General features: G+C 72.4%; 196 protein-coding genes and 1 tRNA gene (2 of these 197 cut by a window edge). 106 read left to right on the plus strand and 91 right to left on the minus strand.

Annotation, left to right across the window (positions count from 1 at the left end):
* Both ACIRNI_RS00540 and ACIRNI_RS00545 read left to right on the plus strand, forming a co-directional pair.
* Nucleotides 1–585: the 3' portion of a TetR/AcrR family transcriptional regulator gene (locus ACIRNI_RS00540; protein ID WP_403547023.1), read on the plus strand. It extends 9 nt beyond the left edge of the window; the window shows 585 of its 594 coding nt (coding positions 10–594); the start codon falls outside the window, past its left edge; the stop codon is at nt 583–585.
* Nucleotides 586–933: 348 nt separating this feature from the next.
* Nucleotides 934–2403: a sensor histidine kinase gene (locus ACIRNI_RS00545; protein WP_403547758.1), complete on the plus strand. Its 1470-nt coding sequence runs from the start codon at nt 934–936 to the stop codon at nt 2401–2403.
* Between the two features lie 163 nt (nt 2404–2566).
* Here the strand turns inward: ACIRNI_RS00545 and ACIRNI_RS00550 are convergent, their stop codons facing one another.
* The gene (locus ACIRNI_RS00550) at nt 2567–2824 is read right to left on the minus strand and encodes a WhiB family transcriptional regulator (protein WP_003953983.1); all 258 of its coding nucleotides are present in this window, start codon (nt 2822–2824) and stop codon (nt 2567–2569) included.
* A gap of 317 nt (nt 2825–3141) precedes the next feature.
* Complete coding sequence (locus tag ACIRNI_RS00555; protein ID WP_403547025.1) at nt 3142–4110, minus strand: diacylglycerol/lipid kinase family protein; 969 nt, start codon at nt 4108–4110, stop codon at nt 3142–3144.
* 91 nt (nt 4111–4201) lie between these two features.
* Here ACIRNI_RS00555 and ACIRNI_RS00560 point away from each other — a divergent pair, with 91 nt between their 5' ends.
* The gene (locus ACIRNI_RS00560; RefSeq protein WP_403547027.1) at nt 4202–4633 is read left to right on the plus strand and encodes a hypothetical protein; all 432 of its coding nucleotides are present in this window, start codon (nt 4202–4204) and stop codon (nt 4631–4633) included.
* A gap of 60 nt (nt 4634–4693) precedes the next feature.
* On the opposite strand, the gene ACIRNI_RS00565 is transcribed toward ACIRNI_RS00560, so the two are convergent.
* The 4 genes from ACIRNI_RS00565 to ACIRNI_RS00580 all read right to left on the minus strand — a co-directional run bounded on the left by ACIRNI_RS00565 (nt 4694) and on the right by ACIRNI_RS00580 (nt 8030).
* Nucleotides 4694–5683 (minus strand): RNA polymerase sigma factor SigF, encoded by a 990-nt coding sequence (locus tag ACIRNI_RS00565; protein WP_403547028.1) that lies wholly within the window; start codon nt 5681–5683, stop codon nt 4694–4696.
* Nucleotides 5680–6093 (minus strand): anti-sigma regulatory factor, encoded by a 414-nt coding sequence (locus ACIRNI_RS00570; RefSeq protein ID WP_031076871.1) that lies wholly within the window; start codon nt 6091–6093, stop codon nt 5680–5682. Before ACIRNI_RS00570 ends, ACIRNI_RS00565 begins: the two co-directional genes overlap by 4 nt.
* A 194-nt stretch (nt 6094–6287) precedes the next feature.
* On the minus strand, nt 6288–7364 hold the full coding sequence (locus tag ACIRNI_RS00575; RefSeq protein WP_403547030.1) for a 1-aminocyclopropane-1-carboxylate deaminase/D-cysteine desulfhydrase: 1077 nt from the start codon (nt 7362–7364) through the stop codon (nt 6288–6290).
* Between the two features lie 75 nt (nt 7365–7439).
* On the minus strand, nt 7440–8030 hold the full coding sequence (locus tag ACIRNI_RS00580) for an N-acetylmuramoyl-L-alanine amidase (protein ID WP_403547032.1): 591 nt from the start codon (nt 8028–8030) through the stop codon (nt 7440–7442).
* Nucleotides 8031–8257: 227 nt separating this feature from the next.
* Between ACIRNI_RS00580 and ACIRNI_RS00585 the strand changes: the two genes are divergently transcribed.
* The 4 genes from ACIRNI_RS00585 to ACIRNI_RS00600 all read left to right on the plus strand — a co-directional run bounded on the left by ACIRNI_RS00585 (nt 8258) and on the right by ACIRNI_RS00600 (nt 11596).
* Nucleotides 8258–9673, plus strand: coding sequence for a family 2B encapsulin nanocompartment shell protein (locus ACIRNI_RS00585; protein WP_403547034.1), 1416 nt, complete (start codon nt 8258–8260; stop codon nt 9671–9673).
* 5 nt (nt 9674–9678) lie between these two features.
* Nucleotides 9679–10731 (plus strand): family 2 encapsulin nanocompartment cargo protein polyprenyl transferase, encoded by a 1053-nt coding sequence (locus tag ACIRNI_RS00590; RefSeq protein ID WP_403547036.1) that lies wholly within the window; start codon nt 9679–9681, stop codon nt 10729–10731.
* Nucleotides 10732–10862: 131 nt separating this feature from the next.
* Nucleotides 10863–11087, plus strand: a complete 225-nt coding sequence (locus ACIRNI_RS00595; RefSeq protein WP_403547038.1) for a hypothetical protein — start codon at nt 10863–10865, stop codon at nt 11085–11087.
* 62 nt (nt 11088–11149) lie between these two features.
* Nucleotides 11150–11596 carry a DUF6304 family protein gene (locus ACIRNI_RS00600; RefSeq protein ID WP_403547040.1) on the plus strand — a complete coding sequence of 149 codons (447 nt, stop codon included), beginning with the start codon at nt 11150–11152 and terminating at the stop codon, nt 11594–11596.
* Between the two features lie 84 nt (nt 11597–11680).
* Here the strand turns inward: ACIRNI_RS00600 and snpA are convergent, their stop codons facing one another.
* Nucleotides 11681–12367, minus strand: coding sequence for a snapalysin (gene snpA, locus ACIRNI_RS00605; RefSeq protein WP_403547042.1), 687 nt, complete (start codon nt 12365–12367; stop codon nt 11681–11683).
* A 220-nt stretch (nt 12368–12587) separates the two neighbouring features.
* Between snpA and ACIRNI_RS00610 the strand changes: the two genes are divergently transcribed.
* A complete protein-coding gene (locus ACIRNI_RS00610) occupies nt 12588–13550 on the plus strand; it encodes a LysR family transcriptional regulator (RefSeq protein ID WP_403547044.1) in 963 nt (320 codons plus the stop codon).
* A gap of 302 nt (nt 13551–13852) precedes the next feature.
* Here the strand turns inward: ACIRNI_RS00610 and ACIRNI_RS00615 are convergent, their stop codons facing one another.
* Both ACIRNI_RS00615 and sodN read right to left on the minus strand, forming a co-directional pair.
* The gene (locus tag ACIRNI_RS00615) at nt 13853–14776 is read right to left on the minus strand and encodes a S1 RNA-binding domain-containing protein (RefSeq protein ID WP_403547046.1); all 924 of its coding nucleotides are present in this window, start codon (nt 14774–14776) and stop codon (nt 13853–13855) included.
* A 117-nt stretch (nt 14777–14893) separates the two neighbouring features.
* Complete coding sequence (sodN, locus tag ACIRNI_RS00620; protein WP_020130742.1) at nt 14894–15289, minus strand: superoxide dismutase, Ni; 396 nt, start codon at nt 15287–15289, stop codon at nt 14894–14896.
* Nucleotides 15290–15431: 142 nt separating this feature from the next.
* Here sodN and sodX point away from each other — a divergent pair, with 142 nt between their 5' ends.
* Nucleotides 15432–15857 carry a nickel-type superoxide dismutase maturation protease gene (gene sodX / locus ACIRNI_RS00625; protein ID WP_403547048.1) on the plus strand — a complete coding sequence of 142 codons (426 nt, stop codon included), beginning with the start codon at nt 15432–15434 and terminating at the stop codon, nt 15855–15857.
* Here sodX and ACIRNI_RS00630 read toward each other — a convergent pair.
* Nucleotides 15761–16390: a CGNR zinc finger domain-containing protein gene (locus ACIRNI_RS00630; protein WP_403547050.1), complete on the minus strand. Its 630-nt coding sequence runs from the start codon at nt 16388–16390 to the stop codon at nt 15761–15763. The genes sodX and ACIRNI_RS00630 overlap by 97 nt on opposite strands.
* A gap of 73 nt (nt 16391–16463) precedes the next feature.
* Here ACIRNI_RS00630 and ACIRNI_RS00635 point away from each other — a divergent pair, with 73 nt between their 5' ends.
* Nucleotides 16464–17225, plus strand: coding sequence for a class I SAM-dependent methyltransferase (locus ACIRNI_RS00635; protein ID WP_403547052.1), 762 nt, complete (start codon nt 16464–16466; stop codon nt 17223–17225).
* Between the two features lie 54 nt (nt 17226–17279).
* Here ACIRNI_RS00635 and ACIRNI_RS00640 read toward each other — a convergent pair whose 3' ends face one another.
* The 3 genes from ACIRNI_RS00640 to ACIRNI_RS00650 are packed head-to-tail and all read right to left on the minus strand — an operon-like array spanning nt 17280 to nt 20009.
* Entirely contained in the window at nt 17280–18041 is a 762-nt protein-coding gene (locus tag ACIRNI_RS00640; protein ID WP_356646321.1) for an amino acid ABC transporter ATP-binding protein, read from the minus strand.
* Nucleotides 18038–18970 (minus strand): amino acid ABC transporter permease, encoded by a 933-nt coding sequence (locus tag ACIRNI_RS00645; protein ID WP_403547055.1) that lies wholly within the window; start codon nt 18968–18970, stop codon nt 18038–18040. Before ACIRNI_RS00645 ends, ACIRNI_RS00640 begins: the two co-directional genes overlap by 4 nt.
* Nucleotides 18971–19016: 46 nt before the next feature.
* Nucleotides 19017–20009, minus strand: coding sequence for an ABC transporter substrate-binding protein (locus ACIRNI_RS00650; RefSeq protein WP_403547057.1), 993 nt, complete (start codon nt 20007–20009; stop codon nt 19017–19019).
* A gap of 607 nt (nt 20010–20616) precedes the next feature.
* On the opposite strand from ACIRNI_RS00650, the gene ACIRNI_RS00655 reads away from it, so the two are divergent.
* The 7 genes from ACIRNI_RS00655 (at nt 20617) to ACIRNI_RS00685 (ending at nt 27525) form a co-directional block, all read left to right on the plus strand.
* Nucleotides 20617–21846, plus strand: a complete 1230-nt coding sequence (locus ACIRNI_RS00655; RefSeq protein ID WP_356646323.1) for an NADP-dependent malic enzyme — start codon at nt 20617–20619, stop codon at nt 21844–21846.
* 295 nt (nt 21847–22141) lie between these two features.
* Entirely contained in the window at nt 22142–22723 is a 582-nt protein-coding gene (locus ACIRNI_RS00660) for a phosphoesterase (RefSeq protein ID WP_403547059.1), read from the plus strand.
* The gene (locus tag ACIRNI_RS00665) at nt 22720–24273 is read left to right on the plus strand and encodes an alkaline phosphatase D family protein (RefSeq protein ID WP_403547061.1); all 1554 of its coding nucleotides are present in this window, start codon (nt 22720–22722) and stop codon (nt 24271–24273) included. Before ACIRNI_RS00660 ends, ACIRNI_RS00665 begins: the two co-directional genes overlap by 4 nt.
* 54 nt (nt 24274–24327) lie before the next feature.
* Nucleotides 24328–25293, plus strand: coding sequence for a zinc-binding dehydrogenase (locus ACIRNI_RS00670; RefSeq protein WP_403547063.1), 966 nt, complete (start codon nt 24328–24330; stop codon nt 25291–25293).
* A gap of 54 nt (nt 25294–25347) precedes the next feature.
* Nucleotides 25348–26715 (plus strand): glycoside hydrolase family 5 protein, encoded by a 1368-nt coding sequence (locus ACIRNI_RS00675; RefSeq protein WP_403547065.1) that lies wholly within the window; start codon nt 25348–25350, stop codon nt 26713–26715.
* Between the two features lie 31 nt (nt 26716–26746).
* Nucleotides 26747–26956, plus strand: coding sequence for a helix-turn-helix domain-containing protein (locus ACIRNI_RS00680; protein ID WP_355366396.1), 210 nt, complete (start codon nt 26747–26749; stop codon nt 26954–26956).
* A complete protein-coding gene (locus ACIRNI_RS00685) occupies nt 26956–27525 on the plus strand; it encodes a Clp protease N-terminal domain-containing protein (RefSeq protein ID WP_403547067.1) in 570 nt (189 codons plus the stop codon). The genes ACIRNI_RS00680 and ACIRNI_RS00685 overlap by 1 nt, the downstream gene beginning before the upstream one ends.
* Before the next feature lie 76 nt (nt 27526–27601).
* On the opposite strand, the gene ACIRNI_RS00690 is transcribed toward ACIRNI_RS00685, so the two are convergent.
* The 3 genes from ACIRNI_RS00690 to ACIRNI_RS00700 form a co-directional block, all read right to left on the minus strand.
* Nucleotides 27602–28513 carry a hypothetical protein gene (locus ACIRNI_RS00690; protein ID WP_403547069.1) on the minus strand — a complete coding sequence of 304 codons (912 nt, stop codon included), beginning with the start codon at nt 28511–28513 and terminating at the stop codon, nt 27602–27604.
* A gap of 122 nt (nt 28514–28635) precedes the next feature.
* Entirely contained in the window at nt 28636–29478 is an 843-nt protein-coding gene (locus ACIRNI_RS00695) for a helix-turn-helix transcriptional regulator (RefSeq protein WP_403547070.1), read from the minus strand.
* A 1-nt stretch (nt 29479) separates the two neighbouring features.
* Nucleotides 29480–30331, minus strand: coding sequence for a DUF4097 family beta strand repeat-containing protein (locus ACIRNI_RS00700; RefSeq protein WP_403547072.1), 852 nt, complete (start codon nt 30329–30331; stop codon nt 29480–29482).
* 131 nt (nt 30332–30462) lie between these two features.
* Here ACIRNI_RS00700 and ACIRNI_RS00705 point away from each other — a divergent pair, with 131 nt between their 5' ends.
* Nucleotides 30463–31365, plus strand: coding sequence for a hypothetical protein (locus tag ACIRNI_RS00705; protein ID WP_403547074.1), 903 nt, complete (start codon nt 30463–30465; stop codon nt 31363–31365).
* Here the strand turns inward: ACIRNI_RS00705 and ACIRNI_RS00710 are convergent.
* The 5 genes from ACIRNI_RS00710 to ACIRNI_RS00730 form a co-directional block, all read right to left on the minus strand.
* Nucleotides 31283–31468 (minus strand): DUF6104 family protein, encoded by a 186-nt coding sequence (locus tag ACIRNI_RS00710; protein ID WP_031076920.1) that lies wholly within the window; start codon nt 31466–31468, stop codon nt 31283–31285. The two genes, ACIRNI_RS00705 and ACIRNI_RS00710, sit on opposite strands and share 83 nt — an antisense overlap.
* 88 nt (nt 31469–31556) lie before the next feature.
* A complete protein-coding gene (locus ACIRNI_RS00715; RefSeq protein WP_403547076.1) occupies nt 31557–35420 on the minus strand; it encodes a multifunctional oxoglutarate decarboxylase/oxoglutarate dehydrogenase thiamine pyrophosphate-binding subunit/dihydrolipoyllysine-residue succinyltransferase subunit in 3864 nt (1287 codons plus the stop codon).
* Nucleotides 35421–35689: 269 nt separating this feature from the next.
* The gene (locus ACIRNI_RS00720) at nt 35690–36832 is read right to left on the minus strand and encodes an ATP-binding protein (RefSeq protein WP_403547078.1); all 1143 of its coding nucleotides are present in this window, start codon (nt 36830–36832) and stop codon (nt 35690–35692) included.
* Nucleotides 36829–37566: a response regulator transcription factor gene (locus ACIRNI_RS00725; RefSeq protein WP_355366417.1), complete on the minus strand. Its 738-nt coding sequence runs from the start codon at nt 37564–37566 to the stop codon at nt 36829–36831. Before ACIRNI_RS00725 ends, ACIRNI_RS00720 begins: the two co-directional genes overlap by 4 nt.
* A gap of 97 nt (nt 37567–37663) precedes the next feature.
* Nucleotides 37664–38338 carry a spermidine synthase gene (locus ACIRNI_RS00730; protein ID WP_403547080.1) on the minus strand — a complete coding sequence of 225 codons (675 nt, stop codon included), beginning with the start codon at nt 38336–38338 and terminating at the stop codon, nt 37664–37666.
* Between the two features lie 189 nt (nt 38339–38527).
* On the opposite strand from ACIRNI_RS00730, the gene ACIRNI_RS00735 reads away from it, so the two are divergent.
* Nucleotides 38528–39268 carry a rhomboid-like protein gene (locus tag ACIRNI_RS00735; RefSeq protein WP_403547082.1) on the plus strand — a complete coding sequence of 247 codons (741 nt, stop codon included), beginning with the start codon at nt 38528–38530 and terminating at the stop codon, nt 39266–39268.
* Nucleotides 39269–39294: 26 nt separating this feature from the next.
* Here ACIRNI_RS00735 and ACIRNI_RS00740 read toward each other — a convergent pair whose 3' ends face one another.
* A complete protein-coding gene (locus ACIRNI_RS00740; RefSeq protein WP_403547084.1) occupies nt 39295–39699 on the minus strand; it encodes a DUF4259 domain-containing protein in 405 nt (134 codons plus the stop codon).
* Nucleotides 39700–39857: 158 nt separating this feature from the next.
* On the opposite strand from ACIRNI_RS00740, the gene lon reads away from it, so the two are divergent.
* Complete coding sequence (lon, locus tag ACIRNI_RS00745) at nt 39858–42278, plus strand: endopeptidase La (RefSeq protein WP_403547086.1); 2421 nt, start codon at nt 39858–39860, stop codon at nt 42276–42278.
* A gap of 89 nt (nt 42279–42367) precedes the next feature.
* On the opposite strand, the gene ACIRNI_RS00750 is transcribed toward lon, so the two are convergent.
* The 3 genes from ACIRNI_RS00750 to ACIRNI_RS00760 all read right to left on the minus strand — a co-directional run bounded on the left by ACIRNI_RS00750 (nt 42368) and on the right by ACIRNI_RS00760 (nt 49011).
* Nucleotides 42368–47515 (minus strand): tetratricopeptide repeat protein, encoded by a 5148-nt coding sequence (locus ACIRNI_RS00750; RefSeq protein WP_403547088.1) that lies wholly within the window; start codon nt 47513–47515, stop codon nt 42368–42370.
* The gene (locus tag ACIRNI_RS00755; protein WP_403547090.1) at nt 47512–48021 is read right to left on the minus strand and encodes a hypothetical protein; all 510 of its coding nucleotides are present in this window, start codon (nt 48019–48021) and stop codon (nt 47512–47514) included. Before ACIRNI_RS00755 ends, ACIRNI_RS00750 begins: the two co-directional genes overlap by 4 nt.
* 168 nt (nt 48022–48189) lie before the next feature.
* Nucleotides 48190–49011, minus strand: a complete 822-nt coding sequence (locus ACIRNI_RS00760; RefSeq protein ID WP_403547092.1) for a lysozyme — start codon at nt 49009–49011, stop codon at nt 48190–48192.
* A gap of 202 nt (nt 49012–49213) precedes the next feature.
* Between ACIRNI_RS00760 and ACIRNI_RS00765 the strand changes: the two genes are divergently transcribed.
* Nucleotides 49214–49690: a MarR family winged helix-turn-helix transcriptional regulator gene (locus ACIRNI_RS00765; RefSeq protein WP_403547094.1), complete on the plus strand. Its 477-nt coding sequence runs from the start codon at nt 49214–49216 to the stop codon at nt 49688–49690.
* A gap of 4 nt (nt 49691–49694) precedes the next feature.
* Here the strand turns inward: ACIRNI_RS00765 and ACIRNI_RS00770 are convergent, their stop codons facing one another.
* A complete protein-coding gene (locus tag ACIRNI_RS00770; RefSeq protein ID WP_403547096.1) occupies nt 49695–51266 on the minus strand; it encodes a PLP-dependent aminotransferase family protein in 1572 nt (523 codons plus the stop codon).
* A 28-nt stretch (nt 51267–51294) separates the two neighbouring features.
* On the opposite strand from ACIRNI_RS00770, the gene ACIRNI_RS00775 reads away from it, so the two are divergent.
* From ACIRNI_RS00775 to ACIRNI_RS00790, 4 genes are all read left to right on the plus strand, one after another.
* Nucleotides 51295–51909 (plus strand): LysE family translocator, encoded by a 615-nt coding sequence (locus ACIRNI_RS00775; protein ID WP_403547098.1) that lies wholly within the window; start codon nt 51295–51297, stop codon nt 51907–51909.
* A gap of 21 nt (nt 51910–51930) precedes the next feature.
* Nucleotides 51931–52629, plus strand: a complete 699-nt coding sequence (locus ACIRNI_RS00780) for a B3/4 domain-containing protein (RefSeq protein WP_403547100.1) — start codon at nt 51931–51933, stop codon at nt 52627–52629.
* A gap of 126 nt (nt 52630–52755) precedes the next feature.
* Nucleotides 52756–53244, plus strand: a complete 489-nt coding sequence (locus ACIRNI_RS00785) for a hypothetical protein (RefSeq protein ID WP_403547102.1) — start codon at nt 52756–52758, stop codon at nt 53242–53244.
* Nucleotides 53245–53327: 83 nt separating this feature from the next.
* A complete protein-coding gene (locus ACIRNI_RS00790; protein WP_403547104.1) occupies nt 53328–54251 on the plus strand; it encodes a hypothetical protein in 924 nt (307 codons plus the stop codon).
* A gap of 61 nt (nt 54252–54312) precedes the next feature.
* Here the strand turns inward: ACIRNI_RS00790 and ACIRNI_RS00795 are convergent, their stop codons facing one another.
* On the minus strand, nt 54313–55086 hold the full coding sequence (locus ACIRNI_RS00795; protein WP_403547105.1) for a hypothetical protein: 774 nt from the start codon (nt 55084–55086) through the stop codon (nt 54313–54315).
* A gap of 403 nt (nt 55087–55489) precedes the next feature.
* Between ACIRNI_RS00795 and ACIRNI_RS00800 the strand changes: the two genes are divergently transcribed.
* From ACIRNI_RS00800 to ACIRNI_RS00820, 5 genes are read left to right on the plus strand one after another with little or no spacing between them, the layout of a single operon-like run.
* Nucleotides 55490–58177, plus strand: coding sequence for a nitrate- and nitrite sensing domain-containing protein (locus ACIRNI_RS00800; protein WP_403547106.1), 2688 nt, complete (start codon nt 55490–55492; stop codon nt 58175–58177).
* A complete protein-coding gene (locus tag ACIRNI_RS00805; protein ID WP_403547108.1) occupies nt 58174–58662 on the plus strand; it encodes a roadblock/LC7 domain-containing protein in 489 nt (162 codons plus the stop codon). Before ACIRNI_RS00800 ends, ACIRNI_RS00805 begins: the two co-directional genes overlap by 4 nt.
* Nucleotides 58662–59081 (plus strand): DUF742 domain-containing protein, encoded by a 420-nt coding sequence (locus ACIRNI_RS00810; protein ID WP_355366468.1) that lies wholly within the window; start codon nt 58662–58664, stop codon nt 59079–59081. The genes ACIRNI_RS00805 and ACIRNI_RS00810 overlap by 1 nt, the downstream gene beginning before the upstream one ends.
* On the plus strand, nt 59062–59703 hold the full coding sequence (locus ACIRNI_RS00815; protein WP_403547110.1) for a GTP-binding protein: 642 nt from the start codon (nt 59062–59064) through the stop codon (nt 59701–59703). The genes ACIRNI_RS00810 and ACIRNI_RS00815 overlap by 20 nt, the downstream gene beginning before the upstream one ends.
* Before the next feature lie 29 nt (nt 59704–59732).
* Entirely contained in the window at nt 59733–60965 is a 1233-nt protein-coding gene (locus ACIRNI_RS00820; RefSeq protein ID WP_403547112.1) for a styrene monooxygenase/indole monooxygenase family protein, read from the plus strand.
* On the opposite strand, the gene ACIRNI_RS00825 is transcribed toward ACIRNI_RS00820, so the two are convergent.
* From ACIRNI_RS00825 to ACIRNI_RS00840, 4 genes are all read right to left on the minus strand, one after another.
* On the minus strand, nt 60955–62202 hold the full coding sequence (locus ACIRNI_RS00825; RefSeq protein WP_403547114.1) for an NlpC/P60 family protein: 1248 nt from the start codon (nt 62200–62202) through the stop codon (nt 60955–60957). The genes ACIRNI_RS00820 and ACIRNI_RS00825 overlap by 11 nt on opposite strands.
* 102 nt (nt 62203–62304) lie before the next feature.
* Nucleotides 62305–62574 carry a hypothetical protein gene (locus tag ACIRNI_RS00830; protein WP_355366480.1) on the minus strand — a complete coding sequence of 90 codons (270 nt, stop codon included), beginning with the start codon at nt 62572–62574 and terminating at the stop codon, nt 62305–62307.
* A 10-nt stretch (nt 62575–62584) separates the two neighbouring features.
* Nucleotides 62585–63307, minus strand: a complete 723-nt coding sequence (locus ACIRNI_RS00835) for a TetR/AcrR family transcriptional regulator (RefSeq protein WP_403547115.1) — start codon at nt 63305–63307, stop codon at nt 62585–62587.
* A gap of 38 nt (nt 63308–63345) precedes the next feature.
* Nucleotides 63346–64281: a diiron oxygenase gene (locus ACIRNI_RS00840; RefSeq protein WP_403547116.1), complete on the minus strand. Its 936-nt coding sequence runs from the start codon at nt 64279–64281 to the stop codon at nt 63346–63348.
* Between the two features lie 159 nt (nt 64282–64440).
* On the opposite strand from ACIRNI_RS00840, the gene ACIRNI_RS00845 reads away from it, so the two are divergent.
* Together ACIRNI_RS00845 and ACIRNI_RS00850 are read left to right on the plus strand one after the other, a co-directional pair.
* A complete protein-coding gene (locus tag ACIRNI_RS00845; RefSeq protein ID WP_403547118.1) occupies nt 64441–65580 on the plus strand; it encodes a ferritin-like domain-containing protein in 1140 nt (379 codons plus the stop codon).
* 29 nt (nt 65581–65609) lie between these two features.
* A complete protein-coding gene (locus tag ACIRNI_RS00850) occupies nt 65610–66419 on the plus strand; it encodes a hypothetical protein (protein ID WP_403547120.1) in 810 nt (269 codons plus the stop codon).
* A gap of 12 nt (nt 66420–66431) precedes the next feature.
* On the opposite strand, the gene ACIRNI_RS00855 is transcribed toward ACIRNI_RS00850, so the two are convergent.
* The 6 genes from ACIRNI_RS00855 to ACIRNI_RS00880 all read right to left on the minus strand — a co-directional run bounded on the left by ACIRNI_RS00855 (nt 66432) and on the right by ACIRNI_RS00880 (nt 74200).
* The gene (locus ACIRNI_RS00855) at nt 66432–66899 is read right to left on the minus strand and encodes a DUF3291 domain-containing protein (protein ID WP_403547122.1); all 468 of its coding nucleotides are present in this window, start codon (nt 66897–66899) and stop codon (nt 66432–66434) included.
* 13 nt (nt 66900–66912) lie between these two features.
* On the minus strand, nt 66913–68421 hold the full coding sequence (locus ACIRNI_RS00860) for a penicillin-binding transpeptidase domain-containing protein (protein WP_403547124.1): 1509 nt from the start codon (nt 68419–68421) through the stop codon (nt 66913–66915).
* Nucleotides 68418–69782 carry an FtsW/RodA/SpoVE family cell cycle protein gene (locus tag ACIRNI_RS00865; protein WP_403547126.1) on the minus strand — a complete coding sequence of 455 codons (1365 nt, stop codon included), beginning with the start codon at nt 69780–69782 and terminating at the stop codon, nt 68418–68420. Before ACIRNI_RS00865 ends, ACIRNI_RS00860 begins: the two co-directional genes overlap by 4 nt.
* Before the next feature lie 42 nt (nt 69783–69824).
* Complete coding sequence (locus tag ACIRNI_RS00870; protein ID WP_403547760.1) at nt 69825–71123, minus strand: ATP-binding protein; 1299 nt, start codon at nt 71121–71123, stop codon at nt 69825–69827.
* An 80-nt stretch (nt 71124–71203) separates the two neighbouring features.
* Nucleotides 71204–71953: a hypothetical protein gene (locus ACIRNI_RS00875; protein ID WP_403547128.1), complete on the minus strand. Its 750-nt coding sequence runs from the start codon at nt 71951–71953 to the stop codon at nt 71204–71206.
* Between the two features lie 66 nt (nt 71954–72019).
* Entirely contained in the window at nt 72020–74200 is a 2181-nt protein-coding gene (locus ACIRNI_RS00880) for a PBS lyase (protein WP_403547130.1), read from the minus strand.
* A gap of 189 nt (nt 74201–74389) precedes the next feature.
* On the opposite strand from ACIRNI_RS00880, the gene ACIRNI_RS00885 reads away from it, so the two are divergent.
* The gene (locus ACIRNI_RS00885; protein ID WP_403547132.1) at nt 74390–75187 is read left to right on the plus strand and encodes a nuclease-related domain-containing protein; all 798 of its coding nucleotides are present in this window, start codon (nt 74390–74392) and stop codon (nt 75185–75187) included.
* Here the strand turns inward: ACIRNI_RS00885 and ACIRNI_RS00890 are convergent.
* The gene (locus tag ACIRNI_RS00890) at nt 75177–76088 is read right to left on the minus strand and encodes an ATP-dependent DNA ligase (protein ID WP_403547134.1); all 912 of its coding nucleotides are present in this window, start codon (nt 76086–76088) and stop codon (nt 75177–75179) included. The genes ACIRNI_RS00885 and ACIRNI_RS00890 overlap by 11 nt on opposite strands.
* The gene (ligD, locus tag ACIRNI_RS00895) at nt 76085–76969 is read right to left on the minus strand and encodes a non-homologous end-joining DNA ligase (RefSeq protein WP_403547136.1); all 885 of its coding nucleotides are present in this window, start codon (nt 76967–76969) and stop codon (nt 76085–76087) included. Before ligD ends, ACIRNI_RS00890 begins: the two co-directional genes overlap by 4 nt.
* A gap of 50 nt (nt 76970–77019) precedes the next feature.
* On the opposite strand from ligD, the gene ACIRNI_RS00900 reads away from it, so the two are divergent.
* Nucleotides 77020–78063: a Ku protein gene (locus ACIRNI_RS00900; protein WP_403547138.1), complete on the plus strand. Its 1044-nt coding sequence runs from the start codon at nt 77020–77022 to the stop codon at nt 78061–78063.
* A 13-nt stretch (nt 78064–78076) separates the two neighbouring features.
* Here the strand turns inward: ACIRNI_RS00900 and ACIRNI_RS00905 are convergent, their stop codons facing one another.
* The 9 genes from ACIRNI_RS00905 to ACIRNI_RS00945 are packed head-to-tail and all read right to left on the minus strand — an operon-like array spanning nt 78077 to nt 98885.
* On the minus strand, nt 78077–79318 hold the full coding sequence (locus ACIRNI_RS00905) for a cytochrome P450 (protein ID WP_403547140.1): 1242 nt from the start codon (nt 79316–79318) through the stop codon (nt 78077–78079).
* Nucleotides 79315–81288 carry a beta-ketoacyl synthase N-terminal-like domain-containing protein gene (locus ACIRNI_RS00910; protein ID WP_403547142.1) on the minus strand — a complete coding sequence of 658 codons (1974 nt, stop codon included), beginning with the start codon at nt 81286–81288 and terminating at the stop codon, nt 79315–79317. The genes ACIRNI_RS00905 and ACIRNI_RS00910 overlap by 4 nt, the downstream gene beginning before the upstream one ends.
* Nucleotides 81289–81293: 5 nt before the next feature.
* Nucleotides 81294–84464 carry an amino acid adenylation domain-containing protein gene (locus tag ACIRNI_RS00915; RefSeq protein ID WP_403547144.1) on the minus strand — a complete coding sequence of 1057 codons (3171 nt, stop codon included), beginning with the start codon at nt 84462–84464 and terminating at the stop codon, nt 81294–81296.
* Nucleotides 84461–88285: an amino acid adenylation domain-containing protein gene (locus tag ACIRNI_RS00920; RefSeq protein WP_403547146.1), complete on the minus strand. Its 3825-nt coding sequence runs from the start codon at nt 88283–88285 to the stop codon at nt 84461–84463. The genes ACIRNI_RS00915 and ACIRNI_RS00920 overlap by 4 nt, the downstream gene beginning before the upstream one ends.
* Nucleotides 88282–92826: an amino acid adenylation domain-containing protein gene (locus ACIRNI_RS00925; protein WP_403547148.1), complete on the minus strand. Its 4545-nt coding sequence runs from the start codon at nt 92824–92826 to the stop codon at nt 88282–88284. The genes ACIRNI_RS00920 and ACIRNI_RS00925 overlap by 4 nt, the downstream gene beginning before the upstream one ends.
* A complete protein-coding gene (locus ACIRNI_RS00930) occupies nt 92827–93924 on the minus strand; it encodes a MupA/Atu3671 family FMN-dependent luciferase-like monooxygenase (protein WP_403547150.1) in 1098 nt (365 codons plus the stop codon).
* Nucleotides 93915–97376 (minus strand): amino acid adenylation domain-containing protein, encoded by a 3462-nt coding sequence (locus ACIRNI_RS00935; RefSeq protein ID WP_403547152.1) that lies wholly within the window; start codon nt 97374–97376, stop codon nt 93915–93917. The genes ACIRNI_RS00930 and ACIRNI_RS00935 overlap by 10 nt, the downstream gene beginning before the upstream one ends.
* Nucleotide 97377: 1 nt before the next feature.
* Nucleotides 97378–97575: an MbtH family protein gene (locus ACIRNI_RS00940; RefSeq protein ID WP_403547154.1), complete on the minus strand. Its 198-nt coding sequence runs from the start codon at nt 97573–97575 to the stop codon at nt 97378–97380.
* On the minus strand, nt 97572–98885 hold the full coding sequence (locus ACIRNI_RS00945) for an MFS transporter (protein ID WP_403547156.1): 1314 nt from the start codon (nt 98883–98885) through the stop codon (nt 97572–97574). Before ACIRNI_RS00945 ends, ACIRNI_RS00940 begins: the two co-directional genes overlap by 4 nt.
* 220 nt (nt 98886–99105) lie before the next feature.
* Between ACIRNI_RS00945 and ACIRNI_RS00950 the strand changes: the two genes are divergently transcribed.
* From ACIRNI_RS00950 to ACIRNI_RS00960, 3 genes are read left to right on the plus strand one after another with little or no spacing between them, the layout of a single operon-like run.
* Nucleotides 99106–99849 carry a thioesterase II family protein gene (locus ACIRNI_RS00950; protein WP_403547158.1) on the plus strand — a complete coding sequence of 248 codons (744 nt, stop codon included), beginning with the start codon at nt 99106–99108 and terminating at the stop codon, nt 99847–99849.
* Nucleotides 99846–100685: a metallophosphoesterase family protein gene (locus ACIRNI_RS00955; protein ID WP_403547160.1), complete on the plus strand. Its 840-nt coding sequence runs from the start codon at nt 99846–99848 to the stop codon at nt 100683–100685. Before ACIRNI_RS00950 ends, ACIRNI_RS00955 begins: the two co-directional genes overlap by 4 nt.
* Complete coding sequence (locus ACIRNI_RS00960; protein WP_403547162.1) at nt 100682–101341, plus strand: 4'-phosphopantetheinyl transferase; 660 nt, start codon at nt 100682–100684, stop codon at nt 101339–101341. The genes ACIRNI_RS00955 and ACIRNI_RS00960 overlap by 4 nt, the downstream gene beginning before the upstream one ends.
* 55 nt (nt 101342–101396) lie before the next feature.
* Here ACIRNI_RS00960 and ACIRNI_RS00965 read toward each other — a convergent pair whose 3' ends face one another.
* A complete protein-coding gene (locus ACIRNI_RS00965) occupies nt 101397–102008 on the minus strand; it encodes a hypothetical protein (protein WP_403547164.1) in 612 nt (203 codons plus the stop codon).
* A gap of 272 nt (nt 102009–102280) precedes the next feature.
* A tRNA-Arg gene (locus ACIRNI_RS00970) sits at nt 102281–102352 on the minus strand.
* A gap of 106 nt (nt 102353–102458) precedes the next feature.
* Between ACIRNI_RS00970 and ACIRNI_RS00975 the strand changes: the two genes are divergently transcribed.
* From ACIRNI_RS00975 to ACIRNI_RS01100, 26 genes are all read left to right on the plus strand, one after another.
* The gene (locus tag ACIRNI_RS00975) at nt 102459–102983 is read left to right on the plus strand and encodes a response regulator (RefSeq protein WP_403547166.1); all 525 of its coding nucleotides are present in this window, start codon (nt 102459–102461) and stop codon (nt 102981–102983) included.
* Nucleotides 102984–103048: 65 nt separating this feature from the next.
* Entirely contained in the window at nt 103049–104032 is a 984-nt protein-coding gene (nrtL, locus tag ACIRNI_RS00980) for an ArgS-related anticodon-binding protein NrtL (protein ID WP_403547168.1), read from the plus strand.
* Between the two features lie 15 nt (nt 104033–104047).
* A complete protein-coding gene (gene lysA, locus ACIRNI_RS00985) occupies nt 104048–105439 on the plus strand; it encodes a diaminopimelate decarboxylase (RefSeq protein ID WP_403547170.1) in 1392 nt (463 codons plus the stop codon).
* 100 nt (nt 105440–105539) lie between these two features.
* A complete protein-coding gene (locus ACIRNI_RS00990; protein ID WP_355362962.1) occupies nt 105540–106829 on the plus strand; it encodes a homoserine dehydrogenase in 1290 nt (429 codons plus the stop codon).
* 6 nt (nt 106830–106835) lie between these two features.
* Nucleotides 106836–107900, plus strand: a complete 1065-nt coding sequence (gene thrC, locus ACIRNI_RS00995) for a threonine synthase (protein ID WP_356642453.1) — start codon at nt 106836–106838, stop codon at nt 107898–107900.
* A gap of 308 nt (nt 107901–108208) precedes the next feature.
* Nucleotides 108209–109126, plus strand: coding sequence for a homoserine kinase (gene thrB, locus ACIRNI_RS01000; protein WP_355362894.1), 918 nt, complete (start codon nt 108209–108211; stop codon nt 109124–109126).
* Nucleotides 109127–109520: 394 nt separating this feature from the next.
* The gene (gene rho / locus ACIRNI_RS01005) at nt 109521–111608 is read left to right on the plus strand and encodes a transcription termination factor Rho (protein ID WP_403547173.1); all 2088 of its coding nucleotides are present in this window, start codon (nt 109521–109523) and stop codon (nt 111606–111608) included.
* Between the two features lie 226 nt (nt 111609–111834).
* Nucleotides 111835–113589 carry a trypsin-like serine protease gene (locus ACIRNI_RS01010; RefSeq protein WP_403547175.1) on the plus strand — a complete coding sequence of 585 codons (1755 nt, stop codon included), beginning with the start codon at nt 111835–111837 and terminating at the stop codon, nt 113587–113589.
* A 251-nt stretch (nt 113590–113840) separates the two neighbouring features.
* Nucleotides 113841–114938, plus strand: a complete 1098-nt coding sequence (locus ACIRNI_RS01015; RefSeq protein WP_403547177.1) for an LCP family protein — start codon at nt 113841–113843, stop codon at nt 114936–114938.
* 154 nt (nt 114939–115092) lie between these two features.
* Entirely contained in the window at nt 115093–115317 is a 225-nt protein-coding gene (gene rpmE / locus ACIRNI_RS01020; RefSeq protein ID WP_355362886.1) for a 50S ribosomal protein L31, read from the plus strand.
* A gap of 111 nt (nt 115318–115428) precedes the next feature.
* Nucleotides 115429–116508, plus strand: a complete 1080-nt coding sequence (gene prfA, locus ACIRNI_RS01025; protein WP_403547179.1) for a peptide chain release factor 1 — start codon at nt 115429–115431, stop codon at nt 116506–116508.
* 25 nt (nt 116509–116533) lie between these two features.
* Entirely contained in the window at nt 116534–117415 is an 882-nt protein-coding gene (gene prmC, locus ACIRNI_RS01030; RefSeq protein WP_403547181.1) for a peptide chain release factor N(5)-glutamine methyltransferase, read from the plus strand.
* Between the two features lie 38 nt (nt 117416–117453).
* Nucleotides 117454–118101: an L-threonylcarbamoyladenylate synthase gene (locus tag ACIRNI_RS01035; RefSeq protein ID WP_355362880.1), complete on the plus strand. Its 648-nt coding sequence runs from the start codon at nt 117454–117456 to the stop codon at nt 118099–118101.
* The gene (locus ACIRNI_RS01040; protein WP_355362878.1) at nt 118098–118742 is read left to right on the plus strand and encodes a protein-tyrosine-phosphatase; all 645 of its coding nucleotides are present in this window, start codon (nt 118098–118100) and stop codon (nt 118740–118742) included. Before ACIRNI_RS01035 ends, ACIRNI_RS01040 begins: the two co-directional genes overlap by 4 nt.
* A 156-nt stretch (nt 118743–118898) precedes the next feature.
* Entirely contained in the window at nt 118899–120173 is a 1275-nt protein-coding gene (gene glyA, locus ACIRNI_RS01045; protein ID WP_403547184.1) for a serine hydroxymethyltransferase, read from the plus strand.
* A gap of 106 nt (nt 120174–120279) precedes the next feature.
* Nucleotides 120280–121593 (plus strand): MraY family glycosyltransferase, encoded by a 1314-nt coding sequence (locus ACIRNI_RS01050; RefSeq protein ID WP_403547186.1) that lies wholly within the window; start codon nt 120280–120282, stop codon nt 121591–121593.
* A gap of 262 nt (nt 121594–121855) precedes the next feature.
* Nucleotides 121856–122269, plus strand: a complete 414-nt coding sequence (locus ACIRNI_RS01055; protein ID WP_403547188.1) for a hypothetical protein — start codon at nt 121856–121858, stop codon at nt 122267–122269.
* Between the two features lie 225 nt (nt 122270–122494).
* Complete coding sequence (atpB, locus tag ACIRNI_RS01060; protein WP_355362870.1) at nt 122495–123304, plus strand: F0F1 ATP synthase subunit A; 810 nt, start codon at nt 122495–122497, stop codon at nt 123302–123304.
* Between the two features lie 85 nt (nt 123305–123389).
* A complete protein-coding gene (gene atpE, locus ACIRNI_RS01065) occupies nt 123390–123629 on the plus strand; it encodes an ATP synthase F0 subunit C (protein ID WP_031073813.1) in 240 nt (79 codons plus the stop codon).
* A 41-nt stretch (nt 123630–123670) separates the two neighbouring features.
* Entirely contained in the window at nt 123671–124216 is a 546-nt protein-coding gene (locus ACIRNI_RS01070; RefSeq protein ID WP_031073811.1) for a F0F1 ATP synthase subunit B, read from the plus strand.
* Nucleotides 124213–125028, plus strand: a complete 816-nt coding sequence (locus ACIRNI_RS01075; RefSeq protein ID WP_403547190.1) for a F0F1 ATP synthase subunit delta — start codon at nt 124213–124215, stop codon at nt 125026–125028. The genes ACIRNI_RS01070 and ACIRNI_RS01075 overlap by 4 nt, the downstream gene beginning before the upstream one ends.
* Before the next feature lie 126 nt (nt 125029–125154).
* Complete coding sequence (gene atpA / locus ACIRNI_RS01080; RefSeq protein WP_355362865.1) at nt 125155–126744, plus strand: F0F1 ATP synthase subunit alpha; 1590 nt, start codon at nt 125155–125157, stop codon at nt 126742–126744.
* Between the two features lie 20 nt (nt 126745–126764).
* Entirely contained in the window at nt 126765–127703 is a 939-nt protein-coding gene (locus ACIRNI_RS01085; RefSeq protein WP_403547192.1) for a F0F1 ATP synthase subunit gamma, read from the plus strand.
* Complete coding sequence (atpD, locus tag ACIRNI_RS01090; protein ID WP_403547194.1) at nt 127703–129145, plus strand: F0F1 ATP synthase subunit beta; 1443 nt, start codon at nt 127703–127705, stop codon at nt 129143–129145. The genes ACIRNI_RS01085 and atpD overlap by 1 nt, the downstream gene beginning before the upstream one ends.
* Before the next feature lie 126 nt (nt 129146–129271).
* Entirely contained in the window at nt 129272–129652 is a 381-nt protein-coding gene (locus ACIRNI_RS01095; RefSeq protein ID WP_355362859.1) for a F0F1 ATP synthase subunit epsilon, read from the plus strand.
* Between the two features lie 174 nt (nt 129653–129826).
* Entirely contained in the window at nt 129827–130273 is a 447-nt protein-coding gene (locus ACIRNI_RS01100) for a DUF2550 domain-containing protein (RefSeq protein ID WP_403547196.1), read from the plus strand.
* Between the two features lie 99 nt (nt 130274–130372).
* Here ACIRNI_RS01100 and ACIRNI_RS01105 read toward each other — a convergent pair whose 3' ends face one another.
* The 3 genes from ACIRNI_RS01105 to ACIRNI_RS01115 all read right to left on the minus strand — a co-directional run bounded on the left by ACIRNI_RS01105 (nt 130373) and on the right by ACIRNI_RS01115 (nt 134247).
* A complete protein-coding gene (locus ACIRNI_RS01105) occupies nt 130373–132151 on the minus strand; it encodes a glycosyl hydrolase family 18 protein (RefSeq protein ID WP_403547762.1) in 1779 nt (592 codons plus the stop codon).
* Nucleotides 132152–132376: 225 nt separating this feature from the next.
* Nucleotides 132377–133051, minus strand: coding sequence for a response regulator (locus ACIRNI_RS01110; RefSeq protein WP_403547198.1), 675 nt, complete (start codon nt 133049–133051; stop codon nt 132377–132379).
* Nucleotides 133048–134247 (minus strand): sensor histidine kinase, encoded by a 1200-nt coding sequence (locus ACIRNI_RS01115; RefSeq protein ID WP_403547200.1) that lies wholly within the window; start codon nt 134245–134247, stop codon nt 133048–133050. Before ACIRNI_RS01115 ends, ACIRNI_RS01110 begins: the two co-directional genes overlap by 4 nt.
* Before the next feature lie 173 nt (nt 134248–134420).
* On the opposite strand from ACIRNI_RS01115, the gene ACIRNI_RS01120 reads away from it, so the two are divergent.
* The gene (locus tag ACIRNI_RS01120) at nt 134421–134999 is read left to right on the plus strand and encodes a hypothetical protein (protein WP_403547202.1); all 579 of its coding nucleotides are present in this window, start codon (nt 134421–134423) and stop codon (nt 134997–134999) included.
* On the opposite strand, the gene ACIRNI_RS01125 is transcribed toward ACIRNI_RS01120, so the two are convergent.
* Genes ACIRNI_RS01125 through ACIRNI_RS01135 form a run of 3 tightly spaced genes read right to left on the minus strand, consistent with a single transcriptional unit; the run spans nt 134996 to nt 137153 of the window.
* Nucleotides 134996–135568, minus strand: a complete 573-nt coding sequence (locus tag ACIRNI_RS01125) for a cob(I)yrinic acid a,c-diamide adenosyltransferase (protein WP_403547204.1) — start codon at nt 135566–135568, stop codon at nt 134996–134998. The genes ACIRNI_RS01120 and ACIRNI_RS01125 overlap by 4 nt on opposite strands.
* A gap of 13 nt (nt 135569–135581) precedes the next feature.
* Complete coding sequence (locus ACIRNI_RS01130; RefSeq protein ID WP_403547206.1) at nt 135582–136328, minus strand: ABC transporter permease; 747 nt, start codon at nt 136326–136328, stop codon at nt 135582–135584.
* 42 nt (nt 136329–136370) lie between these two features.
* Nucleotides 136371–137153: an ABC transporter ATP-binding protein gene (locus tag ACIRNI_RS01135; protein WP_403547208.1), complete on the minus strand. Its 783-nt coding sequence runs from the start codon at nt 137151–137153 to the stop codon at nt 136371–136373.
* Nucleotides 137154–137232: 79 nt separating this feature from the next.
* Between ACIRNI_RS01135 and ACIRNI_RS01140 the strand changes: the two genes are divergently transcribed.
* The 4 genes from ACIRNI_RS01140 to ACIRNI_RS01155 all read left to right on the plus strand — a co-directional run bounded on the left by ACIRNI_RS01140 (nt 137233) and on the right by ACIRNI_RS01155 (nt 142624).
* Nucleotides 137233–137949 (plus strand): TetR/AcrR family transcriptional regulator, encoded by a 717-nt coding sequence (locus ACIRNI_RS01140; protein ID WP_403547210.1) that lies wholly within the window; start codon nt 137233–137235, stop codon nt 137947–137949.
* Between the two features lie 155 nt (nt 137950–138104).
* Nucleotides 138105–138953: a 3-hydroxyacyl-CoA dehydrogenase family protein gene (locus ACIRNI_RS01145; RefSeq protein WP_355362841.1), complete on the plus strand. Its 849-nt coding sequence runs from the start codon at nt 138105–138107 to the stop codon at nt 138951–138953.
* 165 nt (nt 138954–139118) lie between these two features.
* A complete protein-coding gene (locus ACIRNI_RS01150; protein ID WP_031073773.1) occupies nt 139119–139442 on the plus strand; it encodes an STAS domain-containing protein in 324 nt (107 codons plus the stop codon).
* A 278-nt stretch (nt 139443–139720) separates the two neighbouring features.
* Nucleotides 139721–142624 carry an ATP-binding protein gene (locus tag ACIRNI_RS01155; RefSeq protein ID WP_403547212.1) on the plus strand — a complete coding sequence of 968 codons (2904 nt, stop codon included), beginning with the start codon at nt 139721–139723 and terminating at the stop codon, nt 142622–142624.
* 76 nt (nt 142625–142700) lie between these two features.
* On the opposite strand, the gene nucS is transcribed toward ACIRNI_RS01155, so the two are convergent.
* Entirely contained in the window at nt 142701–143363 is a 663-nt protein-coding gene (nucS, locus tag ACIRNI_RS01160) for an endonuclease NucS (RefSeq protein WP_403547214.1), read from the minus strand.
* Nucleotides 143364–143585: 222 nt separating this feature from the next.
* On the opposite strand from nucS, the gene ACIRNI_RS01165 reads away from it, so the two are divergent.
* A complete protein-coding gene (locus ACIRNI_RS01165; protein ID WP_031073764.1) occupies nt 143586–143978 on the plus strand; it encodes an SCO5389 family protein in 393 nt (130 codons plus the stop codon).
* Between the two features lie 70 nt (nt 143979–144048).
* Here the strand turns inward: ACIRNI_RS01165 and ACIRNI_RS01170 are convergent, their stop codons facing one another.
* A complete protein-coding gene (locus ACIRNI_RS01170; protein WP_403547216.1) occupies nt 144049–145083 on the minus strand; it encodes an LLM class flavin-dependent oxidoreductase in 1035 nt (344 codons plus the stop codon).
* Between the two features lie 169 nt (nt 145084–145252).
* Here ACIRNI_RS01170 and ACIRNI_RS01175 point away from each other — a divergent pair, with 169 nt between their 5' ends.
* Nucleotides 145253–145588, plus strand: coding sequence for an ATP/GTP-binding protein (locus ACIRNI_RS01175; RefSeq protein WP_403547218.1), 336 nt, complete (start codon nt 145253–145255; stop codon nt 145586–145588).
* Here ACIRNI_RS01175 and ACIRNI_RS01180 read toward each other — a convergent pair.
* From ACIRNI_RS01180 to ACIRNI_RS01190, 3 genes are all read right to left on the minus strand, one after another.
* Nucleotides 145585–146391: an ABC transporter permease subunit gene (locus ACIRNI_RS01180; RefSeq protein WP_403547220.1), complete on the minus strand. Its 807-nt coding sequence runs from the start codon at nt 146389–146391 to the stop codon at nt 145585–145587. The genes ACIRNI_RS01175 and ACIRNI_RS01180 overlap by 4 nt on opposite strands.
* Nucleotides 146388–147563, minus strand: a complete 1176-nt coding sequence (locus ACIRNI_RS01185; protein ID WP_403547222.1) for an ABC transporter ATP-binding protein — start codon at nt 147561–147563, stop codon at nt 146388–146390. The genes ACIRNI_RS01180 and ACIRNI_RS01185 overlap by 4 nt, the downstream gene beginning before the upstream one ends.
* A gap of 201 nt (nt 147564–147764) precedes the next feature.
* Complete coding sequence (locus tag ACIRNI_RS01190) at nt 147765–150938, minus strand: DNRLRE domain-containing protein (RefSeq protein ID WP_403547224.1); 3174 nt, start codon at nt 150936–150938, stop codon at nt 147765–147767.
* Between the two features lie 673 nt (nt 150939–151611).
* Here ACIRNI_RS01190 and ACIRNI_RS01195 point away from each other — a divergent pair.
* From ACIRNI_RS01195 to ACIRNI_RS01205, 3 genes are all read left to right on the plus strand, one after another.
* Nucleotides 151612–159327, plus strand: coding sequence for a ricin-type beta-trefoil lectin domain protein (locus ACIRNI_RS01195; RefSeq protein WP_403547226.1), 7716 nt, complete (start codon nt 151612–151614; stop codon nt 159325–159327).
* 7 nt (nt 159328–159334) lie between these two features.
* Nucleotides 159335–159916: a hypothetical protein gene (locus ACIRNI_RS01200; RefSeq protein WP_403547228.1), complete on the plus strand. Its 582-nt coding sequence runs from the start codon at nt 159335–159337 to the stop codon at nt 159914–159916.
* A 64-nt stretch (nt 159917–159980) separates the two neighbouring features.
* Nucleotides 159981–160625: a hypothetical protein gene (locus ACIRNI_RS01205; protein ID WP_403547230.1), complete on the plus strand. Its 645-nt coding sequence runs from the start codon at nt 159981–159983 to the stop codon at nt 160623–160625.
* Here ACIRNI_RS01205 and ACIRNI_RS01210 read toward each other — a convergent pair.
* Nucleotides 160586–161071, minus strand: coding sequence for an ATP-binding protein (locus tag ACIRNI_RS01210; protein ID WP_403547232.1), 486 nt, complete (start codon nt 161069–161071; stop codon nt 160586–160588). The genes ACIRNI_RS01205 and ACIRNI_RS01210 overlap by 40 nt on opposite strands.
* A gap of 228 nt (nt 161072–161299) precedes the next feature.
* Here ACIRNI_RS01210 and ACIRNI_RS01215 point away from each other — a divergent pair, with 228 nt between their 5' ends.
* From ACIRNI_RS01215 to ACIRNI_RS01225, 3 genes are all read left to right on the plus strand, one after another.
* Nucleotides 161300–162151: a helix-turn-helix domain-containing protein gene (locus ACIRNI_RS01215; RefSeq protein WP_403547234.1), complete on the plus strand. Its 852-nt coding sequence runs from the start codon at nt 161300–161302 to the stop codon at nt 162149–162151.
* 13 nt (nt 162152–162164) lie between these two features.
* Nucleotides 162165–162368 (plus strand): DUF397 domain-containing protein, encoded by a 204-nt coding sequence (locus tag ACIRNI_RS01220; RefSeq protein WP_403547236.1) that lies wholly within the window; start codon nt 162165–162167, stop codon nt 162366–162368.
* 118 nt (nt 162369–162486) lie between these two features.
* The gene (locus tag ACIRNI_RS01225) at nt 162487–163281 is read left to right on the plus strand and encodes a hypothetical protein (protein ID WP_403547238.1); all 795 of its coding nucleotides are present in this window, start codon (nt 162487–162489) and stop codon (nt 163279–163281) included.
* 17 nt (nt 163282–163298) lie between these two features.
* Here the strand turns inward: ACIRNI_RS01225 and ACIRNI_RS01230 are convergent, their stop codons facing one another.
* Together ACIRNI_RS01230 and ACIRNI_RS01235 are read right to left on the minus strand one after the other, a co-directional pair.
* A complete protein-coding gene (locus ACIRNI_RS01230; RefSeq protein ID WP_403547240.1) occupies nt 163299–166682 on the minus strand; it encodes a substrate-binding domain-containing protein in 3384 nt (1127 codons plus the stop codon).
* A 110-nt stretch (nt 166683–166792) separates the two neighbouring features.
* Nucleotides 166793–167776 carry a polysaccharide lyase family 1 protein gene (locus ACIRNI_RS01235; RefSeq protein ID WP_403547242.1) on the minus strand — a complete coding sequence of 328 codons (984 nt, stop codon included), beginning with the start codon at nt 167774–167776 and terminating at the stop codon, nt 166793–166795.
* 252 nt (nt 167777–168028) lie between these two features.
* Here ACIRNI_RS01235 and ACIRNI_RS01240 point away from each other — a divergent pair, with 252 nt between their 5' ends.
* On the plus strand, nt 168029–168601 hold the full coding sequence (locus tag ACIRNI_RS01240) for a hypothetical protein (RefSeq protein ID WP_403547244.1): 573 nt from the start codon (nt 168029–168031) through the stop codon (nt 168599–168601).
* Nucleotides 168602–168650: 49 nt separating this feature from the next.
* On the opposite strand, the gene ACIRNI_RS01245 is transcribed toward ACIRNI_RS01240, so the two are convergent.
* The 5 genes from ACIRNI_RS01245 to mce form a co-directional block, all read right to left on the minus strand.
* Complete coding sequence (locus tag ACIRNI_RS01245) at nt 168651–169430, minus strand: ABC transporter permease subunit (protein WP_403547246.1); 780 nt, start codon at nt 169428–169430, stop codon at nt 168651–168653.
* 4 nt (nt 169431–169434) lie between these two features.
* A complete protein-coding gene (locus ACIRNI_RS01250; RefSeq protein ID WP_403547248.1) occupies nt 169435–170373 on the minus strand; it encodes an ABC transporter ATP-binding protein in 939 nt (312 codons plus the stop codon).
* An 86-nt stretch (nt 170374–170459) separates the two neighbouring features.
* A complete protein-coding gene (locus tag ACIRNI_RS01255; RefSeq protein ID WP_403547250.1) occupies nt 170460–171398 on the minus strand; it encodes a cellulose-binding protein in 939 nt (312 codons plus the stop codon).
* 115 nt (nt 171399–171513) lie between these two features.
* On the minus strand, nt 171514–175632 hold the full coding sequence (scy, locus tag ACIRNI_RS01260; protein ID WP_403547252.1) for a polarized growth protein Scy: 4119 nt from the start codon (nt 175630–175632) through the stop codon (nt 171514–171516).
* 165 nt (nt 175633–175797) lie between these two features.
* Nucleotides 175798–176238, minus strand: coding sequence for a methylmalonyl-CoA epimerase (gene mce, locus ACIRNI_RS01265; RefSeq protein ID WP_355358786.1), 441 nt, complete (start codon nt 176236–176238; stop codon nt 175798–175800).
* Nucleotides 176239–176385: 147 nt separating this feature from the next.
* On the opposite strand from mce, the gene ACIRNI_RS01270 reads away from it, so the two are divergent.
* Both ACIRNI_RS01270 and meaB read left to right on the plus strand, forming a co-directional pair.
* Nucleotides 176386–177594 (plus strand): acetyl-CoA C-acetyltransferase, encoded by a 1209-nt coding sequence (locus ACIRNI_RS01270; RefSeq protein WP_355358783.1) that lies wholly within the window; start codon nt 176386–176388, stop codon nt 177592–177594.
* Nucleotides 177595–177610: 16 nt separating this feature from the next.
* The gene (meaB, locus tag ACIRNI_RS01275; protein ID WP_355358780.1) at nt 177611–178567 is read left to right on the plus strand and encodes a methylmalonyl Co-A mutase-associated GTPase MeaB; all 957 of its coding nucleotides are present in this window, start codon (nt 177611–177613) and stop codon (nt 178565–178567) included.
* Between the two features lie 42 nt (nt 178568–178609).
* Here meaB and ACIRNI_RS01280 read toward each other — a convergent pair whose 3' ends face one another.
* A complete protein-coding gene (locus ACIRNI_RS01280) occupies nt 178610–178972 on the minus strand; it encodes a PepSY domain-containing protein (protein ID WP_403547255.1) in 363 nt (120 codons plus the stop codon).
* Between the two features lie 122 nt (nt 178973–179094).
* On the opposite strand from ACIRNI_RS01280, the gene ACIRNI_RS01285 reads away from it, so the two are divergent.
* The gene (locus ACIRNI_RS01285; protein ID WP_356649054.1) at nt 179095–179754 is read left to right on the plus strand and encodes a response regulator transcription factor; all 660 of its coding nucleotides are present in this window, start codon (nt 179095–179097) and stop codon (nt 179752–179754) included.
* Between the two features lie 23 nt (nt 179755–179777).
* The gene (locus ACIRNI_RS01290; protein WP_403547764.1) at nt 179778–181163 is read left to right on the plus strand and encodes a sensor histidine kinase; all 1386 of its coding nucleotides are present in this window, start codon (nt 179778–179780) and stop codon (nt 181161–181163) included.
* 6 nt (nt 181164–181169) lie between these two features.
* On the opposite strand, the gene ACIRNI_RS01295 is transcribed toward ACIRNI_RS01290, so the two are convergent.
* The 4 genes from ACIRNI_RS01295 to ACIRNI_RS01310 form a co-directional block, all read right to left on the minus strand.
* Nucleotides 181170–181646 carry a MarR family transcriptional regulator gene (locus tag ACIRNI_RS01295; protein WP_355358771.1) on the minus strand — a complete coding sequence of 159 codons (477 nt, stop codon included), beginning with the start codon at nt 181644–181646 and terminating at the stop codon, nt 181170–181172.
* A gap of 145 nt (nt 181647–181791) precedes the next feature.
* Complete coding sequence (locus tag ACIRNI_RS01300; protein ID WP_403547766.1) at nt 181792–182562, minus strand: AIM24 family protein; 771 nt, start codon at nt 182560–182562, stop codon at nt 181792–181794.
* 14 nt (nt 182563–182576) lie between these two features.
* Nucleotides 182577–183227 carry an AIM24 family protein gene (locus tag ACIRNI_RS01305; protein WP_403547258.1) on the minus strand — a complete coding sequence of 217 codons (651 nt, stop codon included), beginning with the start codon at nt 183225–183227 and terminating at the stop codon, nt 182577–182579.
* Complete coding sequence (locus ACIRNI_RS01310) at nt 183227–183865, minus strand: AIM24 family protein (protein ID WP_403547260.1); 639 nt, start codon at nt 183863–183865, stop codon at nt 183227–183229. Before ACIRNI_RS01310 ends, ACIRNI_RS01305 begins: the two co-directional genes overlap by 1 nt.
* A gap of 149 nt (nt 183866–184014) precedes the next feature.
* Here ACIRNI_RS01310 and ACIRNI_RS01315 point away from each other — a divergent pair, with 149 nt between their 5' ends.
* From ACIRNI_RS01315 to ACIRNI_RS01340, 6 genes are all read left to right on the plus strand, one after another.
* Nucleotides 184015–184362, plus strand: coding sequence for a DUF3817 domain-containing protein (locus ACIRNI_RS01315; protein WP_403547768.1), 348 nt, complete (start codon nt 184015–184017; stop codon nt 184360–184362).
* Nucleotides 184359–184652, plus strand: coding sequence for an MTH1187 family thiamine-binding protein (locus tag ACIRNI_RS01320; RefSeq protein ID WP_190090896.1), 294 nt, complete (start codon nt 184359–184361; stop codon nt 184650–184652). The genes ACIRNI_RS01315 and ACIRNI_RS01320 overlap by 4 nt, the downstream gene beginning before the upstream one ends.
* Nucleotides 184653–184866: 214 nt before the next feature.
* On the plus strand, nt 184867–185376 hold the full coding sequence (locus tag ACIRNI_RS01325) for a MarR family winged helix-turn-helix transcriptional regulator (RefSeq protein ID WP_403547262.1): 510 nt from the start codon (nt 184867–184869) through the stop codon (nt 185374–185376).
* A gap of 63 nt (nt 185377–185439) precedes the next feature.
* Nucleotides 185440–185772, plus strand: a complete 333-nt coding sequence (locus ACIRNI_RS01330; RefSeq protein ID WP_403547264.1) for a DUF3817 domain-containing protein — start codon at nt 185440–185442, stop codon at nt 185770–185772.
* Nucleotides 185773–185847: 75 nt separating this feature from the next.
* Nucleotides 185848–187548, plus strand: a complete 1701-nt coding sequence (locus ACIRNI_RS01335) for a methylmalonyl-CoA mutase (protein ID WP_403547265.1) — start codon at nt 185848–185850, stop codon at nt 187546–187548.
* 113 nt (nt 187549–187661) lie between these two features.
* On the plus strand, nt 187662–188153 hold the full coding sequence (locus tag ACIRNI_RS01340; protein ID WP_403547770.1) for a GNAT family N-acetyltransferase: 492 nt from the start codon (nt 187662–187664) through the stop codon (nt 188151–188153).
* 219 nt (nt 188154–188372) lie between these two features.
* On the opposite strand, the gene ACIRNI_RS01345 is transcribed toward ACIRNI_RS01340, so the two are convergent.
* Both ACIRNI_RS01345 and ACIRNI_RS01350 read right to left on the minus strand, forming a co-directional pair.
* A complete protein-coding gene (locus ACIRNI_RS01345; RefSeq protein ID WP_403547267.1) occupies nt 188373–189755 on the minus strand; it encodes a sensor histidine kinase in 1383 nt (460 codons plus the stop codon).
* A complete protein-coding gene (locus ACIRNI_RS01350; RefSeq protein WP_403547269.1) occupies nt 189752–190441 on the minus strand; it encodes a response regulator transcription factor in 690 nt (229 codons plus the stop codon). Before ACIRNI_RS01350 ends, ACIRNI_RS01345 begins: the two co-directional genes overlap by 4 nt.
* Nucleotides 190442–190506: 65 nt before the next feature.
* Between ACIRNI_RS01350 and ACIRNI_RS01355 the strand changes: the two genes are divergently transcribed.
* Nucleotides 190507–191622: a UDP-N-acetylglucosamine--N-acetylmuramyl-(pentapeptide) pyrophosphoryl-undecaprenol N-acetylglucosamine transferase gene (locus ACIRNI_RS01355; RefSeq protein WP_403547271.1), complete on the plus strand. Its 1116-nt coding sequence runs from the start codon at nt 190507–190509 to the stop codon at nt 191620–191622.
* The gene (locus ACIRNI_RS01360; RefSeq protein ID WP_403547273.1) at nt 191619–192608 is read left to right on the plus strand and encodes a GDP-mannose 4,6-dehydratase; all 990 of its coding nucleotides are present in this window, start codon (nt 191619–191621) and stop codon (nt 192606–192608) included. Before ACIRNI_RS01355 ends, ACIRNI_RS01360 begins: the two co-directional genes overlap by 4 nt.
* Nucleotides 192609–192626: 18 nt before the next feature.
* Here the strand turns inward: ACIRNI_RS01360 and ACIRNI_RS01365 are convergent, their stop codons facing one another.
* A complete protein-coding gene (locus ACIRNI_RS01365) occupies nt 192627–193250 on the minus strand; it encodes a TetR/AcrR family transcriptional regulator (RefSeq protein ID WP_403547275.1) in 624 nt (207 codons plus the stop codon).
* A 329-nt stretch (nt 193251–193579) separates the two neighbouring features.
* Here ACIRNI_RS01365 and ACIRNI_RS01370 point away from each other — a divergent pair, with 329 nt between their 5' ends.
* The 7 genes from ACIRNI_RS01370 (at nt 193580) to ACIRNI_RS01400 (ending at nt 203093) form a co-directional block, all read left to right on the plus strand.
* A complete protein-coding gene (locus ACIRNI_RS01370; protein WP_403547277.1) occupies nt 193580–194563 on the plus strand; it encodes a tetratricopeptide repeat protein in 984 nt (327 codons plus the stop codon).
* A gap of 632 nt (nt 194564–195195) precedes the next feature.
* Nucleotides 195196–195861, plus strand: coding sequence for a DUF6230 family protein (locus tag ACIRNI_RS01375; RefSeq protein ID WP_403547279.1), 666 nt, complete (start codon nt 195196–195198; stop codon nt 195859–195861).
* A gap of 94 nt (nt 195862–195955) precedes the next feature.
* A complete protein-coding gene (locus ACIRNI_RS01380; protein WP_403547281.1) occupies nt 195956–196456 on the plus strand; it encodes a DUF6114 domain-containing protein in 501 nt (166 codons plus the stop codon).
* Entirely contained in the window at nt 196446–197786 is a 1341-nt protein-coding gene (locus ACIRNI_RS01385; protein ID WP_403547283.1) for a hypothetical protein, read from the plus strand. Before ACIRNI_RS01380 ends, ACIRNI_RS01385 begins: the two co-directional genes overlap by 11 nt.
* A 280-nt stretch (nt 197787–198066) precedes the next feature.
* Nucleotides 198067–198972, plus strand: coding sequence for an FG-GAP-like repeat-containing protein (locus tag ACIRNI_RS01390; protein WP_403547285.1), 906 nt, complete (start codon nt 198067–198069; stop codon nt 198970–198972).
* Nucleotides 198973–199002: 30 nt separating this feature from the next.
* Complete coding sequence (locus ACIRNI_RS01395) at nt 199003–202866, plus strand: hypothetical protein (RefSeq protein ID WP_403547287.1); 3864 nt, start codon at nt 199003–199005, stop codon at nt 202864–202866.
* An 8-nt stretch (nt 202867–202874) separates the two neighbouring features.
* Nucleotides 202875–203093, plus strand: a complete 219-nt coding sequence (locus ACIRNI_RS01400; RefSeq protein WP_355358722.1) for a hypothetical protein — start codon at nt 202875–202877, stop codon at nt 203091–203093.
* A 90-nt stretch (nt 203094–203183) separates the two neighbouring features.
* Here ACIRNI_RS01400 and pyk read toward each other — a convergent pair whose 3' ends face one another.
* The 3 genes from pyk to pta all read right to left on the minus strand — a co-directional run bounded on the left by pyk (nt 203184) and on the right by pta (nt 208014).
* On the minus strand, nt 203184–204614 hold the full coding sequence (gene pyk, locus ACIRNI_RS01405) for a pyruvate kinase (protein ID WP_403547289.1): 1431 nt from the start codon (nt 204612–204614) through the stop codon (nt 203184–203186).
* A gap of 74 nt (nt 204615–204688) precedes the next feature.
* Nucleotides 204689–205933 (minus strand): acetate kinase, encoded by a 1245-nt coding sequence (locus ACIRNI_RS01410; RefSeq protein WP_403547291.1) that lies wholly within the window; start codon nt 205931–205933, stop codon nt 204689–204691.
* On the minus strand, nt 205930–208014 hold the full coding sequence (gene pta / locus ACIRNI_RS01415; protein WP_403547293.1) for a phosphate acetyltransferase: 2085 nt from the start codon (nt 208012–208014) through the stop codon (nt 205930–205932). Before pta ends, ACIRNI_RS01410 begins: the two co-directional genes overlap by 4 nt.
* 215 nt (nt 208015–208229) lie before the next feature.
* Between pta and ACIRNI_RS01420 the strand changes: the two genes are divergently transcribed.
* A complete protein-coding gene (locus ACIRNI_RS01420; RefSeq protein ID WP_403547295.1) occupies nt 208230–209255 on the plus strand; it encodes an ATP-dependent 6-phosphofructokinase in 1026 nt (341 codons plus the stop codon).
* A 203-nt stretch (nt 209256–209458) separates the two neighbouring features.
* Nucleotides 209459–210502, plus strand: a complete 1044-nt coding sequence (locus ACIRNI_RS01425; RefSeq protein ID WP_403547296.1) for an RICIN domain-containing protein — start codon at nt 209459–209461, stop codon at nt 210500–210502.
* Between the two features lie 12 nt (nt 210503–210514).
* On the opposite strand, the gene ACIRNI_RS01430 is transcribed toward ACIRNI_RS01425, so the two are convergent.
* The 3 genes from ACIRNI_RS01430 to ACIRNI_RS01440 all read right to left on the minus strand — a co-directional run bounded on the left by ACIRNI_RS01430 (nt 210515) and on the right by ACIRNI_RS01440 (nt 213638).
* The gene (locus ACIRNI_RS01430) at nt 210515–211201 is read right to left on the minus strand and encodes a helix-turn-helix domain-containing protein (RefSeq protein WP_403547298.1); all 687 of its coding nucleotides are present in this window, start codon (nt 211199–211201) and stop codon (nt 210515–210517) included.
* 143 nt (nt 211202–211344) lie between these two features.
* A complete protein-coding gene (locus tag ACIRNI_RS01435) occupies nt 211345–212034 on the minus strand; it encodes a response regulator (RefSeq protein WP_403547772.1) in 690 nt (229 codons plus the stop codon).
* Nucleotides 212035–212036: 2 nt separating this feature from the next.
* Complete coding sequence (locus tag ACIRNI_RS01440) at nt 212037–213638, minus strand: ATP-binding protein (protein WP_403547300.1); 1602 nt, start codon at nt 213636–213638, stop codon at nt 212037–212039.
* A gap of 171 nt (nt 213639–213809) precedes the next feature.
* Here ACIRNI_RS01440 and ACIRNI_RS01445 point away from each other — a divergent pair, with 171 nt between their 5' ends.
* From ACIRNI_RS01445 to ACIRNI_RS01455, 3 genes are all read left to right on the plus strand, one after another.
* Nucleotides 213810–215165, plus strand: a complete 1356-nt coding sequence (locus tag ACIRNI_RS01445; protein ID WP_403547302.1) for a cation:dicarboxylate symporter family transporter — start codon at nt 213810–213812, stop codon at nt 215163–215165.
* A gap of 141 nt (nt 215166–215306) precedes the next feature.
* A complete protein-coding gene (locus tag ACIRNI_RS01450; protein ID WP_403547304.1) occupies nt 215307–216491 on the plus strand; it encodes a YncE family protein in 1185 nt (394 codons plus the stop codon).
* Nucleotides 216492–216512: 21 nt separating this feature from the next.
* A complete protein-coding gene (locus ACIRNI_RS01455) occupies nt 216513–217262 on the plus strand; it encodes a hypothetical protein (RefSeq protein ID WP_403547306.1) in 750 nt (249 codons plus the stop codon).
* 28 nt (nt 217263–217290) lie between these two features.
* Here ACIRNI_RS01455 and ACIRNI_RS01460 read toward each other — a convergent pair whose 3' ends face one another.
* Nucleotides 217291–217887 carry a TetR/AcrR family transcriptional regulator gene (locus ACIRNI_RS01460; RefSeq protein WP_403547308.1) on the minus strand — a complete coding sequence of 199 codons (597 nt, stop codon included), beginning with the start codon at nt 217885–217887 and terminating at the stop codon, nt 217291–217293.
* A gap of 166 nt (nt 217888–218053) precedes the next feature.
* Here ACIRNI_RS01460 and ACIRNI_RS01465 point away from each other — a divergent pair, with 166 nt between their 5' ends.
* On the plus strand, nt 218054–218701 hold the full coding sequence (locus ACIRNI_RS01465; RefSeq protein ID WP_403547310.1) for a peroxiredoxin-like family protein: 648 nt from the start codon (nt 218054–218056) through the stop codon (nt 218699–218701).
* A gap of 31 nt (nt 218702–218732) precedes the next feature.
* Here the strand turns inward: ACIRNI_RS01465 and ACIRNI_RS01470 are convergent, their stop codons facing one another.
* Genes ACIRNI_RS01470 through ACIRNI_RS01480 form a run of 3 tightly spaced genes read right to left on the minus strand, consistent with a single transcriptional unit; the run spans nt 218733 to nt 220958 of the window.
* Nucleotides 218733–219173, minus strand: coding sequence for a GNAT family N-acetyltransferase (locus ACIRNI_RS01470; protein ID WP_403547312.1), 441 nt, complete (start codon nt 219171–219173; stop codon nt 218733–218735).
* 4 nt (nt 219174–219177) lie between these two features.
* Entirely contained in the window at nt 219178–220074 is an 897-nt protein-coding gene (locus tag ACIRNI_RS01475; protein WP_403547314.1) for an aldo/keto reductase, read from the minus strand.
* A complete protein-coding gene (locus ACIRNI_RS01480) occupies nt 220071–220958 on the minus strand; it encodes an NAD-dependent epimerase/dehydratase family protein (protein ID WP_403547316.1) in 888 nt (295 codons plus the stop codon). Before ACIRNI_RS01480 ends, ACIRNI_RS01475 begins: the two co-directional genes overlap by 4 nt.
* A 45-nt stretch (nt 220959–221003) precedes the next feature.
* Between ACIRNI_RS01480 and ACIRNI_RS01485 the strand changes: the two genes are divergently transcribed.
* The 4 genes from ACIRNI_RS01485 to ACIRNI_RS01500 all read left to right on the plus strand — a co-directional run bounded on the left by ACIRNI_RS01485 (nt 221004) and on the right by ACIRNI_RS01500 (nt 224659).
* Entirely contained in the window at nt 221004–221516 is a 513-nt protein-coding gene (locus ACIRNI_RS01485; protein WP_403547318.1) for an Lrp/AsnC family transcriptional regulator, read from the plus strand.
* A 29-nt stretch (nt 221517–221545) separates the two neighbouring features.
* Entirely contained in the window at nt 221546–221935 is a 390-nt protein-coding gene (locus tag ACIRNI_RS01490) for a MerR family transcriptional regulator (RefSeq protein ID WP_403547319.1), read from the plus strand.
* Nucleotides 221932–222249 carry a thioredoxin gene (gene trxA, locus ACIRNI_RS01495; protein ID WP_403547321.1) on the plus strand — a complete coding sequence of 106 codons (318 nt, stop codon included), beginning with the start codon at nt 221932–221934 and terminating at the stop codon, nt 222247–222249. Before ACIRNI_RS01490 ends, trxA begins: the two co-directional genes overlap by 4 nt.
* Nucleotides 222250–222403: 154 nt before the next feature.
* Nucleotides 222404–224659, plus strand: a complete 2256-nt coding sequence (locus ACIRNI_RS01500; protein ID WP_403547774.1) for a HelD family protein — start codon at nt 222404–222406, stop codon at nt 224657–224659.
* Here the strand turns inward: ACIRNI_RS01500 and glgB are convergent.
* From glgB to ACIRNI_RS01520, 4 genes are all read right to left on the minus strand, one after another.
* Nucleotides 224646–226901 (minus strand): 1,4-alpha-glucan branching enzyme, encoded by a 2256-nt coding sequence (glgB, locus tag ACIRNI_RS01505; RefSeq protein WP_403547776.1) that lies wholly within the window; start codon nt 226899–226901, stop codon nt 224646–224648. The two genes, ACIRNI_RS01500 and glgB, sit on opposite strands and share 14 nt — an antisense overlap.
* Nucleotides 226902–227017: 116 nt before the next feature.
* Nucleotides 227018–228397: a maltokinase gene (locus ACIRNI_RS01510; protein WP_403547323.1), complete on the minus strand. Its 1380-nt coding sequence runs from the start codon at nt 228395–228397 to the stop codon at nt 227018–227020.
* A gap of 342 nt (nt 228398–228739) precedes the next feature.
* Nucleotides 228740–230539 carry a maltose alpha-D-glucosyltransferase gene (gene treS, locus ACIRNI_RS01515; RefSeq protein ID WP_403547325.1) on the minus strand — a complete coding sequence of 600 codons (1800 nt, stop codon included), beginning with the start codon at nt 230537–230539 and terminating at the stop codon, nt 228740–228742.
* Nucleotides 230536–230686 carry the 3' end of an alpha-1,4-glucan--maltose-1-phosphate maltosyltransferase gene (locus tag ACIRNI_RS01520; protein WP_403547778.1) on the minus strand. Its footprint extends 1835 nt past the window's final position, so 151 of the gene's 1986 nt are visible here — the last part of the coding sequence; the start codon falls outside the window, past its right edge — the gene reads right to left on this strand; it ends in the stop codon at nt 230536–230538. Before ACIRNI_RS01520 ends, treS begins: the two co-directional genes overlap by 4 nt.

Genomic DNA, 230686 nt, shown 5'->3' on the forward strand with positions numbered 1-230686 from the left:
AAACAGCGTGGCAGGCCCCGCTCCTTCGACCGTGCCACCGCCCTGGAGAAGGCGGTGATGGCCTTCTGGGAGCACGGGTACGAGACGACGTCCGTGGCCGACCTCACCCACGCGATGGGCATCGGCGCGCCGAGCCTCTACGCGGCGTTCGGCGACAAGAAGACGCTGTTCGAGGAGGCCCTCGGTGTGTACGCGGAGAGGTACGGCTCCTTCGGGAACCGCGCCCTGGACGCCGAGCCCACCGCCCGCGCCGGTGTCGCGCGGATGCTGCGGGAGGCGGCGAGCGAGTACACGGACCCGGCCCACCCGCGCGGCTGCCTGGTGATCTCGGCCGCGATCAACTGCTCGACACCCGAGGTGGAGCGGGACCTCCGCGAGCGCCGCAACGCCAATCTGGCCGGCATGGAGTCCCGTATACGCGCCGACATCGCGGCGGGTCGGCTCCCGGCCGACACGGACGCCGCCGCGCTGGCCCGCCTCAGCGGAGCCGTACTGCAGGGCATGTCGCAGCAGGCGCGCGACGGCGCGACGAAGGAGGAGCTGGAGGCGGTGGCGGAGGCCGCGATGCGCGCCTGGCCGGCGTAGCGCCCCGCGGGCACCCTGGGCGCGTGAACACGGCCCCGAACGCACCCGCGGGCCGCGGCGCCCGACGGGACCCTCAACCCGTCCGGCACCGCAGCCCGGAGTTGCCCGGCCGTCGGGTGTGCGGTCCCGCGGCCGTATGGGAGGTCCCGGACGCAGTCAGGGCAGAGAGCGCCGGGTCCTCGATCCACCCTCCTGTGCGGGGAGGGCGGAGGTCGTGTGTCGCATTGTGGACTAGACCAATCGGGTCTGTCCATCGGTAAGCAGATGGTCATCCCGCGCCCATCCTCCCTCACCGGCCGACAGAACACCAGGCGCGGTCGCACGGGTACGCTCGCACCCGTGCCCTCCATGAACGACCTCGTACGCCAGCACACCGCCCTCAGCGACTCGGACCTCGAGTGGCTCCATCTGCTGGTGTCGGAGTGGCAGCTGCTCTCCGACCTCTCCTTCGCGGACCTCGTCCTCTGGGTCCCCACCCTCGACGGCACCCGCTACGTCTCCGTGGCCCAGATGAGGCCCAACACCGGCCCGACCTCCTACCAGGACGACATGGTCGGCCATCTGGTCCCGCGCGGCCGCCGCCCGCTGCTCGACGCCGCCCTCGACGAGGGCCGCATCGTCCGTGAGGGCGACCCCGAATGGCGCGAGGAGGTCCCGGTCCGGGTCGAGTCCATCCCCGTACGCAGGGAGGGGCGCGTCCTCGGCGTCATCGCGCGCAACACCAACCTGCTCACCGTCCGCACGCCCAGCCGCCTGGAGCTCACCTACCTCCAGTCCGCGTCCGACCTCGCCCAGATGATCGCGAACGGCACCTTCCCCTACCCGGGGCAGCAGGTCGACATGGACGCCTCGCCCCGCGCCGGCGACGGGCTGATCAGGCTCGACGCGGACGGCGTCGTCCAGTACGCGTCACCCAACGCCCTCTCCGCGTACCACCGCCTCGGCCTCGCCGCCGACCTCGTCGGCCAGCACCTCGGCCAGATCACCGCCGAACTGGCCCCCTCCCGCGGGCCGGTCGACGAGGCGCTGGTCAAGCTGGCCAGCGGCTACGCCCCGCGCGAGACGGAGGTCGAGGGCAGCGGCGGCGTCATCCAGCTGCGCGCCATCCCGCTCAAGCCCAAGGGGACCCGCATCGGTTCACTCGTGCTGCTGCGGGACGTGACCGAACTGCGCCGCCGCGAGCGCGAGTTGATTACGAAGGACGCCACCATCCGGGAGATCCACCACCGGGTGAAGAACAACCTCCAGACGGTCGCCGCGCTCCTGCGCCTCCAGGCCCGCCGCATGGACTCCGACCGCGGCCGCGAGGCGCTCAACGAGGCGGTGCGGCGCGTCGGTTCCATCGCGATCGTGCACGAGACGCTCTCGCAGAACCTCGACGAGCGCGTCGAGTTCGATGACATCGCCGACCGGGTCATCTCGATGGTCGCGGAGATCTCGCCCGGCAAGGTGACCTGCCGCCGCAACGGCCGCTTCGGCATCCTCGACGCCGAGGTCGCGACCCCGCTGTCGATGGTCCTCACCGAGATCCTCCAGAACGCCCTCGAACACGCCTTCGCTCCGGGTGAGCTCGGCACCGTCGAGGTCTCCGCCGTACGGGGCGACCCGCGCGCCGCCGACGCCCGCATCCTGATCACCGTTCAGGACGACGGGCGCGGGCTGCCGGAGGACTTCGATCCGCAGCGCGCCGGCAACCTCGGTCTGCAGATCGTACGGACGCTGGTGGAGGGGGAGTTGGGCGGAACGTTCGACATGCAGCCCGCACCGGGTCGCGGCACGCGCGTGGTGCTCGACGTCCCCGTAAAAGCGCAGAAGTAACGAGGAAGTAGCGAGCGGGAACAGCAGCGAGCCCCGGACCGTGGGAGACGGTCCGGGGCTCGAACGCTTTGGGGTTACTGCTGCGCGCTGCGGCTCGGGAGGCGGGTGGGTGCGTACTCGCTGTACGCGCCGCCGGGCCTCAGGCTCGTCGCGGTGGCGTCGATCAGGCGCTGGCGTTGCGCGCCCGGTTGCGGGCGGCGCGGCGCTTCATCGCGCGGCGCTCGTCCTCGCTGAGGCCACCCCAGACGCCGGAGTCCTGGCCGGACTCGAGCGCCCACTGCAGGCACTGCTCCATGACGGGGCAGCGACGGCAGACAGCCTTGGCTTCCTCGATCTGCAGCAGCGCAGGACCGGTGTTGCCGATGGGGAAGAACAGCTCGGGGTCTTCCTCACGACAAACGGCGTTGTGACGCCAGTCCATGGCTGCTACCTCTCCTTGGTGTTGCATTCAGGTTGCTTGTGAATGTGAACGCTTTCACGAATCCCTCAACAAGTGAAGGGCCTACCGCCGGGTGGGCGTGTGGTCCTGTGATTTGAGGAGGGGTTCTGGCTTTCCCTGGAGGCCGGTTCTGCGGGCCGTCCCGATCGCCATGTAGAGATTCGCAAACCTCGGCTGCGGATACAACCCCTTCCGAGAAGTTTTTTTTGATTCCTCGGTGTCGGCTAGGTCACAGCCGTACTTCTATGGGGTGGATCCTGGCCCATACGTTCGAGATAAAGGGTCCGAGGCTCTTCCACTCACACAATCACACGCAGTGCACGGCGAACGCCTGTGAACGTCACGCTCGTCCGCAGCCCCAGGTGGTCTCCGTCCATCTGGAACGGCAGCGGAACCTTCGAATGCAAGGTGAAGTCGGTCAGGTCGTGCAGGGACAGGGCGTGCTTGCCCCGCGGTCCGCGCTCCGGGGTAGAGGTGAGCAGCTGCGTCGCGTACCGCGCCACCGCGGTCGTCGACAGCCTGCTCAGTCCGAGCACGTCGAGCCCCGTGTCGAAGGACGCCTCGGGCGCCGCGTACACCGGGCGATTGCCCAGGTAGGTCCAGGGGGCGGTGTTGCAGACTATGGACAGCGCCAAGTCGTGGACCGGGTCCGCGCCGGGGCGCTCCAGCGTGATCACGCCCTGCCGGCGGTGGGGCTCGTCCAGGAACTGGCGCATCGCCTGCCGGATGTACAGCGCGTGCGTCGACCTCCGGCCGCGCTCCCGCTGCTGCTCGACGCGGCCGATCACGCCCGCGTCGAAGCCGAAACCGGCACAGAACGTGAACCAGCGGGCCGGCACCGCCTCGTCCTCCGAGCCCGGAGTGCCGGAGGCCAGCCCGAGCCCCACGGTCCGCTCGCGCCGCTCGCTCAGGGCGTCCAAGATCGCGCCGGTCGCCTCCACCGCGTCGTTCGGCAGCCCCAGCGCGCGGGCGAAGACATTGGTGGAGCCGCCGGGCACCACCGCGAGGCGTGGCAGCCGGTCCGGGTCCGGGCCGTGGTGCAGCAGCCCGTTGACCACCTCGTTGACGGTGCCGTCGCCGCCGAGCGCGACGACCAGGTCGATGTCGGGGGACTCGGCCGCCCGGCGCCCCACGTCGCGGGCGTGGCCCCGGTACTCGGTCGTCACCGCCTCCAGCTTCATCTCGCTGGCCAGCGCGTGGATCAGTACGTCACGGGTGCGGGCACTGGTGGTGGTGGCTGCCGGGTTGACCACGAGAAGTGCGCGCATGCCCGCCAGGTTACCTACCGCGCGGTACCGGGCCCAGGTGCTCCCGACCCCTGTCCAGTACGTGGACGGGACCGGCCGCTACCCTGCTGGGGTGAGCAGTACCGAGCCGAACCCCGCCCAGACCGCCGCCGGCGCCCCGCGCCCCGCCCGTGTCACGGCCGCCGCGGCCGTCGCGGGCCTGGAGGCGCTCGCCCTGTTCGCGGGCGGCGCGTACCTGCTCGTGACGAGCCTCACGGGCAAGCCCGACGGCCTCACGCAGGCGGTGACCGGTGGTGTGACGCTCATCGCACTCGGTCTGATCCCGCTCTTCGCCGCCCGGGGCCTGCTGCGCTGCCGCAGCTGGAGCCGCGGCCCGGCGATCATCACGCAGCTGATGGCCCTGCCCGTCGCCTGGACCCTGCTCCAGGCGGACAGCGCCGCCATCCCGGGCGGTATCGCCCTGGCGGTCGCCGCGGTCACCGGCCTGGCCCTGCTGCTCCACCCGGAGACCCCGAAGGCCCTCGGTATCCGCGGCCGGGCCTGACCGCCCTCGGGGCCCGGGACCTGCCCGTCGGGGTCCGGGTCCCGCGCTTCGACCGGCGTCCTACTCCTCGACCAGCAGCTTCTCGCGCAGCTGGGCCAGCGTGCGGGCCAGCAGCCGCGAGACGTGCATCTGCGAGATGCCGACCTCCTGCGCGATCTGCGACTGGGTCATGTTCCCGAAGAACCGAAGCAGCAGGATCCGCTTCTCGCGCGGCGGCAGGTCCTCCAGCAGCGGCTTGAGGGACTCGCGGTACTCGACGCCCTCCAGCGCCTCGTCCTCCGCGCCCAGGGTGTCCGCGACCGCCGGGGACTCGTCGTCCGTGTCCGGGACGTCCAGGGAGAGCGTCGAGTACGCGTTGGCGGACTCCAGGCCCTCCAGGACCTCCTCCTCCGAGATCCCGAGCCGCTCGGCCAGCTCGTGCACGGTCGGCGAGCGGCCGTGCAGCTGCGACAGCTCCGCCGTCGCGGTGGTCAGCGACAGCCGCAGCTCCTGGAGCCGGCGCGGCACCCGCACCGCCCACCCCTTGTCCCGGAAGTGGCGCTTGATCTCGCCGACCACCGTGGGGGTCGCGTACGTCGAGAACTCGACGCCGCGCTCCGGGTCGAACCGGTCCACCGACTTGATCAGACCGATCGTGGCGACCTGCGTCAGGTCGTCCAGCGGTTCGCCGCGGTTGCGGAACCGGCGCGCCAGGTGCTCCACGAGCGGCAGGTGCATGCGGACGAGCTGGTTGCGCAGCTCGGCCCGCTGGGGCGAGCCGTCCGGCAGCTCGCGCAGCCGGATGAACATCGCCCGCGCGCCGCTGCGGTCCTGAGGGTCGTGCCGCGGCGTCTGCCGCTGCCGGTCCCGCTGCTCCTGTTGCTCGTGCTGCTGGTGTTGCTCGCTCATCCGGTCCGCCTGATCTGCCCGCGCCGTCGCGGCACCCTCCGACGTCTCCACGAGACCGTCCACCGGGTGTGGCCGCGCCTGCTGTTCCGGGATGCCCTCCGGCGAGCTCAGCGCCCGGGGCCCGCGCTCCTCGTTTCGCACCGGACCGTCCCCGTTCCTCACGCCGGCCCGGGTCCCGCGCCGCGCTGTTTGTACAGGTTGATGGAGACCGTCCGGTCGTCGGCGACGGACGAGTCGACCTTGCCGGCCAGTGCCGAGAGCACCGTCCAGGCGAACGTGTCCCGCTCCGGGGCCCGGCCGTCGGTCGTGGGCGCCGAGACGGTCACGTCCAGGGAGTCGTCGACGAGGCGGAACACACAGCTCAGGACCGAGCCGGGCACGGCTTGCTGGAGCAGGATCGCGCAGGCCTCGTCGACCGCGATGCGCAAGTCCTCGATCTCGTCGAGGGTGAAGTCCAAGCGCGCCGCGAGACCGGCCGTGGCCGTACGCAGCACGGACAGGTAGGCACCCGCAGCGGGCAGCCGGACTTCCACGAAGTCCTGGGTCCCGGGCTCGCCTGCGATCTGGGACACCCTCACCTCCAAGGTGGCACAAGCTCAATCGGGGCTCGGCTCGCGGAAGGAAGCTCCTCCCGGGGGCCGGGCCGTGCGGTACGCGGGTGTGCGTAGTCCGCCGTGACGCTATCGCGATTCCATGGTGCCGTGTCGCCGGGGACCCCTGCTCCGACGCCTGTCACTCATGGTAAGCACATGAGTACGGACAGTGGCTAGTGGTTTGCGGGACCCAATCGCGAGAAACCGGCGGAGGGTTGACGTACCCAGGCCTCGGACGATCGAACCGTCCACACGGCACCAACGCCGTCTCCGCCGGCTTCCGGGCGCGGTCGGCCGGGTGGGGATGAGGGAACGTCCGGCCGGCCGGTGATCACGGCGGCGAGCGTGGTCCCGCGCGGGAACCTGCCCTCCGCGGCCAGGGTGAACAGTCCGTACAGCATTTTGGCGACATATATGCGCTCGATGGCGAGTCCATGCCGCTGGGCGAAGTCGTCGGCGAACTCGTCGAGGGCGGGCGTGCTCCGGGCGTAACCACCGAAGTGGAACCGCTCGTCCAGGCTCCAGTCGCCCGCGGGGCCGCCGAACGCCCGCCCCTGGAGGGTCCGTATCTCCGCGCCGAGGAAACCACCCTTGAGCACCGGTATGCCGAGCGCGCGCTGTCCGGGGCCCAGCCCGGCGGCCAGACCGGCCAGCGTGCCGCCCGTGCCGCAGGCCACCGCCACCACGTCGACGGTCGCGTCCACGTCCACGGCCGCCTCGACGCCTGCCCGCCCGTGCGGGGCGCGCAGTTCGCGCCCGAGCTCCACACAGCCGCGCACCGCGAGGGCGTTGCTGCCGCCCTCCGGCACGACGAAACACCCCTCGGGGGCGCGCTTCAGCAGGCGCGCGAGCACGTCCGGGTCGTCCTTGGCGCGGTACGTCGCCCGGTCCACGAACAGCAGTCGCATCCCGTCCGCCGCGCACCGCGCGAGGGACGGGTTCAGCGGGCGGTCGGCGAGCTCCTCGCCCCGTACGACCCCGACGGTGGGGAAGCCCAGCAGGCGGCCGGCGGCGGCCGTGGCACGCAGGTGGTTCGAGTACGCGCCGCCGAAGGTGAGGACCGGCCGGCCGGCCGCGGCGGCCAGGTTCGGGGCGAGCTTGCGCCACTTGTTGCCGATGAGGTCCGGGTGGATCAGGTCGTCCCGCTTGAGCAGCAGCCGTACGCCGTGCCGGGTGAGGCGCTCGTCCTCGACGGCCCGCAGGGGGGAGGGGAGCAGCGGGCTGAGGGAGGACAGGTCGAACGCGGTCACCCGGCCATTGTCACGCAGCCGAGCGCCCGAGCAACCGAGCCTTCAGTCGGGTAGTCGAGCTGCCGCTCCGGTCGCTCAGTTCAGCCGCTCCTGGATGCGCGTGCGCATCGTGTTCATGGAGAAGCCGCGCGGATCGATCTTCCCCGGCTGCCACTCCTTGTGGCCGATGACCGAGCGGGCCGTCCAGCCGTGGCGGCGGCAGATCGCGGCCGCCGCCTTCTCGATCGCCTCCAGCTGGGCGGCGGGCCACGGGTCCTCGCCGTCGCCGAGGTTCTCGCACTCGAAGCCGTAGAAGTACCGGTTGCCGTCCCGGTTCGCCTCGTTGTCCGGGGGCAGCCGCCTTTCCCCGATCACGGCGCGCAGGACGTCGTCGTCGCCCTTGCCCGCGTGGTTGGCGCGGCCGTAGCCGACGAGATGGACGCGGCCGTCCTTGGTGATCACGCCGTGGCACAGCGGCCCCGGCAGCCCGGGGCGGCCCTCCCGGCAGACCTGGACGGTCCGCTCGCTGCCCCTGGAGGCGGTGTGGTGCAGCATCACGCCGTACACCGGCCCCCAGGGCCCTTTGTGGTTGCGGTTGTGCGAGCGCCAATCGCCGGCCTCCACGACCGTGAGGCCTTCGTCGCACAGCGCGTCGAGAAAACTGTTCGCGGACAGGGGTGTGGCCACTCCGCCTCCTTCGTGAGTGAGCCGTACCGGGCTCCTGCCGGAGGCATCCCCACCCGGCCCCGCCGCGCGACGGCGTTCGGGCGGCGTACGAACCGATCCGGACATGAAACCCCTGTCATGCCCCGTGACGGGTGATTCATTCTCGCTCATTTGTGTAATGGCGTGACAACGGAACGTGCTGAAAGGCTTTTCCTCGGAAGTTCGGATGATGATCGAGAGGGAAGTACATGTCGGTTGGGCCGGTTGGCGAGGACGTCCGCACCGAGCAGCAGGCGCCGCAGCAGAGCCTCGGCACCGCCGCCGCGCGGAACCTGGCGACCACCACCAAGTCGGTCCCGCAGATGCAGGAGATCACCTCCCGGTGGCTCCTGCGGATGCTGCCGTGGGTGCAGGTGCAGGGCGGCACGTACCGGGTGAACCGGCGGCTCAGTTACGCGGTCGGCGACGGACGGGTCACCTTCGTCCAAACCGGCGAGCGGGTCGCCGTGATCCCTAACGAGCTGCGGGAGCTGCCCGCCCTGCGCGGGTACGAGGACGACGCGGCGCTCGGCGAGCTGGCGCAGCGGTGCACCCAGCGGGAGTTCGCGCCCGGTGACGTCATCGTCGAGGCGGGCGCGCCCACGGACCGGGTGATCCTGCTGGCGCACGGCAGGATCGAGCAGATCGGCACCGGCCCGTACGGCGACGAGGCGGTCCTCGGTGTCCTCGCCGACGGGGCGTACCTCGGTGACGACTCCCTCACCGACCGGGACGCCACCTGGGAGTGGACGGCCCGCGCGGCGACCGCCTGCACCGTCCTGGAGCTCACCCGCGCGGACGTGACCAACCTCGCCGAACGGGCCGAGTCCCTGGCCGGTCACCTCGCAGCCCTGGCGGCCCTGCCGCGGCAGCGCACCAACGCACACGGCGAGAAGGCCATCGACCTCTCCGCCGGCCACGTCGGCGAGGCGGTCGTCCCGCACACGTACGTCGACTACGAGGCCTCGCCGCGCGAGTACGAACTGAGCGTCGCCCAGACCGTGCTGAAGGTCCACAGCCGCGTCGCCGACCTCTACAACCAGCCCATGAACCAGACCGAGCAGCAGTTGCGGCTCACCGTCGAGGCGCTGCGCGAGCGCCAGGAGCACGAGCTGGTCAACAACAAGGAGTTCGGCCTGCTCGCCAACTGCGACTACGGGCAGCGGCTCCAGCCGCACGACGGAGTGCCCAGCCCCGACGACATGGACGAGCTGCTCTCCCGCCGCCGCGGCAACAAGCTCTTCCTCGCCCACCCGCGCGCCATCGCAGCCTTCGGACGCGAGTGCAACAGGCGCGGGCTCGTCCCCGACACCGTCGAGGTGGCGGGCCATCAGATCCCGGCCTGGCGCGGCGTACCGATCTTCCCCTGCAACAAGATCCCGATCTCCGAGGCCCGCACCACCTCGATCCTCTGCATGCGTACGGGCGAGGCCGACCAGGGCGTCATCGGCCTGCACCAGACCGGCATCCCGGACGAGATCGAGCCGAGCCTCTCGGTGCGGTTCATGGGCATCGACGAGCAGGCGATCATCTCGTACCTGGTCACCGCCTACTACTCGGCGGCGATCCTGGTCCCGGACGCCCTCGGCGTGCTGGAGAACGTCGAAGTCAGCCGCTGGCGATGACCCCGATGACCGCGACGAACACAAGCATGAGCACGAGCGCGGACACCGCGGCGTCGCTCCTCGACCGCACCCGTACCACCGTCCAGCCCCGGCTGCGCGCGGGCGTGGAGTCGCTGCCCGGCTCCATACGGCGGGTGGCGATGTACCACTTCGGCTGGGAGCACGCCGACGGCACCCCGGCCGCCGGGCAGCAGGGCGGCAAGGCGATCCGGCCCGCGCTGGTGCTCGCCGCCGCCCGGGCCCTGGGCGGCGACCCGCACACCGCCGCCCCCGCGGCCGCCGCCGTGGAGCTCGCGCACAACTTCACGCTGCTCCACGACGACATCGTCGACGCGGACGCCACCCGCCGCTCCCGGCCGACCGCGTGGACCGTCTTCGGCATGCCGGACGCCCTGATGGCCGGGGACGCCATGCTCGCCCTCGCGCTGCGGCTGCTCGCGGAGGACGGCCACCCGGGCGCCGCCGCGGCGTCGGCGCGGCTCGCCGCCTGCGTGATCGAGCTGTGCGCGGGCCAGCAGGCGGACTGCGCCTTCGAGGGGCGCGGCCCCGACGAGGTGTCGCTGGAGGAGTGCCTCGCCATGGCGACCGCCAAGACGGGCGCGCTGCTGGGCTGCTCCTGCGCCCTGGGCGCGCTGTACGCGGGCGCGGGGGAGGAGGAGGTCGCGGCGATGGACGCGTTCGGGCGGGAGGCAGGCCTGGCGTTCCAGCTGATCGACGACCTCATCGGCATCTGGGGCGACCCGGACCGGACGGGGAAGCCGGCCGGGGCGGACCTCGCCGCGCACAAGAAGTCGCTGCCGGTGGTCGCCGCGCTCGGGTCCGGGACGGCGGCCGGGGCCGAGCTGGCCGAGCTGTACCGGCGGCCCGCGCTGGACGAGGACGGCGTACGGCGCGCGGCCGACGCCGTGGAGCGGGCGGGCGGGCGCGACTGGGCCCAGGCGCAGGCCGCCGACCGGATGGCCCGGGCGGTGCACCAGCTGTCCAGGGCCGTGCCGGACCTGGCGGCGGCCGGGGACCTGCTGGCCCTGGCGGAGTTCGTCACCCGCCGTACGCGCTGAGGCACCCTGGCGTGCCCGTCCGGAGGCCCGCGGGCCACCGGACGGGCACGCTCCCCGCCCAGGGGCGGGGCGCTCGCCCGGCCGGCCGTACCGGCCTGTCCGAGTGGCGGAAACCGCCCTATCCTTAGTCCATGGGCAGCAGCGAAGGACGCCCCACCGTCCGCCGCCCCCAGGCAGGGCCCGAGCACGTGTGCCCCGCCTGTGGACAGCCTGTCGGTACGGCGCTCAAACGACGCAAGATCCTCGGTGTCTGGGCACCCGTATGGGAGCCCCAGCCATGCCGCAACGCCGGCTGCGACCTCTTCCGGGAGGAGAGCGGCGCGGACGAGTCGGGCAAGACGGCGAAGACCGGCTGAAGTCCGGCTGAGGGGGTGTCCGGCCGCACGCCGGAGGCAGTCATACCGCTACAGTCCGCGCCATGTCATCGGAGTCGACGGAAGTCTGGACCGGCTGGTACCGGGACCGCCGGGGTGCGGAAGCCATCACCATCACGTCCGACGGGAAGCGCATCGCCACCCGTGTCAGGGGCGTGGAGTACGCGGGCGCGAGCTGTGCCGCGCTGCGGGCAGCGGAGGAGAACGGCGGCCTGCCGTTGGCCGGCTGCGTACTGGAGTGGGACCTGCCACTGCCCGTCATCATCGACGGCACGCCCCAACGGTCCACGCTCAGCTGCCTGTTGGCGCTTGGTGAAGCCCTGTCCGACGGCTCACCCGAGCGGGTGGATCTTCAGCTGACCCTGCACTTCGGCGGCGCGGCGTACGAGTCCGGCCTGGCCGGCGGCGACTTCGACCTGGCGCTGGACCGCATTCTGCGCCAGCTGCCGCCCGGCGCGCGGTTCGACCGGAAGCTGCTGGAAGCCGCCTGACGGCGGTGGAAGCCGTCTGACGGCGGACGAGGCGCCCCGCGCGGCCGCGGGGCGCCCGCAGGCGGGTCAGGACATCTGGTGGGGTCAGGACACCTTCGCCGCCGCGGCCTCCGTCGCCGCCGCGAGGCCGTTGCGCCACAGGTAGTCCACGCGGCTGCGCTCCTGCGCGTTCGGCTGGGCGTTCTGGCAGGACGGGCCGGGGCCGCCGCCCGACATCAGCTCGCTGCACGGGCCCGAGTAGTGGTCCGGCAGGCCGAGGACGTGGCCGGTCTCGTGGGCGGTGACCCGGGTGGAGTTGTAGATCTGGTTCTGCCGGTAGTCGAGGAAGATGTAGCCGCGGCCGTGCCCGTCGGTCGACGCGTACGAGCCGCGCGAGTCGTTGCCCTCGTAGTACCGGAAGTCCGGGTTGCTGCCCTCCTGCAGCTTCACGTTGCTGACGGAGCTGTTCCAGATCTGCGTGGAGCGGGCTATCTGGGTGCGGAAGCTCGGGGCGTTGGCCGCCGAGTAGACGACGGTGACGGCGAGTGCGCCGGGGTCGGCGGCACGCTTCTCGGCGACCGATCGCATCACGGCCTCGTAGAAGGCCTTGTTGGCCTTGGCGTTCTCGCCCGAACCGGCGTATGCGGCATAGCCGGAGGCGGCGGCGGATGCGGCGGCGGGGCCGCCGGCCGGCGAGGGCGCGGCGGTGGCGGTGGCGGTGGTGCCGGGTACGGCCGCCAGAGCCGCGGTCAGGCTCAGGGCAGCGGCCAGCACGGCCTTGGGGTGTCTCATGGGGGGCTCCTACTCGGTCCTGAACGGTTGGGTGGACGCGTTCGGCCGGACGTCGGCGGGACGTCGGTGGGACCGAGTGTCGAGCAGCGCACCGCGCGCACGGATGATGTCAGCGGGCGATAGGACGAGCGCATCACCCGCCGACGGCCACCGCCAACAGGGGCTTCCAGCACCGTCCTTGAGTCTGGTGTGACGCCAGGGACCGCCCTACCCTCGGGGCATGGAGCTGGAGGTGAGGCACCTGCGGGCGCTGTGCGCCATCGCCGACACGGGCAGCCTGCACAAGGCCGCCCGCCATCTCGGCATCAGCCAGCCGTCCCTGACGACGCAGCTGCGCCGCATCGAACACGCCCTGGGCGCCGAGCTCTTCGCCCGTGAGCGGACCGGCTGCCGGCCGACGCCCCTCGGCCACGCCGTACTGAGCCGCGCCCGCCCCCTGGTGGCGCAGCTGGACCGGCTCGTCAGCGAGACCCGTGCCGCCGCCGCCCGCGCCGACGGCGTGGCCCGGCTCCGTATCGGCTCCACCGCCAGCCGCGCGCTCGCGGGCTGGCTGCGCCGGCTGCGCGGGCGGCTGCCCGGCACCGACATCTCGCTGCACATGGACGTCTCGGCGGGCGCCCTGCTGCGCGGCCTCGCCGCCGGGCGGCTCGACGTCGCCTTCGTCCACGAGGTGGAGGGCTGCCCGCTGCGCGTGCCGGACGGGCTGGAGCGGCGCGTGCTGGTGGAGCGGGAGCCGCAGTTCATCTCCCTGCCGCGGGACCATCCGGCCGCCGCCGCGCCCGTCGTGGACCTCGCCGACCTGGCCGGTGACCGGTGGATGGTCGACCCGACCGTGGACGGCGAGTGGGACGGGCTGCGGCGGGTGCTCTGGGCGGCCGGGATCGACCCGCCCGTCCTGCACGGCGACTACCACACGGCCGCCTCGCTCATCGTGGCCGGCGAGGCCGTGGCCCCGTGCCAGCCGACCTCGGGGCCGCGCGACGACATGGCGATCCGGCCGTTACGCGACGACCCCCTCGCCGTACGCCTGCTGCTGTACCACCGGCCGGACGCCGAGGCCGCCGACGCGGCGTACGCCGAACTGGCGGCCGCCTACCGCGAGGCGGCCCTGCGCGCGGCCCCGTACCGCCAGTGGCTCCTGCGCCACGGCAACCCGCTACCGGGCGTGCCGCACGCGGCGTGAGGCCCCCGGCGGGGACGGCGTCGAGGAGCTCGTGCCGCGGGGGCCGGGCGGCGGAGCGTCCCCGGCTCCACGGGGGCGTGCCGCAGCCGGTCACTAAGCTCCGCTTGGTGCGGGTGCGGTCGGGAACAGGAAAAAGGACCTGGGGTCAGGCCCCTCTCAGTGGGACAGCAGGGGAGACATCTCTCGCTCGACCAGAGGCGCTCGATGCGCGGGGCGGATGTCCTCACGGCAGGCCAGACCGGCCAGCAAGGGAATCTGGTCGGGGGCATCGAAGACCGTTGCCGGCGAAGGCCGGGCCAGCGCTAACTGCCTGCCTTGTCAGGAGCACACAACCGCACCCGGTGACGCCGAAGGTCGACCTCGGCGACCTTCACCGCGATCAGCTGGCCTTCGCGGACGAGTCGGTCAGGGGTCTCAGCCGGTTCGTCGGTCAGCTCCGAGACGTGAAGGAGCCCTTCGACCTCCGGAGCAAGCTGCACAAACACGCCGAAGGGAATGATCTTGGTGATCCGCCCTGTGACGACGCGGCCGACCTGGTCCGCGAAGCGGATGAGTGGGTCTTCCTGTAGGGCTTTCAGCGAGAGGGTGACCTGTCCGGATCGCGTCTCGGCGACAATCACCTCCGCCGTGATCCGCTGGCCGGCTTCGACAGCTTCGGAGGGGTGGTCAATCCGAGACCATGTCAGGTCTGGCACTCGGATGAAGCCGGTGCACAAGCCGTCGGGCTCGCCGTCGAGGTGGACGAAGACCCCGAAGTCGTGCACTCCCGCGACGGTCCCGGTGACAACCTGACCGGGTTCTATGGCGAGGAGAAAGGATCGCAAGGATGGGATCTCGCATGCCCTGGTGGAGAGATGAAGCTGACCTTCACCCCAACGTCCGATCTCCTCGGCGTTAACCTCTTGGCCGATCTCGAAGAGCTCGGATGGGTGCTCCACCCGACGCATCGAAGCCTCATGCCGAGGGATCCGACCGATCTCGGCTTTCGCTCCCTCGCCATCCAGGAGCTTCACGACGACATCCGCTCCGTCGAACCCGATGACCGCCACCCTTCTCACGGGCCCCGGCCGGAGCTGGTTGATCAAGGCCTGCAGGCGAGGGTCAGGAGCCGGATCGGGCATGGAGGTGAGCCTAGCTCCAGCCGCTCGGAGAAGGAGGAACAGCTCGCGGACGGCTGTCTCGGTGATCGGCTCGCCAGGTTCACTTTCGCCGGGGTCAGGGTCCATACGCTGACCTTCGTCGGCGCGGGTAGGGCGGGCACTGATGTGGCCGGGTGAAAACGGCCGCACCCGGCCCCCCAAGGGGAACCGGGTGCGGTCGGGAACAGGAAGGAGGACCTGGGGTCAGGCCTTCTTCGTCTCCCAGAAGATCTTGTCGATCTCGGCGATGAGCTCCAGCGCCTTCTCACCCGTCTTCGGGTCCGTGGAGGCCTTCGCCGCCGACAGGGCCTTCAGGGTGTCGTTGACCAGCTGGTGCAGCTGCGGGTACTTCTCGAAGTGCGGCGGCTTGAAGTAGTCGCTCCACAGCACCGAGACGTGGTGCTTGGCCAGCTCCGCGCGCTGCTCCTTGATGACCGTGGCGCGGGCCTGGAAGTGCGGGTCGTCGTTGGCGGCCATCTTCTCCTGGACGGCCTTGACCGACTCGGCCTCGATGCGGGCCTGGGCCGGGTCGTAGACACCGCAGGGGAGGTCGCAGTGCGCGCTGACCTTCACCTTCGGGGCAAACAGGCGGGAGAGCATTGAGCTGTCCTTCCTCGTGATCGTCTTCTCAGGTGGGACATTACTCCGTGGGAGACGGGTTTTCGCGGGCGCCCCCGGGTGCTTAGGACAAAAGTCCAGGGTGACCATGGGACTCGTGGAGGAAGGACCGGGAGGTACCGGAATGGCGGAGCAGGGGCGGGGAACGAGGGTGTCGTTCGGGATTGCCGAGGTCACCGGGGTGTCCATGGTGCCGACGCTCCGGCACGGGGATCAGCTGCTGGTGCACTACGGGGCGGACCTGAAGGCCGGGGACGTGGCGGTGCTGCGCCATCCGCTGCAGCAGGATCTGCTCATCGTGAAGCGTCTGGTCGAGCGGCGCGGTGAGGGCTGGTGGGTGCTCGGGGACAACCCGGACGCGGACGTGGTGGACAGCCGGGCGTTCGGCGCGGTGCCCGGCGAGCTGGTGCTGGGCCGGGTGCGGATCCGGTACCGGGGCATCCGGCCCGGGCGTCAGCGGTCGCTCGGGGTGGTGTTCTCCTGGCTGGTGTCGGCCGTACGGCCCGTACCCGCCGACCGCTCGGTCTCCAGGCGCTTGCGGGCCCGGTAGGCGGCGACGTTGGCGCGGGTGGCGCAGCGGTCGGAGCAGTAGCGGCGGGAGCGGTTGGTGGAGGTGTCCAGGTACGCGTTGCGGCAGGGCGCGGCCTGGCAGAGGCCGAGCCGGTCGGCGCCGAACTCGGTCAGGTGGATGGCGAGGCCCATCGCGGCGATGGCGGCGTAGCCGGCGGTCGCGTTGGACGGGTGGTCGGCCAGGTGGAGGTGCCAGCGCGGCCGGCCCTCCTCGTCGAGGTAGTCGTGGCCGGAGATCTGCGGGCTGACCGGGAACTCCAGGAGCAGGGAGTTCAGCAGGTCCACGGCCTGCGTCTGGTCGCCGGCGTCCGCCGCCGTGAACACCGCGCGCAGCCGGGCCCGTACCGAACGGAACCGGGTCACGTCCGCGTCCGTCGCACGCCGGGCCATCTGCGACGCCTCGCCGAACAGCCCGCGCACCGCCTCCACCGACGTGAGGGAGTCCTTGTTGCGTGCCGGTTCCTCGGTGTTCACCAGCCGAACGGCGTAATCCGAGTAAGAGGCCAGTTCCACTTGTAGTCCTTACGGCGGGAGTCTAAGGTCCTGTAAGAGATCCATCTCCTACGAGGGTATTACGGAGGTCCTGGTGACGGAGGCGTTCACGAGCACGGACTGGCGAGCCTGGCAGGAGAGCTGGGACCGCCAGCAGGAGTGGTACATGCCCGACCGCGAGGAGCGGTTCCGGGTCATGCTCGACATGGTGGAAGCGTTCGTCGGCCCGGCCCCCAGGGTGCTCGACCTCGCGTGCGGTACGGGGAGTATCACGGACCGCCTCCTCAAAAGGTTCCCGGACGCCACCAGCACCGGCGTCGACCTCGACCCCGCGCTCCTCGCCATCGCCGAAGGCTACTTCGCCGGGGACGACCGGGTCGGCTTCGTACGGGCCGACCTGACCGACCCCGCGTGGACCGAGGCGCTGCCGTACGACACGTACGACGCCGTCCTGACCGCCACGGCGCTGCACTGGCTGCGGACCGAACCGCTCGCCGTGCTCTACGGGCGGCTCGGCGGCCTCGTCCGCGAGGGCGGCGTCTTCATGAACGCCGACCACATGATCGACGAGTCCACGCCCCGCATCAACGCCGCCGAGCGGGCCCACCGCCACGCCGCCATGGAGCGCGCCAAGGCCGCCGGCGCGCTCGACTGGACCCAGTGGTGGGAGCTCGCCGCCGAGGACCCGGTGCTCGCCGCGCCGACGGCCGAGCGGTTCGGGATCTACGGCGAGCACGCCGAGGGCGACACGCCGTCCCTGGAGTGGCACGCGCGCACCCTGCGCGAGGCCGGGTTCGCCGAGGCCAGGGCCGTGTGGGCCTCGCCCTCGGACTCGCTCGTCCTGGCGCTGAAGTAGACCGGACGCGACGAAGGGCGGTACGGGTCACCCGTACCGCCCTTCATCCGCGTACTACAGCACCTTCGACAGGAACGCCTTCGTCCGGTCGTGCTGCGGGTTGGTCAGGACGTCGCGCGGGTTGCCCGACTCGACCACCACGCCGCCGTCCATGAAGACGAGCGAGTCGCCCACCTCGCGGGCGAAGCCCATCTCGTGGGTGACCACGACCATCGTCATGCCCGACTCGGCGAGGTCCCGCATGACGTCCAGGACGTCACCCACGAGCTCCGGGTCGAGCGCCGACGTCGGCTCGTCGAAGAGCATCAGCTTCGGCTCCATCGCCAGCGCGCGGGCGATGGCGACGCGCTGCTGCTGGCCGCCGGAGAGCTGCGAGGGGTAGTTGGCGGCCTTGTCGGCGAGGCCCACCCGGTCCAGCAGCTTGGCGGCCCGCTCGCGGGCGACGGCCTTCGCCTCGCCCTTGACCTGGATCGGCGCCTCCATGACGTTCTCGAGGGCGGTCATGTGCGGGAAGAGGTTGAAGCGCTGGAAGACCATGCCGATGTCGCGCCGCTTGAGCGCCACCTCGCTGTCCTTCAGCTCGTACAGCTTGTCGCCCTTCTGGCGGTAGCCGACGAGCTCGCCGTCGACGTACAGCCGTCCGGCGTTGATCTTCTCCAGGTGGTTGATGCACCGCAGGAAGGTCGACTTGCCGGAGCCGGACGGGCCGATGAGGCAGAACACCTCGCCCGCGGCGACCTCCAGGTCGATCCCCTTGAGGATGTGCGCGGCGCCGTAGGACTTGTGGACGCCCTCGGCCTTCACCATGGCGGTCATCGGGCCACCTCCGGGCGGCGGAACGTGGAGAGGGTCGTCTTGACCTTCTGCCAGGGGGTGGGCGGCAGGCTGCGGCTGGAGCCGCGTGCGTAGTACCGCTCCAGGTAGAACTGGCCGACGCTGAGCACCGAGGTCATGATCAGGTACCAGGCGGCGGCGACGAAGAGCATCTCCACCGGGGCGCCGGACGTCTGGCCGATGTCCTGCGCGTTGCGCAGCAGCTCGTAGTACTGCACGGCGGCCACCAGCGAGGTCGTCTTCAGCATGTTGATGACCTCGTTGCCCGTGGGCGGCACGATCACGCGCATCGCCTGCGGGATGACAATCCTGCGCAGCGTCTTGCCGTGGCTCATGCCCAGGGCGTGGGACGCCTCGGTCTGGCCCTCGTCGACCGCGAGGAGGCCCGCGCGGCAGATCTCGGCCATGTACGCGGCCTCGTTGAGGCCCAGGCCCAGCAGCGCCGTCAGGAACGGCGTCATGAAGTCGGACCACTCGTCCTTGTAGACCGGGCCGAGGTTGATGAACTCGAAGACCAGGCCCAGGTTGAACCAGAGGAACAGCTGGACCAGGACCGGGGTGCCCCGGAAGAACCAGATGTAGAACCAGGCGATGGAGGAGGTCACCGGGTTCTTCGACAGCCGCATCACCGCGAGGACGATGCCGCCGACGATGCCGATCGCCATGGAGAGGATGGTCAGCAGGAGCGTCTGGCCGACGCCCTCGATGATCCGGTCGTCGAAGAAGTAGGTGGGGACGGCGTCCCAGTTGATCTTGCCTTGCGAGAAGGCGTAGACGATCGCGACGAAGGCCGCGATGGCGACGAGCGCGGTGACGTACCGGCCGTAGTGGCGGACCGGGATCGCCTTGAGGGCTTCCGGTCCGGCGGGCGGCGTGGCGTCCGCCGCTTCCGTCTTCTTGATGTCAGTCACGGTGGTGCCTTTCAGAGGCCTACGCGGTGCTGGTGTGGCCGGCTGGTCAGGAACCGCCGTTGATCTTCGCTTCGGTCACCGCGCCGGCGGCGACACCCCACTTGTCCAGGACCTGCTTGTACTCGCCGGTGGCGATGATGGTGTCCAGGGCCGCCTTGATCGCGTCGCGCAGCTGCGTGTTGCCCTTGGCCACGGCGATGCCGTACGGCGCCGCCTCGACCTGCTCGCCGACGATCTGGAAGTCCTTGCCGCCGCCCGAGGTCTTCACGGCGTACGCGGCGACCGGGTAGTCCGACGAACCGGCGTCGGCGCCGCCGGAGCGCAGGCGGGTCTGGGCCTGCTGGTCGGTGTCGAAGGCCTCGATCGCGATCGGGCCCTTCTTCGCCGCCACGCACTTCGCGGACTCGGCCTTCGCGAGGTCCTCGGAGACGGTGCCGCGCTGCACGACGATCTTCTTCTCGCAGAGGTCGGCCCAGGTCTTGATGCCCGTGTCGACGCCCTGCTTGGTGTAGATCGAGACGCCGGCGCTGAAGTAGTCGACGAAGTCGACGCCCTCGCCGACCTTCTTCTTCGTCTCGGAGTCGATGCCCATCTGGCGGTCCTTGGTGTCCGTCATCGCCGACATGGCGATGTCGTAGCGCTTGGCGCGCAGACCGGTGATCAGGGTGTCGAAGGTGCCGTTCTCGAACTCGAACCGCACGCCGAGCTGCTTGCTCAGCGCGTAGGCGAGGTCCGGGTCGATGCCCGTGACCTTGCCGCCCTTGTCCTTGAACTCGACCGGCGGGTACGCGATGTCCGAGCCGACCTTGACGACGCCCTTGTCGCGGATGTCCTGCGGCAGGAGGTGGGCCAGCGGGTGGGGCACGGCCGGGACACCCTTGGCCTCCTTGCCACCGGTGGCCGGCTTGTTGGTCTGATCACCGCAGGCGGTCAGCAGCATCGTGCCGGCGACCGCGATCGCGGCGACCGCGGCCATTTTGGACGTGCGCGGCGTCCGGGCCCTCGCGGCGGTCGTACAGCGGGTGGTGCTTGCGGTCATGGTCGGTTTCCTCCGGCTCAAAGCGGCGTATGAGGGGTGGCCCATCGGTCGGCACGGGGGTCGGGGCACGCACCTTCGGGTGTCGCGACCTCGTGTGATTACCGGCATCTTGCCATTCGGACTAGCCCGAACAGGGGCCTCCGCATGTCAAAATCGGATAACGGGAGACCCCCGAACCCCAACAGGCCGGTACATCAGGGCCGGACCTTCTACGGGGTTGCCTTCATCCGGCCGGAAAATCTTCGGTTGATCTCGTCATACGGACGGGATTGCGGTCGCAATCCGGGTGGCGTGCGGACTTGTCCAGATATTCGGTCATGAGTCGCACGATCGCCACCTGGGGGAATGCAGAAGCGGCGGCATCCTCCGGAACATCCGGGGCCTCGGCTCGCCGGATACCGACTCGTCCGCGGACAGGTCCGTCCGGTAAGAAGGACCTTTACACCCCTCATCCGGGGCTCAGGGCGCGTGTGCGGCGCGTCCGACGCGTCCGTACCTCCTCCCGGCAGGGCAGCACGCCCGGCCGGGGCGCGGACGCGGTGCCCGCCCACCCCTCCTCAACCAGGAGTGGCCACCCTCAACTGTAAAGACTTAAGGGGTCAAACAAATGGCAGCGGAGATCGTCAATCCTCGCACCGACAGCGGTGCCGGCGCGGAGGGCTCGGCCGACGAGTCCTTCGATCTGGACATCGACCCGGCATTCGCCCTCCACCGGGGCGGAAAGATGGCCGTGCAGGCCACGGTGCCGGTGCGGGACAAGGACGACCTGTCCCTCGCGTACACACCCGGCGTCGCCAAGGTGTGCAGCGCCATCGCCGAGCGTCCCGAGCTCGTGCACGACTACACCTGGAAGTCCCAGGTCGTCGCCGTCGTCACCGACGGTACGGCCGTGCTGGGACTCGGTGACATCGGTCCGGAGGCGTCGCTTCCGGTCATGGAGGGGAAAGCGATCCTCTTCAAGCAGTTCGGTGGCGTCGACGCCGTGCCGATCGCGCTCGCCACGACCGACGTGGACGAGATCGTCGACACCGTCGTCCGCCTCGCGCCCTCCTTCGGCGGAGTGAACCTCGAGGACATCTCGGCGCCCCGCTGCTTCGAGATCGAGCGCAAGCTCCAGGAGCGCGTCGACATCCCGATCTTCCACGACGACCAGCACGGCACCGCGGTCGTCACCCTCGCCGCGCTGCGCAACGCCGCGAAGCTCACCGGGCGGACCCTCGGCGACCTGCGCGCCGTCATCTCCGGCGCCGGTGCGGCGGGTGTCGCCATCGCCAAGATGCTGCTCGAGGCCGGTCTCGGTGACGTCGCCGTCGCCGACCGCAAGGGCATCGTCAGCCGCGACCGCGACGACCTCACGGACGTCAAGCGCGAGCTCGCCGAGCTCACCAACCGCGCCGGGATCACCGGCTCGCTGGAGACCGCGCTCGCGGGCGCGGACGTCTTCATCGGCGTCTCGGGCGGCACGGTGCCGGAGGAGGCGGTCGCCTCCATGGCGCCGAACGCCTTCGTCTTCGCCATGGCCAACCCGAACCCCGAGGTGCACCCCGACGTGGCGCACAAGTACGCGGCGGTCGTCGCGACGGGCCGCTCGGACTACCCGAACCAGATCAACAACGTGCTGGCCTTCCCCGGCATCTTCGCCGGTGCGCTCCAGGTCCGGGCCTCCCGGATCACCGAGGGCATGAAGATCGCCGCGGCGAACGCGCTGGCCGACGTCGTCGGCGACCAGCTGGCGGCCGACTACGTGATCCCGTCGCCCTTCGACGAGCGCGTGGCCCCGGCGGTCACGGCGGCGGTCGCGGCGGCGGCGCGCGCGGAGGGTGTCGCCCGCGCGTGACGCTAGCCGCTGTGGCTTAGCCGGTTTTAGGGCCGTGCCGCATCCCTGAGGGGGTGCGGCACGGCCCTTTCGCGTGCCCGCGGGCCGCTGAGTGGTCGTCCCCGCCGCCGGTGCGCGCATGCCCAGTGGGCACCGTGCCGCCACCCACCGGCAGCCGCCGCCCACGCGGGGCTCTTGGACTTTCGAGCGCCGTCCTTGGACCGGGCTCGCGAAGTTCGTCCGCGGGCTTCCGCCAGTTCATGTGCGGCTGCTGTGATGCGCGCGCCATGCCCACATCACCCCACAGGAGGCGCGAGTGAACCTGGTCGTCAACGGTGACGCCGAGAGCGGGCCCGGAGGGACCGCCGAACCCGTCGGGGCCGTGACCGGCTGGCGGGTCCTGCAGGGCGCGCCCGCCCTCGTCGCGTACAGCTACGGCAGCGGCTACCCCACCGCCTCGGACCCGGGCCCCGCGCAGCGCGGGAGCCGGTTCTTCTCCGGCGGCAACGCGCCCCGTACCGCGTTGGTGCAGGACATCGCGCTGCCCGCGACCGGCGCGACCGGCCACGCGGCCGTCGACGCGGGGCAGGTGCGGTACGCCGTCGGCGCCTGGCTCGGCGGGTACGCGTCGCAGGAGGACGGCGCGCGGCTGTCCGTGGAGTTCCGGGACGCCAAGGGGACGCCCGTCGCGCTCAGCGTGCTCGGGCCGGTGACGGCCGCCGAGCGCAAGGGGCGGACCGGGCTCGTGGAGCGCAGGGCGGCCGCGGCCGTGCCGCCCGGTGCCAGGACCGCGCGGGTGCTGCTCGTCCTGACCCGTACTGGGGGCGGGACCTCCAACGACGGTTACGCCGACGGGATCACGCTCACGCTCACGGGGGTACAGGGGGTACAGAAGTGACGCTCGACCGACGCACGCTGCTCAAGGCCGCCGGCGCCGCCGGCGCGCTCAACGTGGTCTGGCCGCTCAGCGCCGGCCTCTCGCCCGCGCAGGCCCGCGAGGCCGCCGAGGCGCTCGGCGCGGACTACGACCCGGCGCCCTTCACCCTCGGCGTGGCCTCCGGCGACCCGCAGCCGTCGAGTGTCGTGCTGTGGACGCGCCTCGCGCCGGAGCCGCTCGCGGCCGAGCAGCAGCTCCCCGAGGTCGTCGAGGTCGAGTGGGCGGTGGCCGAGGACCAGGCCATGAGCCGGATCGTGGCCCGCGGCACCGCGCCCGCCTCGGCGACGCTCGGCCACAGCGTCCACGTGCCGGTGCAGGGGCTGAGCGCGGGCCGCCACTACTGGTACGCGTTCAAGGCCCTGGGCGTGACGAGCCGCGTCGGCCGGACGAAGACCGCACCGGTCGGCTCCGTCGCGCGCGTACGGTTCGCCGCCGCCAACTGCCAGGCCTTCCACGACGGGTTCTACGCCGCCCACCGGGGCATCGCCCGCGAGAACGTCGACTTCGTGGTGCACCTCGGCGACTACATCTACGAGCACGGGCCCGTCGGCGGCGACCACGTACGGGACCACGAGGGCCCCGCGGTGTTCACGCTCGCCGACTACCGGCGCCGCCACGCCCTCTACAAGGGCGACGCCTCCCTGCGCGAGGCACACGCCGCCCACCCGTGGTTCCTCACCTGGGACGACCACGAGGTCGCCAACGACTACAGCGGTACGGGCGGGGGCGCGCCCTTCCTCCAGCGGCGGGCGGCGGCGTACCAGGCCTGGTACGAGAACATGCCGCACCGGGACGGCGGGGAGTCCGCGCTCCCGGACCCGGTGATCCACCGCAACCGCCGCTGGGGCGACCTGCTGGAGCTGACGGTCCTGGACCTCCGCTCGTACCGCTCGGCGCAGAACCTCCCCGACGGCACCATCCTGGGCGGCGCCCAGAAGGCGTGGCTCAAGGGGAACATCGACCGCGCGCCCGACGCGTGGCACGTGTGGGCGAACTCCATCATGCTCAGCCAGCTGCGGGGCCGGCCGGGCGGCTCGTACATGTTCACGGACCAGTGGGACGGCTTCCTGGCGGAGCGGAAGGAGGTCCTGAACCACGTCCACACCAGCGGCCTCGAAGACCTCGTCGTCATCACCGGCGACTGGCACTCGGCGTTCGTCGACGACATCCGCACCGACTTCGACGACACCGCCTCGCCGCTGGTCGGGACGGAGTTCACCGCCCACTCCGTGACGTCGGGCGCGTACTCCGCCGACTGGAACGCGACCAACGGCCCCCTGATGGGCAAGGCCAACCCGCACCTGAAGTACTTTGAGGGCAACCGGTACGGCTATGACGTGTACGAGGTCACGCCGGAACGTTTCTCCGCTCATATGCGGGTGATCGCCGACCGCCGCGACCCCGTCTCGCCGGTCACCACGCTCACCACCTTCCATGTGGACCGGGGCCGCACCGGCTCGTACGAGGACCCGGCGACGAAGAACAGCCCGGCCCAGTACCGCAGGGACTGACATCACACCGGTGCGCGGTTCCGTCGCGCACCGGTGCCGCCCTAACCTCGGGTCATGTTCGCTGCCTACGCCGCCCGAATCGACCGCGACCAGCCCCTGAACGGCCTTGAGCTGGGCGAACGCCCGGAGCCCGAGGTCCGCCCCGGCTGGACCACCGTCACCGTCAAGGCCGCCTCCCTCAACCACCACGACCTGTGGTCGCTGCGCGGGGTGGGGCTCGCCGAGGACAAGCTGCCGATGATCCTCGGCTGCGATGCCGCAGGAATCGACGAGCAGGGCCGGGAGGTGGTCCTCCACTCCGTCATCGGCCAGAGCGGGCACGGCGTCGGACCGGACGAGCCCCGCTCCATCCTCACCGAGCGCTACCAGGGCACCTTCGCCGAGCGTGTCACCGTCCCCGCGTGGAACGTCCTGCCGAAGCCGAAGGAGCTGTCGTTCGAGGAGGCCGCCTGCCTGCCGACCGCGTGGCTGACGGCGTACCGGATGCTGTTCACCAACGCCGGTGTGCGGCCCGGCGACTCGATCCTCGTGCAGGGCGCGGGCGGCGGCGTCGCCACGGCCGCGATCGTGCTCGGCAAGGCGGCCGGCCTGCGGGTCTTCGCCACCAGCCGCGACGAGGCCAAGCGCAAGCGGGCGCTGGAGCTGGGCGCGGTCGAGGCGTACGAGCCCGGCGCGCGGCTGCCGCGCCGGGTGGACGCCGTCATCGAGACCGTCGGCGCGGCGACCTGGTCGCACTCGGTGAAGTCGCTGCGGCCCGGCGGCACGCTGGTGATCTCGGGCGCGACGAGCGGCGACCAGCCCTCGCACGCCGAGCTGACCCGCATCTTCTTCCTGGAGCTGAAGGTCGTGGGCTCGACCATGGGCACCAAGGACGAGCTGGAGGACCTGCTCTCCTTCTGCGCGGCGACGGGCGTACGGCCGGTCATCGACGAGGTGCTGCCGCTGGACCGGGCGCGGGAGGGCTTCGAGAAGATGGCCGCCGGGGACCTGTTCGGAAAGATTGTCCTCACCACCTCTTGATGGAGCGTCAGCCGCGCTGATGGGATCTCCGGCACCCGATGCCGGAGGTCCCTCATGCGCGCTCTCGCCCTCGCCCTCTCCGCCGCCGCCCTGCTCGCCGTCGTACCCCCGGTCGCCCCGACCGCGCGGGCGGAGACCGGTGACATACCCCGGCTCACCGACGACCGGGGCCGCGCCTTGACCCTGCGCGGCTGGAACGTCGAGGACAAGACGCACCGCGGCGACGCCGCCCTGTCCGCCATCACCGAGAAGCACTTCCGCGACCTGCGCGCGCGGGGCTTCAACTTCGCCCGCCTGCTGGTCTTCTGGGACGACCTGGAGCCCCGGCCCGGCCGGTACAGCGAGGCGTACCTGCGCAAGATCGAGCGGATCCTCGACTGGGCGCACACGTACGACATCCACGTCGTCATCGACGCCCACCAGGACGTCTTCGGTCCGGCCTTCGGCCACCGCGGCATCCCCGAGTGGGCCACGCGCACCGACGGGCTGCCCTTCACCCCGCACCCGGACGACTGGTTCGCCGAGTACTTCGAGCCGGCCGTCCAGCGGGCCTTCACGCACCTGTACGAGGACGAGGACCTGCGGCGCGCCCAGGCGGACATGTGGCGGGTGCTCGCCGACCGCTTCGAGCACCATCCGGCGGTCCTCGGCTACGACCTCATCAACGAGCCCATGGGCGAGCTGCGCGAGGGCGAGGACCTCGCGACCGCGGCGCGCCGCATCGAGCGCGAGCAGATCACCCCGATGTACAACCGCCTCGCCGACGCGGTCCGGGCCGTCGACGACGACACCTGGGTCTTCGTCGAACCGACCCCGATCGTGGGGGAGGGCGTGCCCACGGGCCTGGGGAAGGTCAAGGACCCGAAGGTGGTGTACGCGCCGCACTTCTACAACACCGCGATGGAGGCGGGCGCGGACTACGACCCGGCGGCCGGCTGGATCGAGGCGTACGAGGCGGCGGTGACGGCGTACCCGAAGGAGCACCGGGTGCCGGTGGTGGTGGGGGAGTGGGGCCCGCTGAACAACTCCCTCCCCAACATGGGCCGCTTCTACCGCGAGGCGCTCGCCTCCCTGAACCGCTACAGCTCGGGGTGGGCGGGCTATGTCTGGTGTTACGGCGGCGGCTACTGCGCCGTCGACTCCTCGGGCGCCTGGCGGGTGAACAAGGAGCAGACGGCGGCGCCGTACGCCGAGGCGGTCGCGGGCCGCGTCCTGGCCGCGTCCCCCGAGCGCCTGGTGTACGTGGCGGGACGCGGCGGCGCGACGGAACTGTCGCTCCCGCCGGGCGGGCGCGGTTGGCGCGTGGAGGTGGCCGGGCGGGCGTGGCCGCTTACGACGGTGGTGGCGCCGGGTGAGGCGGGACGGGTGGTGGTGCGGGCGGTGCCGGGGGCGGTGGTCACGGTGTCTGTCAATCAAGGTTGACGGATGCGGGGTGTCAACGTAGGTTGACACCATGACGGAAGCAACCGATCTCGCCGCCCGCGCGGGCGACAGCGACCCCAGGGTCGGGCTGCGGGCGGTCGCCGCGCTGCGGCGGCTGCTGGAGCAACTGGAAGCCGTACAGGTCCGCAGCGCCCGGGCCCGGGGCTGGTCGTGGCAGGAGATCGCGGCCGAGCTGGGCGTCAGTCGGCAGGCCGTACACAAGAAGTACGGGAGGCATTGATGTTCGAGCGGTTCACAAAGAGCGCCCGGTCCGTGGTCACCGGCGCCGTCGCCCTCGCGGAGGGGACGGGCGCGGACTCGGTGACGGAGGAGCACCTGCTGCTGGCCCTGCTGGACCTGGAGGGCACGCCGTCCGCCGCGGCCTTCGCCACCCTCGGCGTCGCCGGGCGGCGCGCCTCCGTCGAGGCCGGCCTGGCGGAGGCCCGGCGGCGCGGCGGCCTGACCAAGGCGGACACGGAGGCGCTGGCGGGCATCGGTGTCGATGTGACCGCGATCGTCTCGCGGGTCGAGGCGGTGCACGGCGAGGGCGTCCTGGCGGGCGACCACGGGTCGAAGCGGTGGTGGTCGGGCTCCCGCCCGTCCTTCGGCCGCCCCGCGAAGGACGTGCTGGAACGGTCCCTCCGCGTCGCGCTGGGCCGCGGCGACCGGTACATCGGGGACGAGCACCTGCTGCTGGCCCTGACGGCCCGTCCGGGCGTGGTGGCGGACGTGCTGGCGGAGCACGGAGTGACGTACGCGGCGGTGGAGCGGGCGCTGGGCGGTGACGGGGGCGCGGCGAAGGCGGGCTGACGCCGACGACCCGGCCCGGGCCGCTCCTCGGGGGAGCGGCCCGGACCGGGCCGTGTGGTCGTGGTGCGGGGAGGGGTCAGCCCCTGCGGAGGTGGACGGCGACCGTCTCGTTGGCGGTCACGGCCTGTCCGTAGTCGGGGTCCGTCGCCCACGCCCTGGCCTCAACCTCCACGTCGCCGCGCTGGAAGGGGACGGAACCGGAGGGAGTGGCGGTGGCCGTCCAGGCGACCGGAGCGCCCGGGACGCACGCGACGGACGTGTCGTAGGCGCCCCGGATGAGGTTCTGCTTCTTCACCTGGGTGACGTTGCCCGACACCTGCACCGCCACGGGCTTGCTGCAGCTGACCGTCCCGTGCAGCGTGGCCTTGCCGTTCAGCGTGCTCGCGGTGCCTTCGAGCGCGACGGCGAGGCCGAGGTCGAGCTGCGCCGGGGGCGCGGGGTTGTCGATGTGGATCTCACCGCGAGCGGCGGGCACGTCCCCCTCGCAGTGCTGCTCGAACGTGGCGTCGAGCTTCTTGACGTAGCCGTTCGGCCCCAACTCCACGGCCCCGATCGTGAAGCTGCCGGTCAGGGTGTTGCAGCCGCGCCCCTCTCCGCTGAGCGAGAGGCCCGGCTGGGTGGGCTCGTTGAACGGGTGGCGGGTGGCGCCGGTGTACTCGCCCGGAGCCAGGGAGGTGCCGGCTGGAGCCGCCAGGTCCAGGTACCACCATTCACCGTTGGCGGCGTCGACGGACACGGAGACGACCCCGCCGTCCTGGGAGGCGGTCGCGCTCAGGCGGTCCTGGGACGCAGTCGCATAGCTGTAGGAGCGGCCCTGGGTGATGTAGTCGGCGGCGTCTCCGCTGAAGCTGATCGATCCTTCGGCAACCGGCTGGGCCTGGGCCTCGGCTGCCCCCGCCAGGCCGGTCGCTCCCGTGGTCATGGCCAGGGTCAGGGCGAGTAAAGCCATGCCCCGGGCCAGGACGCGGCTGCGTGCGCTGAGTGTCATGGGGTCCCCCTGCTCAAAGAACGGATGCCCGCTGACGATCAGGCTCGCGCGGGCGGGAGCGAGTCTGCCAAGGGGGGCGCCTGCATACAACAGGGTTTACGGAGAAGGGTGTTGCGGCGGTGTCAGGGCTTCGCGCCCCGCAGCAGGGCCACGATGTGGGCCGCCGCCGTCGAGAGGTGGCGGCGGGATTCGGAGAGCTGGGCCGGGGTGACGCCGTGGTCGCGGGCCGCGTCGCGGATGTCGTCGCGGAAGCGGTCCAGCAGGCGCTCCAGGTCGCGGGCGGGGTCGCCCGTGGTCGTCACGTCCTGCCAGGCGGGGGCCTCGGCCTCCCCCTGGACCGAGGTCGCCGTACCGCCGAAGAGGCCGCCCAGGCCGCTCAGGCCGCCCGTCAGGTCGGAGAGGGCCGAGGGCCACTCGCCCTTCGCCATGTGGTCCTGGACCTGCTTCGCGAGGCGCTGCATCTCCCGGCGGGCCTTGTCCTGGGCCTCCTTCGCCTGGAGGTGCGCCCACTTCGCCTCCTCGCGGGCCCGGCGGGACTCCTCCTTCGCCCGGCGGGCCTGCTCCTGCCACGAGTCCTTGCGCGTCTCGCTCGCCGCCGCGCGCATCTCACTGCGCAGCTTGCCCGCCGCGCCGCGCACGTCGTCGCGGATCTCGGCGGCCAGTTCGGAGACGGACGCGCGGATCTCCTGTTCCAGATCGGCCAGTTCGCCGCTGCGGCCGGCCAGCTCCGCGCGGCCGGCGTCGGTGAGGGCGTACACCTTGCGGCCGCCCTCGGTGGTGTGCGTGACCAGGCCCTCGGCCTCCAGCTTGGCCAGCCGGGGGTAGACCGTGCCGGCCGACGGGGCGTACAGGCCGTGGAAGCGCTCCTCCAGCAGCCGGATCACCTCGTAGCCGTGGCGGGGCGACTCGTCGAGGAGCTTCAGCAGGTAGAGCCGCAGGCGGCCGTGGGCGAAGACGGGTGGCATGTCACAGCACCTTTCCGGACGCGGGCTCGGACGCGGACTCGGGCTCCGACTCGGGGCGGCGCAGCAGGGCGATGGAACCGGAGACCGTGGTCGCCTTCAGGGTGCCCGTGCCCGAGCCCAGCGTGCCCTTGATGCTCTTGGAGCCCCACTGGCCGTCCACCCGCAGGTCGTCGAAGGCGCTGGAGACCGCGCCGCTCGTGGTGTTGGCCTCCACCCGCGCGTCCGTCGGGTGCGGCAGGCGGATCGCGATCTCACCGGAGACGGTGGTGAGCCGGATGTCGGTGCCCCGGTCGGCGGGGTCGAGGTCGATGACCATGTCGCCGGTGACCGAGTCGGCGCGTACGGACGTGCCCGTGCCGTCGACGACCGTCAGGTCGCCGGAGACCGAGCTGTACCGCAGTTCGCCGGCGACCGACTGCGCCTCCACGTTCCCGGAGACGGTCTCGGCGCGGACCGGGCCCGCGAGCCCGACCAGCGTGGTGTCGCCGGTGACGCCGCGGACCTCCGTACGCCCCCGGATGCCGGAGACCACCGCCTCGGCGCCCACGACGCCGACCTCCACGGAGGCGCCCGCCGGTACGGCGAGCGAGACGACGGCGCTGCGGTCGCGGCCCTTGCGGTCGAACCACTTGAGGAAGCCCTTCCAGGGCAGGTCCTCGTACGACACGGTGAGCGTGGAGCCGCGCTGGGTGACGATCAGCGGCGGGCCCACGACCTCGGAGACCTCCAGGCGCGCCGGGCCCTCGGCGACGCCCACGACGTTGACCGTGCCGTTGACGACACGCACCTTCAGCGAGGTCACGGGGTCGTCGAGGGCGAAGGTGCGCGGCTCGGCGACGGACCACTCGGGCATGGGGCCTCCCTGGGGCCATGACGCAACATATCGCGTCTACGGTTGAAAGACACGATATATCGCGGTGGTGGTAAGTCAAGCGGCCCGGTCGATCGGTACGAACCCGGACGAATTGGCCTAGCGTATGGGGCATGGACGCGACATCGACGGGCGCCCTGCTGCTCTGCCGGGCCGAGCCGGCGGTCGTACGGGCACCGGCGCAGCTCCTGCGCGAACGCCTGCTCCTCACCGCCGCCGGGCAGGGCTGGAGCGTGCTCGTCCCCGAGGGCAGGCCCTGGCTGGACGAAGGCGAACCGGTCGAGCGGGTCGCCGCGGGCTGGGCGTCAGCCCTGGGGGTCGCGGCACCCTGGCCGGTGCTCGCGCTCTGGTGGGACCCGGACCGGGCCGGCTACACCCTGGCGTCCGGCTTCCGCCGTCCCGTCGGGTACACCTGGCTGGCCGACGGCACCCCGGCCGGCGAGGACGAGGCGATGCACACCTTCGCCGCCCGCCTGGGCCTCGACCCGGTCCTGGACGTCCAGGACCTCGAACCGCTCACGTGCCCCGACCGGGCCGCCGACGCCCGCGCCCGGCTGCTGGGCCTGCTCGCCGTCCTGGCCCGGCTGGACCTCGCGCTGCCGCCCGGCCTCGCCCCCGGCGAACCGGCCGCCCGCCTCCGTACCGCCGCCGAGGAGCAGGGCGCCGACCCGGTGGAGTGGCCGGGCCTGCGCGAGGCGGTACGGGACGAGGCGCACACGATCGGCAGCGCCGTCGGGGACGCGGTCGCGGGCACCGGCTCCCCGATCCCGCGGATCATCGCCGCCGTCCAGCTCGCGGCCGGTGTGCCCCTGCTCGCCTGGGCCCTGTCACGCCGCAGCCCCGGCTGGGCCGCGGCGGGCGCCCTGCTCCTCGCCGACGGCGCGCTGCTCGGCCTGGCGAGCGGGCTGCCGGCCCGGCCTCCAGGTCGTCGTCCTACAGATCGTCGTCCTCGTCGTCGTCCAGCCGCGCCAGCCACGTCGCCAGGCGCTCCACGGGAACCTCGAAGTCAGGGTTGAGATCGACGAACGTCCGCAGCTGCTCGGCGAGCCACTCGAAGGTGACCTCCTCCTCGCCGCGCCGCTTCTCCAGTTCCTCGATGCCACGGTCGGTGAAGTACATGTCATCAGGTTAAGTCAGTACGCCGGAGGGCCCGGCACCGCGATCACCTCGCGGGGCCGGGCCCTCCGGTTCGTACCAGGTCGCCGGGTCAGGCCTCGAAGACCTCGTTGACCAGCTGCACCTGCTCGGCCTGGTGGCGCTTGGCCGAGCCGACCGCCGGGGACGAGCTGTGCGGCCGCGAGATGCGGCGCAGGCGCTCGGCCGGGGGCAGGTCGGCGCCGACCGCCAGGTCGAGGTGGTCGATCAGGTTGAGCGCGATGAACGGCCAGGCACCCTGGTTCGCCGGCTCCTCCTGGGCCCACAGGTACTTCTCGGCGTTCGGGTACTTGGCGATCTCCGCCTGGAGCTCGGCACCCGGCAGCGGGTACAGGCGCTCGACGCGGAGGATCGCGGTGTCCGTCACCCCGCGCTTCTTCCGCTCCGCGTCCAGGTCGTAGTAGACCTTGCCGGAGCAGAAGACGACCTTGCGGACCGCGTTCGCGTCGACCGACGTGTCGCCGATCACCGGGCGGAAGCCGCCGGTGGTGAACTCCTCCGCCTTCGACGCGGCCGCCTTCAGACGCAGCATCGACTTCGGGGTGAAGACGACCAGCGGCTTGTGGTGCGGGTTGTGCACCTGCCACCGCAGGAGGTGGAAGTAGTTCGACGGCAGGGTCGGCATGGCGACCGTCATGTTGTGCTGCGCGCACATCTGGAGGAAGCGCTCCGGGCGGGCCGAGGAGTGGTCCGGGCCCTGGCCCTCGTAACCGTGCGGCAGCAGCAGGGTGACGCCGGAGGTCTGGCCCCACTTCTGCTCGGCCGAGGAGATGAACTCGTCCACGACGGTCTGCGCGCCGTTGACGAAGTCACCGAACTGCGCCTCCCACATGACCAGCGACTCGGGCCGCGCCAGCGAGTAGCCGTACTCGAAGCCCATCGCCGCGTACTCGCTGAGCAGCGAGTCGTAGACGTTGAAGCGGGCCTGGTCCTCGGAGAGGTACTGCAGCGGCGTGTAGTCCTCGCCGGTCACCTGGTCCACCAGCACCGCGTGGCGCTGGCCGAAGGTGCCGCGGCGGGTGTCCTGGCCGGCCAGGCGGACCGGGACGCCCTCCATCAGCAGCGAGCCGATGGCGAGGGTCTCGCCCATGCCCCAGTCGATCGTGCCGTCCTCGACGGAGGCCGCGCGGCGCTGGAGCTGCGGCATCAGACGCGGGTGGACGGTGATCCGCTCCGGGATGTTGACCTGCGACTCGGCGATCCGCTTCACGATCTCCTGGGAGACCGCGGTGGTGACGGCGACCGGGAACTCGGCCTGGACGTCCGGGGCCGGTGCCGGCGAGGGATGCGCGGTGGCCTCGCGGACCTCCGTGAACACCTTCTCCAGCTGGCCCTGGAAGTCCTGGAGCGCCTGCTCCGCCTCCTCCAGGGTGATGTCGCCGCGGCCGATCAGCGACTCGGTGTACAGCTTGCGCACCGAGCGCTTCTTGTCGATCAGGGACACCATCTGCGGGTTGGTGAACTGCGGGTTGTCGCCCTCGTTGTGACCGCGGCGGCGGTAGCAGATGAGGTCGATCACGACGTCCTTGTTGAACGCCTGGCGGAACTCGAAGGCGAGCCGCGCCACGCGGACGCACGCCTCCGGGTCGTCGCCGTTCACGTGGAAGATCGGCGCCTCGATCATGCGGGCCACGTCGGTCGCGTACATCGACGAGCGCGACGACTCCGGGGCGGCGGTGAAGCCGACCTGGTTGTTGATGACGATGTGGACCGTGCCGCCGGTGCGGTAGCCCCGCAGCTGCGACATGTTCAGCGTCTCGGCGACGACACCCTGGCCGGCGAAGGCCGCGTCACCGTGGAGGGCGACCGGCAGGACGGTGAAGTCCGTGCCGCCCTTGTTGATGACGTCCTGCTTGGCGCGGACGACACCCTCCAGGACCGGGTCGACCGCCTCCAGGTGGGAGGGGTTGGCGACCAGCGAGACCTTGATCTGCTCGCCGTCCAGGCCGGTGAAGGTCCCCTCGGCGCCCAGGTGGTACTTCACGTCGCCGGAGCCGTGCATCGACTTCGGGTCGAGGTTGCCCTCGAACTCGCGGAAGATCTGCGCGTACGACTTGCCGACGATGTTCGCCAGGACGTTCAGGCGGCCGCGGTGGGCCATGCCGATGACGACCTCGTCGAGGCGCGACTCGGCCGCCGAGTCGATGACCGCGTCCAGCAGCGGGATGACCGACTCGCCGCCCTCCAGCGAGAACCGCTTCTGGCCGACGTACTTGGTCTGCAGGAACGTCTCGAACGCCTCCGCGGCGTTCAGCCGACGCAGGATGCGCAGCTGCTCCTCGCGCTCCGGCTTGGAGTGCGGGCGCTCGACGCGGTCCTGGATCCACTTGCGCTGCTTCGGGTCCTGGATGTGCATGAACTCGATGCCGGTGGTGCGGCAGTACGAGTCGCGCAGCACGCCGAGGATGTCGCGCAGCTTCATCATCGACTTGCCGCCGAAGCCGCCGACCGCGAACTCCCGCTCCAGGTCCCAGAGCGTCAGGCCGTGCTCGGTGATGTCCAGGTCGGGGTGCTTGCGCTGGCGGTACTCCAGCGGGTCGGTGTCGGCCATGACGTGGCCGCGGACCCGGTAGGAGTGGATCAGCTCGAAGACGCGCGCGGCCTTGGTGACGTCGTCGTCGTGCGACGCGTCGATGTCCTTGAGCCAGCGGACCGGCTCGTAGGGGATGCGCAGCGACTCGAAGACGTCGTCGTAGAAGCCGTCCTCGCCGAGGAGGAGGTTCGAGACGATCCGCAGGAACTCACCGGACGCGGCACCCTGGATGACGCGGTGGTCGTACGTCGAGGTGAGGGTCATCACCTTGGAGATGCCCAGCTTGTTCAGGGTGTCCTGCGAGGTGCCCTGGAACTCGGCCGGGTAGTCCATCGAGCCGACGCCCATGATGACCGACTGACCGGGCATCAGACGCGGCACGGAGTGGACGGTGCCGAGGCCGCCGGGGTTGGTGAGGGAGACGGTGACGCCCGTGAAGTCGTCCATCGTCAGCTTGTTGGCCCGGGCGCGGCGGACGATGTCCTCGTACGCCTGCCAGAACTCGAAGAAGCCGAGCGTCTCCGCCTTCTTGATGGCCGCGACGACCAGCTGGCGCTCGCCGTTCGGCTTCACCAGGTCGATGGCGAGGCCGAGGTTGATGTGCGGCGGCTTCACCAGGACCGGCTTGCCGTCCTTCTCCCCGAAGGAGTGGTTCATCGACGGCATGGCCTTGATGGCCTGGACCATCGCGTACCCGATGAGGTGCGTGAAGGAGATCTTCCCACCGCGGGCGCGCTTCAGGTGGTTGTTGATGACGATGCGGTTGTCGAAGAGCAGCTTCACCGGGACCGCGCGGACGGACGTGGCCGTCGGCAGCTCCAGGGAGGCGTTCATGTTCTTCGCGACGGCGGCGGACGGGCCGCGCAGCGGCACGTACTCGGGGCCGGCGGTCTCCGCCTTCGGGGCCTGGGCCTTGGGGGCCTCGGCCTTCGGAGCCTCCGCCTTGGCGGCGGGCATCGCGGGCGCGGCGGCCTGGGCCGGGGCCTGTGCCGGGGCCTGGGCCTTCGCGGCGGGGGCGGGAGCAGCGGCCTGTGCGGGTGCCGCTGCTGCCGGCTTCGCCGGAGTGGCCGGGGCCTGAGCCGGGGCCGGAGTGGGGGCCTGGGCCGGGGCCTGGGCGGTCGGGGCTGCGGATTCCGTACCTGCTGCGGATTCCGTACCTACGGCCTCGCCCGCGGGCTTGTCCGCCGCGCCGGCGGCACCCGGCTTGTAGTCGGCGAAGAAGTCCCACCAGGCGCGGTCGACCGAATTCGGGTCCTGGAGGTACTGCTGGTAGATCTCGTCGACGAGCCACTCATTGGCACCGAAGGCGGCGGCGGGGTTCTGAGGCCCCTGGCCGTCTTGGTCGGTCGAGATGCTCGGGTTACTGGGGGACTGAGACGACACGGCGGCAACCGCCCTCTTCCGCTTCACAAGGTGATGGACAGCGGAAATAAAGGCTACGCCTCCCTGGCCTGGAGGTGCAGGCCGGGCATGCCATCGTCGCGTACATCACATTGATCGTCGTGTTTCAGGGCACGAAATGGCGGGAAACAAGCGTGGTTCCGCCGGATGCGGGTAGGCGCCATCGCGGCTGCGCCCCGCAGTGGCGCGCATCCTCGGACAGGTCCCGTACACGTCCACGCAGAACCCGTGCTTCCGGTTCGAACCCTACGTCAATTACGTGGCTGGGGGATCCCCGGAAGAGTGACCTGAATCCGGCATCCACGTGCGGATTCGGCCACTCCGATGCGACCGCCGTGCAGATCGACCGCCCAGCGGGCGATCGCCAGCCCCAGCCCCGTACCGCCGTCGCCGCCCGGACCGTGCGGGGAGGCGGCGCTGCCGCGGTTGAACCGCTCGAAGACCTTGTGCCGCTCCGACTCCGGGATACCCGGGCCCTCGTCCAGCACCTCGAGGTCGAGCGACTCGGGCTGCGGCCCGCGCCGGGCCCGTACCGTCACGCGCCCGTGCGGCGGGGAGTGCTTCACGGCGTTGTCGATGAGGTTCGCGACCACCTGGTGCAGCCGCTCCGCGTCCGCGTGGGCGGTCAGCTCCGGCGGCGAGACGTCCAGGTGGAGGTGCACGTCCTTGCGGGTGTGGTTGCCGGAGCCGGAGCTCAGGCCGCGCTGGGCGGCGGCCAGGTTGGCCTCCTTCAGCACGCCCGAGAGGTACGGCCACACCTCGAAGCGCCGCGACCGGAGTGGTACGACACCGTTGTCGAGCCGTGACAGATCCAGCAGCGTCTCGACCAGCCGGCCCAGCCGCTCCGTCTGCTTCAGCGCCGTCCGCATGGTCTCCGGATCGGCCGCCGACACCCCGTCCACGACGTTCTCCAGCACCGCGCGCAGCGCCGCGATCGGCGTGCGCAGCTCGTGCGAGACGTTGGCGACCAGCTCCTTGCGGTGCCGGTCCACCGCCTCCAGGTCGTCCGCCATGCGGTTGATCGTGGAGGCCAGGTCGCCCAGCTCGTCCCGGCGGTCGGCGCCGCGCACCCGGCGGGTGTAGTCGCCGTGCGAGATCGACTTCGCGACCGTGTTCATCTCGTCCAGCGGCGCCGTCAGGCCGTGCGCCACGAACTGGGTGATCAGCAGCGTGGCTATCACCGAGAAGACGGTGATGAAGCGCAGCTCGGTCTCCGTGCGCAGGGCCACCATCAGCAGCCCGGTCGTGATGAAGACCGAGACGACGACGAGCGTGCCCAGCTTGGTCTTGATCGAGATCGTGACCGGCCGGAGCCGCAGCCGCGAGCGGAGCCCGAGCCGGAGCCGCGAGCGGAGCCGGGGCCGCGAGCCGGGCCGCGCTGGCCGCCGGCTCATGGCGCCGGGGTCTCCAGCGCGTACCCGACGCCGTGGACCGTACGGATCCGCTCCGCGCCGATCTTGCGGCGCAGCGCCTTGATGTGGCTGTCCACGGTCCGGGTGCCGGAGGCGTCCGCCCAGTCCCACACCTCGGCGAGCAGCTGCTCGCGCGAGAGCACCGCCCTCGGCGTGTTGGCCAGGCAGACCAGCAGGTCGAACTCGGTCGGGGTCAGGTGCACGTCGTCACCCTTCACCCGGACCCGGCGCTGCGCGTGGTCGATCTCCAGCTCGCCGAGGCGGAGGATGCCGCTGCGCGGCGTCACCGCGGCGAGCGCCGCCCGCTCCACCCGGCGCAGCAGCACGTGCACCCGGGCCGCCAGCTCCCGCATCGAGAACGGCTTGGTCATGTAGTCGTCCGCCCCGACCCCGAGCCCGACCAGCATGTCGGTCTCGTCGTCGCGGGCGGTGAGCATCAGTACCGGTACCGGCCGCTGGGCCTGCACCCGGCGGCACACCTCCAGGCCGTCGAAGCCCGGCAGCATGACGTCGAGGACCATCAGGTCCGGCTGCCAGGCCTCGGCGGCGTCCACGGCCGCCGGGCCGTCCGTCGCCGTCTGCACCAGGAAGCCCTCGGCCCGCAGCCGCGCGGAGATGGCCTCGACGATGGTGGTGTCGTCCTCGACGACCAGCACGCGGCGCTGGGCACCCGGCGTGACCGCCGTACCGGTGTTGCTGGTGTGTGTCTGCTCCATCGCCCCGCCCCTGTTCGCGTACGCCTCGCATGCGTCGCGAACCGCGTGTAGATCCGTGTGTCAGGCCAGCAGCCTAAAGGCACGGACCGGCTCCCGGCTACGCAGGGCGAACGGCGAGGTGGACCACGTCCGGTACGCCCCGGGCAACGGGGATTTCTTCGGTTCTTACCCCGCTGAATCCGGCATTCCGCAATGACTCTTCGAAATCGGCCGACGGCTGCGCGGACCAGACCGCCAGGATTCCGCCGGGGTTGAGGCGGGCCGCGCAGGCCGCCAGACCGGCCGGCGAGTAGAGGCTGTCGTTGTCCTCGGTGACGGTCCAGTCCGGCCCGTTGTCGATGTCCAGGCAGAGCGCGTCGTACGTGTCGGGCGAGGTGCGGACGTACTCGACCAGGTCGGTGTGGAGCAGGACCGTGCGGGGGTCGGCGAGCGCGGCCCCCGAGATGGCGGCGAGCGGGCCTTCGCGGTGCCAGTCGATGATCGCCTGCTCGCGCTCGACGACCGCGATGCGGCCCCAGGCGGGGTTCGCGGCGGCGTGGGCGAGGGAGAAGCCGACGCCGAGGCCGCCGATGAGGACGCAGGCGCCCGGGCGTGCGCCGTGCGCCTCGAGGGCGGCGAGCGCCGCGTCGACGAGCAGCCGCTCCGAGCGGCCGTCGGAGGTGTCCATCAGGAAGGTGCCGTTGGCGATGATCTCGAAGTGGTCGTCGCCGCGTCGGCGCAGCACCACTTCGCCGTACGGGCCTTCGCGTCGGTCGAGGGTCGTGACTGCCATGGGTTCCAGGTTAGTGAGTCGGAGGAACGGCCGGGGAAGTGCCGCCGCCGGCCCGGGACTTGGTGCGGGCGGGGCGTGCCGGTGTGATTCACGTCATGGGCGGCCGGTTGATGGTCGCGTCGGCTGATGGGGCAAGGTGTGAGCGGGGGTTGTCGGGGGGTGTCGAGGAGAGGCGAAAGGCGGCCCGCGGTGCACCGGCTCAAGGCGGCGCGCGAGACGGACGACGGCGGCGTGGGGCTCGCGAGCGCGGATGCTTGCGGCGTGGGGCTCGCGAGCGCGGAGGCTTCGGGCGCCGGTTCGTCGAGGTCGTGGCGCGGCGCCGGCCGGCTGCTGCCCACACCGACCGGTACGCCCTTCACCTTCTGCTACGCCCTCGTTCTCGTCGCCACCTCGCTCTTCGCCGAGTACGGCGACGCCGCCACCGTCTCCGCGCTGCTGCACGGCTCCAGCACCGACGTCGCCCACCTCTCCCGGACCCCTCTGCTCGTCCTGGTCGCGAGCGCGCTGTGGGTCGCGGGCGGTCTCTTCTCGCCGTACGCCATCGGCTTCGTCTTCGTCCTCACCGCGCTGGAGCGCCGCATCGGGGCCTGGCGGGCCGCCGCGGTGTTCCTGGTGGGGCACGTGGTGGCGACGCTGGCGACCGAGATCCCGGTGGCCCTGTCCGTCCTGGCGGGCCATCTGCCGCACACGTCCCTGCACCGCCTCGACTACGGCATCAGCTTCGGCCTGATGGCGAGCGTCGGCGCGCTGGCCGGGCTGCTGAACCCGATGGCGCGGGCCGTCGTGCTCGCGTGGGTGTCCGTGATGCTGCTCCAGGACTTGCTGGCGCTGGAGGATCCCCTCAGCAACTGGGGCCATCCGCTGGCCCTGTTGGTCGGCGTCGGCGGCTGGCCGCTGGCGCGGCGGGCGGCGCGGCGGAGGCAGGAGTGATGGCGACAGCGGCGACGAGAACACCCCTAGGGGGTGCCACTGACAAGGCTCAGTCGTATGCGCTCGACGCCCGCGCGCCAGGGGGCGCCCTCCGCCCCGGCCCAGAGCTCCAGCAGCTCGGACGGCTCCGACACGACCCGGTCCAGGGCGTCGAGGGCGAGGCGGCGCAGCGGCGTGAGGTCGGGGAGGGGTTCCTCGGGGCCGTAGACCGGATCGGTGGGCTCTCCGCCGGGGCACTGCGCGGCGACCAGGGCGGCCGCGGCGACGGCCGTGTCGGCGACGTCCGCGTCCAGGTGGCCGGTGGTGCCGGCGGCGCGGGCGAGGGCGTCGCGGAGCAGGCCCGCGCGCTCGTCCTCCGCCGCCTCGTCGAGGTCGCCGGCGAAGTCGGCGGCGATGTCGTTGTCGAAGGGGCCGGTGTCCCAGGTGCCCATGTGCCTCTCCCGCGTGTGGTGGTGTCCCGGCATGGTGGCAGGCACCTCTGGCAACGCCCACCGGCGTGATCGCTGTCAGCGAACGCGTACCGGGGAACACCTGACGGCTCGCAAGCATTGAGTGGGTACAGCTCAACTTGACTGCCGAAGGGGAGATCATGGCTTCGTCGTCCACACCGCTCACCTTGCCCGTGCTGCCGCTCGATGACGAGGTCGTCCTGCCGGGGATGGTGGTGCCCCTGGACCTCACCGACAGTGAGGTGCGTGCCGCCGTCGAGGCCGCTCAGGCGGCGGCCCGGACCGAGGGGGACGCGAAGGGCAAGCCGAAGGTGCTGCTGGTGCCCCGCATCGACGGCACGTACGCCGGTACCGGCGTCCTGGGCACGGTCGAGCAGGTGGGCCGGCTCTCCGACGGGGACCCCGGCGCGCTCATCCGCGGCCGGCACCGGGTCAAGATCGGCGCCGGGACGACCGGACCGGGCGCCGCCCTGTGGGTCGAGGGCGCGCAGGTCGAGGAGAAGGTCCCGGACCCGCTGCCCGGCGCGGTCGCCGAGCTCGTCAAGGAGTACAAGGCCCTCGCCACCAGCTGGCTGAAGAAGCGCGGCGCCTGGCAGGTCGTGGACCGCGTCCAGCAGATCGACGGGGTCTCCGCCCTCGCCGACAACTCCGGCTACTCGCCCTTCCTGACCACCGCTCAGAAGGTGGAGCTGCTGGAGACCGAGGACCCGGTCGCGCGGCTGAGGCTCGCCACCGAGCAGCTGCGCGAACACCTCGCCGAGCAGGACGTCGCCGAGTCGATCGCCAAGGACGTCCAGGAGGGCGTCGACAAGCAGCAGCGCGAGTTCCTGCTGCGCCGTCAGCTCGAAGCCGTACGCAAGGAGCTGCGCGAGCTCAACGGCGACTCCGGCGACGGCGACGAGGCCGACGACTACCGGACCCGCGTCGAGGCCGCCGACCTGCCCGAGAAGGTGCGCGAGGCGGCGCTGAAGGAGGTCGCCAAGCTGGAGCGGTCCTCGGACCAGTCGCCCGAGGGCTCGTGGATCCGCACCTGGCTGGACACGGTCCTCGAGATGCCGTGGAACGAACGCACCGAGGACCAGTACGACATCAAGGGCGCCAAGGAGACCCTCGACGCCGAGCACGCGGGCCTGGAGGACGTCAAGGAGCGGATCACCGAGTACCTCGCGGTGCGCAAGCGGCGCGCCGACCGCGGCCTGGGCGTCGTGGGCGGGCGGCGCGGGGGAGCCGTCCTGGCGCTGGTCGGGCCTCCGGGTGTCGGAAAGACCTCGCTCGGCGAGTCCGTCGCGCACGCGATGGGCCGGAAGTTCGTGCGCGTCGCCCTCGGCGGCGTACGCGACGAGGCGGAGATCCGCGGTCACCGGCGTACGTACGTGGGCGCGCTGCCCGGCCGGATCGTACGGGCCGTCAAGGAGGCCGGGTCGATGAACCCGGTGGTCCTGCTCGACGAGATCGACAAGGTGGGATCCGACTTCCGCGGCGACCCGGCGGCGGCGCTGCTGGAGGTGCTGGACCCGGCCCAGAACCACACGTTCCGCGACCACTACCTGGAGGTCGAGCTCGACCTGAGCGACGTCGTCTTCCTGGCCACGGCCAACGTCCTGGAGGCCATCCCGGAGGCGCTGGCCGACCGCATGGAGATCGTCCGCCTCGACGGCTACACCGAGGACGAGAAGATCGTCATCGCCCGGGACCACCTGCTCCCGCGCCAGCTGGAGCGGGCCGGCATCGAGGCGGGCGAGGTCGCCATCGACGAGCCGGCGCTGCGCAAGCTGGCCGGCGAGTACACGCGCGAGGCGGGCGTGCGGAACCTGGAGCGGTCGATCGCCCGGCTGCTGCGCAAGGTCGCCGCCCAGCACGAGCTCGGCGAGCGGGAGCTGCCCTTCACGATCGGCGAGGACGATCTGCGCGGGCTCATCGGGCGCCCGCACCACGTGCCCGAGTCCGCCCAGGACCCGGCCGAGCGCCGTACCGCCGTGCCGGGCGTGGCGACCGGTCTCGCGGTCACCGGCGCGGGCGGTGACGTGCTCTTCGTGGAGGCGTCCCTGGCCGACCCGGAGACGGGCGCGGCGGGTCTGACCCTGACCGGCCAGCTCGGCGAGGTGATGAAGGAGTCCGCGCAGATCGCGCTGAGCTTCCTGCGCTCGCACGGCGCCGAGCTGGAACTGCCGGTCACGGGCCTGAAGGACCGCGGCGTGCACATCCACTTCCCGGCGGGCGCGGTCCCGAAGGACGGCCCGAGCGCGGGCATCACCATGACGACGGCGCTCGCCTCCCTGCTGAGCGGCCGCCTGGTCCGCACCGACGTCGCCATGACGGGCGAGGTCTCGCTGACCGGGCGCGTCCTGCCCATCGGCGGCGTGAAGCAGAAGCTGCTGGCCGCCCACCGGGCCGGGATCACGACGGTGATCATCCCCAAGCGCAACGAGGCGGATCTGGACGACGTCCCGGCCGAGATCCTCGACAAGCTGGAGGTCCACCCGGTGACGGACGTCCGCCAGGTGCTGGAGCTCGCCCTCTCCCCGGCGACCTCGGAGGTCCCGGTCCAGACGGCGGCCTGACCGGTCCGACCGGCCCGACCCCACGGGACACCGACGGCCCGCTCGCCCGTACGTCGGCGAGCGGGCCGTCGTGCGCCCGCGCGCAGGCCCTACCCGTTACCGCGCCCCAGCGCGCGCAGCGCCTTGCCCCGATGGCTCAGAGCCAGGTTCACCGAGTCCGGGTTGCCGGACCGGCGGAAGTGGTCGGCCGCCTGCTGGTTGACGGTGACGGCCTCCTCGTACCGTCCCACGTCCACCAGCAGGCCGCCGAGCAGGAGCAGAGCCATGCCCTCTCCCTGGCCGTCGGCGGTCTCCCGGCAGATCTGCAGGTACCGCTCGAACGCGGGGAGGGACTGCTCGTACTGCCGGAGTCCCACGGTGACGATGCCGAGCCGGAACAGCGCCTGGCCTTCGTTGGCGCGGTCCTCTCGGGCCCGGAACAGCTCCGCGGCGCGCCGGTAGGCCGGGGCGGCTTCCCCGGGGCGGCCCATCTTCTCCAGGAGGTGGGCCAGGTGGAAGTGGACCTGGGACTCCCGTGCGCGGTCGCCCGTCCGCGGGTAGACGGCGGCGGCCCGCCGGTAGGCGGTGACGGCCTCTTCGTCCCGGTCCAGCGCCCGCAGGGCGCGGCACAGGTTGAGGAGCGCGGACCCTTCCATGCCGGCGAGGTCGATCTCCCGGAAGAGAGCGGCAGCGCGCTCGTACGTGGGGACGGCCTCGTCGTACCGGCCCTCGGCCATGAGCCCCTCGCCCAAGCGGTAGAGAGCCAGGCCCTCGCCACGGGGGTCGCCCGCCTCCCGGTACCGGTCGACGGCCTGTCGTACGACGGCCAGGGACTCCGCCTGCCGGCCCGCCGAGGAGAGGGCGTCTGCGAGGTGGAGCAGCGCTTCGGCCTCGCCGCGGCCGTTGCCGGCCCCGCGGAAGAGCTCGACGGCCTCCGTACAGACGGTGACGGCCTTCCTCGGCTTTCCCTGCCCGTTCAGGCCGCGCCCGACGACGGTGAGCGCGTGGCCCTCCCGGGCGCGGTCACCGGACCGCCGGTGCGTCGCGGCGGCGTGCCGGCCGGCGGCGACGGCGTCCGCGTGCCGCCCCGCCCTGAGCAGTGATTCGCCGAGTCCGCCGTACGCCGCTGCCTCGCCGCGTGCGTCACCGGCGGCGCGGAACGCGGTGACGGCCCGCTGCCGGGCGGTGACCGACTCCTCGACGCGCCCCAGCTCCATCAGCGCGGATCCGAGCCGGTCGAGTACTTCCCCCTCGTGCGCCGGGTCACCGGCCTCGCGGTAACCGGCAGCGGCCTGCTCGCAGACGGGCACGGCCTCCTCGTACCGGCCTTCGTACGTGAGGACGAGGGAGAGGCTGAGCAGCACCGCCAGCTCGCCGTCGCGGTCGCCGAGCTCCCGGCAGATTCCCAGCGCCTGCCGGTACGCGGTGATCGCCTCGGCGTGCCGGTGCAGCTGAGCGAGATGGATGGCGAGGGTGTGCAGCATCACGCGCTCGCGTTCGCGGTTGCCCGCCTTGCGGTAACCGGCGGCGGCCTCTTCGCAGGCGGTGACGGCCTCCTCGAACCGCTCCGTTCTGGCCAGGGCCTCGCTGCGGTTGGCCAGTGCGTGGGCCTCGCGCTCGTGGTCACCGGTCGCGCGCAGGAGTGCGGCGGCCTTGCCGCAGGCGGTGGCGGCCTCCGCGTAACGGCTCGTCTCCGTGCAGGCGTTGCCGAGGTTGATCAGTGCCGACGCCTCACCGTCGCGGTCGCCGAGCTCGCGGAAGACCGCCGCGGCCTGCTGCGTGGCGGTCACGGCCTCGTCGTAGCGCCGCGTGCGCAGCAGGGTGGTGCCGAGCCGGCTGAGCACCCGGGCCTCCTTGCCGCGGGCGCCGGTCTCGTGGAAGAGCGCGGCCGAACGCCGGTAGGCGGTGATCGCCTCGTCGAGCCGGTCCGTCTCGTACAGGGCGTCGGCCAGATTGCTGAGGGAGTCCGCCTCGCGGGGGCGGTCGCCGTTCTCGCGGTAGATGGTCGCGGCCTGCCGCGTGGGGGCGAGTGACTCCTCGTACCGCCCCTGATTGACGAGGGCGTTGCCGAGGTTGTGGAAGGGCAGGCCCTCACGGCGGCCGCCGCCGGTGTCGCCGGGTCCGCCGGTCTCGTCGGAGAGGGCGGCTGCACGTCGGCTGACCTCGGCCGCCTCGGCGTGCCGCTTCGCGGCCGTCAGCGCATTGCTCAGGTTGGTGAGCGCCGCGACCTCGAAGATCCGCGGCCGGGCGCCCCGGAAGGCGGCCGCGGCGCGTTCGCAGGCGGCGACGGCCTCGTCCGGGCGGCTGTCGTCGGCCAGGGCGGTGCCGAGGTTGGTCAGTGCGGTGGCTTCCAGGACGCGGGCACCGGTCCGGCGGAAATGGCCGGCGGCACCGTCGAAGAGGGCGGCCGCGTCCTTGGAGCGTCGCATGCCCATCAGGGCGTGGCCCGATTCGAGGAGCAGCTCGGCGGCACGACGGCGGTCACCCCTTTCGAGGTGGACGGCGGCGGCCCGCTCCACGGCGGCGACGGCCTCCTCGAAACGCCCCAGGCGAGCCAGGTCCTGGCCGGTCTTCCCCAGCGACACGGCGAGGTCGGCGCGTTCGGCACCGGCGAACGTCTCGTCCAGCCGCCGGTACAGCTCCGCCGCTTCCCGCGTGGCGGCCAGAGCCTCCTCCCGGACCTTGCTCGGGGTGCGTGCGAGTCGGCCGCGTACGTCGGCGTGCTCGGGGAGGTCGACCGTGGGGTGGGCGAGCGCCAACTGCCGGAAGAGGTCGTCGGCCTCCCGTGTGACGGCCAGGGCCCGCTCCTCGTGGCCCAGGGCGAGCAGCCGGGTCCCGAGGTTGTTCAGGACCTTGGCCAGACCGAGGCAGTGGGCGGCGAAGTCGGTGTCGGCCAGTCGACGCTGGATGACGACGGCCTCCTCGGCCGGAGCGAGGGCCTCCTCCCCGCGGCCCACGTCCGCCAGGAAGTCCCCGAGGCTGATCAGCGCGGACGTCAGGTCGGGTTGGTGGGCGTCGGGGTTGGCGTCCGCCAGCTGCCGGTACAGGTCGGTGGCCACCTCCGTGAGCTCGAGGCCCTCCTCGGGGCGGCCCGCGGCGCGCAGCGCGGCCCCGAGGTGGGTGAGCGCCATGGCGAAGTGATGCCGCTCGGCGTCGGGGTCGGCGTCGGCGAGGCGCCGGTACAGCTCGACCGCCTCCTCACCGGCGGCCAGACCCTCCTCGGTGCGGCCCGCGTCGATCAGGCGCAGACCCAGGTTGTCGAGCAGTCCGGCCAGGTCGGGCCGGTACACGGGGTCGGCGTGGGCCAGGCGCCGGTACAGCTCGGCCGCCTCCTGCGTGGCGGCCAGGGCCTCCTCGGGCCGGCCGTGCCGGGACAGCCGGTTGCCGAGCCCCGCCAGCGAGTCCGCCAGGCGGTCCTGGTGGGCGTCGGGGTCGGCGGCGGCCAGGCGGCGGCTGATCGCCACGGATTCCTCGGCGGCGAACAGCGCCTCCTCCCAACGGCCGGCGGCGGACAGCCGGTCGCCGAGGACGCTGAGGGAGTTCGCCAGCTGAGGAAGATGGCCGGGGTCGCTCCCGGCGAGCTCACGGTGCAGGCGCACGGCCTCCTCGGCGGGGCCGACCGCCTGCTCCCGGCGGCCGGCGTTGGCCCGGCGCCACGCCAGCGTGCCGTACAGCCAGGCGCGTCGGCCGAGGTCCGTGGTCGTGGCCAGACGGTGCGCGATCAGGGTCTCGGCAACGGCCAGTATTCCGCTGTCCAGGTCCGCGTGGCGCCCCGAGGGCAGCTGTGCTTCGACGGCCTCCAGGACCGCGAGCAAAGAGGGCTCGATGCGCGCCTCGTCCGGGCCGCTCGCCCCGCCCGTGTCGGCGAGGGCGGCGAGCGCGGTCAGGGCGGGGCTGCCGGCCGCGATCGCGAGGCCCGGTTCGGCGCGCAGCAAGGGGTAGAGCACCCGCTCGCCGAGATGGGCCCAGCGGTCGGCGGCGGACGCGAGGAACGTCACCGCCCGCGGGGCCACGGTGGGCCTCAGCTCACCGTCCAGCAGGGCGGCCGGGACCCCGCCCGCCCACGGGTCCGGGTCGTATGCGCTGACGTCGTGCCCGGGGGTGAGCAGGCCGAGGAAGTCCTCGGCGAGCCGGTCGGGGTAGAGCGGCTCCAGGACCAGCTCACGGTCGGAGGGCGGGTAGCAGAACCGGTGGTCGAGGAGGAGATCCTGCGGGTGGCCCGGCAGGTCGAGGGCGCGCAGCGCCCGCGTGCCGGCGTCGTGGCTCACCGCACCGGTGAGGGCGGCGGTGAACACCGTCCTGGCCATGACCGAGGGCCGGGTCCGGTAGTCCTGGCCGTGTCCGCCGGCGTCGAACAGCCGCTGCCACGCCCGGTATTCGCGGTCCAGGAGGTAGGCCGACAGCTCGTGCGGCTCCGCCAGGGACGGCCGCTCACCGCGCGCGTGGGCGTCGACGGAGACCAGGGCGGCCATGTGCAGGTTCAGCGTGAGCCCGAAGTCGCGGTGGTGCAGGGAAGCGGGCGGATCGACGCCTGCGAGGTCCGGCAGGTCGTACAGGTCACTCGCGGCGAAGCGGTCCCGAGCGGCGGTGAACATCCGCGGCCGGTCCGCGTCCAGGGAGGGGAGAAGCAGGTCGCCGGTGGCGGCGCGGCGGTCGGCGAGCTCCCCGCGGAGGGCCGCGAACCACCGGACCGTGCGGCCGATCAGCAGGACGCGCGTGGGCCGCTGCCGGTGCAGGACGGGCTCGGACAGCAGGCGTTCCAGCTCGCTGTGCGCCCAGCGGTCGGCGTAGTCGACGACGAGGAGCACTCCGGCCCCTTCCGCGGGGGAGGGTGCCATGTCGCCCGTGGCTGGGGCTCCGCCCCGGAAGCCCGCCTGGAGGACCTGCCAGCGCTCGGCCTCCGGCAGGCCGGGGCTCCGGGAGTGTTCGGCGAACTCCAGGGCGAGCCGGGTCTTGCCCTCCCCGCCGGGAGCGTGCAGCAGCAGCACCGAAAGCCGCGCGTCCGGCGCGTCCCGCCACTGCCGCAGCCGCTCCAGCTCCGCCTTTCGGCCGACGAAGGGGACGACGTGGCTGCGCGCGTCGAGGAGACGGCTGGGCTGCGCCATCAGCCACGCGGTGTCCGGGGCGGCCGGGGCGGGTAACGCCTCGATCGTGGGCCGCCGCGTCCCGTAGTAGTGGTTGACGGTCGCGGTGGCGTTCGGACCCTGTGCCGCCACCGCGCCGGCGGCGAGATGCTGTTCGTAGCGCGGCTCGGTCAAGACTCACCGGTGGGCGCCTGGGCCGGCGAACCGCCGGGTGCGTAATGGTGGTGGTTGATGGTCACGGCCGCTCCCGGGCCCTGTGCGCCCGCGCCACCGTTGTGGACCACCTGGCTGTAGACGCCGCCGCCGGTTCCTGTCGCGCGCAGCGCCGCCCCGAGGGCGCGGATCTCGCCGTCGGCGCCGGGCTGCCCGGCGATCAGTTCGCGCAGCAGCTCCTCGCTCTCGGACGAGCGGTCGGCGTTCCTCTCCAGGGCCGCCCCGAGCCGGGCCGCCCAGTCGTCGTGCGCGGCGCCCAGGGCCGACTCGTCGCCCCGCTCACAGGCGCTGAGGACGGTTTCCCGGGCCTGCTCCAACTCCGCCTCGGCAGCGGCGGCTTCGTCGGCCCGGCCGCGCCCGAGCAGCCGGACGAAACCCCGCTTCGTGTGGTCCCAGGCGTCCGTCGTCATCGCTGTGACGAGCGTGGTCGCGGCGGTGGCGGCGACGGCCGCGACGGCGGGGTCCAAGGCGATCTCCTCCAGGGAACTCGACCACTTCGAGGGCACAAGTGTGCCATTGGGCCGCGGCTGACGCGCTGGGTTCACTCGGCGTGGTTCCGGCCAACTTCCCTGCGGGGAGGGCGATCTGTGGAGGTGGGCCTCACTGTGAGGCCCACCTCCACCGCCGGGGTGGGCTCAGCCGTAGGCGAGGGCCTGGAGGCGGTCGTGGGCGCCGTTGAACTTGTTGTGGTCGCCGACGATCGGGCCCGTGGAGGTGTACTGCCACATCGTGTAGTACGCCCAGCCGGCCGGGAGTTCGCCGACCGTCGTGTTGTAGCGCGCCACCCACAGGGGGTTGGAGGCGCCGAAGCCGCCGTAGTTGCCGGTGCACTGCTTCCACCAGGTGGTGGCGGTGTAGATCACCGCGTCGCGGCCCGTGCGGTACTTGTAGCGGTTCAGGAAGTCGCGGATCCAGGTGACCATCGCCGCCTGGGTCTTGCCGTAGCAGGTGCTGCCGTACGGGTTCCACTCGATGTCCAGGACGCCCGGCAGGGTCCTGCCGTCGCGGGACCAGCCGCCGCCGTTGTTCACGAAGAAGTCGGCCTGGGCGGCACCGGACGTGGTGTCGGGGGTGGCGAAGTGGTACGCGCCCCGGATCATGCCGACGTTGTAGGAGCCGTTGTACTGCTGCGCGAAGTAGGGGTTCTCGTAGTACGTCCCCTCGGTGGCCTTCACATAGGCCCACTTCACGCCGCTGGTCCACAGGGCCGGCCAGTTCACGTTGCCCTGGTGGCTGGAGACGTCCACGCCCTCCGTCTGGACGGCGCGCCCGGTCGGCGGCAGGCCGCCCACGCCGTCGTGGGCGGGGACACCCATACCCATGTACGCGGTGCCCCGGGCGGGCCGGTCGGCGGCGGCCGCCGTGCCCGGGAGGGTGAGCAGGAGGGCCAGTACGGAGAGGAGGAGGACGGCGGCTCTGGCGGGGGGTCTGGTGGTTCCGGATCTGTGCACGGACATGGCGTGCCTCCGAAAGTGGGGATCGCTGACATGGTGTGGACATGTCAGGGTGGCCTCCACGCTACGTGCGTAGACGACAGGCCGGAAGAGGGGCCGGAGACCGCCGTTGGTCTACGCCTGCGAAATACTGTGCACGCTGCGGCGACGCCCTGCCGCCGGGAGAAACTTTCAGTCTCAAAAGGAAGCGTGCGAGGGGTGTGACGTGCACAGAAGCGGTGCGGGAAGCGAAGCGGGAACAGCGGCGGACCAGGAATTCCTGGCCCTCGAAAGGGAGTTGTCCGTCCTCCTGCGCCGCGCCCGCGCCCAGTCCGGCGAGATGGCCCGCGAGGTCCACCCCGAGCTGGAGCCCGCCGCGTACGGGCTGCTCGTACGCCTCGACGCCACCGGCAGCCAGCGCGCCACCGACCTCGCCGCGTACTTCGGCGTCGGCAAGGCGACCATGAGCCGCCAGCTGCGCGCCCTGGAGGACCTCGGGCTCGTCGCCCGCGCCCCCGACCCCGACGACGGCCGCGCCTCGCTCGTACGCCTCACCGACGAGGGCCGCGCCCGCTTCCGCCACGTACGCGACGCCCGCCGCGCGCGCTACCGCCGCAAGCTCGCCGGCTGGGACCGCGCCGAGGTCGCCGAGCTCGCGCGGCTGCTGCACCAGCTGAACGCGGGCGGGGAAGAGACGTCGTAGGGCGTCAGGCCACCTCGCGCAGGGCGGCGCCGATGAGCGCCACGCCCTCGCCGATCACGGTGGGCGCACCGGCGGCGTACCCGAGGACCAGGCCCGGCGGCCCGGGCGACTGGCGGTGCCAGGACAGCGGCTGCGTCTTCACGCCGCGCGCCAGCGCCGCCTCGGCCAGCTCCGTGTCCGGGAACCGGCCGTCGAACGTGACCGTCAGGTGCAGGCCCGCCGCCGCGCCGTGGACCACCGCACCCGGCAGATGCGCCCCGATCGCGCCGATCATCGCGTCCCGGCGCTCCCGGTGCCGGCGGCGCAGCAGGCGCAGGTGCCGCTCCATCGCGCCCGACTCCATCAGGCGCGCCAGCACCAGCTGGGGCAGCACGGCGTTGCCCAGGTCGGCGAAGCGCTTGGCGTCCACGAGCGCCTCCCGGTACGCCGGCGGCGGCACCATCCAGCCGGTCCGCAGCGCGGGGGCGAGGAGCTTGGAGACGCTGCCGGTGTAGCAGACGTGGTCCGGCAGCACCGACCGCAGCGCCGGGACGGGCGGCCGGTCGTAGCGGTGCTCCGCGTCGTAGTCGTCCTCGACGATCAGGCCTCCCGTGCCGGTCGCCCACGCCATCAGCTCCCGGCGCCTCGCCCCGCTGAGCACCACGCCCGTCGGGAACTGGTGCGCCGGGGTCAGCAGGACCGCGGGGGCGCCGGTCGCGCGCAGCGCGTCCACGCGCACGCCCTCGGCGTCGACCGGCACGGCGGGCGTCGCCAGCCGCCGGTCCGCGAGGTGCTGGCGGGCGCCGAGCGCCCCCGGGTCCTCCACCGCCATGGCCGTGACGCCGTCCCGCTCGCGGAGCACCTCGGCGATCAGGCCGAACGCCTGCGCGGTGCCGGACGTGATGACCACCTCGTCCGGACGCGCCCGGAACCCCCGGTTGCGCGCCAGCCAGTCGGCCACGGCCCGCCGCAGCTCCGGCGCGCCGCGCGGGTCGCCGTACCCGAGGTCGTACGCGGACAGCTCGTGCAGGACGGCCCGCTCGGCGCGCAGCCACGCCGCGCGCGGGAACGCCGCGAGGTCCGGTACGCCGGGTGCCAGGTTGATCCGCGCGGGGGCGGCGCGCAGTACGTCGAAGACGTCGGGGGTGGGGGCGGTGGTGAACACCCCCTGCGCGGGGGCCGGTAGCCGGTCGGGCGCGGGCGCCGGTGCCCGGTCGGCGGTCCGTACGCGGCCGGGGGCTACGGGTCGTGCGACGGCCTCCTGCGGTCCGGCCTGCGCCCGGCCCGGCGGCAGCACCGGGGACGCCACCACGATCGTGCCGCCCCGCCGGCGACCCGCCACATGGCCGTCCTCCGTCAGCCGCTGGTACGCCTCCGTCACCACGCCGCGCGATACGCGCAGTTCGGCCGCGAGCACCCGCGTGGCGGGCAGCCGGCTGCCGACCGGCAGGCTGCCGTCCGCTATCGCGCGGCGCAGCCGGTCGGCCAGCCAGGCGGACATCCCGCCCACCGGGGCCTCGGCCAGGTTCAGTTGCAGGAAGTCCGCCCCGGCGGCCGTTATGGACCGGCCGGAAGCGTCACCATTGGACCTGTGCACCCGGCCATTGTGGCGCGAGGGTGGAGCCATGAACACCGAGTTCCTGCTGACGTCGCTGGTCGTCGTCGCCACCCCCGGCACGGGCGTCCTCTACACGGTCGCGGCCGGCCTCTCCCGCGGCACCCGCGCCGCCGCCGTCGCGGCGGTCGGCTGCACGCTGGGGACCCTGCCGCACCTGGCCGCCGCCCTCACCGGCCTCGCCGCGCTGCTGCACACCAGCGCCCTGGCCTTCCGGATCCTCACCTACCTCGGCGTCGCCTACCTCCTCTCCATGGCGTGGAGCACCCTCCGGGACAAGGACGCGTTCACGGTCGACGACCGGGACCGGGCGGCCGCGCCCCCGTCCGCCGCGCGGGTCATCGCCTCCGGGGTGCTGGTCAATCTGCTCAACCCCAAGCTCACCCTCTTCTTCTTCGCCTTCCTGCCCCAGTTCGTGACCCCGGGGGAGCCCGGCGCCCTGCCCCGCATGGTGCAGCTCAGCGCCGTCTTCATGGCGCTCACCTTCGTCGTCTTCCTCCTGTACGGGCGGTTCGCCGCCGCCATGCGCAGCCGCGTCCTGACCCGGCCCCGCGTCCTGACCTGGCTGCGCCGGGTCTTCGCGGGCGCGTTCGCGGCCCTCGGTGCCCGCCTCGCCTTCCTCTGAGACCCGAACACGGAGCCCTTCATGTACGTCCAGCACGCCGGCGCGCTCTGGCGGGACTTCCCCGAGCTCGCACCCGCCGTCATCCACGCCGAGGGCATCACCCCCCATGTCCCGGCGGACCGCCAGGTCGCCGCGTACACCGCACGGGCGGCGGACCGGCTCGCGGCCGCCGGCTCCGAGGGGCAGCTCCCCGAGATCCAGGCCTGGCGGCGCGCCTTCTCCCGCATGGGGCTCAAGCCGACCCAGTACCGCTGCGCCTCCGAGTCGCTGCTGCGGCGCCTGCGCAGGGAGGGATCCCTGCCCCGGATCCACCCCCTCATCGACCTCTGCAACGCCGTGTCCGTCGCGTACGCCATCCCCGTCGGCGTCTTCGACGTCTCCGCGCTCGCGCCGCCGTCGCTGGAGGTGCGGTACGCGCACGGCGACGAGACGTACGTGACGTTCGGCGGCGAGAAGGAGAACCCGGCGCCCGGCGAAGTGATCTACGCGGACCGGGAGGGGCAGGCGCACTCCCGGCGCTGGACCAACCGGCAGAGCGGCGCCTCCGCCGTGCGGGAGGAGACCGGCAGCGTCCTGATCATCGCGGAGGCGGTGCACGGGAGCGGCGCCGAGGACGTACGACGGCTCGCCGACACGCTCGCCGCCGAGTTGACGGCGCTGTGGAACACGACGCCGAGGACGGCGCTGCTGAGCCGCACGGCCCCGCGCTTCGATGCGTGAGCCGGCCGAAGGCCCGCTCGACGCCCCGCTCGACGCCCTGTCAGGGGCCGCCGCCCGGTGCGAGACTACGCGCGTGGGGAGGCCGAGGGGAGGCACGCAGTGGTGAGGGGCCGGACGAGCGGGGCGGTGCGAGCGGGCCTTGCCGCGGCGCTGAGCGGGGCGATCATGCTGGCGGGCGCGGGGTGCTCGCCGGAACTGCGTCCCCTGGCGGCGGTGTACGTGGACGAGCAGGGCACCGCCTACGCACTGCTGCGGTCGTGCGACGACACCGGCCGCGTGCGCGCCCCCGGGCTGCGCGGCACCGGCACCGGCACCGGTGCCGAGGGGGAGGAGCCGTGGGTCGGCTGGGACGCCCCCGGGCTGCACGAGGCCGCGGACTTCCCGCTGTTCGCGCCGCCCGCTCCCTGGGCGGCCGAGATCCGGGGCCCTCAGACCCTGCGCCCCGGCTACACGTACGAGCTCGCGTTCGCCGACCCCGACGACTCCTACGCCTACAGCACCTCGGTGACCTTCGACGCCGGCCAACTCGAGGCGGTGCCGCCCGGAGAGGTGCTGACCCTTGACGGCACCATGACGAGAGAGGCGTTCGAGGACCGGGCGCGCACGGCCTGTTGAAGGGCCCGGCTCCGGGACTTTTTGCGAAGTCCATAACCGGCCGACGGTGGCCGGAAGCGGGCCCTCGCCTTCATCATCGACCGATGATCAAGAAAGTACTGAGCGCGGTCCTCGCGGGCGCCGCGCTCCTCACCCCCACCGCTCACGCCGCCTCCCCCGCCCACCATCAGGCTCCCGGCTGGCAGCGGGTGGGGCACGACATCACCTCGGGCATCAGCGGCATCGCCGTCGACGCCACCCGCCGTGACGGTACGGCGGAGCTGCTCGCCGTGCGCGACAACAAGAAGCCGGGCGAGAACCGGCTCGTGGCCCTGAGCTACCGCCCGGGCGCCGAGCCCCGGCAGCGGGCCGTGGAGTGGAGCGGCGAGCCCGCCGTGGACCTGGAGGCGATCGACGGCGTTCCGGGCCGGCCGCACGAGTACGTCGCGCTCGCCAGCGGCGGCACGGCGTACCGCATCCACTGGGAGGGCGACACCGCCCGGGTGGTGGCGGCGTTCCCGGTGCCCGGCGTCTCCCCGGACGACAACTACGAGGGCTTCGCCCTCACCGCCGCCCGGAACGGGACGCTCATCGCCGTCTGGGCCGACCGGGGGCAGGACGAGCGTCCCGCGACCCTCTCCGCGGCCCGGTGGAACCCGGACGGGAACGCCTTCGGCACGCCGACCTCCGTCGCGTTCCGGGTCCCGTACCCGGCGCACGACGTACGGCACATATCGGACGTCAAGGTCTCCGCCACCGGCCGGATCACGGTCTCGTCCGCGTCCGACCCGGGCGACGACGGTCCGTACGACTCCGCCCTCTTCGACGCGGGCCGCGTAACCGCCTCGCCGGGCGGCGACGACCGGGTCCGCCTGGCCGTCCACCGCTCCCCGCACCGGCTCGCCACCTTCCCCGGCCACAAGATCGAGGCCCTGGCGTGCCTGCCGCACTCCCGCGAGGGGGTCGTCGCCACGGACGACGAGAACGAGGGCGGTTACGTCGCCGCCTCGGAGTTCTGCCGCCCCTGACCCATCCGTGGGCTCATCCGTGAGGTGCCGCCGCCCTTGCCGTCCCAGGGGCGGGTGCTTCTCACAGTTCCACGTACACCGCCGTCGCGTCGTCGTGCCGCTTCCCGCGTCCCGGCGGCCGCGTCCGCTCCAGCTCCCGCACCCGGGCGATCAGCCCGCGCGGGCCCTCCTTGCGGAGCACCTCGAAGCAGGCCGCCCAGTCGCCCGCGCCGAACACCTCCGTCCAGCGCGTCGCCCCGTCCGTCAGGGCCGCCAGCGCCCGCACCTCGCTCCGCGGTGTACGGCCCGTCACCGCCCGGGACGCCACCGACGGATCGGCGGCCGCGGTGAAGAAGCCGCCCTCCCGGTTGCGCACGGTCGCGTCGGCGATCGCGTGCGAGGCGAGCGAACCGGGTGGCAGCAGGGCGAGCCGGTCGTCGACCACCGCCCGCACCGACCCGTCCCAGCCCTCCAGCAGCAGGACCGAGTCGGAGAGCACCAGATACTCCACGGCCTCCCCGTCCCAGCGCGCCACCACCACCGTCGCCTGAGGCGTACGGACGTGAGAAAGGTCACACGTGCCGCGGTGGGCGTCCGCGGTGCGCCGGATTGCCTCCGACAGGATCGCGGTCAGCGTCATGTCCGGTCGCGAAGCGGACAGTTCGGTCAGCGCGCCACCGAGGCGGGTCGTGAACCACGGGACCGGATGCACACAACCCACGTCGCCCTCCAGGGGCGTCACCCCGTCCAGGGCGACCGCCACGCCGCCCTGCCCGGAGGCCGGTACGGCCACGGAAGCCCAGTCCTCGTTGGGGCGTTCCCGGTCACCCGGGACGGAGGAGATCTCGGTGTGCATGGCGCCCAGTCTGCCGGACCGCACACGACTCCTTCACAGCGCCCACAAGCGGTGCGAAGTGGCCCGCACCAGTGGGGCGGCGCCGGTGCGGGCGGACGCGTACGGGTGGAATGCCCGAGTCCGGGAAGGTGCGGGCGCGCATCCTGCCAAAGCCCGCGCCGAAGATCCAGCCCGGTGCGCGGACGGCCGGACGCCGGGCCTCCGGGCGAGTTGTTCGCCAACTCCGGAGTGTTGTTCACTCGTTCGGGTGGCGGAGTGGCCGATGCGTGCTGCCTACCCAAAAGCGCTGGAATGGTCGGAAGCCGTACCAGGGGTACCGAGGTACCGGGGGTGGGCCGACGACGCGGGTGAACGGCCGTCACCTCTGCTTCATGGGTGGACGAGTTCAAGAATGTGAGCACCGGTGCAGAAGCGCAGTGACACTCCCGGCGACCCTCAGCAGGCACCGGGCGGCCGCGGCGTACGGGTCCGCAGCCGGCTCGTGGCCGGCGTGGCGCTCGTCGGCATCACCGTCATCGGGGCCGGCACCCCCGCCGTCCTCACCGCCTCGGCGGACCTCAACGACTCCCAGCGGCTGGTGACGCTCGCCCAGCTCAACCGGCAGGCCGTCACCCTCGCCCACTCGCTCGCCGACGAGCGCGACGACGTCACCGCGTACATCGCCGCAGGGCGCGACGCCGGTGAGGACCGAGGTGAGGACCGCGACAAGGCCGTCGCCGCCGAGCACACGGCCCGCGTCGACCGCCAGATCGACGAGCTCATCGCCGAGGGCGACGCGCCCGCCGACCTGCGCCGGCAGCTCGACGCCGTGCCCGCCCTGCGGAGCGCCGCGCTCACCGGCGAGGGCTCCGCCATGGAGGCCTACCGCGCCTACAGCGACGTCATCGCCCGGCTCCAGGCCCTCGCCGCCGAGCTGGCCGACAAGACCCCCGCCCGCGCCGCCGATGCCGGCACCCGCGCCGCCGCCGAGCTCGGCCGCGCCACCGAACAGGCCTCCGCCACCCGCGGCCTGCTCCTCGCCGCCCTCGCCGTCCCCGGCGAGAAGAACGGCGGGACGACCGTCTACGACCCCGCCACCGGGCGCTTCGTCCCGCAGGACGACCCCGCCGACGCCGAGGCCGACCGCACGCGCGACGCGCTGAGCGCCGCCGCCCAGCAGGCCCGCGTCCGCGAGCAGGCCGCCCTCGCCGACTTCGGCCGGGACGCCTCGCCCGCCGCCCGCGACCGCCTCGCCGGCACCGTCACCGGCCCCGAGGTCAAGAGCGCCGAGGGCTACCTCGACCGCCTCACCGACCAGCCCAAGCTGTCCGGCGCCGAGCGGAAGACCGACGACGAGAAGGTCGCCGCCGCGCTCACCGCCCGCATCGAGCAGATGCGCGGCGTCGAGTCCGCCCTCGCCACCGGCGAGGTCGCCCGCATGGAGCGGCTGCGCGACGACGACGTCACCGCGCTGGAGCTGCGCATCGCGCTCCTCGGCGGCTGCCTGCTCGTCGCGATCGGCGTCTCCACCGCCGTCGCCCGCACGCTCACCCGGCCGCTCGCCGTCCTGCGCATCGGCGCCGCGCGCGTCGCCGCCGCGCCCGAGGTGGAGGAGCCGGTCCGCTTCACCGGCCGCAACGACGAGTTCGCCCAGGTCGTACGGTCCCTCAACACCCTGCACGGCAAGCTCCTCGACCTCGGCTCGCGCGCCGAGGCGCTGGACGCCGAGCGCGCGGACGCCGTCGCCGCCCGTGAGGCGCTCGCCGCCGAACTGGCGGGGCAGCGCGCCGAGCTGCGCGAGCGGACCGCCGAGGTCACCGCGGAGCTGGAGCAGCTGCGGCACAGCGTCCACCACACCTTCGTGAACCTCTCGCTGCGCACGCTCGGCCTCGTCGAGCGGCAGCTCGCCGTCATCGAGAAGCTGGAGGAGCGCGAGCAGGACCCGGAGCGGCTCGCCACCCTCTTCAAGCTCGACCACCTCGCCACGGTCATGCGCCGCCACAGCGAGAACCTGCTGGTCCTCGCCGGGCACGAGCACAACCACGCCCACCAGGGCCCGGTGCCGCTGGTGGACGTGCTGCGCGCCGCCGTCAGCGAGATCGAGCGGTACGAGCGGGTCACGATCCAGTCGCTGCCGCCGCACGCGTACGTCGCCGGGTTCGCCGCCGACGACCTCAGCCACCTGCTGGCCGAACTGCTGGAGAACGCCACCTCCTTCTCGCCGCCGGACGCCAAGGTCCAGCTCTCCGGCTGGCTGCTGGAGAGCGGCGAGATCATGCTCTCCGTCCAGGACGAGGGCATAGGGATGACGGAGGGCCGGCTCGCCGAGCTCAACGCCCGTCTCGCCGACCCCGACCCGGCCGGCGGCCGGGACCCGGAGGCCGAGGAGGGCGAGGGCCTCGGACTGCGGGTGGCCGCGCTGTTGGCGGCGCGCCACGGCGTCCGCGTACAGCTGCGCGAGCAGAAGCAGGGCGGCGTCACGGCGGTCGTCGTCCTGCCGAAGGCGCTGCTGCCCACCGAACCGGAGCGCATCGCGGCGCCCGCGGCCGCCGTGAACCTGCCCGGCTCCGTCGCCGAGGCGAACTCCAACGCGCTGCCGGGCGGCAGGGCCGTCCGGGACGTACCGGCACCGGCCGCGGACCCGGCTCCGGACGTCGATCCGCTGGTGGAGGCGGCGGAGTCGGCCATCCGCGAGGCGGAAGAGGCCGAGGAGGCCGAGGAGGTCGCGGAGGTTGAGGAAGCGGAAGAGGCGGACTACCTCACGGTCGCCGAGGCCACCCTCCAGGTCCGCGCCCCGCGCCCGCCGGAGGACGACGAGACGGTCGTCGACGAGTTCGAGGAGCCGGACGAGGCGGACGACGACTCCGAGGAGCCGCAGCGCCTCACCGACAAAGGCCTGCCCAAGCGCACGCCCAAGATCGTGACGACGTCCGAGCCGCGCACCGAGCGCAAGGGCGGCGTCGACGCCGAGGCGCTGCGCCGCCGGCTCGGCGGGTTCCACCGGGGCGCCCTGGAAGGCCGCCGCGACGCCGAGGCGGAGATCGCCGAGGCGGCAGCACCCACAGGAGACAACGACCAGACGGGGGACACAGTCGAGGAGGCACGCAGTTGACTGCGACGACCGGCACACCCGGGCTGAGCAGCGAAGCCCGCAACCTGCACTGGCTGCTGGGAAACCTCGTCGAGGAGGTGCCAGGAGTCCGTTCCGTAGCCGTGGTCTCGTCCGACGGGCTGCTCCTGCTCTCGTCCGACCCGGAGCGGAACACCCCCGCCGCCCCCTCCCCGCGCCGCTCCGACGGCCCCCGGGGCTCCAGCGCGGACCTCGCCACCATCGTCTCCGGCGTCGGCAGCCTCACCATCGGCGCCGCGAAGCTCATGGACGGCGGCGCGGTGAAGCAGACCATGATCGCCATGGAGGAGGGCAGCGTGTTCGTGATGTCGATCAGCGACGGCTCGCTGCTCGGCGTGCACGCCACGCCCGACTGCGACATGAGCGTCGTCGCGTACCACATGGCGCTCTTCGTGGGCCGCGCCGGACACGTGCTCACCCCCGAACTCCGCAGTGAACTGCGCAAGTCGATGGAGGCCGCCCAGTGATGTCCGCCGCTGCCGCGTCCGCCGCCGGCAAACTGCCGATACGCGGCGAGGGCCGGCGCCCCGCCCGCGTCCGCCCGTACTCGCTGACCGGCGGCCGCACCCGCTTCGGTCACGTCCTGCTCGTGGAGACGTTCGTCGCCGCGCTCGAAGCCTCGGAGGAGCGCCGGGAGCTGACGAACGGCGGCGGCCCGGGGTCCCGGGTGATGCCGGAGATGCGCGCCATCGTCGAGCTCTGCCGCCGGATGCGTACGGTCGCGGAGATCTCCGCGCTGCTGAAGATGCCGTTGGGGGTCGTCCGGGTGCTGCTCAGCGACCTGGCCGACCAGGGAAAGATACGTGTGTACGGGACCAACCACGGCACCGGCCGGCCCGACCGCGCACTGCTCGAAAGGGTGCTGGGTGGCCTCCGTCGTCTCTGAACAGTCTGCACAGTCCGAACCGTCCGCGCAGCAGCCGCAGGACCAGCTCCAGCCCTGGGAGCTCGACCGGACCCGCGCTCCCATCGCCACCAAGGTCGTCGTGGCGGGCGGCTTCGGCGTCGGCAAGACGACCTTCGTCGGGTCGGTCTCCGAGATCACGCCGCTCCAGACCGAAGCGCTGATGACGCAGGCCAGCGCGGAGACGGACGACCTCGCCGCCACGCCCGGCAAGACCACGACGACCGTCGCCATGGACTTCGGCCGCATCACGCTCGACGACGACCTCGTCCTGTACGTCTTCGGTACGCCGGGCCAGCAGCGGTTCTGGTTCATGTGGGACGACCTCGTGCGCGGCGCGATCGGCGCGGTCGTGATGGCCGACACCCGGCGGCTGACGGACTGCTTCCCGGCGCTCGACTACTTCGAGAGCTGCGGGCTGCCGTACGTCGTGGCCGTGAACCACTTCGAGGGGACGGAGCTGTTCGAGGTCGAGGACGTACGGGAGGCGCTGACCGTGCCGCCCGACGTGCCGATCGTGATCATGGACGCCCGGAAGCGGAACACGGTCGTCGAGTCGCTGCTGACGCTCGTCGCCCGCGCGCTCGAAACCACCCCCGAGTAACCCGAGCAAGAGTGAAGGAACCCCTCCCGATGCGGAAGATACTCATCGTCGGAGCCGGTCAGTCCGGTCTCCAGCTGGCCCTCGGACTCCAGTCGCAGGGGTACGAGGTCACCCTGATGTCCAACCGCACGGCGGACGAGATCCGGGCCGGCCGGGTCATGTCCACGCAGTGCATGTTCCACACGGCGCTCCAGCACGAGCGGGACCTGGGCATCAACTTCTGGGAGTCGCAGGCCCCGAAGATCGAGGGCCTCGGCGTCTCCGTCGCGGGGCCGGAGTCCCAGCGGGTGATCGACTGGGTCGGCAAGCTGAAGGGGTACGCGCAGTCCGTCGACCAGCGCGTGAAGATGGCCGGCTGGATGGAGACCTTCGCCCAGCGCGGCGGCCAGCTGGTCATCCACGGCGCGGCCGTCTCCGACCTGGACTACTTCTCGCGCACGTACGACCTGGTGCTGGTCTCGGCCGGCAAGGGCGAGCTGGTGTCGATGTTCGAGCGCGACGCGTCGCGCTCCCCGTACGCCGAGCCGCAGCGGGCGCTGGCGGTCGCGTACGTGCACGGGCTCGGCCCGCGCCCGGAGCACCCGGAGTTCGAGGCCGTGCGGTGCAACCTGGTGCCGGGCGTCGGCGAGATGTTCATCATGCCGACGCTCACGACGACCGGCCGGGCCGACATCCTCTTCTGGGAGGGCATCCCGGGCGGGCCGCTGGACGTCTTCCAGGGCGTCAAGGACCCCGGCGAGCACCTCGCGCTCACGCTGGAGCTGATGGAGAAGTTCCTGCCGTGGGAGTACGCGCGGGCGACGAAGGTCGAACTGACGGACGCGAACGGCACGCTGTCCGGCCGCTACGCCCCGACCGTCCGCAAGCCGATCGGCCGGCTGCCCGGCGGCGGCCTGGTGCTCGGCGTCGCGGACGTCGTCGTCGCCAACGACCCGATCACGGGCCAGGGCTCCAACTCGGCGTCCAAGTGCGCGGCGACGTACCTCGACTCGATCGTGTCGCACGGCGACCGGCCGTTCGACGAGGCGTGGATGCAGCAGACGTTCGACCGCTACTGGGAGACCGCGCAGCACGTCACCAAGTGGACCAACGCCATGCTGGGCGTCCCGCCGGAGCACGTGCTGAACCTGATCGGCGCGGCCGGGCAGCTCCCGCCGGTGGCGGACCGCTTCGCCAACGGCTTCAACGACCCGGCCGACTTCGAGAACTTCTTCTACGAGCCGGAGAAGACGGCGGCGTACCTCGCCTCGGTCACCGCGTAGGGGCGTCGTAGCCCCCGTCGTAGCCCTCGTCCGAGCCCGTCGACGCGTCCGTCGGCAGGCTCGGCGGGGTGTACGCGTGCAGGGGGCGGGCGTCCGGGTCCGGGCGGACCGCGCCCAGCAGGGGGTTCGCGGCGAGCGGGGAGACCTTGACGCGGGCGCCGGGGCGCGGGGCCTGGATCACCTTGCCGTCACCGAGGTAGATCGCCACGTGCGTGGCCTTCGGGAAGTAGATCACCAGGTCGCCGGGGCGCAGCGCGCGCAGCGGGACCTTCGGGAGGGTGCGCCACTGCTCCTGGCTGGTGCGCGGGATGGTGCGGCCCGCCGAGGCCCACGCTTCGGAGGTGAGGCCCGAGCAGTCGAAGGAGTCCGGGCCCTCCGCGCCCCACTCGTACGGCTTGCCGATCTGTCCGGCCGCGAACTCCAGCGCCTCGTCGCCCTCCTCCGACGGGGTCAGGGCGGCGTCCGGCGCGGCCGTCGCGAGCAGCTCCCGCTGGGCGTCGGCGGTCTGGGCGTCCTCCAGGGCCGTCACCTCCGCCACCTGCTCCTCGGTGAGCGAGGCCAGCAGCTTCTCGACCTCCCTCAGCCGGGCGAGGGCCTCGTCGCGGGCCTCGCGCTGCCGCTCCGCGAGGGTCCGCTCCCGGTCCAGCGCCCGGCGCGACGCCGTCGCCAGCGCGTCGGCCCGCCGCTCCCCGCGCTCCAGGCGCGCCACCGTCGCGGCCTGTTCTTGCGCCGCGCGCCGCATCACGTGCGCCTGGTCGAGGGCGTGGTCCGGGTCGCGGGCCAGCAGCAGGCGCAAGGAGGCGGAGAAGTCCGTACGCCCCTGGTACTGCGCCCGCGCCAGCCTTCCCGCGGCCGCCCGGCCGCGCGCCAGCTCGTCGCGGGCCTTGCTCAGATCACCGGTGAGCCGCCGGGTCTCGGCGGTGTGCGCCGTGAGCGCCTCCTCGGTGGCGTTGTACGCCTCGGTCGCCTCCTCGGCCCGCTGGTAGAGCGTGCGCAGGCGGGTGAGCAGCTCGGCCACCGTCGGCTCGGCGGGCAGGGGCTCGTCCACGGGCTCGGACGCGGGGCCGGAGGCCGGCTCGGAGACGGGGTCCGATGCAGGCTCGGATACGGGCTCGGACACGGGCTCGGACGCGGGTTCCGGCCCGGGCTCGGCGGCGACCGGCGGGGCGCCGGCGGCGACCAGCACCGCCACCGTCATCGCCGCCGTACGGACGGCACGCAGCAGTCGTCCTGACACGTCATCACCTCCGCGGACATCCTGCGGCGGCAATGGTGCGAATAACTGATTACTGGGCGTTTCGGGGCATCGAGTTCACCCGACAGGCAGCGCGGAGCCGCGTCAGCGCGGGGGTTTGGACCACGGCCACTTCAGCTCGCGCCGCTCCCGGCCCCCGGGCGCGTACTCGTACTTCCACCCCCGCTGGAGCCCCAGCCGCCGGGTGTACCCGGACGGTACGCGGCGGTAGGCGTGGACCGTCGCCGGGCCGCCGTCCTCGGCCGGGACGGGGACCACGTACCACTTGGGCGGATGGCCCGTGAGGCCGGTCAGCACCGGCAGGACCCGGCCGTCCAGCGGGCCGCCGTAGAAGGGGGTGTTCTCGCTTCGCACACCCCCAGTGTCACAGCAGGTGCGCGGCCCCGCCGACCACGGGGCCCAGGCGGCGCGCCAGCGTGCCCACCGGGCCGTCCGCCGCCTCCCGGGCCAGCAGGGCCTCCACCGCGCGCGCCGTCCCGTGGTCCGTCGTCGCCGTCACCGTCAGCAGCGCGACGAGGTGGTCGACCAGCCAGGCGCGCAGCTCGGCGGCGGGCGGCTGCTTGCCCTCGTCCAGCCAGATCAGCGACGCCGCCTCGACCGCCGCTATCCAGGTGCGCACCATCATCCGCAGCCTGGGCCCGGGATCCGGTACGCCGAGGTGGAACAGGACCTGCTGGGCGGCGGCGCGCCGCACCTCGTCCACGATCGCGGTCGTACGGGACGTCTCGGCGACGCTGCCGCCCTGGAGCAGGGCGCTGAACCCGGTGTCGTGCTCGTCGACGAAGGCGAGGTACCGGTCGAGGACGCGGGCGAGCCGCTCGGTCGGCGGGCCCACGGCCGGTTCGGCGAAGCACAGCTCCAGCTCGTCGGCGGCCGACCGCAGGGCGGCCTCGTACAGCTCCTGCTTGCCGCCGGGGAAGTAGCGGTACACGAGCGGCCGCGAGACCCCGGCGGCCTCGGCGACGTCGTCCAGCGAGACGTCCTCGGGCGCGCGGTGCGCGAAGAGGGAGAGGGCGACGCCGAGGAGCTGGCTGCGGCGCTCCCCGACGCTGAGGCGTCGGTACGCGGGCGTGGCGGCACTCGTCATGCCCGCAGCGTAGCCGCGTACGCCCGCTGTGCCCCCGGTCAGGCGAGGAGTCCCGAGCTCTTCCAGAGCCTGCGGCCGGGGCCGCGCAGCACCCCGATGTCGTCGAGGAAGTCCGTCAGCCGCTTGGCGCCGGACTGCATGACCTCGCGCCGGTGGCCGCTCGCGCGGACCTGGGCGACGGCCTCGCGGCGGTCCAGGCCGATGTTCTCGTACACCTGCGGGTTGACGAAGCAGACGGAGAAGACGCGGGCCGCCTCACCGCAGCTGAGCCGGGTGAACTCCTGCTCCCAGCGCGGCGCCGTCACCATCTGGCGGCGCAACTCCTCGCGGGCGTACCGCACATGGCGCGCCTCCTCGACGACGTGGATGCGGGTGACGCCGCGCACCAGCGTCTGGACGCGCTCGTCCGGGAAGGTCAGGCGCTGCATCCAGTCGAGGATCTCCTCGCCGAGCAGCGTCGCCGCGAACGAACCGGGGGTGGTGGAGACGGTCTTCAGGACGCGCGCGAGGTTGTGGTAGAGCCGGGGCACCGGGTACGTCGGCGCGCCGCCCTTCTGGATCATGCGCGCGAACATCATGGAGTGGCGGCACTCGTCGGCAATCTCGGTGAGCGCGTACCGGACGTGGTTGCTGGTGACGGATTTGTCGTAGATGTGCCGTACGAGCAGCTGCATCAGGATGATCTCGAACCAGATGCCGAGGGAGGCGAGCGAGGCGGCCTCGTGGCGGGCCAGGTCCATGCGCTGCTCCTCCGACATCTTCCGCCACAGCGGGGTGTCGTAGAGGGAGACCAGCTCCGGCGGCCAGAACCACTTGCCCTCTTCGAGCGGGGCGTCCCAGTCGAGCTCCTTGTCGGGGTCGAAGGAGTGCTTGGCGGAGGATTCGAGCAGACGCTCGGCGACCTGCTCGCGGTCCCGGAGCGGGCCGAGCGCGTCGCGGAGGAGTCGTATGTCGCGTTCGGTCACGGTGGTCATGGTGGACGGCACCTCGCGCAGTTGGGGTTACTGGGGGTCATCCCTTATAAGACTGCCTGTCAGTAAGGCCGTCAATCCCCTGTGCGTGAACTTTGTTGACCCCGCGTCTACCACCGTGTGAGCCTGCAAGCACCGTTTGTGCACAGGAAGGAGCTGTCCGTGTCCACGCACGACCTCTACACCGGATCCCCGGGTGAGCCGATATGGGAGGTTCCGGCCACCGGCGCCGCGCGCTTCAGCTGGGAATACGACGATGGTCGTGACCGTCTGCTCGCCCTCTACCAGAAGGGCAAGGACAAGCAGTGGGACGGCGCGCTGCGCATCGACTGGGACCTGGAGGTCGACCCGTACGACCCGCTCGGCACACCGGACGAGGCGCTCACCCTCTACCACACGCGCCACTGGGCCAAGATGACGGAGCGGGACAGGGCCGAGCTGCGCAGGCACTACGCCTCCTGGCAGTTCAGCCAGTTCCTCCACGGCGAGCAGGGCGCGATGATCTGCGCCGCCCGCATCGTGGAGTCCGTCCCCGACATGGACGCGAAGTTCTTCTCCGCCACGCAGACGATGGACGAGGCGCGGCACGCCGAGATATACGGCCGGTTCCTGCACGAGAAGATCGGGATGCTCTATCCCATCAACGACAATCTGCAGGGCCTGCTGAACGACACCCTGCGCGACTCCCGCTGGGACATGCCCTACCTCGGCATGCAGGTGCTCATCGAGGGCCTGGCGCTCGCCGCCTTCGGCATGATCCGCGACACGACGAACAAGCCGCTGCCCAAGCAGATCCTCGCGTACGTGATGCAGGACGAGGCCCGGCACGTGGCCTTCGGGCGCATGGCGCTGCGCGACTACTACAAGCAGCTGACGGACGCCGAACTGCGCGAGCGCGAGGAGTTCGTCATCGAGGGCTGCTACCTGATGCGCGACCGGCTGCGCGGGGTGGAGGTGCTGGAGAACTTCGGCATCTCGAAGAAGGAGGCGGCGCTCGTCTCGGAGGAGTCCGGGACGCTGCGCCTCTTCCGCAAGCTGCTCTTCAGTCGGATCGTGCCCTGCGTCAAGGACATCGGCCTGTGGGGCGAGCGGCTCCAGAAGGCGTACCTCGACATGGGCGTCTTCGACCTCGGCGACTCGAACCTGGACCTGCTGATGACCCAGGACGAGGAGATCGCGGAACGGCTCGACCGCGAGCGCTTCGCGGTGGAGGAGGCGGAGCGCGTGGCCGAGGTGGCGGACGCGATCGCCCAGGGCGGGGGCGAGGGCGCAGGTGCGGGCGAGGCTGCGGGCGCGGCCTGAGGTCGTCCCCCGTGTCGTAGCCTGCGGGCATGAGCATGCCGCCTCCGCCGCCCCACCAGCAGCCGCCCGGCCCGGGCCCGTACGGGCCGCCGCAGCCGTACCCGCAGCAGCAGCCGTACCCCCCGCAGTCGTACCCGCAGCAGCCCGGCGCGTCCTACGGGCCGGGCTCCTACGGTGCGCCGCCGCCCCCCGCGCCCCCGAAGAAGCGGACCGGGCTGGTCGTCGGGATCGTCGCCGGGTCGCTCGCCGTGCTCGGCCTGCTCGCCTGGGTCGGCACGCAGGCCTACGACGCCGTCTCCGAGGCCGGCGGTTCCTACCCGGCCGCCGAGTACAAGCTGACGGCCCCCGTGACCGTCCTGTCCGGCACGTACAAGCTGACCAGCGACACCTCCGAAAAGGACGGCAAGGACGTCGAGGCGGAGGACGCGAAGGACCCCAGCGTGCGCGTCACCAAGTCCGTCGTCGCCACCTACACCGGTGAGCCGGGCAGCGCGCTGGTGGTGTCCGGCTTCTACGGACAGCTCAGGGCCCCGGACCTGACGCGCCGCCAGATCCTGGAGGGCGGCGCGACCGGCCAGGGCACCACGCTCGTCGTGCGGCCGAAGGACTTCAAGCCGGCCGGCGCCGACATCACCATCAGCTGCCAGGTGACGCGCTCCACCGACATGGGCACGACGAGCACCCTGCCGATGTGCGCCTGGGGCGACGGCAACACCGCCTCCTTCGTCGCCCTGGTCACCCCCGAGATCGCGGCGCAGCAGCCGGAGGACGTCGACCTGCGCGCGCTCGCCGAGACGACCGCGAAGGTGCGCGCGGAGCTCCGCAAGCCGCTGCGCTGACCGACTCGGGTGTCAGCCCAGGTCCGTCCCCGGCGGGAAGGTGGTGCGCAGGGTGAAGGCGTGCGCGGTCGGGCCGTGCTCCCGGAGGTGGAGGAGGCGCTTCTCGGCCTCCTCCACCGTGGGGCGGTGGCCCGCTTCCACCCACCACAGCGCGGTCATCGCCTCCTTGACCCGCTCGAACCACTCGTTGCGGCGGCCGAGCAGCTCCCGGTGCCGACCCCGGTACATAAAAGCGGTCAGGGCGTCGATGTCCCGCCACACCGTCAGGTTGATGATCAGCCAGTCGTCCCCGAAGACCGGCACGTCCGTCGCGTCGCCGCTCTCGCTCCGCAGCCGCCACACGAAGCCGTCCGCCGCCTCGGCCGCCGCGTTCACCGGGTCGAGCCCGTCGACGAAGTCCTTCAACTCCGGCGAGTCGAGCGGGAACTTGAGGCGGGAGATGTTCACCTGGGCGAGTTGGTACGCGAGTTCGTCGGACATGGGCGCACCATAATCACGGCCGTGACGGCTCCACCACGTCGTATCGCTGCGCGAGACGCCCTTCGGCGCGGTCCAGCGCCGCCTCCATCACCGACCGCGCGATCGGTGCCGCGCTGCCGCCGCCGCTGATGTCCTCGCGGTTGGCGGAGGCCTCCTCCACGACCACCGCCACCGCCACCGCCGGACGGCCCGCGTCCGCCGCCTGCGCCCAGCCGATGAACCAGGCGTACGGCGTGCCCGTGTTGCCCACGCCGTGCTGGGCGGTGCCGGTCTTGCCGCCGACCCGGGCGCCTTTGATCGCCGCCTTGCCGCCCGATCCGTGCTCCACCACGTCCAGCATCAGCTGCCGCAGCCGCATCGCCGTCACCGGCTGCATCGCCTGCCGGTAGGAGCGGCGCACGGTCTGGGCGACGGTCCTGCCGCCCGAGGTGGTGGTGCGGTCCACCAGGTGGGGCTGGGCGAGGTCGCCGCCGTTGGCGACGGCCGCCGCGACCATCGCCATCTGGAGCGGGGTGGCCGTCGTGTCGTACTGGCCGATGGCCGAGAGCGCGAGCTGGTCCGCCGTCATGTCGGTGTCGAAGTTCGACCGCGCCACCCGCGACGGGATACGCAGCGTCTCGTCGTTGAAGCCGAAGCGCGCCACCGCGTCCAGCATCCCGGCCAGCCCCACCTTCACCCCGAGGTGCGCCATGACGGTGTTGCACGACCAGCGGATGGCGTACGAGAGCGAGGCGTTGGCGCATCCGGTCGCCTCGTTGGGCAGCTCCGTACGGGTGTTGGGCAGCAGGTACGGGTCGGGGGCGCCGGTCGGGGCGTCGACGTCCGTGACGATCCCGGCGTCCAGTGCCGCCGCCGCCGTCACGATCTTGAAGGTGGAGCCGGGCGGGTACGTCTGCCGCAGCGCCCGGTTCAGCAGCGGCCGCCCCGGCGCCGCGTTCAGCCGCGTCCACGCGGAGGTCACCGCCTCACCCGTGCCGGAGAGCAGACCCGGGTTGTACGAGGGGCTCGTCACCAACGCCAGGACCCGCCCGCTGGACGGCTCCAGGGCCACGACCGCGCCGCGCCTCCCGTCCAGCCCTTCGTACGCGGCCCGCTGGAGCACCGGGTCGACGGTGGTGACGACCTGGCCGCCGGGGCGGCGGGTGCGGCTGAGGTCGTTCCAGAAGGGGAAGGGCGCCAGCAGCGGGCTCGTCCCGGACAGGACGGCGTCCTCGGCGTTCTCCAGGAGGGTGGTGCCGTACGTCTGCGAGGCGTAGCCGGTGACCGGCGCGTAGAGCGGGCCGTCGCGGTAGGTGCGCTCGTAGCGCAGCGGCTGGCCGGTGTCGCGCGAGCCGGTGACGGCCTGGCCGCCGACGAGGATGTCGCCGCGCGGCTGGGCGTACCGGGCGATCGTGGGGCGGCGGTTGGCGGGGTTCTTGTCGAGCGAGGGGGCTTCGACGATCTGGACGCGCGCGGCGTTGACGAGGAGCGCGACGAGCAGGACGAAGCTCAGGGCGGCGGCGCGGCGGATGTGGCGGATCACCGGGCGGCCTCCGTGACGGTGGCGGTCTTCGGCCGCTCGTGGTCCCGCCCGGGCTCGGGCTCCGGTTCGGGGGCGCGCGCCGAGTCGCTGACCCGGATCAGCAGCGCCACGATGATCCAGTTGGTGACGACCGACGAGCCGCCCTGGGCGAGGAACGGCATCGCCATCCCGGTGAGCGGGATCAGCCCCATCACGCCGCCCGCGATGACGAAGACCTGGAGCGCCACGATGGAGGCGAGCCCGGTCGCCAGCAGCCGGCCGAAGGGGTCGCGCAGGGCGAGGCCGGTGCGGTAGCCGCGCGCGACGAGGAGCGCGTACAGCAGGAACAGCGCGGTGAGGCCCGCGAGGCCCAGCTCCTCGCCGACGGTGGCGAGGATGAAGTCGGACTTGGCGGCGAAGCCGATGAGGGTCGACTTGCCGAGGCCCAGGCCCGTGCCGAGCATGCCGCCGGCGGCGAACGCGAACAGCGACTGGGCGAGCTGCCCCGGGCCCTGGCCCGCCTCGATGGACGCGAAGGGGTCCAGCCAGTCCTCGACCCGCCCGTTGACGTGCGGCTCCAGGCTGCCGACGACGAAGGCGCCGACCCCGGCGAGCAGCAGGCCGACGGCGATCCAGCCGATCCGGCCGGTCGCCACGTACAGCATGATCACGAAGAGGCCGAAGAAGAGGAGCGAGGTCCCGAGGTCCCGCTCCAGGATCAGCACGCCGACGCTCACCACCCAGATCGCCACGATCGGGCCGAGGACCCGCCCGGCGGGCAGCCGCAGGCCCCGGACACGGCCCAGGGCCTGGTGGTTGACCGCGAGGTACGCGGCGAAGAAGACGGCGAGCAGGATCTTGGCGAACTCGCCCGGCTGGAAGGACAGGCCGCCGATCCGGATCCAGATCTTGGCGCCGTTGACGGCCGGGAAGAAGATCGGCACGGAGAGCAGCACCAGCGCGGCGGCGACCGAGACGTACGCGTACCGCTGGAGCAGGCGGTGGTCGCGCAGGAAGACGACGGCGACGATGAACAGCCCGACGCCGAGGGTCGACCAGACGAGCTGCGTGGGCGCGGCGTGGTCGCCCGGGGTCTCCAGGTCGAGGCGGTAGATCAGGACCAGGCCGAGGCCGTTGAGCAGGACCGCGATGGGCAGGAGCAGCGGGTCGGCGTACGGGGCGCGGAGGCGGACCGCGAGGTGCGCGAGGAGCGCGAGGAGGCCGAGCCCGGCGCCGTAGGTGGCGGTGTCCGGGGGCACGGCGCCGTCGCGGGCGAGGCCGACGGCGGCGTAGCCGTACACGGCGATGAGCGCGGCCGCGACGAGCAGCGACAGCTCCACGCCGCGGCGCTTGCTCGGGGGCGGGGCACTCGGTGCGGTCATGGTCCGCAACGTAGCAAGAGGTGGGAGGAATCTGGCGTTATGTCACATTTTTTCCGTTCGGGAGGTGTCGCGGTCCGGGTCGTCCGTGAGGTCGACGTACTCCGGGAGGGTCAGGCGGGCCTCGGCGCCACCGTCGGGCGCGTTCGCGAAGGCCAGCTCCGCGCCGATGGCGGCCGCCTGGCCCGCCGCGATCGTCAGGCCGAGGCCGTGCCCCTTGGTGCCGCTCTCGGTGCGGAAGCGCTGCGGGCCGTGCTCCAGGAGGTAGGGCGGATAGCCCGGGCCGTGGTCCCGCACCGTCACCACCGGGCCGTCCACGGTGAGGGTGACGGGCGGGCGGCCGTGCTTGTGGGCGTTGGCGACGAGGTTGCCCAGCACGCGCTCCAGGCGGCGCTTGTCGGTCTCCACGCGCGCGTCGCGGACGACGCGGACATGCGTGTCGCCGCCGGACGGGCCCCCCGACGCGCGGGCCGCGCGGGCCGCGCGCTCGGCGAGCGGGCCCAGGTCGTGGACGTCGAGGTCGACCTGCTCGGTGCGGGCGTCCAGCCGCGAGATCTCCAGCAGGTCCTCGGTCAGCGCGCGCATCGCCCGCACCCTGTCCCGTACGAGCTCCGCCGGGCGGCCCGGCGGCAACAGTTCGGCCGCCGCCGAGAGGCCGGTCAGCGGCGTCCGCAGCTCGTGCGCCACGTCCGCCGTGAAGCGCTGCTCGCTCAGCAGCTTGTCCTGGAGGCTGGACGCCATCGTGTCCAGCGCCACCGACACCGTCGCGACCTCGTCCTGGGGGCGCGACGGATCCTTCGTACGGGGATCGTGGACGCGCGCGTCCAGGTCGCCCGCGCTGATCCGCCGCGCCACCTGCGCCGTCAGGTGCAGGCGCCGCGTAACCCGGGTGACCGCGAAGGAACCCACCAGCAGCGTCGCGCCGATGGCCAGCACCGAGGACCCGACGATCGCCTGGTCCAGGCCGCTGATGGTGCGCGCGCTCAGCGAGTAGTCCACGCGCACGGCGAGCGCCCGGCCGTCGGCGGGCCCGGCCGCCCACATGGTGGGCCGGTCCTCGAAGTCCGCCACCACCGTGCCCCGGCGGCCGCCGGTGGCGAGGTCGCGCAGGGACGGCGGCAGGCCGGGCGGGTCCACCCCCGCGAACCGGGGGAGCGGCTCGCCCGCCTCGTAGGCGGCCGTGACCTCCTCCAGCCGGTCCAGGGCCTTCTCACGGGCCGACTCGACGGTCTGGCGGCTCACGGAGACGTGGACGAGGGCGCCGAGGAGCGCCGCCAGGGCGCAGCACATGACGGTGATGAAGACCGCGGCCTTCCAGGTCAGCGTCGCGGTCCAGGCGGGCAGGCGGGGGCGACGGGGACGGTGCGGACGGCGGGTCTGCCGTGCGGCCGCGCCTCTCCACCGCCGAAGGTCGCGCCGCGCGGTCACGGGGCGCCCCGCGAGGTCTCCGGCGCCGGCGTGGGCGTGGGCGTGGGCGCCGTGTCCGGGCGCGGCGCGGACGGCTTGACGCGGATGATCTCGTCGCGCGTCGGCAGCATCGTCCGCTGCTGCCCGTCCCACGTCCACGCCGTGCGGTACTCGTAGCCCGGGATGCCCGCCGAGACCACGCGCGTCACCAGGTCCTTGCCCGCGAGCTCCACGCTCACGATCTGCTCCACCGTGGACATGATCCGCGTCAGCCCGCCCCGCTCGGGCAGGTAGACGCGCAGTCCCAGCTGCTGGTCCGGCATCCGGATGCCGACGATCAGCTCGTCCCTGCCGTCGCCGGTCAGGTCCCGGTGGTACGGCGCGAGCACCGGGCACGCCTTGGGCTCGCTGCCGCACCGCTCGATGCGCCGGGCCGTCCCCTCGTCCATGCCGTCCGGGCCGCTGTACTGGTCCGGGTGCGCGGCCACCTCCGCCCGGACGACCGCCACGGGGTCCACCCCGCGCACATCGCCGTCCGGGACGCGGATGCCGGGGACGCGCTCGGTGTCGCTCTCGCCGTAGTCGATCGGCGGCGCCGTCACCGGAGGCAGGTCGGGCCAGAGGCGCACCGGTCCGACCGCCGTCGGCGTGGGGCCCGCGCTCTCCAGGGCGCCCGGGTCGTCGCAGCCCGCCAGCAGCAGCGTGCCGAGCGCGGCGGCGGGCAGCAGGAGCGCCGCGTACGCGGCACGGCGGTGCGGGCGGCTCACGGTGGTCCTGGTGCTCCTGCTCTCGGCCGGGCGGCGGTCTCGTCGACCTCGTTCGTCCCGTCAACCTTATTCGTACGGAAGTCCCTTTTGTCGACCGGTGGTGGCCGGTCGGTGGCCCAGCCCCCGGCGGCACAGCGCCAGCAGCTTCTCGTCATGGTGGATGTCGTGGTCGCCGGAGCTGCCCTCCGAGACGTTGTGCCGGCGCTGCCGGGCCAGCTCGCTGCGCAGCAGCGGCGCGGCGGGCTGGGCCGCCAGGGGCCCCAGCTCGGCGAGGCACTCGGCGATCTCCACCCGCGTGTAACGGTTCTCCCGCCAGGCCGACACCAGCACCGGCAGCGCCTCCTGCACGTCCCCGGTCACCCGGCACAGCGCCACCGCCGCGTCCACCCGCAGCCACAGGTCCGGCGCCGTCAGGCAGGCGCGCAGCTCCGGCGCCGCCGCCCGGGCCGCGCCGCCGATCGCGCCCACCGCCCACGCCGCCTCCCGCCGCTCGTGCGCGTCCGGCGCCCGCAGCAGGGCTCTGAGCCTCGGCAGGACGGGCCCGGCGTCGCCGTCCACCGCCCACAGGGCCCGGGCGGCCATGCTCACCAGCCCCGCCGAGCCGTCGCCCAGCAGCGCCCGCAGGTCCTCGGCCGCCTCGCCCGCCGCCGGGCCGAACGCCGCCACCGCGCGCAGCGCCGACTCCACCACCCACTCGCGGCGGAAGGCGGGCGCCCCGCGCAGCACCCGCAGCACCTCCGGCAGCGCCTCCACCGCCCGCAGGTGCGCCAGCGCCAGCAGCAGCGGCCCCGCCTGCTCGCTGAGCCGGTCGTCCAGCGGCAGCCCGGCGAGCCGGCGCCGCAGCGGGGGCGCGAGCGGCGCGGCCGCCTCGCCGAGGTGCGGCACCGCGTACATCAGGTGCACGTTGAGCTCGGGCTCGTCCAGGGCGCAGGCCAGCGCGGGCACCGCCCGGGCGTCGCCCGCGCGGGTGAGCGCGAGGAGGGCGCTGCCCAGCCAGGCCGGGCCGCCCACCCGCTCCGGCTGCCAGGGCGCCGGATCCGCCGCCACCCGCGCGGCCAAGTCGTCGGCGGCCGGGCGGGCCAGCTCGAACAGGCCCTCCAGCCAGGCCGCCGCGGCGGTCCGCAGCCGCGGCTCGGGGTCGGTCAGCTGCGCCCCGACGAGCCGCACCACCTCGTCGTACGTCCCACGCCACGTCTGGACCAGGCCCCCGCACATCCACACGGCGTCGGCCCGCTGTCCCCAGTCGGGGCTGCGCAGCTGGTACGTGACCAGCCCGATGCGGTCCTCGACCCGGTCGTCCAGGGCGCAGTGCAGCGTCCGCAGCAGGTCGTCCGCCCATGCCGTGCCGCACCCCGCCCCCTGCTCGTCGCACCCCTCCCGTACGTACCCGGCGGGCGCCGGCGACCACAGCGGGCGGCCGAACGGCTCGATCTCCAGGGCCGGCTCGATCTCCAGGGCGGGCTTCACCTCCAGGACGGGCTTCACCTCCAGGGCCGGCTCCGGGCGCGGGCTCCGCCGCAGCTCCGCCAGCAGCCCCGTCACCCGCGCCACCACGTCCGACGGCAGCCGCGCGGGCGCGCACCGCGCCAGCTGGGCCAGCGACGCCAGCCGCAGCGCCGGGTCCTGGGCGGCGTCCGTCAGCCAGGCGAGCCACTCCGCGGTCTCGTCGCGCAGCGACTCGTAGCGCAGCGCGATCCGGCCCACCGCCTCGACCAACGCGAGCCGCACCTCCGTGTCGGTCTCGACGGTCAGCCGCTCCCGCACCAGCAGCAGCACCCGGGCCGGGTCGCCGTGCAGGGAGGCCAGCGCGCCGGGCGCGGCGAGCCGCACCTCGCGGTCCCCGTCGCCCAGCAGCCCGAGGAACACGTCCGAACCGGCGGCGACGGCGGCCGACGCCATCGCGTAGTTGGCCGCGTCCTCGAACTCCTCGTCCTCCGGGTCCAGCGCGGCGAGCTCGTCGTCGCCGCCCAGGTCGATGCCGCCGATGCTGGTCAGCAGCTCGATGATGCAGCCGCGGTCCTGCACCTCGGGGGACGCCACCAGCTCCAGCAGGAACGGGATGCAGGCCAGCGTCGAGTCGTACACATCGCCCTGGTGGTGCACCGTTCCGTACATCCCGTCCAGCGCGGCCTCGCGCTCCGCCGGGTCGTCGGAGGCCAGCCCGCGCAGCAGCGCGGGCACGTCGTCGGCCGGTCCGTAGGCATGACCCAGCGAGGCCCAGTCGACCTCGTCGATCCCCGTGAACATGCCCATCCCTCCCCGTGAACACTGCACTTGGGGGCAATAGTGCACCACACGGGCGGCCACCATGACCCGCCAATCGGACACGCATCGCCACCGTTCCGACACGCCCGCCGCACGGCTGTCGCAACGCGTCGACCCACGTCTTGCCGCCCGCGAGCGGGCCTGTTCCCATGGGCGTGGGGGTGATGCGGCATGAGCGGACTGCGGGTCACGCCGACCCGCCGGTACGGCCGGGACCGGCTGCACGTCAGCCTGCCGGACGGCCGCGCGGTCGCCTGGTACGACCGGGACAGCGGCCGCGTCAGCCTGCTCCACGACGCGTACGAGGACGCCGTCATGGCGGCCCTCGCGCCCTTCGTCACCGGGACCGTCACCATCGGGCCGCCACCCGTCCCCACCCCCGCCGACCTGCGGCGACTCTCCCTCCACCCCGACGACGACCTCGCCCCCAACCGCCCCGGCGAGGCCCTCCACCTCGCGCTCGGCCGGACCCCGCCGCGCCGCTTCGGGCGCGATCCCCGCCCCGCCGAGCTCGCGGCGCAGCAGCGTGTCGGCGAGGCGCTCGACCGGCTCGACGGGGCCGGCTGGCGTGTCCTGCACTCCGTACCGCTGCCGGGCGCGGCGCGCCTGGACCACCTGGCGATCGGCCCCGGTGGCGTGTTCGCGGTGCGCACCCTCGCCGCCCGCGGGCGCCGGGTGCGGATCGCCGACCCGGACGTCGCGGTGGGCCGCGCCGAGCCGCGCCCGCACCTGCGGTGGCTGCGCCGCGACGCCGAGCGGGCCGCACACGCCCTGGCCACGGCGGTGCGGCCGCTCCTCGCGGTGACGGACGCGGGCCTGCTGGACCGGGTCCCCGACCCGCGGGACGTGCGGGTGGTGCGGGACGGCGAGATCCCGTCGCTCGCCGGGCTCGGCGGTGTATTGAAGCCCGCGGACGTGGCGGCGCTGTACGCGACGGCACGCGACCGCCGCAGCTGGCTCAGCCTTTGAGCCGCAGCACCGTCGTCACCGTGTGCCGGGTCGTGCCCGTCGCCACCTCCGCCGTCACCTCCGGCGGTACGGAGCGGTAGGCGACGTCGCCGATGCCGACCGCCTGCGCGGTCGCCGGCTCGCCGGGCGTGAGCGCGCGCAGGGCCGTGCCCGCGCGGGCGCGCAGCGCGGGCGGCAGGGGGCTGGAGACCACCGGGACGTCGTCGTCCGGCAGGACGAGCACCAGCGCGGCGGGCCGTTCGCGCGCGCCCGTGAAGCCGACCACCACCGCGTCCTTGGTGTCGGTGTGCCGGTACTTGCGCCACACCCGCTTGCCCGGCTTGTACGGCTGGTCGAGCCGCTTGATCACCAGCCCCTCCACGCCGATCTCGGGCAGCGTCTCGTACCAGGTCTCCGCGAGCTCCGGGTCGGTCGTCATCGGCACCGCCTGGATCGGCGGCCCGAGCTCCGCGAGCAGCTCCACCAGCCGCTCGCGCCGCCAGTCGTAGCGCACCGGCCGCAGGTCGGCGCCGTCCGCCGCGAGCACGTCGAAGGCGGCGTACGAGGCGGGCAGCCGCCGCGCGAGCCCGGGGGCGCGGCCGGGTGTGGCGAAGGCCCGGCCCTGCACGGCGGCGAAGTCGGTGCGGCCGTCGCGCCAGACCACCACCTCGCCGTCGAGGACGGTGCCCGCCGGGAGGTGGCGTGCGGCCTCGGCGAGGTCGGGGAAGGCGGCGGTGATGATCCGCCCGGAGCGGGCCTGGAGCACCACGTCGTCACCGCCCTGGCGGAAGATCACCATCCGGTGCCCGTCGAACTTCGGTTCGTACGCCAGTCCCGCCTCGCGCGGCAGCGCGCCCACCGTCTCGGCGAGCGCGACCCGCACGGGCGGTCGCGGAGCGGCGGCGGCCGCGGCCCCGGTCATGGCAGGGCCCCCGCGAGGTCCGGGTCGAGCAGGGGCGCGAGGAGGTCGCCGTACCGCTGGAGGCGCGGCGGGAGGTCCTCGATGCGGAAGGCCAGCTGGGAGGGGTGGCCGCAGGCCTCGACCTCCTCCCAGGTGACGGGGGTGGAGACGACCGGCTCGCGGCGGGCCCGCAGGGTGTACGGGGCGGCCGTGGTCTTGGCGGCGGCGTTCTGGCTGTGGTCGACGAAGACCTTGCCGGGCCGCAGCGCCTTGGTCATCCGGTGCACGACCAGCCCCGCGAGCTCCGCCTCCGCCTCGACGGCGAGCTTCTTCGCGTACGCCGAGACCCGCTCGGAGGGCGCCCGCTCCAGCGCCGCGTACAGGTGCAGGCCCTTGGCGCCGGAGGTCTTGGCGTACGCCTCCAGGCCGTCGGCGGCGAGCCGGTCGCGCAGCCAGACGGCGACGTGGCAGCACTCCACGACGGTGGCGGGCGCGCCCGGGTCGAGGTCGAGGACGAGCCGGTCGGCCTCGGCGGGGGCGTCGGCCCGCCACTGCGGGGTGTGGAACTCCACCACCAGGTTGGCGGCCCACATGAGGGAGGCCAGGTCCTCGACCACCACCTGGCGCATGCCCTTGTCCTCCGACCGGGGGACGGGCACGGTCCGCACCCAGGCGGGGGTGCCGGGCGGCGGGTTCTTGGTGAAGAACAGCTGGCCGTCGGGGCCGTCGGGGTAGCGCAGGAAGGACAGCGGGCGGCCCTGGAGGTGGGGGAGCAGGACGGCGGCGGCGGTCGCGTAGTAGTGCAGGATCTCGCCCTTGGTGGTGCCGGTGGCGGGGTGGATGACCTTGTCCAGGTTGCTGAGCGCCAGCCGTCGCCCCTCCACCTCGGTGATCGGCGTCATACGATGAGAATCCCATGAAACCGGGACGAACGGGATGAAAGGGACGAACCGTGCGGTCCATTTGGAATGGTGCGATTTCCTTTGGCCTGGTCAGCATCCCCATCAAGCTGGTGAACGCCACCGAGAACAAGTCCGTCTCCTTCCGGCAGATCCACGTCGAGGACGGCGGCCGCATCCGCTACCGCAAGGTGTGCGAGCTGGACGGCGAGGAAGTGCAGACGTCGGAGATCGGCAAGGCGTACGAAGAGGCCGACGGCACGATGATCCCGATCACCGACGAGGACCTGTCCGCGCTGCCGCTGCCGACCGCCAAGACGATCGAGATCGTCGCCTTCGTCCCGGCGGCGGAGATCGACCCGCTCCAGATGGACGCGGCGTACTACCTCGCCGCGAACGGCGTCCCGGCCGCCAAGCCGTACACCCTGCTGCGCGAGGCGCTCAAGCGCAGCGACCGGGTCGCGATCGCCAAGTTCGCCCTGCGGGGGCGGGAGCGGCTGGGCATGCTGCGGGTCGTCGACGACGTGATCGCCATGCACGGCCTGCTCTGGCCCGACGAGATCCGCGCCCCCGAGGGCGTCGCCCCCGACACCCACGTGACGGTGCGGGACGCCGAACTCGACCTCGCGGACGCCCTGATGGACACGCTCGGCGAGGTCGACATCCACACCCTGCACGACGACTACCGCGAGGCGGTGGAAGAGCTCATCGCCGCCAAGGCCGAGGGCGCCCTGGAGGTCCCGTCCGAGCCCAGGAAGGAAGCGGGCGGCCAGGTCATCGACCTGATGGCCGCCCTGGAGAACAGCGTCCGCGCCGCCCGCGAGGCCCGCGGCGAACCCGCCCCCGCGGAGGCCTCGGTGACGGAGCTGTCCCCGCGCCCGCGCAAGAAGGCGCAGGCGGCCCCGAAGGAGACGGGCGCGAAGAAGTCCACCGCGAAGACCGCGAAGTCCGCGAAGGCGGCCGAGTCCGGACAGAAGAAGCCGGCCGCGTCCCACAAGTCCACGTCCACGTCGAAGGCGTCGAAGGCGGCGGAGAAGAAGCCGGCGGCGAAGAAGACCACCGCCAAGAAGGCGGCCCCGCGCAAGCGCTCGGCGTGAGGGGCACCGACGGTCACGGCTTGCTCGTCGCCCTGAACGCCACCGGCAGCGTGCTCACCCCCCGTACGAAGTTCGACGCCAGCCGCGGCGCCGGGCCCGTCACCTCGAAGGACGCCACCCGGGCGCGCAGTTCGGCCAGCATCGCCCGGATCTCCACCCGGGCGAGCTGCGCGCCGAGGCAGAAGTGCGGACCGAAGCCGAAGGTGACGTGCCGGTTGGGGTCGCGCCCCACGTCGAAGCGGTCCGGGTCGTCGAACGCCTCCTCGTCGAAGTTGGCCGACGCGCACCACAGCGTCACCGCGTCCCCCGCCGCGATCCGCGTGCCGTCCCCCAGCTCCGTGTCGACCGAGGCCCTACGGCCCACATGGGCCACCGGCGTCGTCCAGCGCAGGATCTCCTCGGCGGCCGGTTCGACCAGCGACGCGTCCGCCCGCAGCCGCGCCCACTGCCCGGGGTGCGCGGCCAGCGCCTGCAGCCCGCCCGCCATCGACAGCCGGGCCGTCTCGTCGCCGCCGATGATGAGGTTGTAGCAGTTGAGGAGGGTCTCCTCCTCGGTGAGCGGGCGCCCGTCGACCGTGCTGGTCACCAGCAGGCTGATGATGTCGCTGCCCGGCGCCTCGCGCCGCTCGGCCGCCAGCCGCAGGTAGTAGCGCATGATCTCGCTCTGCGCGATCCGCGCCTCGACGGACGCCGCGGCGCTCTCGTCGCCCAGCATCGCCGCGTTCGTCAGGTCCAGCACCCGCGCCCGGTCCGCCGCCGGCACGCCCAGCAGCTCGCAGATCGCCCGCAGCGGCACCTGCGCGGCGACCTCCGCCACGAAGTCGACGGACTCTCCCGCGCCGCTGCGCGCCACCGCCTCCGCCAGCAGCTCCCGCGTCGCCCGCGCGATCGACTCCGTCACCGGCCCCAGCTGCCGGGGCCCGAACCCGCCGGACAGCAGCCGCCGCAGCGCCGCGTGCCGCTCGCCGTCCGTCACCACGAGCATCTTCCCGGCCCCGCGGTCGTACCCCTGGAGGAGCGTGGCCAGCATGTTCCCGCCCTCCGACGAGAACGTCCGCGCGTCACGCAGCGCCCGGGTCACGTCCGCGTGGCGCGTCACCACCCAGAAGCCCGGCACGGCCGCGCCCCGCGCGGGGTCGACGGGCTGCCAGCGCACCGGTTCCCGGCGGCGCAGCTCCCGCCACACGCCGCGCAGGTCCTCCTCGGCGTGCACGCGCGGATCGAGCAGGTCCACCGCCGTGCGGGGCACGGTCACGACTCCGCCTCCGCCTCGAACTCGTCGAGCAGCGCGTCCAGTTCGTCGTCCCCGGCCCGCAGCTCCACGATCCGGGCCGCCAGCTCGGCGAGGGTCAGCTGCTCCAGGAACAGGTCGATCGGTACGTCGATGCCGAAGTCGTCGCCCATCCGGGACACCAGGTGCACGGCCGTGAGCGAGTCGCCGCCCGCCTCGAAGTACGTCCGGTCCAGGGCCTCGTCGGACGCGTCGAGACCCAGCGCCTCCCGCAGCGCCGCCGCCACCGCCGCCTCCAGGTCCGCCTCCGGCGCGGCAGGCTCCTGTACGTGCTGTACGTGCCCTTCGAGCGTGAGCGCGCCGAGCCGCTCGCCCGCGAACGGGTACGTCGGCAGGCCCACCCGCCGCGTGCCCTCCGGCGCCTCCGGCCAGGCGACTTCCCCGCCCGCCAGCCACACCTCACCCAGCGGGTGCGGGTCCCGAACCCCGGCGGCCAGCTTCTCCGCGGCCTCGCCCGGGCCGGAGGCGACGACGTACGTCCGTACCGGCAGGGCGGTGCGCCCGGTGCGCAGGGTGTGCGCCACCGCGGCGAGCGGCGGCGCGTCCGACGCGCCCAGGGTCTTTGCCAACCACCCGGTCAGGGAGTGCAGTTGCTCCTCGGTGCGGGCCGATAGCGGCAGGACGAAGGGGCCCTCGGCGGGAGCGGGGGCCGGCCGCGGCGGCGCCTCCTCCAGCACCACGTGCACGTTGGTGCCCCCGATGCCGACCGACGTCACGCCCGCCAGCCGGCCCGTCCCGTCGGCCGGGCGCGGCCACGCGGCGCCCGCCTCCGTGACCAGCCGGAACGGCGACAACTCCAGGTCCGGATGGGGCGACTCGACGTTGACCGTCGGCGCGAGCGTGGAGTGCTCCAGCATCAGCACCGTCTTGATGAAGGCCGCCACCCCCGCCGCCGCGTCCAGGTGTCCGATGTTCGACTTGACCGACCCGAGCCGGACGTGGGACGCCCCGGCGAACGCCGCGCCCGCCGCAGCCAGTTCGATGCGGTCGCCGAGCTCCGTGCCCGTCCCGTGCGCCTCCAGGTACTGCGCCCGCGCCGGGTCCAGACCGGCCGCCTCCCACGCCTCCACGATCGCCGCCGTCTGCCGGTCGACGCCCGGAGCCGTGAACCCGACCTTCGTCGCGCCGTCGTTCGTCACCGCCGAGCCGCGCACCACCGCGCGCACCGGGTCGCCGTCCGCCAGCGCGTCCTCCAGGCGCCGCAGGACGACCACGCCGACGCCGTTCCCGGGCACGGTCCCGGCCGCCTTCTCGTCGAAGGGCCGGCACCGCCCGTCCGGCGAGTAGATCCCGCCGTCGACGTGGACGTACCCCCGGGGCCGTACGGAATCGACGCAGACGCCGCCCGCGAGCGCGGTGTCGCACTCGCCCAGCAGCAGCGCCTGCGCCGCCAGGTGCACGGCGGTCAGGGACGTCGAACACGCCGTCTGGACGTTGATGCTCGGCCCGTCGAGCCCCAGCCGGTACGAGATCCACGGCGCCAGGAACTCGCGGTCGGTGAGGATCCGCACCTGGGTCGCGCCGATGCGGGCCGCGAGCTCCCGGTCGGTGGCGGCGGCCAGCGCGTGCTCGGTGGGCGAGCCGCCGACGTACACACCCGTACGGGCGGGCGCCCGCAGGGGGTCGTACCCGGCGTCCTCCAGCGCCGCCCACGCCGTCTCCAGCAGCAGCCGGTGCTGCGGGTCGAGCGCGGCGGCCTCGGCGCCGTGGAAGCCGAAGAGCCCGGCCTCGAAGCGGTCGGCGTCCGCGAGGAGCCCCTTGGTGCCGACCTCGCCCGCCGGGGCGTCGAAGTCCGTCAGCGAGCAGACGCCGCCCTGGAGGTTCGCCCAGTAGGCGGCCAGGTCGGGGGCGCCGGGGAAGCGCCCGCTCATGCCGACGACGGCAATCGCGCCATCGGGGACGCCTCCGGGGACGCCTTCGGGTACGTCGTTCATCGGTTTCAGGAGCCTTTCCGGTTGCTGCGGAGCCTTCGTGCGGTGGCGGCGCGGTCCCGCCGCGTGCGGGGTACGGCCGCGCCGGCGGTACCGCCGTCCAGGTGCGCGGCGAGCGCGGCGACCGTCGGGTGCCGGAAGAGGTCGACGAGGGACAGCGCCTCCTCGCCGTACCCGGCGCGGCGCAGGGCCGCCAGGACGGCCAGCAGCCGCACCGAATTGCCGCCCAGCTCGAAGAAGTTGTCGTGGACCCCCACCCGGTCGAGGGTCAGCGCCCGCGCCCACACCGCCGCGACGCGGCGCTCGGTGTCGCTGCCCGGCGCGGCGTACGACTCCGCCAACGCGGGCCGTTCGGCCGGGGGTTCGGGCAGCGCGGCCCGGTCGATCTTGCCGGAGCGGTTCAGCGGCAGCTCGTCCAGGCGGACGAAGACCTCGGGCACCATGTAGCCGGGCAGCCGCTCCGCCAGCCGGGCGCGCAGCGCCTCGTCGGGCGCGTCGCCGACGACGTACGCCACCAGCCGGTCGCCGCGCACGGCCGCGGCCGCCATCGACACCCCGGGCACCCCCGCCAGCAGCGCCTCGACCTCGCCGAGCTCGACGCGGAAGCCGCGCAGCTTCACCTGCGCGTCGCCGCGCCCGAGGTAGTGCAGTACGCCGTGCGCGTCGATCCGCCCGAGGTCACCGGTGCGGTACATGCGGCTGCCGGGCGGCCCGTACGGGTCGGCGACGAACCGCTCGGCGGTCATGCCGGGACGGCCGGTGTAGCCGCGCGCCAGCGAGGCCCCGGCGACGTACACCTCGCCCGTGACGCCGACGGGCACCGGCCGCAGCCGCGCGTCCAGCACATAGGTGCGGGCGCCCGGCACCGCGTGCCCGATGACCACCGGCTCGCCGGGGCGCAGCTCGGCGGTGGTCGCGTACACGGTGGCCTCGCTGGGCCCGTACGCGTTGACGATCCGCCGCCCGGGCGCGGCCAGCCGCTCCACCAGCTCGGCGGGGCACGCCTCCCCGCCGACGGCGAGGGTCCGCAGCCGGGGCAGCGCGGCCCCCGCCCCCTCGGGCAGCATCATCGCGGCGGACGGCGGCAGGAACACGTACGTGATGCCGCTGTCCCGCAGCCGCGCGAACAGCCCGTCCCCGAGCCGCTCGTGCTCCTGCGCGATGTGCAGCTCGGCGCCCGCGACCCACGGGAAGAACAGGTCGGACACGGCCACGTCGAACCCGAACGACACGAACTGCAGCACCCGGTCCTCGGCGGTGACCGGGAACACCGGCCGCACGGCGACGGCCAGGTTCACCAGCGCCCGGTGCTCCACGGCCACCCCCTTGGGGACGCCGGTGGAGCCGGAGGTGTAGAGGACGTAGGCGAGGTCGCCGGGCCCGGGCCGCAGGGCTTCACCCCCCTGGGTCCCGTCGCCCGGCTCGTCCACCCGCAGCGCCCGCACCCCCAGCTCCCGGTCCGCCGTCTCCGCCGCCACCAGCAGCAGCGACATCCCGGAGTCCTCGGCCATGTAGCGCAGGCGCGCGTCCGGGTTCGCCGGGTCCAGGGGGACGTACGCGGCGCCCGCGCGCAGGACAGCGAGGGCCGCGACCGCCATGTCCGCCGAGCGCGGCAGCAGCAGGCCGACGCGGACGCCGGGCCGGGCGCCCGCCGCGCGCAGCCGGGACGCCAGGCCGTCGGCGCGGGCGAGCAGCTCGCGGTAGGTGAGGCGCAGCCCGCCGCAGACCAGGGCCGTGGCGTCCGGGCGCTCGGCCGCGCGGTCCGCGACCAGGTCCGGCACCAGCCGGTTCACCGGCGCCGCCTCGGCCGTGCGGTCGGCGGCCGCCGTCACGCGGGCGCGCTCGTCCGCCGGGACCGCGTCCAGCAGGGACAGCGGCGCGTCGGGGCGGGCCAGGGCGTCGGAGAGCAGCGTCTCGAAGGACCGCGCCCACGCGCGTACCGTCGCCGCCTCGAACAGCCCGGCGCGGAAGATGAACTGCGCCGCCAGGTCCTCCCCCCAGCGCTCCACGTGCAGGTGCAGGTCGAACTTCGCGGCCTCCACCTCGACCTCGGCGCGCTCGACCTCCGCGCCCGCCAGCGCGAGCGACAGCGCGGTGTCGTCGTCGTACGCGAAGACCACCTGGACCACCGGGTCGTGGCTGGTCTCCCGGGCCGGGGCGACCGCGTCGACGACCGCCTCGAACGGCGCGTCCTCGTACGGCCGGGCCGCCACCAGCCGCTCGCGCAGCCGGGCGACCAGCTCGCCGTACGAGGGGTCGCCGGAAAGGTCCACCCGCAGCGCCAGCGTGTTGGTGAGCATGCCGACCGTCTCCTGGAGCTCGGGCCGGTCGCGCCCCGACACCGGGAACCCGATCACCAGGTCCTCGCGCCCCGAAAGCCGCCCCAGGAAGGCCGCGTACGCCGCGAACAGCCCCATGAAGGGCGTGGCCCCGCGCGCCCGGGCCACGGCCGCCAGCCGCTCCCGCACCGCCGCGCCGATCCGGAACCGCACGCTCCCGCCCGCCGCCGAGCGCACCGCCGCGCGCGGCCGGTCCAGGGGCAGCGCCACCGTGCCGGGCGCCCCGCGCAGCTGGTCCGCCCAGTGCGCCACGGCCCGGTCGTACGCGCCCCGCTCCATCCGCTCGCGCTGCCAGGCCGCGTAGTCGGGGTACTGCAGCGGCGGTTCGGGCAGTGCGGCCGGCACGCCCTTCAGCTCCGCCTCGTACGCCGCCGAGAGGTCCCGCAGGAGCACCTGGAGCGACCAGCCGTCGCAGACCAGGTGGTGGGCGACGAGCAGCACCCGGTGCGAGCCGTCGTCCAGCGCGTACACCGTGGCTCGCAGCAGCGGACCGGCCGCCGTGTCGAACGGCCGCGCCGCCTCCGCCCGTATCCGCGCGCCCACCTCGCCCGCCGGGACGCCGGTCTCCACCCGCACCGCCGCCCGGCCGTCCGACGCGACGATCTGGACCGGGATCCCGTCGGGGGACGCCCGGAAGACGGTGCGCAGCGCCTCGTGCCGCTCCACCAGCGCGTCCAGCGCGCGGCGGAACGCGGCGACGTCGAAGGGGCCGCGCACGGCGAAGGCGGCGGGCACGTTGTACTGCGCGGAGCCCGGGTCCAGCTGGTCCAGGACGAGCAGCCGGCTCTGCGCGTCGGAGACCGGGAACTCGTACTCCTCCACCTCTTCCACTTCCGTCATGACTTTCCCCGTAGTACGTCGTCGAGGACGGCGGCGACGGCCGCCGCCGGTCCCGCGTCCAGCACCTCGCTGTGGCCGCAGTCCAGTTCGTGGACGTCGACCCCCGCCGCCCACGGCCGCCACGCCGCCGCCTTCTCCTCCGTCGTCGCCTCGGCCGCGCGCGTCGCCGAGAAGAGCGTCACCCGCCCGTCGTACGGCGACGGCCGCCAGGCGCGCGCCAACCGGACGTGGTGAGCCACCGAGTCCGTGACGGCCGCGAGCCGCGCGTCGTCGAACCCGGCGAGGACGCCCTCGCCGTCCCGTACGCGCGCGAACACCTCGGCCCGGACCGGCGGACAGGCGTCCGGCGGCACCTGGTTGTTGCGCAGCAGCAGCCGCAGCGCCTCCCGCTCGACGGCCCCCGGATCGAGGGGTTCGGCGGAGGCCGGCTTCGGCATCGCGTCGACCACCGCGAGCAGCCCGACCTCCTCGCCCGCCCGCCGCAGCCGGACGGCCATCTCGTGGGCGAGCGGCCCGCCGAAGGAACGGCCGACGAGGAGGTACGGGCCGTGCGGCCGGACGGCGCGGACCCGCTCGACGTACTGCTCCGCCATCGCCCCCATGTCGGCGGGCAGGTCCGTCTCGCCGCGCAGCGCGGGCGACTGCAGGGCGAGGACCGGCAGGCCGGGGGAAAGGTGCGGCAGCAGCCCCGTGTACGCCCAGCCGAGGCCGAAGCCCGGGTGCACACAGAACAGCGGCGTACGGTCCGGCTCCCCGGGGCGCAGGGTGACGAGCGGCCCGAAGCCGTCGTCGGCGTCCCCGTCCAGGCGGTCGGCGAGCGCGGCCGGGGCCGGCGCCTCGAACAGCGCGGCGAGCGGGACGCGGACGCCAAGCGCCGACTCGATCCGCGAGGCCAGCCGCAGGGCGAGCAGCGAGTGCCCGCCGCGCGCGAAGAAGTCGTCGTCGGGGCCGACCGCGTCCACCCCGAGGACCTCGGCGAACAGCGCGCACAGCGCCGCCTCCCGCCCGGGCCGGGGCGCGCGGCGCGTTTCCCCTGCCGCTCGCGGCTCCGGCAGCGCCGTCCGGTCCACCTTCCCGTGCGCCGTCAGCGGTACGGCGTCCAGGCGCGCCCACACCGACGGCACCAGGTGCGGCGGCAGGACCCGCGCCGCCTCCTGCCGTACGGCACGGAGCCCGGCGCCCGGCGCGAGGACGACGTGCGCGGCGAGCACCTTGCCGCCGTCGCCGTCCGCCCCCGTCGGCCGGGCCGTCACCACGGCGCGGACGACTCCGGCGCAGCGCCCCAGCGCCGCCTCGACCTCGGCGGGCTCGACGCGGAAGCCCCGCACCTTGACCTGCGCGTCGGCGCGGCCCTCGAACTCCAGCACCCCGTCGGCGCGGCGCCGCACCAGGTCCCCGGTGCGGTACATGCGGGCGCCGGGCGGCCCGTACGGGTCGGCGACGAACCGCTCGGCGGTGAGGCCGGGCCGGTGCAGGTAGCCGCGCGCGAGACCGGCCCCGGCGACGTACAGCTCGCCGGTCGCGCCGTCGGGGACGGGGCGCAGGGCGGCGTCGAGGACGTACGTACGGGTCCCGTCGAGGGGCCGCCCGATGCCCTCGGGCCCGGCGGTGGCGAACACGGTGGTCTCGGTGGGCCCGTACCCGATGACGACGCGGGTGCCGGGACAGGCCTCCCGCACGCGCCGCACGGCCTCCGGCGCCACGACGTCGCCGCCCGCCCACACCTCCCGCAGGCCGGACAGCACCTCGGGCGCGACGTCGGCGACCACGCGGAACAGCTCGGCGGTCAGCCACAGCGCGGTGACGCCCTCGTCGGGCAGGAGCCGCTTGAGGAGGTCGGGCGTCACCGGCTCCGGGGGCGCGAGGACGACGGTCCCGCCGGTCAGCAGCGGCACCCACACCTCATAAGTAGCGGCGTCGAAGGTGTGCGCGCTGTGGAACAGCACACGGCGGTGGGCCCCGCCCGCGAAGCGCCGGTCGGCCGCGAGTTCGACGATCGCGCGGTGCGGGACGACGACGCCCTTCGGCTCGCCGCTGGAGCCCGAGGTGTACATGACGCAGGCGGCGTCGTCCGGGCCGGGCGGCGCGATGCGTGCGGGGTCCGCCGGGCCTTCCGCGTCGAGGCGGCCGAGGCGCACTTCGGCCACGTCGCGCGGCAGCCACGGCACCGGCCCCGGCGTCACGGCGAGGCGCGCCCCCGAGGAGGCGAGGAGCCGGCGCAGCGGGGCGTCCGGCTGGGCCGGGTCCAGGGGGAGGTACGCGGCGCCCGCCGTGACCACCGCCAACTGCGCCACCACCAGCGGCAGCGAGCGCGGCAGCAGCAGCGCCACCGTGTCGCCCCGCCGGACCCCCGAGGCGACCAGGCGCCGGGCCAGCGCGTCCGACGCGGCCGCCAGTTCGGCGTACGTGAGGGAGCCCGAGTCCGAGCCCGAGCCGTCCACCGCGCGCAGCGCCACCGCCTCCGGGGTGCGGGACGCCTGCTGCGCGAACCGCTCCACGACCGTCGCCGGTTCGGCGGGCACCCCCGTCGGTCCCGCCCCCGCCGCCAGCAGCGCGGCGCGCTCCTCGGGCGGCAGGACGTCCAGCCGGGCCACCGGCCGGTGCGGGTCTCCCGCGAGCTCCTCCAGCGCGCGCGCCAGCCGCGCCGCCACCGCGCCGGGCGCGATGCCGTGGCGGCAGGTGACCCGCAGCAGCATGCGCTCGCCCGCGACGACGGCCACGGTCACCAGGTAGTGGGTGGCGTCCCGCGCCTCGACGAGGCGCACGGCGGCGGTGCCGTCCGCCCCGGAGCGCGGATAGTTCTCGAACGCCAGCACCGTGTCGAAGAGGTCCCCGGCCCCCGCCGCCCGCTGCACCTCCGCGAGCCGCACATGGTGGTACGGAGCCAGGCGCAGCTGCTCGTCCTGGAGGCGGGCCAGCAGCTCGCCCACCGACTCGCCCTCGCGCAGCCGCACCCGTACCGGCAGCGTGTTGATGAAGAGGCCCACCATCTCCTCCACGCCCGGCAGGTCGTGCGGCCGGCCCGAGACCACGGCCCCGAACACCACGTCGCGCGCGCCGCCGCCCGTCATCCGGTGCAGGACCAGCGCCCAGGCGGCCTGGACCAGGGTGTTGACGGTGACCCCGCACGCGGCGGCCCGCCGCGCCAGCGCGGCCGTGAGCGCGGCGGAGAGCTCCAGGTCGTGCACGGCGGCCTCGGAGGAACCGGACGGGGACAGGAGCGGGGGCCGCTCCAGGCCCGCGAGCGCCGCGTGCCACGCCGCCCGCGCCGCGTCGGCGTCCTGCCGCCGCAGCCACGCGAGGTAGTCCCGGTAGGGGACGGGCGGCGGCAGCGGTGCACCGGCGCAGAGCGCGGCCAGGTCCCGTTCCAGGAGCGGCAGCGACCAGCCGTCCAGGAGAAGGTGATGGAAGGTCAGGACAAGGTCCCGGCCCTCCACCAGGGCACCCCGCACCAGCGGAGGCCGCCGCACGTCGAACCCCCGCGCCCGCTCCTGCGCCATCACCTCCCGTACGTCGCCGGTGGCGACCTCCCGCCACTCGACGGCCGCCTCGCGCGGGATCAGCTGTACCGGCCGCTCCAGCCGCTCGTGCCGGAAGCACGCCCGCAGGTTCGGGTGCCGCTCCAGCAGCGCCGCCACCGCCTGCCGCACCGGCACCGGGGCGCCGGGGCCGATCCGGAAGCGGGCCTGCACCACGTACGGGTCCGGCTCGTCGCCCCCGGCGTCGCGTACCGCGTGGAAGTAGAGCCCCTCCTGCGCGGGCGCCAGCGGCAGCACATCCGCGATCCGCCCGCCGCCACGGGCCGGGCCGCGCTCGCTCACAGGTCCCCCTCCAGCATCTCCAGCTGCTCCTGCGACAGCTCCACCAGGTCGAAGTCCGACGCCGTGTGCCCGCCCGCGCCCTCCTGGGACGCCTCCGTCACCAGCGCTTCGACCGCCTCGCGCCACAGCTCCGCGAGCCGCCGCACCCCGGCGCCGTCCAGGACCCCTTCCGCGTACGACCACGCGGCGACCAGCCCCCGGTCGAGCGCCACCGCGTCGATCTCCAGCGCGTGCGCCAGCGGCATCGCGTCCGCCGCCCCGCCGAGCAGCTCACCCCCGGCCACATCGGTGCCGCCCAGCCGCCCCAGGTAGTTGAAGCGGACGTCGGGCACGGGCAGGGCCGCCAGCTTCGGCGCCGTGTCCTCGTTCAGGTAGCGCAGCAGCCCCCACCCGACACCCCCGTCCGGCACCGCGCGCAGCTGTTCCTTGACGCGCTTCAGCGCCTCGCCCGCAGCCGCCGTCCCCGCAGTCGCCTCCGCCGTACCGCCCGCGTCCAGCCGTACCGGGTACTGGGTGGTGAACCAGCCGACGGTCCGGGCCACGTCCACCCCGTCCGCCAGGGCGTCGCGCCCATGGCCCTCCAGGTGCACCAGCACACCGGAGCCGCCGCGCCACCGCTCCACGGCCACCGCGAGGGCGGCCAGCAGCACCGCGTCCGTACCGCAGTGGAACACCGCGGGCACGGCCCCGAGCACCGCCTCCGTCACCTCGGCGCCGAACTCCACGGTGAAGGTGGCCCGGGGCGCCCCGGCGCCGCGCCCGCCCGCGATCCGGGCGTCCGGGCCCCCGACCGTCAACGCCCGCTCCCACCAGGCCGCTTCGGTGTCCACCCGCTGCGGCCGCGCCGCCTCCTCGCGCAGCAGCTCCGCCCAGCGCCGGAAGGACGTGCCGCCCGCCTCCCGCACCGGGGACCCCGCCAGCGCGGCGGCCAGCTCGGGCCCGAGCACCCGCCAGGACACGCCGTCGATCGCGAGGTGATGCACCGTCAGGGTCAGCTTGCCGCCCTCCAGGACGGCCCGCAGCATCTCGCCCCGCGCCGGGTCCAGCCGCCCGTCCTCCGGAGCCTCGCGCAGGACCTCCACCCGTACGTCCCCGGCGGGCCGGACCTCCAGCTCGACCGGGTCCGCGTCCGGGCCGCCGTCGACCAGCCGCATCCGCAGCGCCCCGTGCCGGTCCACCAGCCCCTGCACGGCAGCGGCCACCCGCTCGTACGGCACCCCGTCCGGGACGGGGAACACCATCGACTGGGTGAACGCCGCTGGGTCACCGCCGTGTTCACGGCTCAGCTCGCGCCACCACCGCATGACGGGCGTGAGCGGCAACCGCCCCGCGTCCGAGCCGCCGGACGCGGGGGCTGCCTCCCGCGCCGCCTGCGCCACCCGCGCCAGCCCCGCCGGGGTCCGCGCCGTGAACACGTCCCGGGGCGTGAGCGCGAGCCCCGCCTCCGTCAGCGCCCGCCCGGCCAGCTGGATCGCCATGATGCTGTCGCCGCCGAGCCGGAAGAAGTCGTCGTCCGCGCCGACCGACGCCACGCCCAGCACCCCCGCGAAGAGCCCGCACAGGGCTGCCTCGCGCTCGGAGGCCGGGGCCCGCCCGGTCTCCGCCACCCCGCCCGGCTCGGGCAGGGCGGCCCGGTCCAGCTTGCCGTTCGCGGCGACCGGCAGGGCGTCCAGCACCACCACATCGGCGGGCACCATGTGCGCGGGCAGCCGCCCGGCCGCGTACGCGAGCAACTCCCCGATGTCGACGGAGCCGTTCGGGACCACGTACCCGACCAGGCGCCCGCCGCGCACCACCACCACGGCCCGCCCCACCGCCGGGTGCTCGGTGAGGACGGCCGCCACCTCGCCCGGCTCCACCCGGAAGCCCCGCAGCTTCACCTGGTCGTCCGCGCGGCCCAGGCAGTCCAGCGACCCGTCCTCGCGCCACCGCGCCAGGTCCCCGGTCCGGTACATCCGCGCGCCCGGCGGGCCGTACGGATCGGCGACGAACCGCTCGGCGGTCAGCCCCGGCCGCCCCAGGTAGCCGCGCGCCAGCCCGTCGCCCGCCAGGTACAGCTCGCCGCGCACCCCGGCCGGTACCGGGCGGAGCCGCGCGTCGAGGACGTACGCGCGCGTACCGGCCACCGGCGTCCCGATCGTCGGCGTCCGCCCGTCCGGCACCAGAGGCCCGGACGCGGTGGCGCCGACGGTCGACTCGGTCGGCCCGTACGCGTTGTGGAACCGCCGCCCGGTGGCGGGGGCGGCCCAGTGGGCCACCAGCTCCGGCGGGCACGCCTCCGCGCCCGACGCGACCACCCGCAGGTCCGGATACGCGCCGTCCGGCACGGTCGCCAGCACCGACGGCGGCAGCAGGGTGCACGTGATCCGCTCCCGGGTCAGTACGTCCCCGAGCGCCGCGCCCACCATCGGCCCGGCGGGCGCCACGACCAGCGTCGCGCCGGCCGCGAACGCCATCGCCGCCTCACCGACCGAGATGTCGAAGGCGGGCGACCCCAGCTGGAGCACCCGGTCGTCCGGCCCGAGCCCGAACCGCTCCGCGTAGCCGTGCCCCAGCGCGGCGATGCCCCGGTGCGTGACGACGACGCCCTTGGGTCGCCCGGTGGTGCCGGAGGTGTGGATGACGTACGCGGTGTCGTCCGCGCCCACCTCCCGTACGGGAAGCGGCTCGTGCGCCGCGTACGCCACCTCGTCGAGGGCGAGCAGGGGCACCTCGCCCGGCAGGTCCGTGTGCTGACGATCGGTCACCATAAGCACCGGCGCCGCGTCCTCCAGCACGTACCGCACGTGCTCGGCCGGGTAGTCGAGGTCGATCGGCAGATACGCCGCGCCCGCCCGCTGCACCGCCAGCGCGGCCACCACCATCGCGGGCGTCCGCCCCAGCGCCAGCGCCACGAGCCGCCCGGGCCCGGCGCCGCGCGCCGCGAGCAGCCCGGCCAGCCGGTCCACCCGGTCGGCGAGTCCGGCGTACGTCAGCGCGACGTCGTCGCACGCCAGCGCCACGGCACCGGGCGTACGCGCCGCCTGCCGCGCCACCAGGCCGGGGAGCGTCTCCGGGCGCGGCCCCGCCGGCCCCGTCGAGGCGGCCAGCAGCCGGGCCCGCTCCGCCGCCGGCACCAGGTCGTGGTCGCGGACCGGGGCGTTTGGCGCCGCCGTCACGTGCCGCAGCAGCTCCACGTACGCCTCGGCCCACCGCGCCACCGCCTCGGGCGCGAACAGCTCCGTGCGCACCTCGAAGCTGCCCGTCATGCCCTCGGCCGGGTCGGCGGAGTCCCGCACGATGCCGACCAGGTCGTGCTCGCCGCCCGTGTGGATGCGCTCGGGCACGGCGAACTCGCTCAGCGCCCGCACACTGCGCTGCTGCGCCAGGTGCATGAACACCCACTGGAACAGCGGCGAGCGCCCCGCGTCCCGCTCGGGCGCCACCGCCGACACGATCCGCCCCACCGGCACGTCGGCGTTGGCCATCAGCTCCGGGAAGTCGGCCGCGAACCGCGCCAGCACCTCCCCGAAGGAGTCCTCCGGTCCGATCCGCCACCGCGTGGGCACGGCGTTCATCACGTACCCGATGACCCGCTCCAGGCCCTTGGCCGCCCGGTTCGCGGTCGGCGTGCCCAGCACCAGGTCACCGGCGCCCGACAGCCGGTGCGCGAGCACCGCGAACGCCGCCATCAGCACCACGTACACCGACGCGCCCCGCTGCCGCGCCAGCGCCCGCACCGCGTCCGCCGTCTCCCGCTCGATCCGGAACGGCACCTGCGCGATCCCGGGACCGCGACCGGGCGCCGCCGTCGGCGTACCGGGCACGGTCAACGCCCCCGGCGGCTCGGCGAGGTAGCGCCGCCAGAAGCCGAGGCGCGCCTCGAAGACCCCGGCGGCCTCCAGCTCGCCCTGCCAGGCGGCGAAGTCGGCGTACTGCACGGGCGGTCGCGTCAGCCGGGACGCGGTGCCGTCGCGCACCCACCGGTACGCCTCGGCGAACTCGCTCTGGAGCACGTCGAAGGACCACCAGTCGGTGATGATGTGGTGCAGGCTCAGCATCAGCGTGGACCGCCGGTCGTCGACCGTGACGAACCGCGCCCGGATCAGCCGGTCGCCCGCCAGGTCGAACGGCCGCCGCCGGAACGCCTCCAGGGCCTGGTCGATCCCGCGCCCGGTCCCCCGCAGGTCCTCCCGCTCCAGCACGAAGGGCCCCTCGTCCGGGAACTCCAGCCACAGGTCCCCGGCTTGGCCCCGGATCCGCGCCCGGAGGATGTCGTGGTGTTCCCGCACCAGCGTGAGCGCCGCCGCCAGGTGCGCGGGGTCGACCGGCCCGTCGAAGTGGTACGCCGAGCACAGGTTCAGCGCCGGGGTCCCCGGATACAGGGAGTCGTACACCCACAGGTCCTCCTGCGCGGGGCTGAGCCGCACCGGCCCGTCACCGTCCCGCACCGGCACGACGGCGGGCACGGACCCGGCCCGCCCCGACTCCACCAGGCGCCGCATGAACCGCACGCGCTGCTCGGAGCCGAGCGCGCGGAACCGGTCGGCCGTCGACACCATCTAGAGCTCCTCCTGGAGTTCCGCCAGCCGGTGCAGCCCGGCCAGCACGTCGTCCCGGCCGAGGCCGAAGTCGATGAAGCAGGCGACCTCGTCGACGCCCAGGTCGCGCAGGTCGGCGAGCATCTTCCGGCAGGTCTCCGCCGAGCCGAGCAGCGAGCCCCACGTGAGGTAGCGGCGGAAGGCGAACTCCGCCATCAGCGCCGTCTGTTCGTCCGTCAGCCCGGCGGTGCGCCGGTCGGCGGACCGGTTGGCGGAGGTCTGCCGCACGTACGAGCGCAGGTACGCCGTGAGCGGCGCCGCCACCAGCCGCTGGACGTGCGCGTCGTCCTCGCCGACGAAGGTGTGCGCCATGAGCGTGACCTTGCCGTGCGGCGCCATGCCACTGAGCGGGGTGCCGTCCGGCTCGGGCGCGGCGGCGTGTGCCGCCCGGTACCGGGCGATCTTCCCGGCCAGCTCGTCCCGGCTCTGGCCCACGGTCGCCCCCAGCACCCCGGTCCGCAGCCGCCCGGCCGTCTCCCAGGTCTCGGGGCTCCCGGAGGTGGTCAGCCACAGCGGCAGCGCCTCCTGGACGGGCGCGGGCGTGGGCCGCACGGCCACCGCCTCGCCGACGCCGTCCTCGAACTCCACCGCCTCCCCGGCCCACAGCCGGCGCAGCAGCGGCACGTCCCGCCGCACGCGCTCGCGCCGGTCGGCGTACGCGCCGGGGGAGACGACGAAGTCGGCGGAGTGCCACCCGGTGGCGACGGACAGCCCGACGCGTCCGCGCGACAGGTTGTCGACGACCGCCCAGTCCTCCACCACCCGCAGCGGATGGTGCAGGGGCAGCACGACGCTGCCGGCCCGGATCCCGATCCGCTCCGTGGCGACGGCGAGCGCGGCGCTGAGCACGGGCGGACTGGGGAACACCTGCCCGACCTGCTGGAAGTGCCGCTCGGGCGTCCACACGGCGTGGAACCCGAGCCGGTCGGCGGCGCGGGCGACGGCGAGGATGTCGTCGTACGCCTCCACGTGCCGCCCCCGCCCGGCCCCGGCCTCCGCGGCTCCGGTCTCCGCCCCGCCCGGCGCGTCCGCGCCGAAGAACATCACACTCAGGTCCATGACCGCTCCCCCTCCCGCCGGTCCTGCTCCGGTTCCTGGGCCCGCTGCCGGGGCACCCGGGCCCGGCGGGGGATCGGGGAGTCGGCGGCGCGCGGGGGCCGGTCCGTGGCCTCCAGGGCGGCGGCCAGACCGGCGGGCGTCGGCGTCTCGAAGATCTGCGCGGCGGTGACGGCCCCGCCGCCGAGCCCCTCGTTCGTCAGGCGCGCGGCGACGCGCACCGCGCGCAGGGAGTTGCCGCCGAGCATGAAGAAGTCGTCGTGCGGCCCGACCTGCTCGACGCCGAGCACGTCCCGCCACACCGCCGTGACGCGCCGCGTGAGCGCGGTGTCGGGAGCGTCCGGCACGGGCGCGGGCACCGGCACCGGCCGGTGAGGGGCAACGGTGGCGCGGGGCGGCTCGCCGAGGTCCAGCTGCGAGAGCCGGACGTCCGGGTCCGCCGCCGCGGCCTCCAGCACCCGCACGAAGGCGTCGGCGAGCCACTCCACCACCGCGCGGTCCAGCGCCGCCCTGCGGTATTCCAGCGTGACCGTCACCCCCTCCGGCGCACCCGTGGGCCCCGCCCCGTAGTGGTCCGTCACGTCCACGAGCAGCTCGAAGCGCGCCGCGCCCGTACGGACGACCTCCACCGAGGCGTCCACGCCCGGCAGGTCCACCTCCGCGCGGGCGTTGTTCTGCAGGGCCAGGACCACGTCCGTGAACGGCTGGCGCCCGGGCCGCCGCGCCGGGTTCAGCGCGTCGACGACCTCCTCGAACGGCACGTCCTGGTGCGCCAGCGCCGACAGGTCCGCCTCCCGCACGCGCGCCAGCAGCTCCCGCACCGTCGGGTCGCCGGACGCGTCGGCGCGCAGGACCAGCAGGTTCACGAAGAAGCCGACCACGTCGTCGACGGTCCCGTCGTTCCCGCGCCCCGCGACCGGCGCGGCGACCGCGGTGTCCTCGCCCGCGCCCGCCCGGGCCAGCACGGCGGCCAGCACCGCGTGCAGCACCATGAAGAGCGTGGCCCCGTGCGCGCGGCCCAGCTCCACCAGCCGCCGGTGCGCCCCGGCGCCCAGGCTCCGCACGACGGTGCCGGCGTCCCGGGCCCCGCCGCCCTCGCCGCGCCACGGCAGCTCCGGCGGCCGTACGCCGGCCAGCTCCTTCTCCCAGTACGCCAGCTGCGTGTCGCGCAGTTCCACCAGCCGCTCCCGCCGGCGCCGGGCGTGCTCGGCGTACCCGACCGGAAGGGGAGGCAGCGCCGTACCCGCGTACGCCCGCGACAGGTCGCGGAAGAGCGGCGGCAGCGACCAGCCGTCCGCCGCGATGTGGTGCAGCACCAGCAGCAGCGCGTGCTCGCCCGGCCGCTCCCGTACGGTGAACAGCACGCCTCGGACGGGGAGTTCGGCGCTCAGGTCGAACCGGTGGAGCGCCTCGTCGCGGATCCGCCGCTCCAGCTCCTCACCGCCCACGACCAGGTGCGTGAACGGCGGCCGGGCCGCGTCCCCCGCCCGTACGCGCCGCACCGGCTCGCCGTCCACCGCGTCGAACACCGTCCGCAGCGCCTCGTGCCGCGCCACGACCGCGCCGAGCGCGGCGGCCAGCGCCTCGGCGTCCACGGGCCCGCGCAGCCGGGCCAGCATGGGCATGTTGTACGCGACGCCGGCGTCGAGCCGGTCCAGGAACCAGAGCCTGCGCTGGGCGTACGACACCGACGTGCCGTCATCCGGAGCGCCCGGTTCCGCCGGCAGGGAGACGGAGGTCAACCGGGGCGCCAGCGCCGCCGGCGTCGGCGCCTCGAACAGCGTCCGTACGTCGACCTCGGCGCCCAGCTCCGCGTGGATCCGTCCCAGCAGCCGCGCCACGAGCAGCGAGTGCCCGCCCAGCGCGAAGAAGTCGTCGTCGGCGCCGACCGACTCCACGCCCAGCACCTCGGCGAACAGCGCGCACAGCGCCGCCTCGCGCGCGTCACCGGGCGCCCGCCCGAGGCCGCCCGCCACGCGTCCCGGCGCGGGCAGGGCGGCCCGGTCCAGCTTGCCGTTCCCCGTCAGCGGCAGCGCGTCCAGCGGCACGAACGCCCCCGGCACCAGGTGGTCGGCCAGCACGCTCTTCGCGTACGCGCGCAGATCCGCCTCGTCGTAGCCGTCGTGCCCGACGACGTACGCCACGAGCTGCCGCTCCCCGGCGTGGTCCTCGCGGGCGACGACCGCGACCCGGCGGACGTCCGGGTGGCGCCCCAGCACGGCCTCGACCTCGCCGGGCTCCACGCGGAAGCCCCGGATCTTGACCTGCGCGTCGGCCCGCCCGACGAACTCCAGCGCGCCGTCCGCCGCCCGCCGCCGCACCAGGTCCCCGGTCCGGTACATCCGCGCACCCGGCGGCCCGAACGGATCGGCGACGAACCGCTCAGCGCTCGCCCCCGCCTGCCCGGCGTACCCGAGCGCGAGCCCGGCCCCGGCGGCGTACAGCTCCCCGACGACCCCGTCCGGCACGGGCCGCAGCCGCGCGTCGAGGACGTACACCCGCTTCCCCGCCAGCGGCCGCCCGATGGGTACGGAGGGCGCCTCGCCACCCCGGACATCGTCCGGCCCGATCAGGTGGGTGGTGAGGAACACCATGCCCTCCACCGGCCCGTAGCCGTTGCTGAGCCGCAGCCCGGGCCACCGCTCCAGCGCGCGCGCCACATGCGGGGCGGACAGCGCCTCGCCACCGACGACGAGTTCGCGCACGCCGTCGACCGCGCGCGGATACTCGTCGACGATCACGTTGAACAGCCCGGCGGACAGGTACGCCGAGGTGACGCCGTGCTCCGCGACGAGCCGGCCCATCACCACCGGGTCCGGCCGCCGGCCCGGATGCAGCACGCACGTCCCGCCGCCCAGCAGCGGCCCCCACAGCTCCAGCGCGAACGCGTCCCACGACACGGGCGCGCACTGCAACCACACCGCCCCGGGCCCGAAGGAGGCGAAGTCCTGCCCGGTCAGCGTCGCCGTGATGGCGTGGTGGGAGGCGACGATGCCCTTCGGCCGCCCGGTGGACCCGGAGGTGAACATCACGCACGCGGCGTCGCCCGCGTCCCCCGCGCCGAGGGCGTACGTCCCGCCCTCGGCCGCCATGGCCGCCACGTCGATGGACGGCCCGTGCTCCCAGCGCGCGCCCGCCCGGTCCACGACGACACCGACGCCCGCGTCGGCGGCCATCGCCCGCAGCCGCGCCGCCGGGAAGCCCGGGTCGAGCATCACGTACGCGGCACCCGCCTTGAGCGTGCCGAGCAGCGCCACCACCATCGCGGCCGACCGCTCCAGGTACACGCCCACGCGCGAGCCCCGCACCACCCCGTGACCGGCCAGCGCCCCGGCGAAACGTTCCGCCGCCTCGTCGAGCCGGCGGTACGTCAGCCTCTCGTCGCCGTCCACCAACGCGACCGCGTCCGGGGCGCGGCGCACCTGCTCCGCGAACCGCTCGTGCACACGCTCCACGTCACACCGGCCGCAGGTCGGTCCAGTGCTCCTCCACGTACGCGAGGGCGTCCGTGCGGGGGCTCGCCCCGAGCGCGACGGCCCACCCCGAGGGCACGTCGATCCCGTCGGGCCACAGTGAGTGCTGCCCCTCGTCGTTGACGAGGACGAGATACAGCCCGTCCTCGTCCTCGAACGGATTGGTCCGTACGTCGCTCATTCCTTCTCCCCCTTGTCGGGCTTCACGTCCGGAAGCAGTACGTCGATGTCGCGCACGGAGCGCCGCGCGAGCCCCCACAGGGCCACGGCGATGCCGAGGAGCCCGGCGATGAGCAGCATCGCCGCCATGCCGCTGCCCGGCCCGTCCCCGAGAACCGGCCCGAGCACCGCGAAGAGCCCGGTGCCGGCGCTCGCCTGCGGCTCGAAGACGGTGTCGGCCAGGGGCCCGGACACGCCGGTGGCGATCGGCACGGACAGCTGCGACAGGAACATGACGGCACCGAAGACCCGGCCGTGCCACTCCGGCTCCACCTTGGTCTGCACGAGGGAGTGCATGGCCCCGTTGATGACCGGCATGAGCAGCGCCCCCGCGAAGATGGCGGCACACCAGCCCACGACCCCGTCGGCCAGCGCCATCGCCACCTGCGAGGTCAGGCACATGCCGATGATGCCGAGCATCATGCCGCGCCCCCGGTCGCGCGGCCCGCCCCAGGTGGCCATGAGCAGCCCGCCCGCGACACCGCCGACGCCGATGGCGGTGTTGACGGCGGCGAGCGCGGCGGCGTCGTTCCCGGTGCGGGCGAGCACCATGGGCTGTACGGCGGCGAACCCGAAGACCATCACCAGGTTCACCACGCAGAACGTCAGCATCAGATCGCGCAGGCTCGGCTGCCGGAACAGATGCCGCAGCCCGGCCACCGCGTCCCGCAGGATCCGCTTCCGCCCGGTGGCCGCCCCGGTCTTCCTGGCGTCCCCCGCGAACCGCACGACGCGGATGGTGACGAGCGCCAGCGCGAAACTGGCCACGTCGACGACGAGGACGACCCCGACTCCAGACAGGGCGACGAGCAGCCCGCCCAGCGCGGGACCGCCCACCTCGGCGGTGCTCTTGGCGCTCGCGAGCATGCCGTTGGCCCGCTGGAGCTGGTCGCCGCGCACCAGCATGGGCACGGCGGAGGCCATCGCCGGGAACTGGAAGGCCGCGCTCACCCCGAGCAGGGCGACGGCCGGATAGACCTGCCAGGCCTGGAGCCCGCCCCCGGCGAAGTGCACGGCGCACAGGGCCGCGACGACCACGAGCCCGCCGCCGTCGGCGAGTTGGAGGGCTGTCCGCTTGCTGGAGCGGTCGATCAGCGCTCCGGCGACGGGGCTGAGCAGCACCTGCGGCAGCAGGGCGCACAGCGACAGCAGGGTGACGGCGGTCGCCCGCTCACCGGCCGACCAGGCCTCGATGACGAACGCGAACCGGAGCACGGAGTTGCCGACCAGCGACACGACCTGCCCGGCCCATATGACCGAGAACCCCCCCATCCCCGCGAAGCGGCCGGGGCGGGGAGCTTGTGACTCGGTGCCGCCCTTGACACGTAAGGACTTGTGCATGACGACCCCGACGTCCGTTCAGGTTCCGTTGACGGTTCCTCAGCGGCTCGAACTTTCGCACACGAGACCGACTCGATCAACCGTTCGCCGGAGGATCCGCACCGGCCTGGGTAATGTGATGGTCAGTCACCAGCGAAACGGGGAAAAGGACATGGCCAGGGACTGGTTCCGGCGGTTCACGCCGGCGCCCGACAGCGGTGTGCGGCTGTTCTGCTTCCCGCACGCGGGCGGCGCGGCCGGTGCCTACCTGGCGCTGAGCCGCCGGCTGGCCCCGGAGCTGGACGTGCTGGCGGCCCAGTACCCGGGCCGGCAGGACCGCCGCACCGAGCCGCCGCTGGACGATCTGGGCCGCCTGGTCGACGCCCTGGCCGACGAGCTGGCCCCGCTGTGCGGCGACGGGGACCGCCCGTACGCCTTCCTGGGCCACAGCATGGGCGCGCTCGTCGCGTACGAACTCACCCGCGCCCTGGACCGGCGAGGCCTGCCCGGCCCCCGGCACCTGTTCCTGTCCGGCCGGTCGGCGCCGACGGAGAGCGACACCGTGGACCGGCTCGACACCGACGAGGCGATCCTCGCCAGGCTCCGCCTCCTCGGCGGCACGGCTGTGGAGATCCTGGCCGAACCGGAGCTGATGGAGCTGGTGATGCCGCCCCTGCGCGCCGACTACCGCGCGCTGTGCTCGTACGCCTGGCGGCCCGGCCCGCCGTTGCGCACCCCGCTGACCGTGCTCGTCGGCGACAGCGACCCGCTCGTCCCGGTCGAGGCCGCGGCGGCGTGGCGGGAGCACACGACGGCGGACAGCGACCTGCGGGTGCTGCCGGGCGGCCACTTCTACCTCGATGCCCACACCGAGACGGTGGCCGACATCATCCGTACACCCCTGGAGGCAGCGTGACGCCCGGTCGACTCCTCGCGGTCAGCGACCTGCACGTAGGGCACGGCGAGAACCGCGCCATCGTCGAGAAGCTGCGGCCGGAGACGGACGACGACTGGCTGCTGGTGGCCGGTGACGTCAGCGAGGCCGTCGAGGACGTCGCCTGGGCGCTCGGCGTGCTCCGCGACCGGTTCGCCCACGTGGTCTGGGCCCCCGGCAACCACGAACTGTGGACGACCCCGTCCGACCCCGTACAGCTGCGCGGCGAGGAGCGCTACCTCCACCTCGTCGAACGGTGCCGGAGCCTCGGCATCACCACCCCCGAGGACCCGTACCCGGTCTGGGAGGGCGAGGGCGGCCCGGTGGTGATCGCGCCGCTGTTCCTGCTGTACGACTACACCTTCCGTCCCGCGGGCGCCCGCACCCAGGCGGAGGCCCTGCGGATCGCCGAGCAGGCCGGGATCGTCGGCACCGACGAGTACTACCTCCACCCCGACCCGTACCCGAGCCGGGAGGCCTGGTGCCGGGCCCGCGTCGCCGCCACGGCGGCCCGCCTCGCGCAGATCCCGCCGGACCTGCCGACCGTCCTGGTCAACCACTTCCCCCTCGTACGCGAACCCACCCGCATCCTGCGCTACCCCGAGTTCGCCCTGTGGTGCGGCACCGAGGCCACCGAGGACTGGCCGGTCCGCTTCCGCGCGGCCGCGGTCGTCTACGGCCACCTCCACATCTCGCGCCTGATCCACCAGGACGGCGTGCCGCACCACGAGGTGTCGCTCGGCTACCCCCGCGAATGGAAGCGCCGCGCCGATGCCGCGGAGTACAAACCCGTACGGATCCTGGGAGCCCCGGAATGATCGAGGACCTCCTGCCACCGTCGGTCACGGCGGTCGAATCCTTCACGGACGACACGGTGGAGGCCCTCTTCCCGGAAGAGGCGGCCCTGGTGGCGAACGCCGTCGAGACACGCCGCCGGGAGTTCGCCACCACCCGCCGCTGCGCCCGCGAGGCCCTCGCCAAACTGGGCGCCCCGTCGGCCCCGCTCCTCCGCGACCCCAAGGGCGCCCCCCAGTGGCCGACGGGCTTCATCGGCTCGATGACCCACTGCGCGGGCTACCGCGCCGCCGCCGTCACCCGCGCGGGCACCCTCACCTCCCTGGGCATCGACGCGGAACCGAACCTCCCGCTCCCCGACGGCGGCGTCCTCGACCTGGTCACCCTCCCCGAGGAACGCCGCCACCTGTCGTCCCTGGCCGCACGCCACCCCGAAATCCACTGGGACCGCCTCCTGTTCAGCGCCAAGGAGACGGTCTACAAGGTCTGGTACCCCCTGACCCACCGCTGGCTCGACTTCCACGAGGCCACCCTCACCCTGGACCCCACCACCTCCACCTTCACGGCCCACCTCCTGGTCCCGTCCCCGTTCCCCACGCTCAGGGGCACCTGGCTCTGCCGGGAGGGCCTGCTGGTGACGGCGGCGACGCTCACGTCCACGGACTGCACATCTCCTTGAAGGCCGGCCCCGACCCGGCGGCGGCGCGGGGCCGGGGCTTCGGAGGCCGGGCGGGTTACGCGTCCGGGTTCATGCCCTGGGCGGTCAGCTTCAGGCGGTCGATCTGGAGCTTCGCGAAGTCGTTGTAGTTCGGCTTCACCACGAACGTGCCCTTGCCGTTCACCACGGCGACGACGCTGCCGATCCGCATCGTGACCATGGTCTCGCCGTCGGCGTCCTCGAAGGCGTCGGTCTCCTCGGCGCCCGCGTTGATCTCCACCGGCTTCACCTGGCCGTCCTTCTCGGCCTTCCTGCGCTCCTCGCTGACCATGGCCTTGTACGTGGCCCTGGCGTCGTCCGGGCTCTGGAAGGCCAGGATGCCGAAGACGACCTCACCGTCGTACTCGGAGCTGTCGCCCTGGCCGCTGTCATCCGTGTCGAAGTCGGTGCTGCCCATGCTGAGCAGCCCGCCGCAGTTGGACTCGGTCGATTCGTCGCACGCCTCGACGGCCTCGTCGCCGACCTCGACCTCGATGTCGTCGCCCTCGAAGCCCTGGGGCGCGCTCGCCCTGCTGGGGAGGGCGGTGCGGACCATGTCCGGCGTCAGCGTGACCGGGGGCTTGTCGCCGTCCCCGCGGAAGGCCTCCAGACCCTCGTCCGAATCACCGCACGCCGTCAGTAGGGCCATCAGCGCCACTCCGGCTGCGATCCCCCGTGCTGCCTTACTCAACGTCAACCCCTCGCACTCACTGCTCACTTGACGTGGACACTCAAGCGCATGCGGGCTGACCACGCCAAATGCGTCTCGCCCGTCGACTCCGTGGTTTCGAGAGCTCGCACGCCACCCCAGGGACCAGTGGGGGACAACGACAAAGAGCCGGACCCAGTGGTACTGGGTCCGGCTCCTGATGTCTGGCACTTCCACAGGTCAGCGGGATGATCACGCTGTTCCGGCTTCTGTGCCCCCGGCAGGATTCGAACCTGCGCACACGGCTCCGGAGGCCGTTGCTCTATCCCCTGAGCTACGGGGGCGTGTCCGCCGTGATCGGCGGCGACGGGTAGAACCCTACCAGCTCTCGGGCGGTGGCTGTGAACAGGTATTTCCGGAGGGCGACACGCGGCCTGTCGCTCGTGCGGGGTGGAAGTGGGGAAAACCCGGACGCAGGGCTGGATCGCGACCTACTCTCGAGTTGTGTCAGGCGCGTCCGGCCGGGTGCTCGTCGTGGACGACAACAGGGTCATCCGGCAGCTGATCAGGGTCAATCTCGAGCTTGAGGGCTTCGAGGTCGTGACCGCGGCCGATGGTGCCGAGTGTCTGGATGTCGTGCATCGGGTCTGCCCCGATGTCGTCACGCTCGACGTCGTCATGCCGCGCCTCGACGGGCTGCGGACCGCCGCGCGGCTGCGGGAGGATCCACGGACCGGGCATCTGCCGGTCGCGATCATCAGTGCCTGTACGCAGCACGAGATGGACGGAGGGCTCGCCGCCGGGGTGGACGCGTTCCTGGCGAAGCCGTTCGAGCCCGCCGACCTCGTGCGGCTCGTGCGGCAGCTCATGGAGCGGGACGTCCACGGCCGCCGCGGCGCCGGCCACGCCGGTACCGGGACGGGGTCGGGGGCAGGGTCGGGGCCGGCGACAGGCACCGGGACCCCCTGGGGCTGAGCCCCCGTGCCCGCATCACGAAACCGGTTCGCGTCCTCACCCCCCTCCTCCCATACGCTTGTCCCGTGACCCCCGCAGATCTCTCCCTCACCGTGCTGCACGCCGTGCGCCGCGCGGTCGGTGACGGTGCCCTGCGGGCGGAGACCGCCGTCCCCGAGCGGGTCAAGGTCGAGCGGCCCCGCCCCGGTGGCAGGGGGGACTACGCGACCAGCGCCGCCCTCCAGCTCGCCGGGCCCGCCGGGATGCCGGCCCGTCGGGTCGCCGAGATCCTCCAGGCGCGGCTCGCCCAGGCCCCCGGGATCGCGGCCGTCGAGATCACCGGGCCCGGGTTCCTCAACTTCACGCTGCGGGGCGACAGCCACGCGCAGCTCGTCGCCCGCGTGCGCGAGCAGGGGTGGCGCTACGGGCACGGGCGCGCGCTCGACGGGCAGGTCCTCCACTACCGGGAGCCACGTGAGGCCCGGGCCGCCGTCGTCGTCCGGGCCGTGGCGCGGCTCCAGAGCGCGCAGGGCGCCCGCACGCGGATCACCGACGCCGCCGACGGCATCCGGCTCACGCCCGTGCCCGTGCCCGTGACGTACGACGTGGACGCGCTCGGGCCCGACGCCGCCCACTGGGCCCTCCTCCGGCCCGCCGCCCACGACCGGGCCCTGGCGGCCGACGACGTACTCCCGCAGACCGAGGCCAACGGGCTCTTCGCCGTGCGGTACGCGCACGCCCGGGCCGCGGCCCTGCTGCGCAACGCGGCGCAGCTCGGATTCGGCGCCGCGTACGAGCAGGACGTCGACGCGCCGCGCCTCCTCACCGCCATCGGCGACCACCCCGCCGTCCTCGAAGCCGCCGCACGCCACCGCGCCCCCGATCGGGTCGCCCGGCACCTGGAGGCCACCGCCGACGCGTTCCTGGGGTTCCAGCACACCGTGCTGCCCGTCGGCGACGAGAAACCCTCGGCCGCCCACCGCTCCCGGCTCGCCCTTGCCGAAGCCGCCGGGACGGTGCTGGCCGGCGGCCTGGCACTGCTCGGCATCAGCGCCCCCGACTACTTGTGACTTTGTGAGAGAGACATGAGCCGTTCCGCACACCCCGCCGGGCCCCGTCACGCCGATGTCCTGCCCGAGGGGCACTACACCGCTCCGCCCGCCGACCTCAACCGCCTCGACGCGAAGGTGTGGTCCCGGACCGTCACCCGGGACGAGGACGGTGTCGTCACCGTCGGCGGGATCCCCGTCACCACCCTCGCCGAGGAGTACGGCACCCCCGCCTACTTCCTCGACGAGACCGACTTCCGCGCCCGCTGCCGCGCCTGGGCCGACGCCTTCGGCAGCGAGGCCGACGTCTTCTACGCCGGGAAGGCGTTCCTGTCGCGCGCCGTCGTCCGGTGGCTCAAGGAGGAGGGGCTCAACCTCGACGTGTGCTCGGGCGGCGAGCTCGCCACCGCCCTCGACGCCGGGATGCCCGCCGAGCGCATCGCCTTCCACGGCAACAACAAGTCGGTGGAGGAGATCGAGCGCGCCGTGCGCGCCGGGGTCGGGCGGATCGTGCTCGACTCCTTCCAGGAGATCGCGCGCGTGGCGCACATCGCGCAGTCCCTCGGCGTCCGCCAGAAGGCGCAGATCCGGGTGACCGTCGGCGTCGAGGCGCACACCCACGAGTTCATCGCCACCGCCCACGAGGACCAGAAGTTCGGCATCGCGCTCGCCGGCGGGCAGGCCGCCGAAGCCGTACGGCGGGCCCTGAAGCTGGACGGCCTGGAGCTCATCGGCATCCACTCGCACATCGGGTCGCAGATCTTCGACACCTCCGGCTTCGAGGTGGCCGCCCGCCGGGTGATCGGCCTGCTCAAGGAGGTCCGCGACGAGCACGGCGTCGAGCTGCCCGAGATCGACCTCGGCGGCGGGCTCGGCATCGCGTACACCTCCGAGGACGACCCCCGCGAGCCGCACGAGATCGCCAAGTCGCTCACCGAGATCGTGACGAGGGAGTGCGAGGCCGCGGGGCTGAGCGTCCCCCGCCTCTCCGTCGAGCCCGGGCGCGCCATCGTCGGGCCCACCGCCTTCACGCTGTACGAGGTCGGCACGGTCAAGCCGCTCGAAGGGCTGCGGACGTACGTGAGCGTCGACGGCGGCATGTCGGACAACATCCGCACCGCCCTGTACGACGCCGAGTACACCGTCGCGCTGGTGTCCCGGACGAGCGACGCCGAGCCGATGCTGAGCCGCGTGGTGGGCAAGCACTGCGAGAGTGGTGACATCGTGGTGAAGGACGCGTTCCTTCCCGCCGACGTCGCGCCGGGGGACCTCATCGCCGTACCGGCCACCGGGGCGTACTGCCGTTCCATGGCCAGCAACTACAACCACGCACTTCGCCCGCCCGTCGTCGCCGTCCGCGACGGTGGGGCGCGGGTGATCGTCCGGCGTGAGACGGAGGAAGATCTCCTGCGTCTCGATGTCGGCTGATGAAATAGATGTCTCATAATCCGGACGGAAGGCAGAAACTTCCGTCCGGTGAGTGAGACTGGATCGCACTCAAGCTGTAAGAAGGAAACGAGGTCGGATGATGCGTACGCGTCCGCTGAAGGTGGCGCTGCTGGGCTGTGGAGTGGTCGGCTCAGAGGTGGCGCGCATCATGACGACGCACGCCGACGACCTCGCCGCGCGCATCGGCGCCCCGGTCGAGCTCGCCGGGGTCGCCGTCCGCCGGCCCTCCAAGGTGCGCGAGGGCATCGCCCCCGAGCTCATCACCACCGACGCGATGGCCCTGGTCAAACGCGGCGACATCGACGTCGTCGTCGAGGTCATCGGAGGCGTCGAGCCCGCCCGTACGCTCATCACCACCGCCTTCGAACACGGCGCCTCCGTCGTCTCCGCCAACAAGGCGCTCCTCGCCCAGGACGGGCAGAGCCTGTACGCCGCCGCCGAGCAGCACGGCCGCGACCTGTACTACGAGGCCGCCGTCGCCGGCGCCATCCCGCTCATCCGGCCGCTGCGCGAGTCCCTCGCCGGCGACAAGGTCAACCGGGTGCTCGGCATCGTCAACGGCACCACCAACTTCATCCTCGACAAGATGGACACCTCCGGCGCCGGGTACTCCGAGGCGCTGGACGAGGCCACGGCCCTCGGGTACGCCGAGGCCGACCCGACCGCCGACGTCGAGGGCTTCGACGCCGCCGCCAAGGCCGCCATCCTCGCCGGCATCGCCTTCCACACGCGCGTGCGCCTCGACGACGTCTACCGCGAGGGCATGACCGAGGTCACCGCCGCCGACTTCGCCTCCGCCAAGCGCATGGGCTGCACCATCAAGCTGCTCGCCATCTGCGAGCGCGCCGCCGACGGCGGGTCCGTCACCGCGCGCGTGCACCCCGCGATGATCCCGCTCAGCCACCCGCTGGCCTCCGTCCGCGGCGCGTACAACGCCGTCTTCGTCGAGGCCGACGCCGCCGGGCAGCTCATGTTCTACGGACCCGGTGCCGGCGGTTCGCCGACCGCGTCCGCCGTACTCGGCGACCTCGTCGCCGTCTGCCGCAACCGCCTCAACGACGCGACGGGGCCCGGCGAGTCCGCGTACACGCAGTTGCCCGTGAGCCCCATGGGCGACGTCGTCACGCGGTACCACATCAGCCTCGACGTGGCCGACAAGCCGGGCGTCCTCGCCCAGGTCGCGACGGTCTTCGCCGAGCACGGCGTATCCATCGATACGGTGCGCCAGCAGGGCAAGGACGGCGAGGCCTCCCTCGTCGTCGTCACCCACCGCGCGCCCGACGCCGCCCTCTCCGGGACCGTCGAGGCGCTGCGCAAGCTCGACACCGTGCGCGGTGTCGCCAGCATCATGCGTGTTGAAGGGGAGTAAGGACCCATGACCAGGACCCACCAGTGGCGCGGCATCATCGAGGAGTACCGGGACCGCCTTCCGGTCACGGACACGACGCCGGTCGTCACGCTCCGTGAGGGCGGTACGCCGCTCGTCCCGGCCCAGGTCCTCTCCGAGCGCACCGGCTGCGAGGTACACCTCAAGGTCGAAGGTGCGAACCCGACCGGCTCCTTCAAGGACCGGGGTATGACCATGGCCATCACCCGGGCCAAGGAGGAGGGCGCGAAGGCCGTCATCTGCGCCTCCACCGGCAACACGTCGGCCTCCGCGGCCGCGTACGCCGTGCGCGCCGGGATGGTCTCCGCCGTCCTCGTGCCGCAGGGCAAGATCGCGCTCGGCAAGATGGGCCAGGCGCTCGTCCACGGTGCGAAGATCCTCCAGGTCGACGGCAACTTCGACGACTGCCTGGACCTCGCCCGCGCGCTCTCCGACAACTACCCGGTCGCGCTGGTCAATTCGGTCAACCCGGTCCGCATCGAGGGCCAGAAGACCGCCGCGTTCGAGATCGTGGACATGCTGGGCGACGCCCCCGACATCCACGTCCTGCCCGTCGGCAACGCCGGCAACATCACCGCGTACTGGAAGGGTTACACCGAGTACGCGACGGACGGGATCGCCTCCCGCCGGCCGCGCATGTGGGGCTTCCAGGCCTCCGGCTCCGCGCCGCTCGTCCGCGGCCACGTCGTGAAGGACCCGTCGACCATCGCCACCGCGATTCGCATCGGCAACCCGGCCTCCTGGGACTACGCGATCGCCGCCCGCGACGAGTCCGGCGGCTTCATCGACGAGGTGACGGACCGTGAGATCCTGCGGGCGTACCGCCTGTTGGCCTCCCAGGAGGGCGTCTTCGTCGAGCCGGCGTCGGCCGCCTCCGTGGCCGGCCTGCTGAAGGCCGCCGAGCAGGGCAAGGTCGACCCGGGCCAGACGATCGTCTGCACGGTCACCGGCAACGGCCTGAAGGACCCCGACTGGGCGGTCGCCGGAGCGCCCCAGCCGGTCACCGTCCCCGTCGACGCGGCCGCGGCCGCCGAGCGGCTCGGCCTCGCGTAAGGCGCTTCGGCCACGCGTCGCGTAAGGGCTTCGGCCACACGCAAGGCGTTTCGGCCACGCCGGAAAAGCCGCAAGCCACGCAGTACGGGACACAGGAGCACAGGAAGGCTCGCGACACGCATCGTGCGCCTCCTGTGCGCCCTATGTCGCCACAGAACCTTCCTTCGATAGGCTGTACCGAACCCACCCCGTCGCGTATGCCTCCGCATATGCCGCGGTACTGATGCCGTTGTCACCGATACGGCCCCCGGGTCTTGCGTACGCCTCGTACAACCCCCGTCGTCAGAGTCAAGGAGAGTCATCGAGCGATGGCCGGTCCCGCGTTCCGCGCCGCCGCCGTCCGGGTGCGCGTCCCCGCCACCAGCGCCAACCTCGGCCCGGGCTTCGACGCCCTCGGCCTGTCGCTGGGGCTGTACGACGACGTCGTCGTCCGGGTCGCCGACTCCGGGCTGCACATCGACATCGCAGGCGAGGGTGCCGACACGCTCCCGCGCGACGAGAGCCATCTGCTCGTACGCTCCCTGCGCACGGCCTTCGACCTGCTCGGCGGGCAGCCCCGCGGCCTCGAGGTCGTCTGCGCCAACCGCATCCCGCACGGCCGGGGCCTCGGCTCCTCCTCGGCCGCCATCTGCGCCGGCATCGTCGCCGCCCGTGCGGTGACCATAGGCGGCGACGCCAAGCTCGACGACGCGGCGCTGCTGGAGCTCGCCACCGAGATCGAGGGCCACCCCGACAACGTCGCCGCCTGTCTGCTCGGCGGCTTCACGCTCGCCTGGACCGAGGGCGGCGCCGCCCGGGCGATCAGGATGGAACCCTCGCGTTCCATCGTTCCGGTGGTTTTCGTCCCCGGGAAGCCGGTGCTCACCGAGACCGCCCGCGGCCTGCTGCCGCGCACCGTCCCCCATGTGGACGCCGCGGCCAACGCCGGCCGCGCGGCCCTGCTCGTGGAGGCCCTGACCCGGCGCCCCGAGCTGCTGCTCGCGGCCACCGAGGACCGCCTCCACCAGGAATACCGGGCCCCCGCGATGCCGGAGAGCGTCGCGCTTGTGAACCGACTGCGCGCGGACGGCGTCCCCGCGGTCATCTCCGGTGCGGGCCCCACGGTGCTCGCGCTGGCCGAGGACGGCGCGGCGGAGAAGGTCGCGCTCCTGGCGGGCGAGGGCTGGGCGGCCAACCGGCTCTCCCTCGACCTCTCGGGCGCGAGCGTGCTGCCGCTCGCGCCGTAGGTCTCCGCCGGAACACGGATTGCCGGTGTTGGAGAGGGGGAATGTTTGTTGGAGCCGGTAGTGTTAACCTCAAGTCTGCACCCGACGTCTTTGTGGCGCGGTGCTGAGTGTCCCCTTCCGGGACCACCATTCTTCCGGGAGCCTCCTCCACTGCCTGAGCAGCCTGCCTGAGCAGTTTCGAGCACGCTCCGGAACCGGCGCGCGACACCCCTCGCTTTTCCCAGGAGCGGGCCGAGCAGGGGGCCTCGGGCCGGACCCAAGCACGTATCTCTCTTTCCGCCGTACCCGGCGGGACCACCGCCCCGACACGGACCACAGATCAGGGACCGCTGTCGGACAGCACAACCGGTCGCCGAGCCAGAAGGCCGACGTCCGCTCCAGGGAAGGACCCTTCGTGAGCGACACCACCGATCTGATGGGCGTGACTGCCGACACCAGCGTCGACACCCCCGCGCCCGCCGCAGGTGCTGCCACTGGCACCACCTCACGGCGCCGCCGCTCCGGCACCGGCCTCGAGGGCATGGTCCTGGCCGAGCTGCAGCAGGTCGCGTCCGGCCTCGGCATCAGGGGCACCGCGCGGATGCGCAAGAGCCAGCTGATCGAGGTCATCAAGGAGGCGCAGGCCGGGGGCGCGGCCGCCGCGCCGGGCGCCGGTGCGGCCGGAGCCGCCGAGACCAAGCCGAAGCGCCGCGCCACCTCCAAGGCCCGTACGGGCGACGAGGGCGCCACCGCCAAGGCCGCCACCGCCAAGGCCGCCGACAAGGCGGAGAAGGCCGGCAGGGCCGAGGAGGCCGACGCCGCGCCCAAGACGGTGAAGGCCGGGCAGCCCGTCGCGCAGCAGCAGATCGAGATCCCCGGTCAGCCGGCCTCCGACGACCAGGCCGTCGGCGAGCGCCGCCGTCGCCGTGCCACCGCGCCGGCCGGCAGCCCCGAGGGCGACACCCGCACCGAGGCCCGCGCCGACGTGCGGACGGACGTCCGCACCGAGACCCGGACCGAGCCCCGTACCGACGCGCAGGGCGACGCCAAGGCCGAGGCCTCCGTCGACACCGCCGAGGCCGGCCGCCGCGACCGCCGCGACCGCGGGGAGCGCGGGGAGCGCGGCGAGCGCCGCGACCGCCAGCGTGACCGCCGCGACCGCGGCAAGGGCGAGGGCGCCGACCAGCAGGGCGGCGGCCAGCGCCAGCAGCGCCAGGGCGGCCAGCAGGGCCAGACCGGCCCGCAGGACGACTTCGACGACGAGGGCGGCCGCCGGGGCCGTCGCGGCCGCTACCGCGACCGCCGTGGCCGTCGTGGCCGCGACGACTTCGCCGCCGGCGAGCCGCAGGTCTCCGAGGACGACGTCCTGATCCCCGTCGCGGGCATCCTGGACATCCTCGACAACTACGCGTTCATCCGGACCTCCGGCTACCTGCCCGGCCCGAACGACGTGTACGTCTCCCTCGCCCAGGTCCGCAAGCACGGCCTGCGCAAGGGCGACCACGTCACCGGCGCCGTGCGCCAGCCCAAGGAGGGTGAGCGCCGCGAGAAGTTCAACGCGCTGGTCCGCCTGGACTCGGCCAACGGCATGGCCGCCGACTCCGGCCGCGGCCGTCCCGAGTTCAACAAGCTGACGCCGCTCTACCCGCAGGACCGCCTCCGTCTGGAGACCGACCCGGGTGTGCTGACCACGCGGATCATCGACCTCGTGTCGCCGATCGGCAAGGGCCAGCGAGGCCTGATCGTGGCCCCGCCGAAGACCGGCAAGACCATGATCATGCAGGCGATCGCCAACGCGATCACCCACAACAACCCCGAGTGCCACCTGATGGTCGTCCTCGTCGACGAGCGTCCGGAAGAGGTCACCGACATGCAGCGGTCGGTCAAGGGCGAGGTCATCTCCTCGACCTTCGACCGCCCGGCCGAGGACCACACCACCGTCGCCGAGCTGGCCATCGAGCGTGCCAAGCGCCTCGTGGAGCTGGGTCACGACGTGGTCGTCCTGCTCGACTCCATCACCCGCCTGGGCCGCGCGTACAACCTCGCGGCGCCCGCCTCCGGCCGCATCCTGTCCGGTGGTGTCGACTCGACCGCGCTCTACCCGCCGAAGCGCTTCTTCGGCGCCGCGCGCAACATCGAGGACGGCGGCTCGCTGACCATCCTGGCCACCGCGCTGGTCGACACCGGCTCGCGCATGGACGAGGTGATCTTCGAGGAGTTCAAGGGCACCGGCAACATGGAGCTCAAGCTCGACCGGAAGCTCGCCGACAAGCGCATCTTCCCGGCCGTCGACGTCGACGCGTCCGGTACGCGCAAGGAGGAGATCCTCCTCGGCAGCGAGGAGCTCGCCATCGTCTGGAAGCTGCGCCGGGTGCTGCACGCGCTCGACCAGCAGCAGGCGATCGAGCTGCTGCTCGACAAGATGAAGCAGACGAAGTCGAACGCCGAGTTCCTGCTCCAGATCCAGAAGACGACGCCGTCGGCCGGAAACGGCAACGACTGACGATCCGTCAGGAACCACTGAACCGCCCCCGTTACGCCAGTGACGGGGGCGGTTCGGCGTTGTAGGATCAGCGCGTCGTAGTGGGGGGGAACGCATTTGCGAATGCGCTCACTGAGTCGACGGAGCCGCGCCCTGAAACACCGGGCCGCTCCGCGCCGTTGCCTTCTTTCCGGTGGCCTTCCGTGGCTCCTCTCCTCCCTGCGCGGACATCGAGAGGAGTTTCTGAGTGACATCTGCTCAGCGGAGGGCGCGCATAGCCCTTCCCGCGGCTGCCGCCGCATTCGCCCTGGGAGGTGCGCTGCTCGGCGGCGCCCCCGCCCAGGCGACCGACACCCAGCCGCTGTCCGGCGAGCGGACCGTGCGCCCGCTGCCCACGTCCTCCGAGGCGGAGCTGCGGGCACGGGTCGAGGGTGTCAAGTCCGTACTCAAGAAGGACGGACCGAAGGAAGACGCCGGCGCCACGGGGGCGAAGCCCGCCCCGAGCGGTTCGTCGTCGCCCTCCACGGTCGACCCGAAGATCATCAGCGGCCAGCCGGCGTCGATCGCCGAGGCGCCGTGGATGGTGCAGCTGTACTACTACGACCCCACCGACGGCACCGGCTTCTTCTGCGGTGGCTCGCTGGTCGCGCCGAACAAGGTCCTCACCGCCGCGCACTGCGTGTACGGCGTGAACTGGGCCCTCAACGGCACGGTGGTCGGCGGTACGGAGAAGCTGTTCTACACGACCGAGGAGGGCATGTCCTCCGGAGTCACCCGCCAGTGGGTGAACCCGGCGTACAACGACACCACCGTCAACGGTGACGTCGCGGTCCTGACGCTCGACACCCCGATGCCGTACAAGACACTCCAGACGACGTCGGCCGGCGACACCCTGTCGTACAAGGCCGGCACGCCGGGCACCGTCTACGGCTGGGGCCGGATCAGCTCCACCAGCGACGAGTCGGCCGAGGTCCTGCAGAAGGCCACCGTGCCGATGCGGGCCGACAGTTCCTGCTCGGCGTACTTCGGCTCCCACTTCGTCGCGGGCAACATGGTCTGCGCGGGCGAGCCGGCCTCCGGCCAGGACGCCGGCACCGTCTCGCCGTGCAACGGCGACTCCGGCGGCCCGCTGGTCGTCAACGGCCGCATCGCCGGTGTCGTCTCGTGGGGCGTCGAGGACTGCGTCGAGTCGGGCGCGTACGGCGTCTACGCCAAGACCAGCACCTACACGGGCCGCATCAACCCGCGGATCGACGACACGGACCTCAACTTCGACGGCCGGGCGGACCTCCTCGCCCGGACGAGCGGGGGCGAGCTCTTCGAGTACTACTCGCGGGGGACCACCGTCGGTGGCCGTGTCTCGCTCGGCGACTGGTCCGGGACGAACCTGATCCGTCAGGCCGACCTGCAGCGGGACAACCACGCGGAGTTCATCGTCCGCACGACCAACGGTGACCTGCACTGGTTCCACCCGGACTTCGCCGCGGGCGAGTACGTCGTGACCCGCATCGGCGGCGGCTGGGGCGCGATGAAGTCCATCACCCTGCCCGGCGACGTCACCGGCGACGCGCAGGCCGACCTGCTCGCCGTCGACACCGCCGGCGTCATGTGGACCTACCCGGGCCGGGGCAACGGCACCTTCGGCAAGCGCGTCCAGGTCGGTTCCGGCTGGGGCGTCCTCACCCTCACGGGCAAGGGCGACTACACCGGTGACGGCAAGGCGGACCTGCTGGCGCGGGACTCCTCCGGGTCGCTGTACGTCTACCCGGGCCGTGGCTCCGCGAGCGCTCCCTTCGGGAAGCGGACGTTCGTCGGCACGGGCTGGAACTTCACCGCGTACGCCGCCACCGGCGACGTGAACGGCGACGGCCGGGCCGACCTGTTCGCCCGCGACCGGGACGGCGTGCTGTGGTTCTACGCCGGCCGCGGCTCCGCCTCGGCGCCCTTCTCGCCGCGTACGAAGATCGGCAGCGGCTGGAACGCCTTCAACATCTTCGGCTGACGTCTTCGGCGGGCCGTGGCGTGGCCCCGGTCCGCCGGAGATCCGCGTCACAGTCGGGCCGGGCCCTCAACCCGCCCGTGTCCCGCCTGTGACCTGGGAAGAAGAGCACCTGTGCCCACCGTGCCCCGCACGGTGGGCACAGCGCTTTCTCAAACACCTCTTAGAAGTGCGTGCAACCCTGTGGGCCGCTTCCCCGTCTGACGCGGCAGGGGGAGGACGGGAGACCGAAGACCACGAGACCGAGGACACCCATGGCCCAGCAGGACCGCAGCCACAGCCGAATACGCGCCACCGGACGCCGCCGCAAGCCGCCCGCCAAGGGCCGCAGGGCGGTCCGCGTCGCCGCCTGGTCGGCGGCGGGACTGGCGGTCGTCGGCGGCGGCGGACTGGCCTACGGCTACGTCACCCTCAACGGCAACATCGACAGCGTCGACATCAACGCCCAGCTGCGCGACGACGACCGCCCCGAGGACGTCGACAACGGCTCGATGGACATCCTCGTCCTCGGCTCCGACACCCGCGCCGGCGCCAACGGCGCCTACGGCCGCGACGAGGGCGCCGCCCGCTCCGACACCGCGATGATCCTCCACGTCCACGAGGGCCACCGGAAGGCCAGCGTCGTCTCCGTGCCGCGCGACACGATCGTCGAGCGGCCCGACTGCACCGACAAGACCGGCCGGGCCGTCCCCGGGCAGCGCAAGGCCATGTTCAACATGGCGTACGAGGTCGGCGGCCCGGCCTGCGCGGTCAAGACCGTCGAGGCGATGTCCGGCATCCGCATGGACCACTACATCGAGGTCGACTTCACCGGCTTCAAGAAACTCATCGACGAGCTCGGCGGCGTCGAGGTCACCACCACCAAGCCGATCAAGGACACCTCCAGCCACCTCGACCTGGCGGCCGGCACGCACACCCTGACCGGCGAGCAGGCCCTCGGCCTCGTACGCACCCGCAAGGGCGTCGGCGACGGCAGCGACCTGGGCCGCATCCAGCTCCAGCAGGCGTTCATCAAGGCCTTCATCGAGCAGGTCAAGAGCGTCGGCGTCTTCACCAGCCCCCAGAAGCTCTGGGGCCTCGCCGACACCGCCACCAAGGCCATCACGCCCGACGCGGAGCTCGACACCGTCAAGGAGCTCGTCGGCTTCGCCCGCGGCCTGCAGCAGCTCGGCCCCGACGACGTCCACATGATCACGCTGCCGGTGCGGTACGACCCCGCCGACCTCAACCGCGTCGTCCCGCTCCAGGCCCAGTCCCAGCAGGTGTGGACCGCCCTGCGGCAGGACCGGCCGATCCCCGCGTCCGCCACGAAGGACGCCGCCACGGGCACGGCCCAGGGCGTGGTCGAGTAGTCCGGACCGGCTCGGGAACGGCTCCGGAATAGATGCGGACCCACCCCGGTTTTGGGAGATACGGCCGGTCCTGGCAGACTGGTACGTCGGCCCCGGTTCACGCACGCGCATCCCGCCCGTGCGACCCGGCGCCCTCCCGAAACTAGGAGACACCTTGAAGCGCGACATCCACCCCGAGTACGTCGAGACGCAGGTCAGCTGCACCTGTGGCGCGTCGTTCACCACCCGTAGCACGATCCAGGGCGGCAACATCCGTGCCGAGGTCTGCTCCGAGTGCCACCCGTTCTACACGGGCAAGCAGAAGATCCTCGACACCGGTGGCCGTGTGGCCCGCTTCGAGGCCCGCTTCGGCAAGAAGGCTGCCGGCTCCGCCAAGTAGCGAGCCCCTGCGCCGGTCTCCGGCCGCCCCGGCGAGGGGCGGCCGGGACCGGCGTTTGCCGTCTCACTCCCGCAGCAGCCACCAACCCGCGTACGAAAACCAGGAGCACCGATGTTCGAGGCGGTCGAGGAACTGATCGGCGAACACGCCGACCTCGAGAAGAAGCTCGCGGACCCCTCCGTCCACGCCGACCAGGCCAACGCGCGCAAGCTCAACAAGCGCTACGCCGAGCTGACCCCGATCGTCGCCACCTACCGCGCCTGGAAGCAGACCGGCGAGGACATCGAGACGGCCAAGGGGTTCGTCGCCGACGACCCCGACTTCGCCGCCGAGGTCAAGGAGCTGGAGAAGCAGCGCGAGCAGCTCACCGAGAAGCTGCGCCTGCTGCTGGTCCCGCGCGACCCCAGCGACGACAAGGACGTCATCCTGGAGATCAAGGCCGGCGCGGGCGGCGACGAGTCCGCCCTCTTCGCCGGCGACCTGCTGCGCATGTACCTCCGGTACGCCGAGCGCGTCGGCTGGAAGACCGAGATCATCGACGCCACCGAGTCCGAGCTGGGCGGCTACAAGGACGTCCAGGTCGCCGTGAAGACCAAGGGCGGCAACGGCGCGACCGAGCCCGGCCAGGGCGTCTGGGCGCGCCTGAAGTACGAGGGCGGCGTGCACCGCGTGCAGCGCGTGCCGGCCACCGAGTCGCAGGGCCGCATCCACACCTCCGCCGCCGGTGTCCTCGTGACCCCGGAGGCCGAGGAGATCGACGTCGAGATCCACGCCAACGACCTGCGCATCGACGTCTACCGGTCCTCCGGCCCCGGCGGCCAGTCCGTCAACACCACCGACTCGGCCGTCCGCATCACCCACCTGCCGACCGGCATCGTCGCCTCCTGCCAGAACGAGAAGAGCCAGCTCCAGAACAAGGAGCAGGCCATGCGTATCCTGCGCTCCAGGCTGCTCGCCGCCGCCCAGGAGGAGGCCGAGCGCAACGCCGCGGACGCGCGCCGCAGCCAGGTGCGCACCGTCGACCGGTCCGAGAAGATCCGTACGTACAACTTCCCGGAAAACCGGATCTCGGACCACCGCGTCGGCTTCAAGGCGTACAACTTGGACCAGGTGCTCGACGGCGACCTGGACCCCGTGATCCAGGCCTGCGTCGACGCCGACTCCGCGGCGAAGCTCGCCGCGGCCGCGTAAGACACATCCCGTACGGAGGACCAGCGTGCAGCGACATTCTGGGGGACGCCCCCCAGGCCCCCGCACTCTGCTGCTTGCCGAGGTGGCCCAGGCCACCCAGCGGCTGGCCGACGCCGGCGTACCCTCACCGCGCTTCGACGCCGAGGAGCTCGCCGCGTTCGTGCACGGCGTCAAGCGGGGAGAGCTGCACACGGTCAAGGACGCGGACTTCGACGCCCGCTACTGGGAGACCATCGCCCGCCGCGAGGCCCGCGAGCCGCTCCAGCACATCACCGGACGGGCCTTCTTCCGCTACCTGGAGCTCCAGGTCGGCCCGGGCGTCTTCGTACCGCGCCCGGAGACCGAGTCGGTCGTCGGGTGGGCCATAGACGCCGTCCGCGCGATGGACGTCGTCGAGCCGCTCATCGTCGACCTGTGCACCGGCTCCGGCGCCATCGCCCTCGCCATGGCCCAGGAGGTGCCGCGCTCCCGCGTGCACGCCGTGGAGCTGTCCGAGCAGGCCCTGGAGTGGGCGCGCAAGAACGCCGAGGGGTCCAGGGTCACCGTCCACCACGGCGACGCCCTGACCGCCCTCCCCGAGCTCGACGGCCAGGTCGACCTGGTCATCTCCAACCCGCCGTACATCCCCCTCACCGAGTGGGAGTACGTCGCCCCCGAGGCCCGCGACCACGACCCGGAGATGGCGCTCTTCTCCGGCGAGGACGGCCTCGACACCATCCGCGGCATCGAGCGCACCGCCCACCGCCTGCTCCGCCCCGGCGGCCTCGTCGTCATCGAGCACGCCGACACCCAGGGCGGCCAGGTGCCGTGGATCTTCAACGAGGAAGCCGGCTGGACGGACGCGGCCGACCACCCGGACCTGAACAACCGCCCGCGCTTCGCGACTGCGCGCAAGGCGACGCCATGACACACGAGACCGTGTACGTGTACGAGGAGGCCCGTTAAATGGCTCGGCGATACGACTGCAACGACGCGACCGACCGCACGACCGGCCTGCGTGAGGCCGCGTCCGCCGTCCGCCGCGGCGAGCTCGTCGTGCTGCCCACCGACACCGTGTACGGGATCGGTGCGGACGCCTTCAGCGCGGAGGCCGTCGCCGACCTGCTGGCGGCCAAGGGGCGCGGCCGCAACATGCCGACCCCGGTCCTGATCGGCTCGCCCAACACCCTGCACGGCCTGGTCACGGACTTCTCCGAGCAGGCGTGGGAGCTCGTCGACGCCTTCTGGCCCGGCGCGCTGACCCTGGTCACCAAGCACCAGCCGTCCCTGCAGTGGGACCTCGGCGACACCCGCGGCACCGTCGCGATCCGGATGCCGCTGCACCCGGTCGCCATCGAGCTGCTCACCGAGGTCGGCCCGATGGCCGTCTCCTCGGCGAACCTCACCGGCCACCCGTCCCCGGAGGACTGCGACGCCGCGCAGGGCATGCTCGGCGACTCCGTCTCGGTCTACCTGGACGGCGGCCCGACGCCCGGCAACGTCCCGTCGTCGATCGTCGACGTCACCGGCAAGGTCCCGGTCCTGCTGCGCGCGGGCGCGCTCTCCGCGGACGAGCTGCGCAAGGTGGTACCCGATCTCGAGGTGGCCAATTGACCGCCCCTGAGGGGCGTGGCATAGGCGGCACGGAGACCGACACCTTCCGCATCCTCCACGTCAGCACCGGCAACGTCTGCCGCTCGCCCATCACCGAGCGGCTGACCCGCCATTTCCTCTGCGACCGCCTGGGCGACCCCCTGGGCGGCGGCCTGGTCGTGGAGAGCGCCGGCACCTGGGGCCACGAGGGCGCCCCCATGGAGGCCAACGCCGAGATCGTCCTCGCCGACTTCGGCGCGGACGCGAGCGGCTTCGTCGGCCGCGAGCTGCTCGACGAGCACGTCATCCGCGCGGACCTGGTCCTGACGGCGACCCGCGACCACCGGGCGCAGGTCATCTCGATGGGCCACAGCGCGGGCCTGCGCACCTTCACCCTGAAGGAGTTCACCCGCCTGGTGCGGGCGATAGACCCGGCCACGCTCCCCGACCCGTCGAGCGACGGCGTGGTCGAACGCGCCCGCGCCCTGGTCCGCGCGGCGGCGGCCCTGCGCGGCTGGCTGCTGGCCCCGAGCGCGGAGGCGGACGAGGTCAACGACCCGTACGGGGCGCCGATCACGTTCTTCCGCTCGATCGGCGACGAGATCCAGCAGGCGCTGGACCCGGTGGTGACGGCGCTGACGGGGGTGCCCACGCCGCGCTGACCGGCTTCGCGGGGGTGCCGACGCCGCGCTGACCGGCTTCGCGGGGGTGCCGACGCCGCGCTGAGCGCTCTCGCGGGCCTTTCACGCGGCGCCGAGCGGGGCGCGGGCCTACATTGGAGCGTGGATACGGGGGCACGCCCACGCCTGGAGCCACAGATGCCGGTCACCGCTGCTGCCGCCGCCGACGCGCGTCTCGCCGCGTACGGCCCGGATGCCGACGCCCTGCGCCGGCAGGACCCCCGGATCGCCGACGTACTGGCCGGGGAGGCGCGGCGGCAGGCCGACGGGCTGCAGCTGATCGCCGCCGAGAACTTCGTCTCGCCCGCCGTGCTCGCCGCCCTCGGTTCGCCGCTCGCCAACAAGTACGCCGAGGGCTACCCCGGCGCCCGCTACCACGGCGGCTGCGAGTTCGCGGACGCCGCCGAGCGGCTCGCCGTCGAGCGGGCCACCGCGCTCTTCGGGGCGGACCACGCGAACGTCCAGCCCCACTCCGGCTCGCAGGCCGTCCTCGCGGCGTACGCGGCGCTGCTGAGGCCCGGGGACACCGTCCTGGCGATGGGCCTGCAGTACGGCGGGCACCTCACGCACGGCGCGCCGGCCAACTTCTCCGGCCGCTGGTTCGACTTCGTCCCGTACGGCGTCGACGCCGAGTCCGGGCTCGTCGACTACGACCAGGTCCGCGTCCTCGCCCGCGAACACCGGCCGAAAGCGATCGTCTGCGGCTCGATCTCGTACCCCCGGCACCTCGACTACGCGGCCTTCCGCGAGATCGCCGACGAGGTCGGGGCCTGCCTGATCGCCGACGCCGCCCACCCCATCGGACTGGTCGCGGGCGGCATGGCGCCCAGCCCCGTCCCGTACGCCGACGTCGTGTGCGCGACCACGCACAAGGTGCTGCGCGGGCCGCGCGGCGGCATGCTGCTGTGCGGCGCGGAGCTCGCGGAGCGGATGGACCGGGCGGTGTTCCCGTTCACGCAGGGCGGCGCGCAGATGCACACGATCGCGGCGAAGGCGGTGGCGTTCGGTGAGGCGGCCACCGACGAATACCGCGCGTACGTCCGGCGGGTCGTGGCGAACGCGCGGGCGCTCGCGCAGGCGCTCGCCGCCGAGGGGTTCGCCGTCACCACCGGCGGCACCGACACCCACCTGATCTCCGCCGACGCCACCCCGCTAGGCGTGGACGGGCGCGTCGTCAAGGCCCGCCTGGCGGCCTGCGGCATCGTGCTGGACACCTGCGCCCTGCCGTACGGCGACGGGCGCGGCATCCGCCTCGGCACGGCGGCCGTGACCACGCAGGGGATGGGCACCGCGGAGATGGCGCGGATCGCCGCGCTGTTCACGGCGGCGCTGCGCGCGGACGACGCCGAGGCGCCGCGCGTCCGCTCCGATGTGCGGGAACTGGCCGAGGGATTTCCCCCGTATCGGGGGTAGAAGCGGGGCCGTGGAACCGTAGCCGCCGCCTGCGTGTCCTCAAGCACAGGGCCATCGGGACTAGGGTGTGGGGCTGAGATGGCCAGCGATTCCTGTGGGGCAGCCCGTGCGTGATTACCTGCTGACGCTCTGTGTCACGGCCGCGGTGACCTATCTGCTGACCGGTCCGGTGCGGAAGTTCGCCATCGCGGCCGGCGCGATGCCGGAGATCCGTGCCCGCGACGTACACCGAGAACCGACGCCGCGGCTCGGCGGCATCGCCATGTTCTTCGGGCTGTGCGCCGGCCTGCTCGTCGCGGACCACCTGCACAACCTCAACAGCGTCTTCGAGCTGTCGAACGAGCCGCGGGCCCTGCTGTCGGGCGCCGCGCTGATCTGGCTGATCGGCGTGCTGGACGACAAGTTCGAGATCGACGCGCTGATCAAGCTCGGCGGGCAGATGATCGCCGCGGGCGTGATGGTGATGCAGGGCCTGACGATCCTGTGGCTGCCGATCCCCGGCGTCGGCACGGTCGCGCTCACCCAGTGGCAGGGCACGCTGCTGACCGTCGCGCTGGTGGTCATCACCATCAACGCGGTGAACTTCGTCGACGGTCTCGACGGCCTCGCGGCCGGCATGGTCTGCATCGCCGCGGCCGCGTTCTTCCTCTACGCGTACCGGATCTGGTTCGGCTACACGATCGAGGCCGCCGCCCCGGCGACGCTCTTCGCGGTGATCCTCATGGGCATGTGCCTGGGCTTCCTGCCACACAACATGCACCCGGCGCGGATCTTCATGGGCGACTCCGGCTCGATGCTGATCGGCCTCGTCCTCGCCGCCTCCGCCATCTCCATCACCGGCCAGGTCGACCCCGACGCGCTGAAGATCTTCGAGGGCTCGACCCGCCAGGCCACGCACGCCGCGCTGCCGGTCTTCATCCCGCTGCTGCTGCCGCTGACGATCATCGCGATCCCGATGGCGGACCTGGTCCTCGCCATCGTGCGCCGCACCTGGAACGGTCAGTCGCCGTTCGCCGCGGACCGGGGGCACCTGCACCACCGGCTGCTGGAGATCGGGCACTCGCACAGCCGCGCCGTGCTGATCATGTACTTCTGGTCGGCGCTGATCGCCTTCGGCACGTTGGCCTACTCGGTGCACTCGGCGTCGATGTGGATCGTGCTGGTCATCGTCGCGCTCTCCGCGATCGGCCTGGTGCTCCTGCTGCTGCCGCGCTTCACGCCGCGCGCCCCGCGCTGGGCGGAGTCGTTCGTTCCGCCGCGCTACCGGCGCCGCAAGCCGGCGGTGGAACCGCTGCCCTCGGTCGCGTCCGAGGAGGGGGACGAGGAGCGGGTGCCCGTCCCGGCGGGTGTCAACGGAGCGACCGCGCTGGGCGCCCGTTCCACCCTGCCCGACCGGCGGAAGGCCGGAACGCGCGGTTGACGAAAGCCGCGGACGCGCCTATTACCACCCAGAAGGGCGCGCTGTCGCGCACACACGCGCGGGGTCACTCTCATGTGTGAGAGTTGGCACACCTCTGAGTAAAGACCTATTCAAATAGTTTGTGATACCGTTCACGAGTACCCGGCGACACAGTCGAGGGGCCGCAGTGCGACGGTTCCTGGGCCCCGAGACACACCTCGGACCGGGCTTACGCTCGTCCATGACGACACCACTGCCCCCACCAGCAAGCGGAGATGCCGCCATGCCGTCCAACGACGCCCGCACCCTCCTGCACACCGCCGTACCAGCCGTTGCCGCCGGCGCCATCGCGACCGTCGTGAGCGGCGTGGTCGCCGGTGGCGAGGGAGCCATCGGCGCCGTCGCCGGCACGCTCGTCGTCGTCGTCTTCATGGGCATCGGGCTCGTGGTGCTGCAGCGGACGGCGAAGTCGATGCCGCACCTCTTCCAGGCCATGGGCCTCATGCTCTACACGGCCCAGCTGCTGGTGCTCTTCATCTTCCTGAGCCTGCTGAAGGGCACCACGCTCTTCGACTTCAAGGCCTTCAGTCTCACGCTGCTCGCGACGACCATCGTCTGGGTCGCGGCGCAGGCGCGTGCGTACATGAAAGCCAAGGTCCTCTACGTCGAGCCCGAGAAGTCGGGGTCCACGACGTGAGAGGTAGGGCCGGGATAAATGCGCGTTCGAGATGCTGCTATCGTCCGGTGCCAACTGCGGCACTGCGGGCGCGGGCATCCGAGCTGACGCCTGTCCCAGCGCGAGGCTCGACGCCGAACCGCCGCCCCCTTATCCGTAAGACCAGTCCAGTGCCGAACCGCGGCTCCGTGCCGCGCCGACACAACGAGGTTGCCGTACCTATGCGCCACGCTGAAGGAGCCCGCGGTGAGTGCTGACCAGACGCTTGCCTTCGACCCGAGCTGTCACATCTTCACCGGATGCGGCTTCCCGGCGCCGGGCCTCCACACGTTCATGTACGAGCCCATCGCCAACATCGGCGGTTTCGAGTTCACGAAGCCGATGCTGCTGGCCCTGCTGGGCTCGATCCTGATCGTCGGGTTCTTCTGGGCCGCCTTCGCGAAGCCGAAGCTCGTCCCGGGCAAGCTCCAGATGGTCGGCGAGGCCGGGTACGACTTCGTGCGCCGCGGCATCGTCTACGAGATCATCGGCAAGAAGGACGGCGAGAAGTACGTCCCCTTCATGGTGTCGCTGTTCTTCTTCGTCTGGGTCATGAACCTCTGGTCGATCATTCCGCTCGCCCAGTTCCCGGTCACCTCGCTGATCGCCTTCCCGGCCGGTCTCGCGCTGATCGTGTACGTGATGTGGGTCAGCCTCACCTTCAAGAAGCACGGCTTCGTGGGTGGCTGGAAGAACATCACCGGTTACGACAAGTCGCTCGGCGCGATCCTGCCGCTGATCGTGTTCCTCGAGTTCTTCTCGAACCTGATCATCCGGCCCTTCACGCACGCGGTGCGACTCTTCGCGAACATGTTCGCCGGTCACCTGCTGATCGTGATGTTCTCGCTGGCGAGCTGGTACCTGCTGAACGGCATCGGCATCGCCTACGCGGCCACGTCGTTCGTGATGGTCGTCGTGATGACCGCCTTCGAGCTCTTCATCCAGGCCGTCCAGGCGTACGTCTTCGTCCTCCTGGCCTGCAACTACGTGCAGGGCGCGCTCGCCGAGCACCACTGATCGGCCCGGCCCCCCGCCACCCCAAACCACCAGACGTCCGGTGGCCAACCCCCACCGGATCCTTGAAAGAGAAGGAAGAACCGGCATGTCCGCTCTCGACAACCTCGCCGCTGTCACCGGAAACGTCGCCTCCATCGGCTACGGCCTCGCGGCCATCGGCCCCGGCGTCGGCGTCGGCATCATCTTCGGTAACGGCACCCAGGCCCTCGCCCGCCAGCCCGAGGCGGCCGGTCTGATCCGTACCAACCAGATCATGGGTTTCGCCTTCTGTGAGGCGCTCGCCCTCATCGGCATCGTCATGGGCTTCGTCTACCCGTCCGCCTGATCCGGACCGGCAGACCAACCCCTTTCACGGAAGGCACTGATGTGAACGCTCTGTTCCTTGCGGCAGCGGAGGAGCCCCAGCCTCCTCTGATCCCGCATCTCGACGAGCTCGTCATCGGCCTGATCGCCTTCGTCATCGTCTTCGGCTTCCTGGCCAAGAAGCTCCTCCCGAACATCAACAAGGTTCTGGACGAGCGTCGCGAGGCCATCGAGGGCGGCATCGAGAAGGCCGAGTCGGCCCAGATCGAAGCCCAGAGTGTGCTGGAGCAGTACAAGGCTCAGCTCGCCGAGGCCCGTCACGAGGCCGCGCGGCTGCGTCAGGAGGCGCAGGAGCAGGGCGCCGCGATCATCCAGGAGATGAAGGCGGAGGGCCAGCGCCAGCGCGAGGAGATCATCGCGGCCGGCCACGCCCAGATCGAGGCCGACCGCAAGGCCGCGGCGACCGCGCTGCGCCAGGACGTGGGCAAGCTCGCCACCGACCTGGCCGGCAAGCTGGTCGGCGAGTCCCTCGAGGACGTCGCCCGCCAGAGCCGCACCATCGACCGCTTCCTCGACGAGCTCGAGGAGAAGGCCGAGGCCGCCCGATGAACGGAGCGAGCCGCGAGGCACTGGCCGCCGCCCGCGAGCGTCTCGACGCGCTGACCGACAACACGTCGGTCGACGTGGCGAAGCTCGCCGGCGATCTGGCCGCCGTCACCGCGCTGCTCGACCGCGAGGTATCGCTGCGTCGGGTCCTGACCGACCCGGCGCAGGCCGGCGAGGCCAAGGCCGAGCTGGCCGCGCGACTGCTGAGCGGTCAGGTGGGCGGGGAAGCCGTCGACCTGGTCTCCGGCATGGTCCGCTCCCGCTGGTCGTACTCGCGCGACCTGGTCGACGCGCTGGAGGAGCTGGCGAACACCGCCGACCTCTCCGCCGCGCAGAAGGCCGGTGCGCTGGACGACGTCGAGGACGAGCTGTTCCGGTTCGGCCGGATCGTCGCGTCCAGCACCGAGCTGCGGGCCGCGCTGACCGACAAGGCCGCCACCGCGCCCGCCAAGGGCCAGCTGCTGCGCAGCCTGCTCGGTGGCAAGACCGATCCGGCCACGGAGCGGCTCGTCGTGCGTCTTGTGACGCAGCCGCGGGGACGTAGCCTGGAGGCGGGACTCGAATCCCTGTCCAAGCTCGCCGCGGCGCGCCGGGACCGGATGGTCGCGGTCGTCACCTCGGCGGTGCCGCTCACCGACCAGCAGAAGCAGCGCCTCGGCGCCGTGCTGGCGAAGCTGTACGGCCGGCAGATGCACCTGAACCTCGACGTGGACCCCACGGTCCTCGGCGGGATCACGGTCCGCGTCGGCGACGAGGTCATCGACGGCACCGTCGTGAACCGTCTCGCAGAGGCGGCCCGGCGGCTGGCCGGCTGAGGCCACCAACTCAACAAGCGTTACCTACGGCCCGGTTGGGCCGTGCACAGGATGCAGAAGTTCTGGGGGGAGCCCCCAGATCCCCCAAAGATACTTCGGGCCCAACAAGGAGAGCAGGGAACCCAGATGGCGGAGCTCACGATCCGGCCGGAGGAGATCCGGGACGCGCTGGAGAACTTTGTCCAGTCGTACAAGCCGGACGCGGCCTCGCGCGAGGAGGTCGGTACGGTCAGCCTGGCCGGCGACGGCATCGCGAAGGTCGAGGGTCTGCCCTCGACCATGGCGAACGAGCTGCTGAAGTTCGAGGACGGCACCCTCGGCCTCGCCCTCAACCTCGAGGAGCGCGAGATCGGTGCCATTGTCCTCGGTGAGTTCAGCGGCATCGAGGAGGGCCAGTCGGTCACCCGTACCGGCGAGGTCCTGTCCGTCGCCGTCGGCGAGGGGTACCTGGGCCGGGTCGTCGACCCGCTCGGCAACCCGATCGACGGCCTCGGCGAGATCGAGACCAGCGGCCGCCGCGCCCTTGAGCTGCAGGCCCCCACGGTCATGCAGCGCAAGTCGGTGCACGAGCCGATGGAGACCGGCTACAAGGCCGTCGACGCGATGACCCCGATCGGCCGTGGCCAGCGTCAGCTGATCATCGGTGACCGCCAGACCGGCAAGACCGCCCTGGCCGTCGACACGATCATCAACCAGCGCGACAACTGGCGCTCGGGCGACCCGAAGAAGCAGGTCCGCTGCATCTACGTCGCCATCGGCCAGAAGGGCTCCACCATCGCGTCCGTGCGCGGCGCGCTGGAGGAGGCCGGCGCCCTGGAGTACACGACCATCGTCGCCGCCCCGGCGTCCGACCCGGCCGGCTTCAAGTTCCTCGCGCCCTACACCGGCTCGGCCATCGGTCAGCAGTGGATGTACGAGGGCAAGCACGTCCTCATCGTCTTCGACGACCTCTCGAAGCAGGCCGACGCCTACCGCGCCGTGTCCCTGCTGCTGCGCCGCCCGCCGGGCCGTGAGGCCTACCCGGGTGACGTCTTCTACCTGCACTCGCGTCTGCTGGAGCGCTGCGCCAAGCTCTCCGACGACATGGGTGCCGGCTCGATGACCGGTCTGCCGATCGTCGAGACCAAGGCCAACGACGTCTCGGCGTTCATCCCGACCAACGTCATCTCCATCACCGACGGCCAGTGCTTCCTGGAGTCCGACCTGTTCAACGCCGGTCAGCGCCCGGCCCTGAACGTCGGTATCTCGGTCTCCCGTGTCGGTGGCTCCGCCCAGCACAAGGCGATGCGCCAGGTCTCCGGCCGTCTCCGCGTGGACCTCGCCCAGTACCGCGAGCTGGAGGCGTTCGCCGCCTTCGGTTCCGACCTGGACGCCGCGTCGAAGGCCGCCCTGGAGCGCGGTAAGCGCATGGTCGAGCTGCTGAAGCAGCCGCAGTACCAGCCGATGGCGACCGAGAATCAGGTCGTCTCCGTCTGGGCCGGCACCACGGGCAAGATGGACGACGTCCCGGTCAACGACATCCGCCGCTTCGAGCGCGAGCTGCTGGACTACCTGCACCGCGACCACAAGGGCCTGATGACCTCCATCCGCGAGGGCGCCAAGATGTCGGACGACACCCTCCAGGCCGTCGGCGACGCCATCGCCGCGTTCAAGAAGCAGTTCGAGACGTCGGACGGCAAGCTCCTTGCCGAGGACGCCCCGGCCGCCTCGAAGTGACGACGGAAGGGACCTGACTCATGGGAGCGCAGCTCCGGGTCTACAAGCGTCGCATCCGGTCCGTCACCGCGACGAAGAAGATCACCAAGGCGATGGAGATGATCGCCGCCTCGCGCATCGTCAAGGCGCAGCGCAAGGTGGCGGCCTCCACGCCGTACGCGACCGAGCTCACCCGCGCGGTCACGGCGGTGGCGACCGGATCGAACACCAACCACCCGCTCACCACGGAGGCGGACACCCCGACCCGTGCCGCGGTCCTGCTCATCACGAGCGACCGCGGTCTGGCCGGCGGCTACTCCTCCAACGCCATCAAGCAGGCCGACCGGCTCACCGAGCGGCTTCGTGGCGAGGGCAAGGAGGTCGACACGTACATCGTCGGCCGCAAGGGTGTCGCCTACTACGGCTTCCGCGAGCGCAAGGTCGCGGAGTCGTGGACCGGCTTCACCGACAGCCCGAGCTACGCGGACGCCAAGAAGGTCGCCGCGCCGCTCATCGCGGCCGTCCAGCAGGACACCGCAGAGGGTGGCGTCGACGAGCTGCACATCGTCTTCACGGAGTTCGTGTCGATGATGACGCAGACGCCGGTGGACAACCGGATGCTGCCGCTCAGCCTCGACAAGGGCACGGAGACCGAGACATCAGCGGCTTCCGCCGCGGGGGGCAAGGGCGAGATCCTTCCCCTGTTCGACTTCGAGCCGTCGGCGGAGGACGTCCTCGACGCCCTGCTGCCGCGCTACGTCGAGAGCCGGGTCTACAACGCCCTGCTGCAGGCCGCCGCCTCCGAGCACGCGGCCCGTCGCCGGGCGATGAAGTCGGCGACCGACAACGCGGGCGAGCTGATCAACACGCTCTCCCGACTTGCCAACGCGGCCCGCCAGGCCGAAATCACCCAGGAAATCAGCGAGATCGTCGGTGGCGCCAGCGCCCTGGCCGACGCGACCGCGGGGAGTGACAAGTAATGACGACCACTGTTGAGACGGCCGCCGCCACGGGCCGCGTCGCCCGGGTCATCGGCCCGGTCGTCGACGTGGAGTTCCCCGTCGACGCGATGCCGGAGATCTACAACGCGCTGACCGTCGAGGTCGCGGACCCTGCCGAGGACGGCAAGAAGAAGACGCTGACGCTCGAGGTCGCCCAGCACCTCGGCGACGGCATCGTCCGCGCCATCTCCATGCAGCCCACCGACGGCCTGGTCCGCCAGGCCCCGGTGACCGACACGGGCGCGGGCATCTCCGTCCCGGTCGGCGACTTCACCAAGGGCAAGGTGTTCAACACCCTCGGTGAGGTGCTGAACGTCCCGGAGGAGAACGCCAACGTCGGCGAGCGCTGGCCGATCCACCGCAAGGCCCCCGCCTTCGACCAGCTCGAGTCCAAGACCGAGATGTTCGAGACCGGCCTGAAGGTCGTCGACCTTCTCACCCCGTACGTCAAGGGTGGAAAGATCGGTCTGTTCGGTGGTGCCGGTGTCGGCAAGACCGTGCTGATCCAGGAAATGATCATGCGTGTCGCCAACCTCCACGAAGGCGTTTCCGTCTTCGCGGGCGTCGGTGAGCGCACCCGTGAGGGCAACGACCTCATCGCGGAGATGGAAGAGTCCGGCGTTCTGGACAAGACCGCCCTGGTCTTCGGCCAGATGGACGAGCCCCCGGGCACCCGTCTGCGCGTCGCCCTGGCCGGTCTGACCATGGCGGAGTACTTCCGCGATGTGCAGAAGCAGGACGTGCTCTTCTTCATCGACAACATCTTCCGGTTCACCCAGGCCGGCTCCGAGGTGTCCACCCTGCTCGGCCGTATGCCGTCCGCGGTGGGTTACCAGCCGAACCTGGCCGACGAGATGGGTCTGCTGCAGGAGCGCATCACCTCGACGCGTGGTCACTCGATCACCTCGATGCAGGCGATCTACGTCCCCGCGGACGACCTGACCGACCCGGCCCCGGCCACCACCTTCGCCCACCTCGACGCGACGACGGTTCTCTCCCGTCCGATCTCCGAGAAGGGCATCTACCCGGCCGTGGACCCGCTGGACTCCACGTCCCGGATCCTGGACCCGCGCTACATCGCGCAGGACCACTACGAGGCCGCCATGCGCGTCAAGGGGATCCTCCAGAAGTACAAGGACCTCCAGGACATCATCGCGATCCTCGGTATCGACGAGCTGGGCGAGGAGGACAAGCTCGTTGTCCACCGTGCCCGTCGCGTCGAGCGCTTCCTGTCGCAGAACACCCACGCGGCGAAGCAGTTCACCGGTGTGGACGGTTCGGACGTGCCGCTCGACGAGTCGATCGCCGCGTTCAACGCGATCTGCGACGGCGAGTACGACCACTTCCCCGAGCAGGCCTTCTTCATGTGCGGTGGTCTCGAGGACCTGAAGAAGAACGCCAAGGAGCTGGGCGTCTCCTGAGCCACGCGCTCCCGAGCGCCGCTGACTCATGGAAGGGGGCGGGTCCGTCCCGCCCCCTTCTCCACGCCCCGTAGAATTGACCCAACACCCGGCCGAGCGGCCGGGTGGTGACCCGAGGAGCCACCCTTGGCTGCTGAGCTGCACGTCGAGCTGGTCGCCGCGGACCGGAGTGTCTGGTCCGGCGAGGCCACCCTGGTCATCGCGCGCACCACGTCCGGCGACATCGGCGTCATGCCCGGCCACCAGCCGCTGCTCGGTGTGCTGGAGTCGGGCCCGGTGACCATCCGTACGAGTGAGGGCGCGACCGTCGTCGCCGCCGTGCACGGCGGTTTCATCACCTTCGCGGACAACAAGCTGTCGCTGCTCGCGGAGATCGCCGAGCTGGCGGACGAGATCGACCCCCAGCGCGCCGAGCGTGCGCTGGAGCGCGCGAAGGCGGAGTCGGATGCCGCGGCCGAGCGCCGCGCCGACGTCCGGCTGCGTGCGGTGACGGCAGCGGTACGCTGACGCACCGCACCAACAGTTGTGCCCTCAGCCGCGGCCCCGGCTGGAACCATCCAGACCGGGCCGCGGCTGAGGCGATGCAGGTGCAGTGCAGACAGGTGCAGTGCAGGTGCAGATTGTGATCCGATACGGATTCCGGTACGGCCGGTACGGGACGATGCGAGGAGGTCGGTGGAGATGTTCCTCGCTCTGCTTGTGAGCGCCGTGGTCGTCGCCCTGGTGGTGATCGGGCTCTTCGTGTTCGGACTGCGCCGGAGGCTGATCCAGCGCTCCGGCGGCACCTTCGACTGCAGCCTGCGCTGGAACGTCCCGGAGGAGGGCGACCCCACGGGCAAGGGCTGGGTCTACGGCGTGGCCCGGTACAGCGGCGACCGCATCGCCTGGTTCCGCGTCTTCTCCTACGCGCCCCGCCCCCGCCGCCTCCTGGAGCGCTCCGGCATCGAGGTGCTGGCGCGCCGGATGCCCGAGGGCGAGGAGGAGCTGGCGCTCCTGTCGGACTCGGTGATCCTCGGCTGCCTGCACCACGGCACGCGCCTGGAGCTGGCGATGAGCGAGGACGCGCTGACCGGCTTCCTGGCGTGGCTGGAGGCGGCCCCGCCCGGCCAGCGAGTCAATGTGGCCTGAAAAAGGGCAATGTCGCATAGACACGTGACGTGAGACGTGGGAGGAGCCGCACCCCGAGGGGTGCGGCTCCTCCTTTTTCGTGGGGGGCTTCGCGGGTGTCTACTTCAGCCCGTTGCTGATCGCGCCGACCAGCTCGCCGTTGGCGGTGTCACCGCTGAACTCCCAGAAGAAGGCGCCACCGAGGCCCTGGTTCTTCGCCCACGTCATCTTCCCGGCGATCGTCGCCGGGGTGTCGTAGCTCCACCAGTTCGTACCGCAGTGCGCGTACGCCGTGCCCGCGACGGTGCCGTTGGCCGGGCAGGAGGCCTTGAGGACCTTGTAGTCCTCGATGCCCTGCTCGTACGTGCCGGCCGCCGGGCCCGTCGCCGTGCCGCCCGGCTCCTTCTGGGTCACGCCGGTCCAGCCGCGCCCGTAGAAGCCGATGCCGAGGAGCAGCTTGGCGGAGGGCACGCCCTTCGCCTTGAACTTGGCGATCGCCTCGGCGGAGTTGTAGCCCGCCTGCGGGATGCCCGGGTACGAGGTGAGCGGGGAGTGCGGGGCCGTCGGGCCCTTCGCGGCCCAGGCGCCGAAGAAGTCGTACGTCATCACGTTGTACCAGTCGATGTACTGCGCGGCGACGCCGTAGTCGGCCGCGTCGATCTTGCCGCCGGCGGAGGCGTCGGCGGTGACGGCCGCGGTGACCAGGTTGTTGGGGCCGAACTTCGCCCGCATGGCCTTCATCATGGTGCTGAAGGCCGCCGGGCCGCTGGTGGTGTCGCAGGACAGACCGCAGGCGTTCGGGTACTCCCAGTCCAGGTCGATGCCGTCGAAGACGTCGGCCCAGCGCGGGTCCTCGACCAGGTCGTAGCAGGACTGGGCGAAGGCCGTCGGGTTCTTCACGGCGTCGGGGAAGCCGCCGGACCAGGTCCAGCCGCCGAACGACCACAGCACCTTGATGTGCGGGTACTGGGCCTTGAGCTTGCGCAGCTGGTTGAAGTTGCCGCGCAGCGGCTGGTCCCAGGTGTCGGCCTTGCCGTCGACGGACTGGTCGGCGGTGTAGGCCTTGTCATAGTCGGCGAAGGCGTCGCCGATGGTGCACTTGCCGTTCTGGACGTTGCCGAAGGCGTAGTTGATGTGCGTGATCTTCTGCGCGGAGCCGGACGTCACCAGGTTCTTGACGTGGTAGTTGCGTCCGTAGACGCCCCAGTTGGTGAAGTAGCCCAGGTTGACCTTGGAGCCGGGGCCGGGGCCCGGGCCGGGGTCGGTGCCGCCGCCGGTGGTGCGCACGGCGCGGGAGCCGCTGACCGGTCCGGTCTGGTCGGCGGTGTCGCGGGCCTGGACGGCGTACGAGTAGTCCGTGCCGGCCGTCAGGCCGGTGTTGGTGTACGTCAGCCCCGTCACCGTGGCGACCTTGACGCCGTCGCGCAGGACGTCGTAGTTCTTGACGCCCTTGTCGTCGGTGGCGGCGGTCCAGCTGAGCTTCACCGAGGTGTCGGTGATGTCCGAGGCCGCGGGGGTGCCGGGCGCGGAGGGCGGGGTGTCACCGGGGACGGTGGGGCCGCCGTCGCACGAGCCGCCGTTCAGCTTGCAGCCGGTCGGGGAGCCCGTGCCGGTGCCGTTGAACCCGAAGGAGACGGAGGCGCCCGGGGCGAGGGTGCCGTTCCAGCCGACGTTCTTGGCGGTCCAGTGGGTGCCGCTTCCCGTGACGGTGGCGTCCCAGGCGGAGGTGACCGACGTGCCGGAGGGGAAGTCCCACTCGACGGTCCAGGAGGAGAGGGTGGTGGTGCCGGTGTTCTTCACCGTCCACTTGCCCTCGAAGCCGGAGCCCCATTCGGAGACCTTGGTGTACGAGGCGGTGGCGGAGGCCGCGGCCTGGGCGGGGGAGGCGAGGCCGACCATGGCGGCCAGCGGCAGCAGAAGGGCGGTCAGTCCGGCCGTGGCTCTGGCCCGGAACCTCGATCTGCGCGGGAGTGCTTGAGTGCTCAACGGTGCTCCTCAAGATGCGGACGGACATGGTGGGGGTTGGTTGGGTCCGTGAAAGGTGCGCGCCGTGAGCGTAGGAAGGTCTGGACCAATCGTCAATAGGTCCAGACCATTACAGTTCCTCTGCCGTTGACCCGAGCGTCAGACGCCCAACTCCTGGGCCAGCACCGCCGCTTGCACCCGGCTGCGCAGCTCCAGCTTTCCCAGCAGGCGGCTGACGTGCGTCTTCACCGTCGCCTCGGCCATGTCCAGGCGTACCGCGATCTCCGCGTTCGACAGCCCCTCGCCCAGGCAGGACAGCACCTCGCGCTCGCGCCGCGTGAGCGCGTCCAGCACGGCCGGATCCGGGGCCTCCCCGTTCCCGTTCCGTGGCGCCGGTCGCGACGGGGCCGCGAACTCGGCGATCAGGCGCCGCGTCACCGCCGGGGCGATCAGGCCCTCGCCGCGCGCCACCGTCCGCACCGCCTCGATCAGGTCCTTCGCCTCCGTGTTCTTCAGCAGGAACCCGGCCGCCCCGGCGCGCAGCGCCCCGAAGACGTACTCGTCCAGGTCGAACGTGGTCAGGACGAGGACGTCGGCGAGACCCTCCGCCACCACCTGGCGGGTCGCCGACACCCCGTCGAGCCGGGGCATCTGAATGTCCATCAGCACCAGGTCCGGCCGCAGCTCCCGCGCGAGCCGCACCGCCTCCTCGCCGTCCCGCGCCTCCCCGACCACCTCGACGTCCGGGGCGCTGCGCAGGATGAGCACCAGCCCCGCCCGTACCGCGCTCTGGTCCTCCGCGACGAGCACACGCACCCGTGGGCTGTCCGTCATGCGTCCGGCTCCTTGTCGTCCTCCGTCACGGGCAGCTCCGCCCGTACCCGCCAGATCTTCTCGCCCCGCTCCACCACCGGGCCCGCCTCGAACTCCCCGCCCACCAGCCCGATCCGCTCCCGCATCCCCACCAGCCCGGCGCCCGAGCCCGGCACCCGCGGACCGGGCCGGATGCCGTACGGGCTCGTCACCTCCACCGCCAGCGCGTGGTCGGCCGAACGCAGGACGACGGAGACCTCGCCCGGGTCGGCGTGCTTGAGCGCGTTCGTCAGCGACTCCTGCACGATGCGGTACGCCGCCAGCTCGACCGGCGCCGGCAGCACGGTGTCCGGCGCGCGGCCGTCGGACAGCCGGAACACCAGGCCGCTCCCGGCGCCGTTCGTCCGCGCCTGGCGCACCAGGGCATCAAGCCCGTCGAGGGTCGGGGCGGGTGCCGGCTCGTCGTGGTCGCCGCGGTCGCGCAGCAGGCCGATGAGCCGGCGCATCTCGGCGAGGCCCTCGACGCTGTTCTCCCGGATGACGCCGAGCGCCTCGCGCGAGGTCTTCGGATCGTCCAGCGACAGCGCGGCGGTGGAGTGGATCGCGATCGCGGACAGATGGCCCGCCACCAGGTCGTGCAGCTCCCGCGCCATCCGGGCCCGCTCGGCGATCACCGCCTCCCGCCGGTCCCGCTCGGCCAGCAGCGCCGTCTGCTCCGCCCGCAGCCGCGCGGTGTCGGCGGCCTGCCGGTGGTTGCGGACGACCGCGCCGGTGATCGCCGGGAAGAACGAGATGAGGGCCGTGACCACCCCGATCAGCAGCGCGACCGGCTCCCGGTACCAGGCCAGGAAGCCGAGCGTGACCCCGATGGTGATCAGACCGGTGGTGACCGGGATGCGGCGCGCCGAGGCGGGCGGGCCGTACACGACGGCCGCGTACACGATGTCGGCGAACATCACGACCGTCATCAGGTTGCCACGCGTGAACTGGTCCCCGACGACGGCGACCGTACCGGCGACAAGTGCCGTACGCGGCATGGTCCGGCGCACCAGCGCCAGCGAGGTCATCGCGAGGAGCGGCACCAGCACCACCGCGCCGGCCGGCAGCCCGGAGCCCGGCCCCTGCGAGTACAGCCCGAACGCCCACAGCACCAGGCCGCAGGCCAGCCCGGCCGCGGCGATCAGCACGTCGTCGCGATGCGTACGGGGGAGTCTCACGGGTCCATCCAACACGGTGGCCCGCCCGGAGGCGTCCACGCACGGGCGGAGCGTCGACTACATCGAAGGATGCAGTACCGATTCGTCACCGGTGACGACGAAACGGCGGGCGGAGGCCGGAAGGCTGGAGGGGTACCAAAGGGCCGCCGGAGGCCGTTGGAGGGAGAACTGCTGTGGTCGTCGCACTCATCGTGATCTGCGAGGTCGGCTTCTGGGTGCTGCTGGCCGCCGGGCTCGCCACCCGCTACCTGCTGAAGATGCCCCGCACGGGCGCCGCGCTGCTGCTGTGTGAGCCGCTGCTGGAGGTCGTGCTGCTGGTCGCGACCGCGATCGACCTCAAGAACGGCGCCGAGCCGAGCTGGGAACACGGCCTGGCCGCGCTCTACATCGGCTACACCGTCGGCCACGGCCACCGCACCGTGAAGTGGCTCGACGGCCACGCCGCCCACCGCCTCGCGGGCGGCCCCCGCCCGGTCCCGCCGCCCCGCTACGGCATGGCCCGCGCCCGCCACGAAGGCCGCATCTGGCTCGGCACCCTCGTGGGGGCTGCGGTCGCCACGGTGCTGCTGTGGCTGGCGATCCTGTACGTGGACGACCCGAGCCGCACCGACACGCTGAGCGGCTGGATGGGCGGCGCGTGGCGGGCCGCAGGGATCCACGGGCTGATCGCCCTGTCGTACTTCGTGTGGCCGAGGAAGGGCCCGGAGGAGCCGGAGAAGCAGCGCGAACCGATCCGGGTGAGCCGTGGCTAGCGCTCCCCGCCGGGCACCCACAGCACGTCGCCGACCTCCTTGTTGGCCGTCCTGGCCAGGATGAACAGGAGGTCGGACAGCCGGTTCAGGTACGTCGCCGTCAGCACGTTCATCGTCTCGCCGTGCACCTCCAGCGCGGCCCACGTCGAGCGCTCGGCGCGCCGCACCACCGTGCACGCCTGGTGCAGCAGCGCCGCACCCGGCGTGCCGCCCGGGAGGATGAAGGAGCGCAGCTTCTCCAGGTCCTCCAGGAAGCGGTCGCAGTCCGCCTCCAGCTTGTCGATGTACGACTGCTCCACGCGCAGCGGCGGGTACTCCGGGTCCGGCACGACCGGGGTCGCCAGGTCCGCGCCCACGTCGAACAGGTCGTTCTGGACGCGGACGAGGACCTTGACGACGTCCGGGTCGAGCTTCCCCAGCGCGATCGCCGTGCCGATGACGGCGTTGGCCTCGTTGGCGTCGGCGTACGCCGCGATGCGCAGATCGGTCTTGGCGGTCCGGCTCATGTCGCCGAGCGCCGTCGTGCCCTTGTCGCCGGTGCGCGTGTAGATGCGCGTCAGATTGACCATACGGCCAGCCTAGTTACGCACCAGCTTTTCTGAACACACGTGTGCCCACCGTCACGGCCAGTCCCGCGAACGCGACCGCGACCAGCACCCCGTACAGCATCGCCGCGCTCGCGTACTCCCCGACGTACGCCGCCCGCACCGCGTCCACCAGGTAGCGGAACGGCATGAGGTGCGACAGCCCGTCCAGCCAGGCGGGTGCCAGCGCCATCGGCAGCATCAGGCCCGACAGCAGCATCGAGGGCATGGTCACGGCGTTGATGACCGGGCCGAACTCGTGAGGTGCCGAGACCTTCATCGCCAGCGCGTACGACAGCGAGGCCAGCGCCGTCGTCAGGACGGCGACGAAGCCGAAGCCGATGAGGACCCCGCCGAGCGGGGCCCGCAGGCCCATCGCGACCGCCGCCAGCACCAGCAGCACCGCCTGGAAGACGAGGAGCGCCGCGTCCCGCAGGACCCGCCCGAGCAGCAGGGCGAGGCGGCCGGCCGGCGTGACCCGCATCCGCTCCACCACCCCCGTCTGCTTCTCCACGACGATCGAGAAACCGGCGAACGACGCCCCGAAGAGCGCCAGCTGGAGCAGCAGCCCGGGGACGAGCACCTGCCACGAGTCGCCCTCCGTCCCGAGCGGCAGCCCGGTGAGCAGCGGCCCGAAGAAGAGCAGGTACAGCAGCGGCATCAGCACGCCGAAGAGCATGTGGAACTTGGAGCGCAGCGTCGCGCGGGCGTACCGCCCGAAGACGAGCGCGGTGTCGCGCGTCATGTCGTGTATCGAGTCGTGTATCGACAAGGCAGGCTCCTGGTTCTAGACCGCGAGGGGTGCGGGGTCGGCGGGCGCGGGGCGGCGCCCGGTGATGGCGAGGAAGGCGTCCTGGAGGGACGCGTCCGCCGAGCCGGCGTACCGCTCCTTGAGCTCCGCCGGGGTGCCCTCCGCGACCACCGCGCCCTTGTCGATGACGACGAGCCGGTCGGACAGCGCGTCCGCCTCGTCGAGGTAGTGGGTGGTGAGGAAGACGGTCGTGCCGTGCTCGGCGCGCAGCCGCCGCACCAGCCGCCACAGGTCCGCCCGGCTGCCGGGGTCGAGGCCGGTGGTCGGCTCGTCGAGGAAGAGCACCTCGGGGCGGTGGACGAGCCCGAGCGCGATGTCGAGCCGCCGCCGCTGGCCGCCGGAGAGGGCCGCGCACGGCCGGTCGAGCAGCCCGTCCAGGTCCAGGTCACGCGCGAGCTCCTCGGCCCGGGCGGCCGCTTCGGACTTGGACAGCCGGTAGAGGCGGCCCTGGGTGACGAGCTCCTCGCGTACCGAGATCTGCGGGTCGACGCCGCCGGACTGGGCGACGTACCCGATCTTCCTCCGTACGCCGGCGGGGTCGGTGGCCAGGTCGCAGCCGGCGACCGTGGCGGCGCCGCCGGTCGGCGGGAGCAGCGTGGTGAGCATCCGCAGGGTGGTGGTCTTGCCGGCTCCGTTGGGGCCGAGGAAGCCGAGGATCTCGCCGGACCGCACGGTCAGGTCGACGCCGCGCACGGCTTCGACGGGTCCGCGGCGGGTGCGGAAGGTGTGGGCCAGTCCGGCCGCGCTGATGATTGCCATGACCCCAGAAAAACAGAGCGACTTAAAAATTGCAATGACGCCAAGTTTTCAGCGGGACCAGGAAAGCTAGGATGGCGGCATGACGACGACCGGGGAGCCGAGCGGGGCGAGCGGGCCCAACGAGCCGACTGGGCCGAGCGGGCCGCGCGAGCCGAACGAGCCGCGCGAGGGGCTGAGGGAGCGCAAGAAGCGGCAGGCCAGGCGCCACATCTCCGATGTGGCCACGGGCCTGTTCCTGGAGCGCGGCTTCGACGCGGTGACGATCGCCGAGATCGCCCGGGCCGCCGACGTCTCCGTCAACACGGTTTACAACTACTTCCCCACCAAGGAGGACCTCTTCCTCGACCGGAGGGAGGGCCTCGTCGACCGGATCTCCCGGTGGGTCAGGGGCCGGCGCACGGGGGAGTCGGCCGCCGAGGCCGTCCTGCGCGAGCTGCGCGAGGCGGTGGAGGGCCTCTCCCACGCCGTCGGGCTCTTCCCGGGCTACGCCGACTTCATGCAGGTCATCCTGGACGCGGACGCCCTCCGCTCCCGCATGTGGGAGATGCAGGGCCAGATCCTGGAGCACCTGGAGCGCACCGTGCGGGAGGAGGCGGGCGCCGACGACACCGACCCCCGGCCCCAACTCGTCGCCGGCCAGCTGAACTGGCTGCACTCCACCCTCATGCGCTGGATCACGGCCCAGATGCTGCGCCGCCGCGACCCCGTCGAGGTCTCGCGCGAAGCCCTCGTCCTCCTCGACGAGATGGAGGAACTGCTGGGCGAGAAGGTGCTCGCCTACGCCGTGAAGCGGTAGGGGCGTCCCGCCCGGAGCCTCACCCGGCGGGCCGTATCAGTGTGATGTCCGTCATGTGAGACGTGACGCGCATCTCTTCGCCGCCACAGCGGCGCCGCCGGGCGCTAACCTCCCGCCGAAGGGCCGAAAAGTAAACAGGCGTTAAGGGGTAGAACGTGGCCAGGAAGCTCGCCGTCATCGGGGCCGGACTCATGGGATCCGGAATCGCGCAGGTCTCGGCCCAGGCGGGCTGGGAGGTCGTGCTGCGGGACGTCACCGACGCGGCCCTGACCCGCGGTACGGACGGCATCAAGGCGTCGTACGACAAGTTCGTCTCCAAGGGCAAGCTGGACGCCGCCGACGCCGAGGCCGCGCTCGCCCGGATCAGCACGACCACCGACCTCGACGCGGTCGCCGACGCCGACATCGTCGTCGAGGCGGTCTTCGAGAAGCTGGAGGTGAAGCACGACATCTTCCGTACGCTCGACAAGCTCGTACGCGACGACGCCGTCCTCGCCTCCAACACCTCCGCCATTCCGATCACCAAGATCGCCGCCGTGACGGAGCGCCCGGAGCGCGTCGTCGGCACGCACTTCTTCTCGCCCGTCCCGATGATGCAGCTGTGCGAGCTGGTGCGCGGCTACAAGACGAGCGACGAAACCCTCGCCACCGCGCGCGAGTTCGCCGAGTCCGTCGGCAAGACCTGCATCGTCGTCAACCGCGACGTCGCCGGGTTCGTGACGACCCGTCTCATCTCCGCGCTGGTCGTCGAGGCGGCGAAGCTGTACGAGTCGGGCGTCGCCTCCGCCGAGGACATCGACATCGCCTGCAAGCTCGGCTTCGGCCACGCCATGGGGCCGCTCGCCACCGCCGACCTGACGGGCGTCGACATCCTGCTGCACGCCACCGGCAACATCTACACCGAGACCCAGGACGAGAAGTTCGCGCCGCCGGAGCTGATGCGCCGGATGGTGGACGCCGGTGACATCGGTCGCAAGAGCGGGCAGGGCTTCTACAAGCACTGAGCCGTATCGGCGGTGACGCCATCACCCCGAGGGGTGAATTCGATATCGGTTCGCTTACAAGGCGCAACTGCTCCACCGGTACGGCAGTCAGTTGATGCATAGAAAGACCTGACGACCACAGCACCATCACCGCACGCACCACCACCGCACTCTCGGGGAGCGCATATGCATATCAGGGGCGACCACGCCGAGCTGGTCGTCGGGGGCCGCCTCGACGTCCGCAGCGCGGCGGACGCCCGTACGGTCCTGCACTCGGCCGTCGACGACGGCGCCGGCGACCTGGTGCTCGACCTGACCGGCCTCGACTCCTGGGACGCCACCGGACTCGGGGTCATCATGGGCGCTCACCGGCGTGCGGGCCGCTGCGGCCGCCGGCTGGTGCTGCGGGGCGTCCCGCCCCAGATGCAGCGCCTGCTGGTGGCCACCCGGCTGCACCGCATCCTCGCCATCGAGGGCGGTATCGCCGCCGAAACGTTGCCCCGCGTCTGAACCGCGTCTGAACCGGTCCGCACCGCGCCCGAACCGCGTCCCACATCGGGCAGGCCGTCGCAGGCCGCGGCGGTACACCACAAGCGCACAATCCTCACAAGACCGTGACGTCTTGGGCAGCACGGCACCCCCGCGCTTCCCCGATACTGGGCGAACGTCTAGGGTTCGGTCGCCTGCCGAACGACGGACCCACCGGCGGGCACCGGACCAGAAGCGACAGCGGCGTGCGGATCGGCCGGGAGGGGCTTCGGCGCGCACCGCTTTTGGGGGCACACACCATGAACCCGATGAACCGAGGGCCGGCTGAGTACGGCCACGACAACGATGACAACGAAACCGGCGGCGACGGTTCCCACCGCGCCCACGCGGCGTCCGGCGACGACGCGCCGCCGCGCGCGAGCGGCGCCGAACGCGGCGCCGAGCGGGGACTGCCGGCCGGCCCCGCCCGTACCGCCCAGATCGTCGCGGGCGACCTCCTGCTCACCGTCAACCCGATAGACGGCAGCGAGATCGAACCCTGTCCGCCCGGACGGCAGCCCGCACCACCGGGCCGCCGCACCGCCGAAGAGCGCGCCGATCGGGCCCGCGCGGCGGGCCCGCCCGTGCCCCCGGGCCCCGCCGCCCGCCATCTGACGCTGCTGGAGCGCCAGGAGGAGCGCGAACGGCTGGTACGGCTCCTCGCGCGCGGCCGCTCCGTCCGGCTGACCGGGCCCTTCGGCTCCGGCCGCACCGCGCTGCTCGACGCCGTCGCGGCCGACTGCGCCGACCTCGCCCCCGACGGTGTCGTACGGCTCAGCGGCCACCACCGCACGCCCACCGAGCTGCTCCACGAGCTCTTCGCCACCGTGTACCGCGCGCCCGGGCAGCGGCCCGACCGCGCGGGGCTGCTGGCCGGCGTACGGGAGATCGGCGCGGTCGTGGTCGTCGACGATCTCGACTTCGGCGGCGCCGCGCTGGACGAGCTGCTCGACGCCGCGCCCGAGTGCGCCTTCCTGCTCGCCACCACGCCCGACGTCGCCGCGCCCTCGCCCGACGCGCACCTCGAAGAGGTCTTCCTGAGCGGGCTCGGCCGAGGCTCCGTCCTCGAGCTGCTGGAGCGCGGCGTCGACCGGGCGCTCACCGACGACGAGGCGAACTGGGCGGGCGACCTCTGGTTCGAGTCCGAGGGCCTGCCTCTGCGCTTCGTCCAGGCCGGCGCCCTGCTGCGGCAGCGCGACGAGCTGCGCGCCGGTTCCGGTGCCGGCAGCGCCGACGCGGACGACGACGGCGACACGGAGCTCGCGGACGACGCGTCCGGCGACGCCGACGTCTTCGCCGGCATCCGTGACGTACCGCTGCCGACGCTCGCCGAAGGCGCCGCGCCCGCCGCGCTGCTCGCCTCCCGGCTCTCCGAGTCGGCGCGCGAGACCCTGCGCTTCGCGGTCGCGCTCGGCGGCGAGGTGCCGCACCAGGCGCACCTGCCGGCGCTGGTCGGCGACACCCACGCGGACGCCGCCCTCGCCGAGCTGCTCGGCTGCGGGCTGCTCACCCCGGTCGGCTCACGCCACCGGCTCGCCTCCGGAGTCCTCGCCCAGCTGACCCGGAGCGGGTACGACAAGGGCGCGGTCGCCCGCGCCCACACCGCCGCCCAGCACTACGCCTGGTGGGCCGCGCACCCGTCGGTCACCTCCGAGCGGGCGTGCGCCGAGGCGGACGCGGTGCTCGCCGCGATGGCCGCGCTGGTGCCCGGGGGAGAGGCCGGCCACGCGAGCGCGGCCGTGCTGCTGGCGCGCAGCGCGGCGCCCGCCTTCGCCGCCGGGCTGCACTGGGCCGCCTGGGAGCGGGCGCTGCGCACCGGCCAGGAGGCCGCCCGCATTTCGGGCGAAGTGGCCGAAGAGGCGTACTTCCACCATGAGTTGGGCGTCCTCGCGCTCTGCTCCGGGAACCTCGACCGGGCGCGCGCCGAACTGGAGGCGTCCATCGGCATGCGCGGCGCGCTCGCCGACAAGCGCGGTACGGTCGCCGGCCGCCGGGCCCTGGCGCTGGTCGTCGACCGCGAGCGCGGCGCGCTGTCCGGCGGGCGTACGGCGGCGGGCGAGGAGCTGCCCGGTGCACGGCGCGAGGGGCCGGCGACCCCGGCCGGCGGCGTACCGGCGACGTCCGGCGGTCTCGCGGCCCTTCCGTACCTGCCGGGCCTGTCGCACGAGACGCCCTCGGGCGGCCTGCGCAAGGACGGCCCCGGTGCGCCGGGCACGACGCCCGGTGGGCCTGGTGCGCGGCCGGGGCAGGCTCCCCTGGGCGCCGGGCCCCGCGCGTCCGCGCCCCACTCCCCGGCGTCCGGTCCTCCGGGGGCCGGTTCTTCGGGACCTGGCTCTTCGGGACCCGGTTTCGCGCGGCCCGGTGCTTCGCGCCTCGGTCTCTCCGGGCTCGGCGCATCGGCGCGGCGCACCCTGCTCACCGGCGCCCGGCGCAACCTCGTCGCGGCGAGCGCGGGCGCACTCCTCGCCGCCGTACTCGGCACGGTCGTCACGCTCGGCGCCACCTCGGGCGGCGAGGAGGACGAGGGCGGCTCGGGCCGCGTCACGTCCGACCAGCCGGCCACCGTGGACGACGGCAACGGCAGCGACGGCGGCTCGGACGCCGAGGAGCCCGGCCAGGACTCCACCCGCCACCCCGGCGGCGGCTCCACCGGAGGCTCCGGCGGAACCGGCGGTCCGGGCGGAAGCGGCGGCCCCGGCGCCTCCGCCCGGCCGGGCGAGTCGGGCTCGGCGGGCAACCCGACCGCGCCGGGCGGCGGCACGCCGTCCGCGACGACCGGCTCGACGTCGACGAGCGGCACCTCGCCGACGTCCGGCGGCAGCAGCTCCACGTCGACCGGCGGCAGCTCCTCACCCACCAGCACCGGCGGTGGCAGCTCCTCGCCGACCAGCACCGGCGGCAGCAGCGGCGCCCCCTCGCCGAGCACCTCCGGCGGCACCACCTCGCCGGCGCCGACCACGAGCGGCTCCACGACGGGCGAGACCAGCAGCAGCACGAGCGGTTCGACGACGGGCGACACCACGACCGGGGGCACGGCGGACGGCGGCGCCGGCAGCGGCGGCACCGACACCACGAGCGGCGGCGCGGGCGGCGGGACCACCGGCGGTGGCACCGACACCACCGGCGGCACGACCACCGACGGAGGCGCGCCCAGCGGTTCCTGAGACGCGGGGTACGCGGAAGGCCCCGGGCGACGAGTTCACTCGCCCGGGGCCTTCCGCGTACCGCTGATCAAACGGCTCAGAACAGCCGCAGCTTGTCGTCCTCGATGCCGCGCAGCGCGTTGTAGTCCAGCACCACGCACGCGATCCCGCGGTCCGTCGCCAGCACGCGCGCCTGCGGCTTGATCTCCTGCGCGGCGAAGACGCCCCGCACCGGTGCCAGGTGCGGGTCGCGGTTGAGCAGCTCCAGGTAGCGCGTGAGCTGCTCCACGCCGTCGATCTCGCCGCGCCGCTTGATCTCCACGGCGACCGTGGCACCGTCCGCGTCGCGGCAGAGGATGTCCACGGGACCGATGGCCGTCGGGTATTCGCGCCGGATCAGCGAATAACCGTCCCCCAATGTCTCGATCCTGTCGGCGAGGAGCTCCTGGAGGTGCGCTTCCACGCCGTCCTTGATGAGGCCGGGGTCGACCCCGAGCTCGTGCGACGAGTCGTGGAGGATCTCCTCCATCGTGATGATCAGTTTCTCGCCCGCTTTGTTCACGACCGTCCACACGCTGTCATCACCCTCCTTGAGGGTGCACGGCGGCGACATCCAGTTGAGCGGTTTGTACGCCCGGTCGTCCGCGTGGATGGAGACGCTGCCGTCTGCCTTGACGAGGATCAGACGGGGGGCGGAGGGCAGGTGGGCGGTGAGCCGGCCCGCGTAGTCCACGGAGCAGCGGGCGATGACGAGACGCATGGTGCGCAACGCTACAAGACACCCGCTCTTCCGCGCGATTCGGTCCTAAACCCCCGTACGTACATGGCCGGTTGTGACCCCATTCTCCTGGTGCGCTCCGGACAGCGCGCTTACCGTGGACGCGGGAGGTTGTCGCCCGGGCACTCTGCGTGGCGTACGGGGGCGTCCTCCTTCCCTGCCCGTAAGACCTCGGTTCCTTCCGGGGTCGCGAGAGGAGAACCCATGTCGCTCGACGTCTCACCGGCGCTGTTGGAACAGGCCGAGCGAGGCGAGGTCGACGAAGCCGACTTCGTCGACTGCGTCCGGACCTCCCTGCCCTACGCATGGGAGATGATCAGCTCGCTGGTGGCCCAGCTGAAGGTGGACGGCGGAGCGTTCGCCGACAACCAGACGCCGCCGCCGGACGAGCAGGCACGCGGGCAGCTGCTGCGTGCGCTCGCGAGTGACGCGATCCGGGGTGCGCTCCAGCGGCACTTCGGGGTCCGTCTGGCGTTCCAGAACTGCCACCGCGTCGCGGTGTTCCCGCTGGACTCCTCGGTGGACGAGCGGTACACCCGCTTCACTTCCGTACGGGCCCAGCTGCTGAACCAGTCGCCCGAACTGCGCGACTGCTGAGCCCGTGCTGCCGCTCCGCATCGCGGGAGGCGCGCCTCGCGCCGGGGCGGCAGCACCGACGTCGTCACCCTCAGGTGACCAGGGGCAGGACCTCCGCTCCCAGCCGCCGTACGTTCTCCTCCGTGGCCAGGATGTCCCCCGAGCCCTCGGCGAGCAGCGCGAAGCGGGTGATGCCCGTCCGCTCCGACGTCGCCGCGAGCCGGTCCGCCGCCCCCTTGGCCGTCCCCACCGGGTGCAGCCCGCACAGCAGCTCCGTGTACGCGACGGGGTCGCGCATCGCGCGGTGCCGCCCGTCGACCGTCACATGGGCGTCAAGCCCCTGCTTCAGCCAGCCGGGCATCGCCTTCAGCAGCGCCTGCGCCGCGTCCGCCGCGCGGTCCGCGATCTGCGCCACGCCCGCCGAGACGTGCCCGGCGGCGGCGCGCGCGATCACTTCGGGAGGGTGCCCGGCGGCGCGCGCCTCCGCCCGCCACAGCGCGACCATCTCCGCCTTCTCCTCGTCGCCGCAGTGCATGCCGAGCAGCATCGGCAGCGCCCGCTCGGCGGCCAGCCGTACGCTCGCGGGCGAGGTGCACGCGAGGACGGTCTCCGGGACGGGAGCGCCGTCGATCAGCTCGTCGGCCCTCGGTACGACGGCGACCTCGCGGAACCGGTGGCGCGGGCCCTCGGCCCCCACGCGCGGCTCGCGCAGCCAGCGCAGCAGCAGGTCCAGCGACTCCGGGAAGTCCCGCTCGTACGCCGCGAGGCCCGCGCCGAATACCTCCAGGTCGACCCAGGGCCCGCCCCGGCCGACGCCGAGCGTGAACCGGCCCCCGGAGGTGACGTGCAGCAGCGCCGCCTGCTCGCCGAGCGTGACGGGGTGGGTGGTCGGCAGGACGCTGACCGCCGTGCCGACGCGGATCCGGCGGGTGCGGCCCAGCAGCAGCGCGGCGAGGGTGACGGCCGAGGGGCACACGCCGTACGGCACGAAGTGGTGCTCGGCGAGCCACACCGAGTCCAGCCCGGCCTCCTCGGCGACCTCGGCGGAGCGGATCGCGCGGTGCAGCGTCTCGCCCTGGCCCTGGCCGGGAAATTGGGCGGCCAGTACAAAAGTTCCCACACGCATCGCCTCATGCCTCCTCGAGTCGAGTGACCGACGCGGCTCCCCTCACGGGCAACAACGTCTGGCAGGTGCCAAAGGCAACGGCCAGGGGGCAAGTTGTTCTGATTTTCCGCTAACTGCCGCTCTCGTATGCTGGACCGGCCCTGTCAGCGCCCGCCAAGTGAGGTGTCCCGTGTCTCCGCGCCGCAACCGCCCCCGTGGCGGCGAGAAGCCGAACGACCGCGCCACCGAGACGGGCGACCGGTACGGCGGCTTCCAGCGCAGCGAGAACTGGCAGGGCGAGGAGTGGGCCGTCCGGCAGGTGGCCGGCGCGAGCGCCGCGGGCAAGCGCTACCGGTGCCCCGGCTGCGACCAGGAGATCCCCTCCGGCGTCCCGCACGTGGTGGCGTGGCCGTCGTCGTACGGCGGTGGCGTGGAGGACCGGCGCCACTGGCACAAGGCGTGCTGGAACGCGAAGGACCGCCGCACCACGCGGGTGCAGCGGTCCCGTAACGCGCCCCGGTACTAGACGTCCCGCTTGTCCATCGACAGGGCGGCGCCGGCCATGGCCACCGCGGTCACACCCAGCATGATCCACAGCGGCTCCCAGCCGGACGGGCCGGTCTGGGTGACGGCGTTGTCGTAGAGGACGCCGAGCTGGCTCGGGATCGAGTACTCGAAGAGGGCCTGCCGCACGTCCTGGAGCGACTCCGCGACCATGAACAGCGCCAGGACCAGGGGCAGCAGGACCAGGCCCAGCATGACGGTGATCGCGCCGGCCGAGTGGCGCAGCAGCGCGCCGACGGCGAGCGACAGCAGGCCGAGCGTCGCCACGTACAGACCGACGCCGACGGTGGCGCGGAACCAGTCCTCGCCGGTCGACGTCCCCGAGTCGACGATCGCGCTCTGGATCGCGCCGACGAGCGCGGCGACGGTGGTGGTGACCAGGAAGACGACCAGGAAGAAGACGATCGACTTCGCGGCGAGCACCCGTACGCGGCTGGGGCACGCGGTCAGGGTCGTACGGATCATGCCGGTGCCGTACTCGGACGAGATGGTCAGCACGCCCAGCGTGATCACGCAGATCGAGCCCAGCAGCACGCCGAAGAAGCCGAGCGGAAGCACGGACTCGCCTTCGAGGTCCGTGTTGGTGCCGGCGACGGCGAAGGCGGAGAGCAGGCCGATGCCGATCATTAGCAGGATCATCACGCCGAGCGTCCACATCGTGGACCGCACCGACCGGATTTTGGTCCACTCGGAGGCGAGCGCGTCCCCGAGGTGGGCGCGGCGGGCGGGGATGGGGGAGCTGTAGGAGTACGGCGGGGTGGTCATCGGGCGTCCTCGGGGTCGCTCTTGGTCAGGGAGGCCGGGGCGGGCGGCTGCGCGGGCGGTACGGGCGGGGCGGCGGGCGCGGGCGGTGCCGCCTGGGGAGCCGGAGCGCCCGGGGCCGGGGCGCCGCCCGCGTACGGGTTCTGTCCGGGCGGCGGCGGGGCGTACCAGCCCTGCTGCGGCACCTCGGGGACGACCTGCTGCGGCGGCATGTATCCCATGGGGTCCGGCTGCTGCATCAGCCCGGAGCGCTGGTCGATGGTGGAGCGGTAGTCCACGGCGCCCTGCGTGAGCCGCATGTACGCCTCCTCCAGAGAGGCCTGGTGCGGCGACAGCTCCCACAGCCGTACGTCCGCGCCGTGCGCGAGGTCGCTGATGCGCGGCAGCGGCAGCCCGGTCACGCGCAGGGCGCCGTCCGGCTCCGACATGACCTGCCCGCCGGCCTCGGCGAGCACGCCCATCAGCTTGTCCCGCTGCGCGGGCTCCGTCTGCGGCGTACGCACCCGCGCGAAGTCGGCGGAGTTGGCCGAAATGAAGTCCTTGACGCTCATGTCGGCGAGCAGCTGGCCGCGCCCGATCACGATCAGGTGCTCGGCGGTCAGCGCCATCTCGCTCATCAGGTGCGACGACACGAAGACGGTCCGGCCCTCGGCGGCGAGCGCCTTCATCAGGTTGCGCACCCAGAGGATGCCCTCGGGGTCCAGACCGTTGACGGGCTCGTCGAAGAGCAGCACCTGCGGGTCGCCGAGCAGCGCGGCCGCGATGCCGAGCCGCTGCCCCATGCCGAGCGAGAAGCCCTTCGACCGCTTCTTCGCCACGTCCTGGAGCCCGACGACGCCGAGCACCTCGTCGACCCGCCGCGCCGGGATCCCGGCGAGCTGGGCCAGCGACAACAGGTGGTTGCGCGCGCTGCGCCCGCCGTGGACGGCCTTGGCGTCGAGCAGCGCGCCGACCTGCCGGGGCGCGTTCGGCAGCTTGCGGAAGGGGTGCCCGCCGATGGTGACGTGGCCGGCCGTCGGCTGGTCCAGGCCCAGGATCATGCGCATGGTCGTCGACTTCCCGGAGCCGTTGGGCCCCAGGAAGCCGGTGACGGTGCCGGGCCGCACCTGGAAGGAAAGGTTGTACACGGCCGTCTTGGCGCCGTAGCGCTTCGTCAGGCCGACTGCCTCGATCATTCTCCAGCCCCATCGACAGGTCAGGTCATGTCAGGGCACGTGGCCCCCGTAAGAGGTAAGAGCGTATCGAGCGCTTGACGGTTCCGGCCAAGCCGTAAAAACCGGCCCGGCACCGAGGCGGCCCCGCATCGAAAGGGCCCCGCACCGCGCGGTAGGCGCGACGGCGCGGGGCCCGGGGGGCCGGGGGTGCCGGAGGTCACCTCACCCGAGGGCGGAGTGTCCGGTCCAGCTGGTGCCGACGGAGCTGTTGATGACGTTGAACACCGTGGTGCTGGTCAGCGCGGCGGTCCGGCTGCCCGGGTAGACCGAGGCGTTGCCATTGGAGAACACGGCCCACACGTCGGGGACCCCGTCACCGCTGACGTCGGGCGTACCGATCACGAACGGGATCGCGGTCGACGCCCAGCCCGACGAGCCGTACTGGACGTCGAGGCCGCCGGTGGACGCCGCCTGCGTGGCGAACGAAGCCGGATCGGTGCCGGTGGTGCCGGCCTTCAGCTTGCCCTTGCGGAGGTAGAGCCGGCCCGAGGTGTCCGTCCGGTAGACCATGTCCAGCGCCGTGTCCCCGTCGATGCGGTCGACCTGGACGATCGTCCGCGGACCCCAGTCGTCACCGCTGAGCTGGGCCGCCGAAGTGAAGCTGGAGCCGGTGTAGCCGGTGAACGACCACAGCGTGGATCCGCTGAGCGCCATCATGTCGGGCAGGCCGTCGCCCGAGACGTCGCTGATCGACGTGATCTGCCGGAAGGAGCTCGGCGCCGGAGCTCCGGCGGGCATCAGCACCTCCTGGCGCTTGGTGACGTCGAAGCTGCCGTACCCGTCGCCGGGGTAGACGTACAGCTTGCCGTCCGGCATCCGGGCGAGCAGGTCCTGCACCCCGTCACCGGGGGCCCAGTCGCCGTTGTGCGTGATCAGCGCCCCGCTCCAGTAGCCGTCCGGCAGCGGCGTGGACTTGCCCTGCGCCGTGGTGTACGCGGCGGGCATGGGCAGGTGCAGGCGGTCGGTGCCCTTCGACTTCGCCCAGAGCTGCAGGTTGCCGTCGGGGTCGATGGTGTAGACGTCGGCCACGCCGTCGCCCGTCACGTCACCGGGGGAGTCGGCGTCCGGCTTGGGGGTCACGTAGAAGAGGTACTTCGTGGGCGAGGAGACGTTGCCGGCGAGGTCCACAGTGCGGACGTACAGCACGCTGGGGCCCGCGTGGGGCGGCGTGATCGCGGGGTACGAGTAGTTCGCCCGGCTCGGGTTGGGCAGCGCCGACATGCTGAAGGACGTGTCGAAGCTGTACTGGTACTCCTTGATGTCCGTGGTGCCGTTGGGCGAGAACTCGACCAGGCCGGACGTCCCGAAGGTCACGGTGGACCAGACGTCGCCGTTCTCGCCGGGGGGCGGGAAGACGGTGGACGTGACGCCGGGGCTGTTCGGGGCGGTGGAGTCGTACTTGAAGCCGCACTGGGCCGTACCGGGCGCCCAGGCGCTGCCCGCGCCGGAGGCGTCGATGCCCCGGACGCGCCAGGTGTAGGTCTGCCCGTTCACGAACTTGCTGGCGGCCACGATGACGCTGGCCCGGCCCGTCGAGTCCACGGTCCTGACGCTGTCGACGATCTTCGTGGTGGTCCCGGCGACGAAGGCCTCGAAGTGCAGGCTCCTCAGATCACCGTCGGGGTCGGAGCCGACGGCCGTGAACGTCACGTCGCTCTTGCCGACCGCCGGGTACGGGCTGGTGGTGTCGCAGCCGGAGCCGGGGCTCATGGAAAGCTTTGTCGGCAGGTTGGGCTTGCGGTTGTAGACGATCGTGATCTTCGGCGCGGATTCGCCCTCGGCCTTGAACTTCTTCCAGGAGTACGAGGAGGACTCGTTGGTGGCGTAGAGGCCGATCGTCAGGTTCGTCCAGCCGCCGTTGGCGGCCGCCTGGGCGACGGGCTTGGCGTCGTACGTCACGTACGCGTCCGGGCAGGCGGAACTCCAGCCGTGCGCGAAGGACTTGGCGCCGATGAGCTCCTTGGTGCCCGTGTCCGGCGGGTTGTTCCACGTGGTGGACGAGGAGATGGAGCCGGTGCGGTAGATCTTCATCTCGCGCGCGTCGCAGGACCAGGCGTACGTCTCCAGCAGCCGGATGGAGGCGGAGCTGACGGTCGCCCCCTTGAAGCTGGTGGTCCAGCCCAGGCGGAAGAAGGACCGCGACAGACCGCCGGTCGTCGACTCGTAGCCCACGCGCGCCTCGGTGGTGCCCGAGCCGTAGTTAGCCCCGTCGTAGAAGCTGGAGCTGGGGTACTTGGCGTAGATGGTCGTCCAGTTCGTCGTCTTCCCGGTGATGGAGGGGTCGACGAAGGCCGGCCAGACCGTCTCCTTGCCGCTCAGCAGCGAGGCGTCCGGCGTGACCGTCAGGGTGGCGGACCCGCTGCCGTCGCCCTCCAGCCCCGCCTTGCCCACGGCGGTGTGGGCGCCGTCCTCGGGCCCGGAGAGGCCGGGCAGCCCGAAGACCGGCGCGGCCTCCTCCGTACCCGGCTTCGGCTTCGCGGCGGAGTCCCACATGTACGGGGTGGGGGAGACGCCGATCTCCGCCCCCTTGTCGTCCTTGGCGGACACCACGTGGGTGGTCGGGTCGAGGTGGAACGTCAGGTCGGGCGAGGTCAGCCGGTAGGAGACCTTCTTCGCCTGGAGGGCCGCCGCCGCCTTTGCGTCGCGTACGACGAGCACGTGGTTGAAGCCGCTCGCCCGGGCGGTGAGGACGAGGTCCACGCCGTCGAGCACCTCGCGGTACAGCGCGTTCGGCCCGTTGACCTCCGGCTCGGGGAGCGCGCCGGGCCAGCCGACGGTGATCTGGTGCCCGTCGGAGGTGAAGGTGACCAGGTCGGTGTACGAGCCGGCCGTCCCGGCAGCCGGTATCCGGCCGGCGGACGCGGTACGGGACACCGTGAGCGGCGCCCGCCCCGTCCCGGCCGCCCGGTCGGCGCGGTCACCGCTCCGGTCGCCGCCCGCGTGGAAGACCACCGGGTCGGTCGTCGCCTTGGGGGTCCAGCCGTTCTTCGTCCGCTTCAGCGTCGTGTCGATCGGTTTCCACGCGCCGTCCACCTTGGCGCGCACGGGCGCCGCGTGGGCGGTCAGCTCGAACGAGCCGTTCGGCAGCGCGTACGTCGTGGAGGTCTCGTCGGTCAGAGCGGTGACTTCCACGCGCTTGCCGCTGCTGCGGGCCTTCTTCTGCGCGGCGCTCTCGTCGAGCGGTCCGGCGGCCTTCGCGGGCGTACGGCCCTCGGTGGTGGTGTCCGGCTCCCCCCACGGGGACAGCAGCGTCACACCGAGGGCGGCGGCGACGACTGCCGCCACTCCCGCCGTGGTGCGCCGGGGCAGAGCCCGGATGAGACGACGACGTTCCACGGTGCTGGGTTCCCTCCCTGAACGGCTGCCCGTACCCGGACCCGACTGCCGAGCGGTGACGCCGCGTCAGTGCGGCTGCGGGCATGCGGATGCCGTTGCCGTGATGTCCCGGGGGGCGAGGCAGAAGCATGACCGATGGACCACATGACCTCCACACATGTGGTCATGGCGTGATCCAGGCCATGAGCCGGATGTGCACGGAAAGGGAACCGCCAGTCGTGGCCGGACGTCAATTGGGTAGGTGCCGATCGCGGGACGGATGCACGGCACAAATCAGGTCTTTAGCGCGTGAATACGGCCGCGCGACGGGGAATTCCTTACGGCTTGCACCGAAAGTCACTTTTTCGCTGATCATCCAGTGAAGCAACGTCCGGTCCTCGTCTGGACGGCCTCCCACCTGCTTGATCAACAGGGCCCCTATTTGCCGCGTGGGCCAAATCACGCCGCTGTGGCGGAGATTTGACGGCGTGTGGATTGTGGCTGAGCATTCGCTGCATCAAATCTCCTCAGCACCCGCCCGTTTGTCGTGCGCGTTCTGGGAGCGCTTCGACATGTGTGGGGGGCCGCGGCCGTCGTGTGGGGATCGCTTTCATGGACCGGCCGGGGGAGTCTCCCCGGCTCAAGAGCCGAAAGGCGCAGACGCGGCAGGGTCCGCGCCGGGGTCATCGCCACCGTGGCGACGGCCCTCACCGTGGGCATGCTGCCCGCCGCGTACGCCGCGCCGCCGCCGGACGACAACCGCGCCGGCGTCGACCTCGTCGACCTCCCCGCCACGCCGCCGGCGCCCGGGCAGGACGGCGGTGCGCTGGCGGACATGACGACGCCCGAGGCACCTCCCGCCCCGGAGTACGAGCCGGAGAAGACCTCCGCTCCGGCGGGCACGGGTCTGGACGCCCCCGCCACCGGGACGGTCACCGACCTCGCGCCGGGCGAGACCGTGCCGGTGGCCGGTCTGCCGGTCGAGGTCGGCGCGCCCGAAGGCGCCACGGTCGCGCAGACGACCGCGCTGGAGGGCGACTGGCAGGTGGCCCTGGCCACCCAGCCGGAAGTGGCCGCCACGGACGTCGAGGGCATGGTCTTCACCGTGAAGCCGCCGACCACGGCGGTCGGTCAGGCGAAGATCGCCCTCGACTACACCACGTTCGCCGAGCTGTACGGTGCCAACTGGGCCGACCGGCTCCAGCTGGTGAAGTTCCCCAGCTGCTTCCTGACCACCCCGGACACGGCGGGCTGTGACGAGCCCACCGAGATCGACACCCGCAACGTGGTCGAGGGGCAGACCGGCGACGCCTCGGGCGACGGCGTCCTGGACGGCGAGCGCCGCATCGAGGCGACGATCGACGTCGCCCAGCTGACCGACCCGGCCGTCACCGCGCCGGTCACCCCGGCCGCCGCCACGGACACGGGCACCGGCACGAGCACCGGCACCGTCGTCAGCGCCGTGTACCGGCCCTCGTCCGCCACGTCCTCCGTGAAGACGGTGGCGACCGGCTCCAACTCCTCCGTCCTCGTCGCCACTTCCGCAGGCAGCGGCGCCAAGGGCGACTTCTCCGCCACCCCGCTGCCGAGCGCCGGTTCCTGGTCGGCCGGCTCCAGCTCGGGCGGCTTCTCCTACACGTACGCCATGCAGGCCCCGCAGGTGCCGGGCGGCCCCGCCCCCAGCCTGGGCTTCAGCTACAACTCCCAGGGCGTCGACGGCCGCACCTCGGCCACCAACAACCAGGCCTCCTGGATCGGCGACGGCTGGGAGTACAACCCCGGCTCCATCACCCGGACCTACCGGGCCTGCCGTGACGACCTGACGAACGGCAACAACGCCAAGCGCAAGACCGGCGACCTGTGCTGGGGCTCGTACAACGCGACCCTGACGCTGGGCGGTACGACCACCGAGCTGGTCCTGCCCGACGGCGCCGACCCGGAGTCCGACAAGTGGGTCACCGCCAACGGCGACGGCTCGCGCGTCGAGCTGCTCAAGAACGTGAACCTGGGCAACGGCGACAAGGACGGCGAGTACTGGCGCGTCACCACGCGTGACGGCACGCAGTACTACTTCGGCCTGCACAAGCTGCCCGGCTGGCAGGCCAAGGACCCCAACGACCCGGCGGACAAGGACGACCCGGTCACCGACTCGGTCTTCACCGTCCCGGTCTCCGGCAACCAGGCGGGCGAGCCCTGCTACGACGCCACCTTCGCCAACTCCTTCTGCAAGCAGGCCTGGCGCTGGAACCTCGACTACGTCGTGGACGGCAGCGGCAACGCCATGTCGCTGTGGTGGGAGAAGGAAGTCAACCACTTCGCCCAGAACCTGAAGTTCAAGACGCCGGTCCCGTACGACCGGGGCGGCTACCTCTCCCGTATCGACTACGGACAGCGCGCCTCCACGCTCTTCACCGCCGCGCCGCTCGGCCGGGTCGCCTTCAAGGTCGACCAGCGCTGCTACGCCGAGGACGGCATCGCCTGTACGGACGAGAACTTCGCCTCCGGCGACTTCGCCAAGAACCGCATCTGGTACGACACCCCGGCCGACCTGTACTGCTCCGGCGCCACCGGCAAGGAGTGCTACGTCCCGGTGCCGACCTTCTGGTCGCGCATGCGCCTGGCGCAGATCACCACGGAGACGCAGCGCACCCAGGGCTCCACGGCCCTGTCCAGGGTCGACACCTGGACGCTGCAGCAGTCGCTGCCCGCCGAGCGCACCGACGAGGGCACCGCGCTGTGGCTGGAGTCCATCACGCGCACTGGCTTCGACGCGTCCGGCAATGCCATCGCGCTGCGACCGGTGACGTTCGTCCCCAACGCCCTTCCCATGCCGAACCGCGTCAAGGAGGGCGCGAGCGATCCGAACCCCACGTTCGACCGGCTGCGCATCGAGCGCATCATCAGCGAGTACGGCGGCGAGACGGTCGTCACGTACGCCAAGCCCAGCGGCGCGTGCGCCACGGGCACCGGCTTCCCGGCCCCCGAGAGCAACACGGGCCTGTGCTTCCCGGCGTACTGGCACCCGGACCCGGACAAGTCCGACGAGAGCATCGACTGGTTCAACAAGTACGTCGTCGGCAAGGTCGAGGAGCTGCCCGGCATCAAGGGCGTCGAGCCGGTCTCCACGTCCTACGAGTACGTGGGCGGCGGCGCCTGGGCACTGAACCAGGCGGAGTTCTCCAAGAAGAAGACGCGGACGTACGACCAGTGGCGCGGCTTCGAGCTGGTGCGCACCATCGGCGGCGCGGACTCCGTGGCGCCGCCGACGACGGACCCGAACGCGGCGGACCACTTCACCAGCACCAAGCGGTCGAAAACCGAGACGCGCTACTTCCGCGGCATGGACGGCGACAAGCTGCCTGACGGAACGTTCCGCCAGGTGGAGGTCAAGTCCAGCTCCGGTGCCGTCATCGCCAAGGACTCGCTGCCCTTCCAGGGCCGCGTCGCCGAGACGCTGACGTACAACGGCGTCAGCGGCGACCTGGTCACCCGCTCCATCGACTACCCGAGGGCCGTCGAACTCGCCTCGCGCACGCGCGGTGACGGCATCCCGGTGCTCAAGGCCTACCGGGTGCTGGAGGACAAGAGCACCTCGGTGACCCGCGCCTCGGGCACCTTCCCGGGTGACACCCGCACCTGGCGGACGACCCAGGTCAACACCACCTACGAGGACACCTACGGCCTGCCGGTCACGGTGGAGACGTGGGGCGACATGGGCAAGACCGGCGACGAGTCCTGCACGGTCATGTCGTACGTCCACAACACCGCCAAGCACCTGATCGGTCTGGACAAGGAGACGCTGACCACGGCGGGCCTCTGCTCCGCCGCGGCCACCGCCACGGGCGCCGACTGGATCTCCGGCTCGCGCGTCGCGTACGACGGCGGCGCCTTCGGCGCGGCTCCGTCGGTCGGCCTGGCCACCACGACGTGGGACGTCAGCGGCGCGGGCGGCAGCTGGATCCAGAACGGCTCGCTGTCCTACGACGACTACGGCCGTACGACCTCCACCACGGACGCGGCCGGCAACACCGCGACCACCACGTACACCCCGGCGTCCGGCCAGGTGTACTCGATCACGACGACGAACGCCCTGGGCCACACCTCGAAGGCGGACATCGACCCCGCGCGAGGCACCACGCTCAAGGAGACGGACGCCAACGACCGCACCACGGCGTACGCGTACGACGCCCTCGGCCGCACCATCAAGGGCTGGGGCACGTCCCAGGCGACGACCGAGCCCCCGACGGTCGAGATGACGTACAACACGAAGCCGGGCGAACCGGTCTCGATCGTCACCTCGACGCTGAAGGACAACGGCAGCCGCTCCGAGTCGGTCGTCTTCTACGACGGCCTCGGCCGCGAGCGCCAGCGCCAGGAGCCGGCCGTCGGCACCGGCCGCCTGGTCACGGACATCAGGTACAGCGCCAACGGCACGATCGCGCGCAGCGACAACGCGTACCACGCCCAGGGCGACCCGCAGACGGTGATGTACGAGGTCGCCTCCGACTTCCGCATCCCCAACTCAACCCTGTACGCGTACGACGGCCTGGGCCGTGTGCTCTCCGAGACTCCGTACGAGGCGGGCACGCCGAAGCCGGAGAAGGCGACGCGCTACGAGTACGGCTTCGACTACTCGACGGTGATCAACCCGACGGGCGCGGCTTCCCAGCGAAGCTGGAGCGACGCGCTCGGGCGCACGGTGAAGGTGGACACGTTCACGGACGCGGCGCGGACGGCGTTCCGGTCGACCACGTACAAGTTCAATCCGCGGGGCGACCAGAGCGAGGCGGTCGACGCTGGGGGCAACACGTGGTCCTGGACGTACGACGCCCGTGGCCGTCAGGTGTCCGCGACGGACCCCGACACGGGCACGAGCACTACGACGTACGACGTCCTGAACCGTTTGGTGACCAGGACTGACGGTCGAGGCGTGACGGTGTGGAACGGCTACGACAAGTTGTCGCGTCCGACCGAGCAGCGACTGGACTCGTCCACGGGAACACTGCTCACCTCAAAGACGTACGACACGGTGATCGGTGGCCTGGGTCTCCCGGCGACCGCTACCCGATTCACGGACGGCTTGGGCTACACCACCTCCGTGACGGGCTATACCGCCGAATATCAGCCGACCGGCAAGAAGCTCACGCTTCCGGCGTCGATCGCCCAGTCGTATGGCCTGCAGGATACGTACCAGTACGCCTACGAGTACACCAAGACGGGACTGCTCCAGTCCGCTTCGATGCCTGCAGCGGGTGCGCTGAGCGGCGAAAAGGTCATCACGAGGTACAACGAGGACGGCCTGCCGATCTCGACCTCCGGCCTGGAGTGGTACACGGCGGAGACGAACTACAGCGTCTACGGCGAGGTCCTGCGCTCGGTCACCGGCGAGCACCCCAACCGGGTGTGGACCACGAATCTCTACGACGAGTCGGGTGGTCAGCTCACCGACACCATCGTCGACCGCGAGTCGATCACCGACACCACGACGGTGACCAACCACCGCGTCAACGCCCGGAAGTACGCGTACGACCCGGCCGGAAACGTCACCTCCATCGCGGACACGTCGAACGGCGTGACGGACCGGCAGTGCTTCAGCTACGACGTGCTGGGCCAGCTGGCCGAGGCGTGGACGGCGCCGACCTCCTGCATCGCGGCCGGCAAGACCGAGGCGAAGCCGTCGTACGAAGACGGCACGACCAACGTCACCGCCAAGAGCAACGGCTACTGGAAGTCGTACAAGTACGACGTTGCCGGCAACCGCACCGAGCTCGTGGGGCACCACATGGCGCTCGTCAACGACGCGACCGTGCTGGACACGACCAAGGACGAGCGGACCACCTACACGTACGGTGCGTCGGACGGCTCGCAGCCGCACACGCTGACCGGGATGTCCCACACGTACAAGTCGGACTCGGGCGCCATGGTCACGAAGCCGTCGACCCGGGTGTACGACGACTCCGGCAACATGACCTCGCGCGTCGACGGCGGAGATGCCCAGGCGCTGACGTGGACGTGGGACGGCAAGGTCGAGAAGATCACCGGCTTCGGTGAGAACGGTTCCGGTTCCTGGACGGGCTTGGCCGGCAAGTGCCTGGACCTGTCCAGCGGTTCCACGGTGGCCGGTACGCCCGTGCAGCTGTACGCCTGCAACGGTTCCAAGCCGCAGAAGTTCCGCATCGACGGGGCCACGCCGACGGACTCGTCCAAGGGTTCGCTGAAGATCCTCGGCCACTGCGCGATGCCGAAGGACGGCGCGACGGCCGACGGCACAGGCGTGGTGATCGCCGCCTGCACGGGCGCTGCGAACCAGCAGTGGACGGTTGTGGCTGCCGGGAACAAGCTCAAGCACGTCGCCTCGGGCAAGTGTTTGGCCGTCCCCGCTGGCAACTCGGCCAATGGAACCGACCTCCAGCTGCTGCCCTGTGACGCCGGCGGTGAGGCCCAGTCATGGGTGCCGGCCAACGAGACCAAGTACATCTACGGCCCTGGTGGGGAGCGGCTCCTCGCCGTGACCGCGACCGAGCGCACGTTGTACATGGGTGACACCACGGTCTCGACGACCGCGAGTGGAGCGCTGTCCTACACGGAGCGGTACTACGCCCAACCGGGTGCTCCAGCGGTGATGCGTCACGCTTTCGGCACCGGCGCCTCGGTCCTCTCGGCTCAGATCGCCGATCACAATGGCACGGCGTACATCGACGCGACGCTCGCCGCCGGCAACGCGGTGCGGTTCAGCAAGAGCGATCCGTTCGGCGTGAACCGCACGGAAAACGCGGCTAACCGCTCCCACCGCGGCTATATCGGTGGTGAGGACGACACGGCCAGCGGCCTGGTTCACCTGGGTGCCCGCGAATACGACCCGTCCACGGGTCGCTTCATCTCGGCCGACCCGGTCCTGGACCTGGCCGACCCGGTACAGAAGAATGGGTACGTCTACTGCGAGAACAACCCGGTCACGTTCGCCGACCCCTCGGGCTTGGCGTCAGAGTCCTCCGGTGGTGGCGACTACGGCGGTCCTTCGAAGTCGGAGGAGGCCTGGGCGAACCAGCAGCTGAACACGTCCCTTGAGGACGTCATTCTGAGCGTTGGCTGGGCCGCGCTGAAGGCGTTCGTCGGCTGGGATGACGTCGTCAGCTGCTTCTCACGGGGTGACCTGTGGGCCTGCGGCAGTCTGTTCCTCGACGCGATCCCGATTCTGAAGCTGCACAGGGTCCCCGACGTCATCAGTGCGGCAAACCGGATCGCCGGGGCCATCAACGCATGGATGAAGGCCAAGGAGCGCGCCAAGAAGATCATCGCCATGGCCAAGGCTGCGAGAGAAGCTGCCCGTAAGGCGGCTGCGGCGAAGAAGGCTGCGGCGGCGAAGGCCGCTCAACTGAAGAAGAAGGCGCAAGAGGCCGCCACGAGAGCAACAAAGAAGGCGGCACAGAAGACTGGCAACGCGGTTCAGAAGGCACAGAAGGCCGTAGCCAAGGCAAAGGAGACCGTCAAGACCGGCTATCAAAAGGTCAAGGCAAAGGCGTCGGGTGGTGGCAAGGGAGGTAGCTGCGAGAGAGACTCCAATAGCTTCACCCCCGGCACACCCGTCATGATGGCGGATGGAACCAGCAAGCCGATCGAAAAGGTTAAGAACGGCGATAAGGTTCTGGCCACCGACCCGGAAACGGGGGAGACGAGCGCAGAGACCGTCAGCGCTGAGATCAAGGGCGAGGGCGTCAAGAAGCTCGTCAAGGTCACGATTGACACGGACGGCGACAAGGGCTCGTCGACTGCGACCGTCACCGCGACGGATGGTCACCCCTTCTGGGTTCCGGAGCTCGGCAAGTGGATCAACGCCACTGAGCTGCGGTCCGGTCTATGGCTGCAGACGAGCGCTGGCACATACGTTCAAGTCTCCGCAATACAGCGCTGGACGGCCTCGGCGGCGGTCCACAACCTTACTGTCACCGACCTGCACACGTACTATGTGCTGGCGGGGGCGACGCCCGTCCTCGTTCACAATTGTGGAAAAACCCTTGACCGCGCTGAGGAGCTTTTCGAGCGGCGCACCAGCAAGAAGTCGACCGTGGCGGTTGCGCGTGTGCGGAGTACGGCGAACCCCGAGGTCGAGCAGACTTGGGTGGCTACCGAGATGACGGGTATGCCGGACGAGTGGAAGGGATCCGGAGGCCCGCTGAACGGGACGGGTGAGCGGTACATACCAGGTGAAGGCCACGCGGAAGCCACCATCGTCGGCGCTCTCGGGAGCAAGTGGGAGCTAGTGGAACTGGCCTCGTCGACTAATATGTGTGAGCCCTGCTTCGGCAAGGTGAAGGGTAAGGGGCTGGTGCCGAGCGTTATCGGCTCTCGAATTTCCAGTCGCATGGGCTATACGAACTATAGGCTTATGGTTCGTCCGGAGAACTTGTGAGGGCGCGTTGGCTGATCTGAATTTTTCTGCGGCGGCGAGCTACCGAATCTCCGGGGCCTTTGGCCTGTTGTCTTCCGCGCGGCTTGCTGTAGTGGCAGAAGAGGCCGGTACGCCGGTTCTTCACGAGATGCGGCGGCTGGTTTCCAGTATGGGAGGCCTGCGTGGTCAGGTGTCTCCCGGCGACCTGCCGGCCGTGCAGCGGTTCGTCGATGACGTTCCTGTCTTGGACGACCCTGTGAGTCCTATCTACTTCTCCTGCACTGCTGCCATGATCGCTGCCGACTCCATGATGGAACGTTCGGATTCCCCAGAACGTTTGGCTTGGCGCCTGTCGAGTAATGCGATGAATGCCTGGGACAGTTGTGACCGCATTCTGCGGCGGACGCCCAAGGTGGCTAATCGCCTGTATGAAGAGATGGGGGCCACCCTGAGGGAGAAGGAGGAGGATATGCAAAGGGACGTGTTGCGTCGCCTGGCAAATGCTCCCGATGTCGGAGAGGTCTATTCGGCTATGCTGCGGACCGTAGAAGCCGATCAGGCATATATGAAACCGATTGCAATCACTCTTTCTCGGAACGCTGGCTGGTGATTCCATTGCCATGTTGGTTTGTGGGCCCGGCAAGGCATAGGCCCGGCCGAGACGGGGTGGCGCCGTGAGGCGGCGCTTCGGGGTCGCATCGGCGGTCACGGTCCTGGCACCGTTGACGGCCTGCACGGTGGCCGCCGGCGGCGGCTCCTCCGACCATGGCCTGAAGCGCCCCCCCGAGCCCAGCCCCGCCGCCACCGTCGGCGGGCTCAAGGCCGCCGCCCTGTCCGGGGCGGACGTCGCCGGGTTCACCGTCAAGGTGCCCGGCGACGGGGCGGCGCCCCGGCGGGAGGACGTGGCGGCCGAGGAGCGGTGCGCCCCCGTGGCGTTCGGCCTCGTCGGCGCGGTCGTCGGGAAGGCGGAGGAGACTGTGACCCGGCAGGTGGTCGATGCCAAGGGCGCGGCTACGACCGTGACCCTCGGGGCGTACGAGAAGGACGGGGCTCAGCAGGCGATGACCGAGCTGAGCGATGCCGTCGAAGCGTGCGCCAAGGGGTTCGACGTCAGCGTCAAGGGCGAGAGGCAGCGGGTCACCAAGGTGGACCGGGAGCTCGCTCCCCAGGGGGCCGAGCAGGCGATGGCTTTCGGCATCACCACCGACAAGGGCACGGTGAAGCTGGTGGTCGCCCGCAAGGGCGGCGCCCTCGGCTACTTCACCGCCCCGGTGCTGCCTCAGGCGGTCGTCGACGCGCAGCTCGTCAAGCTGGGCTGAGCCCTCGGCGCCAACTCGCACCACAACAGCTTGCCGTTCCGGCCGAACAGGTCGTCCCCCAGCGGATAACCGCCCCAGTTGTCCGCGTACGTATGCACCAGCCACAGCCCGCGCCCGCTGTCCGCGTCTGACGGAGCGGGGGCGGGCTGTCGCATGCCCGGAGGCCGGTCGAAGGGTGCGGGGATGTGGGGGTTGGTGTCCCACACGCTGATCCGTAGCCACCCCTCCTCCATGCGCCGCAGCCGCAGCGTCGCCGGGCCATCGGAGTGGCGGTAGGCATTGGTGACCAGCTCGCACGCCACCAGCTCGGCGGTGTCCGTGAGTTCGTCCATGCCGTGACCGGCGAGCACCGCCCGCAGGGTCATCCGGGCCACGCGTGGTGCGCGGGGGTTGTGGGGAATCTGGAGGAGGTACGACCACGGGGCATGCGGGGATACGGTGTCCACGGAAGTCTCCAGTGGGGAGGTGGGGTTGATCACTCGACGACGGGACCGCGCGGTGGCCTTGCCGCGGGACGCGGTGCGCTTCCGCTGTGCAGGTCGGGCCAGTTGAGTGGCTTGAGTCACACCGTAGGGCAGTCGCTGATATACCTACTAGCGATTCGCTAAGAACTATCTCAACTACCCACCTGTGGGTGACACATCGGTACGGATGTGTGAGGAGAACGGAGAACCGTGGCGCCCAGCACCACCCCCACGCTCCGCCAGCAGCGACTTGGCACGGAGCTGCGCAAGCTGCGGGAGCAGGCCGGACTCACGTCGACCGGCGCCGCCCAGCTGCTCGGCGTCAACCAGGCGCGTATCAGCAGCATCGAGTCGGGCCGCTACGCGGTGAGCGCCGAACGTGTACGCGCCTTCGCCCGCACGTACGCGTGCACCGACGAGGCGCTGATAGAGGCACTGTGCGGCATGACGGGTGGCCGCACTCGGGGGTGGTGGGACGCGTATCGGGAGCACCTTCCCGCCCGGTTGGTCGACGTCGCCGAACTCGAGCACCACGCGACCGAGTTGCGTGTCGCGCTGGTAATCCACATCCCGGCGCTCCTGCAGACGGCCGACCACGCGCGGGCGCTGTTCAGCGAGGTCGTCCCACCCTTCTTGCCGTACGAGGCGGAACACCGCCTCTCCCATCGCATCAAGCGTCAGGCCGTGCTCCACCGGGACCCGCCCATCCCGTACACCGCCCTCATTCACGAAGCCGCGCTGCGAATGGGATTCGGCGGTTCGAAAGTCGCCCGCGCACAGCTCCAGCACATCATCGACATGAGCGAGCGTGACAACGTCACGGTCCGCGTGCTTCCGTTCGGCAGTGGCGCGTTCCCGGGAACCGGGCAGTCCATCGACTATGCGTACGGCCCTGTGTCACAGCTCGACACCGTGCAGGTCGACACCCACTTCGGGTGTGAGTTCGTCGACGCGGAAGCTCAGCTCGTCAAGTTCCGGTCCGTTCTCGACCGCATGGAGGCGGCGAGCCTCAAGCCGGCGGAGACACGGGACTTCATCCATCGGCTGGCCCACGAGGTCTGAGAGGAAGTCACACGTGCACGCGTACCAGTGGCGGAAGTCGTCCTACAGCGGTGACGGTACGAACTGCGTCTGCCTCGCCACCGCCCCCGACGGCACCGTCCTGCTCCGCGACAGCAAGGCGCCGGCGCGGCTCGTCGCCGCGAGTGCCGAGGCCGTGAGCCGGTTCGTGGGGGCGGTCGCGGCGGGGTGGTTCGACGGGCCGCGCGCGCGTTTGTGATCACGCTGCCATCACGGAGGCGTTTCATGTCGTGCACACGCAATCACCGCAGCTCCACGCGCGCCTAGTGTTGACGCAGTCGCGACAAGCGGCACCCCCACCCAGCGAAAGCAGCGTCATGCGAAGCACTCTCGTCCGCCGTACCGCCGTCGCCGCCGCCGCGGTCTCCCTGGCCGTGCTGGCCACCGCCTGCAGCGGATCGGCCGAGAAGGGCGGGGACGCGGGGCAGAAGGGCGACAAGGGGAAGGCGTCCGCCTCCGCCGAGGCTCCCGGAGGCGAGGGGGCCGGCGTCAAGGCGCCGTCCTCCGCGGAGTTGGAGAAGCTCGCGCTCGCCGAGGGGGACGTGAAGCTGCACGAGGTGAAGAAGTCGACCGCAGCCGAAAAGATCACGGCCGCCGAGATCCAGACCGACAAGCCGGAGTGCGTCGCCGTCGCCCGCGCTGTGGCCGGCGTGGCGCAGGGTCAGCCCGTGGGGACCGCCGAGGCGCGGCGGGTGAACGAGAAGCCCGAGAAGAACAAGAAGGCAGTCGAGGCGGGTGACGTCATGGCGGCGTTCGACCTGACGACCACGCAGGTCGTCCTCGGCTCGTACGACGGCAAGGGCGCCGAGGGCGCCTTCGCGGCGCTGCGCACGGCGGCGGCCGACTGCGCGGGCGGGTTCACCACCACCTGGAAGGGCGAGCAGTCGAAGGTGACCAAGGTCACCGAGGTCAAGGCCGCCGGTGGCGACGAGGCCGCGGCCTGGGACGTCGCCGTCGACCAGGAGGGCGAGACGGTGACGTACAAGATCGCCGCCGTGCGCAAGGGCGCCGTGATCGGCTCCTTCTCCTCGTTCAACCTCATCAGCTCGCAGGGCAAGGACTTCCCGCTGCCCTCCGCCGTCATCGAGGCGCAGGTCGCCAAGCTCGGCTGACCGGACGGGACGGGGTCTCAGGAGGCCTCCCGGTAGACGTGCGGGGCCACCCCCGTCACCTTGCGGAACACGCGGCTGAAGTACGCGCGGTCGTGGAAACCGACCGCGCGTGCCACCGCCTGCACGCTGTCGTCGCTCTGCCGCAGTCGCTCCTTCGCGCGCCGGACGCGCAGGCGGGTGAGGTAGTCCCAGAGCGTCAGGCCCAGTTCGCGGTGGAAGAGCCGGCCGAGGTGGTTCTCGCTCACGCCCGCCCGCTCGGCGATCTGCCGGCGGGACAGCGGCCTGCGGTAGTGCTGCTCGATGTGCGCGAGCGCGTGGCGGACCGGGGCGTGGGAGCGCAGGGCCGCCGGGTCGGTCCGCGCCGTCATGGTGGTCAGCAGCGCGGTGAGCTCGTCGTCGGTGAGGATGTCCCGGCCCAGCAGCACCAGCGCCGGGTACGGCTCCGCCCGGCGTACGTCGTCGGCGGTGAAGCCGTGGCCGCTGAGCATCAGCACCGGGACGACCGGCGGGTGCGGGCGGCCCGCAGCCGTCTCGTACACGCGCTCCACGACGGCGAAGCCGTCCATGTCCGGCAGCTCCCGGTCCACGACCAGCAGGCACGGCAGCTCCTCCGCCACGAGCGCCGCGGCCGCCGTGCCGTCCGCGGCGGTCCGGACCGTACGACCCGGCAGCACGCCGGTCAGCAGCCGCCGCAGCCGGTCCCGGTCCGCCGCGTGGCCGCCGGCGACGAGGACCGGCTCGGCCGGACCGGACGGGCGCAGGCCCCGAAGTGCCTCGGCCAGGTCGCGCCCCTGGACGGGCCCGTACAGCAGGAACGGCACGTGCCGGCACGCCGGATGGTCGTGCAGCCGCTGCACCGGGGCCCACTCGGGCGGGCGGGCGCGGGCGACGTCCCAGGCGATGGCGGTCGGGGGCCGGCGGGCCAGCAGCGAGGCGAGGTCCTCGTCGGCGGGCAGCTGCCGGGCCGCGAGGCCGTGGCGACGCGCGATCTCGGCGACCTCGCGGGGCGGCGGCCCGGCTCCGGCGACCAGCAGGGTGCCACCGCCGTCGGGCGCGGACCCGGACGGCGGACCGGAGGCGGGCGGGCCCGCGGCGTCCGCCGGAGTCGGCAGCGGCAGCTCCAGGCGGAGCCCGCGGCGGCCGGGCGCGCGGCACACGGTGACGCTGCCGCCGTGCAGCACGGCGAGGCGGCGCGCGACCGCGAGGCTCAGCCGGGTCCCGGGGGCGTCGGAGGCGAACGGCTCGAAGAGGCGCTCGGCGTCGCCGTCCGGCACGGCCAGGCCCGGGCCCGTGATCCGGATCAGCAGGTGGGGCGGGCGTACGCGGGCCGCGAGCGTCAGCGGGCCTTCGGTCTCTCCGAGCGCGGCGGCGGCCGCCAGCAGGTTGCGCAGGATCTGGCCCAGCCGCGGCCCGTCGGCACAAATGGCGGGAAGCCGGCGGGGCAGGTGTAAGCGCACCCGGCGGTCCCCGGCCGCCGCGCCGCACGCCTCGGTGAGCAGCGGGCGCGGATCGAGCAGCCGCCGGGACAGGTCGAGCGCGTCGATCTCGGAACGGGACAGGTCCAGCAGGTCGTCGATGAGGCGCAGCAGCCGGGCCGCGTCGGCGTGCGCCGTGCGCAGGGCAGCAGCAGAAACGGCGGCGGCCGGGCCGTGCCCGTCACCGGCCCGCGCGCCCGTACCCGTGTGGCGCAGGATCGTTTCCACCGGGGTGCGCAGCTCGTCCGTCGCGTTGTCGAGCAGCCGCGTCTTGAGCCGGTTCGCCCGCTCGGCGGCGTCCCTGGCCCGCCGTACCTCGTCGAAGAGCCGGATGCCTTTGAGTGCCGCGCTGATCTGATCGCCCAGCGCCCGGTACAGCGGCCCGCGGTGTGCCGCGCCCGGTCCGCCGTCGTCCGCGTCGCCGCCACCCGCGTCGAACAGGACGTAACCCAGCTGCTCGTCGCCGATGTGCAACGGCTCGGCGACCACGGTGAAGCGGGGGCCGGGCGGCGGGAGGAGGGCGGCGCCGGGCTCGTCCCCGTACAGCACCAGGCGGCAGGACGGGATGCCCATGCCGGGCAGGTGTCGGGTCAGCGCGTCGGTCAGGGTTTCCGCGTCGACGGCCGTGGTGAGCGCGGTGCCCAGTTCCCGCAGCCGCCGCGCCTCCTGCTCCTTCGCCCACCGCTCGTACTCCAGCAGCCGCCGCGACTTGTCGGCGACCATCAGCCGCGCCTGCCCGAACAGCCGCTCGCCGCGCGCCCGGACGGCGGGCGGCAGGGCGGGGATGGCGAGGTCGCGGGCCCGCAGCAGGGCGGCGTCCCACGCCGAGGCGTCGTCGGGGGTCCGCACCTCCGCGCCGATCAGGTCCTCCAGCAGGGACAGGAAGCCGACGCCGGCCGTATCCAGGTGCATCTCCGCGTGGAAGGCGGCGGCCAGGTCCCCGGAGGCCGCGGGCAGCCCGGCGAACGGATCGCCCCGCCCGGTGGCAGCCGCCGCCGGCACCCCCTGCGCCACCAGCGGTGAGTGGCAACCGCACGAGCGGCGCGTCACCAGGGTGCCCGGCACCACGCTCCGGGCGGGCGGCCGGGTGGAGCGCAACCGGGCCATCAGGGTGTCGACGGCGAGGGCGCCCAGTTCGGCGAAGGGCAGGGCCACCGAGGTCAGGGGCGGGTCGGACAGCCTCGCTTCGGGGGAGTCGTTGAAGCCGGTGACCGCCACGTCCCCGGGCACCCGTACGCCCCGCTCGGTCAGGCTGCGCAGCGCGTCGGCGGCCAGCACGTCGCTGCACGCCACGATCGCGTCGAAGTCCCGGCCGGGCCGCAGCCCGCGCACGTCGAGCAGCACGCGCAGCGCGGAGCCCCCCGCACCCCCGCCGAAGTCGGCGGCCGCGGCCACCAGGGACCGGTCCACGGGGATGCGGTGCCGGGCCATGGCGTGGGTGTACGCGCGGTACCGGTCGAGGGAGACCGGGTGGGTCAGCGGGCCGCGGATGCAGGCGATCCGGCGGTGGCCGTGCGTCTCGACGAGGTGCCCGACGGCCTCCCGCATGCCCGCATGGCTGTCGAGCAGCAGCGTCTCGTGGCCCGCGAGGCCCTGGTTGAGGCTGACGACCGGGAGCCCGGCCAGCCGGTCGGCGAAGCGTGCGGCCTCCTCGCCCCCGGCGGGCAGGCCGAGGGTGGAGGTCCAGCAGATGAGACCGTCCAGCCGGGCCGACCGGGCCGTGTCGATCAGCTCGTCGATCAGCTCGTACAGGGCGTTGCGCGGCGATCCGCCCGGTCGCAGCGGGCCGCCGGGCAGGCACACCAGGTTGGCGTCGTTGCGCTCCGCCGCCGCGAGGACCCCGGACCACAGGGTGGCGCCGACACCCAGGTGGATGTTGGCGGTGACCAGGCCCAGGGTGGGGCGCTCCGCCGCGCGTTCCGCCATGGGCACCTCGCTCGTCCGGGAGGGGAGCCGTGCTTGCCAGGGCCCGGACGATAGTGGGGGGTCCGGGCCCCGGCAAGGGCCGTCACGGGCCGGCGAGGCCGGCGGCGGCGTCAGATCTTGCCGACGCCCGCGCCCGCCATGACGATCGACTTCACGCTCGACGCGCTGTCGGCCGTGTAGCCGTACGGGATCGCCTTCACGGTGCCGCCGGTCTGCCCGGTGCCCGAGTTGACGAAGTGGTTGTTCTTCGCCGCCAGGGCGCCGGGGTCGGAGTCGCCCTCACCGAGGTGGAACGGGTCCTCGGTGTTCTCGAAGTAGTTGGCCTCGACGAGCACGCCCGCGTTCTCGGTGGAGGCCACGCCGTAGTCGCCGATGTTGCTGAAGTAGTTGTTCAGCACGTGCACCGGGTTGCCGAACCGGACGCGCGGGTTGCGCTGCGTCGTCCCGTCGAACCAGTTGTGGACGTACGTCACCCGCAGCTTGCCGCTGTCCTGGCTGCCGTTGCTGTCGGAGTGGCCGAGCAGCATGTTCTTGTTCTGGTGGTGCGTACGGTTCCACGACACGGTGACGTAGTCGGAGGCGCGCTTGATGTCGATGCCGCCGTCGTACGCGCCGGAGACGTCGTTGTGGTCGATCCAGACCTTCGTCGACTCCTGGACGTTGATGGCGTCGTCGTTGGAGCCGGTGAAGGTCAGGTTCCGGATGATGACGTTGGAGACGCCGCTGACGTTGAGGCCACTGCCGGTGATCCGGCCCGCGGTGCCCACGCCGACGACCGTCTTGTTGGACGCGACCTTCGTCATGGAGCTCAGCGAGATGGTGCCGTTGACCCGTACCGTCACCGGGTCCGTCCGCTGTACGGCGGCGATGAAGGCGGAGGCGTTGGACACCTCGACGGTGGCGCCGCCCGCGCCGCCCGTCGTCCCGGCGCCGAAGCCGATGGGGGCGGCGGCGGCCGCCGTGGTGGGGTCCTGCCCGGCGGCGGCCGGCTCGGCCGCTCCGCTGCTCCAGGCGGTGGTGCCGGTGAGGGCCACGGCGGCCGCGACCGCGGTGGCCGCGCCGGCCAGCTTGTACCGTGCGCTCGTCCTGCGCATGGGAACTCCGTCCATGGGGGATGGGGATGCGAGAGCTCGTGAGGGGGGTGCGGTACGTACCGGGGCCGCGCGGCCGGCTCGGTCACGATGCTAGGGCGGGCGCCGTGGACGATCGGGAGCCCCATGTGGACTATTGCGCGCGGCCGCCCGCTCCTCGACCGCGGCGGACCCCTCCCTGAACCCTGTTAGGGTGACGTGCGCTCGTCAAGAACGGGCCCTTCCCGCACTCACACTTTCAACGGGGGGTTGAACGTGAAGCTTCGTCATGTCCGCGCGGTCGCCGTCTTCGGCATCGTCCTCGTCACCCTGACCGGCGCGCGCGGCTCGCACGGCGGCTCCTGCGGCGGCAGCAGTAGCAGCAGCAGTAGTAGCAGCAGCGACGGCGGCAGCAGCACCAGCGGCGGTTACGACGGTTCCACCGACTCCACCTCGGGCTCGACGTCCGGCTCCAGCAACGGCGACACCGATGTCACCATCACCACCGGCGGCACCTCGACGAGCGGCAGCAGCGGCGGCGGCAGCAAGGGCAAGGCCGGCGACGACAAGGGCGTCTCCATCACCGAGTGCTACTACGACCCGAGCCGCGGCATCGTGGCGCGGGTCAGCGCCCACAACACCAGCACCTCGGAGCAGTACACCTACAAGTTCCAGGTCCGCTTCACCGACCCGGAGCGCAACGACCTCGGCACCCGGGACTCCATGATCCCGTGGGTCCAGCCCGGCAAGCTCGAGAAGACCGACATCGCCGCCCCCTACTGGGCCAAGGACGGCGACGGCAGCGGCGGCACGTGCGAGCTCGTCAGCGTCAGCCGCACCACGCTCTGATCCTTCTCGTGCGGCGGCGCGCCAACACGGCCGGCGCCGCCGCACGCTCCTACGCGTCCCGCCGCTTCAGCACCGCGTACCCGCCGGCCAGCGCCGCCGCCACCCACAGCAGCATGATGCCGAGCCCGCCCCACGGGCCGTACGGCGCCGGATCGCTGCCCATCGCGCCCGGGACCACCTGCATGATCGTGGATCCCGCCTGGTCGGGGAAGTACTCCGCCACCTCCTTCGCCTTCGGCACGGCCGACAGGATCTGGGAGATGAGGAAGAAGAACGGCACCAGGATGCCCAGCGACAGCACCGTCGAGCGCAGCATCGCCGCCACGCCCATCGAGAACACCGCCATCAGGCCCATGTAGAGGCCGCCGCCGACCACGGCGCGCAGGACGTTCTCCTCACCGATGCTCGTGCGGTGCTCGCCCAGCAGGGCCTGGCCCAGGAAGAAGGAGAGGAAGCTCGTCAGCAGGCCGACGGCCAGCGCGAGCACGCCCGCCACCGCGATCTTGCCGAAGAGGAACGTGCCGCGCCGGGGCACGGCCGCCAGCGAGGTGCGGATCATGCCGGTGCTGTACTCGGTGCCGACGACCAGGACCCCGAACACCACCATCGCCAGCTGGCCCAGCAGCATGCCGGAGAAGCTGACCACGGTCGGGTCGAACGTCGCCTGCTCGATGGGCGGCATGTCGTCGAAGGTGGCCTTCACCAGCGCGCTGAGCGCCGCGCCCAGCGCGACCGTCACGACGAGCGCGCTTGCCAGCGTCCAGACCGTCGACGCGACCGTACGGATCTTGGTCCATTCGGAGCGCAGGACCGCGGGGACGGATGTCATGTCGTCAGACCTCCCTCGGGGCCCACTGGGGGGCGTCCGCGGCGTGCGCGTGGTACTCCACCGCCGCCGCCGTCATCTGCATGAACGCCTCTTCGAGCGAGGCCCGCTGCGCGCTCAGCTCGTGCAGCGTGATCCCGTGCCGGGCCGCCAGCTCGCCGATCTCCTCCGTCGTCGTGCCGTCGACCTCCAGCGTGCCGCCCGCCGTCTCGGTCGCCGTCAGACCGGCGCCCAGCAGGGCGTCGCGGAGCTCCGCGCGCTGCGGGGAGCGCACCCGGACGTAACTCCGGGAGTTCTGGTGGATGAAATCCGCCATCGACGTGTCGGCGAGCAGCTTGCCCTGCCCGATCACGATCAAGTGGTCGGCGGTCAGCGCCATTTCACTCATCAGATGGCTGGAGACGAAGATCGTCCGCCCCTCGGCGGCCAGCGTCTTCATCAGATTGCGGATCCAGTGAATTCCCTCGGGGTCCAGACCATTGACGGGTTCGTCGAAGAGGAGAACTTGTGGATCACCCAGCAGCGCAGCGGCGATTCCCAGCCGTTGGCCCATTCCCATCGAGAAACCTTTCGGTTTCTTCTTGGCCACGGCGGTGAGTCCCACAAGATCGAGAACTTCGCCCACCCGGCGCTCCGGAATGCGATTGGACTGGGCCAGGCACAGGAGGTTGTTGTGCGCGCTGCGCCCGCCGTGCATGGCCCTCGACTCCAGCAGCGCGCCGATGTGCTTCAGCGGCTCGTCCAGGTCCCGGTAGTGCTTGCCGTCGATCCGGACCGTACCGCTCGTCGGATGGTCCAGACCGAGCATCATCCGCATGGTGGTCGACTTGCCGGCGCCGTTCGGCCCGAGGAAGCCCGTCACCACGCCGGGGCGCACCCGGAAGGAGAGATGGTCGACCGCCGTCTTCGTACCGAACCGTTTCGTCAGCCCCTCGAGCTCGATCATCCGACCACGCTACGAGCGCACGAAGCCCCCCGCCACCGGTACGCGCCGGAAAGTCGGGGGGCCGAGTGGAGCAGTGCGCTCAGGGGTCAGCGGGCCTGCTGCGCCGGGACGCCGCGCGAGACCGGCTCGTCGTCGACCGGGGAACCCGCCGCGGCCACCGCCGCGCCGGTCAGCGTGGCCAGCATCTCGCGGACGTTGGTCAGCTGGGCGTTGATGGAGTCGCGACGGTTCGTCAGCGCCGCCAGCTCGCGCTCCGATTCGCTGCGGATGCGGTCCGCCTTGGCGTTCGCGTCGGCCACGATGTCCTCGGCCTGGCGCTGCGCGGTCTCCACCGTCTGGCGGGCCCGGCGCTCCGCGTCCGTACGCAGCTTCTCCGCCTCCAGGCGCAGCTGCTCCGCCCGGTGCTCGATCTCGGCGAGGCGCTTCTCCGCCTTGGCCTGACGGGCGGCCAGGTCGCGCTCGGACTGCTCGCGCCGCTTGGCGAGGTTCGTCTCGAAGTCGGCGGCGGCCTGCGCGGCCTTCGCACGGGTCTCCTCGAAGAGGGCGTCCGCCTCCTCGCGCTTGGACTGCGCGTCCTTCTGCGCCTCGGCGCGCAGCGTGTTCGCCTCGCTCTGGGCCTTCTCGACGATCCGGACGCCCTCGTCCTCGGCCTTCGTCTTGCGCTCGGCGGCGAACGCCTCGGCGTCGTTGCGCACCTGCTGCGCGGCCGCCTCGGCCAGCTCGCGGTGCTGCTCGGCGGCGCGACGGGCCTCCTCACGCAGGTCCTTCGCCTCCTCCTCGGCCAGACGGAGGATCTTCTCGACACGGGCACCGAGCCCGGCGTACGACGGCTCGGCGTCGCTGACCTGGGCCTGGGCGTTCTGGGTCTCGAGGTGGAGTTCCTCGATGCGCTTTTCCAGAGAGGTGATACGGGCCAGAGCACTGTCTCGGTCGGCGACGAGCTTGGTAATGCGGTCGTCCACCTGACCGCGGTCGTAACCACGCCGCACGAGCTCGAAGCCGAAGGGGGAGGAAGTGTCGCTCATGGGGTTCCTGTCGAATGAGACCGGTGAGGTGTTAGGGGGAATCCTAGGGGCCGATGCGGCGTGTCTTCGAGCGGATGCCCGTTCAAACTACAGAATGTCCAGCCTTTTGAGTGGCTTAACCGTCGGATGACTTGCTACTCGAACGGGTAACCCCGGCCGCCGCACCCGCCTTGGCTCCGCTGTCCTTCGTACCCCCTGACGGCGCTTCGAACGACTCGAGTGCCTCCAATACGTCCTGAACGCGCGAAATCTCCGCCTGAATGTCCTCGCGCCTGCGCACCAGAACCTCCAGTTCCCGCTTCCCTTCCGAGATCATCTTCTCGGCCTCGCGCTCCGCGTCCGCCTTGATCTTTTCGGCCTGACGGGTGAGCTCGGCCTTCTTCTGCTCGGCCTCCTTGAGCAGCCCTTCCGCCTTCTTCACCGCGGAGATACGGACCTTCGCGGCCTCCGAATTGGCGTCGGACAGCAGCTGCTTGGCCTTCTCCTCTGCCTCGGCGCGCTGCTCGGTGGCCGCCTTGACCAGTTTGTCCACCCGTTCGCCCGCCGACTTCATCTGTTCGGCGGCCTCCCGGCGGGCCCGTTCGTGCAGCTCCTCGATCTCCGACTCGGTCCGGGAGCGCAGCTCCTCCGTGCGCTCCCTTATGGCCGTGGCGTCACCGCGCGCCTCGCGCAGCAGCTCGTCCGCGTCCGTCCGGGCCTTCTCCACGAGGGTGTTGCCCTCGACGGTCGCCGCGGAGACGATCCGCTCGGCCTCCTTGCGCGCCACGCCCACCATCGTGTCGGCCTGCGCCTCGGCCTCGGCGGTGGCGCGCAGCGCCTCCTCCTGGGCCTTCGCGACGAGCTGGTCCGCCTGCTCGGCCGCGTCCGCGCGGCGCTTCGCCGCCGCCTCGCGCGCCTCGTCGACCACCCGGTCGGCCTCGGCCCGCGCCTCGGCGCGCATCCGCTCGGCGGCCGCCTCCGACTCCGCGCGGTGCCGCTCGGCCTCCGCCCGCATGCGCTCGGCCGCCTGCTGCGCCGAACCCACCGTCTCGGCCGCCTCGGCACGCAGCCGCTCCGCCTCGCCGGTCGCCTCGTCGCGTACGCGCGCGGCCTCGCGCTCCGCGTCGGCACGCAGCCGCTCGGACGCCGCCGTGGCCTCCGCGACCAGCCGCTCCGCCTCCGCCGTCGCCTCCGCGACCAGCCGCTCGGCGCGCTCGGCCGTCTCCGCGCCGATGCGCTCCGCCTCCGCGGTGGCCTCGCCGATGAGCTGGTCCGCCTGGGCGGCCGCGTCGGCGCGCCGCTTGTCGGCGGCCTTGCGGGCCTCGTCGAGGACCTGCTCGCCGTCCGCGCGGGCGGCGGCGCGCAGCGCCTCGGCCTGCGCCTCGCCCTCCGCCTTGACCTGCTCGGCCTCGGTGCGCAGCCGCGCCGCGTCCTGCTCGGCGGTCGTCAGCAGCTCGGCCGCCTCCGCCGTCATCCGCTCGGCCTCGCCCGTCGCCTCGCTCACCAGCCGGTCCGCCTGCGTGGCGGCCTCCGACCGGATGCGGTTGGCGTCCTCGCGGGCCTGCGCGCGCGTCCGCGCCGCGTCCTGCTCGGCCGACGCGAGCGAGTCCGACGCCTCCGTCCGCACCCGCTGGGCGTACTCCGCGGTGTCCTTCTTCAGCCGCTCCGACTCGGTGATGGCGTCCGCCATCGTCCGCTCGGCCAGCACCTTGGCGGCGTCCGTCTCCTCCTGCGTCCGGGCGCGCAGCTGCGCCGCGTCCTCGGCGGCCCGCTCCCGCTCCGCGTACGCGTCGGCGCGGACCCGGTCCGCCTCCTCCTGCGCCTCGGTGCGGGTGCGCTCCGCCGCGTGCTCGGCGGCCGACCGCAGCCCGGCGATCTCCTCCTCGGCCTGCTCCTGGAGCCCGGCGACCGAGTCGCGCACCTGCTGCGCGGTCTGCTCGGCGGCGGCGACCATCTCGGTGGCCCGCCGGTCCGCCTCCTCCACCAGCCGCTGCGCCTCGGTCTGCGCCTCCTCGACGCGCTTGCGCGCCGACGCCAGCAGCTCCTCGCTCTGCTCGCGGGCCCGCTGCCGCTCCTGGTCGGCCTCCGCGCGGGCCGAACCGAGGGTCTCCTCCGCCTCGCGGCGGCGCCGGTTCGCCTCCTCCTGCGCGGCGGCCAGCTCCTCGGCGGCCTCCGCCGTGACCCGCTCGGCCGCGGCCTGCGCCTCGGCACGGACCCGGTCCGCCGACTCCTGCGCCTCGCTCTTGAGCCGCTCCGCCTCCGCGGCGGCCTCGGAACGCAGCAGCACCGCGGCGTTCTCCGCCTCCGCACGGGCGGCCGACGCGTCCGACGCCGCCTCCGTACGCAGCCGCTCGGCCTCCTGCTCGGCCTGCGCCTGGAGCGTACGGATCCGCTCGGCGGCCTCCGCGCGCTGCCGCTCCGCCTCCTCGGCGGCCTCCCGGCGCAGCCGCTCGGCGTCCGCCCGCGCGTCGGTCAGCGCCTGCTCGGCGGCCGTGAGGCGCGCCTCCGCCTCCGCGTGCAGCTGGGACAGCTCCTCGGCCGCCTCCGCCTGCCGGGCCGCGATGCCCCGCTCGGTCTCCTCGCGCAGCGCGGCGGCGGCCTCATCGGCCGCGGTCCGCACCGACTCGGCCTGCTCCTCGGCCTCGCCGCGCAGCTGGTCGGCCTCCTCGCGGGTGCGCTCCAGCGCCTCCTCGGCCTGCTTGCGCAGGGCCGCCGCCCGCTCGGTCGCCTCCGCGCGCAGCCGCTCGGTCTCGGCGGCCGCCGCCGTGCGCAGCTCGTCCGCGTCCGCCTTCGCCTTGGTCAGCAGCTCCTCGGCGGTCTTCGCCGCCTCCTCGATCTGCTGGACGGCCTCGCGCCGCGCCTCGCCCCGGATCCGCTCGCCCTCGGCGATGGCGTCGGCCCGCAGCTGCTCGGCCTCGCCGCGCAGCCGGCGCGCCTCCTCCTGGAGCTCGACCGTCTTGGCGCGGTACTCCGCGGTGTCGTCCTTCGCCGCGCCCTTGAGCTGCTCGGCCGTGTCGTGCGCCTGGGCCCGCAGCCGGTCCGCCTCGGCCTCGGCCTCGCGGCGGATCCGCTCGGCCTCCTCGGACGCCTTGCGGGTGGTCTCGCTCGCGTCCTCGGACGCCTTGGACAGGACCTCCTCGGCGGTACGCGCCGCCTTGGCGAGCTGCGCCGCCGAGTCCTCCGCCGCCTTCGTCCGGGCCTTCTCGGCGGCCTCCGCGACGAGCTTCTCGGCCGCCGCGCGCGCGTCGGCGAGCGCCTGCTCGGCCTCCGCCTTGAGCGCCTCGGACTCCTTCGTCGCCTCCGCGACCAGCCGGGCGATCTCCGCCTTCGCCGTACGCGTCCGCTGCTCGGTCTCCGACTCGGCGGTCGACAGCCGCTTGGCCGCCGCCTCCCGCGCCTCCGTGACGACCTTGTCCGCCTCGGCGCGGGCCTCGCGCAGCCGCTCGTCGGCCTCCTGGAGCCGCTGCTCGGCCGCCCGGCTCAGCTCGGTCGCCTGCTGGCGGGCCTGCTCCGACTCGGCGCTCGTGGCGCTGCGCAGCTGCTCGGCGTGGCTGGTGGCCTCCGCGGCCTGCGTGGAGGCGGCGTTCAGCAGCCGCTCGGCGTCCTTGCGGGCGCGCAGCAGGATCGCTTCGGCCTCGGCGCGGGCGGTCTCCGTCTGGGAGCTGAGCCGCTGCCGGGCCTCCTCCGTGAGACGGGTCGCCTCGGCGCGGGCGGCCGCCAGGGACTGCTCGGCCTCCGCGCGGGACTCCTCCAGCAGGCGGCGGGCCTGCGCCTCGGTGCGGGCGCGCAGCTGCTCGGCCCACGCCACGTTCTCGTTGACGTGCGCCTCGACGGTCTGGCGGCGCTCCGCGAGCTCCTGGTCCAGCTGCTGGCGCCGCTGCACCGCCTCCGCGTGCAACTCCGCCTGGAGCCGGGCCTGGTGCTCGGCGTGCTCCTGGAGGATCCGCTGGGTCTGGGCGCGCGCCTCGCGCAGCTCGCGCTCGGCGTCCGAACGCAACTGCTCCGCCTGGATCTGGGCGTTGCGCAGCAGCTGCTCGGCCTGGTAGCCGATGTCCGCGCTGTCGTAGGCGGGCCGGGTGGCGATGGTGCGGCGCGCCTCGTGGAGCTTGGCGCGCAAGACCTCGACCTGGTAACCGAGGTCCTCGGCGTGCTGGACGGCCTTCTCCCGCTCGGTCTTCAGCCGGTCCATCTCGGCTTCGAACCGCGAAAGGTGGTCGTCAGCCCGGTGGCTCTCCTGGCGTTCGTAGCCCCGCACTGCGCGGTCCCATCCGTCCCCTGGTCGCAACTCTCTTGTACGAGCACCGTTCGCCGGCGAACGGCCCCCCGGGGAATGGTGTCAGACCACTGTCGGGGACGCGGCGCGGCCCCGGTCCGTCCCCGGCCCGGAGCCGCCCACTCTACCGGGCCGGGAATCCGGAGGTCAGTGCTCCGTTGAGGACCGGTCAGCGGACGTCACGAGTTCGGTCAGGACCCCGTGGCAGTCCTTGGGGTGCAGGAACGTGATCCGCGACCCCATGGAGCCGATGCGGGGCTCGTCGTACAGCACCCGCACCCCCTTCTCCCGGATCGCCGCGGCGTCGCCGTCCACGTCCGCCGTCCCGAAGGCGATGTGGTGGACGCCCTCGCCGTTCTTGGCCAGCCACTTGCCCACGGCCGAGTCCTCGCGGGTCGGCTCCAGCAGCTGGAGGTAGGAGGCGCCGCCGTCGGACGTCTCGTTGATCTTGAGCATGGCCTCACGTACGCCCTGCTCTTCGTTGACCTCGGTGTGGAAGACCTCGAACCCGTACGTGGCACGGTAGAACTCGACGGTCTTGTCGAGGTCGAAACAGGCGATCCCGATGTGGTCGATTCGCGTCAGCATGGGACCAGTGCAGCGCCGAAGGAGGTGGTTACGCAACGTGCGCGCGATCACACCGACTGCCCGATGACCGGGCCCGTACCGCTCAGTACATTGGCAGTAAACCCTCGTTCACTCCTCAGCCGCCGTGCTGGAAGGGGATCGTGCCTCATGTCTGGAACGACCGGTACCACCTCAGTCATCGTCGCGGGCGCACGCACGCCCATGGGCCGCCTGCTCGGCTCCCTGAAGTCCTTCTCGGGCGCGGACCTCGGCGGCTTCGCCATCAAGGCCGCGCTGGACCGTGCCGGCATCGGCGGCGACCAGGTGCAGTACGTGATCATGGGGCAGGTGCTCCAGGCCGGCGCCGGCCAGATCCCCGCCCGGCAGGCCGCCGTCAAGGCCGGCATCCCGATGAACGTCCCGGCGCTCACCATCAACAAGGTGTGCCTCTCCGGGCTCGACGCCATCGCGCTCGCCGACCAGCTGATCCGCGCCGGCGAGTTCGACGTGATCGTCGCCGGCGGCCAGGAGTCCATGACCAACGCGCCGCACCTGCTGCCCAAGTCCCGCGAGGGCTTCAAGTACGGCGCGATCGAGATGCTCGACGCCATGGCGTACGACGGCCTCACCGACTCCTTCGAGGGCATCGCCATGGGCGAGTCCACCGAGAAGCACAACGCGCGGCTCGGCATCGCCCGCGAGGCCCAGGATGAGATCGCCGCCCTCTCCCACCAGCGCGCCGCGGCCGCGCAGAAGAACGGCGTCTTCGAGGCCGAGATCACCCCCGTCGAGATCCCGCAGCGCAAGGGCGACCCGGTGATCTTCTCCAAGGACGAGGGCATCCGCGCCGAGACCACGGTCGAGTCGCTCGGCAAGCTGCGCCCCGCCTTCGCCAAGGACGGCACCATCACGGCCGGCTCCTCCTCGCAGATCTCCGACGGCGCCGCCGCCGTCGTCGTGATGAGCAAGGCCAAGGCCGAGGAGCTGGGCCTCGAGTGGATCGCCGAGATCGGCGCCCACGGCAATGTGGCCGGACCGGACAATTCGCTCCAGTCCCAGCCGTCCAACGCCATCGCCCACGCCCTGAAGAAGGAGGGCCTGGAGGTCTCCGACCTGGACCTGATCGAGATCAACGAGGCGTTCGCGGCGGTCGCCGTCCAGTCAATGAAGGACCTCGGCGTTACGCCCGAAAAGGTGAACGTCAACGGCGGCGCGATCGCCCTCGGGCACCCCATCGGCATGTCCGGTGCCCGCCTCGCCCTCCACCTGGCGCTGGAGCTCAAGCGCCGCGGCGGCGGGATCGGCGCGGCGGCGCTGTGCGGTGGCGGCGGTCAGGGCGACGCGCTGATCCTGCGCGTCCCCGGCAACGGCAAGTAAGGGAGTTGTGTAAGTGATGGTGGACGTCCCCGCACTGGTCGCCCAGGCACGGGAGGGCCGGCCGCGTGCCGTGGCCCGGCTGATCTCGCTCGTGGAGGGGGCGTCCCCGCAGCTCCGTGAGGTGATGGCGGCACTGGCCCCGCTGACGGGCCGGGCGTACGTCGTCGGCCTGACCGGCTCGCCCGGCGTCGGCAAGTCGACCTCGACGTCGGCGCTGGTCAGCGCGTACCGGCGGGCCGGGAAGCGGGTCGGCGTCCTCGCCGTCGACCCGTCCTCGCCCTTCAGCGGCGGCGCGCTCCTCGGTGACCGGGTGCGGATGTCCGAGCACGCGTCGGACCCGGGCGTCTACATCCGCTCCATGGCCACCCGCGGGCACCTCGGCGGGCTCGCGTGGGCCGCGCCGCAGGCGATCCGCGTCCTGGACGCGGCCGGGTGCGACGTCGTGCTGGTGGAGACCGTGGGCGTGGGCCAGTCGGAGGTCGAGATCGCCTCCCAGGCGGACACCTCGGTCGTGCTGCTCGCCCCCGGGATGGGCGACGGGATCCAGGCGGCGAAGGCCGGGATCCTGGAGATCGGTGACGTGTACGTCGTCAACAAGGCCGACCGCGACGGCGCCGACGCCACGGCCCGTGAGCTGAACCACATGCTGGGGCTCGGCGAGTCCCGCGGGCCCGGCGACTGGCGCCCGCCGATCGTCAAGACGGTGGCGGCCCGGGGTGAGGGCGTCGACGAGGTCGTCGAGGCGCTGGAGAAGCACCGCGCCTGGATGGAGGAGCGGGGCGTCCTCGCCGAGCGCCGCCGGGCACGGGCGGCGCACGAGGTCGAGACCATCGCCGTCACGGCCCTGCGCGAACGCATCGGCGACCTCCATGGCGACCGCCGCCTCTCCGCTCTCGCGGAGCGCATCGTGACGGGCGACCTCGACCCGTACGCGGCGGCCGACGAGCTGGTGGCGGGCCTGACGGGCCAGTAGGCCGGGGCTCGCGGCGTGACGGAGCCCCGGCCAAGGGCTCCGTCAGTCGTCCTGGTCCTGGCCCTGGCCCTCGTTCTGGTCGTCGTCCTGGCCCTGGTCGTCGTCCTGGTCCTGGTCCTGGGTGGCCTTCGCCGTCGTCGCGTCGACCGTCCACTCCTGGACCTTGCCGTCCTTCGTCAGCACCTCGACGTCCCACGTCGTGGCGCCGTCGTCGTCGAGGTCCAGCGAGACCACCGTCCCGTGGCCCGCGACCGACTTCAGGGCCTGCTCGGCGGTGACCTTCGGCGCGCTGTGCCGCGTCTGCGCCGGGGCCTCCTCGTCCGCCGCCGCGGCGAACGCCGCCGCCGTGCCGCCCGTCAGCAGGGCCGCCGCGGTGACGGTCGCGACGATCAGGTTGCGCTTCATGGAGTGGCCTCCCGTTGGTGGGTTGGTTCCTGCGGTACGGAAAACACCCTGCGCCCCGGCGGCTGAACGCAGCCTGAAGGTGCCTGAAGGTCTCTTCAGCTTCCGTTTGCGACCCTGAACCCATGCGCCTGTTGATCGTGGAGGACGAGAAGCGGCTCGCCCTGTCCCTCGCCGCCGGGCTCCGCGCCGAAGGGTTCGCCGTCGACGTCGTGCACGACGGACTCGAAGGGCTGCACCGCGCCGGCACCGGTTCGTACGACCTCGTCGTCCTCGACATTATGCTCCCGGGCATGAACGGCTACCGCGTCTGCGCGGCCCTGCGCGCCGCCGGGCACGACGTGCCGATCCTGATGCTGACCGCCAAGGACGGCGAGTACGACGAGGCCGAGGGGCTGGACACCGGCGCCGACGACTACCTGACCAAGCCGTTCTCGTACGTCGTGCTCGTGGCCCGCGTGAAGGCCCTGCTCCGGCGGCGCGGCCGCACCGCGTCGCCCGTGCTGCGGGCCGGCCCGCTCACCGTGGACACCGCGAGCCGCCGCGTACGGCTGGACGGCACCGAGGTGAGCCTGACGGCGAAGGAGTTCGCGGTGCTGGAGCAGCTCGCGACCCGGCCGGGCGAGGTGGTGTCGAAGGCGGAGATCCTGGAGCACGTGTGGGACTTCGCGTACGAGGGCGATCCGAACATCGTCGAGGTGTACGTCAGCGCCCTGCGCCGCAAGCTGGGCCAGGAGCTCATCACGACCGTGCGCGGCGCGGGCTACCGCCTGGAGGACCGGTGAGGCGCTCCCGGCTGAGGCACCCCTTGCGCTCCGTACGCGCCCGTACGGCCCTGGGCGCCACCCTCGTCGTCGCGGTCGCGCTCGCCGTCGCCGGGGTGGCGCTGCTGGCCGTGCTGCGCTCCCACCTCGTCGACCAGGCCGGGCTCCAGGCGGAGGTCTCCGCGCGCTCGGTCGCCGCCCAGATCGCCGGCGGCACGCCCTTCGGCCGGCTGGACCTGCCCGACGACACCGAGGAGCACCCGGTGCAGGTCGTGGACGAGGACGGCCGCGTCGTCGCCATCGGCGAGGACATCGAGGCGATCGGCGGGACGGCGAGCCCGGCGACCCGGGCCGTCCCCCCGGCCGCCCAGGACGGCGAGACGGAGACCGGCGAGGTCTCCGACGAGGCCGCGTACTCCACCGGCGACGTCACCGTGGACGGCGACACCGCCACCTACCGCTTCGCGGCCGTGAAGGCGTCCGGCCCGCAGGGCGAGGCCACCGTGTACGCGGGCGCCCCGCTGGTCACCGCGTCGGCGGCGGTCTCGGGCGTCCGCGGCGCGATGCTCGCCGCGCTCCCGGGCCTGCTGGTCGTCGTCGGGGGCGTGACGTGGCTGGTCACGCGGCGGGCGCTGCGGCCGGTGGAGGGCATCCGCCGCGAGATGGCGGCGATCACGGCCTCCGAGGACCTGTCGCGCCGGGTGCCCGAGCCGGGCACGCACGACGAGGTCGACCGGCTGGCCCGGACGACGAACGAGACGTTGGCCGCGCTGGAGGCGAGCGTGGAGCGGCAGCGGCGGTTCGTCGCGGACGCCTCGCACGAGCTGCGCAGCCCCATCGCCAGCCTGCGCACCCAGCTGGAGGTGGGCGCGGCCCACCCCGGGCTGCTGGACGTTCCGGGGGCCGTCGCCGACACCGTACGGCTCCAGCAGCTGGCGGCGGACCTGCTGCTGCTGGCGCGGCTGGACGCGGGGGAGCGGCCGGGGCGGACGCGCCTCGACCTCGCGGAGCTCGTACGGGAGGAGGTCGCGCGGCGGGCCGGCGACCGGGTGCCGGTGCGGGTGGAGGCGGCGGGGGAGGGCGTGGACGTCAGCGGGTCGCGGGGGCAGCTGGCGCGGGTGCTGGGCAACCTGCTGGACAACGCCCAGCGGCACGCGGCCACGCGGGTGACCGTGACCGTACGGCGGGAGGGGCGCGAGGCCGTCCTGGCCGTCGAGGACGACGGGCCGGGCGTGCCGGAGGCCGAGCGGGAGCGGATCTTCGAGCGGTTCGTCCGGCTGGACGACGCCCGCAGCCGCGACGAGGGCGGCGCGGGGCTCGGTCTCGCCATCGCCCGGGACGTCGCCACCGGGCACGGCGGCACCCTCGCGGTCCGCCGGTCCCCCTCCGGCGGAGCGCTGTTCGAGCTGCGGCTGCCGAGGACCGGCTAGGTCCGGCTAGGGCTTGCCGCGCAGACCGCGCAGCTGTTCCGCGATGGGGTGCAGGGAGGCGTGGAGCTGCTCCAGCGCGTCCGGGTTGAGCAGGTCGATGAAGTGCTTGCGCACCGACTCGACGTGGTGCGGCGCGACCTTGCGCATGGTCTCCATGCCCTGGTCGGTGAGGACCGCGTACAGCCCGCGCCGGTCGGACTCGCAGTTCTCCCGGCGGACCAGGCCCGCGTTCTCCATCCGGGTGATCTGGTGGGAGAGGCGGCTCTTGGACTGGAGCGTCGCCGCCGCCAGGTCGCTCATCCGCATGCGCCGTTCGAGGGACTCCGAGAGGTTCACCAGGATCTCGTAGTCGTTGATGGTCAGGCCGAACGGCTGGAGGTCCTTCTCCAACTGGTACGTCAGCAGCCTGTTGACGTCCAGATACGTACGCCAGGCGTGCTGCTCGGCATCGGTCAGCCAGGGGATGGCCGTCTCGGTCTCCATGTATGGATTCTACCTAAGAAGTTGAATGCTGGACGAAATGAGGGTCAGTGACGCCGGGCAACGCCGGCCCCCCGTCTCCGACGACTGAGTACCCCCACGAGAGGGGCGCAGACGTTCGAGGACGTCACACTCCGCAGACTACCGCTCACAGCCCGAAGCGACGCTGGAGGTCCCCCAGCTGACCGGGAAGGCGCGGTACGGACCCCTGCTGACCGTGGCCGGATCCATGCGCTGCGCCGCCGCCCGGAACCCCCGGCGCGTGGGGCACCGCCCCCGTCGCCGGCTCCGCCATCAGTGCTTCCGAGGACTGCAGCAGCACCGTGCCGGCCCCCACGAACTCGAACTGGTGCTCCTCGCCCGACGCGCCGCCGATCCCCGTCAGCTGCCGCAGCCCGCCCATGACCCCGCTCATGTAGCCGTGGTCGTAGTGGTGGCACGGCGACGGGCAGTCCGCCCAGCCGACCAGCGCCTGCGGGTCCACGCGCAGCGGCGGCTCCATGAAGACCACCGGCCCGTTGGACGCGGCCACGAACTTCCCCGTCCCGATGAGGGTGAGGAAGCCCGGCACGATCGACTGCTTCAGGGCGAGGCTCGGCTGGTAGGCCAGAAGGTTGCCGGCCCGGATGGTGAGGTTGCCCTCGTCCAGGTCGTACGAGTTCACGTCGAAGGCCCGGTCCGCCAGCAGCATCTTGCCGCTGCCCTCGGCCACCACCCAGTCGCTCGCGTGGAGCGGCGAGTGGAAGGAGGTGCGCACGAGCCGGTCGAGACGGCCGTGACCGATGCCGTTGAACTCGATCCGCCCGTAGTAGGCGATCATCTTGCCCTTCTGCAGGAACCACTGGGAGCCCTTCAGCTCCACACAGAAGGTGTACGGATTGACGTTGTCGTCGCTCGGCAGGGTCGACGGATCGTGCATGACAAGTCCGCTGCTCACAGCTTCTCCTCCGACGCCTGGACGTACACCACTCCGTTGCCGCTCAGCTCCAGCTGGAACGCCTCGCCCGAGCCGCGCCCCACCATGTCGCGCCAGCCGAGCGCGGTGGAGAGCTTGTTGCGTACGTCGCCGTGGTGCGCCACGTACGCCTGCGGGTCGACGTGCACCGGGCGCGCCGGGGTGACCGGCAGTTCGACGACCCCGCCGTGGGCCATCACGGCGACCGCGCCGTAGCCCTTGAGGGTGGTGGTGAACAGGCCCTGCCCGGTCACCTGGCCGCGCACCATGCCCATGACGCCGCCCTGCGCGCCCATGAACATCGTGCCCTGCTCCAGGGTCCCGTCGAAGGCGAGGAGCCGGTCCGCCTCCACGTACAGCGTGTCGCCGGACAGCTGGATCACCTGGATGTGGTGGCCGCCGTGCCCGAACATGACGGTGCCGCTGCCCTCCACCGTCATGAGGGGGGTGGCCTCACCGGCCACGCGGCGCCCGATCATCGACATCAGGCCGCCCTGGCCGCCGGCCGTGTTCGGCGTGAAAGTGACGTCGCCGCGGTACGCGAGCATCGCGCCGCGCTGGCTGAACATCTTCTGGCCGGGCGCGATCGTCGCCTCGACCATCTTCGCGTTGATCTCGCGGAACGGCATCAGATCTCGCCCCCGACGGTGTTGCGCTCGCTCGGCTGCACGTAGACCAGCCCGTCGCCCTCGAAGCGGATCTGGAACGCTTCGCCGCCCCCCTCGCCCAGGAACGTGCGGAACGTCACACCGGACTGGAAACTCTGCTGCACGTTGCCCTGGTGCGCGATGTACGCGCCGGGGTCCACGGACAGCGGGTACTGCGGCGTCACGCGGAGCACGACCGCCGGGCCGTCCGACATGATCGCCGCCTGCCCCGTGCCCTCGACGGTCGTCGTGAACAGCCCCGTACCGGTGGCCCCGCCCCGCAGCCCGGTGAAGCTGGTGCCGGTGCGCAGCCCGCCGTCCGCGCACAGCAGGTTGCTGGACTCGACGAAGAGCTTGTCGCCGTGGAGCTGGACGAGGTTGATCTCGGAGGCGCGGTCGGCGAAGAAGCAGGTGCCCTGCCCCTTGACCTCCATCATCTCCATCTGTTCGCCGGTGAGCCGACGGGTGACCATGCCCCGCAGGCCCTCACCGCCGCCGGACATCTTCTTGAAGGCCATCTGGCCGTCGTACGCGACCATCGAGCCGTTCTTCGCTTTGACGGCGTCGCCGGTGAGGTCGACGGCGAGCACTTTGCTGCCTTGGAGTCGGAACGTTGCCACGCCACGACGGTAACCGGTGGTCCGGGGGGCGGACAGGGACCTGGGGAGGATCCCGACCCTGATAAAGGGCGGGCAAAGTCGCCTGGCACAATGAACCGAACCCGCTTGTGAGTCGATTCACAAGATCGATGACGACGAAGGTGCCGCCCGTGGACATCAAGACCGCCTCCTCCCTCCACCGCCTCCGACTGGTCTCCGGTCCGGAGGCCGTCTCGTTCCTCCTGCTGCTCGTGTGCTCCGTGCTCAAGCGCACGACGGAGTTCAACGCGGTGCCGGTCATGGGTGCGATCCACGGCGTGCTCTTCATCCTGTACGTGCTCTTCTGGCTCGACGCCTGGAACCGCACCAAGTGGGACCTGAAGACCGCCGTCGTCTTCTTCGTCCTGTCGGTGCTGCCCTTCGGCGGCTTCTTCGCCGACCGCAAGCTCAAGCGCGCCGCCGACGACGCGCTGATCGCCTCCCGCGCCCGCCGCGAGGGCAAGGTGAACACCGCGTGATCGTCGCCTTCTCCGTCACCCCGCTCGGCGTCGGCGAGGACGTCGGCGAGTACGTCGCCGACGCCGTGCGCGTCGTCCGCGAGTCCGGCCTGCCCAACCGTACGGACGCGATGTTCACGTCCATCGAGGGCGAGTGGGACGAGGTCATGGACGTCGTCAAGCGCGCCGTCGCCGCGGTCGAGGCGCGGGCGCCGCGCGTCTCACTCGTCCTGAAGGCCGACGTCCGCCCGGGCGTGACGGACGGCCTCACCTCGAAGGTCGAGACGGTGGAGCGGCACCTGTCCGCCTAGCGCCGCTCGACTCCCACCCCGGCCCGCGCGGGCCGGGGTTTTTCACTGGAGCAGCTCGCCGCGCCGGCCGCAGCCCTGGAGGAGCTGGGCCCGCTCGCCCAGCGCGCGGTGCGGCACCGGCTGCGCCGTACCGCGCGATGACGTGAGCCCGAAGGGGCGGACCGAAAAGCGAGACAGGGCTGACCAGCATGTGACCACTGGGTAAGGTCGGTCCGTGCCCAAGCCGCTCAGCCTCCCGTTCGACCCCATCGCCCGCGCCGACGAGCTCTGGCAGCAGCGCTGGGGCCCCGTGCCTCCGATGGCCGCGATCACCTCGATCATGCGCGCGCACCAGATCCTGCTCGCCGAGGTGGACGCGGTCGTCAAGCCGTACGAACTGACCTTCGCGCGGTACGAGGCGCTGGTGCTGCTGACCTTCTCGAAGGCCGGCGAGCTGCCGATGTCCAAGATCGGCGAGCGGCTGATGGTCCACCCGACCTCCGTGACGAACACCGTGGACCGCCTGGTCCGCTCCGGCCTGGTCGCCAAGCGCCCCAACCCCAACGACGGCCGCGGCACCCTCGCCTCCATCACCGACAAGGGCCGCGAGGTGGTGGAGGCGGCCACGCGCGACCTGATGGCGATGGACTTCGGGCTGGGCGTGTACGACGCCGAGGAGTGCGCGGAGATCTTCGCGATGCTGCGGCCGCTGCGGATCGCGGCGCAGGACTTCGAGGAGAAGTGACCCGTCTCGCGATGGCGTGACCCGGGCGAAGATCGCCCGGAACGTCACGTTACGCTCGACGCCATGAAGAGGATCGTGCTGACCCGCTACCGGGTCATGGCCTATGTGACCGCGGTCATGCTGCTCGTGCTCTGCACGTGCATGGTTTTCAAGTACGGGTTCGACACGGGCGAGGACGTGACCTTCATGGTCTCCCAGGCCCACGGCATCCTCTACATCATCTACCTGATCTTCGCCTTCGATCTGGGCTCCAAGGCCCGGTGGAAGTTCGGCAAGCTCCTCTGGATCCTGCTCAGCGGCACGATTCCCTTCGCCGCCTTCTTCGTCGAGCGCAAGGTCGTCCGCGACGTCGAGCCGCTGCTCGCCGACGCGTCTCCCGCGGTCGCCAAGGTCTGACGCCACCGGCCGTACGCCACGCGTACGGCCGTCGGCCATCGACATTTACTAGGACGTCCTAGTAAATTCGAAGGTATGGACGCTGACGCCATCGAGGAAGGCCGCCGACGCTGGCAGGCCCGCTACGACGCCGCCCACAAGCGCGACGCCGACTTCACCACGCTCTCCGGGGACCCCGTTGAGCCGGTCTACGGGCCCCGGCCCGGTGACACCTACGAGGGCTTCGAGCGGATCGGCTGGCCGGGTGAGTACCCCTTCACCCGCGGCCTGTACCCGACGGGCTACCGGGGCCGCACCTGGACCATCCGCCAGTTCGCCGGGTTCGGGAACGCCGAGCAGACGAACGAGCGCTACAAGATGATCCTCGGCAACGGCGGCGGTGGCCTGTCCGTCGCCTTCGACATGCCAACCCTCATGGGCCGCGACTCCGACGACCCGCGCTCGCTGGGCGAGGTCGGCCACTGCGGCGTGGCCATCGACTCCGCCGCCGACATGGAGGTCCTCTTCAAGGACATCCCGCTCGGCGACGTCACCACGTCGATGACCATCTCCGGTCCGGCCGTGCCCGTCTTCTGCATGTACCTGGTCGCCGCCGAGCGGCAGGGCGTCGACCCGTCCGTCCTCAACGGCACCCTCCAGACGGACATCTTCAAGGAGTACATCGCGCAGAAGGAGTGGCTCTTCCAGCCCGAGCCCCACCTGCGCCTCATCGGCGACCTGATGGAGCACTGCGCCGCCCGCATCCCCGCGTACAAGCCGCTGTCCGTCTCCGGCTACCACATCCGCGAGGCCGGCGCGACGGCCGCGCAGGAGCTGGCGTACACGCTCGCCGACGGCTTCGGATACGTCGAGCTCGGGCTGTCCCGGGGCCTGGACGTGGACGTCTTCGCGCCCGGCCTGTCCTTCTTCTTCGACGCGCACGTCGACTTCTTCGAGGAGATCGCCAAGTTCCGCGCCGCCCGCCGCATCTGGGCCCGCTGGATGAAGGAGGTCTACGGCGCGAAGACCGACAAGGCGCAGTGGCTGCGGTTCCACACCCAGACCGCCGGCGTCTCGCTCACCGCGCAGCAGCCGTACAACAACGTGGTGCGCACGGCCGTGGAGGCCCTCGCGGCGGTGCTGGGCGGGACGAACTCGCTGCACACCAACGCCCTCGACGAGACCCTCGCCCTGCCGTCCGAGCAGGCCGCCGAGATCGCCCTGCGCACCCAGCAGGTGCTGATGGAGGAGACCGGCGTCGCCAACGTCGCCGACCCGCTCGGCGGCTCCTGGTACGTCGAGCAGCTCACCGACCGCATCGAGGCCGACGCCGAGAAGATCTTCGACCGGATAAAGGAGCGCGGCCTGCGCGCCCACCCCGACGGGCAGCACCCCATCGGCCCCATCACCTCGGGCATCCTGCGCGGCATCGAGGACGGCTGGTTCACCGGCGAGATCGCGGAGTCCGCCTTCCGTTACCAGCAGGCCCTGGAGAAGGGCGACAAGAGGGTCGTGGGCGTCAACGTCCACACCGGCTCGGTCACCGGCGACCTGGAGATCCTGCGGGTCAGTCACGAGGTGGAGCGCGAGCAGGTCCGGGTCCTCGCCGACCGCAAGGCGCGCCGCGACGACGCGCGCGTACGGGCCTCGCTGGACGCGATGCTCGACGCGGCGCGGGGCGGCGCCAACATGATCGAGCCCATGCTGGAAGCCGTACGGGCGGAGGCCACGCTCGGCGAGATCTGCGACGCCCTGCGCGACGAGTGGGGCACGTACACCGAGCCGCCGGGCTTCTAGTCCGGGCCGCAAGGCAGCCCTCCCCGTACCGGTCCCGGGCGTGGTCGTCCGGTACCGGTACGGGCCCCGGCGGCTCGTGCCGAGCGAGGGCGGGGCATGCTGACCCGATGAGGATCAGCATCAGGGAAGCCACCGCGGACGACTGGCCCGCCATCTGGCCGTTCTTCCACGCCATCGTCGCCGCGGGCGACACCTTCACCTACCCCGTCGACCTGGGGCGGGAGGAGGGCCGCGACTGGTGGCTGCTCGCCGCCCCGAACCGTACGGTCGTCGCCGTCGACGGCGAGACCGGCGCGGTGGTCGGCACCGCCAAGATGAACCGCAACCAGGCGGGCAACGGCGCGCACATGGCGAGCGCCAGCTACATGACCGACCCCGCGTACGGCGGGCGGGGCGTGGGGCGGGCGCTGGTCGAGTACTCGTTGGAGTGGGCGCGGCAGGCGGGTTTCCGGGGCATGCAGTTCAACGCCGTCGTGGAGACGAACGTCCACGCGGTGCGGCTGTACGAGCGGCTCGGCTTCAGCGTCGTCGGCACGGTGCCGGAGGCCTTCCACCACCCGGAGAAGGGGTACGTGGGGCTGCACGTCATGCACCGTCCGCTCTAGGGGGTGTCTTGCCGATCTTGCCGGGCTCGCGACGCCTGGCACGCGCTCCCCCAGAGCTTCGCCTGGGGGTGCCCCCAGCCGCGTTGTCGTCGGTCGCCAATGGCCCCCGTAGCCCTTCGGGCACGGGAGGTGCCCCCACCGCAGTGGCTCCCTCCTCCGCCTTGCGATCGCACGCACCAGACGCCGCTCCCTGATCCGGCCTGATCGACAAGACACCCCCTAGAAGACCAGGCGGAACAGCGCGCCGCCGCCGGGGGCGTTCTCGGCGGTGAGCTCGGCGCCGTGGGCGCGGGCGATCTGGCGCGCCATCGCCAGGCCGAGGCCCGAACCGGGCAGGGCGCGGGCCGATTCGGCGCGGTAGAAGCGGTCGAAGACGTACGGCAGGTCCTCGGGCGCGATGCCCGGGCCGTGGTCCCGGACGGTCACCTCGCGCCCGGTGAACCCCACTTCGACGGGCGGCCCGCCGGGCGGGCTGAACTTGGCGGCGTTGTCGAGGAGGTTGGTGAGCAGCCGGGACAACCGGGCGGGCACGCCCGGCAGGGACACGGCGGCCCCGGCCTCGTCGATCCGGAGCGTGAAAGTCACCCTGGGCCAGTGCGTACGGGCGGTGGCCACCGCGTGTTCCAGCAGCGCGGCCGGGCGCACCTCCTCGACCAGCGGCCGCGGCTCCTCGTCCCGGGCCAGCTCGATCAGGTCGCCCACCAGGCCGGTGACCTCGCGCAGCTGGCGGCCCAGCGCCGCCGACGCCCGCTCCCGCTGCGCCGGGCTGAGCCGGTCGGCGCGGGCCAGCAGTTCGGCGTTGGTGCGCAGGGCGGTGAGCGGGGTGCGCAGCTCGTGCGAGGCGTCCGCGACCAGGCGGCGCTGGGCGGTCACCGACTGCTCCAGCTCGCCCAGCATGGTGTTGAACGTGGCCGCCAGCCGCGTCACCTCGTCCTCCCGCCCCGGCGGGCCCTCCGGCAGTTCGATGCGGTGCCGGGGGTCGCGGGTCGCCGCGATCCGCTCGGCCGTCGCGGTGAGCCGGGCGACCGGAGCCAGCCCGGTACGGGACACGCCGTACCCGAGGCCCGCCGCCAGCAGCACTCCGGCGCCGCCCACCGCCACGAGCAGCCCGGCCGCCTGCCGCACGCCCTTCTCCACGGTGTCCGCGCGCAGCGCCACCTGGAGCGCCTTGCCCCGGCCGAAGGGCGTGGTCAGCATCCGCGCCGGATGCCCGTCGTCCAGCGTGATGTTGCTGTAGTAGGCGGCGCGGTGCCCGGCCGCGACCTCCCGCACCGGTGCGGTGACCGGCAGCGGATACGGCCGCGACGGGTCGGCCGTCCGGTCCGCCGGGACGATCTGGGCGCACGCGGGCGCCGACAGGAAACGGCACTCGCCCGCGAGGACACCGGGTGGCTCGCCCCTGTTCTGCTGGGTGGTGAGGGTCGCCGACTGGGTGAGGTTCAGGTCCAGCTGCTGGTACATCGCGTACCGGATGACGAAGAACGCCGCCGCGCACACGCCCACCGCGACCAGCGCCACCGCCGCCGACGCGGCCACCGCCAGCCGCGTACGCAGCGGCCGCCGCCTCCGCCACCGCGCGCCGAGCCGCCGCCGGGCGCTCACGAGGGCTCGGCCAGGCGGTAGCCGACGCCGTGCACGGTGTGGACGAGGCGCGGTTCGTCGGCCGCCTCCAGCTTGCGGCGCAGGTAACCGACGTACACGGCGAGGGAGTTGGAGTCCGGGCCGAAGTCCTGGCCCCACACCCGCTCCAGGATCAGCTCCCGCGGCAGCACCTGGTGCGGATGGCGCAGCAGCAGCTCCAGCAGGGCGCACTCGGTGCGGGTGAACTCCAGCGGGCGCCCGGCGCGGCTGCCGGTGCGGGTCGCCGGGTCGACCACCAGGTCCGCGAACGCCAGCGTGCCCGGCTCCGGGGCCTCCGGCGCGGCGCGGCGCAGCAGCGCCCGTACCCGGGCGGCGAGCTCGTCCAGCGCGAAGGGCTTCACCAGGTAGTCGTCCGCGCCCGCGTCCAGGCCGTCGACCCGCTCGCTCACCGAGTCCAGCGCCGTGAGCACGATCACCGGCGTACGGTCGTCCAGCGCGCGCAGCCGCCGGCACACCGCGAGGCCGTCCAGCACCGGCATCAGCACGTCGAGCACGATCGCGTCCGGCCGCCACGCGGCCACCGCCGACAGCGCCGCCAGCCCGTCGGCGGCGCCGCGCACCTCGTACCCCTCCACCGCCAGGCCGTCCTCGACGGCCGCCCGTACCTCCGGATCGTCGTCCACGACCAGGACCCTTGCTGCGCTCATGGGGAACAGCCTGCCAAAACGTGCTCTTAGAACCCTCTTAGGCCGCTCCTGAACCGTTCCGGCCCATGCGCACACCACTCTCCGTCGTGATCGGCGCCGGTGGCACCGGCGGCCACATCTACCCCGGTCTCGCCCTCGCCGACGCCCTGCGCCGGGCCGTGCCGGAGGCCGTGATCTCCTTCGTCGGGACCACCCGGGGGCTGGAGGGCGAGCTGATACCGGCCGCCGGCCACCGGCTCCGCACCGTCGACATGATCCCCTTCGACCCGGCGCTGGGCGCCAAGCGGTACCTGCTGCCCGCCGCGCTGCTGCGCTCCGGCGCGCAGGTACGGGCCCTCCTGCGCGAGCAGCGCGCCCAGGTCGCCGTCGGCATGGGCGGTTATCCGAGCGCGCCCGTCATCCTCGGCGCCCGGATGGCCGGGTTGCCGAGCCTGATCCACGAGTCCAACGCCGTACCGGGGCGCGCCAACCGGTTCGCCGCCCGCCTCACTCCGCACATCGCCGTCGCCTTCGACACCGGCCATCTCCCCGGGGCCGTCACCACCGGCATGCCCATCGCCGCGTCCCTCGCGGCCCTCGACCGCCCCGCCCTGCGCCCCCTCGCCCGCCGCGAGCTGGGTGTGCCCGAGGGCGCGCGGCTCGTGCTGTTCAACGGCGGCAGCCTGGGCGCCGCCCGGCTCACCGAGGCCGCGCTGGGGCTGGCGGAGCGGTGGCGGCGGCGCGGCGACGTCCGGTTGCTGATCAAGACCGGGCCCGCCGCCCTCGACGCGACCCGGCGCGCTCTCGGCGACCACCCGGTCGCCCGCGCCGTGCCCTACCTGGACCGGATGGACCTCGCGTACGCCGCCGCCGACCTGGTGGTGTGCCGGGCCGGGTCCGCGACCGTCGCGGAGCTGGCCACCACCGGCGTACCGGCGGTCCTCGTCCCGTATCCGTACGCCCCCGGCGACCACCAGACCCACAACGCCCGCGTCCTGACCGACGCCGGGGCCGGCCTGCTGCTGCCGGACGCCGAGACCACCGCCGACCGCCTCGCCGCGCTCGTCGAGCCGCTGCTGGCCGACCCGGCGCGCCTGGCGGCGATGGGCGGAGCCGCCGACCCCGGTCCGCACGCCCACGCCGCGGACCTGCTCGCCGAGCGGGTCCTCCACCTCGCCTCGTACACCAAGGAATACGCATGACCATGAACTGGACCGGCCGCACCGTCCTCGTCACCGGAGCCGAGGGCTTCATCGGCTCCACCCTCGTGGACCTGCTCGTCGAACGCGGCGCGCGGGTGCGCGCCTTCGTCCACTACAAGCCGTACGGCGACAAGGGCAACCTCCGGCACCGCATGGACGACGTGGAGCTGATCGCGGGTGACGTCCGCGACCCCGGCCGCGTCATGGACGCCGTCGACGGCTGCGACACCGTCTTCCACCTGGCCGCGCTGATCGGCATCCCGTACAGCTACGACTCGCCGGGAGCGTACGTGCAGACCAATGTCACCGGCACCGAGAACGTCGCCGAGGCCTGCCGGCGGCACGGCGTGCGGCGGCTCGTCCACACCTCCACCAGCGAGGTGTACGGGACGGCCCGCACGGCGCCGATCGGCGAGGACCACCCGCTCCAGCCGCAGTCGCCGTACTCGGCCTCCAAGATCGGCGCCGACATGATGGCGCTGTCGCACTGGCACGCCTTCGGGCTGCCGGTGACGGTGGTGCGGCCGTTCAACACGTACGGCCCGCGCCAGTCGGCCCGTGCCGTGATCCCGACGATCCTCGCGCAGCTGCACGCGGGGGCGCGGGAGATCAGGCTCGGCTCGCTGACCCCGACCCGCGACTTCACGTACGTCACGGACACGGCCCGCGGCTTCCTCGCCCTGGCCGCGTGCGACCGGGCGCTGGGGGAGGTGGTCAACCTCGGTACCGGGCGGGAGATCGCCATCGGCGACCTGGCGCGCCTGCTGATCGAGGCGTCCGGCCGCCGGGACGCCGAGGTGGTGGTGGACCCGGCGCGGCTGCGGCCCTCCGGCAGTGAGGTGGAGCGGCTGCTGTCGGACAACGGGCGGGCGCGCGCGTGGGCGGGCTGGGAGCCGGAGGTCTCCTTGGCGGAGGGCCTGAGGCGTACGTCGGAGTGGGTCGCGGACCACCTCGACCTCTTCGCGCCCGGCCGCTACCAGGTCTGAATCGCCATCAAGGACGCATCAGGTCTGAGCCGCGGCGCCGAGCCCTCCGAGCAGCAGCGCGGTGAAGCGCTGGACCCACTCGGCGTCGACGGGTTCGGCGCTCACCAGCGCCCGGTGGACCACCGCGCCCGCGATGACGTCGAAGATCAGGTCGTCGGTGCCGGGAGTCGGCCCGGGTGCGGGCGGCAGTTCACCGCGGACCTGCGCGCGGTGGCGGCCCTCCAGGACGAGCCGTTTCTGGCGCTCCACGATGGAGGTGCGGATGCGCTCGCGCAGCGGCTCGTCGCGGGTGGACTCGGCGATGACGGCCATCAGCGCCGTCTTCGTCTCCGGCCGCTCCAGGAGCGCGGCGAACTGCAGGACCACGCCCTCGATGTCGGCCACGAGGCTGCCGCGGTCGGGGAGTTCGAGCTCGTCGAAGAGGACGGCGACGGCGTCGACGACGAGCTCGTTCTTGCTCGCCCAGCGCCGGTAGAGGGTGGTCTTGGCGACCTTGGCGCGGGTGGCGACGTCGCTCATCGTCAGCTTGGACCAGCCCAGCTCGACCAGCGCGGCCCGGGTCGCCTCCAGGATCGCGGTGTCGGCCTCGGCGCTGCGGGGGCGGCCGGTACGGCTCCGAGGACTGGTGGGGCTGCTGCACATGACGCCCGACCATACCGGCCAGTAGGTCGCTGTCGCCCGGTGCCGCGCGTGTGATCGAGTTCACCGGGGGGCGGTCCTGCGGGACCGGCCCGCGGCAGTTACGCTACGACCTGTAGCGAAAGGCTTGAGCGGCCCCAGCGACAACCACACCCCGGCGCCACGGTGGGGACCCGGCGCCGAAAACATGTTCAGGATCGCGTACGTCCGTACGCCCGCATTGACCGGCGGAGGGGCTGCGGACGGCGCGGTTCGGCCGTGGTGCGCGCCCGAGTGCGCCATCACGCACCGGTGCTTACCGGTTACGACCGCGGAAGGGGGAGGATGTACCCATGCAGCCTAGGAACATGTCCATGAGCGGCGTCGTCGACCTCGCCGCGGTGAAGGCGGCCGGAGAGGCCAAGGCGAAGGCGGAGCAGGCGCGGGCCGAGGCGGCCCGGCACGGCGGCGCCGGGGCCGTATCCCCGTCCGCGCTGGTGATCGATGTCGACGAGGCCGGTTTCGAGCGTGAGGTCATCGAGCGCTCCGCCGAGGTCCCGGTCGTCCTCGACTTCTGGGCCGAGTGGTGCCAGCCCTGCAAGCAGCTCGGCCCGCTGCTGGAGCGGCTGGCCGTCGAGTACAACGGCCGTATCCTCCTCGCCAAGATCGACGTCGACGCCAACCAGCTGCTGATGCAGCAGTTCGGGATCCAGGGGATCCCGGCCGTCTTCGCGGTGGTCGCCGGCCAGGCGCTGCCGCTCTTCCAGGGCGCCGCCCCGGAGGCCCAGATCCGCCAGACCCTGGACCAGCTGGTCCAGGTCGCCGAGCAGCGCTTCGGCCTCACCGGGCTCACGGTCGACCCGGACGCCGAGGGCGCCGAGGGTGGAGCGGCGGCCGCCGCTCCGGTGCGGCCGGCGGGCCCGTACGACGCGCTGCTGGAGGCGGCGGCGCAGGCGCTGGACGCCAACGACTTCGCCGGCGCGATCCAGGCGTACAAGAACGTGCTGGTGGACGACCCCGCCAACCCCGAGGCCAAGCTGGGCCTCGCCCAGGCCGAACTGCTCGGCCGCGTCCGGGACATGGACCCGCAGGCGGTCCGCAAGGCCGCCGCGGACGACCCGACGGACGTCCAGGCGCAGCTCGCCGCGGCCGACCTCGACCTCGTCGGCGGCCATGTGGAGGACGCGTTCGGCCGCCTCGTCGAGACGGTGCGCCGCACCGCGGGCGAGGACCGCGACACCGCGCGGCTGCGGCTGCTGGAGCTCTTCGAGGTCATCGGCTCGGACGACCCGCGGGTGACGGCGGGCCGCCAGGCGCTGGCGCGCGTGCTGTTCTGACGCGCCCGGGGACGCCTCTGGCGTCCTTGACGCGTCCGACGCGCCTTGTGACGGGCGCCGCGCCTGTCGGCGATTTGGCGACACAGTGATATACGGCGGCCGTGCTTTGCCAAAACTTGGCAAACGCGGCCGCTGTTACTTCCAGTAAGGCGACGCCAGCCTTATGTCCCTCTTTCTTGGCTGATATCAGCTTCTGTCGAACTGGCGAGTAGCACCCTGAGTGCCCGCGCGATACCGCCCTGTCGCGGCGCCGTTGCCGCCCCGTTACTAGTCGGTAACGAGCCCCTTGTGCCCTGGCTCGGAATGCACCACGATCGGCGACGCTCGGTCCAATTCCGTACCAGCCCGGCAACCCGCCGAGCCGCGGTCTTGGGTCCCCACCGAGCGGGCCGGCGGCAACACCGATGACGCCGGTTCCGGACAGGGGGGTTCCCGCCCTTCCCGGCAGGACCTGTCCGATCAGGTTGCGCGAAGGCGTGGCCAGTGGTTGTCGCTCGGGGGTGATCGCCGGTGATCCGGACGCGGCTCGCGCCTGATCCACGGGCGCTCTCCTTCCCGAGGACGTAGCACTTCTCCCATCCCAGGACGGGCCCCCGGCCCTTCCGGAGATGTACGTCCGAGAAGGAGGAACTATGAAGTCCCAGGTTCGTGGTGGGACCAGATGGAAGCGGTTCGCCGTCGTCATGGTGCCGAGCGTGGCCGCGACGGCCGCGATCGGCGTCGGGCTGGCGCAGGGCGCGCTGGCGGCGTCGTTCGCCGTGTCGGGGCAGGAGTTCAAGGTCAAGGCCGGTTACCTGGACGGCCGTGGCTTCGCCCAGTACGGCGGCGTCGACATGGGGTATGCCGAGATCAAGGAGGGCGACAAGCTCGTCCCGAGGCCGGTTGCCATCTCGACGTTCAAGCACGCCAAGATCACCGACATGTGTCAGTCGGTGGTCACGCCGGACGTGCCGGTGTTCGGCAAGATCACGCTGAAGTTGAAGGCAGGCCAGAAGACCCCGGTCATCGCGGAGAACCTGTACCTCGATGTCACCGACCTCAAGGCCGACGCCACGTTCACCAACATCGACATCGGTGTGGCGGCCAAGAACACTGCCGAGGGCAAGTCGGACTACGCCAAGGGTCCGGCGATCAAGGACACGAAGATCAACCAGAACGGCTTCGCCCAGCAGGCGGACAGGGCCCAGCTGAGCGGCGTCGAGCAGAAGGCGTGGGCGACCACCGCCGGCTCGTTCCAGTTGAGCGGCCTGAAGATGGAGCTGCTCAAGGGTGACGGTCCGGGCGTTGAGTGCTACTGACCGGTGATCCATTCGGGCGGGCAGGGATGCCGCCGGCAACTGTGCCCGCCCGTCTCCCTCTTCACATAGCAAAGCACGTCCCAGGGAGCTTTCCATGAGCGCCGAGTCAGCGAGCCAGAACGAGCACTACCTTCGCGTCTTCCGCAGGCGATTTCGCGACTGGCGGGGCTCCCGCCCGTTCTGGGCGGGCCTGTTCACCCTGCTGGGCGGAATCCCGATCGCTTACCTCCCGTACGCGAGCCTCAAGCTCGGCCAGATGACGCTCTCCTTGGCGACCACCGCGGGCGCGGGATCGCTGATCATCGGCATCCTGCTGATCACCCTGGGCCTCACCATGTGGTTCCAGGCCATCGTGCGGGTGTTCGCGGGTGTCGCCACGATCCTGCTGGCGCTGGTTTCCATCCCCGTGGCCAACTTCGGCGGCCTCGGTATCGGCTTCCTGTTCGCGCTCACCGGTGGTGCCATGTCCATCGCCTGGGCGCCGGGCGCGCCGGAGGCCGTGGACGCCGAGGTGGCGGAAGCGCCCGAAGCGACGGACGCGTACGAGACAGAGACGACAGTCGACGCCAACGGCGGGAGGAACAGTGCGGGGTGACGAAACGCAGTCGGCGGCGTCGGCTGGGGGCGACGGCACTCTGGCGAGAAAGGGGCCGCGGCACGCGGCCCCGAGGAAATCGCTGCTGACCAAGCTCCAGGCACCGGCGGGCAAGGCGATAGCCCTGGCCGCGATGCCCACCGCCGTACTCGTGGGGCTCGGCCTCACGCCCAAGCTGGCCCTCGCCGACGAGAAGGACATCCCCTTCGCGCCCGGCCCGTGCGTGACGCGGTCGGATGAGCCGCGGGAGGACGAGGAGTCGGCGAAGCCGTCCGAGTCGAAGTCCCCGTCGACGTCGCAGTCCCCGTCGCCGAAGCCGTCCGCGAGCGCGGGCGCGGGCGACGACGGCGACGGCGAAGAGGCCAAGGAGCCGATATCCGGCGCCGGTCCCTTGCCGAGCGCCAGCGCGAGCGGGGCGACGGTCGACCCCAAGACGGGCGCCACCGGTTCCACGACCACGGCCCCGACCCAAACCCCGACCCCCACGCCGACGGAGACCAGGAACCCCCTGGACCCGCTGGGTGTCGGTGACGCGATCAAGGACATCTTCGACGGCCCGGACGACGGCAAGCCGACGGCCACCCCGTCGACGAGCGCGCCCACGACGACGACCCAGCCGTCGGAGAAGCCGTCCGCCAAGCCGTCCGCCAAGCCGTCCGCGCAGCCCACGACGCAGCCGGCGGCCAAGCCGTCCGCCAAGCCCGTGGACGACGTCCGCGACACGACCAAGGAAGCCATCAAGGACGCCGCCGACAAAGCCGGCGCCACGGTGGAGGAGCTGCCCGAGGACGTCAAGGGACTCGACCCCAAGAAGGACGAGGACATCCCCGAGGGTGCCAAGCCCCGCTTCCCCTGCCCGACCCCCGACCCCGAGGCCCTCGCGGACGCCGAGCTGGAGCCCGGCATCCCGCTGCTCCCGGACGACCCGTGGAAGCTGGAGAGCACGCTGCTCACCCTGCGCGGCCTGGACTACCACGGCATCGTGGAGGTCAGGACGGGCAGCGGCAAGGTGAAGAAGGTCCTGAAGTTCACCGCCGACGAGGTCGACATCAAGGACCTGCACCAGCTCACGGTCCACTCCGAGGGCCGCACCGGTCACGTCACCTCGCGTCCGGGCTCGACGTCGACGATCCGCGGCGGCACGGTGACCATGTACACGGAAGAGCTGAAGGGCAACCTCTTCGGCATCATCCCGATCACCTTCAGCCCCGAGACGCCGCCCCCGCTGAACGTCCCGTACGCCTTCTTCACCAACGTGAAGGTCACTCAGGCGGGCCAGTTCGGCGGCACGCTGACGGTGCCGGGCCTCAAGAACTTCATCGAGGGCTGACCGGAACGGCGCTGCCCGGAGCGCCCCCACGCCACGGCCTCCCTGCCCGAGCGGGCTGGGGGGCCGTAGCAATTGGCTGTCGCTACAGCGCTGTTGACGCATGGGTGCATCATCAACACAGTTCCATCATATTCTCTTCACAAGTGGTACCAGCGGGTCTAGGCTGAGCGTGTCGCGGTCGCGGACCCGGCGCGCGGGCAGCCGGGGGGGGCGATCGATTCGTGGTCCGTACCCATGCGTGTTCGCGCAGGCGAACACCATGTGAGGATCTCCCACACCCATGCTCAGACAACTCGGCCGCTCCATGCGCCGGGCGGTGCTCTGCACCGCCGGCCTTGCGGCGGCCGCCCTTGCGGTCGGGGCGGCAACGGTTCTTCCCTCGGCTCCCTGGGCGCCCGACGGTGCCGCGGCGGAAGCGCAGGCCACCACGCAGTCGGCCACCGGGGCGCCCGTGCTCCCCCTGTTCGCCCGGACCACGGATGGACGGCTCTACTTCTACGAGCCCAAAGGGACCGGCGGCTTCAAGCCCGGCGTGAACCTCGGCGGCGGTTTCGGCGACGCCAAGGCGCTCTTCCAGGCAGGCTTCTCGGAGAGCCGGGCCGGCCGGGACATCTTCTTCCAGCTGGACACCACGCTGTACTACACGGCGGAACGCGGCAACGACACCAAGATCCACGGCACCGGCTGGGGCATCTACAACCTGACCATGTCGCCCGGCAACATGGTCGGCACCACCGACGAGGACGTGATCGGCCGGGACGCGGCCGGTGCCCTGTGGCTCTACCAGGGCCGGTCGACCGGCACCCTCGCCACCCGCATCCGGATCGGCACCGGCGGCTGGAACGGCATGAACGCCCTTGCCGGCAGAGGCGATTACACCGGTGACGGCAAGGCCGACCTGCTCGCCCGCTCCACCGACGGCACCCTCCACCTCTACCCCGGCACCGGCAACGCCACGGCGGACGCCGTGCTCGGCCCCCGCGTCACCGTGGGCACGGGCTGGTCCGGCTACAAGGCGATCGTCTCCACCGGGGACAACAACGGCGACGGCAAGGCGGACCTGATCGCCAGCGACACGGCGGGAGCCCTCTGGCTCTTCAAGGGCACCGGCCAGGCGGCCGCCCCCTTCCAGGCCCGCGTCCAGATCGGCACCTCCGGCTGGGGCTCCTTCAGCACCCTCTTCTGACCCCCCTCCCCGAATTTGATGGGTAGTCGCATGTACACGCGTACGAACGCCCCACCTCCACCTCGCCGTGCCGCCGCGGGCGGCCGGTGGACCCGCCTGCTCTCCCTCACCGCGCTCGCGACGGCGCTGGCCGTCGCCGTCACGGGCAACCAGCTCCCGCCGGTGCAGCAGCACCAGATGGAAACCGTCGCGGAAGCCGAGCCGACCGGTTACGACCTCGATGCCGCGGCCACCATGCGCGCCGAGCAGTGCCTCCTCAACCTGATGCTCCGCAAAGGCGGGCAGGAGCTGAAGGCCGTGGCCCGTACCGGGCTGAACGGCACCGAGGCCGAGCTGCACACCGCCGCCGAATCGGAGTACTGGTACGACGGCCAGACGCCGCTCGCCCTCGCCTTCGCCAAGGACAAGGCCTGGGCGGACACCAAGGGCGACGAGCTGTGGAGCCGTGACGACGTCTGGGAGCAGTCCCTCGCCGTCCCGGCCCAGACCACGCCGCCGGGTTACACGGTGACGGGCTTCGAATGGGTCGAGTCCGAGGACAACCCCTTCAACACCACCGGCCTCCTGACCTGGCTCAACGGCCAGTACTGGAAGTCGGAGTACGACCTCTACCACGAGGACCAGACCCCGCTGGCGAGCAAGGAGTCCGCGGACGCGGTGAACGCGATCGCCGCCGCCCGGTACTCGCCCGACCGGTACGAGGACTACGAGGCCCGGCAGGCTTTCGAGCGCCTGACGTGGATGCACCCGATGTACGCGGACGACGCGCGCATCTTCCTCCAGCACGGTGGCTTCCCGACCAGCGCGCCGGAGCCCGGGACCATGGAGTTCCGCCTCGACGTCGAGGCGCTGAAGTCGCGCTTCGCCTCCTGCGCCACGGAGAACCCGCCCGACCCGCACGGCGTCCTGGGCGCCGAGGTCACCACCGCGTCCATCGAGTGGCAGGACGAGCTGGCGGGCCAGCGGTCGCAACGTGATGTGATCATGCAGGCCGAGGCGAAGGCGTCGCGCCACCTGACCGTGGCCACCCAGGCCATGGGGGAGGCGCTCGGCCAGTCGATCATCGCGAGCCGCCTCACGGACTGGCAGGCGTACTGGCTCAAGCAGTCGCCGGACAGCACGATGTTCTACCCGACCGCCGCAGAGTTCGCGAAGGTCCGGGACGACATCGCGCACGCCCGGGGCCGGGCCCAGGGCCGGGTCTACGTCGCCTCCAAGGCCGCGCTGGCCGCCCAGACCGAGGCAGCCACGGCCGAGACGGCGAAGCAGCAGGCGTACGCGATCGCCGACGCGGCCGGCCAGCCGCGCGGCCGCGGACTGCTGTACGGGCAGCAGGCCGTCCAGGTCGCCAAGGCGTCCGCCGCGGCGGCCCAGGCCGTGTCCAAGGCGACCGAGACGGCGTCGAACGCCACCCGCGCCTCGGCGGCCGACAGCAAGACGCTGATGGCGCTGGCCGAGACGCAGGCGCACGCCTCGAAGGCGGAGTTCCGCCGCAAGGCCGCCGAGGAGGCCGCCGCGCAGGCGAAGGCCGCCGCCGAGGGCGCGGCCGCGCAGGCCGTGAAGGCCGCCGAGAACGCGGCCAAGGCGAAGGCGGCCGAGACCAGGGCCAAGGCGGCCGAGGCGGAGGCCAAGACGGCGTCCGAGGACGCGGCGGCCAAGCGGAAGGTGGCCGAGACCGAGGCCGCCTACGCCAAGTCCCAGAAGGAGCTCGCGGAGGCGGAGCGGACCAAGGCCGCGACGGCCGAGGCGACGGCGCAGTCGCAGCGCGCGGTGGCCGCCGACGAGCTGGCCGCGGCCCAGAGCGCCGGAGCCACCGCCGCGTCCCGGAAGGACGAGGCGGTCAAGGCGGAGGGCGACGCCGTCAAGGCCCGCGACCGGGCGCTGACGGCCGAGAAGGACCGCGACGCGCTCAACGCCCGGGCCGCCGCGCTCGAGGCCAAGGCCGCCGCGGACGAGGGCACTTCGGCGGCGGAGGCCTCCCGAGCCGCCGCGACCGAGGCCCGCACTGCCGCGAACAACGCCACGGCAGCGGCCACTTCGGCCCGTACGGCCGCCAATGAGGCGACCACGGCGGCGTCCAACGCCCGCGCGGCGGCGACCCGCGCCGACGCGGCGGCCAAGCGGGCGCAGTCCGCGGCCGACGACGCGAAGGCCGACGTGGCGATCACCGAGGCCGCCGTGAAGAAGGCGCGCGCGGCAGCCGCGGACGCCATCGACGCGGCGTGGGCGGCCAAGTGGAACGCCACCACCGCCAAGGCGCTGGCGGAGTCGGCGCGGCAGAACGCCGTGAAGGCCAAGGCGGACGCGGCAGTCGCCCGTTCCGAGGCCGCGGCGGCCGGTGTCGACGCCGTCCGCACCGCCGGTTTCGCGTACGCCACGGCGCAGGCGGCCACGGCCGCGCGTGACTCGGCGGCGCAGGTCATCCAGCCGGCCAACGACGCCATCGAGCTGGGCTCCCCGTACAAGGAGACCGACTCCTCGGCCGGTCTGGCCGTACTGACCGGACAGGCCGCGAAGACGCTGGCGGAGCAGCAGGCGGCCGTGGCGAAGGCCAAGTCGGAGCAGGCGGCGAAGGCCGCGGCCGAGGCGCAGGCGCTGGCGGCACGGGCGAGCGCGGACGCGAAGGCGGCGGCGGACGCCGCGGCTCTGGCGGCGGGCTACGCGGCGCAGGCGGCGGCGTCCTCGGCGCAGGCCCAGGCGTCGGCCAACGCGGCCGACGCCTCGGCGAAGGCGGCGCAGAAGTCCGAGGCGAACACCGTCGAGTACGACCGGCGGGCCAAGGAGGACGCCGCAGCCGCGCAGAACGCGGCCGACGCGGCCGGGACGCACGCCTCGGAGGCCGACGCGGCGGCGACGGACGCCGAGCGGGACGCGGCCTCGGCCCGTGAAGCGGCGACCGCCGCCGAGGGCGACGCGGCCACCGCGCGCACCGTCGCCGACCAGGCCGAGCGGGACGCGACGACGGCCGAGGCGGCCGCCACGCACGCCCAGGAGGCGGCGACCGACGCGCAGGCGGCGGCCAGCCGCACCGAGGAGGACAAGGCCGACGCACGGCAGGTCGAGCAGGCGAGCACCACGGGGATGGCGGGCGCCGCGGAAGTGATCGGCGTGCCGTACGGGGTGTCCACCACGGCCTCTTCGGACGGATTCTGCACCGGCACCAACGGCTGCGACTACACGGTCGACTACCACGTCACGGGCACGATGCTGTACTTCGTCGTCCTGTGCACCTTCCCGGACGTGCCGCTCGCGGAGTGCGTCGGCGACCTGGAGGTCCAGTACGTCGACTCCGCACCGATCGACATCCGCGAGGAGCGCAAGGTCCACGTCGACGGGTTCGAGCTGACCACGTCGGTGCTGCAGGGGTTCGCCCGGGGCCTGACCCAGGACTTCGTGGACTGCTGGAACGGCAAGGTCACCGGCTGTCTCTGGGCGGCGGCCATCGTCGCCCCCGCGGTCATCGGGGTGGCGGCCAAACTGGTCAAGTCCATCCGGGGCGCCGCCGTGGCGGGCACGGGCATGACGGAGGCCGTGGCGGCCGCCAGGGACGCCGGCATGACGGCCGAGGCGACGGCGGGCGCGACCCGTGCGGCCACGACGGCCGCCGCGGTGGCGGAGGAGCTGCAAGCCGTCAACGCGGTGGCGCGCGCGCACGGCTACGCCAACGCCGCGGGCCTGGGCAGGGGTGTCCTGTGGGCGAACAAGCTGGAGAATCTGAAGTACGCGAACCTCGGCCACGTCGCCAAGCTCAAGCAGGCCAGGTTCACGAAGGCCGAGATCGAGACCGTGTTCAAGTACTACGACAAGGTGCGCCGGGTGACCCCGCAGAACCCGAGCGCCGGCCCCCGGGCCGACCTGATGGAGTACATCCTCAAGAACTGGGATGCCGTATGAAGTTCCGCGTGGCCGCAGTAGACGCGCCCCTCACCGTCCAGTTCGAACCGTCGGGGATGGAGTACGAGCTGTCCCCCGGTGAGCACATGGACGTGGAGTGGCCGCCGGTCGCCCCCGGTGAGATCGCGGGCGACATCGAGTACGGGCCCGGCACGGTGACCATCGTGGAGCGCGGCCGCGGTTTCAGCCGCGCCTGGAACGCCGCCGGAGTGGAGGTCACCACCTGACGGGAGCGGAGAGCAACGGATGAGGGCGCTGCCCCGGTTCCGCAGGGAACCGGGGCAGCGCCCTCGTCATTCGTCGCGGGAGTCGACGCGTCAGTCGCGCGTCGCCCCGCCCAGGTGGTGCACCCGCACCATGTTCGTGGTGCCGGGGACGCCGGGGGGCGAGCCCGCCGTGATGACCATGGTGTCGCCCGCGTTGAAGCGCTGGAGCTTGGACAGCTCCGCGTCGACCAGGTCGACCATCGCGTCGGTGTTGTCGACGTGGGGGACCACGAAGGACTCGACGCCCCAGCTCAGGGCGAGCTGGTTGCGGGTCGAGGTCTCCGTCGTGAAGGCCATGATCGGCTGGGAGGCGCGGTAGCGGGAGAGGCGGCGGGCCGTGTCGCCGGACTTGGTGAAGGCGACCAGGGCCTTGCCGTCGAGGAAGTCGGCGATCTCGGCGGCCGCGCGGGCGACCGAGCCGCCCTGGGTGCGGGGCTTCTTGCCGGGGACCAGGGGCTGGAGGCCCTTGGCGAGGAGCTCCTCCTCCGCCGCGGTGACGATCTTCGACATCGTCTTGACCGTCTCGATGGGGTACGCGCCCACCGAGGACTCCGCCGACAGCATGACGGCGTCGGCGCCGTCCAGGATCGCGTTGGCGACGTCGGACGCCTCGGCGCGGGTCGGGCGGGAGTTGGTGATCATCGACTCCATCATCTGGGTCGCGACGATCACCGGCTTGGCGTTGCGGCGGCACATCTCGATCAGGCGCTTCTGCACCATCGGCACCCGCTCCAGCGGGTACTCGACGGCCAGGTCGCCGCGCGCGACCATCACGCCGTCGAACGCCATCACGACGTCCTGCATGTTCTCGACGGCCTGCGGCTTCTCCACCTTGGCGATGACCGGGACCCGGCGGCCCACCTCGTCCATCACCTTGTGGACGTCCTTGACGTCGTTGGCGTCGCGCACGAAGGACAGGGCGACCAGGTCGCAGCCCATCCGCAGCGCGAAGCGCAGGTCGTCGACGTCCTTCTCGGAGAGGGCCGGGACGTTCACGGCGGCGCCCGGCAGGTTGATGCCCTTGTGGTCGGAGATGACGCCGCCCTCGACGACGATCGTCCGGACGCGGGTGCCGTCGACCTCGGTGACGCGCAGCTCGACGTTGCCGTCGTTGATCAGGATCTGGTCGCCCTTGGAGACGTCGCCGGGCAGGCCCTTGTACGTGGTGCCGCAGATGGACTTGTCACCGGGGACGTCCTCGGTGGTGATGGTGAACTCGTCGCCGCGGACCAGCTCGACCGGCCCCTCGGCGAACGTTTCCAGACGGATCTTGGGGCCCTGGAGGTCGGCGAGCACGCCCACGGCGCGGCCGGTGTCCTCGGCGGCCTGGCGGACGCGGTGGTACCGCTCCTCGTGCTCAGCGTGGGATCCGTGGCTCATGTTGAAGCGGGCCACGTTCATACCGGCCTCGATGAGCGCTTTCAGCTGCTCATACGAGTCGACGGCGGGGCCCAGTGTGCAGACGATTTTGGAACGGCGCATAAGGCGGATCCTATCGGTTTGTTTCACTGCGGAATATTCCGTCTGGTGGAATGTACAAATGGGCGCGCATGCGCTCAGTCGTGGGCCGCGGAGTTGACCAGCGAGTAGGTTTGCCGGGCGATTTCGAGCTCCTCGTCCGTCGGGACCACCGCCACCGCGACCCGCGCGTACTCCGGCGAGATCAGCCGCGGCTCGCCGGACCGTACGGCGTTGAGACCGGCGTCCACCGCCAGGCCCAGCTCCTCCAGACCGGCGACGGCGGCCTCCCGCACCGGGGCCGCGTTCTCGCCGACACCCGCCGTGAACGCCACCGCGTCCACCCGGCCCAGCACCGCGTAATAGGCGCCGATGTACTTCTTCAGCCGGTGGATGTAAATGTCGAAGGCCAGCTGCGCCCGCTGATCACCCTCGTCGATCCGACGGCGGATCTCCCGCATGTCATTGTCACCGCAAAGCCCCACCAAACCGCTCTTCTTGTTCAATAGCGCATCGATCTCGTCGGTCGACATTCCGGCGACCCGCTCGAGGTGGAACACCACCGCCGGGTCGATGTCACCGGAGCGCGTACCCATGACGAGCCCCTCCAAGGGGGTCAGCCCCATCGAGGTGTCCACGCACCGGCCGCCCGCCACCGCCGACGCCGAGGCGCCGTTGCCCAGGTGCAGCACGATGACGTTCACCTCGGCCGGGTCCTTGCCCAGCAGCTGCGCCACCTTGCGGGAGACGTACGCGTGCGACGTGCCGTGGAAGCCGTAGCGGCGGATGCGGTGCGTGTCCGCGGTCTCGGTGTCGATCGCGTACCGCGCCGCGTGCTCCGGCATCGTCGTGTGGAACGCCGTGTCGAAGACCGCGACCTGCGGCAGGTCCGGGCGCAGCGCCTGAGCGGTGCGGATGCCGGTGATGTTCGCCGGGTTGTGCAGCGGCGCCACCGGGACGAGCCGCTCGACCTCGGCGAGCACCTCGTCCGTGATGACGGTGGGCGCGGAGAACTTCAGACCGCCGTGCACCACGCGGTGGCCGATCGCCGCCAGCTCCGGCGAGTCCAGGCCCAGCCCGTCCGCCGCCAGCTCCTCCGCGACCGCCTTCAGCGCCGCCTCGTGGTCCGCGATCGGAGCCGTGCGCTCGCGCTGCTCGCCGCCGTCCGTCAGCGGCGTGTGCACCAGGCGGGACGTTTCCTCACCGATCCGCTCGACCAGCCCGACGGCCATGCGGGCGCCGTCGTGCATGTCGAGCAGCTGGTACTTCACCGACGACGAGCCCGAGTTGAGGACGAGGACGCGGGTGGCGCGGGATGCGGTGGTGGTGTTCGGGTTGCTCACGACTGCGTCGCCTTCTGCTGGGACTGGATCGCGGTGATCGCGACCGTGTTCACGATGTCGCTGACGAGCGCGCCGCGCGACAGGTCGTTCACCGGCTTGCGCAGGCCCTGCAGCACCGGGCCGACGGCCACGGCGCCGGCCGAGCGCTGCACGGCCTTGTACGTGTTGTTCCCCGTGTTCAGGTCCGGGAAGATCAGCACCGTCGCCTGGCCCGCCACCTCGGAGCCCGGCAGTTTCGTCGCGGCGACCGACGGCTCGACGGCCGCGTCGTACTGGATCGGGCCCTCGATCTTCAGCTCCGGGTGCCGCTCGCGGACCAGCTTCGTCGCCTCGCGCACCTTGTCGACGTCCGCGCCCGAGCCGGACGTGCCCGTCGAGTACGACAGCATCGCGATGCGCGGCTCGACGCCGAAGCGGGCGGCCGTCGCCGCCGACTGCACGGCGATGTCGGCGAGCTGCTCGGCGTCCGGGTCCGGATTGACCGCGCAGTCGCCGTACACCAGCACCTTGTCGGCGAGGCACATGAAGAAGACGGAGGAGACGATCGACGCCTCGGGCTTGGTCTTGATGATCTCGAAGGCGGGGCGGATGGTGGCGGCCGTGGAGTGCACCGAGCCCGACACCATGCCGTCCGCCAGGCCCTCCTGCACCATCAGCGTGCCGAAGTAGTTGACGTCCGACACCACGTCGTACGCCAGCTCCACGCTGACGCCCTTGTGGGCGCGCAGCGCCGCGTACCGCTCGGCGAACCGCTGGCGCAGCTCGGAGGTGGCGGGGTCGATCAGCTGTGTGTCGGCACCGAGGTCGACGCCCAGGTCGGCGGCCTTCTTGCGGATCACCTCGACGTCGCCGAGCAGCGTCAGCGCGCACACGTCACGGCGTACGAGCACGTCGGCGGCGCGCAGCACCCGCTCCTCCGCGCCCTCGGGCAGGACCACGCGGCGGCGGTCGGCGCGCGCCTGCTCCAGCAGGTCGTGTTCGAACATCATCGGTGTCACCCGGCCGGTGCGCGCCACCGAGAGCCGCTTCAGCAGGTCGGCGGTGTCGACGTGCCGTTCGAACAGGCCGAGCGCGGTCTCCGCCTTGCGCGGGGTGGCGGCGTTCAGCTTGCCCTCCAGCGAGAACAGCTCGGCGGCGGTAGGGAAGCTGTTGCCGCTCACCGACAGCACCGGCGTACCGGGCGCGAGCCGCGCCGCCAGGTTGAGGACCTCCCGGCTGGGCCGCTCGTTCAGGGTGAGCAGCACGCCCGCGATGGGCGGGTTGCCGGCCGAGTGCGCGGCCAGCGCGCCCACGACGAGGTCGGCGCGGTCGCCGGGGGTGACGACGAGGCAGCCGGGGGTCAGGGCGTTGAGGAAGTTCGGCAGCATCGCGCCGCCGAAGACGAAGTCCAGCGCGTCGCGCGCGAGCCCCGAGTCGTCGCCCAGCACGACCTCGGCGCCGAGGTGGTGCCGGATCTGCGCGACCGTCGGCGCGGAGAGCGCCGGCATGTCCGGCAGGACGTACACGGGCACCGGCAGGCGCGCGGCGAGGCGTTCGGCGAGGGCGTCGCGGTCCTCGGCGGCCACGCGGTTGGCGACCATCGCGAGGACGTCGCAGCCGAGGCTGTCGTACGCGCGGAAGGCGTTGCGCGTCTCGGCGCGCACGGAGTCGGCGTCCTGGCCCTTGCCGCCGACCACGGGTATGACGGAGGCGCCGAACTCGTTGGCGAGGCGGGCGTTGAGCGCGAGCTCCTCGGGCAGCTGCGTGGCGTGGAAGTCCGTACCGAGGACGAGCACCACCTCGTAGTCGCGCGCCACCGCGTGGAACCGCTCGACGAGCCGGGAGACCAGCTCGTCGGTGCCCTTCTCGGCCTGGAGCGCGGACGCCTCGTGGTAGTCCATGCCGTACACCGTGGCGGGGTCCTGGGAGAGCCGGTAGCGGACCCGCAGCAGGTCGAAGAGGCGGTCGGGACCGTCGTGCACCAGTGGCCGGAACACCCCCACCCGGTCCACTTGGCGGGTCAGGAGCTCCATGACTCCCAGCTCGACGACCTGGCGGCCGTCCCCCCGGTCGATCCCCGTCACGTACACGCTGCGCGCCACGCAAGCTCTCCTGTCAGGCCGGTGCGGATAAAAAATCTCTGTTCGGGTGCCCGATACCCTCTTGACAATACCTCTGGGGCTGGGTAGGGCGCCCGCCCGGCGGCAGGCCCGGCGCCCGGCCCGGAGGGACGGCGCGGAGAGCACGCCGCGTGGCCCTGCCGTGGGACAATTCGGTAAGGCTCACACGTACCACGACGAGCAGGAGACACAGCACGATGCGCATCGGAGTCCTCACCGCAGGCGGCGACTGCCCCGGGCTGAACGCAGTGATCCGGTCGGTCGTGCACCGGGCGCTCACGGGCCACGGCGACGAGGTCATCGGCTTCGAGGACGGCTTCAAGGGTCTCCTCGACGGCCACTACCGGCCCCTCGACCTCAACGCGGTGAGCGGCATCCTCGCCCGCGGCGGTACGATCCTCGGCTCCGCCCGGCTGGAGCGGGACCGCCTGCGCGAAGCCGCCGAGAACTGCGAGGAGCTGCGCACGCGCTACGGCCTCGACGTCCTCATCCCCATCGGCGGCGAGGGCACCCTGACCGCGGCGCGCATGCTGTCGGAGGCGGGCATGCCGGTCGTCGGCGTACCGAAGACCATCGACAACGACATCTCCTCCACCGACCGCACCTTCGGCTTCGACACGGCCGTGATGGTCGCGACCGAGGCCATAGACCGTCTCAAGACCACCGCCGAGTCCCACCAGCGCGTGATGGTCGTCGAGGTGATGGGGCGGCACGCCGGCTGGATCGCGCTGGAGTCCGGCATGGCGGGCGGCGCGCACGGCATCTGCCTGCCGGAGCGGCCGTTCGAGGTCGACGACCTGGTGAAGATGGTCGAGGAGCGCTTCTCGCGCGGCAAGAAGTTCGCCGTCATCTGCGTCGCCGAGGGCGCGCACCCGGCCGAGGGCTCGATGGAGTACGAGAAGGGCGCCATCGACCAGTACGGCCACGAGCGCTTCCAGGGCATCGGCAACCGGCTCGCGAAGGAGCTGGAGCGGCGCCTCGGCAAGGAGGCCCGCCCGGTCATCCTGGGCCACGTCCAGCGCGGCGGCACCCCGACCGCGTACGACCGCGTCCTCGCGACCCGCTTCGGCTGGCACGCGGTGGAGGCGGCGCACCGCGGGGAGTTCGGCCGGATGACGGCCCTGCGCGGCACGGAGATCCACATGGTGCCGCTGGTGGAGGCGGTCACGCAGCTGAAGAGGGTGCCGGCGAACCGGATGTACGAGGCGGAGTCGGTCTTCTGACCCGCCCGCCCTCGTCCGCTCCGCGGGCTGGGTGTGCGGCCCCGGTCGGCTCCCCCGTGGACGACCGGGGCCGCGGCCTTTCCGTCATCTCCTCCTCCGTCTTCTTCTCCTCCGGAATTGCCTCGTTCCACTCTTGAGCCGGCCCGCCGGATCAACAAGGCTTACGCCTGTCCGGGACATGTCCCACACGGGGGAGGGCCGAGGTGACCGACGGGGAGAGAGCAGCTCCCGACCCCAGGGAGGCCCGCGACCAAGTCGCGTTCATCGCGCTGTTGCAGGACCTCAAGGACTGGTCCGGACTGACCTACCGGGAGCTGTCGGTCCGCGCCGAGGCGCTCGGGGAGGTGCTGCCCCGCTCGACGGTCGCGAACATGCTGGCCCGTACGACAGTGCCCAGGGAGGAGCTCCTGTCGGCCTTCGTCCGGGCGTGCGGCGTGGGCCCCGAGGCGCTGGAGTCCTGGCTTTCGGTCCGCAAGGAGCTCGCGGTACGCGCCCGGGGGAGCGGCGGCGGAACCGGAGGCGGCAGCGGCGGCGAGAGCGAGGACACCGCCCGTGAGCCGTGGTTCGAGCTCCCGCCCGAGCCGGAGCCCGAGCCGGAGGGCGGGCAGCCCGAGGGGCCGGGGACCGAGGGGCGCGGCGACGCGTGGCGGGCGTGGTTCGTGCCGCTCGTCGCGGTGCTGGCGCTCGTGGTGGCGGCGACGACCGTCGTCGCGTTCCTGCGGGGCGGCGAGGAGAAGCACGCACGGGAGGACGCCGCGGCCCCCGCGCCCGGCCCCGTCCTCATACGGGCGGTGCACTCCGGGCTCTGCCTGAACGAACGGCCCGGTCAGCAGAGCGGGCAGGTCTACCAGGTGCCGTGCGCGGAGGCGACCGTGCCCCGCTACTCGCTCGTACGGCTCGACGGAGGACTGTGGCGCATCCGGTCCGACCACCCCGACTTCGGGCCCGGCTGTTCGGGCATCCCCGTCGAGGCGGTGGAACAGGACGGCGCGCCCCTGATCGACCAGGAGTGCGGCAAACGGGGCTCGCGCGAGGCTTTCCGGATCGAGGAGTTCGGGGGCGGTGACGGCGCGGTGGCGGGCTACCGCATCCGGTCCGCGCACGCGGACCTGTGCCTGCGCGTCCGGGACGCCTCGCGCGAGCCGTGGACGGACGTGATCCAGGAGGCGTGCCGGGAGGACGGCGAGGGCCAGCTGTTCAGCCTGGACCCCGCCGACGCGACGCGAGACGGGACCCCGCCGACGTGAGACGTGACGTGATCAGTACTGGACCAGAGCCCAGAAGTGCTCGTCGATCCGCTCCAGGTACTCCTTGCCGGCCTGGCCGTCGCTGCTGTCGGTGAGGTCCACGCCCCAGCTGTTGGTGGACACCATCCGCGCCTGGTAGTCGGCGTGCAGCTGCTGGAGCACCTGCTCCAGGCGGCCGCGGTCGAGGGGCAGCAGCTTCGCGAGCGGCCGGACGTACGCCTGCCAGCGCGTGGTGGCGGCGCTGCGCAGCAGGTCCGCGAGCTGCTCGTGGCGGCCCGTGACGGTCAGCAGCTCGCGCGGCCCGAGGGCCAGCGCGGTGGCGAGCGCAGCGGTCTGCCGTTCGTTGCCGCGCCAGCGGCCGGACTCCTCCATGCGGAGGTACGCCTTGACGTCGAGCCCGATCCGGCGGGCGAGGTCCTCGGGCGCCATGGCCCGCGCGATGCGGTGCTCGCGCAGGGTCGTCGCGGCGGCCAGCAGCTCGCCCGGCGAGCACCACAGGACACCGGCGAGCGCGGTGAGCTCCTGCGAGGTGGGCGCGGCGGTGCCGCGTTCCCAGGCCATCACCGTCTCGGGCGGGACGGCGAGTCCGTATTGCGCGCGCAGGCCGTAGGCGACATGGGCGGGTCCCATGCCGAGCGCCTCGCGCAGACGGCGCGCGGCGAGCGCGTTGAACGGGGGTGTGGGTGGGGAGGGGTGCACGCGGCACACGGTAGGTGCGGACGGTCACGCCTGGCTACGGTGCGTTCACCCAAAGGCCAAAAGTCGTAGGAACGTCCAGATAAACCCCTACCTGGCGGTATACCTGCCGGTAACGTACGGCCTTCACCACTGCTTCACCGCCTTCACCGCAGCCCCGTGATCCACCGGTACTGCAGCTCGGGCCGCCCCACCTGCCCGTACTGCGGGCTGCGCTCCGCCCGGCCGGCCTCCACCAGGTGTTCCAGGTACCGCCGCGCCGTGATCCGCGAGATGCCGACCGCCGCGCCCGCCTCCGCGGCGGTCAGGCCGCCGGCCGCCTCCCGTAGCGTGCGGGTCACGGCCGCCAGCGTCGGCGCGCTCAGCCCCTTCGGCAGCGCGGCCGGCCGGGGCGTCCGCAGCACCGCGAGCGCCCGGTCCACCTCCTCCTGGCCCGCCGCCTCTCCCGCCGCCGCGCGGAACTCGGCGTACCGGACGAGCCGGTCCCGCAGCGTGGCGAAGGTGAACGGCTTCAGGACGTACTGGACGACGCCGAGCGACACCCCCTCGCGGACGATCGCCAGATCGCGCGCCGAGGTGACGGCGATGACGTCCGCGTGGTGCCCGGCCGCCCGCAGCGAACGCAGCAGGTGCAGACCGTGCCCGTCCGGCAGGTACAGGTCGAGCAGGATCAGGTCGACGGCCGTGCGCTCCAGCAGCCGCCCGGCGGCACCGCGCGTGTGCGCGACCCCGACGACCTCGAAGCCGGGCACCCGGCCCACGTACAGCGCGTGGGCGTCGGCGGCGACCGGGTCGTCCTCCACCACGAGCACGCGGATGCTCGTGCCCGTGCTCATGCTCATGACGGCACCTCCGCGGAGCGCAGCGGCAGCCGTACGGTGAACTCGGCGCCCGTGTCCGGCCCGTGCCCCAGCTCGACGGCGCCCCGCCCCCGGTGCGCCGCCTGCCGCACGAGCGCGAGGCCGAGGCCCCGGCCCGGGCCGCGGGTGGACCAGCCGCGTTCGAAGACGGCGTCGTGGTCGTCGGCGCCGATGCCGGGCCCGCTGTCGGCCACGCGCAGCAGCACCTCGCCGGCGTCGGCGCGTGCCGTGACCGTGACGCGCGCGAGCGGGCTGCCCTGCGCGGCCTCCAGGGCGTTGTCGATGAGGTTGCCCAGGATGGTGACCAGGTCCCGGGAGGGCAGACTCGGCGGCAGGACGCCGTCGTCGATGCGGCTGTCCTCGGTCAGGACCAGCTCGACGCCCCGCTCGTTGGCCTGCGCCGCCTTGCCCAGCAGCAGCGCGGCGAGGACCGGCTCGGCGACCGCGTCCACGACCCGGTCCGTCAGCGCCTGCGCCAGCTCCAGCTCGGCCGTCGCGAACTCCACCGCCTCCTCGGCCCGTCCCAACTCGATGAGCGAGACGACGGTGTGCAGCCGGTTCGCCGCCTCGTGCGCCTGCGAGCGCAGCGCCTGCGTGAACCCGCGCTCCGAGTCCAGCTCGCCGGAGAGCGCCTGGAGCTCGGTGTGGTCCCGCAGCGTCACCATGGTGCCGCGCCGCTCCCCGCCGACGACCGGCCGGGTGGAGACCACCAGCACGCGGTCGGCCGTCAGGTGCAGCTCGTCGACGCGCGGCTCGGCGGCCAGCAGCGCGCCGGTGAGGGAGGGCGGCAGGCCGAGCTCGGCGACGGGCGTGCCCACGGCCTCGGGGCCCAGGTCCAGCAGCTCCCGCGCCCCGTCGTTGATCAGCGCGATGCGCCGCCGCCCGTCGAGCATCACCAGCCCCTCGCGCACCGCGTGCAGCGCGGCCTCGTGGTAGTCGTGCATCCGGCTCAGCTCGGCGGCGTTCATGCCGTGCGTGTGCCGCCGCAGGCGCGCGTTGACCACGTACGTACCGAGCCCGCCGAGCGCCAGCGCCGCGCCCGCCATGCCGAGCAGCGCGGTGACCTGCTTGCTCAGCTGCTCGCTGATCCGGTCGACGGTGATGCCCGCGCTGACGAGGGCGACGACCCGCCCGCCGTCGTACACCGGCGCCACCGTCCGCACGGACCGCCCGAGCGTTCCGCGGTACGTCTCCGAGTACGTCTCGCCGCGCCGCGCCTCCTCGATGTGGCCCAGGTACTTCCCGCCGATCCGGTCCGGCTCGGGGTGCGTCCAGCGGGTGCCGTCCGGCGCCATGATCGTCACGAAGGTGACGCCCGTGCCGCCGGTGAGGGAGGCGGCGTACGGCTGCAGCGCGGCCGTCGGGTCGGCGGAGCGCGCCGCCGCGGCGACGGCGGGGGAGCGGGCGACGGCGGTCGCGGTCGCCGTCGTCTGACGCCGCGCGGTCTCCTCGGCCTGGGCCCGGTCGGTGACGTACGCGAAGAGCGCGCACCCCGCGACGACGGCGGCCATCAGCACGACCTGCATCGCGAAGAGCTGGCCGGCGAGGCTGCGGGGGCGGGGTACGCGGGGTCTGCGCATGGCGGTAAGTGTGCCTGGCGGGAAAACCCGGCCGGAAACGTATGAACGAAAGGTACGCAACGGTGACCGCGGTCACCAGGTGAGAGATGGTCTGCGGGATCTGATCCACCAGGACAGGTCGACAGGGACGGCTCCACCGGGACAGTGGAGCGACTCACCGAGGAGGGACCCGTGGCCGCACGCCGGGACCGTACCCACTATCTGTATCTGGCCGTCATCGGGGCGGTCGTGCTCGGCATCGTCGTGGGCTTCGCCGCCCCCGGGGTGGCCGTCGAGCTCAAGCCGCTCGGCACCGGCTTCGTGAACCTGATCAAGATGATGATCTCGCCGATCATCTTCTGCACGATCGTGCTGGGCGTCGGCTCGGTGCGCAAGGCGGCCAAGGTGGGCGCGGTCGGCGGCCTGGCGCTGGGCTACTTCATGGTCATGTCGACCGTGGCCCTCGCCATCGGCCTGCTCGTCGGCAACCTGCTGGAGCCGGGCGCCGGGCTGCACCTGACGGACGCGGCGCGCCAGGCCGGCGAGAAGCAGGCGGCGGGCGCGAGCGAGTCCACGGTGGACTTCCTGCTCGGCGTGATCCCCAAGACGCTGGTCTCCGCCTTCACCGAGGGGGAGGTCCTCCAGACGCTGCTGGTCGCGCTGCTCGCGGGCTTCGCGCTTCAGGCGATGGGCAGGGCGGGCGAGCCGGTGCTGCGCGGCATCGGGCACATCCAGCGGCTGGTCTTCCGGATCCTCGCCATGATCATGTGGGCGGCTCCGGTGGGCGCCTTCGGCGCGATCGCCGCGGTGGTCGGCGAGACGGGTGTCGACGCCCTGAAGTCGCTCGCCGTCATCATGATCGGCTTCTACCTCACCTGCGCCGTCTTCGTCTTCGTCGTCCTCGGGCTGCTGCTGCGGCTGGTGGCGGGCGTGAACATCCTGGCGCTGCTGAAGTACCTCGGCCGCGAGTTCCTGCTGATCCTGTCGACCTCGTCGTCGGAGTCGGCGCTGCCGCGGCTCATCGCGAAGATGGAGCACCTGGGGGTGAGCAAGCCGGTCGTCGGCATCACCGTGCCGACCGGCTACTCCTTCAACCTGGACGGCACCGCGATCTACCTGACCATGGCGTCGCTCTTCGTCGCGGAGGCGATGGGCAACCCGCTCTCGGTCGGCGAGCAGATCTCGCTCCTCGTCTTCATGATCATCGCCTCGAAGGGCGCGGCGGGCGTGACCGGCGCGGGCCTGGCCACGCTGGCCGGCGGGCTCCAGTCGCACCGCCCCGAGCTGGTCGACGGCGTCGGGCTCATCGTCGGCATCGACCGCTTCATGAGCGAGGCCCGCGCCCTGACGAACTTCGCGGGGAACGCGGTCGCGACGGTGCTGGTCGGCACCTGGACGAAGGAGATCGACAAGGCCCGGGTGGCGGAGGTCCTCGCGGGGCGGGTGCCGTTCGACGAGAAGACGCTGGTGGACGACCACGGGCCGGTGGCGTCCGGGGCGGCGGACGCGCCGGAGGCCCCGGAGGAGCGCGAGCCGGTCAAGGTCTGAGCGGGTCGGGAAACCGCGCGGGAGGAGCGTCCTGAGGGGCCGACTCCCGCGCGGTTTCCCGCTTCCCGGACTTACCGCCGGTAACGGAAACGTGTCATCGTGGTGCCGAGCAATTTGGCATGCCCATGAAGGGATGATCCCATGTCACGCCTCCCCGCCCTGCTCGCCCTGACCCTCACCCTGGCCCTCGGCTCCGCGACCACCCCCGCCGCGGCGGCCGAACGACCCCTCCGCGACGTCGTCCTCGTCGGCAACAGCGCCGACGGCACGGTCAGCTTCCTCGACTCCCGTACGTACGAGAACCTCGGCTCGCTCGACGTCGTCCCCGACCTCGAAGAGGTCCTGGACGGCATGGGGCCCCTGCGCCGCGCCGCCTACGAGATCGTCAAGCAGCAGGCGGGCGGCGACAAGTTCGTCGACGACGCCCACCTCTCGCCCGACGGCCGCACCCTGTACGTCTCGCGCGGCAACCTCGGCGACGCCGCCGCGTACGACATCGCCTCCGGCCGCCAGCTCTGGCGCACCCACCTCGACGGCCTCAAGGCCGACCATGCCGCGCTCTCGGCGGACGGCTCCACCTTCGTCGTCTCCGCCATCACGGCCGCCAAGACCCAGACCCTGGACACCGCGACCGGCCGCATCACCGGCGAGTTCCCGACGGGCACGTACCCGCACGAGAACATGTACTCGCCGGACGGCAGCCGCATCTACAACATGTCCATCGGCGTGACCTCCCTGCCCAAGGCCCTCGACGCGCTGAAGGGCGCCAAGCAGGTGACCGTCGCCGACGCCAGGACCCTGAAGGTGCTGCGCACGTACACCTTCGACAAGGGCGTCCGCCCGGCGGTCATCACGCCGGACGAGGAGACGATGTACGCCCAACTGTCGTACCTCAACGGCTTCGTCGAGTACGACCTGGTCGCCGGCCGCACCGTCCGCACGGTCCAGATGCCGTTCAGCGCGGCGGGCGCGGCCCTCAAGCCCGACGACTACCCGCAGAACTCCGCCCACCACGGCATGGCGATGAACGGCACCCACGACAAGCTGTGCATGGCCGGCACCATCGACGACTACACCGCCGTCGTCTCCCGCCCGGACCTGACCACCGACGGCTTCGTCCACTACGAGCCCGGCGCCCTCCCCTACTGGGCGGTGACGGCCCCGGGCGGCACCCACTGCTTCGTCACCCTCTCCAACCGAGACGAGGTCTCCGTGGTCGAGTACCGCACGGCCAAGGAGGTCGCCCGCGTGAAGGTCGGCGACTACCCCCAGCGCGAACGCGCGGCCAAGATCGCGGAGGATGCCCTGCCGGGGCTCAGCCGCTAGGCCCTTTCTATCCTCGGGGCCATGAGCGAGGACGCCGGTTTCCGGGTGGGTGACGTGCTGAGGGTCGCCTGCCCGTTCGTCGACACCAGGGTGGAGGGCCTGAAGTGGGACTACCTGTCCGTGGAGTGGCCCTGGTGGCAGCGGGACTACGACAGTGAGTCCTTCCACTGGAACGGAATCGTCGCCCTCGGGCTGGACGCGCGCACCCGCGTCTGGGGCGAGACGGAGCTGTTCCGCACCGACCCGGCTCCGCAGTTCCTGGAGCCGGGGGACGCGTGCCGGGTGGGTCTCCCGCCGACCGTGGTCCATGTGACGGCGATCGACCGCTTCGACCCGCCCCAGGAGACGGGCTGGCTGCCCCGCCCGCACCTCGCCGTCGCGGTGCTGCCCCGGGGCCTGTCCTACCGCGAGTACCCGGACGACAGCCACCTCAACGGCAGGGGCTACGACCTCCACCCGGACAACGGCGTCCCGTTCACCTTCGAGGTGCTGTTCCGGCCGTACGCGTTCCTCCAACCCGGCGACGAAGTCGCCGACGCCGCCGGCCGCGCCTGGCGGTTCGACGGCCCCTGGGACTGGCACGCCTTCGACGGCGCGGCGCGGCCCGGGGCCCCCGAGTGGCCACTGGCGCTCCTCACCCGCCACGGCACACCGTGCGCCCCGGAAGCCGCGGACGAGGTGGCCCGCTCCACGGCGAGCGGCTCGCACGGGGAGACCCTGCGGCACTGGACGGACCTCACGGGGGCGAGCCCCACTCCGGCGGGTTGTTGAGACGGCATCGGCGCCCCGGCGAGCGGGATCAAGCGGCGGCGGCGCTGAGCGGGGCGAGAGCGGCCTTCACCGTGCCGGTGAGGGCGCGCGCATCGGATCCGGCGCGTGAGCGGAGATTGACTCCGTAGGCGAGGAGGGCCAACAGGTCCGCGGAAGCGGCGGGATCGACGCCGGGGGCGAGCTGTCCCTGGCGCTCGGCCGTGACCAGCGCCGCGTGCATGGCGTCTCGCAGCTGCTGGTGATGCTGGTCGAGGATGGCCCGGACCTGGGGGTCACCGTTCTCGGTCCCCGCGTGGGCGTTGGAGACCATGCAGCCCCACTGGGCATACTCGCCCGAGCAGCGGGCCGTGATCAGCCCGTCGAAGAACTCCCTGATGGCGGGCAGCCCTCTCGCGTCCCCGGCGAGGCGCTGGAAGACCGGCTGGGAGCGGTGCTCGAGGTAACGGCGCAGGGCCGCCCGGTAGAGGGCCTGCTTGTCACCGAAGGTGGAGTAGAGACTGGAGCGGTTGACTCCGGTGGCGGTCACGACGTCCTGGATCCCGGTCGAGGCCATGCCCTGCCGCCAGAAGAGCCGAACGACCGTCTCCAGGGTCGCGTCCGGATCGAAGTGCTTGATGTCCGGCATGATTCATCCCGCCATCTTGAAATAGGGATTCCAAGATAGCGCGGGTGCCGTCGTCGGTCGCGCGGGTGCTGGCGTGAGCCGTCGTGCGACGCTATCTTGAAACGACCGTTCCAACTTTCGCGGCGGTGTCCACGCGCCCCGCCACCGTTCTGGAGGAGTCCCGCCCATGTCCCTCAACGCCGAGCTGCGCAGCTTCTACGAGGCCCGTCAGCAGCAGATCCCCGCCGAGGTGCGGGCGGTCATGAACCGGGCGGGTGAGGAGCTCGCCGTGTCCGGACAGGCCGAGCGTGCCCTCTCCGTCGGAGCGCAGGCCCCGCGGTTCGCCCTCGCCTCCGCCACCGGACACACGGTGGCCCTCGACGACCTGCTGGCCGACGGCCCCGTCGTGCTCACCTTCTACCGCGGGGCGTGGTGCCCGTACTGCAACATCGCCCTGCGCGCCCTCCAGGAGCACCACGCGGACATCGTCGCGCGCGGAGCCCGTCTCGTGGCCGTGTCCCCGCAGATCCCGGACGAGTCGCTGTCCCTCAGCGAGAAGCACAGCCTCGCGTTCGACGTCCTGAGCGACGTCGGTTCGGACACGGCGAAGCAGTACGGGCTCGCCTTCGACCTGCCCGACGACCTCGCGGCCGTCTACGACAGGCTCGGCTTCGACCTCCAGCGCGTCAACGGAGGCCACCCGCGCACCCTTCCGCTGCCGGCGACGTACGTCATCGACCGCGACGGCACCATCCGCTGGGCCTTCGTGAGCACCGACTACACCACGCGCGCGGAACCGGCCGACGTCCTCGCCGCGCTCGACGCCCTCGTCTGAACGGGGTCGAGCCGACGGAGCGGGGCGGGGTTCAGGTCAGCCGCAGGTCGATCCACGGAATGGTGTCCCCCGGCAGCAGGTAGCGCTCCGTCTCCACGAACCCGTGCTTCAGCGCGAACCGCAGCCCGTCCTCGTTGGACGCCAGCACGCACGTCTCGACCACCTCGGCCCCGAGCTCCCGCGCCCGCTCCAGCCCGCGCGCGTACAGCTCCTCCCCGAACCCCCGCCGCCGGTACGCGGCGAGCACCCGGGCGATCACGGTGGCCGTGCCGGACCCGCCCTCGGGCGGACGCACGGTGCTGCACCCGATGAGCTCCTCACCGAGGTAGGCGACTTCGAGACGGTGGCGCCGCGCCCGTTCGCGTACGTCGTCCAGGGAGAGGTGGTGCGTCGGGATGACGACGTTGTGGACGTGCTGCCAGTCCTTGAACGCGGCGTCGTCGCGGGGCTGTTCGAAACGGAGACCAGTCATCGGGTCAGGGAACCACAGCGGTCCGCCCCAGCAGCGCCAGCTCCGCGTCCTCCAGCACCAGCGCCGCCGCGGCCGCCGAGGAGCGGGCCGATTCCGGGCGGCTCGCGCCCGGGATGGGGATGACCGCGGGGGACCGGGCCAGCGCCCAGGCGAGGGCCACCTGCTGGGGGCTCACGCCCCGGGCACGGGCCACCTCGTGGAAGCCGGCGAAGCGCGGGTCCGGGGCCTGGGCGGAGGACGGGCCGTCCAGGGAGCTGCGGGAGAGGCCGCCGAGGGGGCTCCAGGGGAGGAAGGCCAGGCCCAGGTGGGTGCAGAGCCGCAGCTCAGGTTCGCTGTCGCGGACGGCGGGGGAGTAGCGGTTCTGGACGGAGACCAGACGGTCGCCGAGGATCTCGCGGGCGAGGAGGATCTGCGCGGTGTCGGCGTTGGAGATGCCGGCCAGGCGGATGGTGCCCGCGTCGAGCAGGTCGCGCAGGGCGCCCAGCGACTCGGCGTACGGCACGGAAGGGTCCGGCTTGTGCAGTTGATAGAGGCCGATCGCCTCGACGCCGAGGCGCCGAGCCGACGCCTCGGCGGCGCGGCGCAGGTGCGCGGGGTCGCCGTTGACGGTCCAGCCGCCATCGGGGGTGCGGCCCCGGCCGCCCTTCGTGGCGACGAGCACATGGTCGGCACCACCGCCGTACGCGGCGAGGGCGCGGGCCACCAGCAGCTCGCCGTCGCCGGGCGCGCCGCCGACCGGCGCGTGGTACGAGTCGGCCGTGTCGATGAGCGTGGTGCCCGCGTCCAGGGCCGCGTGGATCGTGGCGACGGCCCGGGCCTCGTCGGGGTGGCCCTCGATGGACAGGGGCATCGCGCCCAGGCCGACGGCCCCGACCTCGATGTCGCCGATGGTCCGCTTCATACCGCAACGCCTCCCAGCGTCTCGTCGATCGCCCGCTCCAGCCAGTCACCGGTGTGGCGGAAGGTGAACCCGAGCGCGGTGGCGCGGGAGTTGTCCATGGCGTACGCACGCCGGAAGGAGAGCGGCGACTCCTCGCCCTCCTCCACCTCCCGGAACACGGTCCGCCCGCCGACCCGCGCCTCCACCGCCGCGCAGAGGGCGGCGGTGGTGAGGGGGCCGTGCGAGGCGGCGTTCACGGGGCCGGTGAAGTCCGCCTCGGCCGCCCACGCCAGGAAGTCGGCGATCTCGTCCACGTGGATGTACGTCGCCGGCCGGTTCGGTGCCGGTACGGAGATGGGCTTCCCCGCCCCGATCCGGTCCGCGTAGTGGGCGACGCGGCCCGTGAAGTCGTCGGCCCCGCCCAGCACATGGGCCACGCGCACGGCGGTGTACGCCGGGAAGTCCGGGTCCCGTGCGAAGACCGCCTCCGCCTGCCGCTTGCCCTCGCCGTAGGGGAGGTCCGTGGCGTCCAGGTCGACGGGCACGGTCAGCGGGTCCACGGCCTCCTCGCGGACCGGCGCGGCCGAGTCCTCGTCCTCGTACACCTCGACCGTCGACGTCATGACGTACCGCCGGGTACGCGGCCCGAGTACGCGGCGGGCGATGTCCGCCTGGCGCGGGGTGTAGCAGACCTGGTCGACGACGACGTCGAAAGCGAGGGGGCCGAGCGCCTTTTCCAGGGCCATTTCGTCGTCGCGGTCGGCGACGAGATGGCGGGCCCCCACGGGCGGCGGCGCGGAAAGGCCGCGGTTGACGACGGTCACGTCGTGCCCGGCCGCCAGCAGGCGCCGAATGAGGCGCTTTCCGAAATACCGGCTCCCGCCGATCACGCATATCCGAAGCATGTGACCAAGTGTTACGTTGACCGGTCGCAGCCTGAAGGGGGAACCATGGGACATCCGGCCGCCGCACCGAAAGAACAACGGCGTCCGCGCCCCGCCGCCGACGAAACCGTGGCGGCCGGTTTCGACCCGGTCGACCGGCGGATCCTGGAACTCGTCCAGACCGACGGCCGCATCAAGCTGAGCGAGCTGGGCCGCAGGGTCTGCCTCAGCCCGGCGGCCGTCGCCGAGCGGGTCCGGCGGCTGGAGGCGTGCGGCGCCATCACCGGCTACGGCGCCCATGTCTCCCCGGCCCGCCTCGGGTACGGCATCCAGGCGTTCATCCGCGTCAACCCGCACGGCGGCTACACCTTCAAGCACCCCAGGACCGTGGAGCTGCTCGCCCGCCCCGAGGTCCTGGAGGCGCACCACGTGGTCGGCGAGGACTGCTGGATCCTCAAGGTGGCGGTGACGGACACCGGCCACCTGGAGGACGTCCTGGAGCAGACGTCGGCGCTGGGCCGTACGACCACGTCCGTCGTGCTGTCGTCGCCGGTGCCCCGCAAACCCCTCTTGCCTTGACGCCGACGTCAAGGCCTACGTTCGGGGACATGCGAATCGGCGAGCTCGCTCGGCGCGCGGGAACGACCACGCGCACCCTGCGCTATTACGAGTCCCGGGGCCTGCTCCCCGCCCGGCGGGCGGAGAACGGCTACCGCACCTACGACGAGACCGACCTGCGGCTGCTCCAGCAGATCCGCACGCTGCAGGACTTCGGGTTCGACCTGGAGGAGACGCGGCCGTTCGTCGACTGCCTGCGCGCCGGGCATCCGGCCGGGGACGCCTGTCCGGCGTCGCTCGACGTCTACCGGCGCAAGCTCGCCGAGCTCGACGGCCTGATCGGCCAGTTGGAGTCGATCCGCGCCGAGGTCGCCGCCCGGCTCACGCTGGCGACCGAGACGCCCGAACCACGCTGCGAATTCGGAGGAAGTACCCCATGATCGAGGTGACGGACGCGGAGTTCGGTACGGAGGTCCTGGCGGCGGACCGCCCGGTCCTGGTGAAGTTCACCGCGACCTGGTGCGGCCCCTGCCGCCAGCTCGCCCCGGTGCTGAAGGAGGTCTCCGCCGAGGAGTCCGACCGGCTGAAGGTGGTCGAGATAGACGTCGACAGCAATCCCGAGACGGTGTCGCGGTACGCGGTGCTGTCGACGCCCACGCTGATGGTCTTCCGCGGCGGCGAACCGGTGAAGTCGATGGTCGGCGCCCGCCCCAAGCGCCGGCTGCTCCAGGAGCTGGAGGACGTACTGGCCTGAGCATGCGTACGTACGGAAAAGCCCCAGTCCGCAATGGCGGCCGGGGCTTTTTCTCGCGTATATTTGATGGTTCGCGTGCGCCCATGGAAAAGCGCACACGGAAGTCGAATAAGCGAACTCTATCGCAGCAGGAGTCGAATTGTCAACCGAGGACATGCGGAAAGAGCAGCAATTCATCACCGGGCTCTACGCGCGACTCGACCACCTGCGCGACCAGGCCGAGCGCGCCGTCCAGGCCGCCCTCAAGGACCGCGGCAGCGGTTTCCAGGCGCGGCTGGAGCGCGACGTGCTCGTGGCCGAGCAGTCCGGGCTGCTCGCCGCCTTCGACGCCGGGGAGAACGGGCTCTGCTTCGGGCGGCTGGAGTTCCGGGACGGGCGCGACCACCACATCGGGCGCATCGGCATCCGGGAGGACGACGAGGAGCGCACGCCGCTCGTCGTGGACTGGCGCGCCGACATCGCGCGGCCCTTCTACCTCGCCACCGGCTACGCGCCCATGGGCCTGCGGCGCCGACGCCACATCACCACCCGGGGGCGCGAGGTCACCGCCCTCCACGACGAGATCCTCGACCTGCACGACCCCACCCGCACCGGCCACGAGAACCCCGACGCCGACGAGGTGCTCCTCGCCGCGCTCGACGCCGCCCGCACCGGGCGCATGAGTGACATCGTGCAGACCATCCAGGCCGAGCAGGACCGCATCATCCGCGCCCCGCACCAGGGCGTCCTCGTCGTCGAGGGCGGCCCCGGCACCGGCAAGACCGCCGTCGCCCTGCACCGCGCCGCGTACCTCCTCTACGCGTACCGCGAGCAGCTCGCCCGCCGCGCCGTCCTCATCGTCGGCCCCAACCCCGCCTTCCTCGGCTACATCGGCGAAGTCCTGCCCGCGCTCGGCGAGACCGGCGTGCTGCTCGCCACCCTGGGCGAGCTCTTCCCCGGCGTACGGGCCACCGGCACCGACACCCCGGAGGCGGCCGAGATAAAGGGCCGCGCGAGCATGGCCGAGGTCCTCGCCCGGTACGTGCGCGACCAGCAGACGGTGCCGCCCACCGAAGCGCCGCTGGAGATCGACCACGACGACTACGGCACCCTCCTCCTCGACCGGAACACGGCCGAGGACGCCCGCTGGGACGCCCGCGCCACCGGCCTGCCGCACAACCTCGCCCGCCCGCGCTTCGCCTTCCGCGTCATCGACGCGCTCACCGAGCAGCTCGCCGAGCGCCTCGGCGCCGACCCCTTCGGCGGCCCGAACCTCCTGGACGCCTCCGACATCACCCAGATGCGCAAGGAGATCGCCGCCAGCCCGCACGTCCACGCCGCCATCGAGGAGCTGTGGCCCACGCTCACCCCGCAGCAGCTCGTCGCCCGCTTCCTCGCGGAGCCCGACGGCTACCTCCCCGACGGCGAAGCCGAGTTCGTCCGCAGGGAGGAGAGCGACCGGCCCGAGGCCGACTGGACCGAGGCCGACGTGCCGCTGCTCGACGAGGCCGCCGAGCTCCTCGGGCACGACGACACCGCGGAGCGCGCCGCCGCCGAGCGCGAGCGCAACCTCCGCATCGCCTACGCGCAGGGCGTGCTCGACGTGTCGTACGCCTCGCGGACGTACGAGTTCGAGGACGAGGAGTCGGAGGTGCTCGGCGCCCACGACATCATCGACGCCGAGCGCTTCGCCGAGCGCCACGAGGAGGCCGACCACCGCAGCGCCGCCGAGCGCGCCGCGGCCGACCGCACCTGGGCGTTCGGGCACGTCATCGTGGACGAGGCACAGGAGCTGTCCGCCATGGCGTGGCGGCTGCTGATGCGCCGCGTCCCCACCCACTCCATGACCCTGGTCGGCGACCCGGCCCAGACCGGCGACGCCGCCGGCTGCGGCTCCTGGCAGGAGATCCTCGGCCCGTACGTCGGCGACCGCTTCGAGCACGTACGCCTCGGCGTCAACTACCGCACCCCCGCCGAGATCATGGAGGTCGCGGCCCGGGTGCGGCGCGCCGAGGACCCGGAGTTCGAGCCGCCGCGCTCGGTGCGGTCCACCGGCGTCCCGCCCTGGGAGACGGCGGCCGACGACCTGCCGGGCGCGGTCGCCGACGCCGTACGGCGCGAACTGCCCGCCGAGGGACGCCTCGCGGTCATCGCCCCGGCGGGCCGGCAGGAGGCGCTGCGCGAGGCGCTCCCGGACGCCGCGTACGGGCCGGTGCCCGACCTCACCCGGCCCGTCGTCCTCCTCGAACCGCGGCAGGCGAAGGGCCTGGAGTTCGACACGGTGATCGTCGCCGACCCGGACGGCATCCGCGCCGCCGGGCCGCACGGCGTCAACGACCTCTACGTGGCGCTGACCCGCGCGACCCAGCGGCTGGGGGTCGTCAGGACCGCCGGGGCCACCGGGACCGCGAGCGCCGTCACGCCGGCCTGAGGTAGACCGTCGCGAGCGGCGGCAGCGTGAGGCGGATGCCGTCGTGGTCCGCCTCCCGCTGCACGAGGGCGCCGCTGCGCACGTCGCTGCCGCCGTACTGCGCCGCGTCCGTGTTGAGGACCTCCGTCCACGCGGAGACCCCCTCCGGCGTCCACAGCCGGTAGCCGTCGCGCACCACCGGCGAGAAGTTGCTCACCGCCAGCAGCGGGTCGCCCTTCGCGTCGTACCGCAGGAACGCGAAGACGTTGTCGTCCGCCGCGTCGCCCAGCACCCACTGGAAGCCCTCCGGGACGGTGTCCCGCTCCCACAGCGCGGGCGTCGCGGTGTACACGCGGTTCAGGTCGCGCACCAGGTCCCGCACGCCCCGGTGGTCGCCGGCCGAGTGGTAGTCGTCCGCCAGCAGCCACCACTCGGGGCCGTGCGCCTCGGACCACTCGGCGCCCTGGGCGAACTCCTGGCCCATGAAGAGCAGCTGCTTGCCGGGGTGCGCCCACATGAAGCCCAGGTAGGCCCGGTGGGTGGCGCGCCGCTGCCACCAGTCGCCGGGCATCTTCGTCACCAGGGCCTGCTTGCCGTGCACCACCTCGTCGTGCGAGATCGGCAGGACGTAGTTCTCGCTGTACGCGTACACCATCGAGAACGTCATCTCGTTGTGGTGGTACCTGCGGTGCACCGGCTCCTTGGAGACGTACACCAGCGAGTCGTGCATCCAGCCCATGTTCCACTTCAGGCCGAAGCCGAGCCCGCCCGCGTCGGTGGGGCGGGTCACGCCCTCCCAGGCGGTGGACTCCTCGGCGATCGTCACCACGCCCGGGCAGCGGCGGTAGACGGTGGCGTTCATCTCCTGGAGGAAGGAGACCGCGTCGAAGTTCTCCCGGCCGCCGTACTCGTTCGGCGCCCACTCGCCGCCCTCGCGGGAGTAGTCCAGGTACAGCATCGAGGCCACGGCGTCGACGCGTAGGCCGTCGATGTGGAACTCCTCGCACCAGTACACGGCGTTCGCCACGAGGAAGTTGCGGACCTCGGTGCGGCCGTAGTCGAACTCGAGCGTCCCCCAGTCCGGGTGCTCGGCGCGCCGCGGGTCCGGGTGCTCGTACAGCGGGGTCCCGTCGAAGCGGGCCAGCGCCCAGTCGTCCTTCGGGAAGTGCGCCGGCACCCAGTCCACGATCACGCCGACCCCGGCGCGGTGGCAGGCGTCCACGAAGTACTTGAAGTCGTCCGGGGTGCCGAGGCGGGCCGTGGGGGCGTAGAAGCCGGTGACCTGGTAGCCCCACGACGGGCTGTACGGGTGCTCGGCGACCGGCATCAGCTCCACGTGCGTGAAGCCGAGCTCCTTGACGTACGCGGGCAGCTGCTCGGCCAGCTCCCGGTAGGTCAGGCCCGGGCGCCAGGACGCCAGGTGCACCTCGTACACCGAGAAGGGCGCCTCGTGGACGGGCCGGTCGCCGCGGTGCGCCATCCAGTCGTCGTCCTGCCACTCGTAGTGCGAGGCGGTGACGATGGACGCGGTCTCCGGCGGGCACTGGGTGCGCCGCGCCATCGGGTCCGCGCGCAGCGAGCACCTGCCGTCGGGGCCGGTGACGGCGAACTTGTACAGGGCGCCCTCGCCGATGCCCGGCACGAACAGCTCCCACACGCCGGTGGAGCCCAGCGACCGCATGGGCAGGCCCGTCGCCTCGTCCCAGTAGTTGAACTCCCCGACCAGCCGCACACCGCGCGCGTTCGGCGCCCACACCGTGAAGCGCGTGCCCGCCGTGCCCTGGTGGGTCATCGGGCGCGCGCCCAGCGCCGTCCACAGCTGCTCGTGGCGGCCCTCGCCGATCAGGTACAGGTCCAGCTCGCCCAGCGCGGGCAGGTAGCGGTACGGGTCGTCGACCTCGACGACGCCCGACTCGTACGTCACCAGCAGCCGGTACGCCGGTACCTCGGCGAGCGGCAGCACGCCCGAGAACAGCCCGTCGCCGTCGTCGTGGAGCTCGGTGCGCGACCCGTCGGCGTCCACGAGCACGGTCACGCCGGCCGCGTACGGCCGCAGCGCCCGGATCGCGATGCCGCCCTCCGCGACCGGGTGCGCGCCCAGCAGCGCGTGCGGGTCGTGGTGCTCCCCGGCGAGCAGCCGCCCCCGGTCGGCCGGGTCGAGGGGCGCGGGGACCACGCCGTCGGCGCCCGCGCGGGGCCGGGGCGTCGCGCCGGGCGGCGGTGTGGGCAGGGCGGTGGCCTCCCCGACGGGGGTCTGCTTCACGGGCCGGGACTTCGGGGCTGCCGGATTGCGGGTCGGACGACGGGGGGTCACGGGAAAGGGCCTCCTCGAAGGCGTGCGGGACGTCAGGGCATCAGGGGGTCGGGCATCGGGGGGTCTCAGGGGGTGGGCTGTGCGGCCAGACGGCGGATCGCCGCCATCGGGACCGGGAGCCAGTCGGGCCGGTGCCGGGCCTCGTACAGGACCTCGTACACGGCCTTGTCCGTCTCGTAGGCGCGCAGCAGCGCGGGCTCGTCGCGCGGGTCGGTGCCCGAGGCATCGGCGTAGCCGGTGCAGTACGCGTCGCGGCAGCGCTCGGCCCAGTCGGGGTTCCAGGGGCGGTAGGAGCGGGCCGCGTAGTCGAAGGAGCGCAGTATCCCCGCCACGTCGCGGACGGGCGGCTGCGGGCGGCGGCGCTCGGCGAGCGGCTTCGCGGGCTCGCCCTCGAAGTCGATCACCGACCAGTCGCCGTCCTCCGTGCGGAGCGTCTGGCCCAGGTGGAGGTCGCCGTGCACCCGCTGCGCGCGCCAGGTGACGTCCTCGGCGGCGAGCTTGCCGACCGCGTCGAAGGCGGCCCGCAGGCCGGGCACGAACGGCAGGAGCGCCGGCACCGCCTGGGCGGCGGCGTCGAGGCGGCGGGTCATCTGGATGGCGAGGTTCTCGGTCTGGGGGCGGCCGAGCGCGACGGTCGGCAGGGCGCCGGCGAGCGCGGTGTGCACCTCGGCGGTGGCCCGGCCCAGCGCCCGCGCCTCGGCGGTGAAGTCCCGCCCGGCGGCGAGCGCGTCCAGGGCGAGCTGCCAGCCGTCCTGGGAGCCGCGCAGATAGGGCTGGAGTACGCCGAGGGTGCTGGCCTCCGGGTGGTTGTTGACGGTCTCGTACCAGGCGACGGGCGCGGGGACCCGGGCGCAGCCCGCGCGGGTGAGCGCGAGGGGAAGCTCCAGGTCCGGGTTGGCGCCCGACCAGATCCGGCGGAACACCTTCAGGATGTACGCGTCGCCGTAGACGAGCGAGGAGTTGGACTGCTCGGCGTCGAGCACGCGCGGCGCGAGCCCGTCCGGGATGGCCACCGTGCGCGAGAAGCGCAGCGGGCCCATCGGGCCGGGCGTGCGCAATCGTTCCAGCAGCAGGGAGGCGAGGCGCGGGTCGCTCAGCCCCTCGTACACCGTGCGCCCGGCGAGCGGCCCGTCCGTCAGGCGGCCGATGAGCGCGGGGGCCAGCTGCGGCGGCAGGTGGGTCCGTACGCCGAGGAGCAGCTGGTAGCAGTCGGCCTGCGCCGAGGGGGCGAGGCCGGGCTGCTGGACGCGCACGAGCAGGTGCAGCAGGCCGGGGCCCGCGGTGTCGACACGGAGCAGCTCGGTGGCCGAGACGAGGGTGAAGCCGGTGACAGGGCGTCCCTTCCCGGCGAACCAGCGCTGCCTCGGCAGCCATTCGTGGAGCAGGGGCACCAGGGAAGGGAGCAGGGCGACCGGTGCCCGGGCGGTGGATGCGGTCTCCGACATGGCAGCGCGTCCTTTCCCCGGGCACTACGAAATGCACAGAACGTGCAGAGTGTCCCGGAATGCGGCGATGGCTGTCCGGCTGTGCGGGACGTGTCGGGCGGGGATGGTCCGGATAGACCCGTCGACGTATGAGGGGGAGAGTTCCCAGGGCGGCCCGCCGGAAACGCCCGACCGGAAGGAACCGTCCCGCCTTTGGCCGAGGCCTTGCGGAGCGGATATGCCCCCTCGGTATGCCGCCCGCGCGAGGGCCGGGCGGCCGACCGTCGGAGCCCTTTACGCCGTTGCAGTGACGCTGTTGCGGTGACGCCGTTGGCGGGCCCGGTGGGGTCCGCCAACGGGGTGTCAGCTCGCCGCGGGCCGGGGCTCCGCCGACCCCCGGGCCACGGCACTCGGGGCCGTCGCCTGCGTGGCACCCGCCTTGACGGCCTTCGCGGAGGACTTCTTCACCGCGTCCTTCCGCAGCCGGAACCAGTAGAAGCCGTGGCCCGCGAGGGTGAGCAGGTACGGCCATTCGCCGATCGCCGGGAAGCGCACCCCGCCGATCAGCTCCACCGGGTGCATGCCGTTGAACAGCCGCAGGTCCAGCTCCGTCGGCTGCGGGAAGCGCGAGAAGTTGTGCACGCACATCACCAGGTCGTCGCCGTACTCCCGCAGGAAGGCGAGGACCGCCGGGTTCGACGACGGCAGCTCGGTGTAGGAGCCGAGGCCGAAGGCCGGGTTCTGCTTGCGGATCTCGATCATCCGCTTGGTCCAGTGCAGCAGCGACGACGGCGAGGCCATGGACGCCTCGACGTTGGTGACCTGGTAGCCGTAGACCGGGTCCATGATGGTCGGCAGGTACAGCCGGCCCGGGTCGCAGGAGGAGAAGCCCGCGTTGCGGTCGGGCGTCCACTGCATCGGGGTGCGCACGGCGTCCCGGTCGCCGAGCCAGATGTTGTCGCCCATGCCGATCTCGTCGCCGTAGTAGAGGATCGGCGAGCCGGGCAGGGAGAGCAGCAGGGCGGTGAAGAGCTCGATCTGGTTGCGGTCGTTGTCGAGCAGCGGGGCGAGCCGCCGCCGGATGCCGATGTTGGCGCGCATCCGCGGGTCCTTGGCGTACTCCGCGTACATGTAGTCGCGCTCTTCGTCGGTGACCATCTCCAGCGTCAGCTCGTCGTGGTTGCGCAGGAAGATGCCCCACTGGCAGCCCGCCGGGATCGCCGGGGTCTTCGCCAGGATTTCGGAGACGGGGTAGCGCGACTCGCGGCGCACCGCCATGAAGATGCGCGGCATCACCGGGAAGTGGAACGCCATGTGGCACTCGTCGCCGCCGCTGGGGAAGTCGCCGAAGTAGTCGACGACGTCCTCGGGCCACTGGTTGGCCTCGGCGAGCAGCACCGTGTCCGGGTAGGCCGCGTCGATCTCCTTGCGGACCCGCTTGAGGAAGGCGTGCGTCGCCGGGAGGTTCTCGCAGTTCGTGCCCTCCTGCTGGTACAGGTACGGCACGGCGTCGAGGCGGAAGCCGTCGATGCCCAGGTCCAGCCAGAAGCGCAGCGCCGAGAGGATCTCCTGCTGCACGCGGGGGTTCTCGTAGTTCAGGTCCGGCTGGTGCGAGAAGAACCGGTGCCAGTAGTACTGCTTGCGCACCGGGTCGAAGGTCCAGTTGGACGTCTCGGTGTCGACGAAGATGATCCGGGCGTCCTCGAACTGCTTGTCGTCGTCGGCCCAGACGTAGTAGTCGCCGTACGGCCCGTCGGGGTTCGCGCGGGACTCCTGGAACCACGGGTGCTGGTCGCTGGTGTGGTTCATCACGAAGTCGATGATCACCCGCATGCCGCGCTGGTGGGCGGCGTCGACGAACTCGACGAAGTCGGCGAGGTCGCCGAACTCCGGGAGGACGGAGGTGTAGTCAGAGACGTCGTAACCCCCGTCGCGCAGCGGCGACTTGAAGAACGGCGGCAGCCACAGGCAGTCGACCCCGAGCCACTGGAGGTAGTCCAGCTTGGCGGTGATGCCCTTGAGGTCGCCGACGCCGTCGCCGTTGCTGTCCTGGAAGGAGCGGACGAGCACCTCGTAGAAGACGGCTCGTTTGAACCAGTCGGGGTCGCGGTCCTTGGCGGGGGTGTCCTCGAAGGTGTCGTGGACGGGCTCGTTGACGATCATGATGTGGGTGACCCTCCGATCGGCGGGGACGGTCGCAGGACGAGGATGTGCGCGGGAGTGACGCCCGGTTCCAGGCGCACATAGTTGGCCCTGCCCCAGTGATAGGTCTCGCCGGTGAGCTCGTCGCGCACCGGTACGGTCTCGTGC

The sequence above is a fragment of the Streptomyces sp. NPDC093546 genome, assembly GCF_044765045.1.
Lineage (GTDB): Bacteria > Actinomycetota > Actinomycetes > Streptomycetales > Streptomycetaceae > Streptomyces.

Excerpts from the sequence above, each read along its gene's own strand:
- ACIRNI_RS00855 (WP_403547122.1), bottom strand. The coding sequence starts at position 66,899 with ATGTCCGACGAACTCGCGTACCAACTCGCCCAGGTGAACATCTCCCGC.
- ACIRNI_RS00615 (WP_403547046.1), bottom strand. The coding sequence starts at position 14,776 with ATGGACCCTGACCCCGGCGAAAGTGAACCTGGCGAGCCGATCACCGAG.
- pyk (WP_403547289.1), bottom strand. The coding sequence starts at position 204,614 with ATGCGCCGTTCCAAAATCGTCTGCACACTGGGCCCCGCCGTCGACTCG.
- ACIRNI_RS01450 (WP_403547304.1), top strand. The coding sequence starts at position 215,307 with ATGTCACGCCTCCCCGCCCTGCTCGCCCTGACCCTCACCCTGGCCCTC.
- ACIRNI_RS01300 (WP_403547766.1), bottom strand. The coding sequence starts at position 182,562 with ATGCACGATCCGTCGACCCTGCCGAGCGACGACAACGTCAATCCGTAC.
- ACIRNI_RS01035 (WP_355362880.1), top strand. The coding sequence starts at position 117,454 with ATGGCTCGGCGATACGACTGCAACGACGCGACCGACCGCACGACCGGC.
- ACIRNI_RS00760 (WP_403547092.1), bottom strand. The coding sequence starts at position 49,011 with ATGTCCGTGCACAGATCCGGAACCACCAGACCCCCCGCCAGAGCCGCC.
- ACIRNI_RS00885 (WP_403547132.1), top strand. The coding sequence starts at position 74,390 with ATGAGCGGACTGCGGGTCACGCCGACCCGCCGGTACGGCCGGGACCGG.
- ACIRNI_RS00675 (WP_403547065.1), top strand. The coding sequence starts at position 25,348 with ATGCGCGCTCTCGCCCTCGCCCTCTCCGCCGCCGCCCTGCTCGCCGTC.
- ACIRNI_RS00810 (WP_355366468.1), top strand. The coding sequence starts at position 58,662 with ATGTCCGCCGCTGCCGCGTCCGCCGCCGGCAAACTGCCGATACGCGGC.
- lysA (WP_403547170.1), top strand. The coding sequence starts at position 104,048 with ATGAGCCGTTCCGCACACCCCGCCGGGCCCCGTCACGCCGATGTCCTG.
- ACIRNI_RS00965 (WP_403547164.1), bottom strand. The coding sequence starts at position 102,008 with ATGGCCCTACTGACGGCGTGCGGTGATTCGGACGAGGGTCTGGAGGCC.
- ACIRNI_RS00690 (WP_403547069.1), bottom strand. The coding sequence starts at position 28,513 with ATGACACTCAGCGCACGCAGCCGCGTCCTGGCCCGGGGCATGGCTTTA.
- ACIRNI_RS01135 (WP_403547208.1), bottom strand. The coding sequence starts at position 137,153 with ATGGCAATCATCAGCGCGGCCGGACTGGCCCACACCTTCCGCACCCGC.
- ACIRNI_RS01510 (WP_403547323.1), bottom strand. The coding sequence starts at position 228,397 with ATGTCGGAGACCGCATCCACCGCCCGGGCACCGGTCGCCCTGCTCCCT.
- ACIRNI_RS00960 (WP_403547162.1), top strand. The coding sequence starts at position 100,682 with ATGATCGAGGACCTCCTGCCACCGTCGGTCACGGCGGTCGAATCCTTC.
- ACIRNI_RS01125 (WP_403547204.1), bottom strand. The coding sequence starts at position 135,568 with ATGGTCAATCTGACGCGCATCTACACGCGCACCGGCGACAAGGGCACG.
- ACIRNI_RS00850 (WP_403547120.1), top strand. The coding sequence starts at position 65,610 with ATGAGCATGCCGCCTCCGCCGCCCCACCAGCAGCCGCCCGGCCCGGGC.
- ACIRNI_RS00795 (WP_403547105.1), bottom strand. The coding sequence starts at position 55,086 with ATGCACACCGAGATCTCCTCCGTCCCGGGTGACCGGGAACGCCCCAAC.
- treS (WP_403547325.1), bottom strand. The coding sequence starts at position 230,539 with ATGATCGTCAACGAGCCCGTCCACGACACCTTCGAGGACACCCCCGCC.
- ACIRNI_RS01355 (WP_403547271.1), top strand. The coding sequence starts at position 190,507 with ATGCGCACACCACTCTCCGTCGTGATCGGCGCCGGTGGCACCGGCGGC.
- ACIRNI_RS00600 (WP_403547040.1), top strand. The coding sequence starts at position 11,150 with ATGTCATCGGAGTCGACGGAAGTCTGGACCGGCTGGTACCGGGACCGC.
- thrB (WP_355362894.1), top strand. The coding sequence starts at position 108,209 with ATGGCCGGTCCCGCGTTCCGCGCCGCCGCCGTCCGGGTGCGCGTCCCC.
- ACIRNI_RS01305 (WP_403547258.1), bottom strand. The coding sequence starts at position 183,227 with ATGCCGTTCCGCGAGATCAACGCGAAGATGGTCGAGGCGACGATCGCG.
- ACIRNI_RS01255 (WP_403547250.1), bottom strand. The coding sequence starts at position 171,398 with ATGAGCGACACTTCCTCCCCCTTCGGCTTCGAGCTCGTGCGGCGTGGT.
- ACIRNI_RS00730 (WP_403547080.1), bottom strand. The coding sequence starts at position 38,338 with ATGGCAGTCACGACCCTCGACCGACGCGAAGGCCCGTACGGCGAAGTG.
- ACIRNI_RS00670 (WP_403547063.1), top strand. The coding sequence starts at position 24,328 with ATGTTCGCTGCCTACGCCGCCCGAATCGACCGCGACCAGCCCCTGAAC.
- ACIRNI_RS00710 (WP_031076920.1), bottom strand. The coding sequence starts at position 31,468 with ATGTACTTCACCGACCGTGGCATCGAGGAACTGGAGAAGCGGCGCGGC.
- ACIRNI_RS00950 (WP_403547158.1), top strand. The coding sequence starts at position 99,106 with ATGGCCAGGGACTGGTTCCGGCGGTTCACGCCGGCGCCCGACAGCGGT.
- ACIRNI_RS00840 (WP_403547116.1), bottom strand. The coding sequence starts at position 64,281 with ATGACCACCGTGACCGAACGCGACATACGACTCCTCCGCGACGCGCTC.
- ACIRNI_RS01395 (WP_403547287.1), top strand. The coding sequence starts at position 199,003 with ATGTACACGCGTACGAACGCCCCACCTCCACCTCGCCGTGCCGCCGCG.
- ACIRNI_RS00610 (WP_403547044.1), top strand. The coding sequence starts at position 12,588 with ATGGAGCTGGAGGTGAGGCACCTGCGGGCGCTGTGCGCCATCGCCGAC.
- ACIRNI_RS01470 (WP_403547312.1), bottom strand. The coding sequence starts at position 219,173 with ATGACTGGTCTCCGTTTCGAACAGCCCCGCGACGACGCCGCGTTCAAG.
- ACIRNI_RS01490 (WP_403547319.1), top strand. The coding sequence starts at position 221,546 with ATGCGAATCGGCGAGCTCGCTCGGCGCGCGGGAACGACCACGCGCACC.
- ACIRNI_RS01370 (WP_403547277.1), top strand. The coding sequence starts at position 193,580 with ATGCAGCCTAGGAACATGTCCATGAGCGGCGTCGTCGACCTCGCCGCG.
- ACIRNI_RS00790 (WP_403547104.1), top strand. The coding sequence starts at position 53,328 with ATGATCAAGAAAGTACTGAGCGCGGTCCTCGCGGGCGCCGCGCTCCTC.
- ACIRNI_RS01295 (WP_355358771.1), bottom strand. The coding sequence starts at position 181,646 with ATGGAGACCGAGACGGCCATCCCCTGGCTGACCGATGCCGAGCAGCAC.
- trxA (WP_403547321.1), top strand. The coding sequence starts at position 221,932 with ATGATCGAGGTGACGGACGCGGAGTTCGGTACGGAGGTCCTGGCGGCG.
- ACIRNI_RS00655 (WP_356646323.1), top strand. The coding sequence starts at position 20,617 with ATGGCAGCGGAGATCGTCAATCCTCGCACCGACAGCGGTGCCGGCGCG.
- ACIRNI_RS00585 (WP_403547034.1), top strand. The coding sequence starts at position 8,258 with ATGTCGGTTGGGCCGGTTGGCGAGGACGTCCGCACCGAGCAGCAGGCG.
- ACIRNI_RS01480 (WP_403547316.1), bottom strand. The coding sequence starts at position 220,958 with ATGCTTCGGATATGCGTGATCGGCGGGAGCCGGTATTTCGGAAAGCGC.
- ACIRNI_RS01245 (WP_403547246.1), bottom strand. The coding sequence starts at position 169,430 with ATGACATCCGTCCCCGCGGTCCTGCGCTCCGAATGGACCAAGATCCGT.
- ACIRNI_RS00865 (WP_403547126.1), bottom strand. The coding sequence starts at position 69,782 with ATGACCGCACCGAGTGCCCCGCCCCCGAGCAAGCGCCGCGGCGTGGAG.
- ACIRNI_RS01075 (WP_403547190.1), top strand. The coding sequence starts at position 124,213 with ATGAACGGAGCGAGCCGCGAGGCACTGGCCGCCGCCCGCGAGCGTCTC.
- ACIRNI_RS00685 (WP_403547067.1), top strand. The coding sequence starts at position 26,956 with ATGTTCGAGCGGTTCACAAAGAGCGCCCGGTCCGTGGTCACCGGCGCC.
- ACIRNI_RS01420 (WP_403547295.1), top strand. The coding sequence starts at position 208,230 with ATGCGCATCGGAGTCCTCACCGCAGGCGGCGACTGCCCCGGGCTGAAC.
- ACIRNI_RS01360 (WP_403547273.1), top strand. The coding sequence starts at position 191,619 with ATGACCATGAACTGGACCGGCCGCACCGTCCTCGTCACCGGAGCCGAG.
- lon (WP_403547086.1), top strand. The coding sequence starts at position 39,858 with ATGGCTTCGTCGTCCACACCGCTCACCTTGCCCGTGCTGCCGCTCGAT.
- ACIRNI_RS00595 (WP_403547038.1), top strand. The coding sequence starts at position 10,863 with ATGGGCAGCAGCGAAGGACGCCCCACCGTCCGCCGCCCCCAGGCAGGG.
- ACIRNI_RS01365 (WP_403547275.1), bottom strand. The coding sequence starts at position 193,250 with ATGTGCAGCAGCCCCACCAGTCCTCGGAGCCGTACCGGCCGCCCCCGC.
- ACIRNI_RS01180 (WP_403547220.1), bottom strand. The coding sequence starts at position 146,391 with ATGACCACCCCGCCGTACTCCTACAGCTCCCCCATCCCCGCCCGCCGC.
- ACIRNI_RS01335 (WP_403547265.1), top strand. The coding sequence starts at position 185,848 with ATGGACGCTGACGCCATCGAGGAAGGCCGCCGACGCTGGCAGGCCCGC.
- ACIRNI_RS01350 (WP_403547269.1), bottom strand. The coding sequence starts at position 190,441 with ATGAGCGCAGCAAGGGTCCTGGTCGTGGACGACGATCCGGAGGTACGG.
- ACIRNI_RS01270 (WP_355358783.1), top strand. The coding sequence starts at position 176,386 with ATGTCTGGAACGACCGGTACCACCTCAGTCATCGTCGCGGGCGCACGC.
- ACIRNI_RS00680 (WP_355366396.1), top strand. The coding sequence starts at position 26,747 with ATGACGGAAGCAACCGATCTCGCCGCCCGCGCGGGCGACAGCGACCCC.
- ACIRNI_RS01225 (WP_403547238.1), top strand. The coding sequence starts at position 162,487 with ATGCGAAGCACTCTCGTCCGCCGTACCGCCGTCGCCGCCGCCGCGGTC.
- ACIRNI_RS01230 (WP_403547240.1), bottom strand. The coding sequence starts at position 166,682 with ATGGCGGAACGCGCGGCGGAGCGCCCCACCCTGGGCCTGGTCACCGCC.
- ACIRNI_RS01390 (WP_403547285.1), top strand. The coding sequence starts at position 198,067 with ATGCTCAGACAACTCGGCCGCTCCATGCGCCGGGCGGTGCTCTGCACC.
- ACIRNI_RS00555 (WP_403547025.1), bottom strand. The coding sequence starts at position 4,110 with ATGCGCGCACTTCTCGTGGTCAACCCGGCAGCCACCACCACCAGTGCC.
- ACIRNI_RS01285 (WP_356649054.1), top strand. The coding sequence starts at position 179,095 with ATGCGCCTGTTGATCGTGGAGGACGAGAAGCGGCTCGCCCTGTCCCTC.
- ACIRNI_RS01455 (WP_403547306.1), top strand. The coding sequence starts at position 216,513 with ATGAGCGAGGACGCCGGTTTCCGGGTGGGTGACGTGCTGAGGGTCGCC.
- sodX (WP_403547048.1), top strand. The coding sequence starts at position 15,432 with ATGGCGGAGCAGGGGCGGGGAACGAGGGTGTCGTTCGGGATTGCCGAG.
- ACIRNI_RS00945 (WP_403547156.1), bottom strand. The coding sequence starts at position 98,885 with ATGGGGGGGTTCTCGGTCATATGGGCCGGGCAGGTCGTGTCGCTGGTC.
- snpA (WP_403547042.1), bottom strand. The coding sequence starts at position 12,367 with ATGAGACACCCCAAGGCCGTGCTGGCCGCTGCCCTGAGCCTGACCGCG.
- ACIRNI_RS01280 (WP_403547255.1), bottom strand. The coding sequence starts at position 178,972 with ATGAAGCGCAACCTGATCGTCGCGACCGTCACCGCGGCGGCCCTGCTG.
- ACIRNI_RS00640 (WP_356646321.1), bottom strand. The coding sequence starts at position 18,041 with ATGACCGCCATGGTGAAGGCCGAGGGCGTCCACAAGTCCTACGGCGCC.
- ACIRNI_RS00775 (WP_403547098.1), top strand. The coding sequence starts at position 51,295 with ATGAACACCGAGTTCCTGCTGACGTCGCTGGTCGTCGTCGCCACCCCC.
- ACIRNI_RS00930 (WP_403547150.1), bottom strand. The coding sequence starts at position 93,924 with ATGGACCTGAGTGTGATGTTCTTCGGCGCGGACGCGCCGGGCGGGGCG.
- ACIRNI_RS01140 (WP_403547210.1), top strand. The coding sequence starts at position 137,233 with ATGACGACGACCGGGGAGCCGAGCGGGGCGAGCGGGCCCAACGAGCCG.
- ACIRNI_RS01460 (WP_403547308.1), bottom strand. The coding sequence starts at position 217,887 with ATGCCGGACATCAAGCACTTCGATCCGGACGCGACCCTGGAGACGGTC.
- ACIRNI_RS01155 (WP_403547212.1), top strand. The coding sequence starts at position 139,721 with ATGAACCCGATGAACCGAGGGCCGGCTGAGTACGGCCACGACAACGAT.
- ACIRNI_RS01435 (WP_403547772.1), bottom strand. The coding sequence starts at position 212,034 with ATGAGCACGGGCACGAGCATCCGCGTGCTCGTGGTGGAGGACGACCCG.
- ACIRNI_RS01055 (WP_403547188.1), top strand. The coding sequence starts at position 121,856 with ATGCCGTCCAACGACGCCCGCACCCTCCTGCACACCGCCGTACCAGCC.
- ACIRNI_RS01110 (WP_403547198.1), bottom strand. The coding sequence starts at position 133,051 with ATGACGGACAGCCCACGGGTGCGTGTGCTCGTCGCGGAGGACCAGAGC.
- ACIRNI_RS00545 (WP_403547758.1), top strand. The coding sequence starts at position 934 with ATGAACGACCTCGTACGCCAGCACACCGCCCTCAGCGACTCGGACCTC.
- ACIRNI_RS00720 (WP_403547078.1), bottom strand. The coding sequence starts at position 36,832 with ATGAGCCGGCGGCCAGCGCGGCCCGGCTCGCGGCCCCGGCTCCGCTCG.
- ACIRNI_RS01375 (WP_403547279.1), top strand. The coding sequence starts at position 195,196 with ATGAAGTCCCAGGTTCGTGGTGGGACCAGATGGAAGCGGTTCGCCGTC.
- ACIRNI_RS00590 (WP_403547036.1), top strand. The coding sequence starts at position 9,679 with ATGACCGCGACGAACACAAGCATGAGCACGAGCGCGGACACCGCGGCG.
- ACIRNI_RS00650 (WP_403547057.1), bottom strand. The coding sequence starts at position 20,009 with ATGACCGCAAGCACCACCCGCTGTACGACCGCCGCGAGGGCCCGGACG.
- ACIRNI_RS00725 (WP_355366417.1), bottom strand. The coding sequence starts at position 37,566 with ATGGAGCAGACACACACCAGCAACACCGGTACGGCGGTCACGCCGGGT.
- ACIRNI_RS00700 (WP_403547072.1), bottom strand. The coding sequence starts at position 30,331 with ATGCCCGAGTGGTCCGTCGCCGAGCCGCGCACCTTCGCCCTCGACGAC.
- ACIRNI_RS01250 (WP_403547248.1), bottom strand. The coding sequence starts at position 170,373 with ATGATCGAGCTCGAGGGGCTGACGAAACGGTTCGGTACGAAGACGGCG.
- ACIRNI_RS00835 (WP_403547115.1), bottom strand. The coding sequence starts at position 63,307 with ATGACGAGTGCCGCCACGCCCGCGTACCGACGCCTCAGCGTCGGGGAG.
- ACIRNI_RS00890 (WP_403547134.1), bottom strand. The coding sequence starts at position 76,088 with ATGACCGGGGCCGCGGCCGCCGCCGCTCCGCGACCGCCCGTGCGGGTC.
- ACIRNI_RS01165 (WP_031073764.1), top strand. The coding sequence starts at position 143,586 with ATGTCGCTCGACGTCTCACCGGCGCTGTTGGAACAGGCCGAGCGAGGC.
- ACIRNI_RS01015 (WP_403547177.1), top strand. The coding sequence starts at position 113,841 with ATGGCCCAGCAGGACCGCAGCCACAGCCGAATACGCGCCACCGGACGC.
- ACIRNI_RS01380 (WP_403547281.1), top strand. The coding sequence starts at position 195,956 with ATGAGCGCCGAGTCAGCGAGCCAGAACGAGCACTACCTTCGCGTCTTC.
- ACIRNI_RS00925 (WP_403547148.1), bottom strand. The coding sequence starts at position 92,826 with ATGGTGTCGACGGCCGACCGGTTCCGCGCGCTCGGCTCCGAGCAGCGC.
- ACIRNI_RS00940 (WP_403547154.1), bottom strand. The coding sequence starts at position 97,575 with ATGAGCGACGTACGGACCAATCCGTTCGAGGACGAGGACGGGCTGTAT.
- ACIRNI_RS00705 (WP_403547074.1), top strand. The coding sequence starts at position 30,463 with ATGGACGCGACATCGACGGGCGCCCTGCTGCTCTGCCGGGCCGAGCCG.
- ACIRNI_RS01500 (WP_403547774.1), top strand. The coding sequence starts at position 222,404 with ATGCGGAAAGAGCAGCAATTCATCACCGGGCTCTACGCGCGACTCGAC.
- atpE (WP_031073813.1), top strand. The coding sequence starts at position 123,390 with ATGTCCGCTCTCGACAACCTCGCCGCTGTCACCGGAAACGTCGCCTCC.
- ACIRNI_RS01185 (WP_403547222.1), bottom strand. The coding sequence starts at position 147,563 with ATGATCGAGGCAGTCGGCCTGACGAAGCGCTACGGCGCCAAGACGGCC.
- ACIRNI_RS00990 (WP_355362962.1), top strand. The coding sequence starts at position 105,540 with ATGCGTACGCGTCCGCTGAAGGTGGCGCTGCTGGGCTGTGGAGTGGTC.
- ACIRNI_RS01235 (WP_403547242.1), bottom strand. The coding sequence starts at position 167,776 with ATGCGCAGGACGAGCGCACGGTACAAGCTGGCCGGCGCGGCCACCGCG.
- ACIRNI_RS00880 (WP_403547130.1), bottom strand. The coding sequence starts at position 74,200 with ATGTTCACGGGGATCGACGAGGTCGACTGGGCCTCGCTGGGTCATGCC.
- ligD (WP_403547136.1), bottom strand. The coding sequence starts at position 76,969 with ATGACGCCGATCACCGAGGTGGAGGGGCGACGGCTGGCGCTCAGCAAC.
- ACIRNI_RS01330 (WP_403547264.1), top strand. The coding sequence starts at position 185,440 with ATGAAGAGGATCGTGCTGACCCGCTACCGGGTCATGGCCTATGTGACC.
- glyA (WP_403547184.1), top strand. The coding sequence starts at position 118,899 with ATGCCGGTCACCGCTGCTGCCGCCGCCGACGCGCGTCTCGCCGCGTAC.
- ACIRNI_RS01440 (WP_403547300.1), bottom strand. The coding sequence starts at position 213,638 with ATGCGCAGACCCCGCGTACCCCGCCCCCGCAGCCTCGCCGGCCAGCTC.
- thrC (WP_356642453.1), top strand. The coding sequence starts at position 106,836 with ATGACCAGGACCCACCAGTGGCGCGGCATCATCGAGGAGTACCGGGAC.
- ACIRNI_RS00915 (WP_403547144.1), bottom strand. The coding sequence starts at position 84,464 with ATGACGGAAGTGGAAGAGGTGGAGGAGTACGAGTTCCCGGTCTCCGAC.
- ACIRNI_RS00740 (WP_403547084.1), bottom strand. The coding sequence starts at position 39,699 with ATGGGCACCTGGGACACCGGCCCCTTCGACAACGACATCGCCGCCGAC.
- mce (WP_355358786.1), bottom strand. The coding sequence starts at position 176,238 with ATGCTGACGCGAATCGACCACATCGGGATCGCCTGTTTCGACCTCGAC.
- ACIRNI_RS01170 (WP_403547216.1), bottom strand. The coding sequence starts at position 145,083 with ATGCGTGTGGGAACTTTTGTACTGGCCGCCCAATTTCCCGGCCAGGGC.
- ACIRNI_RS01475 (WP_403547314.1), bottom strand. The coding sequence starts at position 220,074 with ATGAAGCGGACCATCGGCGACATCGAGGTCGGGGCCGTCGGCCTGGGC.
- prfA (WP_403547179.1), top strand. The coding sequence starts at position 115,429 with ATGTTCGAGGCGGTCGAGGAACTGATCGGCGAACACGCCGACCTCGAG.
- atpA (WP_355362865.1), top strand. The coding sequence starts at position 125,155 with ATGGCGGAGCTCACGATCCGGCCGGAGGAGATCCGGGACGCGCTGGAG.
- ACIRNI_RS01105 (WP_403547762.1), bottom strand. The coding sequence starts at position 132,151 with ATGGTCGGCCTCGCCTCCCCCGCCCAGGCCGCGGCCTCCGCCACCGCC.
- ACIRNI_RS01485 (WP_403547318.1), top strand. The coding sequence starts at position 221,004 with ATGGGACATCCGGCCGCCGCACCGAAAGAACAACGGCGTCCGCGCCCC.
- ACIRNI_RS00695 (WP_403547070.1), bottom strand. The coding sequence starts at position 29,478 with ATGCCACCCGTCTTCGCCCACGGCCGCCTGCGGCTCTACCTGCTGAAG.
- ACIRNI_RS00780 (WP_403547100.1), top strand. The coding sequence starts at position 51,931 with ATGTACGTCCAGCACGCCGGCGCGCTCTGGCGGGACTTCCCCGAGCTC.
- meaB (WP_355358780.1), top strand. The coding sequence starts at position 177,611 with ATGGTGGACGTCCCCGCACTGGTCGCCCAGGCACGGGAGGGCCGGCCG.
- ACIRNI_RS01085 (WP_403547192.1), top strand. The coding sequence starts at position 126,765 with ATGGGAGCGCAGCTCCGGGTCTACAAGCGTCGCATCCGGTCCGTCACC.
- ACIRNI_RS01150 (WP_031073773.1), top strand. The coding sequence starts at position 139,119 with ATGCATATCAGGGGCGACCACGCCGAGCTGGTCGTCGGGGGCCGCCTC.
- ACIRNI_RS01100 (WP_403547196.1), top strand. The coding sequence starts at position 129,827 with ATGTTCCTCGCTCTGCTTGTGAGCGCCGTGGTCGTCGCCCTGGTGGTG.
- ACIRNI_RS01465 (WP_403547310.1), top strand. The coding sequence starts at position 218,054 with ATGTCCCTCAACGCCGAGCTGCGCAGCTTCTACGAGGCCCGTCAGCAG.
- ACIRNI_RS00550 (WP_003953983.1), bottom strand. The coding sequence starts at position 2,824 with ATGGACTGGCGTCACAACGCCGTTTGTCGTGAGGAAGACCCCGAGCTG.
- atpD (WP_403547194.1), top strand. The coding sequence starts at position 127,703 with ATGACGACCACTGTTGAGACGGCCGCCGCCACGGGCCGCGTCGCCCGG.
- sodN (WP_020130742.1), bottom strand. The coding sequence starts at position 15,289 with ATGCTCTCCCGCCTGTTTGCCCCGAAGGTGAAGGTCAGCGCGCACTGC.
- nucS (WP_403547214.1), bottom strand. The coding sequence starts at position 143,363 with ATGCGTCTCGTCATCGCCCGCTGCTCCGTGGACTACGCGGGCCGGCTC.
- ACIRNI_RS00910 (WP_403547142.1), bottom strand. The coding sequence starts at position 81,288 with ATGAACGACGTACCCGAAGGCGTCCCCGGAGGCGTCCCCGATGGCGCG.
- ACIRNI_RS01130 (WP_403547206.1), bottom strand. The coding sequence starts at position 136,328 with ATGACGCGCGACACCGCGCTCGTCTTCGGGCGGTACGCCCGCGCGACG.
- ACIRNI_RS00820 (WP_403547112.1), top strand. The coding sequence starts at position 59,733 with ATGCGGAAGATACTCATCGTCGGAGCCGGTCAGTCCGGTCTCCAGCTG.